This is a genomic window from Orrella sp. JC864 (genome assembly GCF_037026685.1).
Classification (GTDB): domain Bacteria; phylum Pseudomonadota; class Gammaproteobacteria; order Burkholderiales; family Burkholderiaceae_B; genus Orrella.
Genome location: NZ_JBANET010000007.1, coordinates 1 through 178798 on the forward strand (window position 1 = coordinate 1; position 178798 = coordinate 178798).

The following is a 178798-nucleotide window of genomic DNA, read 5'->3' on the forward strand; positions in this document are numbered from 1 at the left end:
GTGGGACGGAAAGCCCCGAAGGGCCCGGTCGTGCTGCTTACTTCTTGATGGCCGGCTCGAGGGCGGCGCGCTCTTGGTCGGTCAGCTTGGCCATCCAGTCGGTGGCCATCTCGGCGCCGACCTTCTTGAAGCTATCGAGCAGGGCCGGGCTGACTTCCTGCACGTTGAGCTTGTTTTCCTGCATCTTCTTGATGCTGGTCTCGTTCTCGTCGGCGCTCATCTGCCAGCCGCGCGCCTCGGCGCGCTCGGCAGCGGCGGTGACGATCTTGCGGGTGCCTTCATCGAGCTGTTCCCAGGCGCGCTTGTTCACGAACACGATGTTCTGCGGGAACATGGTCGGCACGCTGTAGAAGTTCTCCAGGTAGTCCCAGGCCTGGGTGTCCACGCCGGTCGAGGACGAGGTCAGCATGGCTTCGACCAGGCCGGTCAGGAAGGCCTGGGGAATGTCGGCGGCCTGCACCACGGTGGGCACGGCGCCCAGGCGCTTGGCGAAGTCGGCGGTGCTGGGGCTGGGGGTGCGGAACTTCAGGCCCTTGAAGTCCTCGACCTTCTCGACGGCCTTCTTGGTGTACAGGCCTTGCGCGGGCCAGGCCACCGAGTACAGGACGTGCAGGTTCTGCTTGTCCAGGCGCTCTTCGACCAGCGGGCGGGCCGCGGCCCACAGCTTTTGCGCGTCGGCGTGGCCGGACGTCATGAAGGGGATGCTGTCGAAGGAATACAGCGGCGCCTCGTTGGCCATGGTGCCGATGAAGATCTCGCCGATCTGCACCTGGCCGGTCTGCACCGCGCGCTTGATCTCGGGCATCTTGATCAGGGCGCCGCCGCTGTGGATGGTGATCTTGAGCTTGCCGTCGGTTTCCTTGGCCACTTCGTCCGCGAACTGCTTGAGGTTGCGGGTGTGGAAGTTGGTGTCGGGATAGGCCGTGGGCATGGTCCAGGTGGTCTGGGCCAGGGCGGGGCCGCAAGCCAGCAGCGTGGCGGCGATCGTGGCGGAGTGAAGCAGTTTCATGAGGATTCCCCTGTGAATGAACGGTACTGCGAATGGGGCAGCGGTGCACTGCCGGCTGCCGCGGCAAGCGGCTTGCTTGCGGGCCGGGCGCAGCCAGGCGCCCGACGATTGCTGGATAAATTGTTCAACAATGACTGTTTGTAAGTCAATCAATATTTGGTTTTTGTTGACCCAGGATGCCTCTCCTGCCCTTGCGATTGGGGTTTTCCCTGGTGTGGTGGATCAGGACCGCGCCACCGTGCGCACCTCGATGCCGGCCTCGGTCAGCGCCTGGTGGATGCCGCGCGCGAATTCGACCGCGCCGGGCTGGTCGCCGTGGATGCACAGGGTGTCGGCCCGGACCGCTACGTCGGTGCCGTCCAGCGCGCGCACCTTGCCTTCCTGGACCATGCGCAGCACCTGCGCGATGGAGGCCTGCAGGTCGGTGATCATGGCGCCCGGCTGGGTGCGGGGAGTGAGCGCGCCGCTGGCCTGGTAGCTGCGGTCGGCGAAGACCTCGCTGGCCGCGGCCAGGCCGATGGCCTCGGCGGCGCGGATCAGTTCGCTGCCGGCCAGCCCGTACAGGATCAGGCTGCTGTCCACGTCGCGCACGGCGCGGCAGATGGCCTCGGCCAGCGCCGGCTGGGCGGCGGCCATGTTGTACAGGGCGCCATGCGCCTTGACGTGGTGCAGCCGCGCGCCCTGCGAGGCGGCCACGCCGGCCGCCGCGCCCACCTGGTAGACCACGATGTCGTAGGCTTGCTGGGGCGTGATGGGAATGTTGCGCCGGCCAAAGCCGGTCAGGTCGTCCAGGCCCGGGTGCGCGCCCAGCGCGACCCCGTGGGCCAGGGCCGCGGCCACGGTCTTGCGCAAGGTGGCGGGGTCGCCGGCATGAAAGCCGCAGGCGATGTTGGCCGAGCTGACGTAAGGCAGCACGCCCTCGTCGTTGCCCATTTTCCAGGCGCCAAGGCTCTCGCCCATGTCGCAGTTCAGGTCCAGGGTCTTGCGGGTCATCGGAAATCCTTCAAGTGGCGTTCGTACAGCTCGCGCAGGGGCTGCAGGCTTTGGTGCAGCCGGGCGAAGGCCTGCTCGCGCTGCAGGTCCAGCTGCTGCGCACGGGCCAGCGCGATGGCTTCGAACTCGATGGTGTCGCCCGGGCCCAATTGTGCCAGCACCGGCAGGTCCACCTGCGCCACCTGCGCGATCTTGGGATAGCCGCCGGTGGTCTGGCGATCGGCCATCAGCACGATGGGATCGCCGCCGGCCGGAACCTGAATGGTGCCGAAGCTGATGGCTTCGGACAACAGCTGGCTCGGCTGCGCCAGCGCAAGCGTCGGTCCCTTCAGGCGGTAGCCCATGCGCTCGGACTGGGGCGTGATGCGAAAGGGCTCGGACAGGAAGGCCTGGCGGCTGGCCTGGCTGAAGTCCTCCCACTGCATGCCCGGCAGCACCCGCACGCGCCGGCGCGCGCCCGCCCCGGGGCGGGCCGGCTCAATCGCCTGGCCGGCGGGCCGGGCCGAGCCCACGCCCAGCGCGGCCGGCAGGTAGATGCGCTGCTGCCACAGCGCCTGGTGCAGCGCCTGCATGGCGGCGTCGTCCAGGCGCGCCGGGCGGCGCAGCGGCACGCAGTCGCCCTTGGCCAGCGCCCGTCCGCGAAAGCCGCCAAAGCCGCTGCGCAGATAGGTGCTGTCGCTGCCCATCATGCCGTCGAGCAGCCAGCCCCCGCGCACGGCCAGATAGGCGCGCGTGCCCGATCCGCGCGCGCCGAAGGCCAGCAGGTCGCCGGCGCGCACGGCGGCGGGCCGGTTCAGCGGCAGCGGACGGCCGTTGAGCGTGGCGCCCAGCTCCGCCCCCGTGAGCGCGATGCAACAGGGCGACTCGAAGCACAGCAGGGGCCCGGCCAGGGTGATTTCCAGCGTGGCGTGATCGGTTTCGTTGCCCACCAGCAGGTTGGCGAGCCGGTGCGCTACCGGGTCCATGGCGCCGGCCACCGGGATGCCCAGGTGTTGCGAGCCGTAGCGGCCCAGGTCCTGGAAGGTGGACAGCATGCCGGGCTTGAGGACTTTGATGCTCATGCGGCGCTCATCCCTGCTGCTGCGCGCGAAGCTGGCGAAAGCGCGCTTCGCTGATGGGCACGAAGCGCACGGTGTCGCCGGGCGCGAGCAGCGCGGGCGGGTCGCGGCGCGGATCGAACATGGGCAGCGGCGTGGCGCCCAGGATGTTCCAGCCGCCGGGCAGCTTGCTGGGATAGATGACGGTCTGGCGGTTGGCGATGGCTACCGAGCCGGCCGGCACTTCGGTGCGCGGGTCGGTGCGGCGCGGCACGTCCAGCGCCGGGCCGTGCAGGCCGATGTAGGGATGGCCGGGCGCAAAGCCCAGCATGTAGACCCGACAGGGCTCGCCGCTATGGGCGGCGACGATCTGCTCGGGCGCCAGGCCCTGGGCCTGCGCCACCGCCTGCAGGTCCGGACCGTGTTCGCCGCCGTAGCAGACGGGAATCTCCAGCACGCGGCCGCGGGCCGGCGCCGCGTCCAGGTCGCCCGCCAGCAGCGCCTGCAGCTGCGCCGAGAGCGCCTCGAAGGTCGGGCCGCTGCCGTCGGGCAGCGGCGCGTAATGCACCGCCACCGCCGCAAAGGACGGCACCACGTCGATGACGCCGGGCAGGCGCGCCTTGCGCAGCAAAGCCGACAAGGCCAGGCAGCGCTCGCCCACGGCCGGGTCGATGGCCTGTCCGAACGAAACGACCAGGCATCGGTCGCCCTGGGCGCGGATGCGCCAGCCGGCTTGTTCTGTCATGGGGCCTGCCGCGGGACTACTTGGCGAACAGCGACTCGATGTTCTTGAACGCCTTGAGCTCGATGGCGTTGTTCGACGGGTCCAGGAAGAACATGGTGGCCTGCTCGCCCACTTCGCCCTTGAAGCGCACGTAGGGCTCGATGATGAACTCGGTGCCGCGCTCGGTCAGCTTCTTGGCCATGGCTTCCCATTCTTCCATGGACAGCACGGCGCCGAAGTGGCGCACCGGCACGTTGTGGGAGTCCACGGCGCTGGTGGGCGCGCGCTTGCATTCCTCGGGCGAGAGGTGCGCCACGATCTGGTGGCCGTAGAAGTTGAAGTCCACCCATTCCGGCGAGCTGCGGCCCTCGCTACAGCCCAGCAGCTCGCCGTAGAAGGCGCGGGCTTCGGCCAGGTCGCGGACCGGGAAGGCCAGGTGAAAGGGAGGCATTGCGGCTTGGGCTTGGGCGCTCATGGAAGGGGCTCCGGTAGGACGGTTGGAGGACGGCCGCGGTGGAAACCGCTGCATGGACAAAATTCTAGCCCTTGTATTTTCGATAGAAAAACAATATTTTTTTGGACTTGGCATTAATAAAATTGATGCTCGCGCCGAGGCCGCATGATCCGGGAATTCAGAACCTTTGCCGCTGTCGCCCGCATGGGCTCCTTTACCGCCGCCGGCCAGGCGCTGGGCCTGACGCAATCGGCCGTCAGCGCGCAGATCCGCCGCCTGGAGGCGTTCCTGGGCATGGACTTGTTCGACCGCACCGCGCGTTCGTCCGAACTCAATGCGGCCGGGCGCGACATGCTGGTCCAGGTCGAGCAGGTGCTGGCCCAGGTGGACCGCATGGTCAGCCATGCCGGGCTGGGCCAGGTCAGCGGCACCCTGCGCATCGGCGCCATCGCCTCCATCCAGCAGGGACTGCTGGTGCGCGCGCTCAAGCGGATGCGGGCCGGGCAGCCCGAGGTGCGCGTGCGCATCGTGCCCGGCGTCTCGCTGGGGCTGCTGGCGCAGGCCGGCAGCGGCGAGGTGGACCTGGCCGTGATGATCAAGCCGCCTTTCGCGCTGCCGCCCGAACTGGGCTGGCGCACCCTGTTGCGCGAGCCCATCGTGCTGCTGGCCCCGGCCGGCACGCCGCTGCGGCCCTGGCGCGAGATGGCCGCCAGCCAGCCTTTCATCCGCTACGAGAAGGCTTCCTTTGGCGGGCGGGTGGTGGACAACCTGCTGCGCAAGCACAACGTGGCGGTGCGCGACGTGATCGAGCTGGACGAGATCGAAGCCATCGCCAACATGGTGCGCGAGGGCCTGGGCGTTGCGCTGCTGCCGCTGACCGCCGGGACCGACCTGCAAGGCCTGGCGGTGGTGCCCATCGACGACGATGACGCCGAGCGCGAGATCGGCATCGCGGCCCGCATGCCCTATGCCGCCAACCGGGCTGCCCAGGCCATGGCCGAATGCCTGCTGGCCGAGGCCGGGCAGCCGCCGGCCGCGCCAGGCCGGCGCGCGGCGGCGGTCAAGGAGCCAGGACGCGGTCGCAGCGCACCGTGATCGGATGGCTGCGCAGGGCGGCCATGACCGCGTCGCCCAGGTCGCCGTCCACGTCGGTGATCACGTAGCCGATCTCGCCCTGGGTCTGCAGGCGCTGGCTGACGATGTTCAGGCCGTGCTCGGCCAGCAGGTTGTCCAGCGCGGCCAGCGCGCCGGGCAGGTTGCGGTGCACGTGCAGCAGGCGCGCATGGCCGCCGGCGTCCTGGAAAGGCAGCTCGGGGAAGTTGACCGCGCCCTTGGTGGCGCCGCTTTGCGCAAAGCGCACCAGCTTCTCGGCGACTTCGCGGCCGATGTTTTCCTGGGACTCCTGCGTGCTGCCGCCGATGTGCGGGGTCAGGATGACGTTGGGCAGGCCGCGCAGCGGGCTGTCCAGCGGCTCGTCGGCGCTCTTGGGCTCGACCGGGAAGACGTCCAGCGCGGCCCCGCCCAGGTGGCCCGAGACCAGCGACTGGTGCAGCGCGTCGATGTCGACCACGGTGCCGCGCGAGGCGTTGATGAGGATGGCGCCCTTTTTCATGGCCGCCAGCGCCTGGGCGTCGATCAGCTTGTGGGTGCCGGCGCCGCCGGGCACGTGCAGGGTGACCACGTCGGACTGCGCCAGCAGCTCGGCCAGCGAGCCGGCCGCGCGCATGTTGCCCAGCGGCAGCTTGGCCTCTACATCGTGGAACAGCACGCGCATGCCCAGGCTTTCGGCCAGGGTGCCGATCTGCGTGCCGATGTTGCCGTAGCCCACCACGCCCAGGGTCTTGCCGCGTGCCTCGTAGGCCCCGGCGGCCGACTTGTCCCAGTGGCCGGCGTGCACGCGGCTGTTTTTCTCCGGGACGCGGCGCAGCAGCAGGATGGCCTCGCCCAGCACCAGCTCGGCCACCGAGCGCGTGTTGGAAAAGGGCGCGTTGAACACCGGCACCCCGCGCATCATGGCCGCTTCGGTGGCGACCTGGTTGGTGCCGATGCAAAAGCAGCCCACCGCGCGCAGGTCCGGCAGCCGGGCCAGCAGTTCGGCGTCCAGGTGCGTGCGCGAGCGGATGCCGACCAGTTCGGCCCCGCGCAGCGCCTCGAACAGCTCGGCCGGCGGCAGCGAGGAGGAATACGTGGCGATGTCGGCCAGGCCGGCGGCCAGGAAGACTTCGCGGGCACTGGGATGGATGTTCTCGAAGAGGACGATCTGGGCCATGCGTCGATCCGGAAAAGCCAAATCGTTATTGTGGCGCAGTTCGCATGCCGGACCCGCCGCAGCCCTGTCCCCGGCATGGGTTTGCGGCCGGGCCAACCTGGCCCGCCTGGCAGCCCGCCTGGGCGTGGCGCTGCCGCGCCGCCAGCGGCCGGCGGGACGCTGAACCGGCCGGCGGCCGCGTGTTTCAGTCCGCGGCCGCGACGCTGACCCGTTCGGCCGGAAAACGCAGGCAGAAGGTGCTGCCCTTGCCCAGCACGCTTTCGATTTCCAGCTCGGCGTCGTGGCGCATGGCCACGTGCTTGGTGATGGCCAATCCCAGGCCGGTGCCGCCGATGGCGCGCGAGCGGCCGCGGTCGACCCGGTAGAAGCGTTCGGTCAGGCGCGGGATGTGGTGGGCCGCGATGCCCAGGCCGCTGTCGGCCACGCAATAGCGTGCGCCGCCCTCGGCCACGCGCTGCCAGGTGACGGTGATGGGGCCGCCGTCGGGCGAATAGCGCACGGCGTTGATCAGCAGGTTGGTGATGGCCGAAAGCAGCTCGGTTTCATCGCCCAGCACGTCCAGGGTGTCGTCGATCTGCCAATCGAATTCGTGGCGCCCGCCCGAGAGCGCCTCGGCCTGCGAGCGCGCCTTCTCGATCAGCGCGGCCATCTGCACTTCGCGCGGCTCGCTGCCGGGCGAGGACTCCAGCGCCGAGAGCGTGAGCAGGTCGGCCACGATGGCCTGCATGCGCTGCGCCTGCTCGTGCATCAGCTGCAGGTACTGCTCGCGCTGCTCGGCCGGCAGCGCCTCGGGCGGCAGCTCGCGCAGGGTTTCCAGGAAGCCGGTCAGCACCGTCAGCGGCGTGCGCAGCTCGTGCGAGACGTTGGCCACGAAGTCGCGGCGCGTGGTCTCGAGCTTCTCGATCTGCGTGACGTCGCGGGTGATCAGCAGGCGCAGGTCGCGCGCATAGCGGGTCAGGTGCATCATCAGCAGCCGGTCGTGGCCGTCCTGCTTGATCCGGATCAGGATGGGCTCGGGCCAGTTGCGCTGGTTGGCATAGGCGATGAACTCGGGCGAGCGCAGCAGGTTCAGCAGGTTGCTGCCGCGGTCGCTTTGCAGGCGCAGGCCCAGGTGCCGGGCCGCCACGCGGTTGCACCAGTCGATGTGGAAGTCGGCGTCCATGGTGACCGCCCCGTCGGGCAGAGCCTGGGCCGCGGCCAGCATGCCCTGCATGGCGTCCTGGCTTTCGGCCAGTTCTCGGGCCAGGGCGCGCCGCTGGCGATAGAGCATGGCGACGATGTCGTCCAGCGAGCCGGTGGAGGCGGGCGGCGGGGAGTCGGGGCTGCGGGCCCAGCGGGCCACGCGGCTGAGGTTCCAGCTGCGCCAGACGGTGGCGGCCGCCAGGCCGCCGGCCAGGGCGATCCAGCCCGCGGCGCTGCCCGCCACGACGTGGATCAGCCCGGCGATCAATGCCCAGAAAATTAGCGTTCCCAGAGTGCGCAGCCAGATCATGGCGCGCATTGTCGCATTGGGAGCGGGCATCGATCAGCGTTGCGGCACTTGGGCGGTGAAGCGGTAGCCGCTGCCGCGCACGGTCTCGACGTGCACGTCGTGGGTGCTGGGCTCCAGGGCCTTGCGCAGGCGGCGGATGTGCACGTCCACCGTGCGCTCCTCGACGAACACGTGATCGCCCCAGACCTGGTCGAGCAGCTGGGTGCGCGAGAACACGCGCTCGGGGTGCGTCATGAAGAAGTGCAGCAGGCGGAACTCGGTCGGGCCGATGGGCAGGGTCTTGCCGTGGCCGCTCAGGCGGTGCGTGACCGGGTCCAGCTTCAGGCCGCAGACGTCGATGACGTCGTCGGTGAGCTGGGGCGCGCGCCGGCGCAGCACGGCCTTGATGCGGGCCATCAGCTCCTTGGGAGAGAACGGCTTGGTGATGTAGTCGTCGGCTCCGGCTTCCAGGCCGTCGACCTTGTCGTGCTCGGCGCTCTTGGCCGTCAGCATGATGATGGGCACGGCGCGGGTGCGTTCGTCGCCGCGCAGGCTGCGCGCCAGCGACAGGCCCGAGGCGCCCGGCAGCATCCAGTCGAGCAGGATGAGATCGGGCAGTTCGGCTCGGATGAGGGTGTTGGCTTGCTCGGCATCGGTGGCGCGCAGAACCTTGTGGCCGGCAAACGACAGGTTGACCGCGATCAGCTCCTGGATAGCGGGTTCGTCTTCGACGACGAGGATGGTGCTGGACATTTGGGCATGCCTGGAAAAGGACGCGCTTGCGGCGCGGACATTGCGATAGTATGGCCGGAATATTGCAGGTATGTGACGGTGCTTGGCTAAGAGGGGACGGAATCGGCTACCATGACGGGATGAACACCCAAGACGCCTCCACCCCGGCCCGCGAGGCCGCCGGCTCCTCCACGCACTTCGGCTACCAGACGGTGCCCGAGGCCGAAAAGGCAGCGCGCGTGGCGGGCGTGTTCCATTCCGTGGCCCAGCGCTACGACGTCATGAACGACCTCATGTCGGCCGGCCTGCATCGGGTCTGGAAGGCCTTTACCGTGGCGCGCGCGGGCGTGCGCCCCGGCATGCGCGTGCTGGACATCGCCGGGGGCACCGGCGACCTGGCGCGGGCCTTCGCCAAGCGCGCCGGCCCCCAGGGCGAGGTCTGGCTGACCGACATCAACGAATCCATGCTGCGCGTGGGCCGCGACCGCCTTACCGACGAAGGCCGGCTGCTGCCCCTGGCGGTGTGCGACGCCGAGCGCCTGCCGTTCCCGGACGGGCACTTCGACCTGGTCACGGTGGCCTTCGGCCTGCGCAACATGACGCACAAGGATCGCGCGCTGGCCGAAATGAAGCGCGTGCTCAAGCCCGGCGGCAAGCTGCTGGTGCTCGAATTCTCCCGTATCGCCAAGCCGCTGGCGCCCGCCTACGACTGGTATTCCTTCAACGTGCTGCCCTGGCTGGGCCGCAAGGTGGCCAAGGACGAGGCCAGCTACCGCTACCTGGCCGAGTCCATCCGCATGCACCCCGACCAGGAAACCCTGGCGGGCATGCTGGGCCAGGCCGGGCTGTCGCGCGTGCGGTACTTCAACCTGAGCGCCGGGCTGGTGGCCCTGCACGAGGGCGTCAGGCTGGACGGCTAGGACCGTCCCCGCAGCGCCGCGCGCATCCGCCGCGCGGCTGGCGGTCCGCCCGGGTCTTCTCGCCCGGGCTTCGCGGATCCGCCCCATCTCCTTGTTTTTCTTCCTTTTTCGTGCCTCGCGCTGGTGCGCGCCTGCACCGCGCCAAGGCGTTTGGCGGTGCATGCCCGGAAAAACCCGAACGAACCCGAAAAAGCCGTTGACAGCGATTGTCGCCCTGCCTTAGTTTTACTTCGGTTCTATCGAATATCGATTTGATCGTATCGATGATCGATACGATCAAAAGGCAATGGACGCTTTTCCTGGAGATCCGGTTCCATGAACGACACGCTGCAGGTCGCAGTCGATATTGGCGGCACATTCACCGACGTGGTCGGCCGCGATGCCGCGGGCAAGCTGCGGTATTTCAAGATTCCCACCACCCGCACCGACGAAAGCCTTGCCGTGTTCGAGGCCATCGGCCGGATCCGCGACCAGTGGCACGTGCCGGCGGCCCGGATCGAGCGCTTCGTGCACGGCACGACGGTGGCCACCAACGCCATCCTGGAGCGGCGCGGGGCCAAGGTGGGGCTGATCACCACCGAAGGCTTCAAGGACGTGCTGGAAATCGGCCGGCAGATGCGCCACCGGATGTACGACGTCATCCTGCACAGCGAGACGCCGTCCTTCCTGGTGCCGGGCCGGCTGCGCAAGGAAGTGCCCGAGCGCATCGCCGCCGACGGCTCGGTGGTCACGCCGCTGGACGAGGCCGAGCTGATGCGGCAGGTGCAGGCGCTGGTGGACGAGGGCGTGCAGGCCATCGCCGTGTGCTTCCTGTTCTCCTTCGTGAACCCGGCGCACGAGCGCCGCGCCCGCGAGCTGATCGCCGCGGCCCATCCGGACCTGACCCTGGGCGTCTCGCACGAGGTGGATCCGGCGTTTCGCGAGTACGAGCGCACGGTGGTCACTTCGTTCGATGCCTACGTCAAGCCGGTGATCGACCGCTACCTGTCGCGGCTGGAGGACGGGCTGGCGCAGGGCGGCGTCAGCGCGCCGTTCCAGGTCATGCAGTCGCGCGGCGGGCTGATGGCTTCGCGCATCGCGCGCCAGCGGCCGGTGCGGCTGTTCCTGTCGGGGCCGGCGGCAGGGGTCATCGGCGCGCAGATCGCCGGTACCTCGGCGGGCATCGACAACCTCATCACCGTGGACATCGGCGGCACCAGCAGCGACATCGCGCTGATCAACAAGGGCAAGGCCCTGGTGCGCTCCGAAGGCGTGATCGACGGCTACCCGGTGCGCGTGGGCATGGTGGACGTGAATTCCATCGGCGCGGGCGGCGGCTCGATCGCCTGGATCGACGCGGCCGGCGGCCTGCGGGTGGGTCCGCGCTCGGCCGGCTCCGAGCCGGGCCCGGCCTGCTATGGCCGCGGCGGCGAGCAGCCCACCGTGACCGATGCTTCGATCGTGCTGGGCTACCTGGATCCGGACTATTTTGCCGGCGGCACGCTCAAGCTGTATCCCGAGAAATCGCGCCAGGCCATCGAAAGCAAGGTGGGCGGCCCGCTGGGCATGTCGGTCGAGGAGGCGGCCCTGGGCATTCACCGCATCGTCAATGCGCAGATGGCCGAGGGCATCCGGCTGGTCTCGATCCGCCAAGGCCTGGACCCGCGCGAATTCACCCTGATGCCGCTGGGCGGCGGCGGGGCCGTGCACATCGTGCCGCTGGCGCGCGAGCTGGGCGTGCGCCGCGTGGTGATTCCGCGCTATCCGGGCGTGCTCTCGGCCGCGGGCCTGCTGGCCGCGCCGGTCGAGCACGAAACCTCGGCGGCCTTCGGCAAGACGCTGGACGAGATCGAGCTGCCCGCCATCAAGGCGATGCTGGCCGAGCTGGACAAGCAATGCGAGGCGCTGATGCGCACGGAATCGGTGGGCGGCGCGCCCTCGCGCATCCACTATTTCGCCGATGTCTGCTACGTCGGCCAGGCCTATTCCATCGAAGTGCCGCTGGTGTTCGACGGCCCCGAGCCCTGCGCGCGGCTGTACGAGGAGTTCCTGCAGGCCCACGCGCGCATCTACGGCTACAGCACCCGCACGCCGGCGCGCATCGTCAACCTGCGCGCCGTGCACCAGGCCGGCGGGCAGGCGCGCATCGACACCACCGAGTATGCGCCGTCGGGCCAGGAGCCCTTGCGCGGCCACCGCCCGATCCGGGTCGCCGGCCAGGGCGAGCCGCTGAGCGCCGGGGTGTACCGCCGCGACGCGCTGCCGGTGGGCTATCGCTTCAGCGGCCCGGCCATCGTCGAGCAGGCCGACACCACCACGCTGATAGAGCCGGGCTGGCAGGCCGAGGTCGACGCGGCCGGCAACCTGGTCCTTACCCGATAACCCGCGACGCAAGGAAAACCGCCATGGGCATGAACGAATCGCAGCAATTGATCGACGGACAGGCCGGCGCGGGGCTGGACCCGGTGACCGTCGAGGTAATACGCCACAAGCTGGAGGGCATTGCCAACGAGATGGAGTCCACGCTGCTGCGCAGCTCCTTCTCGCCCATCGTCAAGGAGGGCCTGGACGCCTCGGCCAGCCTGTTCACGGTGCGGGGCGAATCGCTGGCGCAGGCCTGCGCCGTGCCCATCCACCTGGCCACCCTGATCCCCATCGTGGAAACCATCCTGCGCGAGTACCCGCTGGCCGGCATGCGCGAGGGCGACGTCTACATCATGAACGACCCCTACCTGGGCGGCACGCACCTGCCCGATATCGCGCTGGTGGCGCCCGTGTTCGTGGCCGGCGAAGTCATTGCCTTCTCGGCCACCATGACGCACCACCAGGACGTGGGCGGCATGACGCCCGGGTCGATCCCCACCAACGCCACCGAGATCTACCAGGAAGGCATCCGCATCCCGCCGCTCAAGCTGTTCGAGGCCGGCCAGATCAACCAGACCCTGGTCAGCCTGCTCAAGCTGAACGTGCGCATTCCCGACACCTTCATGGGCGACATCAACGCGCAGATCGCCGGCTGCCGCATCGGCGCGCGCCGCCTGGTGGAGCTGGCCGGCCATTACGGCATGCCGCTGCTGCACGCGGTGTTCGAGCAGCTGCTCAGCCATTCCGAGACCCTGACGCGCGCGCAGCTGCGCGCCATCCCCGAGGGCGTATACCGCTACGTGGACTGGCTGGACAACGACGGCATCGACCTGGACCAGCGCGTGCGCATCGAACTGGCGGTCACCGTCAAGGACGGCGGCATGCACGTGGACTTCACCGGCACCAGCGCGCAGCTGCGCGGGCCCTTTAACTGCGTGCGCTCGGGCACGCAGGCGGCCGCCTACTTCGCCGTGCGCGCGCTTACCGATCCGGAGATCCCCACCAACGCCGGGTGTTTCCGGCCCGTCAGCCTGCACCTGCCCAAGGGCACGCTGGTGAACCCCGAGGAGCCCGCCCCGGTCGGCTCGCGCACGGCCACCATCAAGCGCGTCACCGGCTGCATCCTGGGCGCCTTCAAGGAGGCGCTGCCCACCAAGGTGCCGGCGGACTCGGCCGGCGTGCTGCTGGCCCTGGCCTTCGGCGGCAAGCAGCCCGACGGCCGGCCCTACGTGGTCGGCGAGCTGATTACCGGGGGCAGCGGCGGCAGCCATCGCAGCGACGGCGTGGACGTGATCGAGACCGACGCGTCCAACTGCATGAACCTGCCGGTCGAGGCGCTGGAGCTGGAGGCCCCGATCCGGGTGCGCCGCATGGCGCTGCGGCCGGATTCGGGCGGCGCCGGCAAGTTCCGCGGCGGCCTGGGCCTGGTCAAGGAGTTCGAGCTGCTGGGCGAGAGCGCCGTGTTCACGCACCGCGGCGAGCGGCACTATTGCGCCGCGCGCGGGTCGGCCGGCGGGCTCAGCGGCGCCTGCGAGGTGTCCGAGATCGTGCGCGCCTCCGGCCAGGTCGAGACCATCCCGTCCAAGCAGGTCGCCACGTTGGCGCGCGGGGACCGCGTCATCGTGCGCACGCCGGGGGGCGGCGGCTATGGCGAGCCGTCCGAGCGGGACCGCCAGGCGCTGCTGGACGACATCGCCGATGGCAAGGTCAGCGCCGCGCAGGCGGCGCAGCTGTACGGCTACCGGCCGTAGCCGCCGGGCGCCGAAGATCGGGGCTGGAGGCTTTCCGGCCCCGCGGGACTCAACCTTTCCAATTCAGGAGATCGAGATGCACAAGGGGAAACTGCAGCACAAGGTCCTGAAAGCCCTGGTGGCGGGCGCGGCCGCGCTGCTGGCGGCGGGGCAGTCGCTGGCGGCCGAGGCGCAATGGCGCATGCACATCGTCTGGGTGCCGGCGCGGGTCGAGGCCGGCTACTACCAGCAGTTCGTCGACGAGGTGAACGAGAAGGCGGCCGGCAAGCTCAAGATCCAGCTCTTTCCGGGCGCCACGCTGGGTGTCAAGGACATCGACATGCTGCGCGTGCTGCCGCGCGGCAACGTGATCCAGGCGGCCGGCCTGTACCCGGGCTACATGACGCGCGACGAGCCCGAGTACGCCGTGACCCTGCCGCCGGGCGTGGTGCAGGATCCGGCCAGGCTCGATGCCATCGCGCCGACGCTGCGCAAGATCTACGACGAAACCTACGAGCGCTGGGGCATCGAGCTGCTGGGCTTCGTGGCGCATCCGGTGCGCGATACGCACATCCTGTGCAAGGAACCCATCAACACACTCGAAGGGCTCAAGGGCAAGAAGGTGCGCGTATGGGAGAAGTCGCAGGCCGACGCCTTCGCCAAGCTGGGCGTGGCCGCCCAGATCGTCGGCCAGAACGACCTGTACATGGCCATGCGCACCGGCGTGGTCGATTGCGCGGTCTATCCCATCCACTTCTCGCTGACGGCGTCGCTGCAGGAAGTGGCGCCCAACGCCAGCTACCTGTTTCCGTATGTGCTGCATCCGTTGAACCTGATCGTCTCGAAGAAGGCGATGGACGCGCTGCCCGAGGACGTGCAGCAGATCGTGCGCGAGGCGGCCCGCCGCGTCGAGCGCGAGTCCTTCGAGTCCTACGTCAAGGGCGAGGTGGATGCCCGCTCCGAACAGGAGTGGACCGGCAAGGGCGGCAAGGTGCTGGACGATTTCCCCGAGGCCGACCAGCAACGCTTCGCGCAGGCGGCGGCCGAGGTCTGGGAGTCCTCTGCCAAGGCCGTGGGCGAGAAGGCCCAGGCCAACCGCCAGGCGGTGCTCGACGCCATGCGCTGATGCACCCGGCCCGGGGCGCGGCCTGGCCGGCCGCGCCCGCACCAAGGAGTCATCGATGAAACGCCTAGTTTACGGAGTGGCCGAAGGCCTGCTGCGGCTGGCTACCGCCTGCGGCATCCTGCTGACGCTCTTTGTGGCGGCAGCGGCCGGCATGCGCTATCTGGCGGGCGCGCCGCTGCCGTTCACCGAGGAGCTGGTCGGGCTGCTGTTCGCGGCGCTGGTCTTTCTGGCCTTGCCCTACGTCACCTTGCACAACCAGCATATCGAGGTGACCCTGCTGGCCGAGCGGCTGCCCGGGCCGGCCCGGCGCCTGGCGCGGGCCCTGTCCCAGGCGCTGGTCGTGCTGTTTTGCGCGTGGTTCGGCATGTATGCCTACGATTTCGCCGCGCTGTCCATGCAGCTTGATTCCCGCTCGGACATCGGCGGCGTGCGGCTGTGGCCGTGGATGGCGCTGCTGGTGCTGGCCTGCGTGCTGATGGGGGCCTTCACGCTTTACCGTTGGCTGCGGCCCGGCGCGCACGAGCCGGCCCAAGCACCGCCCGGCGCCTGACAGGAGGGAGCCAAGCATGGTTTGGGGTTTGCTTCTGGCCGGCCTGGCGCTGACCGCGTTCACCGGCCTGCCCATCGGCATCGGCCTGGCGCTCACGGGCCTTGCCGTGCTGCGGTTCTGCGCCGGGGGCGGCGAGGACCTGGCCGTCAACGCGGTCTGGAACGTCTTTACCGATTTCACGCTCTCGGCCGTGCCCATCTTCATCTTCATGGGCGAGATCCTGCTGGTCAGCGGCGTGTCCTCGCGCATCTACGCCGCCATCTCGCCGTTCTTTCGCAACGTGCCCGGCGGCCTGCTGCACACCAATATCGCCGTGTGCACCGTCTTTGGCGCGGTCAGCGGCGCGAGCACCTCGACGGCCGCGGCCGTGGGCTCGGTCGCCTATCCCGAGCTGCGCGACCGCGGCTACTCGCGCCCGCATGTGGTCGCCACGCTGGCGGCCGGCGGCACCCTGGGGCTGCTGATTCCGCCCAGCCTGGCCCTGCTGCTGTATGGCGCCACCCAGGGCGTATCGATCGGCCGCCTGTTCCTGGCCGGCGTGCTGCCGGGCCTGATGCTGGCGCTGATGTTCATGGCCATGATCCTGTTCCAGGCCCTGCGCCGGCCCGGGCTGGCCGGGTCGCCGGCCGCCCCGGTGCCGCTGGGCCGCAAGCTGCGCGGGCTGCTGGGCATCTGGCCGGTCGGCTTCCTGGTCTTCGCGGTCATGGGCACGCTGTACATGGGCCTGGCCACGCCCACCGAGGCGGCGGGCCTGGGCGTGGCGGTCGCGGCCATCACGGGCTTTGCCTGGGGCGAACTGACCTGGCGCAAGCTGCTGGGCGCCTTCCGCACGGCGACCCGGGTGTTCGCCGCCATCGCGCTCATCATGCTGGGCGCGCTGGTCCTGTCGCAGTCGCTGACCATCATCGGCCTGCCGCAGCAGCTGGTGGGCACGGTCACCGAGATGGGCCTGTCGCCCTATGCGGTGCTGGCCGTGGTGATGCTGATCTACCTCGTGCTGGGCTGCTTTTTCGACGGCATCTCGCTGATGCTGATGACCATCCCCATCGTCTTTCCGCTGATGATGAGCGCGGGCTTCGACCCGGTCTGGACGGGCGTGGTGATCACCATCCTGATCGAGGTCGGCATGCTGACCCCGCCCGTGGGCATGAACCTGTTCGTGCTTACCGGCATCACCGGCAGGCAGGTGAGCCTGCCGCAGGCGGCGGCCGCGGCTTTTCCCTATTGGCTGCTGATGCTGCTGGCGATCCTGATCCTGACGGCGGTGCCGCAGATCGCCACCTGGCTGCCGGGCCGGGTCATGGGGGCCTGAGCGATGGCGCATGAACCCCGGCAGGCGGTGTTGTGGGACCAGGCGCGCGCGGCGCAGGCGGGCGCGGCGCTGCCGGCGGGCCTGGCGCGCACGCGCGTGGCGGTGGTGGGCGGGGGATTCACCGGCCTGTCGGCTGCCTTGTCCCTGGCCGAGCGCGGGCACGAGGTGATGCTGCTGGAGGCCGGGCGCATCGGCCAGGGCGCCTCGGGCCGCAACGGCGGGCAGGTGGTGCCCGGCCTGAAGCCCGATCCGCAGGCGCTCGGGCAGCGCTATGGCCAGGCCTGCGCGCGCCGCATGCTGGACTTCGGTTTTTCGGCGGCCGATTACGCGTTCGCGCTGATCCGGCGCCACGGCATCGCCTGCGGCGCCACCCGCAACGGCTGGATCCAGACCGCCGTCGGCGCGCGCGGGCGCGAGCGGCTGCAGCGGCGCGCCCAGGCGCTGCTGCAGGCTGGCGCGCAGGTCCGCTACCTGGACGCCGGCCAGGTGGCGCAGGCCAGCGGCAGCGACTATTACTGCGCCGGCCTGGACGAGACCGGCGCGGGCGCGGTGCAGCCCGTGCAGCTGGCCCTGGGCCTGGCCCGGGCGGCCGCGCGGGCCGGCGCGCGGCTGTACGAGGATGCGCCCGTCACCGGCCTGCAGCCGCAGGGCGGCGGCTGGCGCCTGCAAGCCGGGCCGGGCGCGAGCGTGCAGGCCGATGCCGTGGTGCTGGCCGCCGACGTCTACGTGGACCGGCTCTGGCCGCGACAGGCCGCCAGCATGCTGCAGGTGGCCAGCGCCCAGATCGCCAGCGAGGTGCTGCCGCCCGGGCTGGCCCAGGCCATCCTGCCGCGGCGCGCCGGCATTTCCGAGGCGCGCAAGCTGACCGTGTATTGCCGCATTTCGCCGGACGGCCGTTTCCTGATAGGCGGGCGCGCCCGCCATACGCCCCGGGTCGATGCGGCCACCATCGGCCGGCTGCGCCGCGCCGCGGTGCAGCGCTTTCCGGCGCTGGCCGCGCTGCGCTGGGATTATGCGTGGCACGGACGGGTGGGACTGACGCGCGACGATGCGCCGCGCCTGTGCAACCCGGCGCCCGGGCTCTGGACCGCCTACGGTTTCGGCGGCCGTGGCGTGGCGCTGGCCTTGCGCTTCGGCCCCACGTTGGCGCAGGCCGCGGCCGGCGCCGCCGCGGCCGACCTGGATTATCCCGTGACCCCGCTGTCGGCCATCCCCTGGCATGCCGTCAGCGCCCCCGCCGTCTCGGCGGGCATTTTCTGGCATCGCCTGCGCGATGCCATCGGTTATCCCGCATGACAGCCTATCCTGCTCCAGACTTGCCGGGCGCCAGCGCCCATCCTCCCTCGGTATGGAACGCCACGGCGCCGGCCGGCGTGCCGCTGCCCCCGCTGGCCGGCGACGCGCAGGCCGATTGCGTGGTGATCGGCGGCGGCTTCACCGGCCTGAACGCGGCCTGGCAGCTGGCCCGCCGCGGCGTGCAGCCCTGCGTGCTGGAGGCCCACGACGCCGGCTGGGGCGCCAGCGGGCGCAACGGCGGCATGGCCGTGCTGCGCTACAAGCACAACTGGTCCACGCTGGCGCGCAAGCTCGGCCACGAGCAGACGCTGCTGTTGCACCGGCTGGTCCACCAGGCGCTGGACATCCTGGCCGAGAACGTCCAGGAGCTGGGCCTGGATGGAGGGTTCTCGCGCTGTGGCCACATCACCGCCGCCTATACCAGCCAGGATGCCCAGGCGCTGCGCGAGGACGTGGCCTGGCTGGCCGAGCACGCGGGCGACCGGGTACCGCGCTTCCTGGATGCCGGGCAGGCCGCCGCGCTGATCGGTTCGCGGATGTACCGGGGCGGCTACCTGGACGAGCGCGCGGCCGGCATCCATCCCTTGCGCTATACGCGCGAGCTGGCCGCCGCGCTGGTGCGGCGGGGCATCGCCATCCATGCCGGCACGCCGGCGCTGCGCGTGCACAGCGATGCCGGCGGCTGCATCGTCCATACGCCGCACGGCCAGGTGCGGGCGCGTTCGGTGATCGTGGCCAGCAGCGCCTATACCGACCTGTTCGACCTGCCCGATGGCCTGCGCCAGCGCATCGTGCCGGTCACCACCTCGGTCATCGCCACCGAACCGCTGCCCGACGACCTGTACGCCAGCGTGCTGGGACAGGGCCACCTGGTGACGGATACGCGCCACCTGGTCAACTACTTCCGCCGCGTGCCCGGCCAGCGTGTGCTGTTCGGCGGGCGCGGCTCCATGACCGGCCGCGAGCGGCCGGCCATCTATCGCAACCTGGGCGCCGGGCTGCATGCGCTGTTTCCCCAGCTGTGCGGCGTGCCCCTGCAGCACCAGTGGTCGGGCAAGGTGGCCGTCACGCTGGACGATTTTCCGCACGTATGCCGCTACGACCCGCGCATCGTGTTCGCCTTCGGCTTCGGCGGGCGCGGGGTGGCGCTGTCGCACCTGCTGGGCCGGCTGGCCGCGGAACTGGCGCTGGGCGGGCAGGTGCAGGCCGGCCCCATGGGCCGGCAGATGCCGGTGCTGCCCCTGCACGGCTTGCGGCTGCCTGTCCTTAACCTGATGGCCGCGTACTACAAGCTGCGCGACCGCATGCGGACCTAGGGCCCGGCAATGACGCGGCACGCAGCGCCGGCCCGCGACCCGGCCGCCCGCGCGGGACTGGCGGTGCTGGCCTATGCGGCGCTGGTGGTGCTGACCTGGGGCTCGAACTATCCCCTGATGAAGCTGGCCTTCCAGGACATCGGCCCGCTGACTTTTTCGGCGGCGCGGCTGCTGGGCGGGGCGGTGACGGTGGCGCTATGGATCGTGGCGCAGCGGCGCCACGGCCTGCTGCCGCAGGGCGGCGAAGGCTGGCGCCTGGGCGGGATCGGCTTGCTGCAGCTGGCCGCGGTGCTGGGTTTTTCCGGCATCGCGCTGCAGGTCTTGCCGGCCGGCCGCACCGCCACGGCGGTCTACAGCATGCCCCTGTGGGCCGCGCTATTCGGCATGGCGCTGCGGCGCGAGCGGCTGGCCCCGCGCCGCCTGCTGGGCGTGGCGGTCAGCCTGGCGGGCCTGTCGCTGTTCATGGATCCTTCCGTCATCGCGTGGCACGATCCGGGCAGCCAGCAGGGCATGGTGATGGTATTGTGTGCCGCCGCGCTGTGGGGCCTGGGGGCGGTGCTCTACGGCATGCATGCGTGGCGCACGCCCCTGCTGGCGCAAACGCTCTGGCAGCTGCTGGCCGCGGGCCTGCTGATGAGCTGCCTGGCCTTCTGGCTGGAGGCCGGGCGGCCGGTGCGCTGGAGCCCGACGCTGGTCGCCGTGCTGGCCTGGAACTTCGTCGGGCCCACGGCCCTGGCCGTGTGGGCCTGGAGCCAGGTGCTGCGCAGGGTGCCGGCGGCCGTGGCCGGGCAGCTGCTGATGTCCACGCCGCTGGTGGGCATCCTGTGCAGCGTGCTGATCTTCGGCGAGGACCTGCCCGGCGCATTCCTGCTCAGCGCCTTTTTCGTTACGCTGGGCGGCCTGCTGGTCCTGCTGCCCGAGCGGCGGGGCCGCTGACCGTCCGTTATTTTCATGAATCCATCAAGCATGGCCAAAGAGTCCGTCGACGACGATCCCACGCGATCCCCCCTGTTCAACGCTACCTTCGCCAAGGGCGTGGAGGTGCTGGCCGCCTTCGGCCCGGGGCGCGAAACCATGAACCTGCGCGATATCGCCACCGCCACCGGCATGACCAAGAGCGCGGCGCAGCGCTACGCCTATACGCTGGAGGTCATGGGCCTGCTGCGCAAGGACGCCGAGACCAAGCGCTATTCGCTGACGCCGCGCACGATGGAGCTGGGATACCGCTACCTGCTGGTGGACCCGCTGGTGCAGCGCGCCAATCCCTATCTGCAGGACCTGAATCGCCAATGCGGCGAGACGGTCAACCTGGCCGAGCTGGACGGCACCGACATGGTGTACGTGGCCCGGTTCGCCACCCACCTGAAGACGGCGGTGCACATGCCCATGGGGCGGCGCCTGCCGGTCTTTTGCACCTCGTCCGGGCGCGCCATGCTCTCGGCCATGCCGCCGGAGCAGGCGCGTGCGCTGCTGCAGGCCGCACCGCGGCCCAAGTACACCAGCACCACCGTCACCGACGTCGATGCGCTGATGCGCATCGTCGAGCGCGCCCGCGAGGACGGCTACAGCACGGCCAGCGGCGAATACTACCGGGGCGACCTGAACCTGGGCGTGGCGGTCTACGACGCCCAGGGCCGGCCCGCCGGCGCGGTCAACATCTCGGCGCCGAGCAGCCGCTGGACGCTGGCCCGCATGCGCCGCGAGCTGGCGCCGCTGCTGATGGAGACCTGCCGCCTGATCTCCACCACGCCGCCCAAGCCGCAGGCCATGGAGCCCTTCCAGGTGGGCACGCGGCCCAACTGAGCGGCGCCTCAGCGCACCAGGAAGCCCGCGCCCACCGGGTCGTTGCGGTCGATCTGCCAGCGCGCCGTGCCCAGGATGCTGGCCGTGCCCTTGACGGTGGGGCGCACCGCGCGCTTGCCGCCCAGGTCCACCTCGCCCAGCAGGCAGCCCTCGAAGGTGCCGCTGCCCAGCAGGCCTTCGCTGCGGATGGGCTGGTTCATGCCCAGCTTGCCGCGCGCCTCGAACATGGCCATCATCGCGCTGGTACCGGTGCCGCCGGGCGAGCGGTCCAGCTGGCCGGCGCTGAACACGTGCACGTTCTTGTAGAACGCGCCTTCGAGGGTGGCCGGGTGCCAGAAGGTCACGAAGTTCAGGTCGGTGACGTGCGCCTGGGTGGGATGCTGCAGCCGCACCTTGGCATTGAGCTGGTCGCGCACGGCCAGGCCCAGGCGCGACAGTTCGCTGCCGTTGTCCGGCGAGATGCGCAGGGCGCAGTGGGTCAGGTCCACGATGCCGAAGTAGTTGCCGCCCCAGACGATGTCGGCCGACAGCTCGCCGTAGCCGGGCACGGTCACCGGGATGTCCTGCTCGGCCACGTAGGCCGGCACGTTCTCGAAGCGCGTCCACAGCACCTTCTCGCCCTCGGAGGCCACCTCCGAGACCACCAGGCCGGCGGTGGTCTCGAAACGGATGACGGTCCTGCCGTCCGGGCCGCGCGGCACCAGGCCGTTGGCCACCATGGCCATGCTCACCGCGATGGTGCCGTGGCCGCACATGTGCGAATACTCGGTGCCGTCGATGTAGATCAGCCCGGCGTCGTAGTCGGGGCTGGAGGGCGGGGTCAGGAACACGCCGAACATGTCGCGGTGCCCGCGCGGCTCGCGCATCAGCGCCAGGCGCACCCAGTCGTAGTTCTCCTTCAGGAAGCGGCGCTTTTCCACGATGCTTGAGCCGACCGGGTAGGGAATCCCGCTGTGGATGATGCACAGCGGCTCACCCTCAGTATGGGTATAGATGACGTCGAAGGTGTCTTGCATGCGCATGACGGGGTCTCCTGCAGAAAAAGAGGATCAGTTGGGACAGCGGGGAAGGGAAGGGGAACTACTTGGGGTCGGACAGCATGTCCAGCCCCACGGTCAGGTCCAGGATCAGGATGGCGAGCACCGCCGCCAGGATCGTGGCCGCCGACACCGCCGCGATGGTCGGGTCGATGGTGTACTGCACGTAGTTGAACAACTTGACCGGGATGGTGTTCAGGTCCGCGGTGGTGTTGAAGATGGATAGCTCCACGTTGATCCATGACGAGATGAACGCGAAGATCGAGCCGGTGACGATGCCCGGGCGGATCTGCGGCAGCACCACCAGGAAGAAGGTGGCGCCAGGCCCGGCGCCCAGGTCGGCCGAGGCCTCCTCCAGGCTGCGCTGCTCGGGCGTCATCAGCGCCATGACCGAGCGCAGCACGAAGGGCGTGATGATGACGGTATGGCCGATCAGCAGCGCCAAAAAGCTGCGCGTCAGGCCGAAATAGGCCCCGAACTGCAGCAGCGCCGCGCCCAGCACGATGTGCGGCAGCACCAGCGGCGACATCAGGATGGCCGAGAGCAGCCCCTTGCCGGGAAACTCGTAGCGCGCGAAGGCCAGCGCCGCGGGCACCGCCAGCGCGATGGCCGCCGCCGTGGCCGCCAGCGCGAGCACGGTGCTGGTGGCGAACGAGGCCACGTAGCTGGGGTCGTCGAACAGGCGCTGGTACCATTGCAGCGTGATGCCTTGCGGCGGAAAGCTCAGGTAGCTGGTGGTGGTCAGCGAGGCGCCCACGATCACCACCAGGGGCAGCACGAGATAGACCAGGGCCGCCCAGGCCAGCAGTCTGACAAGATTGCGCACGATCATCGCTTCAGCTCCCGCGCACCGCGCCGATGCGCCCGGCCAGCGCCACCAGCGCCAGCGTCAGGACCAGCAGCACCATGCTCAGCGCGCCGCCGTAATGGAAATCGAACACCGAGCTGTACTGCTGGAAGATCAGCATGGACAGCACGGACAGCCGCCCGCCCGAGAGCAGCGCGGGCGTGACGTAGGCGCTCACGGCCAGGGTAAAGACCATGATGGCGCCGGCCACCAGGCCCGGCAGGGTCAACGGGAAGGTCACGTGCCAGAAGGTGGCGGCGGGGCTGGCGCCCAGGTCCGCCGAGGCGTGTTCCAGGCCGCGGTCGACCCGCGCCAGCGCGTTGCCCACCGCCAGCACCACGAAGGGCAGCAGGATGTAGACCATGCCGATCAGGATGCCGGTCTCGGTGCCCAGGAAGCGCACCGGCCGCGCGGCCAGCCCCAGCGTCGTCAGGGTGTCGTTGACCAGGCCGTTGCGGCCCAGCAGCACCATCCAGCCGAACGAGCGCACGATGTTGCTGGTGAACAGCGGCACCACCAGCATGATCACGCAGGCGCGCCGCCAGGCCTGCCAGCGCACGATGCGCACCAGGTACCAGGCCAGCGGGTAGCCGGCCAGCAGGCAGACCAGGGTGGTCATGGCCGCGATGCGGAAGGTGACGGCGATCACGTCCCAGTGGTAGCGGTCGGCCAGGATGCGCACGTAGTGCGCCAGCGTCGCCTCGCCCTGGCCGTCCATGACGCTGGCCAGCGCCACCACGGCCAGCGGGGCCAGGAAGAAGGCCGCGAAGAAAAGCAGCGGCGCGCCCAGCAGCAGCGCAAGGGCCTGTCCGTAGCGGCTCATGGCGTGTCCGCGATCAGGTGCAGGTCGCCGGGCTTGAACCCCAGCGCCACCGCGTCGCCCTTGCGCAGGCCGGCCTCGGGCATGCCGATGTGCCGGGCCGCCAGCAGGGCCCGGTCCGTCTGCACGTACAGGGTCGTATGGCTGCCCACGCTGACCTGGTCGGCCAGCGTGCCGTGCAGCACGGCCAGGCCCGCCTGGCCGGCGCCTGCCGGGTCGGGCAGGCGGCACAGGTGCTCGGGCCGCAGCATGGCGGTCAGCGCGCCGCCGGGAGGCAGCCAGCGCGGGACCAGCGGCCCGCCGCCGGCGGCCAGCTCGATGCGGCCGCCGTCGAGCCGGCGGCAATCGAGCAGGTTGGCATCGCCGATGAATTCGGCCACGAAGCGCGTGCGCGGGCGCAGGTAGATCTCGGTGCCTTCGCCGGCCTGCTCGATGCGCCCGCGGTTCATGACCACGATGCGGTCGGCCATGGTCATGGCCTCTTCCTGGTCATGCGTCACGAAGATGAAGGCGATGCCCAGCTTTTCCTGCAGGTGCTTGAGTTCGAGCTGCATGCGCTTGCGCAGCTTCAGGTCCAGCGCCGAAAGCGGCTCGTCCAGCAGCAGCAGCTTGGGGCGGTTGACGATGGCGCGCGCCAGCGCCACGCGCTGCTGCTGGCCGCCGGACATCTGGCGCGGGTAGCGCTCGCCCATCTGGGCCAGCCCGACCATCTCCAGCGCCTCCAGGGCGCGCGCATGGGCCTGCCTGCGGCCCGCGCCCTGGCGCAGCGGCCCGTAGGCCACGTTCTGCGCCACCGTCATGTGCGGAAACAGCGCGTAGTTCTGGAACACCGTATTGAGCGGCCGCCGGTGCGGCGGCAGCCGGTCCACCGCCTGCCCGTCGATGACGATGCGCCCGGCGTCGGGCGCCAGGAAGCCGGCAATGGCGCGCAGCAGCGTGGTCTTGCCGCAACCGCTGGGTCCGAGCAGGGCGATGAACTCGCCCTGCTCGACCTGCAGGTCGATGGCGTCCAGGGCCTGGTAGTCGCCGAACCGGCGGCTGATCCCTTCGATGGAAAGCAAGGCGCGCATCGTCGTCGTATCCCGCGGCGCGCTCAGCGCTTGCCCGCGACTTCGCGGTTCCAGGCGTCGGTGATCTCGGCGCGGCGCGCGTTGATGACGTTCCAGTCGAACAGGCTCAGGTTGGCCACCGAGCCGTTCTCGCCCCACGGCAGCTTGCGGGCCGTCTCGGGCGGCACGGTCACGTCCTTGACGGCGGGGCCCAGGTACAGGCGCTCGGCCAGGCATTGCGCGGCCTGCGGCGTGAGGGCCGTGTCGATGAAGGCTTCGGCGGCTTGGCGATTGGGCGAGTTCTTGACCAGGTGCAGGCGCGCATCGGTCGCCCACACGCCTTCGCGCGGGACAGCGAAGCCGATGGGCAGGCCCTTGTCGATCAGGTCCCAGGCGCCCACGTTGAAGTGGGCCCCGATGATGGCTTCGCCGCTCTGGAAGGCGTTGGTGGCCGCGCCCGAGCTGTCGAACAGCAGCGCCGCGTCCAGGGCGGCCAGCTTCTGGTAGACCGGGCCCATGTTGCTGGGGTCGACCGCCCATACGCGGCTCATGAAGAACACGAAGGGCACGCCGGCCGAGTTCGAGGGCGAAGGGATGGCGATGGCGCCGGCGTAGTCCGGCCGCCACAGGTCTTTCCACGAGGTGGGGGGCTCGGGCACTTCCTTGGTGTTATAGGTCAGGCCCAGCGAGTAGTAGCCCGAGCCGACGGCGTAGGCCGCGCCGTCCTTCTTGTAGACGGCCTGGTCGATGACGTTGCCCAGGTTCTTCAGGCGCGCCGGGTCCAGGGTCTCCAGTACGCCGGCCTGCTCGGCCAGTTCGCTGATGCCGCCGTCCATCCAGGCCACGTCGATGGTGGGAGACGATTTCTGCTGCTGCAGCTTGGCCAGCGTGGTGGTGGAAGTGCCGATCTCGGGCACCACCGCGATGCCGGTGGCCTGGGTATAGGGCTGCGCCACGCAGGCGTTGAAGGCTTCGCCCCAGTTGCCGCCGTACCAGGCGACGGTGATGCGTTGCGGCTTTTGCTGCGCCTGGGCGCCGGCGGCGCCGAGCAGGCCGGCCGCGCACAGCACGGCCGCGGTCAATGTTCCGATGCGATTTGCCATGGTATTCCCCTTGGATGTCGGCAATGAGTTCGTGACGAGTTGACGCCGTCACATGGTGCGCCAGCGCCAATGTATCGGCTTGAAGCCGGCGGTCAAAAAATTGAATAATTCCGACATGGACACGCTCTCCGCCTCCTTGCCGCCCGATGCCCCGGACCGCGGCGTCCCGGCGCCCGCCGCGGGCGGCCCGCGCCTGCGAGTGGGGTTCGTGCTGCTGCACCAGTTCACGCTGGCGGCATTTTCAGGCCTGATCGACGTGCTGCGCCTGGCCGGCGACGAGGGCGGGCGCAGCCGCCAGATCGACATTGCCTGGCAGGTGATGAGCGTGAACGGACAGCCGCGCCGCTCCAGCGCCGGCCTGGCGGTATCCGACGTCACGGGCCTGCAGGCGCCCGGCTCGTTCGACTACATCGCCGTGTGCGGCGGCAACGACTACCTGAACCACAGCCTGCCGCCCGAGCTGGGCGACTGGCTGCGGCAGGCGGCCCGCCAGCGCGTGCGCATGCTGGGCATCTGCACCGGTACCTTCGTGCTGGCACAGGCCGGGCTGGTGGGCTCGCGCACCGTCTGCGTGCACTGGAACGTGCTCGACGCCTTCCGCGCCCAGCATCCCGGCCTGCGCGCCGTGGTGGACCGGCTGTTCATCGACGAGGGCGACCTGATCACCTGCGCCGGCTCGACCGCGGCCATCGACCTGGGGCTGTACCTGGTCGAGCGCCACTGCGGCCGGGACAAGGCGCAGCAGGCGGTGCGCCATATGATGCTGCAGGGCATCCGCCCGGCCCGCCTGCCGCAGGCGCACTTCTATAATGACCTGGCCGGCATCGAGGACGTGCGGGTGCGCCAGGCGGCCCATTACATCGAGCAGCGCATCGACAACCCGCCTTCGCTGGAGGCCATCGCCCGTTACGTGGGCGTGAGCGGCCGCCAGCTCGAGCGCGCCTTCCAGGCGGCGCTGGGCGAATCGCCCATGTCCTTCTACCGGCGCCTGCGGCTGGCCTACGGGCGCTGGCTGCTGCAAGGCGGCCAGCGCAGCATTACCCAGGTGGCGCTGGACTGCGGCTATAGCGACGGGGCGCATTTCTCGCGCGATTTCAGCAGCCGCTACGGCCTGTCCCCGCGGCGCTTCGTCCAGCAGCTCAAGGACGCCGCCCCCGCCGGCTGAACGTTTTGCGGAACTTCCCGCCCAAGCCTGGGGTCTGTCGTTTTGCACGTCATTCAGGTTAAAGTAAGATTCAATACAAAGACGCCGATTTCAGGCGTCAAGCATGCCCCGGGGGGCATACAGCTGCTTTGAGGAGCACACACGCCATGTCCAAGCGATTTTTCCGATTCTGCGCGGCCGCGCTGCTGGCTATCACCGGCACGGCCATGCTTGTTGTCACGTTCGACGCCGAAGCCCGCCGCATGGGCGGGGGCGGCAGCTATGGCCGCCAGTCCACCAACGTCATGAACCAGCGCCAGGCCACGCCGCCGGCCGCGCCCAGCGCCGGCGCCACCACGGCGCAGCGTTCGGCCGCCGCGCCGGCCGCTGCGGCCGGCACCGCCGCCGCGGCTGGCGCTGCCACGCGCAGCACCGCCTCGCGCTGGTTCGGCCCCATCGCCGGCATCGCCGCCGGCCTGGGCCTGGCCGCGCTGCTTTCGCACATGGGCCTGGGCGCGGCCTTTGCCGAGTTCATGGCCAGCCTGCTGCTGATCGGCCTGGTGGTGTTCGCCGTGCTGTTCCTGATCCGCCGCCTGCGCGGCGGCGCGGCCCGTCCGGCCATGCAGGGCGCCGGCCAGGGCGGTGCGTTCGACCGCGGCGGCCAGTCGCAGCAGCCCATCTGGCGCGAAAGCCTCAAGCCCGCGGCCCCGGCCGCCGCCGCCCCGGCTGCCGCTGCCGCTGCCGCTACACCGTCCGCCGCCGCAGCGGAAAGCGACCAGAACTGGTTCATTCCCGGCAACTTCGACACGCCGCAATTCCTGGCCAAGGCCAAGGAGCACTTCGTCCAGATCCAGAAGCTCTGGGACAGCGGCGACACCCAGGCCCTGGGCGAATACCTGACCGAGGACCTGGTGGCCGAGCTGCGGCCCCAGCTGGCCCAGCGCAGCGGCACCAGCCACACCGATGTCGTGCTGCTGAACGCCGAGCTGCTGGGCATCGAGAAGGTGTCCGACGGCCACCTGGCCAGCGTGCGCTTTTCCGGCATGCTGCGCGAGGATCCGCAGGCCGAGGCCTTCCGTTTCGAAGAGGTCTGGAACCTGTTCAAGCCCGACAACGGCGGCTGGCTGCTGGCGGGTATCCAGCAGATCCCGGTCGAGTACGCCAGCTGATCGCTGTGCCCGGGCCGGTCCGGCCCGCGGCCCGAAAACCCGGTCGGCAGGCCGGGTTTTCTTTTTGCCGCCGGGCCGCCCCAAGGCAAAAGCGCCCCCTCGGGGGGCAGCAAGCCGAAGGCGCAGCGTGGGGGCCGCCCTGGACGGACCGGCTGGCGGGGGCACGGTAAACTCCTGATGTGCCGGGCCCGCCCCGGTCTTCGCGCCTGCGCGCCCCATTGCCGTTATCCGATGCTGCCTGTGTTTCCGCCTTCCTTTGCCTTTCTCGCCGCGCGCGCCATCAACGCGCTGCTCGAGCGCGAACCGTGGGCGCGCCAGCAGCTGGCGCGGCATGCGGGCAAGACGGTGCGCCTGGCGCTGGGCGGCTTCGGGCTGTCGCTGACGGTTGCCGAGGGCGGACGCTTCATGCAGGCCAGCCGCGCCGCCGAGCCCGCCGTGACGTTCACCATGCTGCCCGAGCGCATCGACCCGGCCCGGCTGCTGGCCGGCCCGGCCGTCCAGGGGCAGGCCTATACGGACATGACCCATGTGTCCGGCGACGCATCGCTGGCGCAAACCATCGGCGAGCTGGCGCGCCACCTGCGGCCCGACCCCGAGGACGAGCTGGCCCGGCTGCTGGGCGACATCCCCGCCCTGCGGCTCATGGGCGGGCTGCGGGCGGCCGGCGAGGGCGTGCGCCAGGCCGCGCAGCGGCTGGCCGGCAATGCCGCCGAATACCTGTCCGAGGAAAGCGCGCTGCTGGCCGGGCGGCCCCTGCTGCAGGCCTGGCGCAGCGAGCTGGACCGCACTTCGGCCCGGCTGGACCGGACCGCCGAACGCCTGGCGGCGCTCGAGTCGCGGTTGCGCCGGCTGCCGGCCGCGCGGAGCTAAGGCCATGATGACCCTGCTGCGCATGGTCCGCATCGTGTTCATCTGCCTGCGCTACGGGCTGGGCGACCTGGTGCTTTCGAGTTTTCATCACCCGGTGCCCGCCGCCCTGCTGCGCGTGATGCGGCTGGGGCGCCGGCCCCGCGCGCCGCGCGGCGAGCGGCTGCGCCGCGCGCTCGAGTCGCTCGGGCCGATCTTCGTGAAGTTCGGCCAGGTGCTCTCCACCCGCCGCGACCTGATTCCCGCCGACCTGGCCGACGAGCTGGCCCGCCTGCAGGACCGCGTGCCGCCGTTTCCCTCGGAGCAGGCGGCCGCCTGCATCGAGGCGGCCCTGGGCGCGCCGCCGCAGCAGCTGTTCGCGCATTTCGAGACCGACCCGGTGGCCTCGGCCTCCATCGCCCAGGTGCATTTTGCCGTGCTGCACGACGGGCGCGAGGTCGCGGTCAAGGTGCTGCGCCCGGGCATGCTCCAGATCATCGAGCACGACCTGCGCCTGCTGCGCATGCTGGCCGTGATGATCGAGCGGCTGGCGCCCGATGGCCGCCGCCTGCGCCCGCGCGAGGTGGTGGCCGAGTTCGACAAATACCTGCACGACGAGCTGGACCTGGTGCGCGAGGCGGCCAACTGCAGCCAGCTGCGCCGCAACTTCTCGCCCGAATCGGGCCGCAGCAGCGAGCTCATCGTGCCGGAGGTGGTCTGGGAGTACACCGCCGCGACCGTGTTCACCATGGAGCGCATGGTGGGCATCCCGATCAGCCAGATCGAGCGGCTGCGCGCGGCGGGGGTGGACATCAAGAAACTGGCGCGCAACGGCGTGGAGATCTTCTTCGCGCAGGTCTTTGGCGACGGTTTTTTCCACGCCGACATGCACCCGGGCAATATCTACGTGTCCACGCAACCCGAGACGCTGGGCTACTACATCGCCCTGGATTTCGGCATCGTCGGCTCGCTGTCCGAATTCGACAAGAACTACCTGGCGCAGAACTTCCTGGCCTTCTTCCAGCGCGACTACCGGCGCGTGGCCCAGCTGCACATCGAGTCGGGCTGGGTGCCGCCCGATACCCGCGAGGAAGAGCTCGAGGGCGCCGTGCGGGCCGTGTGCGAGCCCTATTTCGACCGGCCCCTGGCCGAGATCTCGCTGGGGCAGGTGCTGCTGCGGCTGTTCCAGACCTCGCGCCGCTTCAACGTCCAGATCCAGCCGCAGCTGGTGCTGCTGCAAAAGACGCTGCTCAACGTCGAGGGCATGGGGCGCGAGCTCGATCCCACGCTGGACCTGTGGAAAACCGCCAAGCCCTACCTGGAGCACTGGATGCACCAGCGCGTAGGGCTGCCGGGGCTGCAGCGCAAGCTGCGCAAGGAATCGACCCAATGGGCGCAGTGGCTGCCCGAGTTTCCCCGGCTGCTGCACGAGCGGCTGAGCCAGCCGGACGTGAACCCGGCCATCCTGGCCGAAATCGCCGAGCTGCGGCGCGCCCGCGAGCAAGGCAACCGGCTGCTGACCGTGCTCACGGCCGTGGTGGCCATCGGCTTTGCGTTGTTGTTATGGAGCATCCAGCCATGAAATTCCTGTTCCGGCCGATGATCCCCTTCCCCTGTGAAACAAAACGTTCAGAATATAGTCATATGAACGTCGTGTGGCTAGGTTAATTCTGGCGCATCGCTCTCTCGGCCATGCGAGGTCCGCGCCGAGCCTGCACCCATCGCGGTTGCGGCTTTTCCGGAGCAGCCCGGGGCCAGCCCGGCTGCAGGCGGACGGCGCCGTCCAAGCCATGGCCTATCCGCGGGACTCCTACTAGAAAAGGCACGCCATCATGCTTTACCCCGAACTGTTCAAATCCATGGAATCGGTCCGCTGGAACATGTCCACCGACATTCCCTGGGACGATTTCGACCGCAGCAAGCTCAGCGACGAGCAGGCGCACACCATCAAGATGAACGCCATCACCGAGTGGGCGGCGCTGCCGGCCACCGAGATGTTCCTGCGCGACAACCGCGAGGACAGCGACTTTTCCGCGTTCATGTCGGTGTGGTTCTTCGAGGAGCAGAAGCACTCGCTGGTGCTCATGGAATACCTGCGCCGCTTCGTGCCCGAACTGGTGCCCACCGAGGAAGAACTGCACAAGGTGCGCTTCGAGTTCGATCCCGCGCCGGCCATGGAGACGCTGATGCTGCACTTTTGCGGCGAGGTGCGCCTGAACCACTGGTACCGCTGCGCCGCCGACTGGCATACCGAGCCCGTCATCAAGGCCATCTACAAGACCATCTCGCAGGACGAGGCCCGGCATGCCGGCGCCTACCTGCGCTACATGAAGCGCGCGATCTCGCAAAGAAGCGAGGAGGCGGCCCTGCAGGCCCGCCAGGCCTTCACCAAGATCGGCGTGCTGATGGCATCGGCCCACCGCACGCCCCAGGCGCTGCACCCGACCAACCTGCACGTGAACAAGGAAATGTTCCCCAACGACACGGTGCAGTCCAAGCTGCCCGAGCCGGGCTGGCTCGAGCGTTGGCTGGACCAGCAGATCCGCTTCGACAAGGACTGGGAAGGCAAGGTCAGCACGCGCATCCTGCACAACCTGTCGCTGCTGATGGGCACCGCCTTCAATACCGTGCAGGACCTGAACCGCTACCGCAAGGAGCTGGGCCGGGCGCAAGGCGGCCTGATCGTTCCGGCCACGAGCACGTCCACGGCCGGCTGATGGGCGCCGCCCCGTCCGCCGGCACCGCCTTGCCGGCGCCGCGCCACGAAGCCAAGATGCTCGCGCCCGAGCAGTGCGCCGCCCGCCTGGCGGCCGGCGGCCTTGCGCGGCCGTGGGTGTTCACCAACGGGGTGTTCGACCTGCTGCACCGCGGCCATGTCACCTACCTGGACCGCGCGGCGCAGCTGGGCGGCACCTTGATCGTGGCGGTCAATACCGATGCCTCGGCGCGCCGGCTGGGCAAGGGGCCCGAGCGGCCCCTGAACACCTGCCAGGACCGCGCCGCGCTGCTGGCCGCGCTGGGCTGCGTGGACCTGGTGACCTGGTTCGACGAGGATACGCCCGAGCAGCTGATCGCCCGCCTGCGGCCCGACATCATCGTCAAGGGCGGCGACTACGACATGGCCGTGCTGCCCGAAACCGCCCTGGTACGGTCCTGGGGCGGGCGCGCCGTGGCCATTCCCTTCGAGTTCCAGCGCTCGACTACGGCGCTGGTGCGTAAGATCCGCGATTGAGATAGGGGGCGGGCACCGAGGCGCCGCGTCCCTGCGCCGCGGGGGCGGCCCGCTCGCCGGTGCCCGGCGGCGTGCTGGCGCGCCGCGCCTGGCGGGCACGCTCGGCCATCTGCGAGCCCTCGGGCGAAGGCGGCAGCAGCAGCTGGTTGATGGCCGCCAGGTCGGACTCGGCCAGCAGGCCGCCGGCCGCGCGCAGCCGCAGGCCGGCCATGACGGTGTCGTAGCGCGCCCGGGCCAGGTCGCGCAGCGTGGCATACAGCTGCTGCTGCGCATTGAGCACGTCCAGGTTGATCCGCACGCCCACTTCGTAGCCCGTGCGGTTGGCCTGCACCGCGGCGCGGCTGGAGGCCTCTCCGGCCTCCAGCGCGCGGATGCGCGCCAGGCCCGAGAGCACGCCGGCGTGGTACTGCCGGATCTGCTGCTCGGCGCTGCGCCGCGCGTTTTCCAGAAGCTGGCGGGCCTGCTCGGCCAGCGCCACCTGCTCGGTGACGCGGGAAGACACGCCGCCGCCCGAGTACAGCGGGATGGACAGCACCACGCCCACGCTGCTGTCGATGGGGCGGCCCGAGGTGCCGGCCGGCAGGTTGCGCGATTGCAGTCCCTGGTTGGTGGCGCTGCCCGAGGACGCCTGCAGGTCCAGGCGGGGATAGTGGCCCGCCCGGGCGATATCGATGCCGTATTGCGCGATGCGTGTTTGCAGCTGCCCGCGCTGCACGCCCAGGTTCGAGGGCACGCCCTGGTCCAGCCAGGCCTGCAGCCCGGTGGGCTGGGGCGAGGGCAGCGGCGCGCTGTAGGGCAGCTCGGACAGCGCGCCGGGGCGCTGGCCGGTGACGGTGGCCAGCACGTCGCGGGCCACGTCCAGCGCGTTCTGCGCCTGCAGCTCCTGGGCGATCAGCAGGTCGTAGCGCGATTGCGCCTCGTAGGTATCGGTAATGGTGGCGTTGCCCAGCTCGAAGCTGCGCTTGGCGAAGGCCAGCTGTTCGGCCACCGCGCTTTTTTCGGCTTCGATGGCCGCCAGGGTGTCCTGGGCGGCCAGCACGTCGAAATAGGCCTGCGCCAGGCGCAGGAGCAGGTCCTGGTAGGCCTGCTGCAGGGCGATGCCGCTATCGCCGACCAGCAGCTCGGCCTGGTCCAGCGCCTTGAACGCCGCCCAGTCGAAAAGCGGCTGGGTCAGCACGAGATCCCAGGTGGCCCGGGTGCCGGAACGCACCCGCCCGGAGTTGCCCGAGGTGCGGATCTCGGCGTATTCGCCGCCCAGCGCCGCGCTCAGGTTGGGCAGCAGGTTGGCGCGGGCCTGCGGCAACCGCTCCTGGCCGGCGCGGTAGGCCGCGCGCGCCGCCGCATAGAGCGGGTCGCGCGCCAGCGCGGACTGCCAGGACTGCATGAGGTCCTGGGCCTGTACGGCGCCGCCGGCGGCCAGGGCCGCGGCCAGCACTGCCGCGCGCGCAAGCCATCCGCAGCGCATGGCTCAGAACTTGAACTTGGAGGCGGTCGCGCCGCGCAGCGGCTTGATCACGGTTTCGAACAGGTTGACGGTATCGAAGGTGGCCGCCGTGGTGCGGGTGATGCGGCAGACCGTCATGATCGGCGCCTGGCCCACGGCCACCACCATGCGCCCGCCCACGCGCAACTGGTACTTGAGCGCGTCGGGCACGGCGGGCACCGAGCCGGTCAGCAGGATGGCGTCGTACTCGGTCGAGCCCCAGCCATTGCCGCCGTCGCCGGTCTCGACCTTGACGTTGGCGATATGGTTGGCCTGCAGGTTGGCCTGCGCGAAGCTGGACAGGCGGCTGTCGATCTCGACCGAGGTGACCTGCTGCGCCAGCTTGCTCAGCAGCGCGGCCTGGTAGCCCGAACCGGTGCCGATCTCGAGCACGCAGTCGGTGGCGGTCAGCTGCAGTTCCTGCGCCAGGCGCGCCTCGATCTTGGGCGCCAGCATCACCTGGTGGGTGTCCACCGAATTGATCTCCAGCGGCAGCTCGACGTCGGAGAAGGCCAGCGCGCGCAGGGCGGGCGGCACGAACAGCTCGCGGCGCACCTGGAACAGGGCGGCCAGCACTTTTTCGTCGAGCACCTCCCAGGTGCGGATCTGCTGCTCCACCATGTTGAAGCGGGCTTTTTCGACGTCGGGCAAAGTGGATGCGTTCATGGCTATGGACTGGAAGGAGGGGGCATTGCAGCCCGCCATTGTAGCGGCTAGATGTTACGAAGAAAGACCGGCGTCCCGGCCCTTGGTTCCCCGGCCGGGCCGCCGCGGGGGCTGGCCGCGGCCCGGCGCCGGTACCGGCCCCTCAGGGCTGCCAGGCGTGGAAATGATGCACCGGCCCGTGCCCGCTGCCCACCCGCAGCCGGCCGGATTGCCGGATGGCCTCGGTCAGGTAGGCCTTGGCGCGCCGCGCCGCCTCGGGCACGTCGCCGGTCTGCGGCAGCAGGGCCGCCAGCGCGGCGGACAGGGTGCAGCCGGTGCCGTGCGTATTGGCGGTCTCGATGCGCAGGCCGGGCAGCTCGATCATGCGGTCGCCGTCGTGCAGCAGGTCGATGGTGTCGGCCCCGGGCAGGTGGCCGCCCTTGACCATGACCCAGCGGTGGCCGGCATGGGCCATGCGCTCGCGCAGCTTTTCGGCCACGCGGCGCATTTCGCGCACGGTATCCACCGGCCGCTCGTCCAGCAGCACGCCGGCCTCGGGCAGGTTGGGCGTGATCAGCGTGGCTTGCGGCAGCAGCGCCTCGCGCAGCGCGCCGACCGCATCGCGCTCGAGCAGCAGGTCGCCGCTCTTGGCGACCATGACCGGATCGAGCACCACGTGCGCTGGCGCGTGCCGGGCCATTTTTTCGGCCACCACCTCGGTGACCGGGCGCTGGCCCAGCATGCCGATCTTGACCGCGTCGATGCGCACGTCGGCGAACAGGGTGTCGATCTGCTGGCCCACGAACTCGGGCGGCACCGGGCAGATATGCGTCACGCCGTGGGTGTTCTGCGCGGTCAGCGCGGCGATGACCGCGCAGCCATAGGCGCCCAGGGCGCTGATGGCCTTGACGTCGGCCAGCACGCCCGCGCCGGCCGATGGATCGACCCCGGCGATGCTCAGGGCGTTGGGAATGCGGCGCATGCCGTCCTGGGCGCGGGGGTGCGCGCCTTGCGTGGCGGAAGCGGCCATGGCTAGCTGCCCGTCCGCGTTGCGGGGGAGATCATGCCCTCGACGGGCGAGCTGGGCGCGGCGCTGTAGTGCTTGCGCGGCATGCGCCCGGCCAGGAAGGCGTCGCGGCCGGCCTGGACGGCGTGCTTCATGGCGCCGGCCATGCGCACGGGATCCTGCGCGGCGGCGATGGCGGTGTTCATCAGCACGCCGTCGCAGCCCAGCTCCATGGCGATGGCCGCATCCGAGGCGGTGCCCACGCCGGCGTCGACCAGCACCGGCACGCGCGCCTGCTCGATGATGAGCTTCAGGTTCCAGGGATTGAGTATGCCCATGCCCGAGCCGATCAGCGAGGCCAGCGGCATGATGGCCACGCAGCCGATGTCCTCCAGCATGCGGCTCTGGATGGGGTCGTCGGTGCAATAGACCATGACCTTGAAGCCGTCGGCCACCAGCGTCCGGGCGGCCTTGAGCGTCTCGGGCATGTTGGGAAACAGCGTGTGCGGATCGCCCAGCACCTCGAGCTTGACCAGGTCGTGGCCGTCGAGCAGTTCGCGCGCCAGGCGCAGCGTGCGCACCGCGTCCTCGGCGCTGTAGCACCCGGCCGTGTTGGGCAGCAGGCAATAGCGCGAGGGCGGCAGGTAGTCCAGCAGGTTGGGCTCGTCCGGGTTCTGGCCCAGGTTGGTGCGGCGGATGGCGACGGTGACGATCTGGGCGCCGCTGGCTTCGATGGCCGCGCGGGTCTGGTCGAAATCGCGGTATTTGCCGGTGCCCACCAGCAGCCGCGACGAATAGGCGGTGCCGGCGATGACGAGGGAGTCGGTGGAGTTCATAGGCCTTAGGGTGCGGGGGGCGCGCCTGCGGCGGCGCAGCACGGGTCCGGGCGTTCCGGCGATGCGGCAAGGGGCCGCGCAATCGCCGGGCAAGAGAGAAATGATAGAGCAGTTGCGAACGGCGTGCAGGCCATCGACGGGCCGCGGGGCCGGCGCGCGGCTGCGGTATATTTCCCGCATGAACGCAATCCCGCGCCGCGGCAGGCCCACGCCCGAGCAGGCGCAGGCCCTCTCCCGGTCCATCCTCGACGCCGCGGCCGAGCTCATGCTGCGACACGGCTATGCGGGCGCCAGCCTGGCGGCCATCGCCCAGCGCGCCGGGGTGACCAAGCGCACCATCTACGCACGCTTCGGCGCCAAGGAAAACCTGCTGCGCGCCGTGCTGGCGGCCATCCGCGACAAGCTGACGCTGCACTACCGCCCGCCCGCCCAGGGCGATGCGCGGGTGCTGCTCGAACACCTGGGCAACCACCTGCTCGGGCAATTGTCCCGCCCGGCCATGGTGGCCTGGTGCCGGTTCACCAGCGTGGAGATGGGGCGCTCGCCCGAGTTCGCCGAGCTGGTGCATCCGCTGATGGACGGCGTCTACGCTTTTGTCGAAACCATGCTGCGCGAACTGGCCCGGGACCATCGGCTGCCCATTGCCGACGCGGCGCTTGCCGCGCGCCTGTTCGTGATGCTGGTGGGCGAGCCGATGAAGCAGCACGCCTTTTTTTATATGAGCCTGGGCACGGCGGCGCAACGGCGCGAGCACGTGCGGCGCATGGTCGGGGTATTCCTGGCGGCTGCCCGCGCCGGCGAGATCTGAGCGCCCCGTGCGCCGGAGCAGGCCGCCGGGGCGCGGCCGGCGGCGATACGGGCGGCGCGCCGGCTCAGCGCCGGGGCGGCGGCATGCCGGCCTGCGGCAGGCCTTGGCTGGCCTGCGCCGCGATCCAGTCGATCAGGGCCTGGGCCAGTTCGTCGGTCGCCAGCCCCAGGGCCTGCACCGCCGCGGCGGCCTGCGTGCCCTGCAGCGGACGGGCGGCCTCGAACGTGCGCGCGGCCAGCGTCTGCCGGGTATCGCCGCGCAGCAGGCGCGCGTCGTAGCGGATGCGGGCCACCGGCCCCTGGCTCTCGTAGCGGACCTGGAATTCGCTCAGGATGCCCGAGAGCTCCAGGTCGGCAGGCAATCCCGAGCGCGCGCTGACCGCCTGCAGGCGGCCGTCGCGCAGCAGTCCCTGGACCAGCCGGTCGCGCAGCAGCTCGGGCACCGGGTCGCTCCAGCGGGCGCCTTCGTAGGCGCTGAGCCGGTTGTGCGAGGGCGTGACCAGGATGCGCGAGGAATCGATCATGCGCCCGCTCTCGGGGGCGGCCACCCGCACGGTGCGCGCCGGCGCAAGCGGCGCGGCGGCCTGGGCGGGATAGGCGGCCGGCAGGCTGTAGACGGTCAGCTGGCGGGATTCGGGCAGCACGGAGCAGGCGACCAGGGCCAGTACGGCGGTGCTGGCGGCCAGGCCGCGCAGCAGTCGGGGGGCGGGTTTCATGGACGGAACTCCTCGATGCGTTCGCGGCCCAGCAGGTAATTGGCCGGATTGTCTTCCAGGCGCCGGGCGATGGCCGTCAGGGCGGCCATCGCGCTGCGCAGTTCGTTGACGGCAGGGCCGAGCTGGCCGATGCCCTGCAGCCCGCTGTCCAGCGCCGGGCCGTTGGCGCTGAGCAGCCCGTCGATGCGCTCGGCCGTGCGGGCCAGCGAGGTCATGGCCTGGTTGGCGCTGGCCAGCGCCTGGCCGCCTTCGCCCGTCAGCGCGGCGTTGGCGTTCTCCAGCAGCTGCGTGGCCTGGGCAAGGGTCCGCGTGCCCTCGCGGCTGGCCTGCCGCAGTTGCGTCACCAGGTCGTCCAGCGCCTCGCGCTGGCCCGCCAGGGCGCCGGTGGCGGCCTCCAGGTTGGCCAGCGTGGCGGAGATGTGTGCGGTGTTCTGCGGCGAGAGCAGCGTCTTGGCGTTAAAGAGCAGCTCGTTGATGTTGCCCATGACGTCGTCGCCGTCGGCCAGCAGGCGCGAGAGCGGCGAGGGCGTGGCCACGATGACCGGGTCCTGCCCCTCGGGGGCCTGCAGCAGGGGGCTTTCGGGGGTCCCGCCGGTCAGCTGGATCACGGCGTTGCCGGTGATGCCGGTGATCGCCAGCCGCGCGCGGGTGTCCTGCTTGACCGGCACGCCGGCGTCGACCTGGATGCGCGCGATGACCTTGCGCGGGTCCCGGCGGTCCAGGTTCAGCTCGGCGACGTTGCCCACCCGGATGCCGCTGTATTGCACGGCGCTGCCGCGCGACAGGCCGGTGATGGGCTCGTTGAAGATGACGACGTAGTGCCGCGTCTGCACGTCGTCCTTGGAGCCGGACAGCCAGAGCGCAAAGGCCAGGATGGCCGCCGTGGCCAGGACGGTGAACAGGCCGATGAGGATGTGGTGCGCGCGTGTTTCCATGTCAGTTTTCCTTGGGTCCGGCCTGGGCGGCCTGGGCGGTCTGCGCGGCGGCGCGGGCGCGCGGGCCGTGGAAGTAGTCGTGTATCCAGGGGTCGTCCACGGCGGCCACGCGCGCCAGCGTGTCCACGGCCATGACCCGCTTGCGGGCCAGCACCGCGATGCGGTCGCAGATGGCGTGCAGGGTATCCAGGTCGTGCGTGACGAGAAACACCGTCAGCCCGAGGGCATCGCGCAAGGTGCCGATGAGCTCGTCGAAGGCGGCCGCGCCGATCGGGTCCAGGCCGGCGGTCGGCTCGTCCAGGAAGAGAAAGGGCGGATCCAGCGCCAGGGCGCGGGCCAGGGCCGCACGCTTGATCATGCCGCCGGACAGGCTGGCCGGATACAGGGCGCCCGCGTGGGCGGGCAGGCCCGCGAGCGCCAGCTTGGCGGCGGCCAGGCGCTCGGCGGCCGCACGCGCCATGCCCATGTGCTCGATCAGCGGCAGCGCCACGTTTTCGGTGACGGTCAGCGAAGAGAACAAGGCCCCCTTCTGGAACAGCACGCCGAACTGGCGCTCCAGGGCGGCGCGCTGGCGCGCGTCCTGGGCCATCAGGTCCTTGCCCTGTACCAGCACCTGGCCGGCCGCCGGCCGCTGCAGGCCCACGATGCTGCGCAGCAGCACCGACTTGCCGGTACCCGAGCCGCCGACCACGCCCAGGATCTCGCCGCGCCGCACGTCCAGGTCCAGGTTCTCGTGCACCACGTGGCTGCCGAACTGGTTGCGCAGCCCGCGCACGCTGATGGCCGCCGGCGGCGCGAGGTCGGGCGTCACCATCCCATCTCCATGAAGAACAGCGCCGCCACGGCATCGAGCAGGATGACCACGAAGATGGACTGCACCACGCTGGAGGTGGTGTGCTCGCCCACCGATTGCGCGCTGCCGGCCACCTTGAAGCCTTCGGCGCAGCCGATCACCGAGATCATGAAGGCAAATACCGGCGCCTTGCCCAGGCCCACCAGGAAGTGCGCCAGCTCGATGTCGCGCAGCAGGGCAAGGAACTGCGAATAAGGGATGCCCAGGGATACCGCGCACACCAGGGCGCCGCCGGCGATGCCCGCGGCGATGCCGATGAAGGTCAGCAAGGGCAGGGCGATGAGCATGGCCAGAAGGCGCGGGATCACCAGCAATTCGATGGGATCCAGGCCTTGCGCGCGGATGGCGTCGATTTCTTCGTTGGCCTTCATGGAGCCGATCTGCGCGGTGAAGGCGCTGGCGGTGCGTCCGGCCATCAGGATGGCGGTCAGCAGCACGCCGAACTCGCGCATGAACGAATAGGCGACCAGGTTGACCGTATAGATGCTGGCCCCGAATCCCGCCAGCACCGTGGCACCCAGGAAGGCCACCACCGCGCCCACCATGAACGTGAGCAGCGCCACGATGGGCACCGCGTTCAGGGCGATCTGCTGCAGGTGCGCGGCCAGCGGGGTAAGGCGCCAGCGGCCCGGACGCGGCGCCAGCCGCGCGGCGGTCTGCAGCACCAGTCCCATGAAGCCGAGCAGGCCCAGCAGCGCCTGCACGCCGGCGGCGACCTTCTCGCCGAGCGCGGCGAGAAGGTCGGCCACGCTGGTCCGGCGGGCGGGCGGCGCGTCGGTCCGCTCGCCCGACAGCGCCGTGCCCACGCTTTTAAGAAGGGCCCGTCGTTCGGTCTGCAGTGCCGGATCGTTCTCGGCCAGCGACGCCAGCCGTTCGGGGCCGAGCAGGTCCGCCAGCAGCGTGGCGCCCGCGGTATCGATCTCGTCCAGGCCGCGCCAGTCGATCGCCGCTTCGCCGGGATCTGCGCCGGGACGCAGTTGGCGGGCCCGCTCGGCCAGCCGTTCGTAGTGGGGCAGGGTCCAGTCGCCGCTGGCGCGCCAGTGCGCACGGCCGTTTTCATCCTGGCTCAGTTCGATATCGGCGCTGCGGGAAGAAGGCATCGGCGGGCGGGTCAGGGGGCGCCGCGCGTATCGCGCGGCGCCAGGCGGGGCGGGCCGGGCACGGCCCTGCCAAGTTTGCGGGCAGTCTAGCACTAATGACACCCGTCAGTGTCATTAAGGGCAAGCAGGCGTAAGCCTTGCTATCGGGACCGCGCGCCGCCCCGAGCCTGGCGCAGCCCGTCCAGCCAGGCGCACAGCTGCTCGGCGGCCTGCACCAACCGTGGCCCGGGGCGAAACAGCAGGTCCGGGTCCATGACCAGCACGTCCCCGCGCACGGCGGCGGGCAATTGCCGCTGCCGCCACTGCCGGGCCTCGCGCTCGCTGGTGACGACCACGGCGTCGGGCGCGGCCGCCAGCACGCTTTCCACCCCGACCAGGGGGGCGGGCGTGCGCAGTGCCGCAAAGGCATTGTGCGCGCCGCACAGCCGCAGGGCGTCGCTGACGATGTGCTCGCCGTTAAGCGTATAGAGCGGGCCGCTGCCGGCCTGCACATAGACCGTCAGCACGGGCTGGCGGGCGGGCTGGCCGGCAGCCAGGGCCTGCAGCCTTGCCTGCAGCCGGTCGGCCGCGGCTCCGGCCTGCGCCTCGGTGCCGAGCATGCGTCCGAACTGGCGCAGCGCCGGGGGCAGGTCGGCCAGCCGCCGCGGGGCGCTTACGTACAGGGGCACCGACAACCGGGCCAGGGCCGAGGCGGCCGGATCCAGCCGGCCGGCCTGCCAGCCTATCACCAGGTCCGGCGCCAGGCTAGCAAGGCGCTCCGGATCCAGCGCCAGCCCCTGGCCGATGCGCGGCAGCCGGCGCGCGGCCGGCGGGTAGTCCGAGGATTGCACGGTGGCCACCAGGCGATCGCCGCCGCCGGCCGCGAAAGCCAGTTCGGTGGCGTGCGGCGCCAGCGTGACCACGCGCCGGGCCGGGCCGGGCAAGGTGAGCTGGCGTCCGGCGTCGTCCTGCAGCGCCAGCGGTTCGGCCTGCGCGGCCAGCGCGAGCGCGGCCGCCGCCAGGGCGGCCGCGGCGCGCAGGCAAGGGCGGCGCGGGGCGTGCATGGCGCCTCAGTACCGCAGCGTCACCGAGGCCATCAGGTTGCGCTCGGCCGCGGGATAGAGGTTGTAGGCGCCGTCCGGCCCCAGGCTGCCGGAGCGGATGCCGTAGGTGGCATGGCGGCGGTCGAACAGGTTGTTGACGGCCACGCTGGCCTCCAGGTGGTCGTTCACGCGGTAGCTGGCCTTGGCGTGCGCCAGGAAATACGAGGGCAGCCGCGCGCTGAACTGGTTGGCCTGGTCGTTGTCCAGGCGCGACTTGCCCACGTATTGCACGCTGGCGTTCAGGGCCAGGTCGGCGATGGGGCGCCAGCTGACCCCGGCGTTGGCCAGCCAGCGCGGCACCAGCGGCACGTCCTTGCCCGCCAGGTCCACGCCGGAGAAAGTGCCCGACCGGAACCGGGCCTGCAGCCAGGTCACGTTGGCATTGACCGCCAGCGCCGGGCTGAAGGCGTGGGCCGCCTCCAGCTCGACGCCGCGCCGGCGCGTGGGCGGCAGGTTGGCGTTGCTGCCGAAGGGGCCGTCCAGGCGGTTGAAGTAGATCTCGTTGTCCAGGTCGTTCTGGAAGAACGACAGGCGCGCGCGCGAACCGGCGCGGCGCCAGTCCAGCCCGATTTCCTTGTCCACCGAGGTCTGCGGCGCCAGCGGCTCCATCAGGTAGAACAGTTCGTCGGCGTTGGCAAAGCGAAAGCTGCGGCCGATGCGCGCATAGGCCGACAGGTCGGCCGGCAGCTGCTGGCGGATGCCGGCCTGCCAGGCGCCCAGGCGATGGGTCTTTTCCATCGGCGTGATGAAGCCGGTTTGCACCTCGGTGCGGTCCCGGGAGGTCTGGCGGCGTGCGCCCAGGGTGAAGACGGTGCCCTCGGCCGCCTGCACCTGCGCCTCGGCGAACACGCCGTGCTGGCGCTGGGTGGTGCGCCACTGGTCGCTGACGAAGCCGTCGTACAGGCTGGTGCCGTCCAGCGTGCCGCGCAGCCAGTCGGCGCCCACCACCAGGCTGTGGCCGCCGGCAAAGGGCAGGCGGTAGCGCGCGCTGGCCGAGCTTTCGTTCAGGTCCTGCTCGCGCTCGGTGTCGCCGAAGTCGCTGGCCGTCAGGCCGTATTGTTCCTTGTCGCGCTGGCCCAGGTCCGCGTACAGCGTGCCCGGCCCGATGCGCTGCTCGGCCTGAAGGCCGTAGGCGTCGGTGCGGATGCGCACGAAGTCCTCGGGCGTGCTGGCCCCGCGCGGATCGTCGCGGTACTGGTCGATGCCGTTGGCCGTGTCGACCTGGCGCGGGCCGGGCAGCTCCAGCTTCTGGCTGGTGCTGCGCACATAGCCGCGCACCGAGCCGCCCGCGTGCCGGAAGGTCAGCCCGGCGCCGCCGGTGTCGCGGCGCTCGCGGTTGTTGTCGCGGTAGTTGTCGGTGCGCAGCGACTGGCCGAAGGCATCGAGCGCGAAGGTCTCGTTGTGGATGGCCACCGAGCCGTCAAGCTGGCGCAGCCCGTAGCTGCCCACCGTGTATGAGGCCTGCGCGGCGTGGCGCGACTGGAAGCCGGTCTTGGTGATGATGTTGATTACCCCGCCCGTGGCGCCGCCGCCGTACTGCACCGCGCCGCTGCCGCGGATGATCTCGATGCGTTCGATGCTGGCCAGCGGGATCGCGCCCAGCGCGGGCGCCGACAGGTCGTTGTCGTTCTGGCGGATGCCGTCGATCAGCACCAGGGTATTGCTGGTGCCGGTCAGGCCGAAGCCGCGCAGGTCGATGATCTGGCGGTCGCTCGAACCCGCGGTGTTCAGCAGGTGGATGCCGGTCTGGGCCGAGAGCAGTTCCTGCACGTTGCGCGCGCTGCTGCCGGCGATGTCCTGGGCGGTGATCACGCTGTAGGCCACCGGCAGGCGGTCGGTGTCGGCGGCCACGCGCGAGGCGGTGACGGTCACGGCGTCCAGCTCGGCAATGGCGGAAGGGGTGGTTTGCGCTTGCGCCAACAGGGGCAAGGCGGCGGCCAGCGCGGCGGCGCAGGGCCGCAGGGCGGAAGGGATCATGGCGTAGACCTCGGTGGACGTGCGACCCCGCACGTCGTGCTCGAAAACGGAACATCGCGCACCGGGCGCGGACATTCCCCGTTCGAACCGGCCGGTATCGGGCTGGCGGGCACTGCAGCGTGCGCCGCTGACCGTTGCGGGGGCAGCACAGGCATCAGGCGCGGCGCGCCTGTTCCTGTTTCCCGTTTGACTTTCCCTGCCCCGGGCGCATCCGTTGGATCGTAAGGCCCCCATGGGGGCCGTGTGCTGCAGGATGCGCCGGCGGCCGAAAGCACCGGTTCGGGGCGTGACTCTATCACGCAGGCCCCGTTTTGATACGATGGGCGGTTGGTTCCCGGGGCCTTCCAGGCCCGATTTGTCGCGCCCATTCCACATGACCGCCTTTCCTAGCCTGCCCTACCCCCTGTCCAGCTACACCCACGGGGCGCAGTTCGCGCAACTGCTGACCGAACGCATCCTCGTGCTCGACGGCGCCATGGGCACCATGATCCAGCGCTACAAGCTGGGCGAGGCGGACTTTCGCGGCGAGCGCTTCGCCGACCATCACAAGGATCTCAAGGGCGACAACGAGCTGCTGTCGCTGGTGCGGCCGGACATCATCTCCGAGATCCATTGCCAGTACCTGGAGGCGGGCGCGGACGTCATCGAGACCAACACCTTCGGCGCCACCTCGATCGCCCAGGGCGACTACGACCTGCCGCAGCTGGCCTACGAAATGAACAAGGAGTCGGCGCGGCTGGCGCGCGAGGCCTGCGCGCGCTACAGCACGCCCGAGCGGCCGCGCTTCGTGGCCGGCGCGCTGGGCCCGCAGCCCAAGACCGCCTCGATTTCGCCGGACGTGAACGACCCGGGCGCGCGCAACGTCACCTTCGACGAGCTGCGCCAGGCCTATGCCGAGCAGCTCCAGGGCCTGCTGGACGGCGGCATCGATATCGTGCTGATCGAAACCATCTTCGATACGCTCAACGCCAAGGCGGCGATCTTCGCGGTCGAAGAGGTGTTCGAGGCGCGCGGGGTGCGGCTGCCGGTGATGATATCGGGCACCGTCACCGACGCTTCGGGCCGCATCCTGTCGGGCCAGACCGTGGAGGCCTTCTGGAATTCGGTGCGCCACGCGCGGCCGGTCACCATCGGGCTGAACTGCGCGCTGGGCGCGGCGCTGATGCGCCCCTACATCGCCGAGCTGGCCAAGATCTGCGACACCTTCCTGTGCGTGTATCCCAATGCCGGGCTGCCCAACCCCATGAGCGAGACGGGCTTTGACGAGACGCCGGCCGACACTTCGGCGCTGCTCGAGGAGTTCGCGCGCGCCGGGCTGGTCAACATGGCCGGCGGCTGCTGCGGCACCACGCCCGAGCACATCGCCGCCATCGCCGAAAAAGTGGCGCGGCTGCAGCCGCGCCAGGTGCCCGAAGTGCCGGTCAAGACGCGCCTGTCGGGCCTGGAGGCGCTGAACATCGACGAGCAGACGCTGTTCGTCAACGTGGGCGAGCGCACCAACGTGACCGGCAGCAAGATGTTCGCCCGCCTGATCCGCGAGGAAAAATACGACGAGGCGCTGGCGGTGGCGCGCCAGCAGGTCGAGAACGGCGCGCAGATCATCGACGTGAACATGGACGAGGCCATGCTCGATTCGGTGGCCTGCATGGCTCGTTTCATGAACCTGATCGCCTCCGAGCCGGACATCGCGCGCGTGCCCGTGATGATCGACAGCTCCAAATGGGAGGTGATCGAGGCGGGCCTGAAGTGCGTGCAGGGCAAGGCCGTGGTCAATTCGATCTCGATGAAGGAAGGCGTGGACGCCTTCCTGCACCATGCCCGCCTGTGCCGGCGCTACGGCGCGGCGGTGGTGGTCATGGCCTTCGACGAGCAGGGCCAGGCCGACACGCTGCAGCGGCGCAAGGACATCTGCGGGCGCGCCTACCGCCTGCTGGTCGATGAAGTCGGCTTTCCGCCCGAGGACATCATCTTCGATCCCAACGTCTTCGCCGTGGCCACCGGCATCGACGAGCACAACCACTATGCGGTGGACTTCATCGAGGCCACGCGCTGGATCCGCCAGAACCTGCCGCATGCCCGCATCTCGGGCGGCGTCTCGAACGTGAGTTTTTCCTTCCGCGGCAACGAGCCCATGCGCGAGGCCATCCACACGGTCTTCCTGTACCACGCCATCCGCGAAGGCATGACCATGGGCATCGTCAACGCCGGCCAGCTGGGCGTGTACGAAGACCTGGACAAGCCGCTGCGCGACCTGGTCGAGGACGTGATCCTGGACCGCGCCGAGCCCGTGGGCCGCAGCGATCCGTCGGACGAGCGCACGCCCACCGAGCGGCTGGTGCAGTTCGCCGAGACCGTCAAGGGCAGCGGCGCCAAGCGCGAGGAAGACCTGGCCTGGCGCGAGCAGCCAGTGGAAAAGCGGCTGGCCCATGCGCTGGTGCACGGCATCACCACCTTCATCGTCGAGGACACCGAGGAGATCCGCCAGCAGGTGGCCGCGCGCGGCGGACGGCCCATCGAGGTGATCGAGGGGCCGCTGATGGACGGCATGAACATCGTGGGCGACCTGTTCGGCGCCGGCAAGATGTTCCTGCCGCAGGTGGTCAAGTCCGCGCGGGTGATGAAGCAGGCGGTGGCGCACCTGGTGCCCTACATCGAAGAGGAAAAGCGCCGGATCGCCGCGGCCGGCGGGGACGTGCGCGCCAAGGGCAAGATCGTCATCGCCACGGTCAAGGGCGACGTGCACGACATCGGCAAGAACATCGTCACGGTGGTCCTGCAATGCAACAACTTCGAGGTCGTGAACATGGGCGTGATGGTGCCCTGTGCGCAGATCCTGGAGACCGCCAAGCGCGAGCAGGCCGACATGATCGGCCTGTCGGGCCTGATCACGCCCAGCCTGGAGGAAATGGCCTACGTGGCCAGCGAGATGCAGCGCGACGAGTATTTCGCCAGCCGCGGGACGCCGCTGCTGATCGGCGGGGCCACCACCAGCCGGGTGCACACGGCGGTCAAGATCGCGCCCAACTACGACGGGCCGGTCATCTACGTGCCGGACGCCAGCCGCTCGGTGGGCGTGGCCCAGAACCTGGTATCGGACAAGGCGGCCGAGTACCTGGCCGAGCTGGCGCAGGAGTACGAGGACGTGCGCCGGCGCCATGCCGGCCGCAAGGCCGCGCCGCTGATGCCGCTGGACCAGGCGCGCGCCGCCCGGCCGGCCATCGACTGGGCGGCCTACGCGCCGCCGCGGCCCAAGTTCATCGGCCGGCGCGCCTTCAAGCACTACGACCTGGCCGAGCTGGCGCGCTACATCGACTGGACGCCGTTCTTCCAGACCTGGAGCCTGTTCGGGCAGTTCCCCGCCATCCTGCAGGACAAGGTGGTGGGCGAGCAGGCGCGCAAGGTCTACGAAGACGGCCAGGCAATGCTCAAGCGCATCATCGACGGGCGCTGGCTGACCGCCAGCGGCGTGGCGGCCTTCTATCCGGCCAACTCGGTCAACCACGACGACATCGAGGTCTATGCCGACGAGGCCCGCACGCGCACGTTGTTCACCTGGCGCAACCTGCGCCAGCAGGGCGTCAAGCGCGAGGGCGTCGAGAACAAGTGCCTGGCCGACTACATCGCGCCCAGGGACAGCGGCGTGACCGACTACATCGGCCTGTTCGCGGTCACCGCAGGCCTGGGCGTGGAAAAGAAGGAAAAGGAATTCGAGGCGGCCGGCGACGACTACTCGGCCATCATGCTCAAGTCGCTGGCCGACCGCCTGGCCGAGGCCTTCGCCGAATGCCTGCATGCCCGCGTGCGGCGCGACCTGTGGGGCTACGCGGCCGACGAGGACCTGGACAACGAGGCCCTGATCGCCGAGAAATACCGCGGCATCCGCCCGGCGCCGGGTTATCCGGCCTGCCCCGAGCACCGCGTCAAGCGGGCGATGTTCGAGGTGCTGGACGCGCAGGACATCGGCATGATGCTGACCGAAAGCTACGCCATGCACCCGGCCGCCAGCGTCTCGGGCTTTTATTTCAGCCACCCGCAATCGCAGTACTTCAACGTGGGCGTGATCGGCGAGGACCAGTTGCGGGACTACGTGGCCCGCAGCGGCGAGCCCGAGGACGAGGTGCGGCGCGCGCTGGGGGCCAGCCTGGGGTAGGGTGGCGCTGCGTCAAAGGCGCCGCTGCAGGCGGTAGACCAGCGATTCGAGCCGCTCGACGCCCTGCTCGGCGAACTTGGGCTCCTTATCGAGCATGTCGCGCCGGTCCAGCAGCAGGGCTTGGGCGCCCGCCGCGGCAAACAGCGATTGCACCTGCGCGTCGTCCACGGAAAAGGGCGGGCCCTGCATCTGGCCCTGGGGATAGTCCAGCGTGACCAGCAGGCCCTGGTAGTCCTCGGCCAGCTGGCTGTAGACCGCCTGCACGTAGTCGCCGCGCATGGACTCGGGCAGCGCCACCAGCGCGGCGCGGTCGAATACGCCCTGGCAGCGCGAGAGCGTGACCGGGTCCAGGTCGAAGATGTCGCCGCAGATGATCTCGATCTCGCCTGCCACGTAGTGCTTGCCCGAGGCGGTGGTGTGCGTGGCGCAGGACAGCTCGTTCTCGGCGAAGAACTGCTCGACCGCCAGTTCGGATAGCTCCACGCCCAGCACCGAGTGGCCCTGCCTGGCCAGCCACAGCATGTCCAGCGATTTGCCGCACAGCGGCACCAGCACCCGGCTGCCCGGGTGCAGGCCCAGCGTGGGCCAGAATTTTTCCAGCGGCGGCGTGATGCGGTTTTGGTGAAAGCCGATGCGCTGCTCGCGCCAGCGTTGCAGCCAGAATTCTGCGTCCATGACGAACCCCCGGGAAGACCGGATCATTGTAGGGGAGACGCCGCGCCTATCGCCCGCTTAGGAATATTCAATCGGCAAGTCATTGATCTGAAAGCATTGCTACTCCAAAATCCAGGAGCCCCAAGGCTTGCGGCCGCCGGCCCGGGCTGCGGGCATGCGCGGCGTTCGGCATGGCTCGCAAAGGCCGGCGCTTACCCCCTCTACAACGACAAGGAGCTCGGCCCATGACCAAGAAGCTGACCACCGCTGCGGGCGCCCCGGTGCCCAACAACCAGGATTCGCTGACCGCCGGGCCGCGCGGCCCGCTGCTGCTGCAAGACCTGTGGCACCTGGAGAAGATGGCCCACTTCAACCGCGAGGTGATTCCCGAGCGGCGCATGCACGCCAAGGGTTCGGGCGCCTTCGGCACCTTCACCGTCACGCACGACATCACCCGCTATACCCGGGCCAGGCTGTTTTCCGAGATCGGCAAGAAGACCGAGGTGTTCCTGCGCTTTTCGACCGTGGCCGGCGAGCGCGGGGCGGCGGACGCCGAGCGCGACATCCGCGGCTTTGCCGTCAAGTTCTATACCGAGGAAGGCAACTGGGACGTGGTGGGCAACAACACGCCGGTGTTCTTCTTTCGCGACCCGCTGAAGTTTCCCGACCTGAACAAGGCGGTCAAGCGCGACCCGCGCACCAACCTGCGCAGCCCCGAGAGCAATTGGGATTTCTGGACCGGGCTGCCCGAGGCGCTGCACCAGGTGACCATCGTGATGAGCGATCGCGGCATCCCGCGCGGCTATCGCCACATGCACGGTTTCGGCTCGCATACCTACAGCTTCGTGAACGCCGCCAACGAGCGCTTCTGGGTCAAGTTCCATTTCCGCTGCCAGCAGGGCATCGAGAACCTGAGCGACGACGAGGCCGCCGCCGTGGTTGCCAAGGACCGCGAGAGCTCGCAGCGCGACCTGTTCGATGCCATCGAGCGCGGCGACTATCCCAGGTGGACGCTGTGCGTGCAGGTGATGCCCGAGGCCCAGGCCAAGACCTACCGCTTCCACCCCTTCGACCTGACCAAGGTGTGGTCCAAGAAGGACTATCCGCTGATCGAGGTGGGCGTGCTCGAACTGAACCGCAATCCGGACAATTATTTCGCCGACGTCGAGCAGGCTTCTTTCACCCCGGCCAACCTGGTGCCGGGCATCGGCGTCTCGCCCGACCGCATGCTGCAATCGCGCCTGTTCGCCTATGGCGATGCCGCGCGCTACCGGCTGGGCGTCAACCATCATTCCATTCCGGTCAATGCGCCGCGCTGCCCGTACCACGCCTATCACCGGGACGGGCAGATGCGCGTGGACGGCAACTACGGCGGCACCATCGCCTACGAGCCCAATACCCAAGGGCAATGGCAGGAACAGCCCGAGTTCAAGGAGCCGCCGCTGGCCCTCGAAGGCGATGCCGACCGCTGGAATTTCCGCGAGGACGATGACGATTACTTCACCCAGCCCGGCGACCTGTTCCGCCTGATGACCCCGGAAAAGCAGAAGCTGCTGTTCGAAAACACCGCGCGTGCCATCGCGGGCGTGTCCGAGCACATCGTGCAAAAGCATATCGAGCACTGTACGAAAGCCGATCCGGCCTATGGCGCCGGCGTGGCCGCCGCCATCCAGGCGCAGCGCGAAGGCCGGCTGTAAAAACCGGGCGGCCGCGGCGTTTCCGTGCGGGGACGCATCGCGGCCGGCCGTGCGTGTCGCGGCGCCGCGACACGCGCGTCTTGCCGGGACGTTGTTACGTTTCGGCTCTTCGCAGGAGCGCCGGCCCAACGGCGCGGATTGAGGCCAGAAGCGGCCGCTGATCCACGCTTGTCATGATCGTCCGGGAAGATTTACTGCACCGGTCTTCCCCTTTCCGGCAGCCGCCCCGCGACTGCCTGCCGACGCATCATGATGCTCTCCCGCAGCCCGCGCGACGCCAGGCTCCGCGCTTCGCAACGCCTTCCCGCCCTTGCCCTGCGCGCTTCGCGCCGGCGCCCGGCCTGGCCCAGCGCCGCCTGGGCGGCGCTGGCCCTGGCGGCCCAGCCGCCGGCCGTGCAGGCCGCCGGCGAGGTGCGCGCCATATCCGCCGGCCGCCTGCCGGTGCCCGGCAGCGTGGCGCCGGGCGGGCGCTACCAGGTCCAGGCCAGGGCCGAAGCGGTGCAGGCGATTGCCGGCACGCTCAACGGCATGCGTCCCTTTACCGGCATGGTGGTCTCCCAGGCGCCGGACGCGGTGTATGTGGAGGTGGTGCGCAACGGCACGCGCTTCGAGAGCGTGGCCGCCTCCGTCAACCAGAAGGCCGTGGCGCAGGCGGTCGAGCGGCTGGGCGCGGGCGATGCGCTCTACGATACCGTGGCCACCCAGAACGCGGGCGCCGACGCGCGCCGCGCCTTCGACCTGCTCTCGGGCGAGACCCATGCCTCGGCCAAGGGCATGCTGGTCAACGACAGCCATTTCGCGCGCAGCGCGGTGCTGGGCCGGCTGCGGGCGGCGCTGGCGCAGGCGCCCGGCCAGGACACGGGACACGGCCTGTGGGCCCAGGGGTTCGGCGCCTGGAGCCGCAGCGACGGCAACGCCAATGCCGCCATGCTGCAGAGCCGCACCGCCGGCTTCTTTGCCGGCGCGGACCAGCCGGTGGGCCCGGCGCTGCGCCTGGGCGTGCTGGCCGGCTACAGCCATACCGACTTCGGTTCCCTGGGCCGCTGGGCGCGCGGACGCAGCGACAACTATCACCTGGGCGCCTACGGCGGCGCGCACTGGGGGCGCTGGGGCTTGCGGCTGGGAGCCATCCACTCGTGGCACGAGCTGCGCACCGACCGCCATGTCGGCTTTGCCGGCCTGTACGACCGTGCCCGCGCCACCTATCGCGCGCAGGCCACCCAGCTGACCGCGGAGACGGGCTATCTCGCGCGTATGGGCCGCTGGGAATTCGAGCCGCATGCCGGCGCCAGCAGCGTCCTGCTGCATACCGGCACCTACCGCGAGAGCGGCGAACTGGCCCTGGACGGCGGCGAGCGCGCGATGCGCGTGCACTACGCCACGCTGGGATTGCGCGGCGCGCTGGCCCTGGAGGCGGGCGGCCAAACGGTGTCGCTGCGCGCCGGGGCCGGATGGCGGCGCGCCTTCGGCGACACCACGCCCCAGGCCACCCACCACTATCGCGGCAATGCCTTCAAGGTGTCCGGTGCGCCCATCGCGCGCAATGCCGTGCTGCTGGAGGCCTCGGCGGGCGTGGCGCTGACGCGCCGCAGCGCCGTGCAGCTGGACTACCAGGCCAGCCTGGCCAGCCGCAGCCGGCAGCACGCGGGCGGGCTGGTTTTCCGCACGCAGTTCTGAGGCGGGCAGGGCCGCATGCCTTGGCGCCCGGCTAGACGTGCAGCGGCTGGACCGGGATGCTGGCTTCGCCCTTGCCGGCGCAGACCCAGGCGGTGCCCGCGTCGATGCTCACGTTCAGCGTCATGGTGCGTTCTGCCAGCGCCGCCAGCTCGGCCGTGGACGCGGCCGGCAGGCCAAAGACCTTGAGCTTGCGCGCCCGCGCCAGCTTGCCGCGGATGCCGCTCCACCAGGTGTCGGCGCTGCGGCCATAGGCCAGCACCACCACCTCGCCGGCACGGCCGCAGGCCTTCATGATGCGCCGCTCGTCGGGCAGCCCGGTTTCTATCCACTGGGTGACCGCGCCGGTCAGGTCGCGGCGCCACAGGTCCGGCTCGTCGGTATCGCTCAGGCCGCGCGCGAAAGCCAGGCTTTCGTCGCCGTCGGCATACAGCGCATAGGCCAGCAGCCTGACCATCAGCCGTTCGTCGGTCTCCGAGGGATGGCGGGCCACGGTGAGCGAGTGGCTGCCGTAGTAGCCGCGGTCGTTGTCGGCGACGTGCAATTGCGCCTTGTAGATGGTTGCGCTCAGGGCCATGGGTAGCGGGTGGGCATGAAAAAGAAAGGCCCGGCGCAAAGCGGCCGGGCCGAGCCGGGCCGGATGCCCGGCCTGGCGGATTCTATCAGCGCTGGCAGGCCTTATTGCCGCTGATACAGCTGCGCGCCCTTGTCGCGGAACTCCACCGCCTTCTCCTGCATGCCGCGCGCCAGCGCGCGCGTCTCGTCCACGCCCTGTTTCCGGGCGTAGTCGCGCACGTCCTGTGTGATCTTCATGCTGCAGAAGTGCGGGCCGCACATGGAGCAGAAGTGCGCCACCTTCATCGATTCCTTGGGCAGGGTCTGGTCATGGAAGGCGCGCGCGGTGTCCGGGTCCAGGCCGAGGTTGAACTGGTCTTCCCAGCGGAACTCGAAGCGCGCCTTGGACAAGGCGTTGTCGCGGATGGCCGCGCCCGGATGGCCCTTGGCCAGGTCGGCCGCGTGCGCGGCGATCTTGTAGGTGATGATGCCGTCCTTGACGTCCTTCTTGTCCGGCAGCCCCAGGTGCTCCTTGGGCGTCACGTAGCACAGCATGGCGGTGCCGTACCAGCCGATCAGCGCCGCGCCGATGCCCGAGGTGATGTGGTCGTAGCCCGGCGCGACGTCGGTGGTCAGCGGGCCCAGCGTATAGAAGGGGGCCTCGTGGCAGTGTTCGAGCTGCAGGTCCATGTTCTCCTTGATGAGCTGCATGGGCACGTGGCCCGGACCCTCGATCATCACCTGCACGTCGTGCTTCCAGGCGATCCGGGCCAGCTCGCCCAGGGTCTTGAGCTCGGCGAACTGGGCCTGGTCATTGGCATCGTAGGCCGAGCCCGGCCGCAGGCCGTCGCCCAGCGAAAAGCTGACGTCGTAGGCCTTCATGATCTCGCAGATCTCCTCGAAGCGTTCGTACAGGAAGCTCTCCTTGTGGTGCGCCAGGCACCACTTGGCCATGATCGAGCCGCCGCGCGAGACGATGCCGGTCATGCGGTCGGCGGTCATGGGGATGAACGGCAGGCGCACGCCGGCATGGATGGTGAAGTAGTCCACGCCCTGCTCGGCCTGCTCGATGAGCGTGTCGCGAAACAGCTCCCAGGTCAGTTCCTCGGCGCGGCCCGAGACCTTTTCCAGGGCCTGGTACAGCGGCACCGTGCCGATCGGCACGGGCGAGTTGCGGATGATCCACTCACGGGTTTCGTGGATGTGCTTGCCGGTGGACAAGTCCATGACCGTGTCCGCGCCCCAGCGGATGGCCCAGGTCATCTTCTCGACCTCCTCGGCGATGCCCGAGCTGACCGCCGAGTTGCCGATGTTGGCGTTGATCTTCACCAGGAAGTTGCGCCCGATGATCATGGGCTCGGTCTCGGGGTGGTTGATGTTGGCCGGCAGGATGGCGCGGCCGAGGGCGATCTCCTCGCGCACGAATTCCGGGGTGATGCGCTCGGGTATGGCGGCGCCGAAGGACTGTCCGGGATGCTGGCGCAGCAGCCGGCGCGCCAGTTTCTCGCCGTGCGGCCCGCTGGCCCGCAGGCTCTCGATGTATTGCTCGCGCCGCAGGTTTTCGCGGATGGCGACGAACTCCATCTCGGGCGTGACGATGCCCCGCCGGGCATAGTGCATTTGCGTGACATTCGCGCCGGCGCGCGCGCGGCGCGGCGGGCGCTGCAGGTCAAAGCGCATGGCGGTGAGTTTCGGGTCGCGCAGCCGCTCGCGCCCGTACTGGCTGCTGGGGCCGTCCAGCTGTTCGGTGTCGCCGCGCTCCTCGATCCAGGCCCGGCGCAGCGCCGGCAGGCCGCGTCGGATGTCGATCTGCGCCTGCGGATCGGTATACGGGCCGCTGGTGTCGTAGACCGTCAGCGGCGGATTGGCCTCGCCGCCCAGCATGGTGGGCGTGGGCGATTGCGCGATCTCGCGAAACGGCACGCGCAGATCGGGCCGCGAACCTTGCTGGTAGACCTTGCGGGATCGGGGAAGCGGGGCGAGGGCAGCGGCGTCCACCTGGGCGGCGGAAGCCAGGAACTGTGGGTTGGCGTTCATGGTGTAGCTCCAAGAAGGAAGGGTCTGGAGCCGATAGGGATCGACCCGCCCATTGCGGGCGGGGGGTTCGCTCCCAGCATCGGCATTATCCGTACTGGTACGAAGGGACTCTCTCAACCTCCTGCCGCGGGTGCGGCGGGAAGTACCCCTGCGTGGGGGGGAGTATACGGTGTGGGGCGGAGGGGCGTGCGTGGAGGGCGGCCGTTTGAAGTCTGTTTGAACACGTCCGCCGAGTCCGGTCGGGGCGTCGGGCGATGCCGTCGCCGTGCGGCGCGTTCGCGCCGCGCCCGGCGCCAGAAATCGCCCGCCACCCCGCCCGGCCTCGGCGGACTGCGTAGGCTGGGCTTGGTCCGGCGCTGGGGCCGGAGTCGTTCTTGCCTGCTTGCCCCACGCCGGTTGAAAAGAGAAAGATCTTGCGGGGCCGCTCAAGCGGGGCGCGCAGGCGCCCCTTCTTTCGCATTCGACCGCCGCTTATGAGGGGTAGGGGCGGCGGGGTAGGGCGGAAGATTTCAGGGGCGGGGCGCAGGTGCCGGGTGACACTCGCCCCGCATGGGAGGTCTGCCGTGCTGGCAGGCAGCCCCTGGCACAGAAGCTGGAGCTTATTGGTGTTATCCAACGTTGCGGCGTGTCGTCAGTGCCGCTGTCACCTCGGAGTCTGCCAGCGTATCAGCGTAGCTTCCTCAATAGGCTCTGCCAGTGTTCCAGCGTAGGGGCGGGTTGTCGGCGTCATCAGCGTAGCGGCCAGGCCGCCAGTGTCCCGTCCGCCCTGAGGCTTGCAAGCGGCTTCACACCCAACGCGTCCGTTACAGCCTTGAAATCTTCGGGCCTGCCCCGCTGCCCCTACCCCTCAAAATCGGCGGTCGAATGTTCGTCAGGGGTTGCCTGCGCAACCCCTGGCGAACGGCCCCGCAAGATCTTTCTCTTTTCAACCGGCGTGGGGCAAGCAGGCAAGAAGAACCAGGCTGCCGGCGGTGTTGCGATCACACGCCGGCCGTCAGGCAGCGGTCTCTCCAGGCAGGGCAGCGGTCTCCCCAAGCAAGACGAGGGCCGTCAGCGCACTCAATCCCCAGCCGGCGCCACCTCCGCCCCCTGTATTCCATGTCGCTGCAGCGCCATCCCCACCTGCTCGCGCTTCATGCGCTCGACGAAATCCCGCAGGTACGCCGCCGCGGCCTCGCCGCGCGACTTGGGCATGCCCATGGCCTGGCGGATCTGCATGAAGCTGCCGGGCAGCAGGCGCAGGCCGCCCAGGCGCTGGGCGTCGGCCTGCAACTGCTGCTTGACACCGGCCGCCACGTCCGCGCCTTCGTCCAGGAAGGTCTGCACCACGGCTGGCGAGGTGGGCGCGCGCAGGATCTGGGCCTGCTGCAGGCTGCGGCTCAGGTACAGGTCGTAGGCGCTGCCCTTGCCCACCATCACGCGCGTGCCGGGGCGGTCGACTTCGTCCTGGCTGCGCAGGGCGGACTGCTCGCGCACCAGATAGCAGCCTTCGATCAGCACGTAGGGCGCGGTAAAGGCGATGCGTTCGCCGCGTTGCGGGTCCACGGCAAAGAAGCCGACGTCGGCCGCCTCGGTCGAGACGGCTTGCACCGATTCGCCGGCGCTGTCCAAGACCACCAGCTCCAGCGGCAGGTCCAGCGCTTGCGCCAGGGCTTGCGCCAGGTCGACCGAGACGCCGGCCGCAGGCAGTGCGCCCCCTTCGGCGCGGCGCGCCAGGATGGGGTTGCCCACGTTGATGGAAGCGCGCAGGCGGCCTTGCGGGGCGAAGGCCCGGCGCAGCGTGTCGGGGGTGTCGGTCATTTCGGTGTCTCCGGTTGGATGTGGCGGGAAATCAGTCCGGCCTGCGGGCCGCAGCACAGGTCGATGGGCGTGGCGGTTTCGAGCGACTCGCCGAACCAGGCGTGGATGCCGGCGTGCCGCTCGCCCACGTATTCGGGCTGGCCCCGGGCGTCCAGTTGCATGGACAGGTCGTGGCCGGGCACCAGCAGCGTGCCCGGCCGCCGGCGCCACAAGTCCCAGATGGCTTGCAGGCTGGCGCGGCTGGCGGCGCGGTCCAGCGTGTCGGCCACGTCCATGCCCAGCAGTTCGGCGCGGTTCTTGGCGGCGTCGCCCGTGAACAGCACGTCGCCGGCCTGGCCGTCCAGGTAGAACAGCAGGTGCCCGGGCGTATGGCCCGGGGCGGCCAGGGCCTGCAGGCCCGGCAGCACGGCGTCGCCGGCCTGGATGCGCCGCACGCGCGGCGATTGCGCCAGCTCGCGCACGTACAGTTCGGGCAGGGGGTCGAAACCGGGCGGCTGCGCGGCGGCCCATTGCAGTTCGTCCTGGCCGATCCAGACGGTGGCGCGGGGAAACAGCGTGAAGTTCACGGCGTGGTCGAAGTGCGCATGGGTCAGCACCACGTCGGTGACCTGGTCGGGCTCGACGCCGTGGGCGCGCAATTGCTTGAGCAGCGGCGCGCGCACGCCGAAGGCGCCCACGTCGATGAGGGCGGTGCGGCCCGCGCCGCGCAGCAGCGCGATGGTGCTCCAGCCCAAGGCGCCGTGGCACACGGCGCGGCCCGGATAGCCCTGGATCAATACGTCGACTCGCATCGTCGGCCCCCTGCAAGGAAATGGTCCATAAGCGTACAAGAAACGGGATGCAAGAAACGCGCCGCGCCGTTACATCCGGTCGTATGCGCCTACGCCCCCACACGCGTGCGGCAGCCGGTGCGCCGGTACACTGTCCCGACAGCGCGGCGTCATGCCGCCGCGCAGGGTTGCCGCCGGGCTGCCCACGGCATGGCGGTCCCGCTTCGGGGGCTGGCCAGCCGTCAGGCGCGGCGCGGGGGCATTGTTTTTACAAGCAGGAGACTTTCATGCAGATATCCGCCCGTACCGTCGCGCCCCTGGCTGCCCTGGCCTTCGTCCTGGCCGGTTGCCAGACGAGCGGCGACAAGACTGCGTCGCAGACGGAAGGCGCGCCGCCTGCAGCCAGCGCGTCCCAGCCCGGGCAGCTAGCCCCTGGCGCCGTCGATCCGGCCCAGGCCGCCGCGCCCAGCGTGGCCTTCTACATTGCCCAGACCGAGGCCGATCCGGCCCTGATGGAAGTGCCGCTGCGCGACGGCTCGCTCTACGTGCAGCGCACGCCCGCGCTCACGCGCGATGACCTGGCCGAGGCCGCCGCCATGGTGGACCAGGCGGGACAGAATTTCGTGGGCTTGCGCTTTACCGAAGCGGGCGCCCGCAAGCTGACCGAGGTCAGCAGCCGCAACGTCGGCCAGCGCCTGGCGCTGGTGGTAGACCGCGAGCTGATCGCCGCGCCGCGCATCGCCGAGCCGCTGGACCGCGGCGTGCTGGCCTTTGCCACGCCCAACGCGCAGGCGGCGGCCGAAATCGCCGCGGCCATCCGCGGCGACGACCCGTCCAGCGCCGGGCCCGCGCCCGGTGGCGAGGCAGCCCCGGCCGCCGCGCCCGCGCCGGCCGTGCCGGCCCAGTCCGGGCAGGGCGAACCCGGCGGCACGGCCCCCCCGCGGATGTAGGGCAAGGGCCCGCCGGCGGCGCGGCGTCAGCGTTTGCGCCGCTTGGCCGCGGGCTTGGCCGCCGCGGCCTGCTGGCGCTCGGCCTGCAAGGTCTGCATCAGCGAACGCACCGCCTGGCGCAGGAACTGCCGGTCGTGGGCGTCCAGCGCCAAGTAGCGGGCGTGGTCTTCCTCGGTAAACAGCCAGTCGGCCGGCTGCGGCGGGCTGTCGGGCTGGACCTCATCGCGCAGCACCAGCTGCGCGGGCCCGGTGGGCTCCATCGGCAGCTGGCCGGTTTCCAGCCAGGCGGGATTGACGCCCAGCACCTTGGCCAGGCGCAGCAGCGAGCGGCTGGAGGTGCGCAAGCCGCTTTCGTAGTTGCCGATGGCGCTTTGCGAGACGCGGCTCAGCTGCGCCAGGCGCTGCTGTGTCAATGCACGTTGCATGCGTGCATACCGGAGTCGTTCGCCAAAAGTATTCACATCCGTGATTGAATACATACTTTCAATCACTTTGGTGGTTACGCGTTCATCACTTTTGTGATGAAATGGCCCGGCCTCGCCCCAGGCGGGGCCTGGCATGTGCGCTGGCACGCAGTCAAGCAACTGAAAACTAAGGTTTTCTTTATTAACGGCACCAGCCCGGTCGCCGCTCGCACAGCTGCCCAGGAACTTGCTAGGATTCAACACGAAGGTGTTTGTCACGAGTTCGAGGTCCACGCATGACCGTCACCGGTCCTGGCGATGAAAGCGCCGTCCTAGTCTTTTCTTCCGATGTCCAGTTTCGCCATGCCACCGTCTCGGCCCTGCAGGATGCCGGGGTGGGCGCCGGCTGGGCCGAATCCCTGGCCCAGGCGCGCCAATACGTGGAGCAGGCCGGCGTGCCCCTGGTCGTGCTGGCCGACGCGCCCCATGTGCTGGCGCGCATCTGCCGCGACCTGCGCGTGCGGCGCGTCTCGGCCGGCATCGTCGCGGTGGGCCACTATGCCGGCGTGGAGCAGCGCATGGAGGTCCTGCAGCACGGGGCCGATGTCTGCCTGAACGGCGACCTGCAAGCCGGCGAGCTGGCCGCGCAGCTGCAGGCGCTGGCGCGCCGGATGGGCGCCAGCCTGCTGCCCGACCCGGTCGCGGATACGCCGGCCTGGGAGCTGGCCGACGACGGCTGGAGCCTGCTGTGCCCGGACGGCACCCGGCTGGCGCTGAGCGCGGCCGAGCGCGAGTTCATGCGGGCGCTGCTGAGCGCGCCGCAAGCCTGCATACGGCGCGAGCCGGATGTTTCGGGGCAGGTGCCCCGGCACATGGACATGACGGTCAGCCGACTGCGCAGCAAGGCGGCGCGCCTGGGCGTGCACCTGCCGGTGCGCACCATACGCGGCTGGGGCTATACCTTTACCGGCGAGGCTTGAAGCACCACCAGGTTGTCGCGGTGCACCAGCTCGGGCTCGGACATGTGGCCCAGTATGGCGGCGATCTGCGCCGAGGGCTTGCGCAGGATGCGGCGCGTATCGGCGGCCGGGTAGTTCGCCAGCCCGCGCGCACATTCGCGGCCCTGTTCGTCCACGCAGGCCACCACGTCGCCGCGCGAGAACTCGCCTTCGGCAGCCAGCACGCCGATGGGCAGCAGGCTCTTGCCTTCTTGCGTCAGCGCGCGCACCGCGCCGGCATCGAGCACCAGCCTGCCGCGCAGGCGCAGGTGATCGACCAGCCATTGCTTGCGGGCGGCGCGCACCGGCAGCACCGCCTGCAGCTCGGTGCCGATGCATTCGCCTTGCGACAGCCGCACCAGCACGTTGTGCTCGCGGCCCGAGGCCACCACGGTATGCGCGCCGCTGCCGGCTGCGCGCTTGGCGGCCAGGATCTTGGTCAGCATGCCGCCGGTGCCCACGTTGCTGCCGGCGCCGCCGGCCATGGCCTCTAGCCGCGGATCGCCGGCTTGCGCGTGCGAGACGAACTGCGCCTGCGGGTTCTTGCGCGGATCCGAGTCGTACAGGCCGCGCTGGTCGGTCAGGATGACCAGGGCGTCGGCCTCGATCAGGTTGGTCACCAGCGCCCCGAGCGTGTCGTTGTCGCCCAGGCGGATCTCGTCGGTGACCACCGTGTCGTTCTCGTTGACGATGGGCACCACGCCCAGGCGCAGCAAGGTGAACAGGGTCGAGCGCGCGTTCAGGTAGCGCGTGCGGTCGGCCATGTCCTCGTGCGTGAGCAGGATTTGCGCGGTGCGCAGCCCGAACTGCGCGAAAGCTGCCTCGTAGGCCTGGGCCAGACCCATCTGGCCGACGGCGGCGGCGGCCTGCAGCTCGTGCATGGCAGCCGGCCGGCGCGGCCAGCCCAGGCGCGCCATGCCCTCGGCCACGGCGCCGCTGGAGACCAGCACCACCTGCTTGCCCTGCTGGCGCAAGGCGGCGATCTGCCCGGCCCAATGCGCCAGGGCATGGTGATCGAGCCCGCGCCCTTCGTTCGTGACCAGGGACGAACCCACCTTGACCACCAGGCGGCTGGCGGGGGCGACGACGGAGACGGCGGAAGCGGCGTGGGCGGACATACCAGGGCTGCGGCGAAAACGGCGGACTGCGATTATGACCGATCGGGCGGCGGCTCGGCGTCGCTGCGCGTTTCGTCGAAACGCGGATCGTCCGCCACGTAGGTGCCGTCGGCGCGGTCCTGGGCCTGCTGCTCGCGCGTGCGGGCCGCGTCCAGCGCGTCCTGCAGGTCGAACAGCAGCTCGCGCGTGCCTTCGCCGGTCAGCGCCGAGATGACATACACCGGGCCCTGCCAGCCGTAGGCGGCCACGAAGCGCCGGGCCAGCGCCTGCGGGTCCGGCACCATGTCCAGCTTGTTGAGCACCAGCCAGCGCGGCTTGTCGTACAGCGTGGGATCGTAGCGGCGCAGCTCCTCGGCGATGGCGCGGGCGTCCTGCACGGCCTGCGGCACCGGATCGGCATCCGGATCGGGCGAGGACACATCCACCAGGTGCAGCAGCACGCGCGTGCGCGCCAGGTGGCGCAGGAACTGGTGGCCCAGGCCCGCGCCCTCGGAAGCGCCCTCGATCAGGCCGGGGATGTCGGCCACCACGAAGCTGCGCGATTCGGAGGTGCGTACCACGCCCAGGTTCGGGTGCAGGGTGGTGAAGGGGTAGTCGGCGATCTTGGGCCGCGCGTTGGAAACGCGGGCGATGAAGGTGGATTTGCCGGCATTGGGCAGGCCCAGCAGGCCCACGTCGGCCAGCACCTTGAGCTCCAGGCGCAGGCGGCGCTGTTCTCCTTCCTTGCCGTGGGTGAACTGGCGCGGTGCGCGGTTGGTGCTGGACTTGAAATGCAGGTTGCCCAGCCCGCCCTGGCCGCCGGCGGCCAGGGTGACCTTCTGGCCGTGGCGGTCCAGGTCGAACAGGACCTCGCCGGTGTCGGCGTCGTGCACGACCGTGCCCACCGGCACGCGCAGCACGATGTCCGGCGCGGCGGCGCCGTACTGGTCCGAGCCGCGGCCGTTCTCGCCGTTCTTGGCGCGGTGCAGGCGCGCATAGCGGAAATCGACCAGTGTATTGATGTTGCGGTCGGCCACGGCGTAGATGCTGCCGCCGCGTCCGCCGTCGCCGCCGTCAGGGCCGCCGAAGGGGATGAATTTTTCGCGGCGAAAGCTGGCCACGCCGTTGCCGCCTTTGCCGGCGATGACTTCGATGGTGGCTTCGTCGACGAATTTCATGGGAGTGTTCCTGGTGGCGAAAGAAAAAAAGCCCTGCCGGCCGGGCAGGGCTTTTGGGGCTGTGCGAGAGGCTTACTCTGCAGCGATGACCGAGACGGTCTGCTTGTTGAGCTTGCCCTTCACGCCGAACTGCACCTTGCCTTCGGCCAGCGCGTACAGCGTGTGGTCCTTGCCCACGCCGACGTTCAGGCCGGGATGAAAGCGCGTGCCGCGCTGGCGCACGATGATGCCGCCGGCCAGGATCGATTGGCCGCCGAAGACCTTGACGCCAAGTCGTTTGGCTTCTGAGTCACGGCCGTTGCGGGTTGAGCCGCCGCCCTTTTTCTGTGCCATGTTTAGCTCCTATCGGCTCTTGCGAGCCAAAATATGTTGGCTGAGAGTGACGAACAGTGCTTACGCCGTGATCGCGTCGATGCGGATCTCGGTGTAGTTCTGACGGTGGCCTTGACGCTTCTGGTAGTGCTTGCGACGACGCATCTTGAAGATCTTGACCTTGTCGTGGCGTCCATGCGCAAGAACGGTGACCTTGACCGCGGCGCCCGAGACGAGAGGCGCGCCAACCTTCAGCGTGTCGCCTTCGCCCACGGACAGGACCTGGTCCAGGGTGATTTCTTGCCCGATGTCTGCCGGTATCTGTTCGATCTTGAGTTTTTGGCCTGCGGCAACGCGATATTGCTTGCCGCCGGTTTTTATGACCGCGTACATGGGATAACCTCTGTATGTTCAAAGAACGCGCGCCAAGGGCCGCATGCCCGGCGCGCTTTTTTGGCCCAAAAGCGCCAAACCAAAGATTCTATCCTGCAACCCATTGATAGTCAAACAGAATTTGGCTGGCCGGGGCGGGATACGCGTCCCCTTATAATCGCCGTGTTGCCGCCACGCATCGCGCTGCCGCCGCCGGGCGCAGGCCGCGTGGCCCGCCCACCGCCAGCCGGCGGTCTTTTTTCGCCGTCCGCGGCGCCGCGCCGGCTGCCCGGGGGCGGCTTCCCGCGCCCGGCCCGCCGTTCTTGCGCGCCTCTTTCGATACCGGATCCGTCTTGAACCTGCCTGACCTGCTTGCCCCCGTTGCCCAGGACATGAAGTCCGTCGATGCCGTGATCCGTGCCCGGCTCGATTCCGAAGTGGTGCTCATCCGCACGATAGGCGACTACATCGTCGGCGCGGGCGGCAAGCGCATGCGGCCGGCCCTGCTGCTGATGATCGCCAAGGCGCTGGGCTACCGGGGCGAGCGCCACCACCTGCTGGCGGCGGTGGTCGAGTTCATCCACACCGCCACCCTGCTGCACGACGACGTGGTGGACGAGTCGGACCTGCGGCGCGGGCGCAGCACCGCCAATGCGGTGTTCGGCAACGCCGCCAGCGTGCTGGTGGGCGATTACCTGTACTCGCGCGCCTTCGAAATGATGGTCGAGGCCGATTCGATGCGCATCATGGCCATCCTGTCGGGCGCGACCACCGTCATCGCCGAGGGCGAGGTGCTGCAGCTGCTGAACGTGCACGATCCCGAGGTGTCCGAGCCGCGCTACCTGCAGGTGGTGCGCTACAAGACCGCCAAGCTGTTCGAGGCCGCCGCGCAGGTGGGTGCCGTCCTGGCCGGCGCCACGGCCGAGCAGGAGGCCGCCGCCGCCGCCTATGGGCGGCACATCGGCACGGCGTTCCAGCTCATCGACGACGTGCTGGACTACAGCGGCGATGCGGCGGCGCTGGGCAAGAACGTGGGCGATGACCTGCGCGAAGGCAAGCCGACCCTGCCGCTGATCCGCGTGATGGAAGTGGGCACGCCCGAGCAGCGCGCCTTGATCCGCGGGGCCATCGAGACCGGCCAGGCCGACTTCGAGGCGGTGGCGCAGGCGATCCGGGCCACCGACGCGCTCGAGCACGCCCGGCGCTGCGCGGTGGCCGAGGCCCAGGCGGCCCGCCAGGCCTTGTCCAGCTACCCGATTTCCGAATATTCGAAATCCCTGCTAGAATTTTGCGCTTTCGCAGTAGAGCGTGATCGGTAAGCCGATATGCGCGTTGCGCAAAGCGTCTGCAAAGACATCGGGGCGTAGCTCAGCCTGGTAGAGTACTGCGTTCGGGACGCAGGAGTCGGAGGTTCGAATCCTCTCGCCCCGACCAAATTCGTTTGGTCGGATGCGCGGCAAGCGCCGCGCGCCCAAGCCCGAGAAAAACGGCGCCAGCCTTTGTTGCTGGCGCCGTTTTTGTTTTCCCTCCTCCGTTTTTCCTGTTCCGCCGCGCGCTGCGTGCGCCCGGGCGCCTGCGCGCGGGCGCACGGCCGGCCCGGCCGGCCTCGTGGTTAACCCTGCATCGGCCGGCCCGCTGTTGACATCGGCGCGCTGGCTTCGTACCATTTTTTCACTAAATTTAGGACGAAGATCCTAAATAATGAGAAAAAGGAGCGAGACATGAACAGATTGCGCAGGCAGGCGATCAAGGGCCTGGGCGCCGCGGCATGGGCCGCCGCAAGCGCCGGGCTGCCCGCGGCGGTCCTGGCCGCCGACGACTTTCCCAGCAAGCCCATCACCATCGTGGTCCATACGGGACCGGGTTCGTCCACCGACATCTTCGCGCGCGAACTGGCCAAGGCGGCCGAGCCGGTGTTTGGCCAGCCGGTGGTGGTGGTCAACCGTCCCGGCGGCAGCGGGGCCACGCAAATGGCCCTGCTCAAGGCCTCGCGGCCCGACGGCTATACGGTGGGCGTGAACACCGCCTCGCACCTGACGGCCATGCGCACCAACCTGAAGGGCGTGTACCGCTGGCAGGACTTCTCGTGGATCCTGCTCAGCCAGCTCGATCCCTACATCACGGTGGTGCCCGCCGACAGCCCCTACAAGACGCTGGCCGACCTGGTCGAGGCGGGCAAGCGCGAGGGCCAGGCCTTGAAGGTGGGCGGCTTCGGCACCGTGGGCGCGGCGCACAACATCGCCTTCAACATGCTGGCCGAAAAAAGCGGCATGCATTTCACCTGGGTGGGCTACGACGGCGGGCCGCAGGCCATGACGGCGGTGCTGGGCAAGCACATCGACGCGGTCAATACCAACCCGGGGCCGGCGCTGCAGTTCGAGCAGGCGGGGCGGGTGCGTGTGCTGGGCATACTGGACGACCAGCGGGCCCGCGAGTTTCCCGATACGCCCACCTACGCCGAGGCGGGCTATCCGGTGGATACGGCCTGGAAGCAGATCCGGGGCCTGTACGGCAGCAAGGACATCCCCATCGACATCCAGCGCAAGCTGGCCGACGGCTTCTTCAAGGCGATGCAGGATCCCGCGTTCCGCAAGTACATGGAAACCACGGCGCAGGTCGCCGGGGACAAGGGGCCGGATGAATATCCGGCCTTCATCGAGCAGATGGACAAGATCGCCTACGGCTGGCTCGAACGGCTGGGAGTGGCGAAATGACGGCGGCTTCGTCCTCGATGGCGCCGCGCGCGCGGCCGCAGGGGCTGCGCCTTTGCGCCACAAGTCGGCCCGGCTGCTGGCGCTGGCCTGCGTGCTGGCGTTCGGCTGGGCGGCGTGGATGGCGCTGTCCCTGCCGCCGGCGTTCAGCCCGGTGGACGTCGGGCCCGGGCAGGTGCCGCTGCTGGCCGCCGTGCTGGGCATGGCCTGCGGCGTGTACCTGTTTGCCAGGGCGGGGGGCCAAGGCGAACAGGTGCAGGTGGGTCGGCCCCGCAGCGTGGCCTGCGGCCTGCTGTTGATCGCCTCGTACGTGCTGCTCATGCCGCACGCGGGTTTCTACCTGAGCTCGCTGGCCGCCTTTCCGCTGCTGATGCTGGCCGGGGGCGAACGCCGTGCGGCCAGGGTGCTGGCTTGCACGATCGGTTACCTGGCCTTTGTCTACGTCTGCTTCGACTGGCTGCTGGACGTGCAGTTTCCCTGAGAGAACGCGATGATTGCAGACCTGACTGCAGGATTTGGCCTGGTCCTCCAGGCCGAGGTGCTGCTGGCGCTTTTGTTCGCCACCATCGTCGGCTACGTGGTGGGCGCCATGCCGGGACTGGGCCCCAGCCTGGGGGTGGCCCTGCTGGTGCCTTTCACCTACGGGGTCGATCCCGTGGTGGCCATGGTGGCGCTGGTGGGCCTGTACGTGGCGGCCGAGTACGGCGGCGCCATTACCGCCATCATGCTCAACACGCCGGGCACCGCCGCCGCGGTCGCCACCTCGTGGGACGGCTATCCCATGGCCAGGAAGGGCGAGGCGGGCTTTGCGCTGCACGTGTCCATCATCAGCTCGGGCGCGGCGGCCTTCGTGGGGGCGCTGCTGCTCATCTGCACGGCGGTGCCCCTATCGGAGTTCGCCCTGCGGTTCGGCCCCACCGAGTATTGCGCGCTGGCGCTGTTCGGGCTGAGCCTGGTCAGCAGCCTGGGCGGCGGTTCGGTCGCGCGCGGCCTGCTGGCCTTGTGCATCGGCGTGCTGTTCGCCGTGGTCGGCATGGACCCGGAAAGCGGCGTGCCGCGCTTTGCCTTCACGCCGGACCTGTTCGAGGGCATCCCCCTGGTGCCGGCGCTGCTCGGGCTCTATGCGATCTCCGAAGCGCTGGTCATGATGGAGGGCAGCGCCGCGAGCGCCAAGGCCATGCAGATGGGCAACGTGCTGAAGATATCGTTCGCCCGCTACCGCGGCATCTGGGGCTGCATCCTGCGCAGCACCGGCATCGGCTACATCGTGGGCGTGATTCCGGGCGCGGGCGCCTCCATCGCCAGCCTGATCGCCTACAACGAAGCCAAGCGCGTATCCAGGTCGCCCGAGACCTTCGGCCAGGGCAACCCGCAAGGCGTGGCCGCCTCGGAGGCGGCCAACAACTCGGCCGTGACGGGGTCGCTGGCGCCCTTGCTGGCGCTGGGCATCCCGGGCTCGGCGACGGCGGCCATCCTGATCGGGGCCCTGATGATCCAGGGCATCCAGCCCGGCCCGCTGCTGTTCGTGCGCAATCCCGAGATTCCCTATTCGATCTTTGCCTCGCTGCTTATCGGCGTGCCGCTGATGGTCGTGGTGGGCCTGCTCGGCGCGCGGCTTTGGGTGCAGGTGGTGCGCGTGCCCAATTCCCTGCTGGCGGCCATCATCGTCGGGATATCCGTGGTGGGCGCCTACGCCTCGCAAAACGCCATGTTCCCGGTCTACGTGACGCTGGTCTTCGGGCTGATCGGCTACGTGCTGCGCAAGGTGGGCATCCCGCTGGCGCCCATCGTGCTGGCCCTGGTGCTGGTGCCGATGGCCGAGACCAATTACCGGCGCGCCCTGATCATCGCCGAGGGCGATCACGGCATTTTCCTGAGCCATCCGATCACGGTCGTGCTGCTGGGCCTGGCGCTGCTGTCCTTCGTCGTGCCCTTGCTGCGCCGCAAGCGGCCGCCCGGCCAGCCGCCCGCGGCCAAGGGGACGGCATGAGCCCGGCGAACCCGCCCGAGGCCCACGGGCTGACCGGCGCGCTGGCGCGCTGCGCGCTGTCGGTCGATGCGCAGACCCTGCCCGCGGACACCCTGGCCATCGCGCGGCATTGCCTGCTGGACTGGTTCACGCTGGTGCTGGCCTCCTGGCAGGCGCAGCCGGTGCAGCAGTTGCGGCAGTGCCTGGCCGCGCCGCAGCTGCCGCCCGGCGTGGCCACATTGCTGGGCTCGGGCGAGCGCACGGGGCTGGAGGCCGCGGCGCTGGTCAACGGCCTGGCCGGGCATGTGCTGGATTTCGACGATGCCCACCTGAAGTCGCGCGTGCATCCGTCCGTGCCCTTGTGGCCGGCCATCCTGGCCTGGGGCGAGCACAGCGGCGCCAGCGGCGCGGACCTGCTCGCGGCCTTCGTTGCCGGCGTGCAGGTGCAATCGCGCCTGGCCGCACACATGGGCGAGAGCCATTACCGGCAGGGCTGGCACAACACCGCCACGCTGGGCAGCTTCGGGGCCGCGGCGGCCGTGGGCGCGCTGTGCCGCCTGGACGAGGCGGCGCAGCGCCACGCCTTTGGCATCGTGGCGACCATGGCGGGCGGGCTGCGGGCCGTCTTCGGCACGCCGGCCAAGCCCCTGCAGGCCGGCCGCGCGGCGGCCAACGGCCTGTTCGCCGCCAGCCTGGCCCGTACCGGCTTTGCGGCCGCGCCGTCCATCCTGGACGGGCAGGACGGCTTCCCGTCCCTGTATGCCCGGCAGCTTGCCGAGGACGCGGCCATGCGGCAGCCGGGGCACTGGTGCGTGCGTGACATCGTCTTCAAGTACCACGCCTCGTGCTATGGCACGCAGGCGCCGATCGACGCGGCCCGGGCCCTGGCGCCCATCGACAGGGCCTCGGTGGCGGCCGTGCGGGTGTATGTCGAGCCGCAATATCTCGATGTGTGCAACATCCAGACGCCAAGGACCGAGCCGCAGGCCAAGTTCAGCGTGCGCCATACCGTCGCCCTGGCCCTGGCCGGCCGCGACACCGCGGCCCATGCGTCGTTCCTGCCGCCGGCCCTGGCCGATCCGCAGATCGCGGCCTGGCGCGAGCTGGTCAGCGTGCACGGGGACCCGGCGCTGGCGCGGGCCAACGCGCGCGTGGAGATCGAGACCCGCTCGGGCGAGCGCAGGACGTCGGTGCACGATGCCAGCCGTCCGCAGGCGGACCTGCAGGCGCAGCAGCAGCGGCTGCTGGCCAAGAGCGGCGTGCTGCTGCAGGAAGCCGGCTTCGAGGGGCGGGACGTCTGCGCGCTGCACGCCCGCTTGCTCGAGATCGGCGGCTGCGGCGATTTCCCGCGCTGGATGCGCGACTACCGCCGATGGCTGGGCCAGGCGCGCGCAAACCGGGCGCAAGATCACCACCAAGCAGGAGCATGAGGGAAAAAATGGGAGCATATGTCATCGACAGCGTGCTGTTTCGGGACCAGTTCGGCACCGAGGCGATGCGCAGGATCTTCAGCGACGAGAACACGGTGCAGCGCTGGCTGGACGTGGAGGCCGCGCTGGCCAAGGTGCAGGGGGAAATGGGCATCATCCCGGCGGCCGCGGCCGCCGAGATACAGCGGCGCAGCCAGGTCCGGAACATCGACCTGCCGGCGCTCAAGGCCGAGATGGACCGCACCGCCCATCCCATCGTGCCGCTGCTGCGCGCCATGAAGCAGGTTTGCGAAGGCGATGCGGGCGAGTACATCCATTGGGGCGCCACCACCCAGGACATCATGGATACCGGCACGATCCTGCAGGTGCGCGAGGCCCTGGACGAGATCGATGCGTCCTACCGCAAGCTCTTCGAGAACGTGTGCGCGCTGGCGGCCAGGTACCGGGACCAGGTCATGGTGGGGCGCAGCCACGGCCAGCACGCCTTGCCCATTACCTTCGGCTTCAAGGCCGCGGGCTGGGCCGAGGAGCTGCGGCGCAACGCCCAGCGCCTGCGCCAGATGCGCGAGCGCGTGCTGGTGGGCCAGTTCTCCGGCGCGGTGGGCACGCTGGCCGCCCTGGGCGAGGCCGGCATGGCGGTGCAGCAGCGCCTGTTCGAGGAGCTGGGCCTGGGCTGCCCGGCCATCACCTGGCATACCTCGCGCGATAACGTGGCCGAGCTGATTTCGGTGCTGGCCATCGCCTGCGGCACCGCCGGCAAGATCGCGCACGAAGTCTTCAGCCTGCAGAAGACCGAGACCGCCGAGCTGGAGGAGCCTTTCGCCCTGGGCAAGGTGGGCAGCAGCACCATGCCGCACAAGCGCAACCCGCCCGTGTGCGAGGGGGTGATCGCCGTCAACCGGCTGGTGCGCGCCACCGTGCCGCTGGCCATCGAAGGCATCGTCGCCGACCATGAGCGCGACAAGGTCGTGCTGCAGGCCGAGCGCGAGTACATTGGCAGGGTGTTCGCCATGACCCATGCGGCGATCCAGAAAATGGTCTTCGTGACGGGCGGGCTGAGCGTGCGCACGCAGAACATGGAGCGCAACCTGTACGCGCAGAACGGCCTGCTCATGTCCGAGGCGGTGATGATGGGCCTGAGCGAGGCGCTGGGCCGGCAGGAGGCGCACGAGATCGTCTATGGCATCTGCATGGACGTTTTCGAGAACGGCGGCTCGCTCAAGGACGCGCTGATGCGCCATCCCGACGTGTCGGCGCGCCTGAGCGAGGCGCAGATCGACCGGATGCTGGCGCCGCACGGCTATGTGGGGCATGCCGGCGCATTCGTGGACCAGGTGCTGGCGAACCCGCTGGATTGAACGAAGGAGGCAAGGCGGTGGCAAACGAGAAGTTGTTGAACGCGGTGGCGTCCCTGAGCCGGCTGGCCGAGCGCCAGGGGCTGGACGAGCCGCAGATCCTGGAGCAGGCTGGGCGGATCGTGGCGGGGCTGGTCGAGCGGGACGACTGGCTGCCCGAGGAGATGGCGCAGCCCCATCCGCAGTATTACAGGCAGTACCTGCTGTACGGCGATCCGCTGGATCGCTTTTCCCTGGTCAGCTTCGTCTGGGGGCCGGGCCAGCAGACGCCGGTGCACGACCACACGGTGTGGGGGGTGATCGGCATGCTGCGCGGCGCCGAAGTGGACCAGGCCTATCGCATCACGCCGGCCGGCGCGCAGCCCGAGGGCCAAGCCAAGCGGCTGGAGCCGGGCCAGGTGGCCTTCGTATCGCCGGCCATCGGCGACATACACCGGGTGAGCAACGCCTATGACGACAGGGTCTCCATCAGCATCCACCTGTATGGGGGCAACATCGGCCGCATCCGGCGCAGCGTCTATGACGCGCAGACGGGCCAGCGCAAGGAGTTCGTCTCCGGATATTCCAATGCGGCCACGCCCAACCTGTGGGCGGCATGAGGGACAGCCGGACCGTGCCGCGCCCGCGGCGGCGCGCAACCCCGTTTTTTTGACCGAAGGAGAGCAAGCATGATGAACAACTGGCCCGAAACCCTGAGCAACTTGCGCAAGGCGGGCGGCAAGCTGGCCGAGAAGAACCCGCCCGTGGCCTCGGCCTACCGCGGCCTGAACGAGGCGCTGGGGCAGGGCAAGGCGCTGGACGCCAAGACGCGCGAGCTGATCGCGCTGGCCGTGGCGGTGACCACGCGCTGCGACGGCTGCATTTCCTCGCACTCGGCCGCGGCGCGCAAGGCCGGGGCCACCATCGAGGAGGTGGCCGAGGCGCTGGGCACGGCCATCGCGCTCAATGCCGGGGCGGCCTATGTGTATTCGGCGCGGGCGCTGGAGGCTTTCGACCAGTTCGAAGGCCAGGCATAGCGCCGGCGGCTGCGGCCCTATGCCGAGGGCCGCAGCCGCTCCAGGATGTCGTCGGCGATGGGCACCACCGCCAATAAAAAGAGCGCGGCCGCCAGCGGCAGGGTCGAGCCGAAGCCCAGGTGCTGAAAGCTATAGGCGCCGATCACCCCACCCAGGAAGAACAGCGACATCTGGGTGGCAAGCAGGCGCAGCCGGCTGCGGTCGGCGCGCACCACCAGGGCCGGATCGTCCGTGCGCTTGACGTTCCAGTAGAACAGCTTGCCCAGCTCCATGCCCGCGTCGGTGACCATGCCGGTGATGTGCGTGGTGCGGATCTGCGAGCCCGATACCGCGGCGATCATGGCGTTCTGCAGGCCCATGATGAAGCACAGCAGCATGACCGTGACCGACACCGACAGCCAGCGGTGCTCGCCCAGGTTGGCCCCCAGCACGCCGAAGCACAGCAGCAGGGCGGCCTCGCACAGCAGCGGCAGGGCGTAGCCGCTGCGCAGCCGCGCCCGGCGCCCGAAGCCCACCAGCAGGGCGCAGCAGGCCGCGCCCGCCAGGAAGGCGGCCAGCGCCGCCAGGCCTTGCGCCACCAGCGCCGTGCCGCCCAGCACCAGGTGATCGGCCATGGCCGAGACGATGCCCGACATATGGGAGGTGTAGGTGTGCACCGCCAGGAACCCGCCCGCATTGACCGCGCCCGCCGTGAACGTCAGGTAGCAGGCCAGCTGGACGTTGGCGCGAGGCGATCGTTCCAGGGCGGTAAGGCTGCGCAGGTAGGGAATAGGCATGACGATCGGCGGCCGCCGCAAAAGGCGCCGGCTTTCGCATGGTACGCCGGGTGGGCGGCCCGACGGTATCCCGCGCCTGGCCGGTTGGCGCGATCGAATGAAAGAAAAATGAAAGAATAAAGACGGGCCGGCGGGGAGTTTTCCTTTGTTTACCGTCTTGGAACGATGTAATTATCCGGGATATATCATGATTTATCAGCGTAAACCCGGGTTATTTGTCGAAAATCCATCGTGATACGATCCTTTCGGTTTGCTTTCCAAGAGGCCGTCCATGGAGCTGTTCGACAACTTGATGCTGGGGTTTTCTGTGGCGTTCACCCCGGAAAACCTCATCTACGCGCTGCTCGGTTGCATCCTGGGCACGCTGGTGGGCGTGCTGCCGGGCCTGGGCCCGGTGCCGACCATCGCCATGCTGCTGCCCATCACCTACGTGCTGCCGCCGATCGCGGGCCTGATCATGCTGGCCGGCATCTACTACGGCACGCAGTACGGCGGCTCGACCACGGCCATCCTGGTCAACCTGCCGGGCGAGACGGCGGCGGTGGTAACCACGCTGGACGGCCACCAGATGGCCAAGAACGGACGCGCCGGCGCGGCGCTGGCGCTGGCGGCCATCGGCTCGTTCTTCGCCGGTTCGGTGGCCACCCTGATGATCGCGGCGTTCGCGCCCCCGCTGGCCGAGATCGCCTTCAAGTTCGGCCCGGCCGAGTATTTCTCGCTGATGGTGCTGGGCCTGATCGGCGCGGTGGTGCTGGCCTCGGGCTCGGTGCCCAAGGCGGTGGGCATGATCCTGATCGGCCTGCTGCTGGGCATGGTGGGCACCGACGTGAACTCGGGCGTGGCCCGCTACGATTTCGGCATCCCCGAGCTGCAGGACGGCATCGATTTCGGCATCGTGGCCATGGGCGTGTTCGGCCTGGCCGAGATCATGAGCAACCTGGAGCAGCGCGAGAACCGCGTCCAGGTCAACGACAAGGTCGGCTCGCTGTATCCGAGCAGGCAGGAGTTCAAGGAGGCCGCGCCCGCCATGGTCCGCGGCACGGGCCTGGGCTGCATGCTGGGGCTGCTGCCCGGCGGCGGCGCGGTGCTGTCCTCGTTCTCGTCCTATACGCTGGAGAAGAAGCTGTCCAAGACGCCCGAGCGCTTCGGCAAGGGCCATCCGGCCGGCCTGGCGGGCCCCGAGTCGGCCAACAACGCCGGCGCGCAGGCCTCGTTCATCCCGCTGCTGACGCTGGGCATCCCGGGCAACGCCGTGATGGCGCTGATGGTCGGGGCCATGACCATCCACAACATCCAGCCGGGGCCGCAGGTCATGAGCAGCCACCCGGAGCTGTTCTGGGGCCTGATCGCCTCGATGTGGATCGGCAACCTGATGCTGGTGGTGCTGAACCTGCCGCTGATCGGCATCTGGGTCAAGCTGCTGAAGGTGCCTTACCGCATCCTGTTCCCGGCCATCCTGGTGTTCTGCACCATCGGCGTGTATTCCTTGAACTACAACGTCTTCGACATCTACGTCATGGCGATATTCGGGGTGGTGGGCTACATCTGGGCCAAGCTCAAGTGCGAAGGCGCGCCGCTGCTGCTGGGCCTGGTGCTGGGCCCCATGATGGAGGAGAACTTCCGCCGGGCGCTGCTGCTCTCGCGCGGCGAGTTCACCACCTTCATCGACCGCCCGCTGTCGGCCTCGCTGCTGGGCGCGGCCGCGGTGCTGGTCGTGCTGGTGGCGCTGCCCTCGGTCCGGAGCAAGCGCGAAGAGGCCTTCGTGGAGGAGGACTGAGCCAGGCCGTCCTGCTCGGCGCGCAAGCGCCCGGCCCGGTTCAGTCGCGGTTGACGAAATGATCGAGCAGGGTGCGCAGCAGCGGGCCGGTGGCGCTCAGTTCGTCCAGGTGCGCGCCCGACAGGTAGCGCAGCCGTTGCTCGGCCAGCGCCGTGACGCGGATGTTGACGCGGCGCCGGTCGCGGGTGTCGTGCTCGCGCGCGACCAGGCCCATGCGTTCGAGCCGGCCGACCAGTTCGCCCGCGCTGTGATGGCGCAGCAGCATGCGTTCGGCGATCTCGCCCACCGTCAGCCGGTCATCGGGCGAGCCCTTGATGGCCAGCAGCACCTGGTGCTGCTGGGGCGTGAGCCCGTTGGCCGCGGCGGCCGCCTCGCTGAAGGCGAGGAACTTGCGCAGCTCGTAGCGCAGGTTCGATAGCGCCACGAAGTCGGCCTTGCGCGGGACACGCTGCGGCGCGGGCACGGGGGGAGGCGGGAGTTGCGGGTCGCTGTCTGCCATGGCGGTACCGGTGGACTTACACGGCGATTGTACGGCGTCGCGCCGGGACGGCCCGCCGGCTGCGCGTGCCGGCGCAGGCGCGATGGCGGCCGCTAGCGCGCCGCCGCCGGCTCGTGGCCGGGCACGCCCGCGCGGATGCGGGCCGGGAAATCCTCGGCCTGGTCGGCCGCCTGTGCCCTGGGGTTGAGGTATCCGGCCGCGCGCAGTGCGTGCAGTTCCCAGCCCGGCTCCAGGGCGCCCAGCCGGTGCAGGTAGCCGGGCAGGTAGCCCGAAAGCACCAGGCGCCAGTTCAGCGGCAGGCCGCGCACCAGGCGCCGCGCCATGTGATAGACGATGGTGGTGCAGTTGGCGGTCAGCGTATGGTAGAAGCGCGGCGTATGCGCCAGCCGGTTGGCCTGCTCCACATAGGCCAGGAACAGCGAACGCATGGTGTCGGCCGGCATGTGCACGCGGTAGAGGTAGACGTCCTCGCGGCGGATGTTGGTGCGCACCCGCACGATGTCGCGTTCGTCCGCCGCCACGATGCAGGCCTCGTACTGCTTGAAGAATCCGCCCACTGGCGAGAAGGCCTCGTGCCGTTCGCGGCGGATCTCCACCGAGAACACCAGGTGCCGGCCGTCGGCGAAACCGAAGGAGACCAGGGTGTGCGCGATGGCCGGCCCCATCCAGTGCGAGGCGAGCAGGTCGACCGTGCGCAGGGCGTGCAGGTCGTACTGGCGGGTTTCCCAGCGGGCCTGGTAGTCGTGGCGCGCCCGCCATTGGAAGTTGCGCACGTTGTGCAGCGTGACCTGTCCGTCGTGCACGCGGCCGGTGACCATGCGGGCCACCTCTTCGGCCCAGTCGCGCCGGTTCGACGGGGCCAGCTCGCTCCACCAGCCGAACAGGGCGGCCAGGGCCACGGCATAGGCAGAGAGCCAGTACAGCCGGCCAGTGGAGCCGGCAAGCAGGACGAGGGTGAGCGCGGCCGCCAGCCACAAGGCGGCCGCCCAGCGCCGCAACGCGCGCGGGCCGGGGCACTGGTGGGCCAGCGCGGCGGCGCCCCAGCCGGCCGCCAGCATGCCGGCCCCGCAGGCCAGCCAGAGCAGCGCCTGCTGCATCATGGAGCGCCCGCCCCAAAACGCGGCTCGCGCCACAGGCCGCCGCGCAGCACCTGCAGCAGGCGCTGCGCGGCGTGCCAGGCGTCCTCATGGCGCAGGTACAGCGGCGCGAAGGCAAAGCGCAGCACGTCCGGCGCCCGGCAATCGGCCAGCACGCCTTGCCCGGCCAGCGCCGCCACGATGGCCGGGCCGCCCTGCGCCACGCGGTAGCTGAGCTGGGCGCCGCGCTGCGCCGGCTCGGCGGGGGTGAGCCGCGTCAGGCCCAGCGCCTGGGCATGCGGATCGACGCAGGCCATGAACAGCCCGGACAGCGCCAGCGATTTGCGGCGCAGCTGCGCCAGGCCGCCCAGGGGTTCGGCCTGTTCGTAGATGTCCAGGCCGCAGGCCAGCGCCGTCATGGACAGCAGCGGCGGCATGCCGGCCTGGTAGCGCCCGATATCGGCGGCCGGCACGTAGTCGGGCAGGTAGCCGTAAGGGTCCGCGTGTCCCCGCCAGCCCCATAGCGGCTGCCTGTCCTGCCCGACGTGGCGCGGGTGCGCCCACACGAAGGCCGGCGCGCCCGGCCCGCCATTGAGGTATTTGTACGAGCAGCCTACGGCGTAGTCGGCGCCGGCGGCCTTGAGCGCCACTGGCACCACGCCGGCCGAGTGGGCCAGGTCCCAGACCGCGAGCGCGCCGCCGGCATGCGCGGCCGCGGTATCGGCGGCCAGGTCGCGCAGGCGGCCGCTGCGGTAATCGACGTGGCTGAGCAGCACGATGCCCGCATCGGCCGGCATCTGCGCCGCCAGCGGCCGCGGGTCGATGAACGAGAGCGTCATGCCATGCTGCTCGGCCACGCTGCGGGCGATGTACAGGTCCGAGGGAAAGCCGCCGGCCTCGGCCAGGATGCGCAGGCGCCCGGCCTGGCGGGCGCGATGCGCGGCGGCGCAGAGCACCTTGTAGAGGTTGACGGACGTCGAGTCGGCCACCACCACCTCGTCCGGGCCGGCCCCGATCAGCGGCGCGATGCGCGCGCCCAGCCGGCGGGGCAGGTCGCTCCAGCCGGCCCGTGTCCAGCTGCGTCCCAGGTCCCGGCCCCATTCCTGCTCGACGGCGCGGCGCATGCGCCCGGCCGCGGCCACCGGCTGCGGCCCCAGCGAATTGCCGTTCAGATAGATCTCGGCCCGGTCCAGCGCAAAACGTTCGCGCAGCGGCGCCAGCGGATCCTGCCGGTCGCATTGCCGGCAGTCCTGCAGGCGGGGCGAGGGCCTTGCTTGCATGGTGCGGCGCCTTGCGTTCAGCCCGAGTTGCGCAGTCCGGCCGCGATGCCGTTGATGGTCAGGTGCACGGCCCGCTGGATGCGCTCGTCGCCCCCGCCCTGGCGCCTGGCGCCGGCCCGGTGGCGCCGCAGCACTTCGACCTGCAGCGCGTTGAGCGGATCGATGTAGGCGAAGCGCTCGCGCAGCGAGGCGGCCAGCACCGGGTTGTCGGCCAGCAGCGCGCGCTGGGTGATCTGCCCGAGCGCCGCCAGCGTGCGCGCGTGTTCCTGGCTGATCGTGCCGAAGATGCGCCCGCGCAGCGCCTTTTGCGGGACCAGCTCGGCATAGCGGGCGGCGATGGCCAGGTCGGTCTTGGCCAGCACCATTTCCATGTTGGACAGCAGGGTGCGGAAGAACGGCCACTCGCGCGCCATGTCGCGCAGCTGGGCCAGGCGCGCGCGCTGGCTGCGCGGCGCGCCGGGCCCGCCCTCGGCCAGGTAGGCCTCGATGGCCGAGCCCACGCCGTACCAGCCCGGCAGCAGCAGCCGGCATTGCGACCACGAGAAGCCCCAGGGGATGGCGCGCAGGTCCTCGATGCGCTGGCCGGGCTTGCGCGAGGCCGGGCGCGAGCCGATGTTCAGGCCGGCGATCTCGGCGATGGGCGTGGAGGCGAAGAAATACTGCGCAAAGCCCGGGGTGTCGTAGACCAGCGCGCGATAGGTCTTTTGCGCATGCTCGGACAGCAGCGACATGGCCTGGCCGTAGTGGGCCATGTGGGCGTCCTCCTGGCTGGCCGCGCGCGCCTGCGGGGCCAGGCTGGCCTCCAGCGTGGCGGCCACCAGCAGCTCGAGGTGGCGCCGGCCCACGTCGGCGTCCTTGTACTTGCTCTGGATCACCTCGCCCTGCTCGGTCAGGCGGATCTGGCCGGCCACCGTGCCCGGAGGCTGCGCCAGGATGGCGTCGAAGCTCGAGCCGCCGCCGCGCCCCACGGTGCCGCCGCGGCCGTGGAACAGGCGCAGCCGCACGCCCTGCTTGCGGAACACCTCGACCATGGCGCGTTCGGCCTTGTACAGCGACCAGTTCGAGGTGAGAAAGCCGCCGTCCTTGTTGCTGTCCGAATAGCCCAGCATGACCTCCTGCACGCCGGCCTGCTCCCGGGCGATGCGCTGGCGCACCTCGGGCAGGGCCAGAAAGCGCGCCATGATGGCCGGGCCGTTTTCCAGGTCGGGGATGGTCTCGAACAGCGGCACCACCATCAGGCCGCCGGCGCCCGCCCCGGCCTGGCCCGGCGCGGGCGGCACGATCAGGCCGGCTTCCTTTTGCAGCACCAGCACCTCGAGCAGGTCGCTCAGGGTTTCCGTATGCGAGACGATGACCTGCTGCACGGCCGCCTCGCCATAGCGGGCGCGCCCCGAGGCGGCCGCGCGCAGCACCGCCAGTTCGCGGCGTGTTTCTTCGGAATACTCGATCCAGGGCGAGGCCAGCGGGCGGCCTTGCGCCAGCTCGCTGCGCAGCAGCGCCACGCGCGCCTGCTCGTCCAGCGCCGCGTAGTCCAGCGGCCTGCCCTCGTGCAGCACGCCGGCGCGGGCAAACAGCTCGGCCAGCGTGCGCTCGTGCACGTCCGAGCTTTGCCGCAGGTCCAGCGTGGCCAGGTGAAAGCCGAACACCTGCACCGACTGCTGCAGGCCCGACAGGCGCAGCCGCGCCACCGGCGCGCCGTGGTTGCGGCTGAGCGAGTCGGCCAGCACGGCCAGGTCGGCGGCGAACTCGTCCGGCGTGCCGTAGGGGCGCGCATCGCCGCGCACGGGACGCCGATGCAGCGGCTGGCCGGTCAGGCGCTGCGCCGTGGCGGCCAGCCGGCCGTACATGCCGACCAGAGCGCGCCGGTAGGGCTCGTCGCTGCGATGCGGGGAATCGTCGCCGCCGGCCTCGGCCAGCCGGTCCAGTTCGGGCGAGGCGCCGATCAGCAAGGTGGTGATGGACAGTTCGGCGCCCAGCGCATGCACCTCTTGCAGGTAATGCTCGAACAGCACGGTGGCCTGGCGCAGCAAGGCCTGCTCCAGCGTGCCGGCATCGACGTTGGGATTGCCGTCGCGATCGCCCCCTATCCAGCTGCCCATGCGAAAGAACGGCGGCAACGGGGCGGGCGGGGCGGCGAAAGGCGAGCGCGGCTCGCGCTCGACCAGCCGCGCCAGTTCGCCGTACAGGCGCGGGATCTCCTGCAGGAAGGTGCTGCGGTAGTAGGACAGGGCGTTGTCGATCTCGTCGGCCACGGTCAGGCGGGTGTAGCGCAGCATGCGGGTCTGCCAGAGCGTGGCCACGCGCCCGAGCAGCTCCAGCTCGACCTCGTGGCGCTCCTGCCCGCTCAGTTCGGTGTCGCGCCGTGCCAGGGCCTGGGCGATCTGGCGATGCAGGTCCAGCGTGCTCTTGCGCTGCACCTCGGTGGGATGGGCGGTCAGCACCGGCACCACCGAGGCCTGTTCGAGCAGTTTCTTGATGCGCGCCCCGCTCACGCCGTGGGTCTTGAGCGTCTGCACCGCGCTGGCCACGCTGCCGCGCTGGGGCGTGCCGCCGGCCAGGACATGGGCGCGCTGCTGCTTGTTCTGCTCGTGGTCTTCGGCGATGTTGGCCAGGTGCAGGAAATAGCTGAAGGCCCGCGCCACCGAGTTGGCGTCCGTGCCGGCCAGGCGCTTGACCAGGCGCTGCATGCGCCGTCCGTCCGCGGCGTTGCCCTCGCGCCGAAAGCGCACGGCCGAGCGGCGCAGCGTCTCGATGGTTTCGTAGACTGGCTTGCCGGCGCTCTGGCGGATCACGTCGCCCAGCAGGCGGCCCAGCAGGCGGATCGCCTCGCGGCTGGATTCTTCTTGTTGTTGCGGCGCACGGACTTGGCTCAAGGCAGGGCTCCATGAAATCAGCATCGGGATGGCTCAAGTATTGCAGGTTTTCCCGGGCGGCCGGCGACTGCCGCTGCGGGTTTTTCTCGATGAGCGGCGCGGGCGCCGATCTACAATAGGCATCCCCATTTCGCCGGACATTCCATGAGCGTCAAGACGGCCCTGCGAGTCATCGAGATCATCGAGGTGTACGCGCGCGAGAAGCGGCCGCTGTCCCTGTCCGAGCTGGCGCGGCTGCTGCAGGCGCCGGTCTCCAGCTGCCTGGCGCTGATCCGCACGCTGTCCGAGCTGGGCTACCTGTACGAGATCGGCCGGCGCAACGGCTATTACCCCACCAGCCGGCTGCTGGCTATGGCCCAGCAGATCGCCCGCAACGACCCGGTGCTCGACCGTGTCTATCCCAGCCTGCTAGAGCTGCGCGAGGTCACGCAGGAGACCGTGGTGTTCGCCAAGCTGGCCCAGGACATGCGGGTGGTGTACCTGCAGGTGCTCGATTCGCCGCATACCATCCGCTATACCGCCACGGCCGGCGAGTTCAAGCCCGTGCACGCCAATTCGCTGGGCAAGGCCCTGCTCTCGACCCTGCCCGCCGCGCAGCGGCAGGCCGTGCTGCGCGCCGCGCCCTTGGCGCGCTTTAACGAGCGCACGCTGGTCGAGCCCGACGCGGTGGAGGACGAACTGGCGCGCTCGCGCGAGCGCGGCTGGTTCAGCAACCTGGGCGAGTCCATCGCCGAGGTGGGGGCCATCGCCTGGCCGGTGATGCTCTCGGGCGAGGCCTACGCGATCTCGATCGGCGCGCCGGTCTACCGCATCGAGCCCAACCAGCAGGCCTACGCCAAGATGCTGCGGGCCGCGTGCATCGCGCTGGAGCAGGGCTAGCGGGCAGGCCCTAGTACGACTTGGGCAGTCCCAGCACCTTCTCGGCGATATAGCACATGATCAGTTGCGGGCTGACCGGGGCGATGCGCGGGATATAGCTTTCGCGCAGCAGGCGCTCGACGTGGTATTCCTTGGCGTAGCCCATGCCGCCCAGCGTCAGCACCGCGGTCTGGCAGGCATTGTGCCCGGCCTCGGCGGCCAGGTACTTGGCGGTGTTGGCGTACGGCCCGCAAGGCTGGCCGGCATCGTACAGCCGCGCGGCCTTGGCCACCATCAGGTCGGCGGCTTCCAGCTGCATCCAGGCCTGCGCCAGCGGGTGCTGGATGCCCTGGTTCTGGCCGATGGCCCGCCCGAATACCGTGCGCTCGCCGGCGTAGCGCACCGCGTGGCGCAGCGCCGCGCGGCCCAGCCCGACGGCTTCGGCGGCGATCAGGATGCGTTCGGGGTTCAGGCCGTGCAGGATGTATTCGAAGCCCCGGCCTTCCTCGCCGATGCGGTCTTGCTCCGGGATGCGCAGGCCGTCGATGAACAGCATGTTCGAGTCCACCGCCTTGCGGCCCATCTTCTCGATCTCGCGCACTTCCACATGGCGGCGGTCCAGGTCGGTGTAGAACAGCGACAGGCCCTCGGTGGGGCGCTTGACCTGCTCGAGCGGCGTGGTGCGCGCCAGCAGCAGCATCTTGTCGGCCACCTGTGCGGTGGAGATCCAGATCTTGCGGCCCTGGACCACGTAGTGATCGCCCTGGCGCCGCGCCAGCGTGCGCAGCCGCGTGGTATCCAGGCCGGCATCGGGCTCGGTCACGGCGAAACAGGCCTTTTGCTCGCCGGCGATCAGCGGCCCCAGCCAGCGCGCCTTCTGCTCATCGGAGCCGAACACCACCACCGGGTTTAGCCCGAAGATGTTCATGTGCACCGCCGAGGCCCCGGCAAAGCCCGCGCCCGAGGCGGCGATGGTCTGCATCATCAGGGCCGCTTCGCCGATGCCCAGCCCCGCGCCGCCCACGGCCTCGGGCATGGCGATGCCCAGCCAGCCGTCGCGCGCCAGGTCGGCGTGCAACTCGTGCGGAAAGCGCCCGTCGCGGTCGCGCTCCAGCCAGTATTCGTCGGGATAGCGCGCGCAGATCTGCGCCACGGCGTCGCGGATGGCGCGTTGTTCTTCGTTCAGTTCGTCGATTTCCAGCATCAGCGTTGTCCGTCCAGGGTGGCTTGCGTGGCCAGCATCGCGTCGATGGCGGCCTGGTCGTAGCCGGCCTCGCGCAGCAGCTGCAGGCTGTGCTCGCCCAGCCGCGGCGCGGGGCGGCGCAAGGCGGTGGGCGTGCCGCTGAAGCGGCCCAGCGGCGCAGGCGTGCGCAGCCTTCCTTCGCTGGGGTGGTCCACCTCGCGGATGAAGCCGGTGGCCTGCATATGCGGGTCGTTGACCAGGTCCTCGATGCCGTAGAGCTTGGAGGCCGGGATGTCGGCCTGCGCCATCAGCGCCAGCCATTGCGCGGTGGTGCGCGTGAGCATGAGCTCGGCCACGTAGGCGTAGACCTCGCCGATGTGGGCCGCGCGCGCCGTATGCGTGGCAAAGCGCGGATCCTGCAGCATCTGCGGCTGGCCGATGGCGGCAAAGAAGCTGCGCCAATGCTTGTCGTTGTAGATCAGCAGGCAGATGTGGCCGTCCTGCGTGGCATAGGGCTTGCGGTGCGGGGCCAGCAGGCGCGCGTAGCCCGTCTCGCCCAGCGGCGGGTCGAAGGTCCAGCCGCCCAGGTGATCGCCCAGCACCATGTGCGCCATGCCCTCGAACATGGGGATCTCCAGGCTCTGGCCCTGGCCGTGCTCGCGCGCATGCAGGATGGCGGCCAGCAGCGCGATCGCCATGTGCAGGCCCACGCTGCGGTCGGCCAGCGTCAGCGGCGCGTAGCGCGGCTGGTCGGCGCCCTGGCGCAAGGCCAGGTCGGCGATGCCGGTCTGGCCCTGGATCAGGTCGTCGTAGGCGGGCCGCCCGGCGTAGGGGCCGGCTTCGGAATAGCCGTAGGCGCCGGCATAGACGATGGCCGGGCGACGCTCGGCGAAGGCCTCGTACGACAGGCCCAGGCGCGCCATGGCGGCCGGGCGGATGTTGTAGAGCACCGCGTCGCAGGACTGGGCCAGCGTCAGGCAGGCCAGCCGCCCCTCGGGCTGCTTGAGATCCAGCACGATGGAGCGCTTGTTGCGGTTCAGGTGCAGGTACAGGTGCCCCATGCCCGGGTTGCGCATGGGGCCCACCGCCCGCATGTTGTCGCCCGCGGGCGGCTCGACCTTGATGACGTCCGCGCCCAGGTCGGCCAGCACCTGCGTGGCGTAGGGGCCCATGACCACGGCGGTCAGGTCCAGGATGCGTATGCCGGCCAGCGGGCCGGCTTGTGCTGCGTGTGCTGCGTGCGTCATTGGGGCTGGATCCCTGCGTCCTTGATGAGCTTGCCCCACAGCGCCAGCTGTTCCTGCACGAAAGCGGCGAACTCCTGCTGCGAGCCGCTGAAGGCGTCAAACCCTTGCTGGGCCAGCCTTTCCTTGGTGGCCGGGTCGTTGACCACCTGGTTGATGGCGGCGTTGAGCTTTTCGACCACCTCGGCCGGCATGCCGGCCGGGCCGAAGAAGCCGTTCCAGGAGTTGATGTCGAAATCCGGCACGCCGGCGTCCTGCATCGAAGGGATGTCGGGCACCACGGCGCTGCGCGCCGCGGTCGATACGGCCAGCGCGCGCAGCTTGCCCGATTGCACGAAAGGCAGGCCCGAGGTCAGGTCGGTGAACATCAGGTCGACCTGGCCGCCGATCAGGTCGGTCAGCGCCTGCGGCGTGCCCTTGTAGGGCACGTGCAGCATTTCGATGCCGGTGCGCTGCGCCAGCGTGGCGCCGGCCACGATGCCGGTGCTGTTGCCGCTGGCATAGCTGAGCTTGCCGGGGTTGGCCTTGGCGTATTCGACCAGATCCTGCACCGACTTGAAAGGCAGGCTGGGATTGACCACCAGGATGAAGGGCAGGTTGCCGCCGCGCGCGATGGGCGTGAAGTCCTTGACCGGGTCGTAGGGCACGTTCTTCATCAGGTAGGGCGCGGCCGAATGCGAGGTATTGGTGGTCACGAACAGCGTATAGCCGTCGGGCTGCGCGCGGGCCACGTAGTTGGCGGCGATGGTGGCATTGGCGCCCGGGCGGTTTTCCACCACGAGCTGCTGGCCGATGATCTTGCCGATCTCGGTGGCGAACAGGCGGCCGGCCGCATCGGTGCCCGAGCCGGCCGGGAAGGGCACGACCAGCGTGACGGGCTTGTCGGGATAGGCGGCGGCCGGCGCGGCGGCCACGGCCAGCGCCAGGCCGGCCAGTGCGCCGGCGAATAGGTGTCCAAGTCGGTGGATGGCGGTCATGGATGTCTCCTTGTTATGGCATTGCGGCTTGCCCGGACGGGCTTAGCGCCGCACGCGGTCGGGGTGCTCTTCGTAGGGCGGGGTGTAGATCACCAGCAGGCGAGCCGGCGTGTCGCTGGTGACGGTAAAGACGTGCGGGACGTCGGGCGGGAAATAACAGCAGTCGCCGGCTTGCATGTCGGCGGCCTCGCCGTCGACTTCGGCACGCGCCGTGCCTTCGAGCAGGTAGCACACCTGCTCGATGCCCGGATGCGAATGCGGCAGGGCGCCGCTGCCTTTTTCGATCGTGCCCAGCAGCACCTCCACGTGGCGCGAACCCACGGTCTGCGGCGAGATCAGCCGGCGGTTCAGCGTGCCGGTGTGGTTGGCGGGGTGGTAGCCGGGCACGTCGGCCTCGCGCACCAGCCATTTGGGTTGGGACATGACAGCTCCTGTATTTTTCTCATATGTGAATTTTGTTTTATAGATAGGAAAGTACAGGCGGGGGCAGGGGGTGTCAATGCAGGGAGTCCCCTAGCTGCAAGGGGCGCGGAACGTGCGCGCACCGCCGCGCCGGGCGGACGGCGCGTTACAGTGCGGGCTGGCGTTTTTCTTTCCGTACCTTGTCATGGCTTCGTCCTTTCCCCCCGAGCAGGTCGCTCCCGTGCCGCGCCGCGCGCTGGTGCTTTTTTCCGGCGGCCAGGATTCCTCCACCTGCCTGGCCTGGGCGCTGTCGCGCTACGAGCACGTCGAAACCGTGGCCTTCGACTACGGCCAGCGCCACCGCATCGAGCTCGATGCCCGGCTGCGCGTGCGCGAGGGCGTGCGGGCGCGGTTCACCCGGTGGTCGGCCCGGCTGGGCGAGGACCACCTGCTGGACCTGGCCGTGCTGGGGCAGGTTTCGGACACGGCGCTGACCCAGGACCGCGCCATCGCCATGCAGGCCAACGGCCTGCCCAATACCTTCGTGCCGGGCCGCAACCTGCTGTTCCTGACGCTGGCCGCCGCGCTGGGCTACCGGCGCGGCCTGGACGTGCTGGTGGGCGGCATGTGCGAGACGGATTTCTCGGGCTACCCCGATTGCCGCGACGACGCCATCAAGGCGCAGCAGGTGGCGCTGGGACTGGGCATGGGCACCCGCGTGCTGATCGAGACGCCGCTGATGTGGCTGGACAAGGCCCAGACCTGGGCCCTGGCCGACAGCCTGGGCGGCGCGGCGCTGGTGGACCTGATCGTGGAGGAAAGCCACACCTGCTACCTGGGCGAGCGCGGCCGGCGCCACGACTGGGGCTACGGCTGCGGCCAGTGCCCGGCCTGCGCGCTGCGGGCGCAGGGGTGGCGGCGCTGGCGCGAGGGGCGGGCCGCGCAATAGCGGCAGGGCTCAGGCCGCCTCTTCGTCGGCGGTTACCAGCACGCCGGCGGCGATGATGTAGTCGGCCGCGCTCTGGATGTCCCCGCGCAGCGCGGCTACCGCGCCCGCGCTGTCGCGCCGGGCCAGTGCGTCGATCAGCATCTGGTGGTGCGCCACCGGCGTGCGCTCGCGGATACGTGCCGAGCCCGAGCGCAGGTCGTAGTTCAGGATAGGCCCGATGCGCAGCCACAGGCTTTCTATCATCTTGAGCAGCATGGGCATGCCTGCGGCCCGGTACAGCGCGAAGTGCAATTCCTTGTTGTTGCCGATCAGCGCCGAGGCGTCGGGCTGGCGCGCGCGCATGGCCTTTTCCAGGGCGGCGTTCCAGCCGCGCAGCGCCGAAACCAGCTCGGGGGTGGCGGCCTCGGCCGCACGCTGGGCCGCCAGGCCTTCGACGTGGATGCGGATCTGGGTGATTTCGCGGAACTGGCTGACGGGCATGCGGGGAACCCGGACGGCGCGGTTGGGCGTGACTTCGAGGGCCTGCTCGGCCACCAGCTGGTAGACCGCCTCGCGTACCGGCATCACGCTCACCCCCAGGGCCAGGGCGGTGCTGCGCAGGGAAATCTGCTCGCCCGGCATGAGGCGGCCGCTGATCAGCAGTTCGCGGATCTGTGCATGCACGTCGGCGCCGAGGGTGGGACGCTTGGGAACGGGGGTAACGAGGTCTGTGAGGGCCATGGGACGACATTATATAGGGTATGCCCTATAACAATATCTGTGATCACAGATACTATACTCGGCCAGGAAAAGGCGGGACAGCCTTCCTACCCAGACCAAAGGAGACGATCGTGACGAGACGCCTTACCCCTATTTCGTCCTCGCGGCGCCAGCTGGTGCTCGGCGCCACCGCGGCTGCAGCGCTGGGCGGCTTGGCGCCGGCCTTCGTGCGCGCGCAGCAGGACGCTTACCGGATCGGACATCTGACGCCGCGCACGGGCTTTCTGGGCCCCATGGGCGAGTACGCGGTGCTGGGCGCCACCCTGGCCGTCGAGGAGGTGAATGCGGCCGGCGGCGTGCTGGGCCGGCCTTTGCAGCTCATGAGCGAGGACAGCGTCAATCCCCATACCGCATCGACCAAGGCGCACCGCATGGTCGAGCGCGACAAGGTGCTGGCCCTGGTCGGCGAGATCAGCTCGGCCTCGGGGCTGGCCATATCGCAGGTGGCCCAGCGCGCCAACAAGCTGTTCCTGCAAACGGGCTGCAATTCCGATGAACTGCGCGGGGCCAACTGCGCCCGTACCATGTTCCACCTGGAGGCGAACAACACCATGTACGTCCGGACGGTGGGCCAGGCGCTGCTGCGCGACGGCATGGTCAAGGGCAAGCGCTGGATGGCTTTTACGGCCGACTACGCCTTCGGGCACGACCTGTTCGCCAAGACGCGCCAGTTCATGGACGAGCACGGCGGGCAATTCCTGTCCAACGACATGGTGCCCACCGATACCACCGAGTTCAGCGCGCTGATCCTGAAGATCCGCCAGCAGCGGCCCGACATCGTCATCAGCAACCTGGCCGGCAACCAGACCACGAACTTCATGAAGCAGTACAACGAGTTCGGCCTGCCCATTCCGCTGGCCGGCGCGGACCTGAACGCGGTAAGCATATGGGGCGCCGGGCGCGATGGTTTCAGCGGGCTGTGGCCCATCATCTGGACCCACCAGGTGCAGGCGCCCTCGGCCAGGCAGTTCACCCAGGCCTTTACCAAGCGTTTCGGCCGCCCGCCCGATAACCAGGGCGTGGCCGATTACCTGGCCATCAAGATCCTGGCGCGCGCCATGAACGAGACCCGGAGCGACGATACGGACAAGCTGGTCGAATACCTGGAAAGCGGCGTGACCTTCGATGTGCTGCGCGAGCGCGAGGGCCATTTCCGCCCATGGGACCACCAGCTGCTGTTCGAGATGTACACGGTCACGCCCAACGAGGACAAGTCGGCGGACAAGTGGGACATCTTCCAGACCAGCTCGCCCGTGCCGGGCAAGGACGAGAGCCTGGAGGCGCTGGCGCCCACGATGCAGGAGAACGCCTGCAAATTCGCCTGAGGGGAGACGGGTTTGAGCATGGAGCTGGTGTTTCTTGCCGAGCAGGTCGCCAACGGCTTGCTGCTGGGTTTCTACTACCTGCTGATCGCGCTGGGGCTGTCGATCATCTTCAGCCTGGGCGGCGTGGTGAACCTGGCGCATGGCGCGTTCTTCGCGCTGGGCGCCTACCTGATGGTGACCCTGACCGGCTGGCTGGGCTATGGCGCCAGCTTCGTGATCTCGCCGCTGCTGGTAGCGCTGGTGGGCATGGTCGTGGAACGCCTGTTCCTGCGGCGTTTCTACCGGGCGGACCCGGTGCTCAGCCTGTTGTTCACCTTCGGGCTGGCAATGGTCATCGAACAGGGGCTGCGCATGGTGTTCGGCGCCTCGCCGCTGCAATTCAGCATCCCGCCGTTCGCGCGCGGGATGGTGACGGTGGGCGAGTTCATGTATCCCATCTATCGGCTGGGCATGCTGGCCGTGGCCGCCGCGGCCCTGGCGGCCACCTGGTGGCTGCTGCATCGTACCGCGTTCGGCAAGGTGGTGCGCGCGGGCATCAACGATCCGGACATGGTCCGGGCCCTGGGCATTTCCCTGGCGCCGGTGCTCACGGCCGTTTGCGGCCTGGGCATCGGGCTGGCGGGTCTGGCCGGCGCGCTGCTTTCGCCGGTCACCGGCGTGCATCCCGCGATGGGCCATGAGATCCTGACGGCCGCCTTCGTGGTGGTGGTCATCGGCGGGCTGGGCAGCTTCTGGGGCGTGGTCCTGGCTGCACTGCTGGTCGGGGTGATCCGGGGCCTGACGGCCTACTTCTATCCGCCCGCCACCGAAGCGTCGCTGTACCTGCTGATGCTGGCGGTGTTGCTGCTGCGTCCGCGCGGCCTGATGGGCGAACGCATGGAAAGGTTGGAGTAGCGCATGGCAAAACAGGAAATGAAGACCCTGCTGGCCCTGGCAGTCGGGTTGGCGCTGCTGCCGCCCGTGCTGCTGGCCGGCGGCCTGACCTACACCTCTGCCACCGACTGCGTGCTGCTGGCCATGGTGGGGCTGGGCTTGAACGTGCTGCTTGGCCAGACCGGCTTGGTCTCGTTCGGCCACGGCGCCTGGTACGGCATCGGCGCCTATGCGGTCGCCATCCTGCAGCTGCGCTATTTTCCCGATTCGGTGGTCTGGCCAGTGCTGGGCGCGTTGCTCATCGTCCTGCTGGCCGCGTTGGCGATCGGCGCACTGGTGCTGCGCCGGCGCGGCGTTTACTTCTCGCTGCTGACCCTGGCTTTTTCGGCCCTGTGCTTTACGGTGGCGTTTCGCTGGACCAGCCTCACGGGCGGGGAGAACGGGCTGGGCGGGATCACCCGCCCGGATTGGCTGGGCCTGCCGCTGGATGACAGCCGGGTGTTCTATGCGGTGGTGGCGGTGCTCGCCTTCCTGGTCGCCGCGTTATTGCTGCGCCTGAGCCTGTCGCCATTCGGCAAGGTGCTGGTGGCGATCCGCGAGAACGAGGTACGCACGCGCTTTCTGGGCTACCCGGTGCGTGCGTACAAGCTGCTGGCCTTCGTGATCTCGGCGGGTGTCACGGGCCTGGCCGGCGGCCTGTCGGTGCTCAGCCACCGGATCGCTTCGGCCGAGAGCCTGTCTGTGCCGTTCTCTGGCGAATTGCTGGCCATCGTGCTGATCGGCGGCATGCGCAGCTTTACCGGCCCGATCCTGGGCGCCCTGTTCTTCGTGCTGTTCCGCGAATACCTGTCCATGGTGACGGAGAACTGGCTGCTGTACTTCGGGCTGGTGTTCATCCTGTTCATTCTCTTTAGCCCCGCCGGCCTGGCCGGCATCGGCCAGCGCGTCTGGCGCATGCTGCGGCCCGAAGCCACGCGCGCGGCGGCGATGGCCGCACGCAGCACGCCGCCCACGGTGGGCGCCTTGCCCGGCTTCCTGCAGGACGGGGCACAGGCTCCGATGCTGACCGTGCGCGGGGTCTCCAAGCGGTTCGGCGGCGTGGCGGCGGTCAGCGAGGTGGATACCGCCATCGCCGGCCAGGGCGTGCATGCGCTGATCGGCCCGAACGGCGCGGGCAAGACCTCGTTCTTTAATCTGCTGTCGGGGATGTTCGCGCCCGACGCCGGGCGCATCGCCTTGGGCGAGCGGGAGTTGGCCGGCGCCTCCCCGGATCGCATCTGCGCGGCGGGGGTCGCGCGCTCGTTCCAGATTACCAATCTGTTCAAGGGCCTGAGCGTGCGCGAGAACCTGATGCTCTCGGTGATGGCGCGCGACTCGGCGCGCTATGCGATCTTGCGGCGCGCCGACGCGCTGGCCGGCACGCAGGCCCAGACCGATGAGCTGGTGCGCTTCCTGGGCGTGGACGGCATGGAGCAGGCGATCGCCGAAGACCTCTCCTATGGCGGGCAGCGGCTGGTGGACATGGGGCTGGCGCTGGGTTCGGCGCCGCGCCTGTTGCTGCTGGACGAGCCGCTGGCGGGCCTGGCCGCGGCCGAGCGCGACCGCATCGGCAAGCTGATCCGCACGCTGGGCGACAGGCTGGGGGTGCTGCTGGTCGAGCACGACGTCGACCGGGTCTTCGCCTTGTCGGACCGCATCACCGTGATGAACCAGGGCAAGGTGCTGATCGAGGGCGACTCGGCCGCGGTGCAGGGCGATGCCCGGGTACGCGAGATCTACATCGGCTCGGGCAGCGAGGCGTTGGCCGCCAAGGTGCAGCCGGCCCAGGTGTCCGGACAGGTCGAGCTGCAGGTGGAGGGGCTGCAAGCCTACTACGGCAAGAGCCACATTCTTTCGGACATCGGCTTTCGCATTCATCGCGGCGAGATACTGGCCGTGCTCGGGCGCAATGGCGCGGGCAAGTCCACGCTGCTCAAAAGCCTGATCGGCATGGCCCGCCTGGGCGAAGGCGAAGTGCGCATCGCCGGCCAGGCGGTGCGTTCGCCCGTGCCCGAGGCCATGGCGCGGCTGGGCATTGCCTTCGTGCCGCAGGGGCGGCGGCTGTTCCCGGGCCTGACCGTGCGCGACAACCTGATGCTGGGCCGGCTGCGCCGCGGCGGCCCCGGCGCCTGGGACGACGAACGCATCTTTGCCATCTTTCCTCGCTTGCGCGAGCGCTATCACGTCAATGCCGAGCTGCTGTCGGGCGGCGAGCAGCAGATGGTGGCGATTGCCCGGGCCCTGGCCGGGCAAGTCAAGGTGCTGCTGCTGGACGAACCCTTCGAGGGGCTGTCCCCGGCCATGACCGAGGAGGTGTTCAACGCGATCCTGCGCCTGAAGGGGCAGGTGACGATCCTGATCGTGGACCATAACCTGGACCTGACCCTGGCCCTGTCCGATACCGCGCTGGTGCTCGATCGCGGCCGGGTTTCGCATCACGGTCCGGCGCTGCCGCTGTTGCGGGATCTGGCGTTGCGACGCGAAAAATTGTGGGTCTAGGAGATTGCCGCATGTTCACCAATACCGCTTTGCAGGGGCGCCGCGCCCTGATCACCGCCGGGGCCAGCGGCATCGGCCTGGAGATTGCCCGAGCCTATGCCGGGGCCGGCGCCAGGGTGCTGATCTGCGATATCGACGGGCAGGCGCTGGAGGCCGCCGCCAGCCAGTTGCCGGGATCGGCATGGACGATCGCCGACGTTTCGGACGAGTCTTCGGTGGCCGCCTTGTTCGAGCAGGCCGATGCCCGGCTCGGCGGCCTGGATATCCTGGTCAACAACGCAGGGGTGGCGGGGCCGACCGGCCCGGTCGAGACTTTGTCGTTGGCTGACTGGCAGCGTACGCTGGACGTGAACATCACCGGCCAATTCCTGTGCGCGCGCCAAGCCGTGCCGCGCCTGCGCAAAGGCCGCAATCCTTGCATCCTGAACCTGTCCTCGGCCGCCGGGCACCTCGGCTTTCCTGGGCGTTCGCCGTACTCGGCCTCCAAGTGGGCGGTAGTGGGCTTTACCAAGTCGCTGGCCATCGAGCTGGGCGCCGACGGCATCCGCGTCAACGCCATCCTGCCCGGTGCGGTCGATGGACCACGCATCCGCGCGGTGATCGCCGCCAAGGCGCAGTCCAGCGGCAAGCCGCTGGAGGAAGTTGCGCGCGCCTATGAAAGCCAGGCCGCCCTGGGGCGCATGGTTACCGCGGCCGATATCGCCAATATGGCACTGTTCGCCGCCAGCGACGCCGCCCTGAACGTGTCGGGCCAGGAACTGGTGGTCGACGGCCATACCCAGAAATTGAGCTGAGCACGCCATGGATCACGATAGCGGCCGCACCGTCTTTGCCGTCGTGGGCACCGGCCTGATCGGCCAGGCCTGGAGCATCGTGTTTGCACGTGCCGGCCATCGCGTGCAGCTGTGGGACGGCGATGCGCGGGCCCTGTCGCAGGCCCGCGCCTTGATCGAAGGCCAGGTCGCCGACCTGTACGCCCATGGCCTGGCCGACGAACCGGCTGCGCTGCTGGCGCGGCTGGACTACTGCGCCAGCCTGGAGCAGGCCTTGCAGGGCGCGGGGTACGTGCAGGAGAACCTGCCCGAGCGCCGCGATGTCAAGGAAGATATCTTCACCCGGCTGGACGCGCTGGCCGCGCCGGACACGGTGTTGGCCAGCTCCACTTCCAGCATCCCCGCCTCGGCGTTCACAGGCGGGTTGGCGGGACGGTCGCGCTGCCTGGTCGCCCACCCTGTCAATCCCCCCTACCTGGTGCCGGTGGTGGAGCTGTGCGGCGCGCCGTGGACGGCCGCTGCGGCGCTGGAGCGGGCGGCCGCGCTGATGCGGCGCGTGGGCCAGACGCCAGTGCATGTGCACCGCGAACTGCAGGGCTTCGTGCTGAACCGGCTGCAAGGCGCGCTGCTGCGCGAGGCCTTCCGGCTGGTCGAGCAGGGCTATGTGGACCCGGATGGCCTGGACGCCACGATCCGCGAAGGCCTGGGCTTGCGCTGGGCCTTCATGGGCCCGTTCGAGACCATAGACCTCAATGCACCGGGCGGGCTGGTCGATTATTGCGCCCGCTATGGCGGGTTGTACCGAGACATCGTCGCCGAGCAGGCCGATGAGCGGCCCTGGGCCGAAGCCCTGGTGGCTCGCCTGGAGCAGGCCCGGCGCGATCTGATCCCCGCCCAGGCGCTGCCGGCGCGCCGGCGCTGGCGCGACTTGCGCCTGATGCGGCTGGCCGCGCTCAAGCAGGCGCTGGCCCGCCAGGACCCAGATACTTCCGGAGACTGAAACATGGCCGAATCCCGCAAAGTCATCATCACCTGCGCGCCGACCGGCGCCATCCATACCCCCAGCATGTCGCCCTACCTGCCGGTGACGGCCGAGCAGATCGCCGAGGCGGCCATCGCCGCCGCCCAGGCAGGCGCGGCGGTGCTCCACCTGCATGCGCGCGACCCGGCCGACGGCAAGCCTTCGCAGGATCCCGAACTGTTCAAGCCCTTCCTGGCGCGCATCAAGGCGGCCACCGACGCGGTGGTCAACATCACCACCGGCGGCAGCCCGCACATGACGGTGCAAGAGCGAATGCGGCCGGCCATGACGTTCAAGCCCGAGCTGGCCTCGCTGAACATGGGCTCGATGAATTTCGGACTGTTCCCCATGCTGCGCCGTTTCACACGCTTCGAGCATGACTGGGAGCGCCAACACCTGGAGAACAGCCGCGACCTGGTCTTCAAGAACACCTACAAGGACATCGAGACCATCCTGGCACGCGGCAGCGAGAACGGCACGCGCTTCGAGTTCGAGTGCTACGACATCAGCCACCTGTACAACCTGGCGCATTTCCTGGAGCGCGGGCTGGTCCGGGGGCCGCTGTTCATCCAGTCCGTATTCGGTATCCTGGGCGGCATCGGGCCGCATCCCGAAGATCTCATGCACATGCGCCGCACCGCCGACCGCCTGTTCGGCGACCAGTACCAATGGTCCATCCTGGGCGCCGGCCGCAACCAGCTGCCGCTGGCGACCATCGGCGCGGCCATGGGCTCGCACGTGCGCGTGGGCCTGGAGGATTCGCTGTGGCTCGGACCGGGCAAGCTGGCCGAGTCCAGCGCGGCGCAGGTGCAGCGTATCCGCACCGTCCTGCAGGCGCTGGACTTCGAGGTCGCCACGCCCCAGGAAGCGCGCGCCCTGCTCGGCCTGAAGGGCGCAGACCAGGTGGATTTCTGAAGGAGCCGGCGTGTTCGACCTCAAGGGACAGCTCGCGCTGGTGACCGGTTCGACGCGCGGCATCGGCCTGGCCTGCGCCCGCGCGCTGGGCAGGCATGGCGCGCGGGTGCTGCTCAACGGGCGCGATGCGCGACAGGCCGAGCGCGCCGCGGCCGCCTTGCGCCAGGAGGGCGTCCAGGCCATGCCGGCGGCCTTCGACGTGGCCGATACGCAGGCGGCCGGACAGGCGCTGCGGGCGCTGCAGGCTCGCCACGGCGGCATCGACATCCTGTTTGCCAACGCCGCCATCCAGCATCGCCAGCCCCTGCTGGCGTTCGACCTGGCGGACTTCCAGCGTGTGGTCCATGCCGACCTGACCGCACAATGGTCGCTGGCGCGCGAGGCAGCCGCTGGCATGAGCGCGCGCGGCCATGGCCGTATCGTGTTCGCCGGTTCGATCACCGCCTTGCTGGGGCGCCGGCATGTGACGGCCTATACGGCGGCCAAGGGCGCCTTGCATGCGCTGGTGCGGCAATGGTCGGCCGAGCTGGCCGGCCATGGGGTTACCGTCAATGCGCTGGCGCCCGGCTATGTGCGCACCGAGCTGACACAGGCGCTGCAGGATGACGAGCATTTCGACGTGTGGCTGCGCGAGCGCACGCCCGCCGGCCGCTGGGGGGCTGCCGAAGATGTCGCGGCGGCGCTGGTCTTCCTGGCTTCGCGCGAGGCCGGTTTCGTCACGGGGCAGATCCTGGCGATCGATGGCGGCCTGTCGGCCACCATGTGAGGCGCCGCCGCGGCGCCCGCACGGCTTGCGCCGGCGGACGCCGCTCGCCTCGTCACGCCGGTTGCGGCGCTACCTGCACGGTCTGGGGCGATTGCGCCCACGCCCCTTCCATCTCCCGCCTGAACCGCACGGCCAGGGCGTCTTCGTCGAACTCCACGTCCTGCCAGCGCACCGGCTGGCTGGCGGGTACGTCGGCGCGCAGCTTGACCTTGTGGGCCAGGCCCAGCGGCAGGTAGCCGCCGGCCACCGAGTCGCGCGCCGGCATCAGGCGCCCGTATACCGTGTGGCCGCCTTCGCCGTCGAGCATCTCGCCGGCGCGCAGCGCGCGCTTGGCGGTGGCCACCACGTCGCCGTGCCAGTCCAGCGGCGAGCCGGTGGGTTCGCCGCGCAGCCCGGCGCTGGCCACGCTGATGCCCAGCTCCAGGCCGATCAGGTGATAGGGTTTGTACAGCGCCGTGTAGTTGCCGCCCGGGTCGGTGACCAGGCCGTACTCCTTGAAGCAGCGCTGCACGTAGTCGCTGTCGGCCGCGAAGGTCACGTATACGCCCCAGCGCAGGTCGCGGTAGACCGGCCGGCCGTCGCGTTCGAGCGATGAGATGACCTCGACCTGGCCGCGATGGTGCAGCATGCCGCCTTCGGCGCGCGGGCGCAGTACGCGGGCCAGGTCGTCCACGCCGCAGGGCGGGAACTCCAGCCCGTGCGGCGCGGGCAGCAGGCCGGTGGCGTTGGCCACCGCAGCCATTTCGATGGCGCTCTTGGTGCCGTCCAGGAAGCTGTTGAACATCTGCGCGTTGAAGTCGCCGGCGGCCACCATCTCGGGCGTGAAGCCGTAGTAGGGCCACACGGTGTCGGGCGTGGAGGCGTGGTATTCGGGCAGGTACTTGGTGCCCTTGCCGGCGGCCACCACCTCGAAGCCGGCCGCGCGCGCCCAGTCGACCATCTCGCAGATCAGCGCGGGCTGGTCGCCGTAGGCCAGCGAATAGACGATGCCGGCCCGGCTCGCGCGGCGCGCCAGCAGCGGGCCGGCCAGCGCGTCGGCCTCGACGTTGACCATGACGATGTGCTTGCCGTGCTCGCAGCAGGCCAGCACGTGGGCGATGCCGGCCGCCGGGCTGCCGGTGGCGTCGATGACGATGTCGATCTGCCCGGCGGCGATCATCGCCGGCGCGTCGTCGGTGATGCATACCGTGCCGCGCCGCTCGGCGTCCTCGAACGAGGCGGCCCGCAGCTGTTCGTCTTCCCAGCCGACCTTGCGCAGCGCGGCGCGCGCCCGGTCGGGAGCCAGGTCGGCCACGGCCACCAGCCGCACGCCAGGGGTGCGGCGCACCTGGCTCAGGTACATGGAGCCGAACTTGCCCGCGCCGATCAGGCCCACGCGCAGGGGCTGGCCTTGCGCTTCGCGTTGCTGCAGCAATCTGTGCAGGTTCATCAGGCCACCTCCGCCAGCGGCGCTTCGGATGTCTGCGCGGCCGATTCCGGCGTGCCCTGCGCCCAGGGCAGGGCCACCGGATAGGGGCGTACCAGGCAATCGTCGGGCAGGCACTCGATGGGCGTGAAGTCGCGGTGGGCGATCCATTCCGGGCGCTTGAAGCGGCGGATGTGGTTGGAGACCGCGCACAGGCTCAGGTAGACGCTCACGCGCGGCCAGGGGCTCAGGTTGCTGCCCGAGGCGTGCACCAGGCAGGAATGGAACAGCATCATCGAGCCGGCCGGCCCGGTGGGCGTGACGATGCCGCCGTTGCGCCCGCCGGCCTTCTCGACCAGGGTGCGGATGTTCTCGTTGTTGATGGTCCACAGCGGATAGCTGGTGGTGGTGGTGTCGTGGCCGGCCTGCAGCACGCCCAGCTTGTGGCTGCCAGGGATGAACATCAGCGGGCCGTTGTACTGGTCCACGTCGTCCAGGAAGATCGCCACGTTCATGGCGCGCGGGCTGGGCATCAGGTCGTCGTTGAGCCAGGTGCCGTAGTCCTGGTGCCATTGCCAGACGTCGCCGTCGAAGGCGTTCTTGCCGTTGATCTTGAACTGGTGCATGTACAGCTTCTCGCCGAACAGCTGCTCGACCGGCTTGACCATGCGCGGATGGCGCGCCAGGCGGGCGAAGGGTTCGCTGTACAGGTGGGCGGCGAAATTGGTGCGCACCGCGCCGCTGTGTTTCTCGCGCACGTTCTCGGGGCGGTGCTGCGCGTACAGGCGGGGCACCTCGTCGGTGAGCGACTTGATTTCCTCGCGGGTGAACTGGCCGGGAAAGAACAGGTAGCCGTCCCGGTCGAACTGCTCGAGCTGCTGGGGGGTCAGTTGCATGGCGTGTCTCCTGAAGCGGGTGGACGCCGGCTGCTTGCCGGTCTGGTTGGCGGCGCGGCGGTGTCCGATCCGCCGCGCCGGTCGCATAGCGGCGGGCCGCGGCCCGCCGCTGGACAAAGGCTGTCAGGCCGTGGCGGCCTCGTGCCCGTGCGCGCCCAGGGCCCGGGCCAGGCGCGGCAGCAGGCCCTGCCCGGCGCGCACCGCATGCTCGCGCGAGAGCGCGGCGGCGCGCTGCGCCTGCCCGGCATTGATGGCTGCCACGATGTCGCGGTGTTCGTCCCACAGTCCGGCGCGCAGCGCGTGGGTCTGCAGCACGGCGCCCATGACGCGCTCCAGGTGCCGCCATTGCGGCGCCATGACGCGCGTGATCAGCGGGTTGCCGCTGGCCTGGTAGATGGCGTGGTGCAGATGGGTGTCGGCCTGGATGAGCGCGGCCATCCTGCCCTGGGCAAGCGCGGCCGTGCCGCGCGCCAGCAGTTCGCCGGACAGCGGCGGGGCCTGGCCGGCGGCCACGCGTTCGGCCGCGCGCCGGGCGGCCAGCGTGTCGATCTCGGCCCGCAGTTCGTAGAAGTGGCTGACCAGCTCCGGGTCCAGCGGCGCGACCCGCAGGGTGCCGCGGCCGTCGCCGCGCACCGCCAGGCCGTCGCGTTCGAGCTGCGCCAGGCCTTGCAGCACGGGCTGGCGCGAGATGCCGAACTGCGCGGCCAGGTCTTCCTGGGCCAGCCGCTCGCCCGGCTGCAGCTGGCCGGCCACGATGGCGTCGCGCAGCTGCGCGTAGACGTGTTCGGCCAGGTCGGGGGTGCTGCGCGGCGGCTTGAGCATGCTGGGCTCCTTTTCTGTATTCAGAATACAGAACCCGGCCGGGATGTCAAGCGCCGTGCGTCAATAGCGCCCGCTCAGCAGCGCGCCGGCCTCCGGCACGCGTGTATCCAGTTCCAGCGCCTTGAGCATGCGGTAGACGGTGGCGATGGCCGCCGTGACCACCGGCAGGCCCAGCCGGTCCTGCACCTGCTGCACCGAGGCCAGCGAAGGCATCTGCACGCAGGCCGACAGCACCACTGCGTCCACGCCCCGGGTATCCAGGCGCTCGACGTGGGTGGCCGGAGCCAGAGGATCCTGGCTGCCCACCTCCAGGTTGTCGGCGATCTCCAGCGACAGGCTGTCGTGCACCGCGATGCCTTCGTGCTCGATATAGTCCACCACGCGCCGGGTCAGGGGCTTCATATAGGGAGTGAGGATTGCCACCTTGCGCGCGCCCAGGGCATGCAGGCCCTCGACCAGCGCCCCGGCGCTGGAGACCACCGGGGCGGGCGCGCCGTTGGCTACGGTGGCCTGGTGCAGCCGCTCCTGCGAGACGCGGTGATAGCCCAAGCCCTGGCTCATGATCGCCACCAGGCAGGCGTAGCCCAGCACGTCCACGCGGGCATCGGACAGTTCCAGCGCGCAGCGGTCCGATTCGCGGTCCATGCTGGCCAGCTCCTCGGCCGTCACCTGCTTCATGCGCATGCGGCTGGAATGGAAGGTGAAGCGTTCGGGCGCGATGGTCTCGCGCGCCCGGAACAGCGCCGGGATCTCCGTCTCCATGGTGGTGTTGGAGCTGGGCACGATCTGGCCGATGCGCAAGGTGCGGGCGGTTTGAGTCATAGTGATGCCTTTTCTCAGGATGCATTCGCCGAAACGGCTGCGATGCGAGCGGGGACGCCGCGGAGCCGGCTTTGCCGGTCCGCCAGCGTCGCCCCCTTGAGGGGGAAGCGCGTAGCGCTTCGGGGGTGGGATCAATCAATACTGATGTTGGCGGCCTGGATGGTCTTGCCCCAGTAGGCCAGTTCGGTGCGCACGCGCTCGGCCAGGGCTTGCGGGCCTTCGAAGCGGGCCTCGATGCCGGCTGCGCGGGCGCGCTCGACGGTCTCGGGGCTGGTCAGGGCCTGCTCCAGGCTGCTGGCCAGCTTCTCGATCACCGGCGCGGGCGTGCCGGCCGGGGCGAACAGCGCCACCCAGGCTTCGAGCTGATAGTCGCCCAGGCCGGCCTCGGCCACGGTGGGCACGTCCGGCAGCATGGGATGGCGCTGCGCGCTGGTGACGGCCAGGCCCTTGAGCTTGCCGGTGCGCACGTGGCCCATCACCGAGGGCGGGGTGGTGATGAACACCTGCACGTTGCCGCCCAGCACGTCCTGGATGGCCGCGCCCGAGCCGCGATAAGGCACGTGCAGCATCTTGGTGCCGGTCTGCTGCGTGAAGATCTCGGTGCCGATATGCGAGAGCGAGCCCACCCCTTGCGAGGCATAGCTGTAGTGGCCGGGCTTTTGCTTGAGCTCGGCGATGAAGCCCTGCAGGTCGTCGGCCGGCACCGAAGGGTGCACGGCGATGACGTTGCTGGAGATGCTGACCAGGCCCACGGGTTCGAAATCCTTGACCGGATCCCAGCGCAGGTTCTTGGTCAGGTTGGGATTGCCCACGTGGTAGGCCGAGTACGACACCAGCAGGGTATGGCCGTCGGGCTGCGCGCGCGCCACGCCCTGGTAGGCGATGTTGCCGCTGCCGCCGTCCTTGTTCTCGACCACCACGGGCGAGCCCAGCACCTTGGCCAGCGGATCGGCGGCCAGCCGGGCGGAGGTGTCCACCAGCCCCCCGGGCGGATTGGGCACGATCAGCGAAATCGGGCGGCTGGGGAAGTCGGCGGCGGCGGCGGCCTGGGCGGCGCAGGCGAGCAGGGCGGTAAACGCGAGTCTGAGCATGGAAGGTCTCCGTTCGAATCGTTGTTGTTACATATCTATCGCATTTCAGCGACGGTATTCTGGCTCAAGCCTACCAATACTTTCCAATATTGTTTTTGTCTTGTTTGATATCTTGCACATATCATTGCGGCCATGGAGATCCGACACCTGCGTTATTTCGCGGTCCTGGCCGAAGAGCTGAACTTCACCCGGGCCGCCGAGCGGCTGCACATGTCGCAGCCGCCGCTGAGCATGCAGATCGCCCAGCTCGAGCGCGAGCTGGGCGTCAAGCTGTTCGTGCGGGGCAACCGCAGGGTGGCGCTGACCGAGGCGGGCCAGGCCTTCCTGAGCGACGTGCGCACCGTGCTGGCGCGCGTCAAGGACGCCACCGCCCGCGTGCGCGCGGTCGACGCGGGGCAGGCCGGCCGCGTCGAGGTGGGCTTGTCCGGCTCGCATTTCCTGGGGCCGGTGCCGCACCTGATCGCGCACTACACGCGCACGCATCCGCAGGTCTCCATCCTGCTCAACGAAATGAACCCGGCCAGCCAGATCGATGCGCTGCGCGAGCGGCGCATCGACGTCAGCATCTCGCGCACCGCCGTGGACGACCAGGACTTGTGCTCCATTCCCATCTGGCCCGATCCGCTGGTGGCCGCGCTGCCGGCGCGCCACCGGCTGGCCTCGCGCCGGCGCCTGGCGTTGGCGGAACTGGCCGAGGAGCCCTTCGTGATGCTGCGGCTGGACACCTCGGCCTTCGCCGGGCGGCTGTACGAACTGTGCCTGCGGGCCGGGGTGCGCCCGCGCGTGGTGCAGACGGTGGCCGAGATCCCCGCCCAGCTGGCGCTGGTGGGCGCGGGCCTGGGCGTGGCGCTGGTGCCGGTTTCCACCGTGGCGCACTTCGCCGGCAGCGTGGCGGCCTGCCGGCTGCCGGCGGCCGTGTCGGGGGGCGGCGTGCACGCCGTGACCCGGCGCAATGCGCGCCAGCGGGTGGTCGAGGCGTTCGTGCAGGCGGCCGCGCGCTGGCAGGCCCAGCCCGCCGCGCCCGACCCGGCCGCTATGGGCCCGGCGCCTGCCGCGCCTGCGCCAGAGCCTGCCTGCCGGCCTCGGTAAGGCAGGCCGTCCAGCCGCCGGGCGTGTCCCGCACGGCGACCCAGCCCGGACCCGGCATCCCGCCCTGTGGACTATCGCCCAGCGGATTGCCGCCCAGCGGATCCTCGCCCAGCGGCGCCAGCAGGCGCATCAGGGTGCTGGCGCGCACGCCCAGGCGCTTGGCCAGGCGCGGCAGCGAGGCGCCTTGCGGGTACTCGGCCAGCACGGCCAGCAGCTGCGCGGCCTCAGGCAGGGACATCGGCGCCGGCCGGCTCGGTTTCGCCCCGGGTGGCCGGGACTTCGGCCGAGCCCGCGCCGGCGCCGTGGGGCACCAGGATCACCGGGATGGACTTGGACGTGGGCGTGCGCGCCTGGTCGGCATAGCTGTCCAGCGGCACCAGCGGGTTGGTCTCGGGGTAGTAGCCGGCCAGGCAGCCGCGCGGGATGTCGTAGGCGACCAGGCGAAAGCGCTCGGCGCGGCGCTGTCCGTCCGCGCCGAGCAGGTCCACCCATTGGCCGTCGCGCAGGCCCAGTTCGGCCAGGTCCTGCGCATGGGCGAAGACCACGCGGCGCTGCCCGTAGACGCCGCGGTAGCGGTCGTTCAGGCCATAGACCGTGGTGTTGTACTGGTCGTGCGAGCGCACGGTGCTCAGGTTGAAGACGCGTTGGCCGCTGTGGCGGCGCGCCTGGTGGATGGGCAGGTCGCGCGGCACGCCGGCGGCCAGGAACTGCGCCTTGCCGCTGGGAGTCTGCCAGATGCGCTCGGAGGCCGTGTTGCGCAGGCGAAAGCCGCCGGGCACGGCGATCTTTTCGTTGAAGCCGGCGAAGTCGTCGAAGACCTTTTCGATCAGCTCGCGGATGCGGGCATAGTCCTGGACCAGCCAGAGCCAGGGCACCGGGCTGTCGGGCAGCGTGGCCGCGGCAAGGCGCGCCACGATGGCCGGCTCGGACAGCAGCTGGGGCGAGGCGGGCGGGTTGATGCCGGCCGAAATGTGCACCATGCTCATGGAGTCCTCGACGGTGACGCCTTGCGGGCCGCCCTCCTGCATGTCGATCTCGGTGCGGCCCAGGCAAGGCAGGATCAGGGCCTGGCGCCCGTGCACCAGATGGCTGCGGTTGAGCTTGGTGGCCACGTGCACGGTCAGCTCGCAGTTGCGCAGCGCCTGCCAGGTGGCGCCGGTGTCGGGCGCGGCCATGGCGAAATTGCCGCCCATGGCGAAGAACACCTTGGCGCGTCCGTCGTGCATGGCCTCGATGGCGCCGATGGTGTCGTAGCCTTCGCGGCGCGGCATCGGCACCCCGAACACCTGCTCCATGCGGTCCAGGAAGGCGGGCGCGGGCTTTTCGTAGATGCCCATGGTGCGGTCGCCCTGCACGTTGCTGTGGCCGCGCACGGGGCAGGCGCCCGCCCCGGGCCGGCCGATGTTGCCGCGCAGCAGCAGCAGGTTGACGATCATGCGGATGGTGGCCACCGAGTGCTTGTGCTGGGTGATGCCCATGCCCCAGCAGGCGATCACGCGCCCGGCCTGCAGGTAGATGTCGCCGGCGCGGCGCAGCTGCGCCTGGCTCAGGCCGGACTCGGCCTCGATGGTCTCCCAGTCCTCCTGCAGGATGCCGGCGGCGAAGGCGTCAAAGCCGGTGGTGTGCTCGGCGATGAAGGCCGTGTCGATCAGGCGCGCGCGGCCGGCGGCCAGCGCCTGCGCATCGCGCTCGAGCACGTGCTTGATGATGCCGATCAGCGCGGCCAGGTCGCCGCCCGTGCTGACCTGGAAGTAGTCCGAGCTGATGCGCGTGGCGCCCAGGCTGAGCATCTCGACCGGGCTTTGCGGGTCGGCGAAGCGTTCCAGCCCGCGCTCCTTGAGCGGATTGAAGGCCACGATGGCCGCGCCGCGCCGGGCGGCCTGGCGCAACTCGCCCAGCATGCGCGGATGGTTGGTGCCGGGGTTCTGGCCGAAGATGAAGATCGCGTCGGCCTGCTCGAAGTCCTCCAGCGTCACCGTGCCCTTGCCCACGCCCAGGCTTTGCTTCATGCCGGTGCCGCTGGGCTCGTGGCACATGTTCGAGCAGTCGGGGAAGTTGTTGGTGCCGTAGTGGCGCACGAACAGCTGGTACAGGAAAGCCGCCTCGTTGCTGGTGCGGCCCGAGGTATAGAAGATGGCCTGGTCCGGGTCGGGCAGGGCTCGCAGCTGGCGTGCGATCAGCGCGAAGGCCTGGTCCCACTCGATGGGCAGGTAGCGGTCGCTGGACGGGTCGTAGGCCAGCGGATGGGTCAGGCGGCCTTGCGCTTCCAGCTCGTGGTCGGTGCGCGCCCAGAGCTCGCGCACGGTATGGGCGGCGAAGAACTCGGGCGTGGCGCGCGCGCGCGTGGCCTCGGCCGCCACGGCCTTGACGCCGTTCTCGCAGAACTCGAAGGTGGAGGCGTGCTCGCGGTCGGGCCAGGCGCAGCCGGGGCAGTCAAAGCCGTCGGGCTGGTTGGCCGAGAGCAGGGTGCGCGCGCCCTTGAACGGAATGTGTTGCTGCAACAGTTGCTGGGCCACGCTTTTGAGCGCGCCCCAGCCGCCGGCGGGACGGTCGTAGAACTGGATTTTTTGCTGGGACATGAGGGCAGGGGGCCGGGGCTTTTATGTTTTTATGGGCATATATAAGCCGGGCTAGGTTTGTTGTGTTTCCCTAATTTAGCACCGGCCTCGGTCCGCTCTCAATGTGCAAATAAAAACCTATTTATCAGGCGCCGGGGCCTATCCGGCGCAGTGCCGCCGCCAGTTCCAGCGTAAACGCCGCCAGCGTGTCGCGCTGGGCCTTGGGGTCGCCCCTGCCGTCCAGGGCATCGGCCTGGGTTTCGAGCATGCGGCCCAGGACCGCGGTGCGGCATACCAGGCGCAGGGTGCGCTGCTGCGGGGTATACACCTGCACGCAGTTCAGCGGGCCGCTGTCCCGGTTGCCCAGGCTGAGCTGCTCGATCTCCTTGTCCTGCTGTCCCTTGTAGTAGTCGATGACCTTGGTGACGCCCACCGCCGGGCTTTCCGTGCCGTCGGGCAGCGTCACGATCTTGCCGCGCGAGCGCACCGCCTGGATCCGGGCGAGCGCGGCGGTTTTGTCGTCTTTCTGGTAGCGCGCCCGCACCAGCTGCTTGCCGGGATCGCTGTGCCGGCTCTTGAGCGCGAATCCGCCCGCCGAATCGGGCAGGCGGCCCACGATGTCGTTGCTGCGCACGCCGCCGATCAAGTCCTCGTCGGCAGCCTGCGCACCGGCGGCCGGCCGGGCCGCGAGCGCCAGGGCGGCCGCCAAGGCCGCGGCCAGGATCCAGGCCAAGGGGGCCGGCCGGCCGCCGGCGGGGGCGATGCGGGGATAGTGCATGCGGGGCTCCTGCGTAAACCTAGGTGCAGGCACTCATACCACGCAGGCATGACGCCGCCGGCCGCAGACCGTTTCAGGCTGTTAGCCGGGCGGCCCGTCGCGGCCGGCTGCTAGCAATGCCATGCATTTCGTTGCATATGGATGCGAAAGGGCGCGGCGCCGGCGGCGCGGCTAGGCCAGGGGCAGTTCGAGGGTTCCTTGGCCCAGCGCGGCGGCCTCGTGCCGCAGCAGCCAGGCCTTGCGGTGCAGGCCGGCGGCAAAGCCGGTCAGCCTGCCGTCGGCGCCGATCACGCGATGGCAGGGCACCACCAGCGCAATGGGATTGGCGCCGTTGGCCAGCCCCACGGCCCGGCTGCCGTTGCGGCAACCGAGCTCGTGCGCCAGGTCGCCATAGGCGCGCGTGCGCCCTGGCGGGATGCGGCGCAGCGCGGCCCATACCTGGCGCTGGAAAGGGGTGCCGGCGGTGGCGATCCGCACATCGTCGAAGGCGCGCATGTCGCCCTCGAAATAGGCCTGCAGCCGCGGCGCCAGCGGCCCGCCGTCCTCGCGGCCCTCGATGCGCCAGGCGCCGTAGTGGCGGTCCAGCAACCGGTGCATGCGCGCCTCGTATTCGTGGAATTCGAGCGCGCGCAGGCAGCCGGCGCTGTCGTGCAGGGTCAGGATGGGCCCCAGCGGCGATGCGAACAGGCCCAGCCGCAGGGACAAGATGGAGGTCTTGGCGTCGGACATGCGCACATGGTAGCGTCTTGGCGGGGTCGGGCGAGCGGTCCGGCGACAAGACACAGGAGAAGCCCATGCCGAAGTTCCGAACGACGATCAACGTGCCCGTGTTCGCCACCTCGGCCATCCTGATATTGCTGATCGTGGTGTTCTCCATCGCGGCGCCGGGTCCCTCGCAGCGCGTCATCAACGCCACGCAGCAGTGGATCCTGGCCAACGCCAGCTGGTTCTACATCCTGACGGTGGCGCTGATCCTGCTGGCGGTGGTCATCATGGCGTTGACGCGCTACGGCGACATCAAGCTCGGGCCCGATCACAGCGTGCCCGACTACCGCACCCATACCTGGTTCGCCATGCTGTTCTCGGCGGGCATGGGCATCGGCATCATGTTCTTCGGCGTGGCCGAGCCCATCATGCACTTCATGGAGCCGCCGGTGGGCGAGCCGGAAACGGTGGCGGCGGCCAAGCAAGCCATGATGATCACCTTCTTCCACTGGGGCCTGCACGCCTGGGCGCTGTATGCCGTCGTGGCGCTGATCCTGGCCTATTTCGCCTACCGGCACAACCTGCCGCTGACCCTGCGCTCGGCGCTCTATCCCATGATCGGCGAACGCATCCACGGCCCCATCGGCCATGCCGTGGACATCTTCGCCATCATCGGCACGGTGCTGGGCGTGGCGACCTCGCTGGGCCTGGGCGTGGCGCAGATCAACAGCGGCCTGAGCCACCTGTTCGGGCTGGAGAACAGCGTCGGCATGCAGATCATCCTGATCGTGGCCACCTGCCTGCTGGCCACGCTGTCGGTGGCCAGCGGGCTGGACCGGGGCATCCGCATCCTGTCCGAAACCAACCTGGTGCTGGCGGTGCTGCTGCTGCTGTTCGTGCTGGTGGGCGGTCCCACGGTGTTCCTGCTGCAGGCCTACGTGCAGAACATCGGCGCCTATCTGTCGGACATCGTCAGCAAGACCTTCAACCTCTATGCCTACGAACCCACCGACTGGATCGGCGGCTGGACGCTGTTCTACTGGGGCTGGTGGCTGGCCTGGTCGCCGTTCGTGGGCATGTTCATCGCGCGCATCTCGCGCGGGCGCACCATCCGCGAATTCGTCGCCGGCGTGCTGCTCATGCCCACCGGCTTTACCCTGCTGTGGATGACGGTATTCGGCGATACCGCCATCCACATGGTGCTGTTCGACGGCATGCGCGAGCTGGCCGAGGCGGTGCAGGCCGACACGGCGCTGGCGCTGTTCGCCTTCCTGGAATACCTGCCCGGCGCGACCATCATCTCCATGATCGCCGTGATGATGGTGGTGGTGTTCTTCGTCACCTCGGCCGATTCGGGCGCGCTGGTGGTCGACCTGCTGGCCTCGGGAGGCAAGAGCCAGTCGCCGGTGTGGCAGCGCGTCTTCTGGTCGCTGCTGATCGGCGCGGTGGCCATCGCGCTGCTGCTGGCCGACGGCCTGACGGCCTTGCAGACGGCCACCATCGCCAGCGCGCTGCCTTTTGCCATCGTGCTGCTGGTGGCGGTGTACGGCCTGTTCAAGGCCCTGCGCCTGGATGCGGCCAAGCGCGACATCCGCTACCAGGCGCTCAGCCTGTCGCGGCCCGCGCCGCGCGGCGACAGCGCCTGGCAGGGCCGGCTGCGCAACATGGTGATGATGCCGCGCCGCGCCCACGTCGAGCGCTATATCGGCGAGACCGTCAAGGCCGCCTGCGAGGCGGTGGCCGAAGAACTGCGCAAGCAGGGCTTCGGCGTGAAGGTCGAGATGCCCCAGCAGGACCGCGTTTCGCTGGAAGTCTCGCATGGCGAGCACCAGGATTTTCTCTACGAGGTCCGCGCGCGGGCCTACGTGCGCCCGGCGCTGACCCTGCTGGACACCGAGGGCGAGTCCGAGGAGCGCAAGTACTTCCGCGCCGAAGTCCACCTGCGTGAAGGCGGCCAGGACTACGACATCATGGGCTGGACCCGCGACGACGTGATCGGCGACATCCTCGACCAGTACGAGCGCCATCGCCACTACCTGCACCGGGTGCGCTAGGGATTTCACAAAAATTCCATGCGCGGGCGGCTAGCATAGGGGCTTTCCACCGACACGGGCGCGCGGCCGCCCGTCCAGACGATGAGCACGCAGCTTCCCGCCCAACCCCCCCAGCCCGTCCTGCCGGCGCCGCGCAAGCCGCTTGCGCGCGCCTGGATGCTGACCGCGCTGCTGGGGCTGGCCGCCCTGGCCCTGTGGGTGGACCTGCCCCTGGCGCAGCTGCTGCACAGCGAAACCACGCCGTCCATCGACGACCTGTTCGAGGACATCGGCGACATGGCCGACACTACCCTGTTCGTGGTGGGCGCGCTGGCCGTCTACGGCGGCGCGTTGTGGCGCATGCGGCACGACCGCCTGGGGCGCTGGCTGGGCATCGCCTACGAGCGCTGGGTGCGCGGCAGCCTGCTGGTGCTGGCCACGATGACGCTGGGCGGGCTGGTGACGCTGGTGCTCAAGCAGGTGGTGGCGCGCGCCCGTCCCGAAGTGTTCTTCGAGCAGGGCTTCTACGGGCTGGGGCTGCCGTTCTCGGGCGATCCCTTCAACTCCTTTCCCTCCAGCCATACGCTGACGGCCTTCGCGGTGGCGGCCGCGCTGGCCAAGCTGGCCCCGGCGCTGCGCTGGCCGCTGTTCCTGTTCGCCGCCGCGGTGGGCCTGAGCCGGCTGGTCAACCTGGACCACTACCTGAGCGACGTGGTCATGGCCGCCGGCGTGGCCATCGCCTCGGCCGGCTGGCTGGCGCCGCGCGTGCTGGACAGCCGCTATCAATGGCCGGTGCGCCTGCCCTGGCACTGGGGCCGCAAGGGTTGAGCCGCAAGGCCTGAACCGCAGGGGGGGTGAACGGCCGCGGCACGCGGGGAGAATGCCGCGCGCGTGCGGCCCGGCGGCTCAGTCGTGAGCGCGCCGCACCAGGTGCCTGCCGGCGTCCAGCTGGTCCAGCGCGGTCACGCCCAGCATCGCCATGTCGCGCGAGACCTCGCGCGTGAGCAGGTCCACCCCGTGCAGCACGCCGGCCTGCCCGGCCACGGCCGCCGCATAGCCGAAGGGCCGTCCCACGAATACCATCCGCGCGCCCAGGGCCAGGGCCTTGAGCACGTCGGTGCCGCGCCGCACCGAGCCGTCCAGCATCACCGGGATGTCCGGGCAGGCGGCCACCACGGACGGCAGGGCCCGCAGCGGCGCGATGGCGCCGTCGAGCTGGCGGCCGCCGTGGTTGGATACGATCAGGCCCTCGGCGCCGCAGTCGCGAGCCATGCGCGCATCGTCCGCGCTCAGGATGCCCTTGACCACCAGGCGGCCGCGCCATTGCTGGCGGATGGCCCTGAGCACGCTCCAGTCCAGGTTGCCGCGTTCGGAGAAGTCGCGCAGCACCGAAGGCGAAAGAATCGGCGCGCCGCGCGTGGCGTAGTTGTTCTCGAAATGCGGCATGCCGTGGCGCAGCAGCGTGCGCAGGAAAGTGCCGAACAGCCAGCGCGGATGCGTCAGGCCCTGCCAGGCCAGCGACAGGCTGGGCTTGAGCGGGGCCGAAAAGCCCATGCGCCGCGTGTTGTCGCTATTGGGCGGCACGGGCGTATCCACCGTGATGACCAGGGTCTTGAAGGCCGTGCCGGCCACGCGCTCGACCAGCGCCTCGATGCCGGCCCGGTCGCCGGGCAGGTAGGCCTGGAACCAGGCCTGCGGATTGGCGGCGGCCACCTCTTCCAGGCGGATCAGCGAAGAGCCGCTCATGATCATGGGCAGCCGGGCCTGGGCGGCGGCCTGCGCCAGCACCAGGTCGCCGCGGTAGGCCGACAGGGCCGACAGGCCCAGCGGACAGAAGCCGAAGGGGGCGCTGTAGTGCTGGCCGAACAGCGTCGTGGCGGTGCTGCGGCGCGAGATGTCCACCATGACGCGCGGCACGAAGCCATAGTCGCGAAAGGCCGCGCCGCTGTCCTGGAAGGCATGGCCGCGCTCGGCCACCGCGCTCATGTAGCCGAACACCGGCCGCGGCAGGTGGCGCCGCGCCGCCGTCTCGAAATCCTCCAGGGAAAATATCCGGCGCAGCCGCCGCGGCAGCGGGGTGGCGGGCGCGGCCGCGGACGGCGTGGCGGCGGTGCCGCAAGAGGTCAGGCTCATGGGGTCTTCGATGCGTTCGGCTTTGCGCGGGCGGCCCGGCGGAAAACTTACTCGGGCTTGATGCCGGCCTTCTTGATGAGGTCGCCCCATTTGACGCTCTCGGCCTGCATGTACTGGCGGAACTCGTCGCGCGTGCTGCCTTCCAGGGTCAGGCCCTGCTTGGTCAGCTTCTCGCGCAGCTGCGGATCCTCCAGGCTCTTGGCCACGCCTTGCTCGAGCTTGGCCAGCGCGGCCTGCGGCGTGCCGGCCGGGGCGTACAGGCCGAACCAGGTCAGCGCCTCGAAGCCTTCCAGGCCGGACTCGGCCACGGTGGGGATGTCCGGCGCGCTGTCGGCGCGCTTGAGGCTGGAGACGGCGATGGCGCGCAGCTTGCCGCTCTGGATGTGCGGCAGCAGCGTGGGCAGGTTGCTGAACATCAGCGGCACCTGGTTGCCCAGCACGTCGGTGATCGCGTTGGCCTCGCCCTTGTAGGGCACGTGGACCATCTTGATGCCGGCCATCGCGGCGAACAGCTCGGCCGAGACGTGCTGCGGCCCGCCCAGCCCCGAGGAGGCATAGGGCAGGTTGCCGCCTTGCGCCTTGGCGTAGTCGATCACGTCCTGCACGGTCTTCAGGGGCAGCGAGGGATGCACCACCAGCACCAGCGGCACCGAGGCGACCAGCGAGATGGGCTCGAAATCCTTGATGGGATCGAAGCGCAGCGAGGGATACATGCCCGGGGCCACCACCATGGTCGATTGCGTGGCCAGCAGCAGCGAATAGCCGTCGGGCCTGGCGCGCGCGGCCGCCTCGGCGGCGATGGTGCCCGTGGCGCCGGGACGGTTCTCCACCACGTAGGGCTGGCCGAACTGCTTGCCCAGCGCCTGGCCCAGTTCGCGCGCCACCTGGTCCACCGCGCCGCCGGCCGAAAAGCCCACGTAGAGGGTGCTGGGCTTGGACGGGTAGTCGTCCTGCGCGTGCGCGGCGCCGGCCCCCAGGGCGGCAAGGCTGCAGGCGAGCAAGGTGGCGAGCGCCCGGCGGCGGGCGGCGAGGGCAGGGATCGGCATGGTGTCTCCGGAAGCGGATTGTTATGGGAAGGCGGCGCGGCGGCCGCGCGTAAGGCATTTATTGTTGAGCAAGCCAAAAAGCAGCACAATTTCATTTTTGATTCTTGAGAATCAACTTTTTATTGATTCGTGGGCCTGTCCGCATGGAAACCCAGTTCGTCGATACCTTCGTCATGATTGCCGAATGCGGGTCCATGGCCGAGGCCGCGCGCCGGCTCAACGTCACGCCCACCGCGCTGGCCCAGCGGGTGCGCGCCCTGGAGCGCGAACTGGGCGTGACGCTGTTCACCCGCTCGGGGCGGTTCGTGCGCGTGACCGAGAGCGGCGCGCGCCTGCTGGTGCGCGCCCGGCAGTTCCAGCAGGAAGTGCGCGAGCTCAAGGCCGCCGCCTCGGCCGACGGCTTTCCGGGCGGCCTGCGCATCGGCGCCATCCGCACCGCGCTCACCCACGTGATGCCCGAGATCCTGCGCGGCATCGCCCGGCGCTATCCGCGCCTGGACGCGGCGCTGGAGATCGGCGCCTCGCACGATCTCTACCACCTGGTGGCCAGCGGCAACGTGCACGCGGCCCTGATGGTCGAGCCGCCCTTTCCCATCCCCAAGTCCTTCGCCTGGCATCCCTTGCGCGTCGAGCCGCTGGTGCTGCTGGCGCCGGCCGGCCTGCCGGCCTCGGACGATGCCGATACGCTGCTGCGCGAGCAGCCGCTGATCCGCTACGACCGGCGCACCTGGGGCGGCCTGCTGGCCGACCAGTACCTGCGCCAGCGCGGCCTGCAGCCGCAGGAGCGTTTCGAGCTGGATTCGCCCGACGGCATCCAGGTGCTGGTGGGCCTGGGGCTGGGCGTGTCGCTGGTGCCCGATTGCTTTCGCGAAGGCTCGCTGCCCGCCGAGGTGGTGCGCATCGCCTTGCCCGGCAATACGCTGGCGCGCCGGCTGGGCATGCTATGGCCGGTGGGCTCTCCCTACGCGCGCCTTTTCGAGATGGTCCTTCCCGAGGCGGCCAGGGCCTGAACCGCGTGCCACCTTGCCTTGGTTGTGATATATATGGATCATATATAGAGCATATAATGGCAGGGACCATGGGCATCGTCAAAATCTCCGACCTGGTACATGAAAACCTGCGGCTGGCCAGCAATGCGTTCAGCCGTTCCATCAATGCGCAGGCCGAGCATTGGCTGCGCGTGGGCATGCTGGCCGAGCTGCGTCCGGACTTGCGCTATCCCGAGCTGTGCCGGCTGCTGCTGGCCGCCGAGGCCAGCGGCCGTTCGCTGCTGGAGGCCGCGACGCCCGAACCGCAGCATGGAGAAGCAAGATGATCCGCCCCTTCGTTACCGCCGCCACGGCGATCCTGGGCTGCCTGCTGGCCTTTGCCGCGACGGCGCAGGCGCAGGCTGGCGCCACCGGCAAGTTCAAGGTGCTGACCACTTTCACCGTCATCGCCGACATGGCCCGCAACGTGGCCGGGGATGCGGCCGTGGTCGAATCGATCACGCGCCCGGGCGCCGAGATCCACGAATACCAGCCCACGCCCGGCGACCTGGTCCGGGCCCGTGACGCGCAGCTGGTGCTCTGGAACGGGCTGAATCTGGAGCTGTGGTTCGAACGCTTCTTCAGCCGCCTCAAGGACGTGCCCGGGGCGGTGGTGTCCGAGGGCATCGAGCCCATGGGCATCGGCACCGGGCCGTATCGCGGCAAGCCCAATCCGCACGCATGGATGTCGCCCACCGAGGCGCTGCGCTACGTCGACAACATCCGCGATGCGCTGGTCCAGCACGATCCGGCCAATGCCGACACCTACCGCGCCAACGCGCAGGCCTACAAGCAGCGCATCGAGCAGGCCATCGAGCCGATCCGCGCACGCCTGCAGGCCATCGCGCCCGAACGCCGCTGGCTGGTCACCAGCGAGGGGGCGTTCAGCTACCTGGCGCGCGATTTCGGCCTGAAGGAGCTCTACCTGTGGCCGATCAACGCCGACCAGCAGGGCACGCCGCAGCAGGTGCGCCGCGTCATCGACGCGGTGCGCGAGCACGGCATCCCCGCCGTGTTCAGCGAAAGCACCGTATCGGCCGATCCGGCGCGCCAGGTCGCGCGCGAAACCGGCGCGCGCTACGGCGGCGTGCTGTACGTGGACTCGCTCAGCGCCGAGGACGGTCCGGTGCCCACCTATATCGACCTGCTGCGCGTGACCTCCGAAACCATCGCGCGGGGCCTGGAGCCATGACGGGCGCCGCCGGCCAGGCCGCAAGCGGCAGCGGTTTGCGCGTGCGCGGCGCCACCGTGGTCTACCGCAACGGCCACACGGCCTTGCGCGAGGCTTCGTTCGATACGCCCGCCGGCACCATCACCGCGCTGGTCGGCGTGAACGGCAGCGGCAAATCCACGCTGTTCAAGGCCATCATGGGCTTCGTGCGGCTGGCCCAGGGCGAGATTTCCGTGCTGGACATGCCCGCGCGCGAGGCGCTGCGGCGCAAGCTGGTCGCCTACGTGCCGCAGGCCGAGGAAGTCGACTGGAACTTTCCCGTGCTGGTCGAGGACGTGGTGATGATGGGCCGCTACGGCCACATGGGCCTGCTGCGCCGGCCCGGCGCGGCGGACCGGCAGGCGGTCCAGGCCGCGCTCGAGCGCGTGGGCATGGCCGCGCTGCGCGGGCGCCAGATCGGCGAGCTGTCCGGCGGCCAGAAAAAGCGGGTGTTCCTGGCGCGCGCACTGGCCCAGGACGCGCGCGTCATCCTGCTGGACGAACCCTTTACCGGCGTGGACGTCACCACCGAGGACGCCATCATCGCGCTGCTGTCCGAATTGCGCGCCGAGGGCCGGGTCATGCTGGTGTCCACGCACAACCTGGGCAGCGTGCCCGAGTTCTGCGACCGTGCCGTGCTGCTGGACCGCACCGTGCTGGCCTTCGGCCCCATCGGCGAGGTCTTCACGCGCCGCAACCTGCAGGCGGCCTTCGGCGGCGTGCTGCGCCATTTCGCCCTGAACGATACCGACGAGCGGCGCGCCCACGCGGTGGGCATCTTTTCCGACGACGAGCGGCCGCTGGTGTTCTACGGCGAGCAGGTCACCGCGCGCGAGCGGCCCGATACGCAAGGAGACGGCTGATGGCGGCGCTGCTGGCCGAACCCTTCGGCTATGGCTACATGGTCAACGCCATGTGGGTGTGCGCGCTGGTCGGGGCGGTGTGCGGCTTCCTGTCGGCCTACCTGATGCTCAAGGGCTGGTCGCTGATCGGCGATGCGCTCTCGCACGCCATCGTGCCGGGCGTGGCGGGCGCCTACATGCTGGGCCTGTCGTTCTCGGCCGGGGCCTTTTTCTCGGGCGCGCTGGCCGCCGCCAGCATGCTGTTCCTGAACCATCGCACGCGCCTGAAGGAAGACGTGGTCATCGGCCTGGTGTTCTCGGCCTTCTTCGGCCTGGGACTGTTCATGGTCTCGCTCTGGCCGGCCTCGGTGAACATCCAGACCATCGTGCTGGGCAACGTGCTGGCCATCACGCCGCACGACACCTTGCAGCTGGCCGTCATCGGCACGGTCTCGCTGCTGGTGCTGCTGCTCAAATGGCGCGACCTGATGGTGGCGTTCTTCGACGAAAGCCACGCGCGCTCGGTGGGCATCAACCCCGTTTTCATGAAGGGCCTGTTCTTCGTGCTGCTGTCGGCCTGCACCGTGGCGGCGATGCAGACGGTGGGGGCCTTCCTGGTGGTGGCGATGGTCGTCACGCCCGGGGCCACCGCCTACCTGCTGACCGACCGCTTCGGGCGCCTGCTGGCCATCAGCGTGGGCATCGGCGCGGCCAGCAGCCTGGCGGGGGCCTACGCCAGCTATTTCCTGGACGGCGCCACCGGCGGCATCATCGTGCTGCTGCAAACGGCCTGCTTCCTGGCCGCCTTCGTGTTCGCGCCCAAGCATGGCGTGCTGGCCGCGCGCCGGCGGGCGGGCGCGCAAGGGGCCCGGCCATGACGCTGGCCGAAACCCTGCTGCTGCCGCTGCAGTTCGATTTCATGCGGCATGCCTTGCTGATCGCCGTGCTGGTGGCCGTGCCGATGGCCCTGCTCTCGTGCTTCCTGGTGCTCAAGGGCTGGGCGCTGCTGGGCGATGCCGTCTCGCACGCGGTCTTTCCCGGCGTGGTGCTGGCCTACATGGCCGGCTGGCCGCTGGCCATCGGCGCCTTTGCCGCGGGCATGGCCTGCGCGCTGGGCACCGGCTATCTGCAGGCCCACAGCCGGCTCAAGCAGGACACGGTCATGGGCGTGGTGTTCTCCGGCATGTTCGCGCTGGGACTGGTGCTGTACACGGGCATCCGCAGCGACGTGCACCTGGACCACATCCTGTTCGGCGACATGCTGGGCGTGGACTGGCCCGACCTGGCCGAAAGCGGCCTGATCGCGCTGGCGGCCACCGGCGCGGTGGCGCTCAAGTGGCGCGACCTGCTGCTGCATGCCTTCGACCCGGTGCAGGCGCGCACCGTGGGCCTGCGCGTGGGGCTGCTGCACTACGGGCTGCTGGCGCTGCTGACGCTGACCATCGTCGGCGCCCTCAAGGCCGTGGGCCTGATCCTGGCCATCGCGCTGCTGATCGCGCCCGGGGCCATCGCCTTGCTGCTTACGCGCAGCTTCGGGGCGATGCTGCTGTGGTCGGTGGCCATCGCCACGGCGTGCTCGCTGCTGAGCGTATACCTGAGCTTTTTCCTGGATAGCGCGCCCGCGCCCACCATCGTGGTGATGCTCTCGCTGTGCTTCGTGGCCGTCTTCGCGCGGGCCAGCTGGCGCGCGCGCCGCACGGCTCAGGCCTGACGGCCGTGCGCGGCCAGCGCCGGCACGATGTGGCCGGCCAGCAGTTCGTGCAGCTGGCGCGCATAGCCGTTGCGGCCCGAGGGCTGGTCCGGATCGGAGATCATCACCACGCTGGCCGACAGGCTGGGCAGCACGTACAGCAGCTGCCCGCCGTAGCCCCAGGCGTAGTAGACGGGGTGGCCCGCCGCCTCGGCGATGAACCAGCCATAGCCGTAGGCATGCCCGGTAAAGGGCGATTGCGTGCGGGGCTGCCACGAGGCCTGGATGTAGGGGCCCGGCACCACCTGCGTGTCGCCCGCGCGCCCGTCCTGGCGCATCATCTCGCCAAAGCGCAGCAGGGCGCGCGGCGAGATCGCCATGTTGTTGCCGCCCAGGTAGATCCCCTGCGGGTCGCGGTCCCAGCCGCCAAAGCGCATGGCCAGCGGCTCGCCGAACCAGTCGCGCGCCAGCTGCAGCGTGCTGCGGCCCGACGCGTCGGTCAGGATGGCCGACAGCAGGTGCGAGCTGCCCGTGGAATACAGCATCCGCCCGCCCGGCTCGTCCACGAAAGGCCGCGAGACGACGTAGCCGACCCAGTCGCGGCTGTTGACCCAGCGGCCGTAGTTCGGTCCCGAGGTGCGCTCCAGGCCGGCGCGCATGGTCAGCAGGTCCTCGACGGTGATCTCGGCCAGCCGCGGATTGGCGCGGGCAGGCAGGCGCTTTTTCAGCAGCGGCGCGATGGCGGCGTGCACCCCGGGCAGCATGCCCTCGGCGATGGCGCGCCCGATCATGGCCGCGATCAGGCTCTTGGAGGCCGACTTGATGTTGACCGGCGCATCCAGGTCCATGCCGGGCCGGCTGCTTTCGACCAGGGCCGCGCCGTCCCGGGCCACCAGCAGGGCGCGCAAGGGTTCGAGCTGGCGCGCCTGCCGGGCGAGCCTGTCCAGCGTGGGCGCGGCGGCCTGCCCGGGGGCCGGGGCCGCCCGCGCCGCCGCGGGCAGGCCGGCGCCCAGCAGGCCCAGCAGCGGCAAGGCGCACAAGCCGCGCCGGGTGCGCAAACGGGAGATGTCCGTGAAGGCAGAGGTATCCATGCGGGTGGGACGCCGGCCGGGCGCGGCGGTTCCCGTGCCGGCGTGACTTATGGATGACATATTTCCTGTCATGATCGGGCCGTAGAATCCTTGCTGCCGCGAGGCCTTCTGGCGGCGCCCGTTGGCCCCTTATCCCGAACAGCCGAACAGGTACCGATGACTTCGCGCCGCCTGCCGCAACGCCTTGCCCGTCTTGTCTTCCTGCTCGTTTCCTGCCTGGCGCTGCTGGCGGCCGCGGCCGCCTTGGGCGCCTGGCTGTGGCTGCGCGCCAGCCTGCCCCAGCTCGACGGCAGCGTGCCGGCCGCCGGCCTGCGCGAGCCGGCCGTGCTGCTGCGCGATGCGGCCGGCTCGGTGACGGTCCAGGCCCGCAACCGCAACGACCTGGCCTATGCCACCGGGCTGGCCCACGGCCAGGACCGCTACTTCCAGATGGACCTGCTGCGGCGCAATTCGGCGGGCGAGCTGGCCGAGCTGCTGGGCCAGGCCGCGCTGCCGCTGGACCGGCGCAACCGGCCGCACCGTTTCCATGCGCGGGCCCGGGCCGCCTATGAAGCGCTGCCCGAGGCCGACCGCGCCTTGCTGCAGGCCTATGCCCAGGGCGTCAACGCCGGCCGCGAGGGTTTGCGCGCGCGGCCTTTCGAATACCTGCTGCTGCGCACCGAGCCGCAGCCCTGGCGGCCCTACGACACGCTGCTGGTGATCTGGTCCATGTACTTCGACCTGCAGGGCAACGAGTTCAGGCGCGTGCTCGGGCGCGGCCTGCTGCGCGAGATGGTGCCGCCCGACCTGCTGGCCGCGCTGACGCTGCCCGCCAGCCATTGGGACGCGCCGCTGGACGGGCGGGCCGCGCCGGCCGGCCTGCCGGCGGTGCCGGCCACGCGGCCGGACTGGCTGGACCAGCCGCCGCCCGCGCGCCTGTCGCGCGAGAGCAGCTTCGCGCCGTCCGCCTCGGTGGGCAGCAATGCCTGGGCGGTGGACGGCGCGCGCGGGCAGGGCGGCCTGGCGCGGGTGGCCAACGACATGCACCTGCGCCTGGCCTTGCCGGCCATCTGGTATCGCCTGGTGCTGGAGTATCCCGACGGGCAGGGCGGCACGCGCCGCATCGCCGGCGTCAGCCTGCCCGGCGCGCCGGTGGTGGTGGCCGGCAGCAACGGGCAGGTGGCCTGGGGCTTTACCAACAGCTATGGGCGCTATATCGACCTGATCGAACTGGAGCTGGATCCGGCCGATCCGCTGCGCTATCGGGACGGCCTGGGCAACTGGCGCCGCGCCGAGCAGCAGACCGAGATGCTGGCCGTGCGCGGCGGGCGGCCCGAGCCGCTGGCGCTGCGCATCACCCATTGGGGACCGATGGTGCAGGCCGCCGGCAAGACCTACGCCTTGCGCTGGATCGCCCACCTGCCCGATGGCGCCGACCTGGCGCTGCAGCGGCTGGAAACCGCCGCCGACGTGCCGGCCGCGCTGGATGTGGCGCGCCGCGCGGGCGTGCCCACGCAGAACATCGTGGTGGCCGACCGCCAGGGCCGCATCGGCTGGTCGCTGGCCGGCCCGCTGCCGGCCGAGGTGGCCCAGCCGCAAGGCTTTCCGCTTTCCGCCAGGCAGGCGGGCGGGGCGCTGGCGCGCCTGCCCGCGCAGCACTATCCGCAAGTGATCGATCCGCCCTCGGGCCGGCTCTGGACGGCCAACAGCCTGCAGCTGGGCGACCCGGCCGCGCAGGCGCGCATCGGCGACGGCGGGGCGGACGTGGGCGTGCGGGCCACCCAGATCCGCGACGCCTTGCTCGCGCGCGAAGACTGGGACGAGACGGCGCTGATGCGGCTGCAGCTGGACGACCATGCGCGCTGGGTCCACGCCTGGCGCGAACTGGCGCTGGGCGCGCTGGACGACGCGGCGGTGCGGGACCGGCCGGGCCGCGCCGAGTTCCGCCGGCTGCTGCGGCAGTGGGACGGCCATGCCGGCGTGGACCAGGCCGGCTATACGCTGGCGCGCGCCTTCTACCAGGCGCTCTACGATGTGTGGCTCGGCCCGCTGGACCGCCGCCTGCAGGAAAGGGACCCGTCGCTGGCGCTGCGCTACGCCAGCTCGCGCCTGCTGCCGCTGATGGAGGCGCTGGCGCGCGAGCAGGCCTGGCGGCCGGCGCGCTTTGCCAGCTGGCAGGATTTCCTGCTCGAGCGCATCGACGCGGTCGTGGACGAGTTCACCCGCGACGGCCGGCCGCTGGCGGCCGCGACCTGGGGCAGCCACAACACCCTGGACATGGCGCACCCGCTGGCGCGGGCCTTGCCCGCGCTGCGGCCCTGGCTGTCGGCGCCGGCCGAGCCGATGGCCGGCGACCTGAACGTGCCGCGCACGCAGGGGCCCGATTTCGGCGCCTCCGAGCGCATGGTGGTGGCGCCCGGCCACGAGGCGCAGGGCCTGCTGCAGCTGCCCGGCGGCGCCTCGGGCCATCCCTTGTCGCCGTTCTTTCTGGCCGGCCACGAAGACTGGGCAAGGGGCCGCGCCGCGCCGCTGCTGCCCGGGCCGGCGGCGCACCGCCTGGTGCTCGAGCCGGCTAGGCCGCGCCCTTGATCCGGTTGGGCGCCACCGCCACGAACAGCAGCGTGGCGGCCAGGTACACCATGCCGGTGACGGCCAGGCCCGCGCCCACGCCCACCAGCGTGAACAGCGCGCCGACGAACAGCGGCCCGATCATCTGGCCCAGCTTGTCGGCGGCGCGCATGACGCTGGTGGCCGCTCCCGGGCCGTATTGCTGCACGCGCGGCAGCGACAGCGTCCACGAGGTCTGGGCCGCGCCGGCCCAGCAGCTGCCCAGCGCCAGCAGGAAGACCGCCAGCGCCACCATCTGCAGGCTGCTGTCCACGTACAGGTAGGCCATGCCGCCGCCGCCCAGCAGTCCGCCCAGCGCGATGAAGTATTTCTTGTTGCCGCCGCAGTCCACCAGCCGGCCGATGGCCGGCCCCAGGTAGATCATGCACAGCCCGTACACCATCAGCACGCGCCCGATGTTGGCGGCCGGCACGCCCTGGGCTTCCAGGTACAGCGGCAGCGCGAAATACAGCAGTCCCACCTGCGCGATGGAGAAGGGCACCACGGCCCCGGCCAGCAGCGCGCCGAAGTCGCGGCTGGCCAGCAGCCCGCCCAGGCGCCGCGCGCTGGCCCAGAAGGTCAGCCGGGCGGTGGCGCTGGCCGGCGGGCGCGCGGCGATGGCGGTGGCCGGTTCGGGCGGCTTGCCGCGCCAGCGGCGGGTCAGCAGCCCCACGCCGGCCAGCGGCAGCAGCAGCACGACGGCGCTGGCGGCGAACACCGGGCGGTAGCCGGCCTGGTCGGCCAGCATGGCGCCCACGGCCGTGCCCGACAGATGGCCGGCGAACAGTCCAGCCACCAGCCAGGCCATGTTGCGGCCGCGGTACAGCGGCGAGCTGCGCAGCACGACAAAGCCTTGCAGGCCCATCCATGCCAGGCCGTAGCCCAGGCCCACCGTGCCGCGCGCCAGCACGAAGGTCTCCAGCGCGCCGGTGGCCGCCGAGGCCAGCGAGCCGGCCGCCGCCAGCAGCAGGCCGCCGATCACCGGCCAATGCCAGCCGTGGCGGTCGGTGATCCTGCCGGCGGCCAGCGCGCCGACCAGTCCGCACAGCATCTCGGCCGACAAGGGCAGGGCGAGCAGGATGTCCTGCGGCAGCGCCAGCATCCCGGACGGCAAGGTGCGGGCGAACAGCGGCAGAAAGCTCAGCGGCAGCGCCCAGGCGAACAGGAAGCCGAACATCACGGGCCGGGCGGCGCGCGCGGCGTCCTCGGCGCGCCGGGCGATGCCTTCGGGGTGCGGCTGCTGCGTGCCGCGCCGCGAGCGGGCGATCAGCAGCGTCAGCAGCAGGAACATCTCGAAGGCGGCGATCGCCGAGATCAACGCCACCGTGCCCGCGTCCATGACGCGGCTGCGCACGCCGGCGGCCACCACGGCCGGATCGAGCTGCACCGCCAGATAGCCGTCGGCCGGCGCGTCCTGGCCGCGCCCGGCCGAGAGGGGCAGCGATACCAGCAGGTTGCCGTCGCCGGCGCGGGTATCGATCCGCGCCGGGTCCAGCGCGCCGCGCCCGTCGGCGGCGTACAGCACCCGGCCCTGGGCGTCGCGCAGGGAAATGTCGGCCACGCTGGGCAGGCTGCCGGCCACGCGCGCGAACAGCGTCTCGATGCCGCGCAGCCGGTCGATGCCGATGCCCATGCGCAGCACCCGGCCGATGTCGGCCTGCACGCTTTCGGCCAGCATGGCGACGTTGGCGCGCGTGCTCTGCAGCCAGGCCGAGCGAAAGGCAGTGACCGTATCGGCGGCATACACGCCCTGGGCCAGGATCAGCGCGGCCAGCGGCACGGCCAGGCGCGCGCGCCCGCCCGGGCGCGTCAGCGCCTGCAGCGGCATGAGCCAGCCCAGCACGGCCAGCAGCAGCGCGGCCGCGCCCAGCGTGGTCAATCCCAGCACCAGCACGCTGCGTTCGATGAATTCGCGCTCGCGCGCGGCCTGCAGGCTGTCGTCCACCGAAATGGCCAGCACGCCGGCCACGGCGCCGTCGCCGCCGTGCAGCGGCACGGCCAGCGTCAGCGCCTGCTCGCCGTGCATCAGGGCCGCGCCGCCGGGGCGCCGCTCGATGCCGCCTTGCGCGCCCGGTGCGCCCGGTGCGAGCACTGCCGCGCGCAAGGGTTCGGGCAGCGCGCCGGCCTGGCCGTAGCGGCCCACCGCATAGCCGTCGGGCAGGGCCACGGCCGCGCCGGCCAGGTCCGGCACGCGCGCCAGGCTTTGCTCGATCAGGCGGTCCAGGCCGGAGAACTGGGCCATCGGCTTGCCCAGGCGCAGTCCGGTTTCGATGCGGGCCGCGGTGTCGCGCGCGATCAGCTCGACCCGCTCGGCGGTGTTGTTCGCCGCCAGCCGGCTGAAGGCGGCCAGCCCCAGCACGCCGGTCAAGGCCTGGGCCAGCACCAGGATTACCAGGAAGGCGCCGACGATCTCGGCCACGACGACCCGGCGGCTGATGCCGGGATCAGCCGGCGCTGCGTGTTGCATGGGAGTGCTTCCTATCGATGGCGCCGGCTTGGCCCGCGTGACTATAATCCAGCAGCTTTTTCCATTGTTGTTCATGGCCGGGACGGCCAATCGGCGAAATCACGACATGAACTGCCGCTTCATTCCCTGGCTCGCCGCGCGAGTCCCCGGCCTGGCGCTGGCCTGCACCCTGCTGGCCGTGCCGGCGGCCCAGGCGCAAGCCCTGCCGGCCGCCACGGCCCAGGCCGACGGCGCCGCCGCGCCGCGCGTGTTTCCCGTCGCGCCGGTGCGCAAGCCCGACGGCTCGCCCTGGCAACTGGGCTACCTGCAAGGCGGCGACTACACCGACTACCCGGTCATCCTGGCGGCCATCGTGCGCGGCCTGCACACCCTGGGATGGATACCCGACCCCTCCCTGCCCGATCCCAAGACGCATACCTCGCGGCAGATCTGGGACCACCTGGTGCGCAACGTCAAAAGCGATTTCGTGCGTTTCGTGCCCGACGGCTACTACACGGCGGGCAACTTCGACGCATCCTTGCGCGGCCCCACGCGCGAGGCGCTGTCGCAGCGCCTGGCCGAGCGGCGCGACATCGACCTGATGATCGCCATGGGCACCTGGGCCGGCCAGGACATGGCCGCGCCGGCCATGACGCCGGTGCCCACCATCGTGGCTTCCACCAGCGACCCCATCGCCTCCAGGATCGTGGCCAGCGCCGAAGACAGTGGCCGCGACCACATCCATGCCAAGGTCGAGCCCGACCGCTACCAGGGGCAGGTGCGCCTGTTCCACGACATCGTGCCCTTCAAGACGCTGGGCGTGGTGTACGAGGACAGCGCCGAGGGCCGCACCTTCGGCGGGGTGGACGCGGTCGAGCAGATGGCCCGCGCGCTGGGCTTTCAGGTGCGGGCCTGCCATGCGCCCTTTAACAATGTCACGCCCGAGCAGGCGCGCCAAAGCGCGCAGGACTGCTATGCGCGGATCGCCCCGCAGGTCGATGCCGTGTACATCACCGTGCACCGCGGCGTGACCGGCCAGTCGCTGCCGGCCATCGTGGATAGCCTGGTGCAGGCCAGGGTGCCCAGCTTCTCGATGCTGGGTTCGGACGAGGTGCGCCAGGGCGTGCTCATGAGCATGGCGCAGGCCGACTACCTGCCGGTGGGGCTGTTCCATGCCGAGACCATCGCGCGCATCTTCCATGGCGCCAGCCCGCGCGAGCTGAGCCAGATCTGGATCTCGCCGGCCGAGATCGCGCTGAACCTCAAGACCGCCGAGCTGATCGGCTTTGACCCGCCCATCGACATCCTGCTGTCCTCGGACGAGGTCTACGACGGCCAGGGCCGCGATATCGCCGATTGAGCCTGCCGCCGGCGCGTCGCGGCCGGGCAGGGGACGGCCGCGGCCCGATGCCGGGCCCGTGCCTGCGCGGCGCGCGGATTTCAACCCAGCTCCATCGCCTCGCCGCAGGCCGCCCATAGGCGCGGATGCAGCACGGTGCGTTGCGCGGCCAGCGCGCGCAGGCGCTGGGCCGGCGTGCCGCGGCTGGCGGACCAGCATTCCAGCGTGCGGTCGGCGCCGGTGCGGCGGTTTTCCCAGACCCAGCGTACATAGTCCAGCCGGTGCCGGTCCTGCGCGTCCAGGCCCTGCGCGGCCACCGCCAGCACTTCGCCGGCCAGCGCATGCACCTCGGGCGCATGCAGCGCCTGCGCGATGGCCGCCTGGCGCAGGCCAAGCAGCCGCTGCCAGCCCCATTGCCGCACCAGCGCCTGGGCATCGTCCAGCCGCGCCAGCAGGCCGGCCTGGATGGCTGCGGCCGACAAGGTGACGTGCGCGGCGCGCTCGGGGCCGGCCTCTTGCAGCAGGGCGGCATCGACGAAGTTGGCCCCCGGCATGCGGCCTTCGATATAGCCTTCGGCGCCGTGCGCGGCCATCAGCGCCTCCAGGCCCTGCGGCGCCTGCAGCGCCCGCAGCAGCGCCGGCACCTCGGGCAGCGTGCCGAAGCGAAAGCGAAAGCGCGCGTCCAGGAAAGGGCTGAACTGCATGTGCTCGAAGTGCGCGGCCGACGGGCGCAGCGTCACGGCCTGGCCGCTGCCGCAGGCCGTGCCCTGCCATTGCGGGGCGGCCAGGAACTCCAGCAGCGAGGGATCGCCGTGCGCGCGCGCCGTGCGGGCGCTGGCCTTGTAGTCGCCATCCTGCCCGCAGGGCACGGTGTGCATGACGGTGCCCGGCCCATAGGCGCGCCGGAAATAATCGCCCAGGTCCGCATAGGGCTGCCCGGGCGTGCGCGACAGCCGTTCGTCGCAGGCATGGCGGCTGGTCGCGAACATGCGCGGCCAGATCGACAGCCGGTTTTCCTTCAGGCCGGTGGCCCGGCCGCCCTCGAGTGGGCTGTTGGCGAACAGGGCGATCGACGCCGGCGCCAGCGCCAGCACCACGTTCAGCGCCTGGGCGGCCTGGTGCAGCGGCACCGAGGTGGTGGGGCCGTTCTGCGCCTTGGCGTCGATGCCGACGCGGTGCGACCAGCCGCGCTGCCCGACCCAATAATCGTAGATGGGCTTGGGCGCGCGCGCGGCGCGATAGAAGGCCTCGTCCAGCGGGCAGTCGGGATGTTCCGAGACGTTCAGCAGCACCGCGCCTTCCTCGCCCAGCGCGTCGATGACGTCGGCCAGCTCGTCGCGCATCCGGGCCTGCAGCCGGGCCAGGCCGCCCGGGCCGCCGGGCACCGGGCCCAGCGCGCTTTCCAGGTGGTTGAAGGCGTTGTCCAGGCCGCTTTCGCCGTGCGTGCCCAGCAGCGCCACGACGCGCCCGCCCGCCTGCTTGGCCTGGGTGGCCTGGCCCCGCGCGGCCTTGCGCCGGGCCAGGGCCTGGAAGTAGCCCTGCCGTACGCAATGGCTGGCGCCGGTTTCGCCGTCGGCGACGACCATTTCCATTTCGAGGCCAAGTTTTTTCATGGGGGCGCGGCAAAGGCGTGACAGGCCGGGCGGCCAGGGCGCGCGGCTGCAAAAGGGGCGGGGCGCGCGGGATACGGGGTGAGTAACCGGCAGGACGCTTCGGTTCCGCAAACGGGAAAAGCCGCGCCGGGCCCGCGGCCGGCGCGGCGGCGGGCCCTGGAAGGGGACGGGCGTGCGCCCGGAAAGTGGCGGGCCCCGGGGCGCGGCCCGGGGCGGGCAGCCGTGCCGGCGTCAGGCCATCCTGGCCAAGGGGGCGCCGGCGGCCACGAAGCTGCCGACCTGGGCGGCGATGCGCACGGTGCCGGCGCGCGGCGCGTGCACGGGCATTTCCATCTTCATGGCTTCCATCACGGCCAGCAGTTCGCCCTGGGCCACTTGCGCGCCGTCCTGGACCTTCCAGGCTTGCACGGTGCCGGCCACGGGCGCGGCGACCGCGTCCGGATCCTGCGCGGGCGCGTCTTCCTCTTGCCGGGCATCGGCGCCGCCGGGGGCCGGCAGGCCGCGCAGCAGCGCCGCCGGCAGGCCCAGCATCACGCGCTTGCCGTCGATTTCCATGGCCATGCGCGTCAGGCCGGCGTCGGGCTCGGGCACCACGCGCACGGCCGCGGCCAGCGGCTCGGCGAAGTCGGTCTCGATCCAGCGGGTGTGCACGCGCAGCGCCTGGCCGCCGGCGAAATCCTCGTGCTCGATGACCGCGCGGTGAAAGGGCAGCACCGTGGCCACGCCTTCGACGTGGAACTCGCGCAGGGCGCGGCGCGCGCGCGCCAGCGCCTGCTCGCGCGTGGCGCCGGTGACGATGAGCTTGGCCATCATCGAGTCGAAGGCGCCGGGGACGGTCGAGCCGCTGGCCACGCCGCTGTCCAGCCGCACGCCCGGGCCGCTGGGCGGATCGAAGCGGCGCACCGGCCCGGGCGTGGGCAGGAAGCCGCGGCCCGGATCCTCGGCGTTGATGCGGAACTCGAAGGCATGGCAGCGCGGCGCGGGCGTGGCATCGAGCGCAAGCGGCAGGCCGTCGGCGATGCGCAGCTGCTCGATCACCAGGTCCACGCCCGTGGTTTCCTCGGTGACGGGATGCTCGACCTGCAGGCGCGTGTTCACCTCCAGGAAGGACAGCGTGCCGTCGGCGCTGAGCAGGAACTCGACCGTGCCGGCGCTGACGTAGCCGGCCGCCTTGCAGATGTCGTGGGCGGCCTGGTGCAGGCGCTCGCGCTGCGCGTCGGACAGGAAGGGCGCGGGCGCCTCCTCGACCAGCTTCTGGTTGCGCCGCTGCAGCGAGCAGTCGCGCGTGCCCAGCACCACCACCTTGCCGTGGGCATCGGCCAGCACCTGCACCTCGACGTGGCGGGGCCGGTCCAGGAACTTCTCCAGGAAGCATTCGCCGCGGCCGAAGGCGGCCACCGCCTCGCGCACCGCCGAGGCGTACAGGTCCTCGACCTCCTCCATGCGCCAGGCCACCTTGATGCCGCGCCCGCCGCCGCCGAAGGCGGCCTTGATGGCGATGGGCAGGCCGTGCTCGCGGGCGAAGTCCAGCACCTGCGATGCGTCCTGCACCGGCTCGGCGGTGCCGGCCGCCATCGGCGCGCCCACCTGGGCGGCGATGCGGCGGGCCTGCACCTTGTCGCCCAGGCTTTCGATGGCGGCCGGCGGCGGACCGATCCACACCATCCCGGCGTCGATCACGGCCTGGGCGAAGGCCGCGCTCTCGGACAGGAAGCCATAGCCCGGATGCACCGCGTCGGCCCCGCTGCGCCGCGCCACCTCCAGCAGCTTGCCGATGTTCAAGTAGGTGTCGGCCGGCTTCTGGCCGTCCAGGCCGTAGGCCTCGTCGGCCGCGCGCACGTGCAGCGCGTCGGCGTCGGCATCGGCGTAGACGGCAACCGACGCCACGCCGTAGTCGGCGCAGGCCCGGGCGATGCGCAGTGCGATTTCACCGCGATTGGCGATCAGGACTTTTTTCATGGGATAGGGGAGGAAATGGGGGCCGGCTCGGCGTGCCCGGCCCGCGGGTCCGAGGCGTGCGGCGACAGGGTCTTGAAGGTGGTCAGGGGGTTGAAGCGGATCCGGGCGCCGATGGGGATCTGCCCCGCCAGGTCCAGGTGATGGGTCGCCACCGCCGCGATCACCGGATAGCCGCCGGTCAGCGGGTGGTCGGCCAGGAACAGCACCGGCTGCCCGCTGGGCGGCACCTGGATGGCGCCCGGCGAGGTGCCTTCGCTGGGCAGCTCGCCCTGGCGCGCACGCGCCAGCGGCTGCTCGCCGGCCAGCCGGATGCCCACGCGGTTGGACTGCGCCGTGACCTCCCAGGTCTGCGCGGCCAGCAGGCGCACCGCCTCGCCGGTGAACCAGTCGGTGCGCGGCCCCATCACCACGTCCAGCGTGACGACCTCGCCGGCGCGGGGCAGCTTGTCGGGCGCGGGCATGAAGTCGGCCACGATCGCCCCGGCCGGGGCCGGACGCACCGGCAGGAAATCGCCGGCGGCCACGGCGGGCGGGCCGACGTGTGCCAGCGTATCGGTGGCGCAGCTGCCCAGCACCGGCTCGATCGCGAAACCGCCGCGCGCGGCCACATAGCAGCGCAGGCCGGCGGCCGGCTCGCCGATGCGCAGCACGTCGCCTTCGTCCAGGGCCAGCGCGCGATAGGGCGCGGCCGTCCAGCGCCGCCCGTCGGCGGCGGTGATCTCCAGCGGCGCCTGCGCGCCGGCGACGGCCAGCACCAGCGGGCCGCTGGCTTGCAGCGCCAGGCCGCCATAGGTGGTCTCCAGGCAGGCGCTGCCCGGCGCATTGCCCACCAGGCGGTTGGCGGCCCGCAAGGCCTGCTGGTCCATCGCCCCGGATGCCGCCACGCCCTGGCCGGCCTGGCCATGGCGGCCGCTGTCCTGGAACAGCGTTTGCAAACCGGCGGCCAGCACCGTCAGGCCGTGCCGCGGGCCCGGCTGCGCGGCGCGGGCGGGCCGCCCGGCGTCCACGCGCCTGCCGCGCGAGCGTTCGATCAAGGCTTGCAGCTGCGCCTCGGACAGGCGCGCGGCGTCCACGAAGCGCACCCGGTAGCCGGGCTGCAGCAGGGCCGGGATTTCGCGTCCCAGGTCCCACATCGCCAGCGGCGTGCTGCCCAGCAGCTGCCAGCCACCCGGGCTGGCCTGCGGATAGATGCCGCTGAAGGTGCCGGCCAGCGCCACCGCGCCCGGCGGGATGCGGGTGCGCGGCGAGCTGCGGCGCGGCACGTCCAGGCCGGGGTCGCCGCCGCTCAGATAGGCAAAGCCCGGGGCAAAGCCGGTAAAGGCCACCGAATACTCGCGGCCGGTATGGCGGGCCACCACTTCCTGGCGCGACAGGCCCAGCATGCCGGCGACCTCGTCCAGGTCCTCGCCGTCGTAATGCACGGGGATCTCGACCAGCGGGGCCGAGCGCTCGATGCGCGCATCCAGCCGGCGCGCGGCGATGTCGGCGACGATGTCCCGCGCGCTGCGCAGGGCGGGCCGGAAGGTGACCAGGATGGTGCGGGCGGCCGGCACCAGTTCGACCACGCCGGCGACCGGCTCGCGCTCGAGCGCATGCAGCAGGGACAGGGTCTGGTCCAGGTCGTCCAGTTCGACCAGCAAGGCGTTGAGGTTGACGGGAAGGAATCGCATCCAGGCTCGCTAGGGAAGAGCGCCAGGCTTGCGCCGGCTCAAGCCAATATTGTTCAACGATTTTCCTGTTTCGATCAACTATTTTGTAATGTTTGTTGATCGCGGTCGCGCCCCTCGCAGGCGGGCAGGGGGCGGCGCGGGCCGGGCGGCTAGCCGCCCAGGTGCGTGCGCAGGCGCTGCGCGTAGTCGTGCAGCGTGTCCATCGGCGGCTCCTTGCGTGGCCAGGACAGGGCGATGCCGTCGTTGCCGTGGCGCGGCACCACGTGCATATGGAAATGCAAGACGGTCTGGTCGCCTTCCTTGCCGTTGGCCTGCAGCAGGGTCAGGCCGGGGGGGGCGAAGGCCGCGCGCACGGCCAGCGCCACGCGCCGGGCGGTCTGCATGACGGCGGCGGCCTGCTCGGCGTCGATGTCGTACAGCGTGGCCGCGTGCCGGCGGGTCGCCACCAGCACATGGCCGGGATTGACCTGGCCCAGGTCCATGAAGGCCAGGGTATGCGCGTCTTCCCACACCCGCGCGGCAGGCAGCTCGCCGGCGACGATGCGGCAGAAGATGCACTGACCCGCAGGGGAGGTATCGACGAACTTGGGCATGGGGAAGTCTCCTCGTTTTTGGCCGCGGACGGCCCGGTCCGTGGGCAGCGGGCCGGCACCGCGATAGGCAGGCGGCCCGCTTGCCCCGATAATACGCCTCGCCCATCCCGGGCCGACCGGCACAACCCATGTCCCTGCTGCAACGCCTGCGCCTTGCGCCATCCGCTCCCTACCGCCGCCCGGCCGACCTGAGCTATGGCGCCGACGACTGCCCGCCGCCCGCAGGCCTGGCCGGGCTTGCCCTGCAGCACTGCACCACGGCGCTGGCGCTGATCGCCTACGTGCTGGCCATGTCGCACCTGGCCGGCCTGGCGCTGGAGCAGACCCGCCAGCTGGTCGCCGCCTCGGTGCTGGGCATGGCGCTGGCCACCGGCCTGCAGGCCTGGGGCCGGCGCACGGGCGCGGGCCAGCTCATCGTGCACATCCCCGATCCGAACCAGCTGACGGTGCTGGCGGTGCTGGTGGCCCAGTTCGGCCCCGGCGCGATGGTGGCCGCCGGCCTGCTGCACGGCGGCATGGGGCTGCTGGTGGCCCAGGGCATGCCGAGGCTGCGCGCGCTGCTGCCGCCGACCGTGGCCGGGCTGGTGGCGATGATGGGCGGCTTCGCGCTGGCCGCGCCCGGCCTGGCCCACCTGTCGGGCAGCACCGACGCGGCCCCGGCCTCGGGGCCGGCCCTGCTGGTGGGCGTGCTGACGCTGGCCACCGTGGTGGCGCTCTCGGTGTGGGGATCGCAAAAGACCCGGCTCTATGCCCTGCTGGGCGGGCTGGCGGCGGGCCTGGCGGCCGCCGCCCTGACCGGCCAGCTGCGCGGCGGCGAGATGCTGGCGGCCGCGCCGTTCTTTGCCTTGCCGTCGCTGGCCGCGCCCGTGTTCGACGTGGATCCCGGGCTGCTGGTCTCGGTGGCGCTGCTCAGCGTGCTGGTGCAGCTGGACACCCTGGGCACCGTGGCGCTGATGGACAAGATGAACAACGCCGACTGGCGCCGCACCAACATGCGCCAGGTCGCCGGCGCCATCCGCGCCGGCTCGCTGGGCAACATCGCCACCAGCGCGCTGGGCGCCTATCCGACCGCGACCTCATCGGCCTCGATCGCGCTCAGCCACATCAGCCGCTGCACCTCGCGCTACGTCGGCCTGGCGGTGGCGCTGATGCTGGGCGCCATCGCCTTCCTGCCGCAGGCCACGCTGGCGCTCACGCTCATCCCCACGCCCATCATCGGCGCGGTCGAAGTCTATGCCGCGGCCTATCTGATCGTCTCGGGCATCGAGCTGGTGGCCTCGCGGGCCATGGACGCGCGGGCCATCTTCATGGTGGGCCTGTCCTTCGTGGCCGGCATCGCCGTCATGGTGCAGCCCGAACTGGCCGCGCAACTGCCCGAATCGCTGCGCTTTCTGGCCGCCAACGGCATCATCACCGCCGGCCTGGCGGCCATCGGGCTGAACCTGCTGTTTCGCATCGGCGTGTCGCAGCGCAAGCAGGCGATGCTCGACCCGCGGGCCGGCATCGCCGTGACCGAACAGATCATCGACACGGTCGAGCTGTGGGGCGGCCAGTGGCAGGCCCGGCGCGAAGTGCTCAAGCGGGCGGCCGCCGCCGCGCTGGAGGCCGCCGAGTTCGCCGCGGCCGGCGGGCGGCAGGTCGTGGCGCTGCGCGGCAGCTTCGACGAGTTCCACCTGGTCGTCGAGCTGGTGCACAATGGCACGCCGCTGGCGATGGGCGGCGCCGACGCGGCCATGCTGGCGCAGCTGCTCGATGCCGACGATGCGGCCTTCGACAGCCAGATCGAGCAGGCCCTGAGCCACACCTCCCGGACGCTGCTCAGGCGCCTGGCCGAGCGGGTGGAGACCGGCACGCGCGCCGGCCAATCCTATTTGCGCCTGACCTTCGACCATTGAGGGCCCATGTCCAGACCGGAACAAGACACCATGACGCTGCAGGCCGGCCAGCCGCTGGCCGAAGAAGGCCTGGCCTGGCTGGCGGGCATCGCCGAGCGCGACGGCTGGCCGGCCGCGCTGCGTTTCCAGCTCTCGCTGTGCCTGGAAGAGGCGCTGGCCAACGTGCAGCGCCACGCCTTCGCCGGGCCGGCCGCCAGCCAGGCGCCGCAGCTGCAGCTGCGTTGCCGCCGCGCCGGCCGGGCCATCGCCCTGGAGATCGCCGACAATGGCCCGGCCTTCGACCCCACCGCGGCCAGCCTCGCGCCGCTGGCCGCCACGCTGGACGAGGCGCAGCCTGGCGGGCACGGGCTGCGCCTGATGCGCCACTACCTGAGCGACATGCAATACCGGCGCGAAGCCGGCCTGAACCGCCTTACCCTGGTTTCCCTGGAGAGCTTGCCCGATGCCGACTGACTCCTTGCGCGGCAAGATTTTCCTGCTGGTGGTGGCCATCCTGGTGGCCGTGGCCGGCTTCACCATGCTGGTGACCCGCTATACCGTGACCGCCACCGTGGTGGCCAGCGAGCAGCAGGGCGTGGACAACGTGCTGGACTTGCTCGAGCGCGACCTGCAGGCGCGCTGGGCCGCCTCGCTCAACGACAAGATCACGGCGGTGCGCGGCGGGCGGCGCCAGCTGCGCGAAAGCGGGCAGCTGATCGGCAACGTGCTGGCCGGCTATGCCGAACTGGCCGAGCGCGGCGTGCTTACGCCCGGCGCGGCGCAGGGCATGGCGCGGCGCTGGATCAACCAGCTCGAACTGGGCGGCAGCCGCTACGCGATGGTGTTCGACGAGCAGGGTGCGGTGCTGGCCAGCGGCCGCGCCGACATGATCGACCGCGACCTTTCGCAGATCCGCGACTTCAAGAGCCGGCCGCTGGCCCAGACCATGTACGCCGAAAGCCGCAAGGCCGGCTCCAGCTTTGCCATCTATCGCGACACCTTCGCCGCCTCGGCATCGGGCAGCCCGCTGCGCTATGCCTATTTCGGCTATTTCCGCGCCTGGAACTGGGTGGTGGCGGTTTCGGACAGCGCCGATCCGCTGATCGGCCAGATCGCCGAGCGGCGCAAGCAGATGGAGCATGCCCTGGCCGAGACCTTGTCCACGCTGGGCCTGGCGCAGTCCGGCTTCGTCTTCGTGCTCGAAGGCGATTTGCGCATGATCGTGCCGCCGCCCGGGCACGCGCAGCCGCTTTGGCAGGCGCGCGACGCGGCCACCGGCCAGCCGATCACCGAATTGCTGGCGCGGCTGCGCGATACCGCCGGACGCGGGCATTTCCTGTTCGATTCGGGCCAGGAGCGCTGGCGCATCGACGCCTCGTTCTTCAAGCCGCTGGGCTGGACCGTGGCCACCGCCGTGCCCGAGCAGGATCTCACGCAGCCGGCCGCGCGCCTGCTGAACCGGCAGGCCGCCATCTTCGGCGCCATGCTGGTGCTGGGCCTGGCCATGGCCTGGTGGGTGGCCGCGCGCATGGCCCGTCCGCTGGACCGGCTTACCCGCTACGCGCGCCAGCTGCCCGACGAGGACCTGACCTCGGCCAGCCCGGCGCCGGCGCAGATCCAGGCCTGGTCGCAGACGCGCCGCGACGAGGTCGGGCGCCTGGCGCGCAGCTTCCTGTTCATGCGCGAGAAGCTGCGCGGCAACGTCGCCAGCCTGATGAACGAGGTCAGCGCGCGCCAGCGCATAGAAAGCGAGCTGAACATCGCCCGCGACATCCAGCTGGGCCTTTTGCCCCTGCCATTGGGCCGCGACGCCGGCCAGCGGCTGGACCTGCACGCCACCATGGTGGCGGCCAAGGAGGTGGGCGGCGATCTTTACGACTACTTCCCGCTGGACCAGGACCGCTACTGCCTGGTCATCGGCGACGTCTCGGACAAGGGCGTGCCCGCGGCGCTGTTCATGGCGGTGACGCGCACGCTGATACGCTCGACCGCCGAGGAAGAACACGATCCGGCGCGCATCGTCGAGCGGGTCAACACCCGCCTGGCCGAGAACAATCCCAACATGATGTTCACCACCTTGCTGCTGGGCGCGTTGGATCTGCGCACGGGCGACTTCACCTGGGTCAACGCCGGCCATCCTGCGCCGCTGGTGGTCGGACGGGACGGCCGGGTGCGCGTGCTGGAAGGGCGCAGCGGCGCGGCCTGCGGCGTGGCCGAGGGCCTGCAGTACCGCAAGCTGCATACGCGCGTGCTGCCGGGCGAGATGATCGTGGGCTACACCGACGGCGTGACCGAGGCCTTCGGGCCAGGCGGCGACTACTACGGCGAGGAACGCCTGCAAGTCTTGCTGCGCCGCACCGCCGGCAGCGCGCAGGCGCGCGCCCAGGCCTTGCTGGAGGACGTGCGGGCCTTCGCGCAGGACGTGGAGCAGTCCGACGACATCACGCTGATCGTGGCGAGCCTGCGGGACGAATGAAGGCGCGCGCGTGCCCGGCGGCGCGCCTTGCTGTCGCAGCGGTCAGAGCAGCACGCTTTCCCAGAAGTCGCGGTAGTCCTCGCCGCCGGCGATATGCGTGCAGAGATCGACGATGGGCTTGCGCTTTTCCATGAATCCGGGCTCGTCGCCCAGGCCGCGCGCAAAATGCGAGACAGTCATCTGCCCGCACAGCAGGGCCTCCAGGTACGACTCCATATCCTTGCCGGCCGGGCCGAGATAGCCGTCGCCATGGATGGCCCTGATCGGGTGTTCGATATAGCCCCGTACCTGGCCTTCTGGCGCAAGCACTAGCAGCACCTCGGACATATAGGAAAAACACCAGCCATGCGGCGTCTCGTACGGCCTTTCCATGAAGATGGTCCACAGCATGGAGATATTGGAGAGGTCATGCCATTCGTAGAGCTCCATGATGGGGGCAGGCGCGTTCTCCAGCACCAATGGCTGGTCGCGCTTCTTCGCGGTGAACCGTTGATTCCTGTCTTCCGGGGTTACGTCCCAGGCTGTGCATACCGAACGAGGTACGTGTAGCCATGGCAGATAGTCCAGGAAAAACTCTATTTTCATGAGAACCGCCTCTTAGTAGTACGGGTGAAGTACGCCGTGGTATCCGATAAGCCTGGGCGCGGCGAGATTCCCTTGCCTTTCCGCGAGCTTGCGCAACGAATGAAAAGAGGGCTGCTCGCGCAGCCCTCTTTTTTCCCACCTTCATGCGGGCAGGCGCGCCGTGCGCCCGCCGCAGGCGCGGGCCTTACGGTCCGACAAAGCTCTGGGTGCTGTAGAACTGGCCGTCCAGCTTCTGGATGATCGGCAAGTCTTGCGAATTGCGGTTGGGCAGGCGGTCGATGTAGGTCTGGAACACGTCCGCATCCAGCACGCCGATGTCCACCCGGCGCTCGGCCGGCACGTTGGCCAGCGTGGTGTAGCCGTCGCCGCCCTCGGCGTTGAAGCTCAGCACGAAGAGCCGGTAGGTGGCGCCCGGGTCGATGGGATTCCACAGCCCGGTGGTCTGGTCCAGCACCTGCAGGTTGCTGGCGCGCGAGCCGCGCGGCTGGCTGGCGTCGACGGCAAAGCGCAGGCCGCCCGTGTACGGGTAGGGGCCGGTGCTGCCGCCGGGGCCGAAGGTCGCTTCCAGGCCGTCCTCGATCATGGCCTTGGCCTCGGCGCCCGTGATGTCCAGGCGATAGAGCATGTTGCCAAAGGGCAGCACCTCGATCACGTTGGCCGCCGTCACCTGGCCGTTCAGCGGTACGCGCACGCCGCCGCCGCTTTGCAGGGTGATGTCGGCGCCGCCGTAGTCGGCGTTGGCCACTTCCAGGTAGGCCTGGGCGACCAGCTGCTGGATGTCGCCGCCGCGCGCGCTGACTTCGCCCAGGGCGTTGCAGGCGGCGCTGGAGCGGCCGTAGTCCACGCTGCCGCTGCCCCCGGGCACGCGGCGCGAGCACAGTTCCTCGGCCGTCACGGCCACGACCTGCTGGCTGTACGCGTCCACCTTGGCCTTGAACGGCGCGAGGGTGGCGATGGCGGCCGCGTCTTCCAGCGTGTGGCGCAGGAAGCCGTACTGCGCGGCATCGGCCTTCAGGGCGGCGATGTCGGCCTCGCTGAAGGCCCCGCCGGCCGGCGGCGTGAAGGTCTCGCCAATCAGCACGTGCGGCGTGCCTTCGCAGGCGGTCACCACGCCGTCGGCATCGAAGCTGATCTTCATCTCGCCCACGACCTGCGAATACTCCCACGCCTGTGCCAGGCACACCGGTTCGCCGTCCTTGTTGGTCAGCTGTTCGGCATAGGCGCCGGCGGGCGTGCCCACGCCGACCTGGGCCATCGTGGCCGGGCCGAGCAGCGAGTGCGAATCGCCGCCCACCACCGCGTCCACGCCGCGCAGCTCGGCGATGAGCTTCTTGTCCAGCTCGTAGCCGACGTGGGTGCTCAGGATGATCTTGTTGACGCCCTGCTCCTGCAGCGCGTCGATGGCGCGCTGGGCGGCGGCGGCCTCGTCCTCGAAGGTCGTGCCGGCGTCGGGGCTGGACGACTGCTGGGTCTTGCCGGCGATGGTCAGGCCCACGATGCCGATCTTCTGGCCCGAGCGCTCGATCACGGTATAGGGATGCACATAGCCGGGCGCGTTCGAGGGGTGCAGGGCCGAGGCAGCGCCAAAGTGCACGTTGGCGCTGATCACCGGGGTCTGGCAATCGCCGGCGTGCAGCCGGTCGATGAAGTTCTTCAGCTCGGTGTCGCCCTTGTCGAACTCGTGGTTGCCCAGCGTGAAGGCGTCAAAGCACACCGTGTTCATCATGGCCGCGTCGGCCTCGCCGATTTCGCCGGCGCGGTTGAAATACAGGCTGCCGGTCAGCGCGTCGCCGGCGTGCAGCTTGATGACGTTTTCCTTGTCCTGGGCCAGCTCGCGGAAGGCGGTCGTCACGCGCGCGAAGCCGGCCGACGGCACGCGGGCCTGCACCGTGTCCCCGGCGGCGTTGCGCAGGTTCAGGGTCAGCGTCCGGCCGTCCAGGTTGGAATGATGGTCGTTGATGTGCAGCAGGGTCAGGTCGATCGGCGTCGGCGGTGCGGGCTGTTCCGGCGGATCGGACGGCCGGTGATCGTCGTCATCGTCGTCGCTGCTGCTGCAGGCGGCGAGCAGGCTGGCTGCCATCAGGCTGGCGATGAACACGCGGCTGCGCGCGTAGCGGCGATGCCCCGGCTGGGCATGGCGCTGGAATGTCGGGTGCATATTCCCTTCCCTGTGCTATGGATTACTTAGGAAAAGGGATGCTGAAGGCGAGTGGTTACATTGGCGTGACGCGCGGTGCGTGTCAGTGTGAAGATTTTGTGACTTTTGTCTTGCTGTCGATGCGCTGGGCCGGGCACAAGGCTCAGCCTATCCAGCGCGGGCGAGCGCGGCTCGCTCAGGGACGCCGCGGAGCCGGCTTGGCCGGTCCGCGGGCGTGCCCCCTTGAGCGGGAGGCGCGTGGGCGCCTCGGGGGCGGGCCTGTCAATCCTGCCGTTCGGTCACTTCCACCAGGTGGTAGCCGAACTGCGTCTTGACCGGCCCTTGCACGACATTGACGGGGGCGCTGAACACCACCTCGTCGAATTCGCGCACCATCTGGCCGCGGCCGAAGGTACCCAGGTTGCCGCCGTCGCGGCTGGAGGGGCAGCTGGAGTTTTCCTTCGCGACCTGGGCGAAGTCGGCGCCGTTCTCGATGGCGGTCTTCAATTCATTGCACTTGGCTTCGCTGGAAACCAGGATGTGGCGGGCGGTGGCACGGGCCATGGTCTTGCTCCTTGTAAAGAGACTCAAGGGTAACGCATCCGGGCAGGCGCGCCTTAGGCGGCCGGCCGCGGCAGCAGGATCTCGAAGGTCACGCCGTCCTCGCTGCGTCCGGTGGTGCCGCGCTGCGAACTGAAGTACAGGCGCGTCCCGTCGGGCGAGAGCGCCACGCCGGTGGTCTCGCTGCCGTCGTGGCCCACCAGCCGGGCGATGGCCTGCGAGGTGCCGTCGGTGCGCACCACGCCCACTTCCAGGTTGCCGCCGTCCTCGACCGCGATGACTTCGCCCAGCGCCGTCACCGTGATGTTGTCGGGGCGGTTGACCGAATAGCGGACCGGATCCTCGCTGTTGCGGTTGCCGTCGTAGATCACTTCCACCGTCTGGTTGTGGGTGTCGTAGGCCCAGATGCGGTGGTTCGACTGGGTGGCGAAATAGGCGATGCCGTTGAAGAACCAGGTGCCCTCGCACTTGGGGAACTCGGTGCCGGGCGGCACGCGGCCGGCCAGCCGTTCGGTCTGGCGCACGTAGTTCTGGCCTTCGTCGGGGCGGACCACGTCGATCCACTCCACGGCGCACGGCTGGTTCAGGTCCACGCCGGCCAGTTCGGCGGCGGCCACCACCTCCGCGTCGGGCGGCAGCGCGCGGATCTGCATCACCTGCAGGCGGCCGCTGCGCATGTTGGGGCGGTTCAGCTGCGCCGGCCAGTCGGCCTCGTCGCAGACGAAGCGGTAATAGCGCCCGCCGCTGGCGTCCTCGGACAGGTAGAGGGTGCGGTTGGCCACGTCCACGCACACCGCCTCGTGGGCGAACTTGCCCAGGGCCGGGAAGCTGCGGCCCACCTGCCCGTCCACCCAGCGGGTGAAGGGATCGCATTCCCAGGTCAGGCCCGCGGCGCGGCCCAGCAGGCCGGCTTCGGGGCCGGCCGGGTCCAGTTCGAATTCTTCGCACGACAGCCAGGTGCCCCAGGGTGTGGGGCCGCCCGCGCAGTTGGCCAGCGTGCCCTTGAGGATGGGATAGCTGTCGATCAGTTCGCCCTCGCGGTTAAAGCGCAGCGCCCCGACGCCGCCGAGGGGGCGCAGGGGCGGCGTGGGGGGCATGTCTATGGCCAGTTCGGCGTTGCTGACGTAGACCCAGCCGCCATCGGGCGCGGCAAAACAGGCGCCGCCGTCCGGCGCGCCGTGCCAGGGCTCGCGTCCGGGCAGCGGCGGATGGCCCGAGCGCGCCACGATGCGCGAGGAAAAGCCGTCGGGCAGCATCACGCCGTTTTCGTCGGCGGGGCGCAGTTCGGACATTTGCTCGAAGGGACTGACGGGCCCGGGCTGGGGCGGCGGCTCCTGGGCGGGCGGCTGTTCGCCGGGCGGGGTGTCCTGCCCTGGCGGCGTCTGGTCATCGTCGTCGCTGCTGCTGCAGGCGGCCAGGAATCCGCTCAAGGGGATGGCGCCGGCGGTTGTCAGCGACAGGCGCAGGAAGCGCCGGCGGTGTTTCATATCGAGGGGGATGATGGGATAGGGCATGGCGGCGCTCGCATGGCTTGTTGGGCAAGCCCGGCATGCTAGGGGCCGTGTGTGACAGGGCGGTGAAGCCCGTGCGGGAAGCGCGGCCCGCGCCCTAGCCGGGCCAGCGTCCGCCCAGGGCCTGCGTGGCGGCCTGCGCGGCGGCCTTGGCCTGTCCGGTCATCGTCTCGATGGCCGAAGGCGTGAAGCGCTCCTTGGGGCCGGACAGCGAGATCGCGCCCACGATCTCGCCGGAGGAACCGAACACCGGGCTGGCCACGGCGGCGCAGTTCGGGTCGCGCTCGCCCATGGACACCGCGCTCAGGCCCAGCGTGGCGTGCGCCTGCGCATCGTTCATGTAGCCGTGGATCAGGCGGCCGGCCGCGCCGCGGGTCAGCGGCAGCAGGTCGCCCACGCGGATGCGGTCCAGCGTGGAGTGGTGCGAATCGATGCGCAGCAGGCAGGTGCGCCAGCGGGCGTCGTGATAGACGTGAAAGGACGCGCTTTCGCTGCCCTGGTCCACGCATTGCCTGAGCAGCGGCTCGATGATCTCGGTCAGGCGGTAGGCCGCGTCGAAGGCGCGGCCCAGGCGGTGCGCGTACGGGCCCAGCGCGTAGCGGCCGTCATGGCGGCGCACCACCAGCGAGCCGCGCTCGAGCGAGGCGATCAGGCGCAGCAGCGTGCTTTTGTAAAAGCCCGTGGCCCGAGACAGGTCGGCCAGCGAGATGGGCTCGGTGCGCGAGGCGATCGCATCGACGATGGCCAGCGCCCGCTCCACGGCGGCAACGCCGTCTGCGGCGGGTTCGGCAGAAGAAGCGGCGTTGGGGTCCGGGGGGATGCGGGGCATGCGGGCTGGTCAGGTACGGTCTGCTCCCGGCTCGTCGTCGATCACGCGGCTGATTACCGGGAAATACCGGTTGCCGTGCCCGCTTTGCGCGGCCGCCTTGAACCAGTGCTCGACGGTGCGCGCGCCGCGCGCATTCACACCGGCCTGCTCGGCCAGGGCCAGCGCGTAGCGCAGGTCCTTGCTGGCGTAATCGACGGGAAAGGCCTTCTCGGGAAATTCGCCGGGAAGAATAGCTTTTAAGCCATGATTGCGCAATGCAAAGCTGTCGGCCGAGCCCTTGGACAAGGTGTTCAGCAGCACTTCGGGGTCCACGCCCGAGCGGCGGGCGATGGCGCGCGCCTCGGACAGCGCCACCACGGTCTCGAACAGCACCATGTTGTTCAGGATCTTCAGCACCTGGCCGCTGCCCACCGCGCCGCATAGCGTGATGTCGCTGGCGAAGGTGGCGATGTAGGGCCGCACCCGCTCGTACAGCTCGGGTGTGGCGCCCACCATCACGGCCAGCGTGCCCGCCTCGGCCGCCGCGCGCGTGCGCGCCACCGGCGCATCGACGAATTCCACGCCCAGCGCGGCGAAATCCTGGTGCAGGCGGCGCGTCAGGTCCACCGGCGAGGTGCTGGTGTCCACGATGACCTGGCCGCGGCGCGCATGCGTCAGCAGGCCGTCCTGGCCGCGCGCCAGCGCATCGACGATCTCGCCCGAGGGCAGCGACAGGAACACCAGGTCGCATTCGCGCATGATGCGCGGCACGTCGGCCGCCTCGATGCCGTGGGCGGCCAGCCGCTCCAGCGGCTCGCGCTGCTTGTCGTTGCCCAGCACAGGCACGCCGCTTTTCTGGGCCAGGTTGCGGCAGATGGGCTCGCCCATGACGCCCAGTCCGATGAATCCCAGTCGGGAAAATTCCTTCATGTCGTTCCGTTCTCCGTAATGCTAGAAATGTCCCTGCGCCCGCCTCGGCCCCTCAGGCCGGCATGCCCAGGTAGATGCCCTTGGATTGCTGGTACAGCCGCAGGCCCGGGATGCCTTTCTCGCGGCCGATGCCGCTTTGCTTGTAGCCGCCAAACGGCGTCGAGATCGATAGCTGCTTGTAGGTGTTGATCCAGACGGTGCCGGCTTCCAGGCGCGCGGCCACGCGCAGGGCGCGCGGGTAGTCGCGCGTCCAGATGCCCGAGGCCAGGCCATAGACGCTGTCGTTGGCCTGCGCCAGCAGGTCGTCCTCGTCGTCGAAGGGCAGGGCGCACAGCACCGGCCCGAAGATTTCCTCTTGCACCACGTGCGCATCGCGCGCCAGGCCGCCCAGGATGGTGGGCAGGTAGAAGGCGCCGGCCTGCAGGGCCTCGTCCTGCGGGCGCGCCGCGCCCAGCAGCACTTCGCAGCCTTGCGCGCGCGCGCCGGCGACCATGGCCTCGATCTTGTCTCGGTGGGCGAAGGAGGCGATCGGCCCCATCTGCGAGCCTTGCGCCTCGGGCATGCCCACGCGGATGCGGGACGCGCGCGCCACCAGCTTTTCCAGGAAGGCCTGGGCGATGCCGCGCTGCACGTACAGGCGCGAACCGGCCACGCACGATTGCCCGCTGCCCTCGAAGATGCCGCCGATCACGCCTTCGACCGCCGCATCCAGGTCGGCGTCCTCGAACACGATGTGCGGCGACTTGCCGCCCAGCTCCAGCGCCACGGGGATCAGCTTCTCGGCCGCGGCCTTGGCGATGGCGCGGCCGCTGGCCGTGCCGCCGGTGAAGGACACCATGCGCACGTCGGGATGCTCGACCAGGCGCTTGCCCACGGTGCCGCCCAGGCCGGTGACCACGTTCAGCAGCCCAGGCGGCAGCCCGGCCTGCAGCGCCACGCGGCCCAGTTCCAGGGCCGGCGAGGACGTGACCTCCGAGGGCTTGAGCACCACGGCGTTGCCGGCGGCCAGGGCCGGCGCGACCTTCTGCGCTTCCATGGTCAGCGGCGAGTTCCAGGGCGTGATGCAGGCCACCACGCCATAGGGCTCGTAGCGCGTCATGGACAGGTAGTTGCCGCGCGCCGGCGTGACGTCCGCGCACAGGGTCTCGCATACGCCCGCGTAGTAGCGGAAGGTGGCCGCGGCGCTGGCGGCCTGCGTCTTGCATTCGGCCCAGACCTTGCCGTTCTCGGCCATCTGCAGGCGAGCGAAGGTCTCGGCGTTGGCCTCGATGCCGTCGGCGATGCGGCGCAGCAGCGCGGCGCGCTGGTGCGCCAGCATGTCGCGCCAGCGCGGGTCCCGGACCGCCTTGAGCGAGGAGGCCACGGCGGCGTCCACGTCGGCGGCCGAGGCCGCGCCGATCAGGTGGTTCTGCCGGCCGTTGGCCGGATTGACCGAGGCGAAGGCATCGCCGGCGGCGACCCATTGGCCGTCGATCAACATGGGCTTGGGGGCGCCGGCGGCATCGCCGCCGGCCTGGGATTGCAACTGGGACATGAGTAGCGTCTTCCTCTCTTGGGACTGCGGAGCCTTGCCTGCCCGGGCGCGGGGCTGCGTCCTCAGGGTTTCTCCGTTTGACATCCTGGTGGCAACAAAATATAAAATAGAACATTCGTTCTGTCTACAGGAACGAATGCAATGCAACGAAACCGAGAGGAGACCTGTATGAACAGGGGATGGATGCGCGCCGCGTTCGCGGCGGCAATGCTTTTTGGCGCGACGGCGGCAGCCCAGGCCGACACCTATCCGGCGCGGCCGGTCACCATCGTGGTGCCCTATCCCGCTGGCGGCGCCACCGACATGATTGCGCGCGAGGTCTCGCAGCGCCTGGGCGAAACCTGGAAGCAGCCCGTGGTGGTCGAGAACCGCGCTGGCGCGGGCACCACCATCGGCGCCGGCTCGGTAGCGCGCGCCAAGGGCGATGGCCACACCTTGCTGATGACTACCTCGGCGCACACCATCAGCGGCCATCTGTACAAGGGCCTGCCCTACGATCCGCAAAAGGACTTTCGCGCGGTCACGCTGGTGACCAAGGTGCCGCTGGTGCTGGTGGTCAACAACGACCTGCCCGTCAAGACCCTGCCCGAGCTGCTGGAGTACCTGAAGACCCACGGCGAGCAGGTCAACTTCGCCTCGCCGGGCAACGGCACGGCCCAGCACCTGAGCGGCGAGCTGTTCAAGATCCGCACCAAGTCGGGCATCACCCACGTGCCGTATCGCGGCGACGCGCCGGCGATCACCGACCTGATGGGCGGGCAGGTGCAGATGATGCTGGCCACGGCCACCGCCGTGCTGCCCATGATCGATTCGGGCAAGCTGCGCGCCCTGGCGGTGGCGCACGACCGGCGCATCCAGGCCTTGAGCGACGTGCCGACCTTCGCCGAGGCCGGCATGCCGGACTTCGAGGCGGCCACCTGGTTCGGCTTGCTGGCCCCGGCCTCGGTCGACGATGCGGTGGTCGAGAAGGTCTACCGCGACGTGTCGGCGCTGGTCGATACGCCGCAGATGCGCAAGCGCATCGAGGACATGGGCGGCGACGTGATGAACAGCGGGCCCGCCGACTTCGAGGCCTTCATGCGCGAAGAAAGCGAGAAGTGGGGCAACGCGGTGCAGGCCTCGGGCGCTTCGCTGCAGAACTGAAAAAAAACGGCCCGCGCGAGGCCGGCAAGAAGAACAGCCATCGGCCAGGCCTAGACCCGCCGTCAGCAGCGGGCGCCTGGCAAGGGCGCGGGAGCGCCCGCGCCAAGGAGGAGCGATGAGACAAAGCGAGGAGCCCGGCCGCCCGGCCGGGCAGGCGCTGGCCGAACGTTTCGGCCAGGCGGTGCAAGGCCGGCGCTGCCGTCACGTATTCGATGCGGACGTGCTGGTGGAGTTCGGCCAGGCGCGCCGGCTGCTGCGCGTGCGCCAGGGCGCGGTGGCGGCGGTCGAGCCGGTGCCGCTGATGGCGTCCTGGGACTTTTCCGTGTCGGCCAGCGAGCAGGCCTGGCAGCGCCACTGGCGCAACCCGCCCGAACCGGGCTGGCACGACCTGTTTGCCATGGCCAAGCAAGGCGAGCTGCGCATCGCCGGCCGCCTGCATCCCTTGATGGCGAACCTGCAGTGCTTCAAGGACCTGCTGGCCGCTGCCCGGCCGGCCGCGCCGCCGGGGGGCGAACCCGTGCCACAGGCGGACGTGGGCGAGATCGAGCCCATCACCGGACGCTACGTGCGCTGCCTGGTGCAGGGCCGGCCCTGCCGCGTCTATTTCGAGGAGGCCGGCCAGGGTATCCCGCTGGTCTGCCTGCACACGGCCGGCGCCGATGCGCGCCAGTACCGGCACATGCTGTGCGACCCGGACATCACCTCGCGCTATCGCGTGCTGGCCTTCGACATGCCGGCGCACGGCAAGTCCTATCCGCCCCAGGGCTGGGCGGGCGAACCCTACCAGCTCACCACGGCGCGCTACGTGGACACCATCCTGGCCTTTTGCGACGCCCTGAAGCTGGAGCGCCCCGCGCTGATCGGCTGCTCGATCGGCGGGCGCATCGTGCTGGAGCTGGCGCGCGCGCACGCCGGGCGCTTTCGCGCGCTGGTCGGCGTGGAGTCGGCCGACTACCAGCAGCCCTGGTACGACACGGCGTGGCTGCATCGCGGCGACGTGCACGGCGGCGAGGTCTGCGCCGCGCTGGTATCGGGCCTGGTGGCCCCGCAGTCGCCCGCGCAATACCGCGACGAAACCTTGTGGCAATACATGCAGGGCGGCCCGGGCGTGTTCCGCGGCGACCTGCATTTCTACCGCGAGGACGCCGACCTGCGCGGCAAGCTCGATGCGGTGCGCACCGACCTGTGCCCGCTGTACCTGCTGACCGGCGAATACGACTTCTCGTGCACGCCGCAGGACACCGAACGGACCGCGCGCGCCATCGCCGGCGCGCAAGTGACCGTCATGCGCGGAGTGGGGCATTTCCCCATGAGCGAAAACCCGTCCCGCTTCCGGCAATACATCATGCCGGTGCTGGATGACATCGCCGGCCGCGCGGCGCGCGCCTGAGGGCGCCGCCGCCGGCAGGGCACAAGAGCGACAACAAAGGAGACTGACATGAAGGCATCAACCCTTGCAGCGGCGCTGGCCGGCCTGGCCCTGTGCGCATCGGCCGCGGCGCAGGAAACCCTGACGATCGGCGCGCTGGTCACGCTCTCGGGCGCGGGCGCGGCCTGGGGGCAGGGCATGCGCAATGCGGCCGAACTGGCCGCCGAGCAGGTCAACAAGGAGGGCGGGCTGGAGGTCGGCGGCAAGCGCTACCAGGTGCGCGTGGTGGCCTACGACGACAAGTACCAGGCCAACGAGGCGGTGACGGTGGCCAACCGCCTGATCTACGAGGACAAGGTGCGCTACATCATCGGGCCGGTGGGCTCGGCCCCCGTGCTGGCGATCCAGCCCACCACCGAGAAGAACAAGGTCATCCTGCTGACGCTGGGCTTCACCACCAAGGCGCTGTCCAAGGACAAGCCCTATACCTTCCGGCCCAACGTCACCACCGCGGAGGTGGCCCAGCCGCAGATCGACTGGCTGGTCAAGCACCAGGGCATCAAGAACGTGGGCGCGCTCTTTCCCAACGACGAGACCGGCCAGCAGATCGCGCTGGACCTGGAGCAGGCCTATGGCCAGGCCGGCGCCACGCTCTCGGCCAAGGAGTTCTTCGAGCGCGACCGCGTGGACTTCGTGCCGCTGCTGACTCGCATGATGGCGCGCGGCATCGACGCCATCGAGCTGGACGGCAACTCGCCGGCCACCGCCGGCCTGGTGGTCAAGCAGGCGCGCGAACTGGGTTTCGAAGGCAAGATCGTGCGCACCGGCGGCCCGGCCACGCAGGAGATCGCCAGCGTGGCCGGCAAGGAGGCGGTCGAGGGCATGTTCGTGCATACGCCCATCGACACCGAGCTGGCATCGACCAAGGCCTACATCGAGCTGTACGGGCAGCGCTACAAGCACGCCATGAACGGCTTCAGCCCGGCGTTCTACGACGGCACGCGCATGCTGTTCGAGGCCATGCGCCGCGCCGGCACGGTCCAGGACACCGACCGGGTGCGCGAGGAACTGGAAAAGCTCAGCGGCTTCGAGGGCGCGCTGGGCAAGCTGTCATGGACCGGCCAGGAGCGCTACGGCATCGCGCACCAGCTCGATGCGCCCTTCTACGTCGCCGAGGTCAAGGACGGCAAGGAAGTCATCCGCGCCCGCTGCACCGTGGCCGGCTGCCAATAAGAACGCCAGCTCGAAGGGGGAACTCCGTGGACTGGACCTTGCTGCTGTCGCAGGCGACGATCAATGGACTGATCGTCGGCCTGCTCTACCTGCTCATGGCGGTGGGCTTTACCCTGGTGTTCGGGATCATGCGCATGGTGAACTTCGCCCACGGCGAGTTCTACATGCTGGGCGCCTTCGGCGCCTACGTCCTGACCGCCCAGGCGGGCCTGCCGTTCCTGGCCGCCGTGGCCATCACCTTCGCCCTGGCGGTGGCCGGCGGCGCCGTGCTCGAATGGGGCGTGCTCAAGCCGTTCCGGCGCGACGAGCTCAACGGCATGATCGCCACCATCGGGCTGGCGATGATCCTGCAGAACGGCGCGCTGATGGTCTTCGGTCCCGACCCCCTGTCCATGCCGGCGGTGGCGCGCGGCACGGTCCGGCTGGACAAGATCGTGGTGCCCATGTCGCGGGTGTACGTGGTGGGCTTCGCCTTGCTGGCGCTGGCCATGCTGTACGTCTTCCTGCGCCACTCGCGGGCCGGGCGCGCCCTGCGCGCGGTGGTGGAGGATTTCGAGATCGCCTCGATCCAGGGCATCCGCTCGCGCATCTACTATCCGCTGGGCTTCGGGCTGGGCGTGGGGCTGGCGGCGGTGGCCGGCGCGCTGATGGCGCCGCTGTTCTCGGTCTCGCCCTTCGTGGGCGCCACGCCGCTGCTCAAGGCCTTCATCGTGGTGATCCTGGGCGGGCTGGGCAGCATACCGGGCGCGGTGGTGGCCGGCCTGGCCCTGGGCCTGGCCGAGAGCTACGCCAGCCTGTTCTTCAGCAGCAGCACGGCCGACATGCTGATCTTCGCCATCGTCATCCTCATGCTGGTCGCGCGGCCCAAGGGCCTGCTGGGCAAAGGAGAAGCCTGATGCAAGCCACTTCATCCCCGAGCGCGCGCCCCGGCCGCGCGTCCCTGGCCCTGCTCGCCGTGCTGGCGGCGCTGGCCGCCATGCCCTGGTTCGCCACTCCCTTCGTGCTGCACCTGGCGGTGCTGGCCTGCCTGAACGTGCTGATCGTCAACGGCTTGGCGCTGATCGCGCGCACCGGCCAGCTGTCGCTGGGCCACGCGGCCTTCGTGGCGCTGGGCGCCTACGGATCGGTGCTGGCCGAGCGCCATTGGGCGCTGGGCTTCGTCTCGTCCGGCCTGCTGGGCGTGGCCGCTGCCGCGGCCGTGGCCCTGCTGCTGGGCTGGGTCATCCTGCGCCTGCGCGGGGTGTACTTCGTGCTGGTCACCTTCGCCTTCGGCGAGCTGATGCGCCTGGCGCTGCTGGACTGGTCGGCGCTGACGGGCGGGGCCAACGGCATCGCCAACATCGGGCCGGCCGTCATGCTGGGCTTGGCCTTCGACACGCGCCTGAAGTTCTACGCGCTGGCGCTGGCGGCCGCGGCGCTGTCGGTGCTGTTCCTGGCGCTGCTTGCCAGAAAGCCGCTGGGCCATGCGCTGGACGCCGTGCACGACAACCCCTCGCTGGCCGAATCCACCGGCCTGAGCGTGCACCGCCTGCAGGTGCTGGCCTTCGTGGCCGGCAGCGCGCTGGCGGGGCTGGGCGGCGTGCTGCAGGCGCGCTACGTCGGCTACGTCTCGCCCGAGTCCTTCAACCCGGCCATATCGGTGGGTTTCGTCATCATGCTGGTGATCGGCGGGCGCCGCTCGGTATGGGGCCCGCTGGTCGGCGCGCTGGTGCTCACGCCGCTGCCCGAACTGTTTCGCGGCGCGGTGCAGACCCAGCACATCCTGTATGGCGCCGCGCTGATACTGATCCTGCGCTTCATGCCGCAGGGCCTGGCGGGCTTGCCCGCGCTGGCGCGCCTGGCCGGCCGCCGTCCCAAGGAGCAGTCATGAACGAGGCACTATTGACCGTCAAGGGCCTGACCCGCCATTTCGGCGGCCTGGCCGCGCTCAGGGACCTGAGCTTCTCGGTGGCCGAAGGCGAGATCGTCGGCCTGATCGGCCCCAACGGCGCGGGCAAGACCACGGCCTTTAACGTGATCAGCGGCGCGATCCCCGCCTCGGCGGGCAGCGTGCATTTCGCCGGGCAGGATCTCACCGACGGCCCGCCCAGCCGCGTGGTGGTCGCGGGCCTGGCCCGCACCTTCCAGGCCACCTCGACCTATCCGGACGTCAGCGTGGCCGAGAACGTGCGCCGCGGCCTGCTCTCGCGCATCCGCGGCTCCTGGGCCAACCGGCTGGTCGGACGCAGGCACGGCTGCATCGGGCCGGCGCAGCTGGAGGACGAGGTGCAGGCCATCCTGGCCATGACGCAGCTCTCGCGCTGGAGCGATGCGCGCGCCGGTGCGCTGGCCTACGGCCTGCAAAAGAAGCTGGGCATCGCCGTGGCCCTGGCCGCGCGCCCGCGCATGCTGCTGCTGGACGAGCCGGCGGCCGGCCTGAACCACGAGGAGTGCCGCGAGCTGGGCCGGCTGCTGCGCAGCCTGCAGGCCGAACACGGCCTGACCTTGCTGCTGGTCGAGCACCACATGGCCCTGGTCATGGAGCTGTGCCATCGCATCGTCGTGCTGGTGCAGGGCGCCAAGATCGCCGAAGGCACGCCCCAAGCGGTGCGCGAGAACCCTGCCGTCATCGAAGCCTACCTGGGAGCGCCCGACTATGCCCATGCTTGAAGTGCAAGACCTTACCGTGCGCTACGGGCCCCTGCAGGCCGTGCGCAAGATCGGCTTCAGCGTGCAGCAGGGGCAGATCGTCGCGCTGATCGGCGCCAACGGCGCGGGCAAGAGCTCCACGCTCAAGGCCCTGATCGGCCTGACGCCGGCCGCCGGCGGCACCCTGCGTTTCATGGACGAGGACATCACCGCCTTGCCCGCCGCCGCCCGCGTCACGCGCGGGCTGGCGCTCTCGCCCGAAGGCCGGCGCCTGTTCGGCCGCATGACGGTGCTGGACAACCTGCTGGCCGGCGGCCACGGCGTGCGCGACCGCGCGCGCCTGCGGCGCACGCTGCAGGAGGTCTACGCGCTGTTTCCGCGCGTGCACGAACGGCGCGGCCAGCTGGCCGGCTCGCTGTCCGGCGGCGAGCAGCAGATGGTGGCCATCGGCCGCGCGCTCATGGCCCAGCCGCGCCTGCTGATGCTGGACGAGCCCTCGCTGGGCATCGCGCCCAAGGTGGTGGCCGAGATCGCCCTGGCCATCGAACGGCTGAACCGGGACAGCGGGCTGTCGATCATCCTGGTCGAGCAGAACGCGCGGCTGGCGCTGCGGCTGGCCCACCAGGCCTATGCGCTGGAGCACGGCGAGGTGGTGCGCACCGGGCGCGGCGAGGAGCTGCTGGCCGATCCTTTCGTGCAGAAGGCCTACCTGGGCGTCTAGCGCCGACCGGGGCGCGGTGCACAGAAAACCAGTTCAATTGAAACAATGGTTGCCAGCGCCCCGGATAGGGTGCACAGTGAACGGGCCAGTCCATGCTGGACGGCAGCGGATTCGTTCTACCCTAGTGGCGAAGGTCTCCGCCACACCAGAGCTTTCATGCTCAATTTTAGGAACTCGTTTGAAAACAGAAACCGGTATTGTGAAGTGGTTCAACAACGACAAGGGCTTTGGCTTCATCATGCCCGAAGCCGGCGGCAAGGACCTCTTCGCGCACTACTCCGAGATCCAGGGATCCGGCCACAAGACGCTGGAAGAAAACCAGCGTGTCTCCTATACCGTGACGCAGGGCGCCAAGGGCCCCCAGGCCTCGTCCATCACGGTGCTTTGACGGCCTTCGCCCAGCGAAGCCCATGAAGCAAAAAGACCGCCTTCGGGCGGTTTTTTTTCGCCATGCAAAAGCGGCGCAAGGGCGGCAGGCGCCCGCGCGGGGTCGGCTCAGGCGCGCTCGAGGCGATGCACGTCCTGCTTGCGAAAGCGAAAGCGCATGGCCCGGGTGCCGTTGCGCATGGTCTCGCTTGTATACGTGGTGCAGCCGAACAGCGGGATGGCCAGGTCCACGGTCGTGGTGATCGGCGCGCCGCCGTCGGCCGGATGCAGGGTCACGCGGTCGCCCGCGCGGATATCGCGGGGCAGGGTGCGCTGCACGCTGGCCGGGGCCTGGAGCAGCTGGTTGGGAAAGATGTTCTTCAAGTTCAAGGTAATGCCTATGAGTGGTCGGGACGATGCCGGACAGGCGCGCTGGCCCGCCGTGCGTGCGTCGATTCGTGAGTCCGCCCGCGGGCGCGCACAAGGGCGGCTGGCGTGGCAGGCGTATCGGGAAAGCACGGCTCGCGCCGGGGCGAGCCGTGCAAAAAGGGCTGGGCGGGCGGCGGTGAAGTTCTGCGTTGAAGTTCTAGTTATGCCGCAAGCCTGGACCCGCGCCTCGTGCCGCAATGGGCAAGAAGATCCGCCACTCTACCTTTGTTGACCATTTTTGTCAACTATTTCGCCGCGGCGCCTCCCGGCGCGGCCTGCTGCGCCGCCCGCGCCAGCGCGCCGCAGAACACCTCGGCGCCCAGCATGATGTGGCGCTCGGCGGTGTCCTCCACCGGCGTATGGCTGCGCCCGCCTATGCTGGGGATGAACAGCATCGCCGTGGGCACGCGGCGGGCCAGCACCATCGCGTCGTGGATGGCGCCGCTGGGCAGGGCCAGGCTGCGCGCGCCGGCCTGCCGGGCCTGGGCCTGCAGGTGGGCCTGCAGCGCCGGATCCATGCGGGCCGGGGCCAGCGCGTTCTGGCGCGTGGCGGCCACGCTTACGCCGCGCTGGCCGTCGCGCAGCGAGACGCACTCGTGCAGGGCCTGCGCCAGGCGTTCGAGCACCTCGGGCGAGAGGTCGCGGAACTCCACCGTCAGCGTGGCCGAGCGGGCCACGACGTTGGCGACCCCCGGTTGCAGGGCCAGCGCGCCGAAGTTCCAGACGCTGTCCGGGCCGCCCGCGCGCCGCAGGGCCGCCTCGCAGGCCAGCGCGAACTCGAAGGCGGCCAGCGCCGCGTCCTTGCGCACCGCCATGGGCGTGGTGCCGGCGTGGTCGGCCCGTCCGCCGAACTGCACCAGATAACGCTGCATGCCGGCGATGCCGGTGACGATGCCCACGTCCAGGCCGCCGTCGTCCAGCCTGGGGCCCTGTTCGATGTGCGCCTCCAGGTAGGCCAGGTGGCGGGCCGGCTCCAGCCGCGCCAGGCCCTGGGCCGGCAGGCCGGCGGCGGCCGCCGCCTCGGCCAGAGTGGCGCCGCCGTATTGCAGCCGGCCGGGGTCGATGCCGTCCAGGGCCTCGCAGAAGCTGCGGCTGCCCAGGCAGCTCAGGTAGCGCCCTTCCTCGTCCGAGAAGGCGATGACGTCTATGCCGACGGGCGCATGGGGCTGTTGCGCGCGCCAGGCGCGCGCGGCCTCCAGGCCATAGACCACGCCCAGCGCGCCATCCAGCCAGCCGCCGTTGGGCACGCTGTCCGAATGCGAGCCCACCAGCAGCGCATGGCGCACGCCGGGCGTGCGGCCGTAGACGTTGCCTACCGCGTCGATGTCCGCCTCCAGCCCCGCCTCGCGCATCTGTCCGGCCAGCCAGCGGCGCGCGGCCATGTCCTCGGGGCTCAGGGCGGGGCGGCTGACGCCCTTGCCCTGCGCGCCGAAGCGGGCCAGCGCGCGCAGGGTGGCCAGGACGCGTCGTGGATCGATGTGCACTTGCATGGGCTAGCGCTGGCCCTGTTCCAGCTTCTTCTGCGCCATGCCGGCCATGAAGTAGGTGATGGCATAGACGATGACCCGGTACATCACCGCCGAGCCGGGCGGGATGCACAGGAAGGACAGGCCCGCGCAGCCCTTGCGGCCCACCTCGTAGGCGATGCGGATGGCCTCGTAGTCGGTCATGCCGATGGGCTCGGCCAGCTCGCCCAGCAGGTCGCCCTCGGTGGGGCCGGCCCCGCCCAGCACGTCCATGTCGAAGTGCGCGTAGACCGCCTCGGTGCCCTGGTAGGCCTGGTCCAGGTTGCGCACCACGCCTTCGATGCCCAGCTCGGTGCGGATCTTCCACATGGGCATGAAGCAGCAGCCTTCGCGCAGGAAGCGGCGCACCACCGACGGGTCTTCGAGCATGCCGCGCTCGCCGATCTCCACCAGGTTCCTGATGGCGTAGTTCGGGCAGTCGCGAAACAGCTTGTCCTTCCAGTTGGTCGAGCCGGCGATGTGGTCGTTCTTGGTGGCCCAGTCGTAGGGCCAGCAGTCCCAATGGGTATCCAGGCTGACCATGCCCAGCGGGCCGGGAATGTGTTGGGCGATGGGCCGGCCCACCGCGTACGAGGCGCAGGGCGAGTTCTGGCCGATGACGATGGGCACGGCGCCGGCGGCCAGGGCCTGCTTGACCTTGCGCTCGACGCCTTCCTGCGCTTCGAGGATGCGCTCGACCGTGCCCTCGTAGCTGGCCTCGATGGGGATGTCCACGTCGCCGTAGTCCACCACCTTCAGGTGCTCGAAGATGTCGATGTCCATGTCCTGGACATAGCCGCCGCGGTAGCGGATGGACTGCTGGCGCACGCGGGTGGTGGCGGCCAGCCATTCGGCCTTGTCCACCCCGCTGTACTTCTTGCCCCAGCCGGCGGCAAAGGGCGAGCCGATGATGACGACGTCCGCGCCCTGGATGTCGTCCTCGTTGATGGCGTAGGGCACGCCCAGAAAGGTGGGCATGTCCTCGCGGATGCGCGGGAAGTGCACGTTGCGCCAGTGCTTGCCGGCCAGCGTCTGTTCCCAGGTCGGATAATGCGGCATGGTTGCTCCTGAAATCGGATAAGGGCGTTTACTGGGCGGTCTTCGGGAATTCGCGCAGGTTGGGCTGGTCGACGTAGCGTCCGCCTTGCAGGTACTTGCCCACCAGCGCGTCCCACTGGCCCGAGATCAGCAGGTTCTCCAGGCCGATGTCCAGCACCGACTTGAGCTCGGTGTTGCCTTTCTTGACGGTCCAGGCGATGGGCAGGAAGAACACCGGGTCCTTGTCGAACAGCATCTTGGTGGTGGGTTGCTGCGCCACGAATTGCGAGGCCGTGAAGGCGTCCTCGAAGCTGGCGTCGGCGCGGCCGGCGGCCACTTCCATGAAGCCTGCGGTCAGGTTGCCTCCGCCCAGCGAGGTCAGCCTGGCGTTGGGCAGGGTGCGGCGCACGAAGTCCTCGGCGGCCGTGCCCTGCACCACGGCGATGCGCACGTCGGGCTTGTTCATGTCGGCCAGGCTGGAGAATCGTTCGTCGTCCTTGCCCACCACGGCCACGCTGCCCAGGTACAGCAGCGGGCGCGTGAAGTCCACCGCCATGGCGCGCCTGACGGTGGCGAAGGTCGCCGCGATGGACATGTCGAACTGGTTCGATTGCAGGCCGGCCACGAAGTTGGCCCAGGTGGTCTCGATGAAGACGGGCTTGACGCCCATCTGCTCGGCGATGGCCCGCGCGGCATCGACGTAAAAGCCCGTGACCTCGCCGCTGCGCGGGTCCTTGGCCGTGCCCGGGGGCGAGGGCACGTAGCCGATGCGCAGTTCGCCGCGGCGCTGGATCTGCTCGATTTCACCGGCGGCCTTGGCGGGCGCGGCGGCGGTCAGGGCCATGAGTGCGGCCGTGCCCAGCGCGGCCAGAAAAGCAAAGCGTTTTTTCATGATGGTTCCGTAAGCGGGGTGAGTGAAAGCGAGCCACGCGCTTGGCGTGACGGTGGGGCCGTCCTTTGGCGGGGACGGGAAAATCTAGGCCAGCACGCGCGACAGGAAGGCGCGCGTGCGCGGGTTCTGCGGCGCGGTGAACAGCTGCGCGGGCGGGGCTTCCTCGACGATGTAGCCGCCTTCCATGAACACCACGCGGCTGGCCACGTCGCGCGCGAAGCTCATCTCGTGCGTGACGATGACCATGGTCATGCCGGCCTGGGCCAGCTCGCGCATGGCGGCAAGCACCTCGCCCACCAGCTCCGGGTCCAGCGCCGAGGTCGGCTCGTCGAACAGCATCAGCCGCGGCTGCATGGCCAGCGCCCGCGCGATGGCCGCGCGCTGCTGCTGGCCGCCCGACAGGCGCGTGGGCTTGACGTCGCGCTTGTCCGACAGGCCCACCTGCGCGAGCAGCCGCTCGGCGCGTTCGCGAGCCTGCTCGCGCGGCACCTTCAGCACCTGCACCGGCCCTTCCATGACGTTCTGCAGGATCGTCATGTGCGGGAACAGGTTGAAGTTCTGGAACACCATGCCCATCTGCGCGCGCAGGCGGTTGGTCTGGCGCTCGCCAGCCGGGCGCCGCAGCCCGCCGCTCTCCTGGTAGCCCACCAGCTGCCCGTCAAAGCGCACCTCGCCGGCGTCGTAGGGCTCCAGGAAGTTGATGCACTTGAGCAGCGTGCTCTTGCCCGAGCCGCTGGGGCCGATCACCGCCACCACGTCGCGCGGCTGCACCGACAGGTTGATGTCGCGCAGCACGGACAGGCTGCCGTACGATTTGCTCAGGTTCTTGATATCGAGCATTTTTTTCCCCTTGTTCTTCGATGCTGCTCAGGCGTGGCGCTGCACGCGCCGCTCCAGCCGGCGCGAAAGCCAGATCCAGGGGAACGTGATCGCAAAGAACACCAGGGCCAGGAAGGTGTAGATCTCCAGCGGCCGGTAGGTCGCGGCGATCAGGTTGTTGGACTCCTGCAGCAGTTCGTACACGGCGATCATCGAGCCCAGCGTCGAGAGCTTCATCAGGTTGGCGAATTCGTTGATGAAGGGCGGAATCATCTTCTGCGCGGCCTGCGGCAGGATGATGCGTCGCAGCGCCAGCACATAGGACATGCCCAGCGAACGCGCCGCCATGGCCTGGCCCTTGTCCACCGCGTTGATGCCCGCGCGCACGATCTCGGCCACGTAGGCGCCCGAATGGATGCCCAGCGCGATGATGACCGTGGTCTTGGCCTCCAGCTGCACGCCCAGCAGGATGGGCAGGCAGTAGTAGATCCAGACGATCTGCACCAGCGCCGGCGTGGCGCGGATGAACTCGACGTAGACCGAGGCGGGCGCGCGCAGCCACCAAAGGCGCGCCTCGCGCAAGATGCCCATCGGCAGGCCGATGAGCACGCCCAGCAGCGTGGCGCCCAGCGTGATCTGCAGCGTCACGATGGCGCCGCGCATGAACACCGGCCAGTACTCGGCGATGATGTGGAACTGCCAGTTGTATCCCATTGGATTCCCCTTGTTTGCCGTGCCTTCTCCGCCTGGCGGGGGCACTGTGTCGGTCAGGCCGGCGCGCGCGGCGTGGTTGGCTGCGGCCTCCTAGAAGGTGGCGGGTGTGTTGACCCAGTAGATCCGGACTTCCTCGGCGCCGGCGTTCTCGTAGCCGTGCGGCGTCTGGCTCGGGAAATGGAAGGCGTCGCCGGCCTGCAGGGTGTGCGTCTCGCTGCCCAGGGTCAGCCTTACCGTGCCTTGCAGCACATAGCCCACTTCCTCGCCCAGGTGCTCGATCAGCCCGTCGCTGCGTCCGCCCGGCGGGATGATGTGGATATGGGCCTGCAGCAGCGAGCCGCGCTGGGCGTTGTCCAGCCGTTCGAGCTGCACGCCGCCGGTGGCGCCCTCGAAGGACGACACCAGGCGCGTGCCCCGGCGCAGGACGGGCCCGCCGGCGGGCTGCTCGCCGATCAGGTACGAGACGTTGGTCTCCAGCGCGCCGGCCAGGCGGTGCAGCATGGCCAGCGAAGGCGTGACCAGGCCGCGCTCGACCTTGGAGACCTGGCTTTCCGAGCAGCCGGCCTTCTCGGCACAGGCCTTGAGCGTGAGCTTGCGCGCCAGCCGGGCGTGCTTGATGCGCGTGCCCAGTTCCAGCGCGTTGGCGTTGGCGTCGGCGGCCATGGCCAGGCCGGCGGGCAGGGCGGCGGTCATGGCCGTCCCGCCCGCCGGGGCGGATCGAAGCAGGGCAAGTGCATGGTCTTTCCCGTTAATCAAGAAACTTGATTATTGGGCATGAAGCTGTATTGAGGCATTGGGGTAAACCCGGACTTCGAAAAACAGGCGGGGATGGCTAGAGGGACTGCGACAGCTCGCGGGTGATGGCTTGCGCGCAGCGCAGCAGCGGCGCGACCAGTTCGCGCTTGACGCGCGGGGCGTCCCAGCGCGGCACGGGCACGGCGATATTGACCGCCCCCACCGGCTCGCGCCGGCCGTTGTAGACCGGCGCGGCCACCGAAATGTCGCCGATGAAGGCTTCCTGGTCGTTGATGACGTAGCCCTGGGCGCGCCATTGCCGCATCAGCTTGCGCAGGGTTTCGGCGTCGGTGACGGTATGTTCGGTCATGGCCTGGCGCGGTCCGGCCAGGATGGCCTCGGCCTGCTCGGCCGGCAGCTGCGCCATGATGGCGCGGCCTGCCGCGGTGCAGAAGGCCGGCAGCCGCGACCCCACGTGCAGGTTGACGCTGACCGGGTGCACGCTGGCATAGCGCAGCACGTAGACGATCTCCAACCCTTCGAGCTCCATCAGGTTGACGGTCTCGCTGGTGGCGCGGTTCAGCGCCTCCAGGTGGGGCTGGGCGATCTCGCGCACCGGGTCGGTCGAAAGCACGGTGTGGCCGAATTCCAGCATCCTGGACGAAAGCGCATAGGCCCGCGTTTGCGGATGCTGGCGCAGGTAGCCCAGCTGGCGCAGGGTGTGGGTCAGGCGCTGCACCGCGCTTTTTTCCAGCCCGGACATCTGCGCCAGCTCGGTCAGCGTCAGCGGCCGCTGCGCCTGGTTCAGGCATTCGAGCAGGTGAAAGCACTTGCCCACCGAAAGCACGAAAAGCTTGTCCGCCGCCGCGCCGCCGGGCGGGGCGGGCAGGGCGGGGTCATCGGTGGCTGCGGCGGGCTTCATGGCCCGCTATTTGACCAGATTCCCGTAAAGGTCCGGGCGCCGGTCGCGCCACCACGGAAAGCCCACGCGCGCCCGGCCCACTTCGTCCAGGTCCGCCACGTGCACCAGCAGGGCGTTTTCCTCCCCGGCCAGGCGGGCGGCGATCATGCCATGGGGATCGACCGCCATGCTGTGGCCCAGGTGATGGCGCGGGCCTTCGATGCCGGCGCGGTTGCACGCCAGCACATAGGCGCCGTTCTCGTAGGCGCGCGCCCGCGGCGGCACTTCCCAGATCGAGGCGCGCCGCTGCGGGTCGCTGTAGGTCGAAAAGGAGATGGGCATCACCAGCACCTCGGCGCCCTGCAAGGCCAGCGCGCGGCTGCCCTCGGGGTACAGCCTGTCGTTGCAGATCTGGATGCCGATGCGCGTGCCGCACAGGTCGAACACCGGCAGGCCGCGTCCCGGCGAGAAGTAGAACTTCTCGTAGCTGCCCGTGCCGCCGGGCTTGTCGTTGGGAAAATAGGCCGGGATGTGGGTCTTGCGGTAGATGCCCAGCACCTGCCCGCGCGCATCGCTGACCAGCGCCGAGTTGTAGTAGCCGTCGTCGGCGCGCTCGGCCAGCGGCAGCACCAGCGCCGTGCCGCGCGAGGCGGCGTGCCCGACCAGGCGCAGCACGCGCGGGTCGTCGGCGCGCATGAAGTGGCGGTCGAAGTCCGCCTGCAGGCTATTGGCGAAAAAGGGCGCCAGGAACAGCTCCGGAAAGGCCAGCAGCTCGACGCCCTGGCCGTGGGCCTGGTCGATCAGGGCCGCCGCGGTATCGAACATGGCGGCCGAGCCGTCCTGGACGCTGCCGGTCTGCGCGGCCGCCATGCAAAGCGTGCGTGTCATGGCGGGCTCCTTCAGTGCCAGATCTGGCCGAAGGCGCGCAGGAAGTTGCCGCCGGCGATGCCGTCGACCTCGGCGGCCGAGAAGCCGGCGCGCTCTAGCGCCTGCAGGATCAGCGGAAACTGGCGCGGCGTGGGCGTGTCGCCCGGGTAGCGGTCGGCCAGCCGGTTGCCGAAGGCATTGATGAACACCCCCGCCGGGCCGGGATAGTTGCGGCTCAGGTTCAGGATGGCCTCGACCTGGGCCGGGTCCTGCACGCAGGCGAAATCGGTGCCGATGCCGATGTGCTCGACACCGACCAGGTCGGCGATGTAGCGCGCGTGGCGCACGAAGTTCTCCAGCGTGGGCGGATGCTTGGGGTCGCCGTCCCAGTTCAGGAAGCCGTGGATGCTCACGCCGATGACCCCGCCGGTGGCGGCCACCGCGCGGATCGACTCGTCGGTCTTGTTGCGCACCCGCATGTCCACCGCCTTGGCGTTGGCGTGGGTCAGCAGCACCGGCTTGTCCGACAGGGCGGCGGCTTCCTGCACCGTGGCTTCCGAGCAGTGGCTCAGGTCGATGGCCACGCCCACCCGGTTCAGCTCCTTGACCACCTCGCGGCCGAAATCGGTCAGGCCGGCGCCGCGCGTCTCGCCGCAGCCGTCGGCCACCAGGTTGGCCTCGTTGTAGGTCAGCTGCGCCACGCGCAGGCCCATGGCGTGGAAGGCGCGGATGCGCTGGATGTTCGACTCCAGCGGCAGCAGGTTCTGCCAGCCCATGATCAGGCCCGTCTTGCCCTCGGCCTGGGCCGCGGGTATGTCCTCGGCCCGGCGCACCAGGCGCCAGCCGGCCGCCGGATCGTCCACCGCGGCCAGCCAGCGCGCCATGGCGTCGAAGGCCGGCACCATGCCTTGCAGGTAGGGCGCGACGGTGACGTTGGCGGCGGTGACCCCGCCGGTCTTGAGCGGTTCGGCGATGCCATCGCCGTGAAACACCAGTGCGTCGATGACGATGCGTTGGGTGGAGCCCATGTTTTCCCCTTGATCCGTAGGTGGTTGAGGCAGCGGCGCCGCGGACGGCGCGCGAACAGTTATTGCTATCCAATAACGACTATTGCTTTGCAATAGGTTAAGGGATAACTTTGTTCCGGGCAATGCCGCGGGGCATCCTGGATCCGCGGCGGTCCGACACTGACAAGGGGAATATCGCCATGAAGAAAACCTTCGCCATACTGGGGCTGCTTGCCTCGTTCTGCGCGCTGGCGCCGGCCGCCGCGCAAAGCTATCCCACCCGGCCCATCACCCTGGTGGTGGCCTATCCGCCCGGCGGCAGCACCGACACCGCGGCGCGGCTGCTGGCCGAGCGCATGGGCCGCGAGCTGGGCCAGAGCGTGGTGGTCGAGAACCGGCCCGGCGCCGGCGGCGTGATCGGCGCCTCGGGCGTGGCCAAGGCCCGGCCGGACGGCTATACGCTGCTGTTCGCCGCCTCGCCCGAGCTGTCCATTGCCGGGCTGACCAACAAGAACCTGCCCTACGACCCGGCCAAGGACTTCGCGCCGATCTCCACGGTCGGCCAGGTGCCCTTCATCCTGGTGGCCAATACGGGCTTCGCGCCCAATAACGTCAAGGAACTGATCGACCATGCCAAGGCCAATCCGGGCAAGGTCAATTTCTCGTCCTTCGGCAACAACACCTCCAATCACCTGGGCGGCGAGCTGTTCAACGCGCAGGCCGGCATCAAGATGACGCACATTCCCTACCGGGGCAGCGCGCCGTCGCTGGCCGACCTGATGGGCGGGCAGGTGCAGGTCACCTTCGATACCGTCACCGCGGTGCTGCCGCTCATCCAGGGCGGCAAGGTCAAGGCGCTGGGCGTGGCGACCGCCGAGCGCTCGCCGCTGGTGCCCGATCTGCCCACCATCTCGGAAAGCGGCCTGCCGGGCTTTACCGGCGGCACCTGGTTCGCCCTGCTGGCCCCGGCCGGCGCGCCGCAGGACGTCGTCGCGCGCCTGTCCGAAACGGTGCAGGGCATACTCAAGTCCGAGGAGATCGCCCAGCAGTTCGCCACCCGCGGCATCCAGCCCAGCCCGTCCACGCCCGAGGGCCTGCGGACCTTCCTGGCCAGCGAAATCGCGAAATGGTCGGCTGCCGCCGACAAGATCGGCTTGAAGGCGGAATAGGCATGCAGCAGCAAGGCAAGGGCCCGGTCGCGATCATCGGCGCGGGCATCGTGGGCTTGTGCACCGCCCACGCGCTGCGGCGCGCCGGGCATGCCGTCACGCTCTTCGATCCCGAGGCGCCGGGTTCGCCGGCGCAATGTTCCTACGGCAACGCCGGCGCCCTGTCCTCGCGCTCGGTCGCGCCCCTGGCCATGCCGGGGGTGCTGCGCAGCGCCTTGCCCATGCTGCTCGATGCGCGCAGCCCCCTGCACATTCCGCCGCGCTACTGGCTGCGCGCCGCGCCCTGGCTGGCGCGCTTCGCGGCGGCGGCGCGACCGGCGCGCGTGGCCGCCATCGCCCGCGCCCTGGACGAACTGCTGGCCGGATCGGTGCCGGCGCACGCGGCGCTGGCGCGCGAAGTGGGCGTGCCCGAGCTGGTGCGCGGCGGCGGGCAGCTGCACGTGTATCCCGACGCGCGGGCCTATGCCGCCGACGCGGCCTCCTGGGCGCTCAAGCGGCGCCACGGCCTGCGCGCCGAGCCCGTGGACGCGCAGGCCATCCGCGAGCTGGAGCCCGAGGTCGGCCGGCGCTACACCACGGGCGTGCTGCTGCCCGACGAGGGCTGGCTGGCCAATCCGGGGCGCTATGCCCAGGCCATCGCCGCGGCGCTGCGCGGGCAAGGCGTGCAGATCGTGCCGGTGCGCATCCAGGCCCTGCGCCAGGATGCGCAAGGCTGGTCGCTGGCCGCGGCCGGACGGTCATGGCCGGCGCGGCAGGTGGTGGTGTGCGCCGGCGCCTGGTCGCGCGCGCTGCTGGCGCCGCTGGGGCACGAGGTGCCGCTGGAGAGCCAGCGCGGCTACCACCTGCAGGCCCCGGACGCCGGCGTGGCGCTCTCGCGCCTGGTGGTGCTGGGCGATCGCAAGGTCTATCTCATGCCCGGCGAGCAGGGCCTGCGCATCGCCGGCACGGTCGAGTTCGGCGGGCTGGCGCGCGCGCCCAACCGGCGCCGGGCCATGCTGCTGGCCGGCCACGCGCGGGCCGCGCTGGCCCATGCGCGGCTGGATGGCGCGCAGATGTGGATGGGCCATCGGCCCTGCCTGCCCGATTCCCTGCCGGTCATCGGCGCCGTGCCCGGGCTGCCCGGGCTGTGGTGCGCCTTCGGCCACGGTCACCTGGGCCTGACCGGCTCGGTGAACACCGGCGCGCTGATCGCCCGGGCCATGGCCGGCCATGCGGCGCCGCAGGAGCTGGCGCCGTTTGCTATCGGCCGGTTCGCCTGACCCGCGCCGCGGGCGCCGGCGCGGGCGCCAGCGCCGCCAGCGCGGCGCCGGCCGCGCCTTCGAGCAGCGCCCGGTCGGGCCGCACGCGCGCCAGCACGCGCAGGCCCATCAGCACGCTGAGCAGGTGCCGCGCAAGGTCTTGCGCGGGCTGGCGGCTGTCGATGGCGCCCTGGGCCTGGCCCGCCTGCACGCAGGACAGGAAGAACGCCTCGATGCGGGCCAGCTCGTCGGCCACGGCCGCCTGCAGGGCCGGATCGCGCGGCGCCGCGCCCAGCGCCGCGTTCACCAGCATGCAGCCCTTGCGGTCGCGGTCTTGCAGCGAGCGCCTGAGGATGTCGTCGAAGAACGCGCCGATGGCCTGGACGGGCGGCAGCTTCGCGCAGCGGCCGATGCGTGCGGCGATGGTGCCTTGCACGTAGTGCGCGAGCGCCCGCTCGTACAGCGCGCGCTTGCCGCCGAAGGCGTTGTACAGGCTGGCGCCGGCGATGCCGGTGCAGTCGATCAGGTCGCGCACCGAGGTCGCCTCGTAGCCCTTGTGCCAGAAGCATTGCATGGCCGCCTCCAGCACGGCCTGCTCGTCGAACTCTCTCGGTCGCCCCATATTCCTGTTCCGCCGCGCCGGCGCGGCGGCCCGGCTTGCCACTTCCGTGGCCGTCCCGCTATTCTAGAACAGTTGAACTAAAAAAACGCCGCGCCTTCGGCTTGCCGTCCACCAGGAGAAAGGCATGATCCGCTTCTATTTCCATCCCACCCCCAATCCCGCCAAGGTCTCGCTGTTCCTGGAGGAGGCGGGGCTCGACTACGAGGTGGTGCCGGTCGATACCAGCCGTGGCGAGCAGCATGCGCCGGCGTTTCGCGCCATCAACCCCAACGGCAAGGTGCCGGCCATCGTCGATACCGACGGGCCGGCGGGCAAGCCGGCGCGCGTGTTCGACTCCACCGCCATCCTGCTGTACCTGGCCGAGAAAACCGGCAAGTTCCTCGGCAGCCCCGAGGACCGGCCGCAGCTGCTGTCCTGGCTGCTGTTCATCGCCTCGGGCCTGGGGCCGTTCTCGGGGCAGGCGGTGCATTTCCAGTTTGCCGCGCCCGAAGGGCTGGACTATGCGGTCAACCGCTACCGGCGCGAGGCCGAGCGGCACTACCAGGTGCTGAACGACCACCTGGCCGGGCGCCAGTACATCGTCGGCGACACCTATACCATCGCGGACATCTCCGCCTGGGGCTGGCTGGACCGCGCCTCGCGGGTGCTCAAGGGCGCCGGCGATCCGCTGGCGCCGTTTCCGCACCTCAAGCGCCTGTTCGAGACCGTTGACGCCCGCCCGGCCGCGGCCCGGGCGCGCCAGGTGGGCAAGGATCATCCCTTCAAGCGCGTCAACGACGAGGAAACCCGCCGCGCGCTGTTCCCCTCCAACTATCCCCCGGCTTGCTGATCCGCACCGCTACATCGATGGAGAAAACCGACATGGCAGACACGCCCGAATACGTACCGCCCGAGGTCTGGACCTGGCAAAAGCCCAGCGGCGGCGCGTTCGCCAACATCAACCGGCCGGTCGCCGGCCCGACCCACGACAAGGAGCTGCCGGTGGGCCGCCATCCGCTGCAGCTTTATTCGCTGGGTACGCCCAACGGCCAGAAGGTCACCATCCTGCTCGAAGAGCTGCTGGCCCTGGGCCATGCCGGGGCCGAGTACGACGCCTGGCTGATCCGCATCGCCGAGGGCGAGCAGTTCGGCAGCGGCTTCGTGCAGGTCAATCCCAATTCCAAGATCCCGGCGCTGCTGGACCGTTCCGGGCCCGAGCCGGTCAAGGTATTCGAGTCCGGCGCCATCTTGCTGCACCTGGCCGAAAAGTTCGGCGAACTGCTGCCCGGCGCCCAGCCGGACCGCGCGCAATGCCTGTCGTGGCTGTTCTGGCAGATGGGCAGCGCGCCCTACCTGGGCGGCGGCTTCGGGCATTTCTACGCCTACGCGCCCACCAAGATCGAATACGCCATCGACCGCTTCGCCATGGAGGTCAAGCGCCAGCTGGACGTGCTGGACCGGCGCCTGGCCGAGAACGAATACCTGGCCGGCGGGCAGTACACCATCGCCGACATCGCGGTGTTCCCGTGGTACGGCGGGCTGGCCAAGGGCTGGCTGTACGGCGCCGCCCAGTTCCTGTCGGTGCATGAATACCGGCACGTGCAGCGCTGGGCCGACGCCATCCACGCGCGCCCTGCGGTCAGGCGCGGGCTGATGGTCAACCGCACCTGGGGCGATCCGGCCTCGCAGCTGCACGAGCGGCACGACGCGGGGGATTTCGAGACGAAGACGCAGGACAAGGTGCAGGCTGCGGGGGCGTGAAGCCGTCGCGCATCACCGGCCTTGCGGCCGGCGGCTGGTACGCAGGCGAGGCGCCGTCGTAGAGACGCGGATAGAAAATTTCGTACAATAAAATTAATTTTATTGAATGAAATTTTCTGCGCCCATGAACGCCATTGCCGAGGATGTACTGGTAAACCACCTTGTCGCGCTGCAGGCCAGGCCCGTGCCTGCCCCGACGCGGGAACGGCTTGCCCAGGCCTTGATGGACTGGTTCACTGCGGGATGGTCGGGCATGGACATGCCCGGCGCGGCTTGTGTGCGCGAACTGGCCCGGCAGTGCGCCCCCGGTCCGGGCGCGGCCTACGTTTTCGGCGGCGAGGCCGCCACGGGCATGGCGGCCGCTTTTGCCAATGCCGCCATTGCCCACTTGCGCGAAATCGACGACGCGCATCGCGCAGCCATGCTGCATCCGGGCGTCGTGGCCATAACGCCCGTACTGGCCCTGGCTGCGCAGGGGACGCTCACCCAGCGCAGAGCGATCGACGCGATCATCGCAGGGTACGAGGTCGCGCTGCGCCTGGGCGAGGCGCTGGGCACCGGCCATGCGGCCCGGTTCCATGCCACCGCCACGGCGGGCGCGGTGGGCGCGGGGGCGGCCGCCGGCGTGGCCCTGGGGCTGACGCCTGGGCAGCTGCATCACGCCCTGGGCATTGCCGCCACGCAGGCGGCCGGTCTGTGGCAACTGGTCGATGACGGCGCCCATGCCGCAAAATCGCTGCATCCGGCCATGGCCGTGCGCAACGGCCTGACCGCCGCCTACGCGGCGCGGGCCGGCATGCCGGGCGCGCGCGCCTTTGCCACAGGCGCGCGCGGCCTGTACGCCTTGCTAGCGGGCGACGGCCCGCTTGCCGCCCTGGATGGCGAGCTTCAGGCGCCCGAGCGCATCAATACGGCCACCATCAAAGCCTGGCCTTGCTGCGCGCAGTTGTTCACGCCCCTGGACGCCACCCTCGAATTGATGCGCGCGCATGGCATCAGGTCCGGGCAAGTCGCCGCCGTCCAGATCGTGATCTTTCCCCATGCCCTGAAAATCGCTGGCGTGGACTGGCCGGCCAACGCTTCCGAAACGTGTTTCAGCTTGCGCTATGTCGTGGCCAGCCTGTTATTGCACGGCGCATTACGCTTGCAGGACATGCAGGCGCCCCAAGTGGACTGTCCGGCGCTGCGGACGCTGGCCGGCCGGATCACGATCGATACGGACGAATCCTTCCAGCGGGTCTTTCCTCGCAAGCGGCCTTGCCGCGTGACGATCACGCTGCAAGATGGCCGGCAACTGAGCGCGATGCGCGAGTTGCGGCGCGGAGATCCCGAAGAGCCCTACAGTTGGGAGGAACTGAGGGCGCGCATGCGGGCATTTGCCCCTGGCATGGACGATGCGTCCGCCCTCGCCATCGATCGCTGGTGCGCCGGGTTTGCCGACCCGGCGCGCGACGGCGAGCATTGCAGGCCCGCGGCTGGCCTGTTCGGCGGCTGATGCTGGCCGGGTTCTAGACCGGCGCTTGCCAGCCGGCCGGCGGCCGGCAGGAAAAACCCTGCAGCGCCAGCTCCCGGCGCACGACTTCCACCGCTTTCAATTGCGCTTTTTCGTTGTGGCGCGACGCCAGGCCCAATACGACCAGCGATCCGATAAAACTGCCGTCCGCGTCGAACACGGGCAAAGCGACCGAGGCCATTTCCGCGATCCGCTCGGCTCGCGTCATGGCATAGCCTTTTTCGCGGATGAGCCTGGCGTGCGGCGTGTCCTCTCCGCAGAAGAACCGCAGTACATGGGCCGAGGAGCCGCCCGCCTCGAGCGGCAGGCGCGTGCCCACTTCGACGTGATGGCGCACTTCCTTCCAGGTGTTCTCGCGATAAAGGCAGATGCGATCTTCGCCGCTGCGGGTGTAGAGCGCCGCCGTCTCTCCGGTTTCCTGCACCACGTTGCGCAGCACCGGTTGGATGCGCGCGCCCAGGTCGAAGGTGCGCCGGTACAGCATCCCCATGTGCAGCAAGGCGGGCCCCGGCGCATAAACGCCGTTGTCGAAACGATGCAGCAGCCGCGCGCGCACCAGCACGCCGGCCAGGCGCAGCAAGGTGGCCTTGTCCAGCCGGGTGCGTTCTGCCAGCTCGTTCAGGGATAGCCGCAATGCCTGTTCGTCGAAGGATTCGAGAATCGAAAGGCCGCGCTCCAGCACGCCCGCGGGCGGCGTAGGGGATGGTTTGCTTGACACGTGAATCCAAAGCTCCTACATTTTCATTCAATAAAATAAATTTTATCCAATGAAATTCAGCTGGCGGCAACCGTGCCGGCCAGTCACAGGGAGACAAGTATCGCTCAGCCATGGCGGCTTCGCTGTGGCGGGCGGTCGCTGCGAAATCATGGCGGATCCGGATACGACGCTTCTTGCCGCGCTTGCGGCCGTGGTGGGCGATGCCCATGTGCTGGTCGACGATTCGGACAAGGCTCCCTATGTCTCGGACTGGCGGCGCAACTATCCGGGGGCGGCCCTGGCCGTGCTGCGGCCGGCCGATACCGGGCAGGTGTCGCGCGCCGTGGCCTTGTGCGCCGCCGCTGGCGTGCCGGTGGTGCCGCAGGGCGGCAATACCGGGCTGGTGGGCGGCTCCACGCCCGATCACACCGGGCGGGAGGTCGTCCTGAGCCTGGGCCGCATGAACGCGGTGCGGCGGGTCGATCCGCTGGATAACAGCATGACGCTGGAAGCCGGATGCACCGTGCTGGCCGCCCAGCAGGCCGCCGCCGGCCAAGGGCGGCTGTTTCCCTTGTCCTTGGCGTCGGAGGGCAGCGCCACCATCGGCGGCGTCGTTTCGACCAATGCAGGCGGAGAACAGGTCTTGCGCTACGGCAATACGCGTGACCTGACCCTGGGCGTGGAAGCGGTGCTGGCCGATGGCCGCGTACTGGACGCCCTGACTGCGCTGCGCAAGGACAATACCGGCTACGACCTCAAGCAGCTGTTCATCGGCGCCGAAGGCACGCTCGGCGTGGTGACGGCGGCCACCTTCAAGCTATATGCGATGCCGCGCAAGGTCGTGACAGCGTGGGCGGCGCTGGCCGATGCCCAGGCGGCCGTGGCCCTGCTGGCTCGGCTGGCCGAGTCGGTGGGCGAGCGGGTGACCGCCTTCGAGCTGTTGGGCCGTCAGGCCCTGGACCAAGTGCTGGCGCATCCGCTGGCCGGCATGCGCGACCCGTTGCCCGGCGGCTATCCCTGGGCAGTGCTGTTCGACGTGTCGGAGACCTCCGCGTGCATGGATCCCGCGCCGGCGGTCGAAGAAGTCTTGGCGCTGGCGCTGGAAGACGGCCTCGCGCTGGACGCCGCCTTGGCCGCTTCGGGACGCCAGGCGCGCGAATTCTGGGCTTTGCGCGAACATGTCCCGGAAGCGCAGCGCCTGGCCGGGCCTTCGATCAAGCATGACATCTCGGTCCCGGTCTCGCGCATTCCCGACTTCATCGAGCAGGCAGGCGCCGCGCTGGAGCGGCTGATGCCGGGGGTTCGCATCGTGTGCTTCGGGCACGTGGGCGACGGCAACCTGCACTACAACCAGAGTCCGCCCCCGGGCATGCCGGAGCCGGCGTTCCGCAGCCGCGAGCAGGATGTGCACGATGTCGTGCATGGCATCGCCGCACGCATGCACGGATCGATTTCGGCGGAACACGGCATCGGCCGTCTCAAGCAGCAAGCCTTCCTGCGCCACAAGTCGCCGGTCGCGGTCGAACTGATGTCCGGCATCAAGGCGGCGCTGGACCCACGCAATCTCTTGAATCCTGGCCGCGTGCTGCCAGGCCGGAACTAACTATTGATCTCTCTATTGCCAGGAATGTCCATGTCCGTTTCCGTCTTCGATATGCAGTCGCTTCAGCATCTTTGGAGCACCGACGAACTGCGCGCCATTTTTTCCGAGGAGAACCGCATCCAGAAGTGGCTGGATTTCGAAGCCGCGCTGGCCGCCGCACAGGCGGAGTTGGGGATTATTCCCGCCGCGGCGGCGCGGCAGATTGCCGAGCAGGCGCAAGTGCGCAATATCGATATCGGCAAGATGTCGGCCGAAATCCGGCGGATCAAGCACTCGCTGGTTCCCGCGCTCAAGCAATTGCAAGCCTGCTGCAGCAAAGAGAATGGCGAGTGGGTGCATTACGGCGCGACGACCCAGGATGTGGTCGATACCGGCGTCGCGCTGCAGCTCAAGGAGGCGCATGCCGTCATCATGCGCGACCTGCGCGCGGTGAGCGACGAGTTGGCCAGGCTGGCGCGCGAGCATCGCGACACCATCATGGCGGGCCGCACCCATGGCGTGCAGGCCCTGCCCATCACTTTCGGCCATAAGTGCGCCATCTGGCTCGATGAAATCGGCCGTCACCAGCAGCGGCTGGCCGAATGCGAATCGCGGGTCATGGTGGGCATGGTCGCCGGGGCTGTGGGCAGCCAGGCCTCGCTGGGCGAGCGGGCGGCCGAGGTCGAACGCCTTACGCTGCAGCGGCTGGGCCTTGGCGTGCCGCCGATCAGCTGGGCGCCGGCGCGCGACCGCTTCACCGAATATGCGCTGCTGCTTGCCATGGTGGGCGCTACGCTCTCGAAGATCGGCAACGAACTCTTCAACATGCAGCGCAACGAGTTTTCCGAGGTGGAAGAGGCCTTCTCGGAAGGCAAGCTGGGCTCGTCCACCATGCCGCACAAGCGCAATCCGACCTCGGCCGAAAACCTGGCGGGATTGTCGCGGCCGTTGCGCTACAACGCCACGCTGATGCTCGAAGGCATGCTGCAGGAAGGCGAGCGCGACGGCATTGCCTGGAAGATGGAGTGGAAGGCCCTGCCCGAATGCTGCCTGATCGCCGGCGCCATGTTGTTTCAGGCGCGCAACTTGCTGGCCGGCTTGCGGGTGGATGGCGCCGCCATGGCTGCCAACCTCGAGCGCATGCGCGGATACCTGCTGTCCGAGCGCGTGATGCTGGAACTGAGCGAGCGGGTAGGCAAGCAGACTGCCCACGAATGGATCTACGAGGCTTCCATGCACGGCATTTCCCGCAAGCTGGATTTTGCCGAGGCCATGCGCCAGCACGAGGGGCTGGCCAACCTGCTGGGCGAGGAAGAAATCCGCCGGCTAACGGATCCCGCGGGCTATCTGGGTCAATGCGGCGCCTCGGTGGACCGGCTGCTGGCCGCGCAGTAGAACGCCAGTCCCGGGCAGGGCTGACCGTCTTGCCTATTGAATAAATACAAAGAGAGGAGACAAAACCATGATTTCTACACGCGATACGTACGCCGCGCGAGGGTCGCGCCCGCTGTGGGCTGGCGCGCTGTTGGCCGTGGCGGCCATGGCCCTGCCGGTCATGCCTGCCGGCGCCGCGCAGACCGGCTTTCCCGAACGGCCGATTACGCTGGTGGTGGGCTTTCCGCCCGGCGGCGGCGGCGACCTGTACGGCCGCCTGATCGCCACGGCGATGAGCAAGACCTTGAAGCAGACGGTCATCGTCGAGAACAAGCCCGGCGCCGGCGGGAATATCGCGGCCAGCCTGGTCGCCAAGGCGCCGGCCGACGGCTACACCATGTTGCTGGCCATGAGCGGCAACATGGCCGTCTCGCCGGCGCTCAAGCCCCAGACCCTGCCTTATAGGGTGCCTGAGGACTTTGCCCCGATCGGCCTGATCCTCGAAGCGCCGCACGGGCTGTTCGTCGAACCCAAATCGAAGTTCGGCAGCGCCGAAAGCGTGCTTGCCGCGGCCAAGCAGTCGGAGTTGACCTTCGCCTCGACCGGCACCGGTGGCGCAGCCCATATCGGCATGGAAAGAATCAAGGAGCTGGGCGGGCTGAAGCTGCTGCATATCCCGTACAAGGGCTCGGGCCCGGCCATTACCGACCTGATCGGCGGGCAGGTCGACATGTTCTTCGCCACGGCCTCGCCCCTGATGCCCCAGGTGCGGCAAGGCTCGCTCAAGCTTCTTGGCGTATCGGGCGAAAAGCGCAGCCCCAGCCTGCCCGATGTGCCGACCTTCAAGGAGCTGGGCGTGGACATGGCCTTGACGCAGTGGTATGGGCTGGCCGCGCCGGCAGGCACGCCGCAGGAGGTCCTGCAGGTGCTGTCACACCATCTGAGCCTGGCATTGAAAGATCCCGCGGTGCGCGAGACCATCCGCAAGGATGCCGCGATGGAACGCGATCTCCCATTGGAGCAATTCGGCGAGTATCTCGTGCGCGACATTGCCCAGTACCGTACCGTCGCCACGCCGCAACTATTGAAGCAGATCGGCCTGTAGGAGTCGCTTTCATGCTGAACGAACGGGGCCAGACGTTGGCCGACCACCACAAAACCATGCCAATCGAAACCCTGATGTCGGCCGACCAGCTGGCGCGCGCCCTGGCGGGACCGGCGGCGCCGTTGCTCGTCGATTGCAGTTTCGACCTGGCAGATCCGCAGGCTGGCCAGCGTGCGTACGCCCAGGGGCATATTCCGGGTGCGCATTACCTGCACCTGGAAGCGGACTTGAGCGGCCCCGTAACCGACCGCAGCGGCCGCCATCCGCTGCCCGATCGTGCCGGGTTCGCATCCCGCATGGCTGGGCTGGGCGCCCGGCCGGACACGCAAGTGGTGGCTTACGACAACGCGGGCGGCATGTACGCCGCACGCCTGTGGTGGCTGATGCGCTGGCTCGGTCACGGCGCCGTGGCAGTGCTGGACGGCGGCCTGGCGGCGTGGCGCGCGGCGGGTCTGCCGGTGACCGCCGAGCCCGCGCCGGTCCCCCTGCCCGAGCCCGAAGAGTGCTTGCTGCGCGAGTCGCTGGTGCGCACGGTGCAGTACGACACGGTACGCGCCAATCTGCAAACGGGCCGCCTGCTGCTCATCGACGCCCGGGCGCCCGACCGCTTCCGCGGCGAGAACGAGACGCTGGACCCCGTGGGCGGCCATATCCCGGGTGCGCGCAATCGCCTGTTCCGCGACAATCTGGACTCGGCCGGGCGTTTCAAGACGCCGGCCGAATTGCGCCAGGCCTTCGAGGCATTGGCAGACGGCCACGCGCCCACCGAGCTGGTCAGCCAGTGCGGCTCCGGCGTCACCGCCTGCCATAACCTGTTGGCGCTGGAAATCGCCGGCCTGTCCGGCGCGGCCTTGTATCCCGGCTCCTGGAGCGAGTGGTGCCGCCAGCCTGGCGCGCCGATCGCCACCGGCCCGAACCCGTAAAGCCCGATCATGTCGCGTTCTTCGTCACCGCCGGCCCCCATGCGGCCGCATAGCGCCCATTGGGGTGTATTTTCGGCAGCCTGGCGCGAGGGGGCGGTGGCGGTACGCCCGCATCCGGGGGATCCGGATCCCAATCCGCTTATCGAGAACTTCCGCAACGCGATCGACCACCCGGCCCGCGTAACCCAGCCGATGGTGCGGCGCGGCTGGCTGGAAGATGGACCCGGCCCCGATTCGCGCCGCGGGCGCGACGGTTTCGTGCCCATGGCCTGGGGCGAAATCCTGGACCGGATCGCCGCCGAACTGCAGCGCGTGCAGGCGGCCCATGGACCGCAGGCGGTGTTCGGGGGATCGTACGGCTGGTCCAGTGCCGGCAGGTTCCACCATGCGCAAAGCCAGGTGCACCGCTTCCTCAATACTGTGCTGGGCGGTTATGTCCGCTCGGTAAACAGCTACAGCGCAGGTGCCTCGGCCGTGATCCTGCCGCACGTGCTGGGCAGCATGGACGAGGTGGCCCGGCGCAATGTCACTTGGGAACAGATCGTCTCGCATACGGACATCGTGCTGTCTTTCGGCGGCATGGCGCTGAAGAATTCGCGCGTGGCCAGCGGCGGCATCAGCAGGCACGTCGAGCGCGACGCCATGGCAAGCGCTGCGACGCGAGGCTGCCGCTTCATCTCCATCAGCCCCTTGCGCACGGACATGCCCGAGGAGGCGCGCGCGCAATGGGTGCCTGCGGTCCCCGGCACGGATGCGGCGCTGATGCTGGGCCTGCTGTACGTGCTGGTCTCGGAGAACCTGCATGACCGCGGCTTCCTGGCCGATTACTGCGTGGGCTGGGATCGTTTCGAAGCCTATCTGCTGGGGCGGACCGACGGCCAGCCCAAGACGCCGCAATGGGCCTCGGCCATCTGCCAGGTGGCGCCGGAGCTGATCGCCGAGATGGCCCGCGCCCTGCACGGTAAGCGCGTGCTCGTCACCGTTGCGCACTCCCTGCAGCGGGCCGAGCATGGCGAGCAGCCCGTCTGGATGGGGGCGGTGCTGGCCGCCGCGCTTGGCCAGATCGGCTTGCCTGGCGGCGGTTATGCCTATGCACTGGGCACGCTGGCGCATTACGGCAAGCGCAGCAATGCCGTGCCCCTTGCCGCGCTGCCGCAAGGCACCAACGGCGTGCGGGCATTCATCCCGGTCGCACGCATCGCCGACATGCTGCTCGATCCTGGGGGGCAGTTCGACTACAACGGCAAGCGCCATGTCTATCCCGACATCCGGCTGGCCTATTGGGCGGGCGGCAACCCCTTCCATCATCACCAGGACCTGGCCCGCTTGGCCGCGGCTTTCCGGCGTCTGGAAACGTTCATCGTCCACGAGATAGCGTGGACCGCCACCGCCCGCCACGCGGACATCGTGTTGCCGTGCACCATGACGCTGGAGCGCGAGGACATCGGCGCGGCGCCCACCGATCCGCTCATGGTCGCCATGCATCGCATCGTGCCGCCGCACGGCCAGGCTCGCGACGACTACGATATATTCGCCGACCTGGCCGAACGCCTGGGCAAGCGCCAGGACTTCACCGAAGGCCGCAGCAGCGCGCAATGGCTGCGCCATCTGTACGAGCGCACGCGCCTGGCGCTGCTGGACAAGGGGCTGGAGGCGCCGGATTTCGACACGTTCTGGGCGCGCGGCGAACTGGTGCTGCCGCAGCAGGAAGACGACGGCGGCATCTTGCGTGCCTTTCGCAACGACCCGGCCGGCAAGCCGCTGCCCACGCCCAGCGGCAAGGTGCAGGTGTATTCGCCGGTCGTGGCCGGTTTCGGCTATGACGACTGCCCCGGCCATCCGGTCTGGCTGGCGCCGTCGGAGCCTCCCAGCGCGGCTTATCCGCTGTACCTGGTCGCCAACCAGCCGGCCACCCGCCTGCACAGCCAGCTGGACTTCGGTAGCCATAGTGCCGGCAGCAAGCGCCGCGGACGCGAGGTATGCACGCTGCACCCGGCCGACGCGGCCGCCCGCGGCATCGCCGAAGGCGATATCGTCCGCCTTTACAACGGCCGGGGCGCCTGCCTGGCGTGCGCCACCTTGAGCGAATCGGTGATGCGGGGCGTGGTGCAGCTTCCGACCGGCGCGTGGTTCGATCCGATCGATCCGGACGCCGATGCGCCGATGTGCGTGCACGGCAATCCCAACGTGCTGACGCGCGATATCGGCACCTCCTCGTTAGCCCAGGGATGCACCGGCCAGCTGACCGTCGTGCAGGTCGAGCGCCACGATGGCCCCCTGCCGCCAGTCCGTGCCTTTTTGCCGCCTGGCGCGGACGTTCCGCCCTGCCAGTGAGCAGGGCGGGCATGTCCAGGAGATTCCCGTGACCCGATCAGCGCATGTTCAGGCCTTCTTCGACGAAGCTACCCATACCGTCACCTACCTGGTGGCCGATCCCGCTACCTGCCAGGCGGCGGTCATCGATCCCGTGCTGGACTACGACCCCGCCTCGGGCACGGCGGCCACGGTGTCAGCGGACCGGGTACTGGATGCCGCCAGCGCCCAGGGCCTGCGGATTTCCTGGGTGCTCGAAACGCACGTGCACGCCGACCACCTGAGCGCGGCGCCTTACGTAGGAGAGCGGACGGGCGCCAGGGTGGGTATCGGCGAACATGTCCGCCAGGTGCAGCACGTCTTTCGGGGAGTCTTTAATCTGGCGGCCGTCTCCGGCGATGGCAGCGAATTCGATCGCCTGTTTCGCGACGGCGACCAACTGGCCCTGGGAGAACTGGCCATCGAGGTGATTCATACCCCCGGGCATACGCCGGCATGCGTGTCCTACAAGATCGGCGATGCCATCTTCGTGGGCGATACCTTGTTCATGCCCGACTACGGTACCGCCCGCGCGGACTTCCCCGGCGGGGACGCTCGGGCCTTGTATCGATCGATCCGCCGCCTGCTGGCCTTTCCGGACCGGACCCGCCTGTATGCCTGCCACGACTACAAGGCGCCGGGCCGCGACACCTATGCCTGGGAGAGCACCGTCGCCCAGCAGCGAAATGGAAATGTCCATGTGCGCGAAGGGGTGACGCAAGAGCAGTTCGTGGCCATGCGCCAGCAGCGTGACGCGGCGCTTTCGACACCCAGGCTCATGCTTGCGTCGGTCCAGGTGAACATCCGGGCTGGCCGCTGGCCGCAGGCGGAGGCCAACGGCGTGGCTTACCTGAAGATCCCCTTGCGGCGCCGCCACCACAGCCAGATGCCGCTGCCGCCCAGCCCGGACAGCGCCAGTCCCAGCAGCGCGACCCCGGCCTGACCGGGCGCGCCGGCCAGCTCGCCGGTGTGCAAGGGATAAACGAAGGCGTTGATCCGCGCGCCCGGATCCAGTTCGTCCCAGCGGTGGGCGGCCAGCACCGCGCCGCTGCGCGGATCGAGCCAGACGGTCGAGCGGCCATTGGGGTGCGGGTCGCCGGGCAGGCGCATGCGCACGGCCATCGGCCGGTCAGCGTGCGGGGTGTACAGGAAGTAGCCGATCCGCCCTTGGGGAAACGTCGCCCGCGCCGCGACGGCCAGGCGGTCCAGCGAAACCGTCGGCCCGCTGCCGGCCGGCAGCGCCGGCGGCATCGTGCGCGGCGCGGCGGCAAGCCAGGTGATCCACGCGCCGATGGGGCGCCACGCCAGGTACGCGCCCGAGCCGACGCTCAGCGCCAGCGCCGCCGCCAACGCCACGCCGCCGCTGCGGTGCAGGTCGAACAGCGCGCGCAGCGTGCCCTTGCGCAATTCCATGCGCAAGGAAGGCGGCCACTTGCGCGGCCACCACAGCACGATGCCCGAGAGGGCCAGCAGCAGATAGGCCAGGGCGGCAAGCGCCAGCACGGCCTTGCCGGCGCTGCCCATCCACAGCGCGCTATGCAGCGCGTGCAGCTGCGCGAGCGGGTCGGACTGCTTGGCGCGCCGGCCCAGTTCAGCGCCGGTGGCCGGATGCAGGTATAGCGTGCCTTCCCATGCGCCGCGCACCAACACGTGCAGGGTCTGGCCCTGGCGGCGCGGCGGCCGGAAAGTGAAGGCGGCCGCCGGGCCGAACTCGTGGGCCAGGCGTTGGAGCAGCGATTCCAGGCTGGCCTGGCCCGCGCCCGCCTGCGCGGCGGCCTGGAAATAGCCGGGATGCAGCCAGCGGTCCAGCGGATGCCCCACGGCAAGCAGCGCGCCGCTCAGGCCCGAGACGACCAGCACCCACCCCAGGCCCAGCGCGACCCAGCGATGGCACGCAAGCCAAAGGCCGCGCAGGCGTTTCATGGCCGTGCCGGGGGCCGATGCGGGGCGGGCGGACAACGGCGCTCAATAGGCCAGCCGGAGCTGCGCATACACCATCCGCGGCGCGCCCGCCATGCGTCCGCCATTGGTATCGGTATTGCGGGTGTAGTAGCGCCGGTCGAACAGGTTGTTCACGCCCAAGGCCAGGTCGCTGCCCTGCCTGCCCGGGATCTTGTAGCTCAGCTGCGCGTTCCAGACGCTGAAGCCCGGCACGCGCCCGTTGCGCGCGTCGGCCGATTCCGGCCCGGTATTGGCGGTGTCGCTCCACTGGCTGCCCTGCGCGGTGGTGAACAGGTTCAAGGTCCAGTCGCCGCGCGTATAGCGCCCGCCCAGCATGCCGGTCTGGCGGGAATAGAAGGGCACTTCCCTGCCTTCGAACTCTCCCGATTCCTGGATGGCCCGCACATAGGTGTAGTTGGCGTAAAGGTTCAGGCCGGCCAGCGGCCCCGATTCGTCGAAGTCGTAGTCCAGCGCGAACTCCACCCCGTTGTGCGTGGTCGCGCCCAGGTTGCGAAAGACCGCCGGGTTGGTGCCGGGAATCGACAGGATCTGGTTGTCGAAGCGCAGGTTGAACGCGGTCAGCTCGGCGCGCACCTGCCTGCCCGCGTAGCGCAGGCCGGCCTCCAGCGTCTTGGCCACTTCCGGCTTGAGCGGATTGGATTCGGACATCGAATTGAGCTGCGTGTACTGCACCGCGCCGAACGAAGTGCTGTAGTTGGCATACAGCGTCAGCGCGTCGCTGTACAGGTAGGCCAGGTTCAGCGAGGGCAAGGCCCGGTTGTTGCGCACGTGAAAGGGCGAATCGTCGGCCGTGCCGCTGGGCTGGCGGTCGCTCCGGATCCGCTCGTAGCGCACGCCCGGCGTGATCCGCCAGTTGCCATAGGCAATGCGGTCGTCCAGGTAGAAGGAGTGCGCGCGCGTCTCGTTGTCGAATACCTGGGCCGCGCCGACGCGCTGGCCGGTGGCCAGCGATACCGCATGGCGCCTGTCCTGCCCCGTCTCGTGGATGTAGCGGTAGCCGACGGTCACGTCGTGCTGCGTCGGGCCCCACTGCATGCGGCGGGTGTAGCGCGGCTCCATGCCCAGCACCTGGTTGTTGCGCGGCTGGAACTCGTTGCGGTTCTGGCTGGCGTTGACCAGCGAGCTCTCGCGCGAGCTGTCGTAGTGATAGGCGCGGATCTCCAGCTCTTGCGTATCCGAGATCGCATTGAGATAGCCGACATCGACCTGGTCGCGCTTGCCTTTCCAGTAGTCGGTCGGGTGGGTGTTCTGGAACCGATCGCGGCGGTACTCGTCGGCGGTCAGCCCGCCCGGGGTCATGGACTTGACGTCGTAATGGGCGATCTTGCCGTACACCTCCGAGGTGGGCGAGAGTTCGTAGCGCCATTTCAGCGCCAGGTCGTTATAGCGGTCGCGGCTGCCGTCGCGCCATTGCTGGCCGTCCATGCCCGAATAAAGCACTGCCAGGCCCAGGCCGTTCTGCAGGTGGGTGCCGGCAAACGCCGTGTATTGCCGGTTGGCGCCCCCGTGGGCAAAGGTGTTGTAGCGCACCGAGGCATCGGCGCTCAGCCCGCCTTGCAGCGGGATCGCGCGCGTCTTGAAGTTGACGATGCCGCCGACGTTCTGCGGGCCGTAACGCACCGCGCCGCCGCCGCGCACCACGTCGATGGATTCAAGATTGCCCAGGCTGGTGGGCGCGAGCACCAGGTTCGGCTGCCCGTAGGGCGCCATCGCCAGCGGTATGCCGTCGATCAGCATGGTCGAGCGAAAGGAGTTGCGCGGGTTCAGCCCGCGGATCCCGACGTGCAGCCCCACCGAGCTGCCGGCCGCGCTGGTGCTGCCGCTGATCTGCACACCGGGGATGCGGCGCAGCACGTCGGAGATGCTGGCCGCGCCGCTGTCCACGATTTCCTGGCGGCGCACCACGGTGCGGCCCCCGCCAAAGCCCTGCACGCTGTTCTCCAGCCCGGTGCCCAGCCAGTCGCCGCTGACCGTGAGGGTTTCCAGCGTATAGGCGCCGGGCGGCGCCTGGTCGGGCACGCCGGCCTTGGCAGCAGCTTCCTGCGCCGCGCGGGAGGGGTCCTGGATGACGTAGCCTTCGCCGGGCTGGGGCCGGGCCTGCAATCCGGTGCCCGCCAGCAGCCGGGCCAGTCCCTCGGCCACGGTATAGCGGCCCTGCAGGCCTGCCGTTTGCAGGCCCTCGGCATCTTCGGGCCGGAAGGCCACGGTCACCCCGCCTTCGCGTCCCAGCGTGGCCAGGGCCTGCGCCAGCGGGCCGGCCGGGATCCGGTATTCCCGCCCGGCCTGGGCGGGCGCGGCTTGCGCCAGCGCCTGCGGCGCATGCCCGGCGGCGCCCGCCACCGCGCAGGCCGCCAGCGCCGCCAGCGCCACACGCGCGATATGGGGCTTGGTCTTGCCCTGGCCGCCTGCGGCGCTGGCCGCGGCGGCGCGCCGGTATGTCGTCGTTCCCAATTTCCCATCCCTTGGTCAATGTCCTGGCCCGTATGCCGGACGGCAACAGGGAAAAGGGACAGGCGGGCTGCCGTTAAGTTGAAACAAAAAGAAACGGACCGGCTAGGCCGCGCGGGCCGTTACCGTCACCCAGTAACGGGTGCGCCGCACGAGGCGCACCGGCAAGGTCCGAGCCACGATGCCCAGGATGTGCTCGGGATCCTCCAGGCGAAACACGCCCGACACCCGCAGGCCCGCCACCCGCGGGTCGCACACGATCAGCCCGGGCCGGTAGCGCGACAGCTCTTCCAGGAAGGCGTCCAGCCGCATGCCCTCGGCCTGGAGCATGCCGCGCGTCCAGCCTGGCGCTGGCCCCGCGGGCGTCGCGGCGGTGGGCGGCGCAGGCCGGGCCGGCCCGAACCCCGTGCTGGTAAAGCGCAAGGCCTGGCCGGCCTGCACGATCCGGCGCGAGCCGTCCGGCAAGGCGGCCTCCACGCTGTGTTCGAGCACGATCAACAGCGTGGCGTCCTGGCCCCCGTCCAGCCGCCGGACGGTAAAGCGCGTGCCCAGCGCGCGCAGCCGCCCCTGCGGCGTGCGCACCAGGAAAGGCCGGGCCGCCGCGTGCGCATCGGCAGCCGTGCGCACATAGATCTCGCCGCGCCGCAGCAGCACCAGGCGCGCCTGGTCCGAATAGCGCACCGCCATGTCGGTGGCGGTGTTCATCTGCACCTGGCTGCCGTCGGCCAGCACGAGCTCGCGGCGCTCGCCCACGGCGGTCCGGTAGCCGTCCCCGCCGCCCTGGGGCAGGTGGCGGTAGCCCAGCCAGGCAAGGGGCACGCCGGCCCCCAGCACGGCCACTGCCTTCAGGACGGCGCGCCGGTTGGCGGGATCGCGCCGCGTCAGCACCGGCACGCCCAGCGCCGGGGATACCGCGCCGAACTTGCGGCTCAGCCGTTCGGCGCGTTGCCAGGCCAGTTCATGCTGGTCCCTTGCCCGGCGCCAGCGCTCGAAGGCCTCGTAGTCGCCGGGCCCGGCCTCGCCCGAATGCAGGCGCACCAGCCAGCGCGCCGCCTCGCGGATCACGGCGGCATCCAGCTGGGTCGAAGCCGGGACGGGGGGCACGGCGCGTCAGTCCAGCAGCGTCAGGCACAGGGCAAAGCCCTGGGCCATGTAGCGTTTGACGGTGCGCTCGCTCAGCCCGGTGCGGGCTGCGATCTGCGCATAGCCCAGCCCTTCGAGCTGCGACAGGACGAACACTTCGCGCGCCTTGGGGGCCAGCCCCGCCAGCAGGCCGTCCAGTTCCTGCAGCGCCTGGCGCATGGACAGCAGCGTTTCCGGCGAGGCCGCCACCTCCTGCGGCAGTGAGGCAAGCGCCTGCAGCCAGGCCTGCTCCAGCGAACGGCGGCGCCAGTGATCGTTGAGCAGGCCGCGCGCGATCGTGGTCAGGAAGGCGCGCGGCTCGCGCAGGCTGGCCGTCGCGTCGGCGCGGCGCAGCACCCGCAGGAAGGTGTCGTGCGCCAGGTCGGCCGCCTCGTGGCTGCAGCCGAGCCGACGGCGCAGCCACTGGCATAGCCAGTCGTGGTTGTCTTCATAGAGGATCTGAAGCGGGGTGGACATGGTCGATCGCCCGTCGCGCGATGCCGGCGTGAAAATAGCGGGGCCAGCCTCGCTATCCTTAGTCACGAGAATAATACCAAGAATTATTCTTATTAATAGATCAGGACGGCCGGCGCCCGGTTCTTTCAATAATGCCGGACATGGTCCATAGTCATGCGGACCGCATTTCCGGCAACCCCGCTTCGCCATGTACATCCCCGCCCATTTCGCCGAAACCCGGCCAGAGGAACTGGCCCGCATCATCAAGGACCATCCGCTGGGCATGCTCGTCACGCACGACGCCCAGGGGCTGGACGCCGACCACATCCCCTTCGAATTCGACCCCGGCGCCGGAACGCACGGCATGCTCACGGCCCACGTGGCCCGCGCCAATCCGGTCTGGCAGCGCTGCCCCACGGGCACGCCGGTCATGGTGGTGTTCCGGGGCGCCGAGGCCTATGTCTCGCCCAACTGGTATCCCAGCAAGCACGAGGCGCACCGCCAGGTGCCGACCTGGAACTACGAGGTGGTGCATGCGCATGGCGTGCTGACCGTGCGCGACGACGAGCGTTTCGTGCGCGGCGTGCTCGCCCGCCTGACGCGCCGGCACGAAGCCGCGCAGGCCCGGCCCTGGAAGATGTCGGACTCGGCGCCCGAGTTCATCGACGGCATGCTGGGCCACATCGTGGGCATCGAGATCGCCGTCACCGCGCTGGCCGGCAAGCGCAAGCTCAGCCAGAACCGCGAAGCGCGCGACCGCCTGGGAGCCGCCCAGGCGCTGGCCGAGCTGGGGCATGCCGAACTGGCGCGGCATATGCGCGATCCGGGCTAGGCCCGGGCGCCGGCCCTGGGCGGCGTGGCGCGTTTGCTATAAGAATGGCTGTAGCAGCCTAGCAGGTAGGGAAATGTCGATTCGAATCTTGATCCGAAGCGCTGCCGCGCTGTCCTTCGCCGCGCTGATCGCCGGTTGTTCTTCCGGTGCGCCCGCCAACCCCGCCCAGCCCGCCAGCCATGTCCGCAGCGACGACTGCGTCGCCGAGCCCAGCCGGTGCCGGTACGAAGCCGGCGAGCGCGAGTTCGCCGAACAGGAGGCCAAACGCCTGAACCGGGAGTCGGCCAGGAAGCTGCGCCGGAGTTCCTGGTGGTGAGGGGCGAGCGTAACGGCCTGGACGCGCCGCGCGTTCGGGCCATCGCCGGGCCAGGCCCGGCCCGCGGCGATCGGGACGGCCGCTGATGGCCGGCAACGCCGGCCGCGACGTCCAGCACTGGAATGGCGTCGCCCAGGCCTGGATCCAGTGGGCCCGCACGCCCGGCCATGACGTGTTCTGGGCGTACCGGGCCGCGCTTGCCGCCTACATTGGCCAAGGCCGTGGACAGGCGTTGGAAGTCGGCTGCGGCGAAGGGCGGGTGTCGCGCCTGCTTGCCTCGCTCGGCTACGAAGTGACCGCCGCCGAGCCGGTGCCGCGTTTGCTCGAGGCCGCCCGCCAGGCGGAGTCGGCCCAGCGGTACGTGGCATGCGAGGCGTCGCGATTGCCATTTGCCGACGGCAGCTTCGATCTCGTGGTGGCCTACAACGTCCTGATGGACATCGAGGACATGCCCGCGGCGCTGGCCGAAATGCGCCGCGTCATGCGGCCCGCCGCAACGCTGGTGGTCTCCATCGTCCATCCGCTGGCCGATGCCGGCCGCTACGACGGCGATGCGCCGGATGCGCCCTTCATCGTCACGCAACCGTATTTCGGGCGCAAGCCGTTCGAAGGCTCGGAAAGCCGCAACGGGCTGACGATGTCCTTCTTTGGATGGACGCAGCCGCTGCACGCCTATGCCGATGCGCTGGAGGCTGCGGGACTGGCCATCACTTCCCTGCGTGAACCCGTGCCGGAAGCGTCGCCGGCCGCGTCCGGCCTGGAACGGTGGAAGCGGCTGCCCCTGTTTCTCTGGCTGAAGGCGCAGCGCTTGCCGCCCGCGTAGGGCCTGGCGGCTTGAAGGCCTGGGCTTGAGAGTCTGGGCTGGAGGGCGTCCTGGCGCGCCTACATGCGCTCTCCGGGCAGACGGCTGGCCTGGCCTACCCAGTCGGCGAATTGCGCTTCGTCGAATTGGTCCTCGTGAACGTGCAGGTAGCGCACGGCTTGCTGCTTGGAGGCGACAGGCGGCGGCGGATCCAGCGATGCGCCGCGAAAGAACGCCACCTTGATGTACTTGGCAAAGCAGTGAAAGCTTAAAAACCAGCCCTCGCCCTCGATCCCGTAGAAGGGCGAATTCCATTTGACCGCCTTGCTTACGCCGGGGACGACCTGTTCGATGAGCGCGTCCATACGCTGCCCGACCCCGTTTTTCCAGCCCGGCATGGCACGAATATACGCCTGCACCGGCTCGTTGCCATATCCCTTGGCAATCTGCGGATTGCCGCCCGAGAGCAGGACGGGCTGCGAAGCGGGCTTGGGGTTTTCCTGCGCCATGTGGCCTCCACGCGGACAGATGAAAGACAAAGCAGATTACCGG

At 69.9% G+C, this 178798-nt stretch carries 160 protein-coding genes, 1 tRNA gene, 1 pseudogene and 1 riboswitch; of the genes and pseudogenes, 78 read left to right on the forward strand and 84 right to left on the reverse strand.

Annotated features, from left to right (window positions below):
• Positions 1 to 37: 37 nt before the first annotated feature.
• The 5 genes from V8Z80_RS08690 to V8Z80_RS08710 all read right to left on the reverse strand — a co-directional run bounded on the left by V8Z80_RS08690 (position 38) and on the right by V8Z80_RS08710 (position 4238).
• Complete coding sequence (locus V8Z80_RS08690; protein ID WP_336061742.1) at positions 38 to 1009, reverse strand: TRAP transporter substrate-binding protein; 972 nt, start codon at positions 1007 to 1009, stop codon at positions 38 to 40.
• A 222-nt stretch (positions 1010 to 1231) separates the two neighbouring features.
• Positions 1232 to 2002: a LamB/YcsF family protein gene (locus V8Z80_RS08695; protein WP_155194806.1), complete on the reverse strand. Its 771-nt coding sequence runs from the start codon at positions 2000 to 2002 to the stop codon at positions 1232 to 1234.
• Positions 1999 to 3063: a biotin-dependent carboxyltransferase family protein gene (locus tag V8Z80_RS08700; RefSeq protein WP_336061743.1), complete on the reverse strand. Its 1065-nt coding sequence runs from the start codon at positions 3061 to 3063 to the stop codon at positions 1999 to 2001. The genes V8Z80_RS08695 and V8Z80_RS08700 overlap by 4 nt, the downstream gene beginning before the upstream one ends.
• Positions 3064 to 3070: 7 nt before the next feature.
• Entirely contained in the window at positions 3071 to 3784 is a 714-nt protein-coding gene (gene pxpB, locus V8Z80_RS08705; RefSeq protein ID WP_155194810.1) for a 5-oxoprolinase subunit PxpB, read from the reverse strand.
• A gap of 16 nt (positions 3785 to 3800) precedes the next feature.
• On the reverse strand, positions 3801 to 4238 hold the full coding sequence (locus tag V8Z80_RS08710; RefSeq protein WP_155194812.1) for a VOC family protein: 438 nt from the start codon (positions 4236 to 4238) through the stop codon (positions 3801 to 3803).
• Positions 4239 to 4382: 144 nt separating this feature from the next.
• On the opposite strand from V8Z80_RS08710, the gene V8Z80_RS08715 reads away from it, so the two are divergent.
• Positions 4383 to 5312 (forward strand): LysR family transcriptional regulator, encoded by a 930-nt coding sequence (locus V8Z80_RS08715; RefSeq protein ID WP_155194814.1) that lies wholly within the window; start codon positions 4383 to 4385, stop codon positions 5310 to 5312.
• Here V8Z80_RS08715 and serA read toward each other — a convergent pair.
• The 3 genes from serA to phoB form a co-directional block, all read right to left on the reverse strand.
• On the reverse strand, positions 5278 to 6486 hold the full coding sequence (serA, locus tag V8Z80_RS08720; protein WP_155194816.1) for a phosphoglycerate dehydrogenase: 1209 nt from the start codon (positions 6484 to 6486) through the stop codon (positions 5278 to 5280). The two genes, V8Z80_RS08715 and serA, sit on opposite strands and share 35 nt — an antisense overlap.
• A 184-nt stretch (positions 6487 to 6670) precedes the next feature.
• Positions 6671 to 7978: a phosphate regulon sensor histidine kinase PhoR gene (gene phoR / locus V8Z80_RS08725; RefSeq protein WP_155194877.1), complete on the reverse strand. Its 1308-nt coding sequence runs from the start codon at positions 7976 to 7978 to the stop codon at positions 6671 to 6673.
• Positions 7979 to 8011: 33 nt separating this feature from the next.
• Positions 8012 to 8710, reverse strand: a complete 699-nt coding sequence (gene phoB / locus V8Z80_RS08730; protein ID WP_155194818.1) for a phosphate regulon transcriptional regulator PhoB — start codon at positions 8708 to 8710, stop codon at positions 8012 to 8014.
• A 119-nt stretch (positions 8711 to 8829) separates the two neighbouring features.
• On the opposite strand from phoB, the gene ubiE reads away from it, so the two are divergent.
• The 10 genes from ubiE to V8Z80_RS08780 all read left to right on the forward strand — a co-directional run bounded on the left by ubiE (position 8830) and on the right by V8Z80_RS08780 (position 21085).
• The gene (gene ubiE / locus V8Z80_RS08735; protein ID WP_155194820.1) at positions 8830 to 9609 is read left to right on the forward strand and encodes a bifunctional demethylmenaquinone methyltransferase/2-methoxy-6-polyprenyl-1,4-benzoquinol methylase UbiE; all 780 of its coding nucleotides are present in this window, start codon (positions 8830 to 8832) and stop codon (positions 9607 to 9609) included.
• 315 nt (positions 9610 to 9924) lie between these two features.
• Positions 9925 to 11970 (forward strand): hydantoinase/oxoprolinase family protein, encoded by a 2046-nt coding sequence (locus V8Z80_RS08740; RefSeq protein WP_155194822.1) that lies wholly within the window; start codon positions 9925 to 9927, stop codon positions 11968 to 11970.
• Between the two features lie 23 nt (positions 11971 to 11993).
• Positions 11994 to 13703 (forward strand): hydantoinase B/oxoprolinase family protein, encoded by a 1710-nt coding sequence (locus V8Z80_RS08745; RefSeq protein ID WP_336061744.1) that lies wholly within the window; start codon positions 11994 to 11996, stop codon positions 13701 to 13703.
• A gap of 76 nt (positions 13704 to 13779) precedes the next feature.
• Positions 13780 to 14808, forward strand: a complete 1029-nt coding sequence (gene dctP, locus V8Z80_RS08750; RefSeq protein ID WP_336061745.1) for a TRAP transporter substrate-binding protein DctP — start codon at positions 13780 to 13782, stop codon at positions 14806 to 14808.
• A gap of 55 nt (positions 14809 to 14863) precedes the next feature.
• A complete protein-coding gene (locus V8Z80_RS08755) occupies positions 14864 to 15358 on the forward strand; it encodes a TRAP transporter small permease (protein ID WP_336061746.1) in 495 nt (164 codons plus the stop codon).
• 16 nt (positions 15359 to 15374) lie between these two features.
• Positions 15375 to 16670, forward strand: coding sequence for a TRAP transporter large permease (locus V8Z80_RS08760; RefSeq protein ID WP_336061747.1), 1296 nt, complete (start codon positions 15375 to 15377; stop codon positions 16668 to 16670).
• Positions 16671 to 16673: 3 nt separating this feature from the next.
• Complete coding sequence (locus V8Z80_RS08765; RefSeq protein WP_155194832.1) at positions 16674 to 17966, forward strand: NAD(P)/FAD-dependent oxidoreductase; 1293 nt, start codon at positions 16674 to 16676, stop codon at positions 17964 to 17966.
• Complete coding sequence (locus V8Z80_RS08770; protein ID WP_336061748.1) at positions 17963 to 19282, forward strand: NAD(P)/FAD-dependent oxidoreductase; 1320 nt, start codon at positions 17963 to 17965, stop codon at positions 19280 to 19282. The genes V8Z80_RS08765 and V8Z80_RS08770 overlap by 4 nt, the downstream gene beginning before the upstream one ends.
• A gap of 9 nt (positions 19283 to 19291) precedes the next feature.
• Positions 19292 to 20218, forward strand: coding sequence for a DMT family transporter (locus V8Z80_RS08775; protein WP_336061749.1), 927 nt, complete (start codon positions 19292 to 19294; stop codon positions 20216 to 20218).
• A gap of 30 nt (positions 20219 to 20248) precedes the next feature.
• Positions 20249 to 21085 carry an IclR family transcriptional regulator gene (locus V8Z80_RS08780; RefSeq protein WP_155194839.1) on the forward strand — a complete coding sequence of 279 codons (837 nt, stop codon included), beginning with the start codon at positions 20249 to 20251 and terminating at the stop codon, positions 21083 to 21085.
• Positions 21086 to 21093: 8 nt separating this feature from the next.
• On the opposite strand, the gene V8Z80_RS08785 is transcribed toward V8Z80_RS08780, so the two are convergent.
• From V8Z80_RS08785 to V8Z80_RS08805, 5 genes are read right to left on the reverse strand one after another with little or no spacing between them, the layout of a single operon-like run.
• Positions 21094 to 22107 (reverse strand): proline racemase family protein, encoded by a 1014-nt coding sequence (locus tag V8Z80_RS08785; RefSeq protein ID WP_336061750.1) that lies wholly within the window; start codon positions 22105 to 22107, stop codon positions 21094 to 21096.
• A 58-nt stretch (positions 22108 to 22165) separates the two neighbouring features.
• Positions 22166 to 22954, reverse strand: a complete 789-nt coding sequence (locus tag V8Z80_RS08790; protein ID WP_336061751.1) for an ABC transporter permease — start codon at positions 22952 to 22954, stop codon at positions 22166 to 22168.
• A gap of 4 nt (positions 22955 to 22958) precedes the next feature.
• Positions 22959 to 23792 carry an ABC transporter permease gene (locus V8Z80_RS08795; protein WP_155194847.1) on the reverse strand — a complete coding sequence of 278 codons (834 nt, stop codon included), beginning with the start codon at positions 23790 to 23792 and terminating at the stop codon, positions 22959 to 22961.
• On the reverse strand, positions 23789 to 24859 hold the full coding sequence (locus V8Z80_RS08800; protein WP_155194849.1) for an ABC transporter ATP-binding protein: 1071 nt from the start codon (positions 24857 to 24859) through the stop codon (positions 23789 to 23791). Before V8Z80_RS08800 ends, V8Z80_RS08795 begins: the two co-directional genes overlap by 4 nt.
• A gap of 23 nt (positions 24860 to 24882) precedes the next feature.
• Positions 24883 to 25941, reverse strand: a complete 1059-nt coding sequence (locus V8Z80_RS08805) for an ABC transporter substrate-binding protein (RefSeq protein ID WP_155194851.1) — start codon at positions 25939 to 25941, stop codon at positions 24883 to 24885.
• A 115-nt stretch (positions 25942 to 26056) separates the two neighbouring features.
• Between V8Z80_RS08805 and V8Z80_RS08810 the strand changes: the two genes are divergently transcribed.
• The 6 genes from V8Z80_RS08810 to V8Z80_RS08835 all read left to right on the forward strand — a co-directional run bounded on the left by V8Z80_RS08810 (position 26057) and on the right by V8Z80_RS08835 (position 32332).
• Complete coding sequence (locus tag V8Z80_RS08810; protein ID WP_155194853.1) at positions 26057 to 27106, forward strand: GlxA family transcriptional regulator; 1050 nt, start codon at positions 26057 to 26059, stop codon at positions 27104 to 27106.
• Between the two features lie 146 nt (positions 27107 to 27252).
• The gene (locus tag V8Z80_RS08815; RefSeq protein ID WP_336061752.1) at positions 27253 to 28254 is read left to right on the forward strand and encodes a Tim44 domain-containing protein; all 1002 of its coding nucleotides are present in this window, start codon (positions 27253 to 27255) and stop codon (positions 28252 to 28254) included.
• A 231-nt stretch (positions 28255 to 28485) separates the two neighbouring features.
• Positions 28486 to 29124 carry an SCP2 sterol-binding domain-containing protein gene (locus tag V8Z80_RS08820; RefSeq protein ID WP_155194857.1) on the forward strand — a complete coding sequence of 213 codons (639 nt, stop codon included), beginning with the start codon at positions 28486 to 28488 and terminating at the stop codon, positions 29122 to 29124.
• 4 nt (positions 29125 to 29128) lie between these two features.
• The gene (gene ubiB, locus V8Z80_RS08825; RefSeq protein WP_336061753.1) at positions 29129 to 30682 is read left to right on the forward strand and encodes a ubiquinone biosynthesis regulatory protein kinase UbiB; all 1554 of its coding nucleotides are present in this window, start codon (positions 29129 to 29131) and stop codon (positions 30680 to 30682) included.
• A gap of 250 nt (positions 30683 to 30932) precedes the next feature.
• Positions 30933 to 31817, forward strand: coding sequence for a ferritin-like domain-containing protein (locus V8Z80_RS08830; RefSeq protein ID WP_155194861.1), 885 nt, complete (start codon positions 30933 to 30935; stop codon positions 31815 to 31817).
• A gap of 56 nt (positions 31818 to 31873) precedes the next feature.
• Entirely contained in the window at positions 31874 to 32332 is a 459-nt protein-coding gene (locus V8Z80_RS08835; protein WP_442951958.1) for an adenylyltransferase/cytidyltransferase family protein, read from the forward strand.
• Here V8Z80_RS08835 and V8Z80_RS08840 read toward each other — a convergent pair.
• The 4 genes from V8Z80_RS08840 to V8Z80_RS08855 all read right to left on the reverse strand — a co-directional run bounded on the left by V8Z80_RS08840 (position 32301) and on the right by V8Z80_RS08855 (position 36302).
• Positions 32301 to 33797 (reverse strand): TolC family outer membrane protein, encoded by a 1497-nt coding sequence (locus V8Z80_RS08840; RefSeq protein ID WP_336061754.1) that lies wholly within the window; start codon positions 33795 to 33797, stop codon positions 32301 to 32303. The genes V8Z80_RS08835 and V8Z80_RS08840 overlap by 32 nt on opposite strands.
• Before the next feature lie 3 nt (positions 33798 to 33800).
• Positions 33801 to 34481: a protein-L-isoaspartate O-methyltransferase family protein gene (locus V8Z80_RS08845; RefSeq protein ID WP_155194864.1), complete on the reverse strand. Its 681-nt coding sequence runs from the start codon at positions 34479 to 34481 to the stop codon at positions 33801 to 33803.
• 142 nt (positions 34482 to 34623) lie between these two features.
• The gene (gene thiD, locus V8Z80_RS08850) at positions 34624 to 35490 is read right to left on the reverse strand and encodes a bifunctional hydroxymethylpyrimidine kinase/phosphomethylpyrimidine kinase (RefSeq protein WP_336061755.1); all 867 of its coding nucleotides are present in this window, start codon (positions 35488 to 35490) and stop codon (positions 34624 to 34626) included.
• Between the two features lie 2 nt (positions 35491 to 35492).
• Positions 35493 to 36302 (reverse strand): thiazole synthase, encoded by an 810-nt coding sequence (locus tag V8Z80_RS08855; RefSeq protein WP_336061756.1) that lies wholly within the window; start codon positions 36300 to 36302, stop codon positions 35493 to 35495.
• Positions 36303 to 36480: 178 nt separating this feature from the next.
• Between V8Z80_RS08855 and V8Z80_RS08860 the strand changes: the two genes are divergently transcribed.
• Positions 36481 to 37110, forward strand: coding sequence for a TetR/AcrR family transcriptional regulator (locus V8Z80_RS08860; protein ID WP_336061757.1), 630 nt, complete (start codon positions 36481 to 36483; stop codon positions 37108 to 37110).
• A 64-nt stretch (positions 37111 to 37174) separates the two neighbouring features.
• On the opposite strand, the gene V8Z80_RS08865 is transcribed toward V8Z80_RS08860, so the two are convergent.
• The 6 genes from V8Z80_RS08865 to V8Z80_RS08890 form a co-directional block, all read right to left on the reverse strand.
• Complete coding sequence (locus V8Z80_RS08865) at positions 37175 to 37825, reverse strand: ABC-type transport auxiliary lipoprotein family protein (protein ID WP_336061758.1); 651 nt, start codon at positions 37823 to 37825, stop codon at positions 37175 to 37177.
• On the reverse strand, positions 37822 to 38760 hold the full coding sequence (locus tag V8Z80_RS08870) for an MlaD family protein (protein ID WP_155196215.1): 939 nt from the start codon (positions 38758 to 38760) through the stop codon (positions 37822 to 37824). Before V8Z80_RS08870 ends, V8Z80_RS08865 begins: the two co-directional genes overlap by 4 nt.
• A 1-nt stretch (position 38761) precedes the next feature.
• A complete protein-coding gene (locus V8Z80_RS08875) occupies positions 38762 to 39574 on the reverse strand; it encodes an ABC transporter ATP-binding protein (RefSeq protein WP_336061759.1) in 813 nt (270 codons plus the stop codon).
• Positions 39568 to 40713, reverse strand: a complete 1146-nt coding sequence (locus V8Z80_RS08880; RefSeq protein WP_336061760.1) for an MlaE family ABC transporter permease — start codon at positions 40711 to 40713, stop codon at positions 39568 to 39570. The genes V8Z80_RS08875 and V8Z80_RS08880 overlap by 7 nt, the downstream gene beginning before the upstream one ends.
• A 140-nt stretch (positions 40714 to 40853) precedes the next feature.
• Positions 40854 to 41756: a cobalamin-binding protein gene (locus V8Z80_RS08885; protein WP_336061761.1), complete on the reverse strand. Its 903-nt coding sequence runs from the start codon at positions 41754 to 41756 to the stop codon at positions 40854 to 40856.
• Positions 41757 to 41762: 6 nt separating this feature from the next.
• Positions 41763 to 43847 (reverse strand): TonB-dependent receptor, encoded by a 2085-nt coding sequence (locus V8Z80_RS08890; RefSeq protein ID WP_336061762.1) that lies wholly within the window; start codon positions 43845 to 43847, stop codon positions 41763 to 41765.
• A riboswitch (cobalamin riboswitch) is annotated at positions 43845 to 44002 on the reverse strand. (Overlaps the previous gene by 3 nt.)
• A 143-nt stretch (positions 44003 to 44145) precedes the next feature.
• On the opposite strand from V8Z80_RS08890, the gene metH reads away from it, so the two are divergent.
• Positions 44146 to 47922, forward strand: coding sequence for a methionine synthase (gene metH, locus V8Z80_RS08895; RefSeq protein WP_336061763.1), 3777 nt, complete (start codon positions 44146 to 44148; stop codon positions 47920 to 47922).
• A 12-nt stretch (positions 47923 to 47934) separates the two neighbouring features.
• Here metH and V8Z80_RS08900 read toward each other — a convergent pair whose 3' ends face one another.
• On the reverse strand, positions 47935 to 48597 hold the full coding sequence (locus V8Z80_RS08900; RefSeq protein WP_336061764.1) for a thiopurine S-methyltransferase: 663 nt from the start codon (positions 48595 to 48597) through the stop codon (positions 47935 to 47937).
• A 224-nt stretch (positions 48598 to 48821) separates the two neighbouring features.
• On the opposite strand from V8Z80_RS08900, the gene V8Z80_RS08905 reads away from it, so the two are divergent.
• Positions 48822 to 50273 (forward strand): catalase, encoded by a 1452-nt coding sequence (locus tag V8Z80_RS08905; protein WP_155196225.1) that lies wholly within the window; start codon positions 48822 to 48824, stop codon positions 50271 to 50273.
• 249 nt (positions 50274 to 50522) lie between these two features.
• Positions 50523 to 51950 (forward strand): autotransporter outer membrane beta-barrel domain-containing protein, encoded by a 1428-nt coding sequence (locus V8Z80_RS08910; protein ID WP_336061765.1) that lies wholly within the window; start codon positions 50523 to 50525, stop codon positions 51948 to 51950.
• Positions 51951 to 51981: 31 nt separating this feature from the next.
• Here V8Z80_RS08910 and V8Z80_RS08915 read toward each other — a convergent pair whose 3' ends face one another.
• From V8Z80_RS08915 to V8Z80_RS08930, 4 genes are all read right to left on the reverse strand, one after another.
• Positions 51982 to 52524 carry a YaeQ family protein gene (locus tag V8Z80_RS08915; protein WP_155196227.1) on the reverse strand — a complete coding sequence of 181 codons (543 nt, stop codon included), beginning with the start codon at positions 52522 to 52524 and terminating at the stop codon, positions 51982 to 51984.
• Positions 52525 to 52625: 101 nt separating this feature from the next.
• A complete protein-coding gene (thiC, locus tag V8Z80_RS08920) occupies positions 52626 to 54539 on the reverse strand; it encodes a phosphomethylpyrimidine synthase ThiC (RefSeq protein ID WP_336061766.1) in 1914 nt (637 codons plus the stop codon).
• A gap of 1059 nt (positions 54540 to 55598) precedes the next feature.
• Positions 55599 to 56339: a transporter substrate-binding domain-containing protein gene (locus V8Z80_RS08925; RefSeq protein WP_155196234.1), complete on the reverse strand. Its 741-nt coding sequence runs from the start codon at positions 56337 to 56339 to the stop codon at positions 55599 to 55601.
• Entirely contained in the window at positions 56336 to 57130 is a 795-nt protein-coding gene (locus tag V8Z80_RS08930; RefSeq protein WP_155196235.1) for an MBL fold metallo-hydrolase, read from the reverse strand. The genes V8Z80_RS08925 and V8Z80_RS08930 overlap by 4 nt, the downstream gene beginning before the upstream one ends.
• 266 nt (positions 57131 to 57396) lie before the next feature.
• Between V8Z80_RS08930 and V8Z80_RS08935 the strand changes: the two genes are divergently transcribed.
• Positions 57397 to 58059: a SecDF P1 head subdomain-containing protein gene (locus V8Z80_RS08935; RefSeq protein WP_336061767.1), complete on the forward strand. Its 663-nt coding sequence runs from the start codon at positions 57397 to 57399 to the stop codon at positions 58057 to 58059.
• A gap of 26 nt (positions 58060 to 58085) precedes the next feature.
• Here V8Z80_RS08935 and V8Z80_RS08940 read toward each other — a convergent pair whose 3' ends face one another.
• Positions 58086 to 58619: a helix-turn-helix domain-containing protein gene (locus tag V8Z80_RS08940; protein ID WP_336061838.1), complete on the reverse strand. Its 534-nt coding sequence runs from the start codon at positions 58617 to 58619 to the stop codon at positions 58086 to 58088.
• Between the two features lie 140 nt (positions 58620 to 58759).
• Between V8Z80_RS08940 and V8Z80_RS08945 the strand changes: the two genes are divergently transcribed.
• Positions 58760 to 59443, forward strand: coding sequence for a hypothetical protein (locus tag V8Z80_RS08945; protein ID WP_336061768.1), 684 nt, complete (start codon positions 58760 to 58762; stop codon positions 59441 to 59443).
• Here the strand turns inward: V8Z80_RS08945 and proB are convergent.
• The 4 genes from proB to rplU all read right to left on the reverse strand — a co-directional run bounded on the left by proB (position 59419) and on the right by rplU (position 62441).
• Entirely contained in the window at positions 59419 to 60579 is a 1161-nt protein-coding gene (gene proB, locus V8Z80_RS08950; protein WP_336061769.1) for a glutamate 5-kinase, read from the reverse strand. The two genes, V8Z80_RS08945 and proB, sit on opposite strands and share 25 nt — an antisense overlap.
• A 32-nt stretch (positions 60580 to 60611) precedes the next feature.
• Positions 60612 to 61736 carry a GTPase ObgE gene (gene obgE, locus V8Z80_RS08955; protein ID WP_336061770.1) on the reverse strand — a complete coding sequence of 375 codons (1125 nt, stop codon included), beginning with the start codon at positions 61734 to 61736 and terminating at the stop codon, positions 60612 to 60614.
• A gap of 72 nt (positions 61737 to 61808) precedes the next feature.
• Entirely contained in the window at positions 61809 to 62069 is a 261-nt protein-coding gene (gene rpmA, locus V8Z80_RS08960; RefSeq protein ID WP_155196241.1) for a 50S ribosomal protein L27, read from the reverse strand.
• A 60-nt stretch (positions 62070 to 62129) separates the two neighbouring features.
• Positions 62130 to 62441, reverse strand: coding sequence for a 50S ribosomal protein L21 (gene rplU, locus V8Z80_RS08965; protein ID WP_155196242.1), 312 nt, complete (start codon positions 62439 to 62441; stop codon positions 62130 to 62132).
• 332 nt (positions 62442 to 62773) lie between these two features.
• Here rplU and V8Z80_RS08970 point away from each other — a divergent pair, with 332 nt between their 5' ends.
• The 9 genes from V8Z80_RS08970 to V8Z80_RS09010 all read left to right on the forward strand — a co-directional run bounded on the left by V8Z80_RS08970 (position 62774) and on the right by V8Z80_RS09010 (position 70901).
• The gene (locus V8Z80_RS08970; RefSeq protein ID WP_155196243.1) at positions 62774 to 63739 is read left to right on the forward strand and encodes a polyprenyl synthetase family protein; all 966 of its coding nucleotides are present in this window, start codon (positions 62774 to 62776) and stop codon (positions 63737 to 63739) included.
• A 38-nt stretch (positions 63740 to 63777) separates the two neighbouring features.
• Positions 63778 to 63854: transfer RNA gene (locus tag V8Z80_RS08975), tRNA-Pro, on the forward strand.
• 287 nt (positions 63855 to 64141) lie between these two features.
• Positions 64142 to 65134, forward strand: coding sequence for a tripartite tricarboxylate transporter substrate binding protein (locus V8Z80_RS08980; RefSeq protein WP_336061771.1), 993 nt, complete (start codon positions 64142 to 64144; stop codon positions 65132 to 65134).
• A gap of 52 nt (positions 65135 to 65186) precedes the next feature.
• Positions 65187 to 65612 (forward strand): tripartite tricarboxylate transporter TctB family protein, encoded by a 426-nt coding sequence (locus tag V8Z80_RS08985; protein ID WP_336061772.1) that lies wholly within the window; start codon positions 65187 to 65189, stop codon positions 65610 to 65612.
• A 9-nt stretch (positions 65613 to 65621) separates the two neighbouring features.
• Positions 65622 to 67121, forward strand: a complete 1500-nt coding sequence (locus V8Z80_RS08990; protein ID WP_336061773.1) for a tripartite tricarboxylate transporter permease — start codon at positions 65622 to 65624, stop codon at positions 67119 to 67121.
• Positions 67118 to 68530 (forward strand): MmgE/PrpD family protein, encoded by a 1413-nt coding sequence (locus V8Z80_RS08995; protein WP_336061774.1) that lies wholly within the window; start codon positions 67118 to 67120, stop codon positions 68528 to 68530. The genes V8Z80_RS08990 and V8Z80_RS08995 overlap by 4 nt, the downstream gene beginning before the upstream one ends.
• 8 nt (positions 68531 to 68538) lie before the next feature.
• Positions 68539 to 69888, forward strand: a complete 1350-nt coding sequence (purB, locus tag V8Z80_RS09000; protein WP_336061775.1) for an adenylosuccinate lyase — start codon at positions 68539 to 68541, stop codon at positions 69886 to 69888.
• Between the two features lie 17 nt (positions 69889 to 69905).
• Positions 69906 to 70484, forward strand: a complete 579-nt coding sequence (locus V8Z80_RS09005) for a cysteine dioxygenase (protein WP_336061776.1) — start codon at positions 69906 to 69908, stop codon at positions 70482 to 70484.
• A gap of 69 nt (positions 70485 to 70553) precedes the next feature.
• A complete protein-coding gene (locus tag V8Z80_RS09010) occupies positions 70554 to 70901 on the forward strand; it encodes a carboxymuconolactone decarboxylase family protein (RefSeq protein ID WP_336061777.1) in 348 nt (115 codons plus the stop codon).
• Positions 70902 to 70933: 32 nt separating this feature from the next.
• Here the strand turns inward: V8Z80_RS09010 and V8Z80_RS09015 are convergent.
• Positions 70934 to 71677, reverse strand: a pseudogene (locus tag V8Z80_RS09015) (YoaK family protein); the annotation flags it as partial.
• Between the two features lie 271 nt (positions 71678 to 71948).
• Between V8Z80_RS09015 and V8Z80_RS09020 the strand changes: the two are divergent.
• Positions 71949 to 73454: a tripartite tricarboxylate transporter permease gene (locus V8Z80_RS09020; RefSeq protein ID WP_336061778.1), complete on the forward strand. Its 1506-nt coding sequence runs from the start codon at positions 71949 to 71951 to the stop codon at positions 73452 to 73454.
• Between the two features lie 40 nt (positions 73455 to 73494).
• Here V8Z80_RS09020 and V8Z80_RS09025 read toward each other — a convergent pair whose 3' ends face one another.
• The 4 genes from V8Z80_RS09025 to ppc form a co-directional block, all read right to left on the reverse strand.
• Positions 73495 to 73953: a MarR family winged helix-turn-helix transcriptional regulator gene (locus V8Z80_RS09025; RefSeq protein WP_155193962.1), complete on the reverse strand. Its 459-nt coding sequence runs from the start codon at positions 73951 to 73953 to the stop codon at positions 73495 to 73497.
• Positions 73954 to 74045: 92 nt separating this feature from the next.
• Complete coding sequence (locus V8Z80_RS09030; protein ID WP_336061779.1) at positions 74046 to 75053, reverse strand: Lnb N-terminal periplasmic domain-containing protein; 1008 nt, start codon at positions 75051 to 75053, stop codon at positions 74046 to 74048.
• Entirely contained in the window at positions 75050 to 76309 is a 1260-nt protein-coding gene (gene kynU, locus V8Z80_RS09035; RefSeq protein WP_336061780.1) for a kynureninase, read from the reverse strand. Before kynU ends, V8Z80_RS09030 begins: the two co-directional genes overlap by 4 nt.
• Positions 76310 to 76326: 17 nt before the next feature.
• The gene (ppc, locus tag V8Z80_RS09040; protein ID WP_336061781.1) at positions 76327 to 79182 is read right to left on the reverse strand and encodes a phosphoenolpyruvate carboxylase; all 2856 of its coding nucleotides are present in this window, start codon (positions 79180 to 79182) and stop codon (positions 76327 to 76329) included.
• Between the two features lie 144 nt (positions 79183 to 79326).
• Between ppc and V8Z80_RS09045 the strand changes: the two genes are divergently transcribed.
• Complete coding sequence (locus V8Z80_RS09045; protein ID WP_336061782.1) at positions 79327 to 80061, forward strand: IclR family transcriptional regulator; 735 nt, start codon at positions 79327 to 79329, stop codon at positions 80059 to 80061.
• 10 nt (positions 80062 to 80071) lie between these two features.
• Here the strand turns inward: V8Z80_RS09045 and V8Z80_RS09050 are convergent, their stop codons facing one another.
• From V8Z80_RS09050 to V8Z80_RS09065, 4 genes are read right to left on the reverse strand one after another with little or no spacing between them, the layout of a single operon-like run.
• Positions 80072 to 81244, reverse strand: a complete 1173-nt coding sequence (locus tag V8Z80_RS09050; protein ID WP_155193969.1) for an acyl-CoA dehydrogenase family protein — start codon at positions 81242 to 81244, stop codon at positions 80072 to 80074.
• Positions 81244 to 82470: a CaiB/BaiF CoA transferase family protein gene (locus V8Z80_RS09055; RefSeq protein WP_336061783.1), complete on the reverse strand. Its 1227-nt coding sequence runs from the start codon at positions 82468 to 82470 to the stop codon at positions 81244 to 81246. Before V8Z80_RS09055 ends, V8Z80_RS09050 begins: the two co-directional genes overlap by 1 nt.
• On the reverse strand, positions 82467 to 83444 hold the full coding sequence (locus tag V8Z80_RS09060; protein WP_336061784.1) for a Bug family tripartite tricarboxylate transporter substrate binding protein: 978 nt from the start codon (positions 83442 to 83444) through the stop codon (positions 82467 to 82469). The genes V8Z80_RS09055 and V8Z80_RS09060 overlap by 4 nt, the downstream gene beginning before the upstream one ends.
• Before the next feature lie 42 nt (positions 83445 to 83486).
• Positions 83487 to 83867, reverse strand: coding sequence for a cupin domain-containing protein (locus tag V8Z80_RS09065; protein ID WP_155193975.1), 381 nt, complete (start codon positions 83865 to 83867; stop codon positions 83487 to 83489).
• A 184-nt stretch (positions 83868 to 84051) separates the two neighbouring features.
• Here V8Z80_RS09065 and queC point away from each other — a divergent pair, with 184 nt between their 5' ends.
• Positions 84052 to 84795 carry a 7-cyano-7-deazaguanine synthase QueC gene (gene queC, locus V8Z80_RS09070; protein ID WP_336061785.1) on the forward strand — a complete coding sequence of 248 codons (744 nt, stop codon included), beginning with the start codon at positions 84052 to 84054 and terminating at the stop codon, positions 84793 to 84795.
• Positions 84796 to 84804: 9 nt separating this feature from the next.
• Here queC and V8Z80_RS09075 read toward each other — a convergent pair whose 3' ends face one another.
• A complete protein-coding gene (locus V8Z80_RS09075; protein ID WP_336061786.1) occupies positions 84805 to 85515 on the reverse strand; it encodes a GntR family transcriptional regulator in 711 nt (236 codons plus the stop codon).
• A 110-nt stretch (positions 85516 to 85625) separates the two neighbouring features.
• Between V8Z80_RS09075 and V8Z80_RS09080 the strand changes: the two genes are divergently transcribed.
• The 7 genes from V8Z80_RS09080 to V8Z80_RS09110 are packed head-to-tail and all read left to right on the forward strand — an operon-like array spanning position 85626 to position 93765.
• Positions 85626 to 86879, forward strand: coding sequence for an ABC transporter substrate-binding protein (locus tag V8Z80_RS09080; RefSeq protein ID WP_336061787.1), 1254 nt, complete (start codon positions 85626 to 85628; stop codon positions 86877 to 86879).
• Positions 86880 to 86897: 18 nt separating this feature from the next.
• A complete protein-coding gene (locus V8Z80_RS09085) occupies positions 86898 to 87773 on the forward strand; it encodes a branched-chain amino acid ABC transporter permease (protein WP_336061840.1) in 876 nt (291 codons plus the stop codon).
• 3 nt (positions 87774 to 87776) lie between these two features.
• Positions 87777 to 90290, forward strand: coding sequence for a branched-chain amino acid ABC transporter ATP-binding protein/permease (locus tag V8Z80_RS09090; RefSeq protein ID WP_336061788.1), 2514 nt, complete (start codon positions 87777 to 87779; stop codon positions 90288 to 90290).
• A gap of 11 nt (positions 90291 to 90301) precedes the next feature.
• Positions 90302 to 91084, forward strand: a complete 783-nt coding sequence (locus V8Z80_RS09095; protein ID WP_336061789.1) for an SDR family oxidoreductase — start codon at positions 90302 to 90304, stop codon at positions 91082 to 91084.
• A gap of 7 nt (positions 91085 to 91091) precedes the next feature.
• Positions 91092 to 92063: a 3-hydroxyacyl-CoA dehydrogenase gene (locus V8Z80_RS09100; RefSeq protein ID WP_336061790.1), complete on the forward strand. Its 972-nt coding sequence runs from the start codon at positions 91092 to 91094 to the stop codon at positions 92061 to 92063.
• Positions 92064 to 92066: 3 nt separating this feature from the next.
• Entirely contained in the window at positions 92067 to 92999 is a 933-nt protein-coding gene (locus V8Z80_RS09105; protein ID WP_336061791.1) for a 3-keto-5-aminohexanoate cleavage protein, read from the forward strand.
• Positions 93000 to 93009: 10 nt separating this feature from the next.
• Positions 93010 to 93765 (forward strand): SDR family NAD(P)-dependent oxidoreductase, encoded by a 756-nt coding sequence (locus V8Z80_RS09110; protein ID WP_336061792.1) that lies wholly within the window; start codon positions 93010 to 93012, stop codon positions 93763 to 93765.
• Positions 93766 to 93817: 52 nt separating this feature from the next.
• On the opposite strand, the gene V8Z80_RS09115 is transcribed toward V8Z80_RS09110, so the two are convergent.
• From V8Z80_RS09115 to V8Z80_RS09135, 5 genes are all read right to left on the reverse strand, one after another.
• On the reverse strand, positions 93818 to 95194 hold the full coding sequence (locus V8Z80_RS09115; RefSeq protein WP_336061793.1) for an NAD(P)H-dependent oxidoreductase: 1377 nt from the start codon (positions 95192 to 95194) through the stop codon (positions 93818 to 93820).
• Positions 95194 to 96066 carry a phytanoyl-CoA dioxygenase family protein gene (locus V8Z80_RS09120; protein WP_155193981.1) on the reverse strand — a complete coding sequence of 291 codons (873 nt, stop codon included), beginning with the start codon at positions 96064 to 96066 and terminating at the stop codon, positions 95194 to 95196. The genes V8Z80_RS09115 and V8Z80_RS09120 overlap by 1 nt, the downstream gene beginning before the upstream one ends.
• A gap of 123 nt (positions 96067 to 96189) precedes the next feature.
• Complete coding sequence (locus tag V8Z80_RS09125) at positions 96190 to 96888, reverse strand: GntR family transcriptional regulator (RefSeq protein WP_336061794.1); 699 nt, start codon at positions 96886 to 96888, stop codon at positions 96190 to 96192.
• 60 nt (positions 96889 to 96948) lie between these two features.
• Positions 96949 to 97710: a maleate cis-trans isomerase family protein gene (locus V8Z80_RS09130; RefSeq protein ID WP_155193985.1), complete on the reverse strand. Its 762-nt coding sequence runs from the start codon at positions 97708 to 97710 to the stop codon at positions 96949 to 96951.
• Between the two features lie 131 nt (positions 97711 to 97841).
• Positions 97842 to 98801 (reverse strand): Bug family tripartite tricarboxylate transporter substrate binding protein, encoded by a 960-nt coding sequence (locus tag V8Z80_RS09135; RefSeq protein WP_336061795.1) that lies wholly within the window; start codon positions 98799 to 98801, stop codon positions 97842 to 97844.
• A 132-nt stretch (positions 98802 to 98933) separates the two neighbouring features.
• Between V8Z80_RS09135 and V8Z80_RS09140 the strand changes: the two genes are divergently transcribed.
• Positions 98934 to 99890 (forward strand): LysR substrate-binding domain-containing protein, encoded by a 957-nt coding sequence (locus V8Z80_RS09140; RefSeq protein WP_155193989.1) that lies wholly within the window; start codon positions 98934 to 98936, stop codon positions 99888 to 99890.
• Here V8Z80_RS09140 and V8Z80_RS09145 read toward each other — a convergent pair.
• From V8Z80_RS09145 to V8Z80_RS09160, 4 genes are all read right to left on the reverse strand, one after another.
• Positions 99835 to 100128 (reverse strand): helix-turn-helix domain-containing protein, encoded by a 294-nt coding sequence (locus V8Z80_RS09145; protein WP_336061796.1) that lies wholly within the window; start codon positions 100126 to 100128, stop codon positions 99835 to 99837. The two genes, V8Z80_RS09140 and V8Z80_RS09145, sit on opposite strands and share 56 nt — an antisense overlap.
• The gene (locus V8Z80_RS09150; RefSeq protein WP_336061797.1) at positions 100115 to 102469 is read right to left on the reverse strand and encodes an FdhF/YdeP family oxidoreductase; all 2355 of its coding nucleotides are present in this window, start codon (positions 102467 to 102469) and stop codon (positions 100115 to 100117) included. The genes V8Z80_RS09145 and V8Z80_RS09150 overlap by 14 nt, the downstream gene beginning before the upstream one ends.
• A gap of 124 nt (positions 102470 to 102593) precedes the next feature.
• A complete protein-coding gene (locus V8Z80_RS09155) occupies positions 102594 to 103226 on the reverse strand; it encodes a hypothetical protein (protein WP_336061798.1) in 633 nt (210 codons plus the stop codon).
• 171 nt (positions 103227 to 103397) lie between these two features.
• Positions 103398 to 103955 (reverse strand): methylated-DNA--[protein]-cysteine S-methyltransferase, encoded by a 558-nt coding sequence (locus tag V8Z80_RS09160; RefSeq protein ID WP_155193996.1) that lies wholly within the window; start codon positions 103953 to 103955, stop codon positions 103398 to 103400.
• Positions 103956 to 104020: 65 nt separating this feature from the next.
• Here V8Z80_RS09160 and betT point away from each other — a divergent pair, with 65 nt between their 5' ends.
• Together betT and V8Z80_RS09170 are read left to right on the forward strand one after the other, a co-directional pair.
• Positions 104021 to 105985, forward strand: coding sequence for a choline BCCT transporter BetT (gene betT, locus V8Z80_RS09165; protein ID WP_336061799.1), 1965 nt, complete (start codon positions 104021 to 104023; stop codon positions 105983 to 105985).
• An 81-nt stretch (positions 105986 to 106066) separates the two neighbouring features.
• Positions 106067 to 106792, forward strand: a complete 726-nt coding sequence (locus V8Z80_RS09170) for a phosphatase PAP2 family protein (RefSeq protein ID WP_336061800.1) — start codon at positions 106067 to 106069, stop codon at positions 106790 to 106792.
• Between the two features lie 78 nt (positions 106793 to 106870).
• Here the strand turns inward: V8Z80_RS09170 and V8Z80_RS09175 are convergent, their stop codons facing one another.
• Together V8Z80_RS09175 and V8Z80_RS09180 are read right to left on the reverse strand one after the other, a co-directional pair.
• On the reverse strand, positions 106871 to 108097 hold the full coding sequence (locus V8Z80_RS09175; protein WP_336061801.1) for an alpha-hydroxy acid oxidase: 1227 nt from the start codon (positions 108095 to 108097) through the stop codon (positions 106871 to 106873).
• 47 nt (positions 108098 to 108144) lie between these two features.
• Complete coding sequence (locus V8Z80_RS09180; RefSeq protein ID WP_155194004.1) at positions 108145 to 109143, reverse strand: Bug family tripartite tricarboxylate transporter substrate binding protein; 999 nt, start codon at positions 109141 to 109143, stop codon at positions 108145 to 108147.
• Between the two features lie 143 nt (positions 109144 to 109286).
• On the opposite strand from V8Z80_RS09180, the gene V8Z80_RS09185 reads away from it, so the two are divergent.
• From V8Z80_RS09185 to V8Z80_RS09210, 6 genes are all read left to right on the forward strand, one after another.
• Positions 109287 to 110153, forward strand: a complete 867-nt coding sequence (locus tag V8Z80_RS09185) for a LysR family transcriptional regulator (RefSeq protein WP_155194006.1) — start codon at positions 109287 to 109289, stop codon at positions 110151 to 110153.
• Positions 110154 to 110221: 68 nt separating this feature from the next.
• On the forward strand, positions 110222 to 110458 hold the full coding sequence (locus V8Z80_RS09190) for a ParD-like family protein (protein ID WP_155194008.1): 237 nt from the start codon (positions 110222 to 110224) through the stop codon (positions 110456 to 110458).
• A complete protein-coding gene (locus V8Z80_RS09195) occupies positions 110455 to 111363 on the forward strand; it encodes a metal ABC transporter substrate-binding protein (protein ID WP_336061802.1) in 909 nt (302 codons plus the stop codon). The genes V8Z80_RS09190 and V8Z80_RS09195 overlap by 4 nt, the downstream gene beginning before the upstream one ends.
• Positions 111360 to 112244 carry a manganese/iron ABC transporter ATP-binding protein gene (locus tag V8Z80_RS09200; protein WP_155194011.1) on the forward strand — a complete coding sequence of 295 codons (885 nt, stop codon included), beginning with the start codon at positions 111360 to 111362 and terminating at the stop codon, positions 112242 to 112244. The genes V8Z80_RS09195 and V8Z80_RS09200 overlap by 4 nt, the downstream gene beginning before the upstream one ends.
• Entirely contained in the window at positions 112244 to 113101 is an 858-nt protein-coding gene (locus V8Z80_RS09205) for a metal ABC transporter permease (RefSeq protein ID WP_155194013.1), read from the forward strand. The genes V8Z80_RS09200 and V8Z80_RS09205 overlap by 1 nt, the downstream gene beginning before the upstream one ends.
• Positions 113098 to 113934: a metal ABC transporter permease gene (locus V8Z80_RS09210; RefSeq protein WP_155194015.1), complete on the forward strand. Its 837-nt coding sequence runs from the start codon at positions 113098 to 113100 to the stop codon at positions 113932 to 113934. Before V8Z80_RS09205 ends, V8Z80_RS09210 begins: the two co-directional genes overlap by 4 nt.
• Here the strand turns inward: V8Z80_RS09210 and V8Z80_RS09215 are convergent.
• Positions 113925 to 115004 carry a serine hydrolase domain-containing protein gene (locus V8Z80_RS09215; protein ID WP_336061803.1) on the reverse strand — a complete coding sequence of 360 codons (1080 nt, stop codon included), beginning with the start codon at positions 115002 to 115004 and terminating at the stop codon, positions 113925 to 113927. The two genes, V8Z80_RS09210 and V8Z80_RS09215, sit on opposite strands and share 10 nt — an antisense overlap.
• Before the next feature lie 156 nt (positions 115005 to 115160).
• On the opposite strand from V8Z80_RS09215, the gene V8Z80_RS09220 reads away from it, so the two are divergent.
• Entirely contained in the window at positions 115161 to 117572 is a 2412-nt protein-coding gene (locus V8Z80_RS09220) for a penicillin acylase family protein (RefSeq protein WP_336061804.1), read from the forward strand.
• Here the strand turns inward: V8Z80_RS09220 and V8Z80_RS09225 are convergent.
• On the reverse strand, positions 117556 to 120057 hold the full coding sequence (locus V8Z80_RS09225) for an MFS transporter (protein ID WP_336061805.1): 2502 nt from the start codon (positions 120055 to 120057) through the stop codon (positions 117556 to 117558). The genes V8Z80_RS09220 and V8Z80_RS09225 overlap by 17 nt on opposite strands.
• A gap of 106 nt (positions 120058 to 120163) precedes the next feature.
• On the opposite strand from V8Z80_RS09225, the gene V8Z80_RS09230 reads away from it, so the two are divergent.
• Positions 120164 to 121396 (forward strand): ABC transporter substrate-binding protein, encoded by a 1233-nt coding sequence (locus V8Z80_RS09230; protein ID WP_336061806.1) that lies wholly within the window; start codon positions 120164 to 120166, stop codon positions 121394 to 121396.
• Between the two features lie 80 nt (positions 121397 to 121476).
• Here V8Z80_RS09230 and V8Z80_RS09235 read toward each other — a convergent pair whose 3' ends face one another.
• From V8Z80_RS09235 to V8Z80_RS09250, 4 genes are all read right to left on the reverse strand, one after another.
• On the reverse strand, positions 121477 to 122988 hold the full coding sequence (locus tag V8Z80_RS09235; protein WP_336061807.1) for a glutamate-cysteine ligase family protein: 1512 nt from the start codon (positions 122986 to 122988) through the stop codon (positions 121477 to 121479).
• Positions 122989 to 123219: 231 nt separating this feature from the next.
• Entirely contained in the window at positions 123220 to 124947 is a 1728-nt protein-coding gene (locus tag V8Z80_RS09240) for an ATP-binding protein (RefSeq protein ID WP_155194026.1), read from the reverse strand.
• A complete protein-coding gene (locus V8Z80_RS09245; protein ID WP_336061808.1) occupies positions 124944 to 126617 on the reverse strand; it encodes an urea amidolyase family protein in 1674 nt (557 codons plus the stop codon). The genes V8Z80_RS09240 and V8Z80_RS09245 overlap by 4 nt, the downstream gene beginning before the upstream one ends.
• Before the next feature lie 149 nt (positions 126618 to 126766).
• Positions 126767 to 127210: an HIT family protein gene (locus V8Z80_RS09250; protein ID WP_155194030.1), complete on the reverse strand. Its 444-nt coding sequence runs from the start codon at positions 127208 to 127210 to the stop codon at positions 126767 to 126769.
• 128 nt (positions 127211 to 127338) lie between these two features.
• Here V8Z80_RS09250 and V8Z80_RS09255 point away from each other — a divergent pair, with 128 nt between their 5' ends.
• Genes V8Z80_RS09255 through V8Z80_RS09265 form a run of 3 tightly spaced genes read left to right on the forward strand, consistent with a single transcriptional unit; the run spans position 127339 to position 131560 of the window.
• A complete protein-coding gene (locus V8Z80_RS09255) occupies positions 127339 to 129105 on the forward strand; it encodes a solute carrier family 23 protein (RefSeq protein WP_155194031.1) in 1767 nt (588 codons plus the stop codon).
• A 6-nt stretch (positions 129106 to 129111) separates the two neighbouring features.
• On the forward strand, positions 129112 to 129558 hold the full coding sequence (locus V8Z80_RS09260) for an ATP-binding protein (protein ID WP_336061809.1): 447 nt from the start codon (positions 129112 to 129114) through the stop codon (positions 129556 to 129558).
• A complete protein-coding gene (locus V8Z80_RS09265; RefSeq protein WP_336061810.1) occupies positions 129548 to 131560 on the forward strand; it encodes a SpoIIE family protein phosphatase in 2013 nt (670 codons plus the stop codon). Before V8Z80_RS09260 ends, V8Z80_RS09265 begins: the two co-directional genes overlap by 11 nt.
• 42 nt (positions 131561 to 131602) lie before the next feature.
• Here the strand turns inward: V8Z80_RS09265 and V8Z80_RS09270 are convergent, their stop codons facing one another.
• From V8Z80_RS09270 to V8Z80_RS09300, 7 genes are all read right to left on the reverse strand, one after another.
• Positions 131603 to 132145, reverse strand: a complete 543-nt coding sequence (locus tag V8Z80_RS09270) for a hypothetical protein (protein WP_336061811.1) — start codon at positions 132143 to 132145, stop codon at positions 131603 to 131605.
• 184 nt (positions 132146 to 132329) lie between these two features.
• Positions 132330 to 134303, reverse strand: coding sequence for a bifunctional metallophosphatase/5'-nucleotidase (locus V8Z80_RS09275; protein ID WP_442951955.1), 1974 nt, complete (start codon positions 134301 to 134303; stop codon positions 132330 to 132332).
• A gap of 261 nt (positions 134304 to 134564) precedes the next feature.
• A complete protein-coding gene (locus tag V8Z80_RS09280) occupies positions 134565 to 134846 on the reverse strand; it encodes a peptidylprolyl isomerase (protein ID WP_336061812.1) in 282 nt (93 codons plus the stop codon).
• A gap of 53 nt (positions 134847 to 134899) precedes the next feature.
• Entirely contained in the window at positions 134900 to 136357 is a 1458-nt protein-coding gene (locus V8Z80_RS09285) for an alkaline phosphatase PhoX (protein WP_336061813.1), read from the reverse strand.
• A gap of 94 nt (positions 136358 to 136451) precedes the next feature.
• Complete coding sequence (locus V8Z80_RS09290; protein WP_336061814.1) at positions 136452 to 137183, reverse strand: IclR family transcriptional regulator; 732 nt, start codon at positions 137181 to 137183, stop codon at positions 136452 to 136454.
• A 9-nt stretch (positions 137184 to 137192) separates the two neighbouring features.
• Entirely contained in the window at positions 137193 to 138092 is a 900-nt protein-coding gene (locus tag V8Z80_RS09295) for an NAD(P)-dependent oxidoreductase (RefSeq protein WP_336061815.1), read from the reverse strand.
• A gap of 52 nt (positions 138093 to 138144) precedes the next feature.
• Entirely contained in the window at positions 138145 to 139626 is a 1482-nt protein-coding gene (locus tag V8Z80_RS09300) for an aldehyde dehydrogenase (protein WP_442951956.1), read from the reverse strand.
• 168 nt (positions 139627 to 139794) lie between these two features.
• On the opposite strand from V8Z80_RS09300, the gene V8Z80_RS09305 reads away from it, so the two are divergent.
• From V8Z80_RS09305 to V8Z80_RS09340, 8 genes are all read left to right on the forward strand, one after another.
• A complete protein-coding gene (locus V8Z80_RS09305) occupies positions 139795 to 140769 on the forward strand; it encodes a Bug family tripartite tricarboxylate transporter substrate binding protein (RefSeq protein ID WP_155194052.1) in 975 nt (324 codons plus the stop codon).
• A 532-nt stretch (positions 140770 to 141301) separates the two neighbouring features.
• Complete coding sequence (locus V8Z80_RS09310; protein ID WP_336061841.1) at positions 141302 to 142159, forward strand: alpha/beta fold hydrolase; 858 nt, start codon at positions 141302 to 141304, stop codon at positions 142157 to 142159.
• Between the two features lie 48 nt (positions 142160 to 142207).
• Positions 142208 to 143371: an ABC transporter substrate-binding protein gene (locus V8Z80_RS09315; RefSeq protein ID WP_336061816.1), complete on the forward strand. Its 1164-nt coding sequence runs from the start codon at positions 142208 to 142210 to the stop codon at positions 143369 to 143371.
• Between the two features lie 26 nt (positions 143372 to 143397).
• Positions 143398 to 144267 carry a branched-chain amino acid ABC transporter permease gene (locus V8Z80_RS09320; protein ID WP_336061817.1) on the forward strand — a complete coding sequence of 290 codons (870 nt, stop codon included), beginning with the start codon at positions 143398 to 143400 and terminating at the stop codon, positions 144265 to 144267.
• The gene (locus V8Z80_RS09325; protein WP_336061818.1) at positions 144267 to 145241 is read left to right on the forward strand and encodes a branched-chain amino acid ABC transporter permease; all 975 of its coding nucleotides are present in this window, start codon (positions 144267 to 144269) and stop codon (positions 145239 to 145241) included. The genes V8Z80_RS09320 and V8Z80_RS09325 overlap by 1 nt, the downstream gene beginning before the upstream one ends.
• A complete protein-coding gene (locus tag V8Z80_RS09330) occupies positions 145238 to 146020 on the forward strand; it encodes an ABC transporter ATP-binding protein (protein ID WP_155194061.1) in 783 nt (260 codons plus the stop codon). Before V8Z80_RS09325 ends, V8Z80_RS09330 begins: the two co-directional genes overlap by 4 nt.
• Complete coding sequence (locus tag V8Z80_RS09335; RefSeq protein WP_155194063.1) at positions 146007 to 146720, forward strand: ABC transporter ATP-binding protein; 714 nt, start codon at positions 146007 to 146009, stop codon at positions 146718 to 146720. Before V8Z80_RS09330 ends, V8Z80_RS09335 begins: the two co-directional genes overlap by 14 nt.
• Before the next feature lie 178 nt (positions 146721 to 146898).
• Positions 146899 to 147108 carry a cold-shock protein gene (locus tag V8Z80_RS09340; RefSeq protein ID WP_155194065.1) on the forward strand — a complete coding sequence of 70 codons (210 nt, stop codon included), beginning with the start codon at positions 146899 to 146901 and terminating at the stop codon, positions 147106 to 147108.
• Positions 147109 to 147215: 107 nt separating this feature from the next.
• Here V8Z80_RS09340 and V8Z80_RS09345 read toward each other — a convergent pair whose 3' ends face one another.
• The 10 genes from V8Z80_RS09345 to V8Z80_RS09390 form a co-directional block, all read right to left on the reverse strand.
• Complete coding sequence (locus tag V8Z80_RS09345) at positions 147216 to 147476, reverse strand: hypothetical protein (protein ID WP_155194067.1); 261 nt, start codon at positions 147474 to 147476, stop codon at positions 147216 to 147218.
• 284 nt (positions 147477 to 147760) lie between these two features.
• On the reverse strand, positions 147761 to 149005 hold the full coding sequence (locus tag V8Z80_RS09350; RefSeq protein WP_336061819.1) for a hydantoinase/carbamoylase family amidase: 1245 nt from the start codon (positions 149003 to 149005) through the stop codon (positions 147761 to 147763).
• 3 nt (positions 149006 to 149008) lie between these two features.
• On the reverse strand, positions 149009 to 150079 hold the full coding sequence (locus tag V8Z80_RS09355; protein WP_155194071.1) for an arginase family protein: 1071 nt from the start codon (positions 150077 to 150079) through the stop codon (positions 149009 to 149011).
• 28 nt (positions 150080 to 150107) lie between these two features.
• Positions 150108 to 150950, reverse strand: coding sequence for a transporter substrate-binding domain-containing protein (locus tag V8Z80_RS09360; RefSeq protein ID WP_155194073.1), 843 nt, complete (start codon positions 150948 to 150950; stop codon positions 150108 to 150110).
• Positions 150951 to 151034: 84 nt separating this feature from the next.
• Positions 151035 to 151790 carry an amino acid ABC transporter ATP-binding protein gene (locus tag V8Z80_RS09365; protein WP_155194074.1) on the reverse strand — a complete coding sequence of 252 codons (756 nt, stop codon included), beginning with the start codon at positions 151788 to 151790 and terminating at the stop codon, positions 151035 to 151037.
• A 27-nt stretch (positions 151791 to 151817) separates the two neighbouring features.
• Positions 151818 to 152483, reverse strand: coding sequence for an amino acid ABC transporter permease (locus tag V8Z80_RS09370; protein WP_155194076.1), 666 nt, complete (start codon positions 152481 to 152483; stop codon positions 151818 to 151820).
• Between the two features lie 90 nt (positions 152484 to 152573).
• On the reverse strand, positions 152574 to 153176 hold the full coding sequence (locus tag V8Z80_RS09375) for a cupin domain-containing protein (protein WP_336061820.1): 603 nt from the start codon (positions 153174 to 153176) through the stop codon (positions 152574 to 152576).
• A 139-nt stretch (positions 153177 to 153315) separates the two neighbouring features.
• Positions 153316 to 154140: an IclR family transcriptional regulator gene (locus V8Z80_RS09380; RefSeq protein WP_155194078.1), complete on the reverse strand. Its 825-nt coding sequence runs from the start codon at positions 154138 to 154140 to the stop codon at positions 153316 to 153318.
• Positions 154141 to 154146: 6 nt separating this feature from the next.
• The gene (locus V8Z80_RS09385) at positions 154147 to 155007 is read right to left on the reverse strand and encodes a carbon-nitrogen hydrolase family protein (RefSeq protein ID WP_155194080.1); all 861 of its coding nucleotides are present in this window, start codon (positions 155005 to 155007) and stop codon (positions 154147 to 154149) included.
• 11 nt (positions 155008 to 155018) lie between these two features.
• Positions 155019 to 156014: a membrane dipeptidase gene (locus V8Z80_RS09390; protein WP_155194082.1), complete on the reverse strand. Its 996-nt coding sequence runs from the start codon at positions 156012 to 156014 to the stop codon at positions 155019 to 155021.
• A 179-nt stretch (positions 156015 to 156193) separates the two neighbouring features.
• On the opposite strand from V8Z80_RS09390, the gene V8Z80_RS09395 reads away from it, so the two are divergent.
• Both V8Z80_RS09395 and V8Z80_RS09400 read left to right on the forward strand, forming a co-directional pair.
• A complete protein-coding gene (locus tag V8Z80_RS09395) occupies positions 156194 to 157162 on the forward strand; it encodes a Bug family tripartite tricarboxylate transporter substrate binding protein (RefSeq protein ID WP_155194083.1) in 969 nt (322 codons plus the stop codon).
• A gap of 2 nt (positions 157163 to 157164) precedes the next feature.
• Positions 157165 to 158421: an NAD(P)/FAD-dependent oxidoreductase gene (locus V8Z80_RS09400; RefSeq protein ID WP_336061821.1), complete on the forward strand. Its 1257-nt coding sequence runs from the start codon at positions 157165 to 157167 to the stop codon at positions 158419 to 158421.
• On the opposite strand, the gene V8Z80_RS09405 is transcribed toward V8Z80_RS09400, so the two are convergent.
• A complete protein-coding gene (locus tag V8Z80_RS09405; protein WP_336061822.1) occupies positions 158402 to 159022 on the reverse strand; it encodes a TetR/AcrR family transcriptional regulator in 621 nt (206 codons plus the stop codon). The two genes, V8Z80_RS09400 and V8Z80_RS09405, sit on opposite strands and share 20 nt — an antisense overlap.
• A 124-nt stretch (positions 159023 to 159146) precedes the next feature.
• On the opposite strand from V8Z80_RS09405, the gene V8Z80_RS09410 reads away from it, so the two are divergent.
• The 3 genes from V8Z80_RS09410 to V8Z80_RS09420 all read left to right on the forward strand — a co-directional run bounded on the left by V8Z80_RS09410 (position 159147) and on the right by V8Z80_RS09420 (position 162257).
• The gene (locus tag V8Z80_RS09410; RefSeq protein WP_336061823.1) at positions 159147 to 159851 is read left to right on the forward strand and encodes a glutathione S-transferase family protein; all 705 of its coding nucleotides are present in this window, start codon (positions 159147 to 159149) and stop codon (positions 159849 to 159851) included.
• Positions 159852 to 159883: 32 nt separating this feature from the next.
• A complete protein-coding gene (gene yghU / locus V8Z80_RS09415) occupies positions 159884 to 160762 on the forward strand; it encodes a glutathione-dependent disulfide-bond oxidoreductase (RefSeq protein ID WP_336061824.1) in 879 nt (292 codons plus the stop codon).
• A 124-nt stretch (positions 160763 to 160886) separates the two neighbouring features.
• Positions 160887 to 162257 carry an MmgE/PrpD family protein gene (locus tag V8Z80_RS09420; protein WP_336061825.1) on the forward strand — a complete coding sequence of 457 codons (1371 nt, stop codon included), beginning with the start codon at positions 160887 to 160889 and terminating at the stop codon, positions 162255 to 162257.
• 13 nt (positions 162258 to 162270) lie between these two features.
• On the opposite strand, the gene V8Z80_RS09425 is transcribed toward V8Z80_RS09420, so the two are convergent.
• Positions 162271 to 162993 (reverse strand): IclR family transcriptional regulator, encoded by a 723-nt coding sequence (locus tag V8Z80_RS09425; protein WP_336061826.1) that lies wholly within the window; start codon positions 162991 to 162993, stop codon positions 162271 to 162273.
• A gap of 148 nt (positions 162994 to 163141) precedes the next feature.
• On the opposite strand from V8Z80_RS09425, the gene V8Z80_RS09430 reads away from it, so the two are divergent.
• From V8Z80_RS09430 to V8Z80_RS09455, 6 genes are all read left to right on the forward strand, one after another.
• Complete coding sequence (locus tag V8Z80_RS09430; RefSeq protein ID WP_336061827.1) at positions 163142 to 164575, forward strand: FAD-binding oxidoreductase; 1434 nt, start codon at positions 163142 to 163144, stop codon at positions 164573 to 164575.
• 30 nt (positions 164576 to 164605) lie between these two features.
• Complete coding sequence (gene purB / locus V8Z80_RS09435; RefSeq protein ID WP_336061828.1) at positions 164606 to 165949, forward strand: adenylosuccinate lyase; 1344 nt, start codon at positions 164606 to 164608, stop codon at positions 165947 to 165949.
• Between the two features lie 67 nt (positions 165950 to 166016).
• Complete coding sequence (locus tag V8Z80_RS09440) at positions 166017 to 167033, forward strand: Bug family tripartite tricarboxylate transporter substrate binding protein (protein ID WP_336061829.1); 1017 nt, start codon at positions 166017 to 166019, stop codon at positions 167031 to 167033.
• Between the two features lie 11 nt (positions 167034 to 167044).
• Entirely contained in the window at positions 167045 to 167956 is a 912-nt protein-coding gene (locus tag V8Z80_RS09445; RefSeq protein WP_442951957.1) for a sulfurtransferase, read from the forward strand.
• A gap of 39 nt (positions 167957 to 167995) precedes the next feature.
• Positions 167996 to 170290 (forward strand): molybdopterin guanine dinucleotide-containing S/N-oxide reductase, encoded by a 2295-nt coding sequence (locus V8Z80_RS09450; protein WP_336061830.1) that lies wholly within the window; start codon positions 167996 to 167998, stop codon positions 170288 to 170290.
• A gap of 22 nt (positions 170291 to 170312) precedes the next feature.
• A complete protein-coding gene (locus V8Z80_RS09455; protein ID WP_442951959.1) occupies positions 170313 to 171251 on the forward strand; it encodes an MBL fold metallo-hydrolase in 939 nt (312 codons plus the stop codon).
• On the opposite strand, the gene V8Z80_RS09460 is transcribed toward V8Z80_RS09455, so the two are convergent.
• The 4 genes from V8Z80_RS09460 to V8Z80_RS09475 all read right to left on the reverse strand — a co-directional run bounded on the left by V8Z80_RS09460 (position 171155) and on the right by V8Z80_RS09475 (position 176317).
• Positions 171155 to 172231 carry a PepSY-associated TM helix domain-containing protein gene (locus V8Z80_RS09460; RefSeq protein WP_336061832.1) on the reverse strand — a complete coding sequence of 359 codons (1077 nt, stop codon included), beginning with the start codon at positions 172229 to 172231 and terminating at the stop codon, positions 171155 to 171157. The two genes, V8Z80_RS09455 and V8Z80_RS09460, sit on opposite strands and share 97 nt — an antisense overlap.
• 42 nt (positions 172232 to 172273) lie before the next feature.
• Positions 172274 to 174640: a TonB-dependent siderophore receptor gene (locus V8Z80_RS09465; protein ID WP_442951960.1), complete on the reverse strand. Its 2367-nt coding sequence runs from the start codon at positions 174638 to 174640 to the stop codon at positions 172274 to 172276.
• A gap of 183 nt (positions 174641 to 174823) precedes the next feature.
• Complete coding sequence (locus V8Z80_RS09470) at positions 174824 to 175822, reverse strand: FecR domain-containing protein (RefSeq protein ID WP_336061834.1); 999 nt, start codon at positions 175820 to 175822, stop codon at positions 174824 to 174826.
• Between the two features lie 6 nt (positions 175823 to 175828).
• Entirely contained in the window at positions 175829 to 176317 is a 489-nt protein-coding gene (locus tag V8Z80_RS09475) for a sigma-70 family RNA polymerase sigma factor (protein WP_155194094.1), read from the reverse strand.
• A 187-nt stretch (positions 176318 to 176504) separates the two neighbouring features.
• Between V8Z80_RS09475 and V8Z80_RS09480 the strand changes: the two genes are divergently transcribed.
• The 3 genes from V8Z80_RS09480 to V8Z80_RS09490 all read left to right on the forward strand — a co-directional run bounded on the left by V8Z80_RS09480 (position 176505) and on the right by V8Z80_RS09490 (position 178267).
• Positions 176505 to 177128, forward strand: a complete 624-nt coding sequence (locus V8Z80_RS09480) for an FMN-binding negative transcriptional regulator (protein ID WP_336061835.1) — start codon at positions 176505 to 176507, stop codon at positions 177126 to 177128.
• Between the two features lie 73 nt (positions 177129 to 177201).
• Positions 177202 to 177444 (forward strand): hypothetical protein, encoded by a 243-nt coding sequence (locus V8Z80_RS09485; protein WP_155194098.1) that lies wholly within the window; start codon positions 177202 to 177204, stop codon positions 177442 to 177444.
• 85 nt (positions 177445 to 177529) lie between these two features.
• Positions 177530 to 178267 carry a class I SAM-dependent methyltransferase gene (locus V8Z80_RS09490; RefSeq protein ID WP_336061836.1) on the forward strand — a complete coding sequence of 246 codons (738 nt, stop codon included), beginning with the start codon at positions 177530 to 177532 and terminating at the stop codon, positions 178265 to 178267.
• 59 nt (positions 178268 to 178326) lie between these two features.
• Here the strand turns inward: V8Z80_RS09490 and V8Z80_RS09495 are convergent, their stop codons facing one another.
• Positions 178327 to 178755 (reverse strand): DUF1801 domain-containing protein, encoded by a 429-nt coding sequence (locus tag V8Z80_RS09495; protein ID WP_336061837.1) that lies wholly within the window; start codon positions 178753 to 178755, stop codon positions 178327 to 178329.
• Positions 178756 to 178798 lie beyond the last annotated feature (43 nt).

Excerpts from the sequence above, each read along its gene's own strand:
- V8Z80_RS09385 (WP_155194080.1), bottom strand. The coding sequence starts at position 155,007 with ATGACACGCACGCTTTGCATGGCGGCCGCGCAGACCGGCAGCGTCCAG.
- V8Z80_RS09185 (WP_155194006.1), top strand. The coding sequence starts at position 109,287 with ATGGAAACCCAGTTCGTCGATACCTTCGTCATGATTGCCGAATGCGGG.
- V8Z80_RS09370 (WP_155194076.1), bottom strand. The coding sequence starts at position 152,483 with ATGGGATACAACTGGCAGTTCCACATCATCGCCGAGTACTGGCCGGTG.
- V8Z80_RS09090 (WP_336061788.1), top strand. The coding sequence starts at position 87,777 with ATGGCAAAACAGGAAATGAAGACCCTGCTGGCCCTGGCAGTCGGGTTG.
- V8Z80_RS09395 (WP_155194083.1), top strand. The coding sequence starts at position 156,194 with ATGAAGAAAACCTTCGCCATACTGGGGCTGCTTGCCTCGTTCTGCGCG.
- V8Z80_RS08860 (WP_336061757.1), top strand. The coding sequence starts at position 36,481 with ATGAACGCAATCCCGCGCCGCGGCAGGCCCACGCCCGAGCAGGCGCAG.
- V8Z80_RS08855 (WP_336061756.1), bottom strand. The coding sequence starts at position 36,302 with ATGAACTCCACCGACTCCCTCGTCATCGCCGGCACCGCCTATTCGTCG.
- V8Z80_RS09170 (WP_336061800.1), top strand. The coding sequence starts at position 106,067 with ATGAGCACGCAGCTTCCCGCCCAACCCCCCCAGCCCGTCCTGCCGGCG.
- V8Z80_RS08930 (WP_155196235.1), bottom strand. The coding sequence starts at position 57,130 with ATGCGAGTCGACGTATTGATCCAGGGCTATCCGGGCCGCGCCGTGTGC.
- V8Z80_RS09270 (WP_336061811.1), bottom strand. The coding sequence starts at position 132,145 with ATGAAAATAGAGTTTTTCCTGGACTATCTGCCATGGCTACACGTACCT.
- V8Z80_RS09065 (WP_155193975.1), bottom strand. The coding sequence starts at position 83,867 with ATGTCCCAACCCAAATGGCTGGTGCGCGAGGCCGACGTGCCCGGCTAC.
- V8Z80_RS09100 (WP_336061790.1), top strand. The coding sequence starts at position 91,092 with ATGGATCACGATAGCGGCCGCACCGTCTTTGCCGTCGTGGGCACCGGC.
- V8Z80_RS08900 (WP_336061764.1), bottom strand. The coding sequence starts at position 48,597 with ATGGACGCAGAATTCTGGCTGCAACGCTGGCGCGAGCAGCGCATCGGC.
- V8Z80_RS09215 (WP_336061803.1), bottom strand. The coding sequence starts at position 115,004 with ATGGATACCTCTGCCTTCACGGACATCTCCCGTTTGCGCACCCGGCGC.
- V8Z80_RS09150 (WP_336061797.1), bottom strand. The coding sequence starts at position 102,469 with ATGTCCCAGCAAAAAATCCAGTTCTACGACCGTCCCGCCGGCGGCTGG.
- V8Z80_RS08745 (WP_336061744.1), top strand. The coding sequence starts at position 11,994 with ATGGGCATGAACGAATCGCAGCAATTGATCGACGGACAGGCCGGCGCG.
- V8Z80_RS08820 (WP_155194857.1), top strand. The coding sequence starts at position 28,486 with ATGCTGCCTGTGTTTCCGCCTTCCTTTGCCTTTCTCGCCGCGCGCGCC.
- V8Z80_RS09480 (WP_336061835.1), top strand. The coding sequence starts at position 176,505 with ATGTACATCCCCGCCCATTTCGCCGAAACCCGGCCAGAGGAACTGGCC.
- V8Z80_RS08775 (WP_336061749.1), top strand. The coding sequence starts at position 19,292 with ATGACGCGGCACGCAGCGCCGGCCCGCGACCCGGCCGCCCGCGCGGGA.
- V8Z80_RS09460 (WP_336061832.1), bottom strand. The coding sequence starts at position 172,231 with ATGAAACGCCTGCGCGGCCTTTGGCTTGCGTGCCATCGCTGGGTCGCG.
- V8Z80_RS09440 (WP_336061829.1), top strand. The coding sequence starts at position 166,017 with ATGATTTCTACACGCGATACGTACGCCGCGCGAGGGTCGCGCCCGCTG.
- V8Z80_RS09325 (WP_336061818.1), top strand. The coding sequence starts at position 144,267 with ATGCAAGCCACTTCATCCCCGAGCGCGCGCCCCGGCCGCGCGTCCCTG.
- V8Z80_RS09135 (WP_336061795.1), bottom strand. The coding sequence starts at position 98,801 with ATGCTCAGACTCGCGTTTACCGCCCTGCTCGCCTGCGCCGCCCAGGCC.
- V8Z80_RS09010 (WP_336061777.1), top strand. The coding sequence starts at position 70,554 with ATGATGAACAACTGGCCCGAAACCCTGAGCAACTTGCGCAAGGCGGGC.
- V8Z80_RS09300 (WP_442951956.1), bottom strand. The coding sequence starts at position 139,626 with ATGTCCCAGTTGCAATCCCAGGCCGGCGGCGATGCCGCCGGCGCCCCC.
- V8Z80_RS09105 (WP_336061791.1), top strand. The coding sequence starts at position 92,067 with ATGGCCGAATCCCGCAAAGTCATCATCACCTGCGCGCCGACCGGCGCC.
- V8Z80_RS09055 (WP_336061783.1), bottom strand. The coding sequence starts at position 82,470 with ATGACGCACGCAGCACACGCAGCACAAGCCGGCCCGCTGGCCGGCATA.
- V8Z80_RS08870 (WP_155196215.1), bottom strand. The coding sequence starts at position 38,760 with ATGGAAACACGCGCGCACCACATCCTCATCGGCCTGTTCACCGTCCTG.
- V8Z80_RS09155 (WP_336061798.1), bottom strand. The coding sequence starts at position 103,226 with ATGCACTATCCCCGCATCGCCCCCGCCGGCGGCCGGCCGGCCCCCTTG.
- V8Z80_RS09130 (WP_155193985.1), bottom strand. The coding sequence starts at position 97,710 with ATGACTCAAACCGCCCGCACCTTGCGCATCGGCCAGATCGTGCCCAGC.
- V8Z80_RS09335 (WP_155194063.1), top strand. The coding sequence starts at position 146,007 with ATGCCCATGCTTGAAGTGCAAGACCTTACCGTGCGCTACGGGCCCCTG.
- V8Z80_RS08770 (WP_336061748.1), top strand. The coding sequence starts at position 17,963 with ATGACAGCCTATCCTGCTCCAGACTTGCCGGGCGCCAGCGCCCATCCT.
- V8Z80_RS09475 (WP_155194094.1), bottom strand. The coding sequence starts at position 176,317 with ATGTCCACCCCGCTTCAGATCCTCTATGAAGACAACCACGACTGGCTA.
- V8Z80_RS09265 (WP_336061810.1), top strand. The coding sequence starts at position 129,548 with ATGCCGACTGACTCCTTGCGCGGCAAGATTTTCCTGCTGGTGGTGGCC.
- V8Z80_RS09190 (WP_155194008.1), top strand. The coding sequence starts at position 110,222 with ATGGGCATCGTCAAAATCTCCGACCTGGTACATGAAAACCTGCGGCTG.
- V8Z80_RS09390 (WP_155194082.1), bottom strand. The coding sequence starts at position 156,014 with ATGGGCTCCACCCAACGCATCGTCATCGACGCACTGGTGTTTCACGGC.
- V8Z80_RS09180 (WP_155194004.1), bottom strand. The coding sequence starts at position 109,143 with ATGCCGATCCCTGCCCTCGCCGCCCGCCGCCGGGCGCTCGCCACCTTG.
- V8Z80_RS09365 (WP_155194074.1), bottom strand. The coding sequence starts at position 151,790 with ATGCTCGATATCAAGAACCTGAGCAAATCGTACGGCAGCCTGTCCGTG.
- V8Z80_RS08880 (WP_336061760.1), bottom strand. The coding sequence starts at position 40,713 with ATGCCTTCTTCCCGCAGCGCCGATATCGAACTGAGCCAGGATGAAAAC.
- ubiB (WP_336061753.1), top strand. The coding sequence starts at position 29,129 with ATGATGACCCTGCTGCGCATGGTCCGCATCGTGTTCATCTGCCTGCGC.
- V8Z80_RS08690 (WP_336061742.1), bottom strand. The coding sequence starts at position 1,009 with ATGAAACTGCTTCACTCCGCCACGATCGCCGCCACGCTGCTGGCTTGC.
- V8Z80_RS09125 (WP_336061794.1), bottom strand. The coding sequence starts at position 96,888 with ATGCTCAAGCCGCCGCGCAGCACCCCCGACCTGGCCGAACACGTCTAC.
- V8Z80_RS08760 (WP_336061747.1), top strand. The coding sequence starts at position 15,375 with ATGGTTTGGGGTTTGCTTCTGGCCGGCCTGGCGCTGACCGCGTTCACC.
- V8Z80_RS08980 (WP_336061771.1), top strand. The coding sequence starts at position 64,142 with ATGAACAGATTGCGCAGGCAGGCGATCAAGGGCCTGGGCGCCGCGGCA.
- V8Z80_RS09145 (WP_336061796.1), bottom strand. The coding sequence starts at position 100,128 with ATGTCCCTGCCTGAGGCCGCGCAGCTGCTGGCCGTGCTGGCCGAGTAC.
- V8Z80_RS08815 (WP_336061752.1), top strand. The coding sequence starts at position 27,253 with ATGTCCAAGCGATTTTTCCGATTCTGCGCGGCCGCGCTGCTGGCTATC.
- V8Z80_RS09330 (WP_155194061.1), top strand. The coding sequence starts at position 145,238 with ATGAACGAGGCACTATTGACCGTCAAGGGCCTGACCCGCCATTTCGGC.
- V8Z80_RS08940 (WP_336061838.1), bottom strand. The coding sequence starts at position 58,619 with ATGCCAGGCCCCGCCTGGGGCGAGGCCGGGCCATTTCATCACAAAAGT.
- V8Z80_RS08700 (WP_336061743.1), bottom strand. The coding sequence starts at position 3,063 with ATGAGCATCAAAGTCCTCAAGCCCGGCATGCTGTCCACCTTCCAGGAC.
- purB (WP_336061775.1), top strand. The coding sequence starts at position 68,539 with ATGGGAGCATATGTCATCGACAGCGTGCTGTTTCGGGACCAGTTCGGC.
- V8Z80_RS08840 (WP_336061754.1), bottom strand. The coding sequence starts at position 33,797 with ATGCGCTGCGGATGGCTTGCGCGCGCGGCAGTGCTGGCCGCGGCCCTG.
- V8Z80_RS08810 (WP_155194853.1), top strand. The coding sequence starts at position 26,057 with ATGGACACGCTCTCCGCCTCCTTGCCGCCCGATGCCCCGGACCGCGGC.
- V8Z80_RS08795 (WP_155194847.1), bottom strand. The coding sequence starts at position 23,792 with ATGAGCCGCTACGGACAGGCCCTTGCGCTGCTGCTGGGCGCGCCGCTG.
- V8Z80_RS08800 (WP_155194849.1), bottom strand. The coding sequence starts at position 24,859 with ATGCGCGCCTTGCTTTCCATCGAAGGGATCAGCCGCCGGTTCGGCGAC.
- V8Z80_RS09295 (WP_336061815.1), bottom strand. The coding sequence starts at position 138,092 with ATGAAGGAATTTTCCCGACTGGGATTCATCGGACTGGGCGTCATGGGC.
- V8Z80_RS09060 (WP_336061784.1), bottom strand. The coding sequence starts at position 83,444 with ATGACCGCCATCCACCGACTTGGACACCTATTCGCCGGCGCACTGGCC.
- V8Z80_RS08990 (WP_336061773.1), top strand. The coding sequence starts at position 65,622 with ATGATTGCAGACCTGACTGCAGGATTTGGCCTGGTCCTCCAGGCCGAG.
- V8Z80_RS09280 (WP_336061812.1), bottom strand. The coding sequence starts at position 134,846 with ATGGCCCGTGCCACCGCCCGCCACATCCTGGTTTCCAGCGAAGCCAAG.
- V8Z80_RS09075 (WP_336061786.1), bottom strand. The coding sequence starts at position 85,515 with ATGGCCCTCACAGACCTCGTTACCCCCGTTCCCAAGCGTCCCACCCTC.
- V8Z80_RS09085 (WP_336061840.1), top strand. The coding sequence starts at position 86,898 with ATGGAGCTGGTGTTTCTTGCCGAGCAGGTCGCCAACGGCTTGCTGCTG.
- phoB (WP_155194818.1), bottom strand. The coding sequence starts at position 8,710 with ATGTCCAGCACCATCCTCGTCGTCGAAGACGAACCCGCTATCCAGGAG.
- V8Z80_RS09485 (WP_155194098.1), top strand. The coding sequence starts at position 177,202 with ATGTCGATTCGAATCTTGATCCGAAGCGCTGCCGCGCTGTCCTTCGCC.
- V8Z80_RS09315 (WP_336061816.1), top strand. The coding sequence starts at position 142,208 with ATGAAGGCATCAACCCTTGCAGCGGCGCTGGCCGGCCTGGCCCTGTGC.
- V8Z80_RS08710 (WP_155194812.1), bottom strand. The coding sequence starts at position 4,238 with ATGAGCGCCCAAGCCCAAGCCGCAATGCCTCCCTTTCACCTGGCCTTC.
- V8Z80_RS09205 (WP_155194013.1), top strand. The coding sequence starts at position 112,244 with ATGGCGGCGCTGCTGGCCGAACCCTTCGGCTATGGCTACATGGTCAAC.
- V8Z80_RS08875 (WP_336061759.1), bottom strand. The coding sequence starts at position 39,574 with ATGGTGACGCCCGACCTCGCGCCGCCGGCGGCCATCAGCGTGCGCGGG.
- queC (WP_336061785.1), top strand. The coding sequence starts at position 84,052 with ATGGCTTCGTCCTTTCCCCCCGAGCAGGTCGCTCCCGTGCCGCGCCGC.
- V8Z80_RS09290 (WP_336061814.1), bottom strand. The coding sequence starts at position 137,183 with ATGCCCCGCATCCCCCCGGACCCCAACGCCGCTTCTTCTGCCGAACCC.
- ubiE (WP_155194820.1), top strand. The coding sequence starts at position 8,830 with ATGAACACCCAAGACGCCTCCACCCCGGCCCGCGAGGCCGCCGGCTCC.
- V8Z80_RS08695 (WP_155194806.1), bottom strand. The coding sequence starts at position 2,002 with ATGACCCGCAAGACCCTGGACCTGAACTGCGACATGGGCGAGAGCCTT.
- V8Z80_RS08885 (WP_336061761.1), bottom strand. The coding sequence starts at position 41,756 with ATGCACGCCCCGCGCCGCCCTTGCCTGCGCGCCGCGGCCGCCCTGGCG.
- V8Z80_RS09045 (WP_336061782.1), top strand. The coding sequence starts at position 79,327 with ATGAGCGTCAAGACGGCCCTGCGAGTCATCGAGATCATCGAGGTGTAC.
- V8Z80_RS09405 (WP_336061822.1), bottom strand. The coding sequence starts at position 159,022 with ATGGGGCGACCGAGAGAGTTCGACGAGCAGGCCGTGCTGGAGGCGGCC.
- V8Z80_RS09355 (WP_155194071.1), bottom strand. The coding sequence starts at position 150,079 with ATGCCGCATTATCCGACCTGGGAACAGACGCTGGCCGGCAAGCACTGG.
- V8Z80_RS08740 (WP_155194822.1), top strand. The coding sequence starts at position 9,925 with ATGAACGACACGCTGCAGGTCGCAGTCGATATTGGCGGCACATTCACC.
- phoR (WP_155194877.1), bottom strand. The coding sequence starts at position 7,978 with ATGATCTGGCTGCGCACTCTGGGAACGCTAATTTTCTGGGCATTGATC.
- V8Z80_RS09235 (WP_336061807.1), bottom strand. The coding sequence starts at position 122,988 with ATGAAAAAACTTGGCCTCGAAATGGAAATGGTCGTCGCCGACGGCGAA.
- V8Z80_RS08905 (WP_155196225.1), top strand. The coding sequence starts at position 48,822 with ATGACCAAGAAGCTGACCACCGCTGCGGGCGCCCCGGTGCCCAACAAC.
- V8Z80_RS09285 (WP_336061813.1), bottom strand. The coding sequence starts at position 136,357 with ATGCCCTATCCCATCATCCCCCTCGATATGAAACACCGCCGGCGCTTC.
- V8Z80_RS09095 (WP_336061789.1), top strand. The coding sequence starts at position 90,302 with ATGTTCACCAATACCGCTTTGCAGGGGCGCCGCGCCCTGATCACCGCC.
- V8Z80_RS08915 (WP_155196227.1), bottom strand. The coding sequence starts at position 52,524 with ATGGCCCTGAGCGCAACCATCTACAAGGCGCAATTGCACGTCGCCGAC.
- V8Z80_RS08755 (WP_336061746.1), top strand. The coding sequence starts at position 14,864 with ATGAAACGCCTAGTTTACGGAGTGGCCGAAGGCCTGCTGCGGCTGGCT.
- yghU (WP_336061824.1), top strand. The coding sequence starts at position 159,884 with ATGGCAGACACGCCCGAATACGTACCGCCCGAGGTCTGGACCTGGCAA.
- V8Z80_RS09250 (WP_155194030.1), bottom strand. The coding sequence starts at position 127,210 with ATGCCCAAGTTCGTCGATACCTCCCCTGCGGGTCAGTGCATCTTCTGC.
- purB (WP_336061828.1), top strand. The coding sequence starts at position 164,606 with ATGTCCGTTTCCGTCTTCGATATGCAGTCGCTTCAGCATCTTTGGAGC.
- V8Z80_RS08910 (WP_336061765.1), top strand. The coding sequence starts at position 50,523 with ATGATGCTCTCCCGCAGCCCGCGCGACGCCAGGCTCCGCGCTTCGCAA.
- V8Z80_RS08785 (WP_336061750.1), bottom strand. The coding sequence starts at position 22,107 with ATGCGCATGCAAGACACCTTCGACGTCATCTATACCCATACTGAGGGT.
- obgE (WP_336061770.1), bottom strand. The coding sequence starts at position 61,736 with ATGAAATTCGTCGACGAAGCCACCATCGAAGTCATCGCCGGCAAAGGC.
- V8Z80_RS08835 (WP_442951958.1), top strand. The coding sequence starts at position 31,874 with ATGCTCGCGCCCGAGCAGTGCGCCGCCCGCCTGGCGGCCGGCGGCCTT.
- V8Z80_RS09400 (WP_336061821.1), top strand. The coding sequence starts at position 157,165 with ATGCAGCAGCAAGGCAAGGGCCCGGTCGCGATCATCGGCGCGGGCATC.
- betT (WP_336061799.1), top strand. The coding sequence starts at position 104,021 with ATGCCGAAGTTCCGAACGACGATCAACGTGCCCGTGTTCGCCACCTCG.
- V8Z80_RS09230 (WP_336061806.1), top strand. The coding sequence starts at position 120,164 with ATGAACTGCCGCTTCATTCCCTGGCTCGCCGCGCGAGTCCCCGGCCTG.
- V8Z80_RS08925 (WP_155196234.1), bottom strand. The coding sequence starts at position 56,339 with ATGACCGACACCCCCGACACGCTGCGCCGGGCCTTCGCCCCGCAAGGC.
- pxpB (WP_155194810.1), bottom strand. The coding sequence starts at position 3,784 with ATGACAGAACAAGCCGGCTGGCGCATCCGCGCCCAGGGCGACCGATGC.
- V8Z80_RS09050 (WP_155193969.1), bottom strand. The coding sequence starts at position 81,244 with ATGCTGGAAATCGACGAACTGAACGAAGAACAACGCGCCATCCGCGAC.
- V8Z80_RS09490 (WP_336061836.1), top strand. The coding sequence starts at position 177,530 with ATGGCCGGCAACGCCGGCCGCGACGTCCAGCACTGGAATGGCGTCGCC.
- V8Z80_RS08715 (WP_155194814.1), top strand. The coding sequence starts at position 4,383 with ATGATCCGGGAATTCAGAACCTTTGCCGCTGTCGCCCGCATGGGCTCC.
- V8Z80_RS09025 (WP_155193962.1), bottom strand. The coding sequence starts at position 73,953 with ATGGCAGACAGCGACCCGCAACTCCCGCCTCCCCCCGTGCCCGCGCCG.
- rpmA (WP_155196241.1), bottom strand. The coding sequence starts at position 62,069 with ATGGCACAGAAAAAGGGCGGCGGCTCAACCCGCAACGGCCGTGACTCA.
- V8Z80_RS09220 (WP_336061804.1), top strand. The coding sequence starts at position 115,161 with ATGACTTCGCGCCGCCTGCCGCAACGCCTTGCCCGTCTTGTCTTCCTG.
- V8Z80_RS09195 (WP_336061802.1), top strand. The coding sequence starts at position 110,455 with ATGATCCGCCCCTTCGTTACCGCCGCCACGGCGATCCTGGGCTGCCTG.
- thiD (WP_336061755.1), bottom strand. The coding sequence starts at position 35,490 with ATGGCCGCTTCCGCCACGCAAGGCGCGCACCCCCGCGCCCAGGACGGC.
- V8Z80_RS09210 (WP_155194015.1), top strand. The coding sequence starts at position 113,098 with ATGACGCTGGCCGAAACCCTGCTGCTGCCGCTGCAGTTCGATTTCATG.
- rplU (WP_155196242.1), bottom strand. The coding sequence starts at position 62,441 with ATGTACGCGGTCATAAAAACCGGCGGCAAGCAATATCGCGTTGCCGCA.
- V8Z80_RS09275 (WP_442951955.1), bottom strand. The coding sequence starts at position 134,303 with ATGCACCCGACATTCCAGCGCCATGCCCAGCCGGGGCATCGCCGCTAC.
- proB (WP_336061769.1), bottom strand. The coding sequence starts at position 60,579 with ATGTCCGCCCACGCCGCTTCCGCCGTCTCCGTCGTCGCCCCCGCCAGC.
- V8Z80_RS09225 (WP_336061805.1), bottom strand. The coding sequence starts at position 120,057 with ATGCAACACGCAGCGCCGGCTGATCCCGGCATCAGCCGCCGGGTCGTC.
- thiC (WP_336061766.1), bottom strand. The coding sequence starts at position 54,539 with ATGAACGCCAACCCACAGTTCCTGGCTTCCGCCGCCCAGGTGGACGCC.
- V8Z80_RS09030 (WP_336061779.1), bottom strand. The coding sequence starts at position 75,053 with ATGATGCAGCAGGCGCTGCTCTGGCTGGCCTGCGGGGCCGGCATGCTG.
- V8Z80_RS09410 (WP_336061823.1), top strand. The coding sequence starts at position 159,147 with ATGATCCGCTTCTATTTCCATCCCACCCCCAATCCCGCCAAGGTCTCG.
- V8Z80_RS09380 (WP_155194078.1), bottom strand. The coding sequence starts at position 154,140 with ATGAAGCCCGCCGCAGCCACCGATGACCCCGCCCTGCCCGCCCCGCCC.
- kynU (WP_336061780.1), bottom strand. The coding sequence starts at position 76,309 with ATGCAAGCAAGGCCCTCGCCCCGCCTGCAGGACTGCCGGCAATGCGAC.
- V8Z80_RS09430 (WP_336061827.1), top strand. The coding sequence starts at position 163,142 with ATGGCGGATCCGGATACGACGCTTCTTGCCGCGCTTGCGGCCGTGGTG.
- serA (WP_155194816.1), bottom strand. The coding sequence starts at position 6,486 with ATGGCCCAGATCGTCCTCTTCGAGAACATCCATCCCAGTGCCCGCGAA.
- V8Z80_RS09350 (WP_336061819.1), bottom strand. The coding sequence starts at position 149,005 with ATGCAAGTGCACATCGATCCACGACGCGTCCTGGCCACCCTGCGCGCG.
- V8Z80_RS09450 (WP_336061830.1), top strand. The coding sequence starts at position 167,996 with ATGCGGCCGCATAGCGCCCATTGGGGTGTATTTTCGGCAGCCTGGCGC.
- V8Z80_RS09120 (WP_155193981.1), bottom strand. The coding sequence starts at position 96,066 with ATGCAACTGACCCCCCAGCAGCTCGAGCAGTTCGACCGGGACGGCTAC.
- V8Z80_RS09445 (WP_442951957.1), top strand. The coding sequence starts at position 167,045 with ATGCTGAACGAACGGGGCCAGACGTTGGCCGACCACCACAAAACCATG.
- V8Z80_RS08765 (WP_155194832.1), top strand. The coding sequence starts at position 16,674 with ATGGCGCATGAACCCCGGCAGGCGGTGTTGTGGGACCAGGCGCGCGCG.
- V8Z80_RS09360 (WP_155194073.1), bottom strand. The coding sequence starts at position 150,950 with ATGAAAAAACGCTTTGCTTTTCTGGCCGCGCTGGGCACGGCCGCACTC.
- V8Z80_RS09375 (WP_336061820.1), bottom strand. The coding sequence starts at position 153,176 with ATGACCGCCGCCCTGCCCGCCGGCCTGGCCATGGCCGCCGACGCCAAC.
- V8Z80_RS08845 (WP_155194864.1), bottom strand. The coding sequence starts at position 34,481 with ATGAACGCATCCACTTTGCCCGACGTCGAAAAAGCCCGCTTCAACATG.
- V8Z80_RS09245 (WP_336061808.1), bottom strand. The coding sequence starts at position 126,617 with ATGCGATTCCTTCCCGTCAACCTCAACGCCTTGCTGGTCGAACTGGAC.
- V8Z80_RS09020 (WP_336061778.1), top strand. The coding sequence starts at position 71,949 with ATGGAGCTGTTCGACAACTTGATGCTGGGGTTTTCTGTGGCGTTCACC.
- V8Z80_RS09255 (WP_155194031.1), top strand. The coding sequence starts at position 127,339 with ATGTCCCTGCTGCAACGCCTGCGCCTTGCGCCATCCGCTCCCTACCGC.
- V8Z80_RS08890 (WP_336061762.1), bottom strand. The coding sequence starts at position 43,847 with ATGTCCGCGCCCGGTGCGCGATGTTCCGTTTTCGAGCACGACGTGCGG.
- V8Z80_RS09420 (WP_336061825.1), top strand. The coding sequence starts at position 160,887 with ATGAACGCCATTGCCGAGGATGTACTGGTAAACCACCTTGTCGCGCTG.
- V8Z80_RS09160 (WP_155193996.1), bottom strand. The coding sequence starts at position 103,955 with ATGTCCGACGCCAAGACCTCCATCTTGTCCCTGCGGCTGGGCCTGTTC.
- V8Z80_RS08805 (WP_155194851.1), bottom strand. The coding sequence starts at position 25,941 with ATGGCAAATCGCATCGGAACATTGACCGCGGCCGTGCTGTGCGCGGCC.
- V8Z80_RS08830 (WP_155194861.1), top strand. The coding sequence starts at position 30,933 with ATGCTTTACCCCGAACTGTTCAAATCCATGGAATCGGTCCGCTGGAAC.
- V8Z80_RS09305 (WP_155194052.1), top strand. The coding sequence starts at position 139,795 with ATGAACAGGGGATGGATGCGCGCCGCGTTCGCGGCGGCAATGCTTTTT.
- V8Z80_RS09200 (WP_155194011.1), top strand. The coding sequence starts at position 111,360 with ATGACGGGCGCCGCCGGCCAGGCCGCAAGCGGCAGCGGTTTGCGCGTG.
- V8Z80_RS09240 (WP_155194026.1), bottom strand. The coding sequence starts at position 124,947 with ATGAAAAAAGTCCTGATCGCCAATCGCGGTGAAATCGCACTGCGCATC.
- V8Z80_RS09175 (WP_336061801.1), bottom strand. The coding sequence starts at position 108,097 with ATGAGCCTGACCTCTTGCGGCACCGCCGCCACGCCGTCCGCGGCCGCG.
- V8Z80_RS08865 (WP_336061758.1), bottom strand. The coding sequence starts at position 37,825 with ATGAAACCCGCCCCCCGACTGCTGCGCGGCCTGGCCGCCAGCACCGCC.
- V8Z80_RS09115 (WP_336061793.1), bottom strand. The coding sequence starts at position 95,194 with ATGAACCTGCACAGATTGCTGCAGCAACGCGAAGCGCAAGGCCAGCCC.
- metH (WP_336061763.1), top strand. The coding sequence starts at position 44,146 with ATGACCGCCTTTCCTAGCCTGCCCTACCCCCTGTCCAGCTACACCCAC.
- V8Z80_RS08790 (WP_336061751.1), bottom strand. The coding sequence starts at position 22,954 with ATGATCGTGCGCAATCTTGTCAGACTGCTGGCCTGGGCGGCCCTGGTC.
- V8Z80_RS08995 (WP_336061774.1), top strand. The coding sequence starts at position 67,118 with ATGAGCCCGGCGAACCCGCCCGAGGCCCACGGGCTGACCGGCGCGCTG.
- V8Z80_RS08935 (WP_336061767.1), top strand. The coding sequence starts at position 57,397 with ATGCAGATATCCGCCCGTACCGTCGCGCCCCTGGCTGCCCTGGCCTTC.
- V8Z80_RS09495 (WP_336061837.1), bottom strand. The coding sequence starts at position 178,755 with ATGGCGCAGGAAAACCCCAAGCCCGCTTCGCAGCCCGTCCTGCTCTCG.
- V8Z80_RS08945 (WP_336061768.1), top strand. The coding sequence starts at position 58,760 with ATGACCGTCACCGGTCCTGGCGATGAAAGCGCCGTCCTAGTCTTTTCT.
- dctP (WP_336061745.1), top strand. The coding sequence starts at position 13,780 with ATGCACAAGGGGAAACTGCAGCACAAGGTCCTGAAAGCCCTGGTGGCG.
- V8Z80_RS09260 (WP_336061809.1), top strand. The coding sequence starts at position 129,112 with ATGTCCAGACCGGAACAAGACACCATGACGCTGCAGGCCGGCCAGCCG.
- V8Z80_RS09140 (WP_155193989.1), top strand. The coding sequence starts at position 98,934 with ATGGAGATCCGACACCTGCGTTATTTCGCGGTCCTGGCCGAAGAGCTG.
- V8Z80_RS08780 (WP_155194839.1), top strand. The coding sequence starts at position 20,249 with ATGGCCAAAGAGTCCGTCGACGACGATCCCACGCGATCCCCCCTGTTC.